Annotated in this window: 213 protein-coding genes, 2 tRNA genes and 3 pseudogenes (2 of these 218 only partly in view); 105 read left to right on the top strand and 113 right to left on the bottom strand. The window is 59.4% G+C overall.

The features are described 5' to 3' along the window. A protein-coding gene (acnA, locus tag JAO82_RS04335; RefSeq protein ID WP_198685116.1) for an aconitate hydratase AcnA crosses the window boundary here: on the top strand, positions 1-415 show its 3' end. 2366 nt of this gene lie to the left of the window's left edge; the window shows 415 of its 2781 coding nt (coding positions 2367-2781); its start codon lies off the left edge, out of view; its stop codon occupies positions 413-415. A gap of 220 nt (positions 416-635) precedes the next feature. Then, a complete protein-coding gene (gene gdhA, locus JAO82_RS04330) occupies positions 636-1982 on the top strand; it encodes an NADP-specific glutamate dehydrogenase (RefSeq protein ID WP_198685115.1) in 1347 nt (448 codons plus the stop codon). Positions 1983-2570: 588 nt separating this feature from the next. Here the strand turns inward: gdhA and JAO82_RS04325 are convergent. Genes JAO82_RS04325 through JAO82_RS04310 form a run of 4 tightly spaced genes read right to left on the bottom strand, consistent with a single transcriptional unit; the run spans position 2571 to position 9187 of the window. Continuing rightward, positions 2571-3956, bottom strand: coding sequence for a TolC family protein (locus JAO82_RS04325; protein WP_198685114.1), 1386 nt, complete (start codon positions 3954-3956; stop codon positions 2571-2573). Between the two features lie 7 nt (positions 3957-3963). Beyond that, positions 3964-5160: an HlyD family type I secretion periplasmic adaptor subunit gene (locus tag JAO82_RS04320; RefSeq protein ID WP_198685113.1), complete on the bottom strand. Its 1197-nt coding sequence runs from the start codon at positions 5158-5160 to the stop codon at positions 3964-3966. Positions 5161-5162: 2 nt separating this feature from the next. After that, positions 5163-7430 (bottom strand): type I secretion system permease/ATPase, encoded by a 2268-nt coding sequence (locus JAO82_RS04315; protein ID WP_232897212.1) that lies wholly within the window; start codon positions 7428-7430, stop codon positions 5163-5165. A gap of 47 nt (positions 7431-7477) precedes the next feature. Further along, positions 7478-9187 (bottom strand): Ig-like domain-containing protein, encoded by a 1710-nt coding sequence (locus tag JAO82_RS04310; RefSeq protein WP_198685112.1) that lies wholly within the window; start codon positions 9185-9187, stop codon positions 7478-7480. Between the two features lie 632 nt (positions 9188-9819). Between JAO82_RS04310 and JAO82_RS04305 the strand changes: the two genes are divergently transcribed. Next, positions 9820-10833 (top strand): helix-turn-helix domain-containing protein, encoded by a 1014-nt coding sequence (locus tag JAO82_RS04305; protein WP_198685111.1) that lies wholly within the window; start codon positions 9820-9822, stop codon positions 10831-10833. A gap of 534 nt (positions 10834-11367) precedes the next feature. On the opposite strand, the gene JAO82_RS04300 is transcribed toward JAO82_RS04305, so the two are convergent. Beyond that, a complete protein-coding gene (locus JAO82_RS04300; protein WP_198685110.1) occupies positions 11368-15042 on the bottom strand; it encodes a vitamin B12-dependent ribonucleotide reductase in 3675 nt (1224 codons plus the stop codon). Positions 15043-15543: 501 nt separating this feature from the next. On the opposite strand from JAO82_RS04300, the gene JAO82_RS04295 reads away from it, so the two are divergent. After that, the gene (locus JAO82_RS04295; protein WP_198685109.1) at positions 15544-15975 is read left to right on the top strand and encodes a hypothetical protein; all 432 of its coding nucleotides are present in this window, start codon (positions 15544-15546) and stop codon (positions 15973-15975) included. A gap of 20 nt (positions 15976-15995) precedes the next feature. Here JAO82_RS04295 and JAO82_RS04290 read toward each other — a convergent pair. The 4 genes from JAO82_RS04290 to pdxH form a co-directional block, all read right to left on the bottom strand. Beyond that, positions 15996-16072 (bottom strand) — tRNA-Pro (locus JAO82_RS04290). 73 nt (positions 16073-16145) lie between these two features. Continuing rightward, positions 16146-16625, bottom strand: a complete 480-nt coding sequence (locus JAO82_RS04285) for a DUF192 domain-containing protein (RefSeq protein WP_198685108.1) — start codon at positions 16623-16625, stop codon at positions 16146-16148. Further along, positions 16622-17158: a cold-shock protein gene (locus tag JAO82_RS04280; protein ID WP_198685231.1), complete on the bottom strand. Its 537-nt coding sequence runs from the start codon at positions 17156-17158 to the stop codon at positions 16622-16624. Before JAO82_RS04280 ends, JAO82_RS04285 begins: the two co-directional genes overlap by 4 nt. 140 nt (positions 17159-17298) lie before the next feature. Beyond that, a complete protein-coding gene (gene pdxH / locus JAO82_RS04275; protein WP_198685107.1) occupies positions 17299-17904 on the bottom strand; it encodes a pyridoxamine 5'-phosphate oxidase in 606 nt (201 codons plus the stop codon). 135 nt (positions 17905-18039) lie between these two features. Here pdxH and fabI point away from each other — a divergent pair, with 135 nt between their 5' ends. The 10 genes from fabI (at position 18040) to lexA (ending at position 28326) form a co-directional block, all read left to right on the top strand. Next, positions 18040-18846: an enoyl-ACP reductase FabI gene (gene fabI / locus JAO82_RS04270; RefSeq protein WP_198685106.1), complete on the top strand. Its 807-nt coding sequence runs from the start codon at positions 18040-18042 to the stop codon at positions 18844-18846. Between the two features lie 241 nt (positions 18847-19087). Further along, complete coding sequence (gene gpt, locus JAO82_RS04265) at positions 19088-19591, top strand: xanthine phosphoribosyltransferase (protein ID WP_198685105.1); 504 nt, start codon at positions 19088-19090, stop codon at positions 19589-19591. A gap of 129 nt (positions 19592-19720) precedes the next feature. Beyond that, positions 19721-21565, top strand: coding sequence for a peptidyl-prolyl cis-trans isomerase (locus JAO82_RS04260; RefSeq protein WP_198685104.1), 1845 nt, complete (start codon positions 19721-19723; stop codon positions 21563-21565). An 8-nt stretch (positions 21566-21573) separates the two neighbouring features. Then, on the top strand, positions 21574-23085 hold the full coding sequence (trpE, locus tag JAO82_RS04255) for an anthranilate synthase component I (protein WP_198685103.1): 1512 nt from the start codon (positions 21574-21576) through the stop codon (positions 23083-23085). A gap of 417 nt (positions 23086-23502) precedes the next feature. Next, positions 23503-24084 (top strand): anthranilate synthase component II, encoded by a 582-nt coding sequence (locus JAO82_RS04250; RefSeq protein WP_198685102.1) that lies wholly within the window; start codon positions 23503-23505, stop codon positions 24082-24084. After that, on the top strand, positions 24081-25100 hold the full coding sequence (gene trpD, locus JAO82_RS04245; RefSeq protein WP_198685101.1) for an anthranilate phosphoribosyltransferase: 1020 nt from the start codon (positions 24081-24083) through the stop codon (positions 25098-25100). The genes JAO82_RS04250 and trpD overlap by 4 nt, the downstream gene beginning before the upstream one ends. Continuing rightward, the gene (gene trpC, locus JAO82_RS04240) at positions 25097-25909 is read left to right on the top strand and encodes an indole-3-glycerol phosphate synthase TrpC (protein WP_198685100.1); all 813 of its coding nucleotides are present in this window, start codon (positions 25097-25099) and stop codon (positions 25907-25909) included. The genes trpD and trpC overlap by 4 nt, the downstream gene beginning before the upstream one ends. Then, a complete protein-coding gene (gene moaC, locus JAO82_RS04235; protein WP_198685099.1) occupies positions 25909-26382 on the top strand; it encodes a cyclic pyranopterin monophosphate synthase MoaC in 474 nt (157 codons plus the stop codon). The genes trpC and moaC overlap by 1 nt, the downstream gene beginning before the upstream one ends. Next, positions 26379-27551 (top strand): molybdopterin molybdotransferase MoeA, encoded by a 1173-nt coding sequence (locus JAO82_RS04230; RefSeq protein ID WP_198685098.1) that lies wholly within the window; start codon positions 26379-26381, stop codon positions 27549-27551. The genes moaC and JAO82_RS04230 overlap by 4 nt, the downstream gene beginning before the upstream one ends. 76 nt (positions 27552-27627) lie before the next feature. Beyond that, entirely contained in the window at positions 27628-28326 is a 699-nt protein-coding gene (gene lexA, locus JAO82_RS04225) for a transcriptional repressor LexA (protein WP_198685097.1), read from the top strand. Here the strand turns inward: lexA and JAO82_RS04220 are convergent. Beyond that, positions 28320-30359 (bottom strand): ComEC/Rec2 family competence protein, encoded by a 2040-nt coding sequence (locus tag JAO82_RS04220; RefSeq protein WP_198685096.1) that lies wholly within the window; start codon positions 30357-30359, stop codon positions 28320-28322. The two genes, lexA and JAO82_RS04220, sit on opposite strands and share 7 nt — an antisense overlap. 79 nt (positions 30360-30438) lie before the next feature. Here JAO82_RS04220 and gltX point away from each other — a divergent pair, with 79 nt between their 5' ends. Continuing rightward, the gene (gene gltX / locus JAO82_RS04215; protein WP_198685095.1) at positions 30439-31845 is read left to right on the top strand and encodes a glutamate--tRNA ligase; all 1407 of its coding nucleotides are present in this window, start codon (positions 30439-30441) and stop codon (positions 31843-31845) included. Between the two features lie 117 nt (positions 31846-31962). Beyond that, positions 31963-33258 carry a citrate synthase gene (gene gltA, locus JAO82_RS04210; RefSeq protein WP_198685094.1) on the top strand — a complete coding sequence of 432 codons (1296 nt, stop codon included), beginning with the start codon at positions 31963-31965 and terminating at the stop codon, positions 33256-33258. A 60-nt stretch (positions 33259-33318) separates the two neighbouring features. Here the strand turns inward: gltA and JAO82_RS04205 are convergent, their stop codons facing one another. Next, complete coding sequence (locus tag JAO82_RS04205; protein WP_198685230.1) at positions 33319-33729, bottom strand: SufE family protein; 411 nt, start codon at positions 33727-33729, stop codon at positions 33319-33321. Between the two features lie 62 nt (positions 33730-33791). On the opposite strand from JAO82_RS04205, the gene JAO82_RS04200 reads away from it, so the two are divergent. After that, positions 33792-34358, top strand: a complete 567-nt coding sequence (locus JAO82_RS04200) for a hypothetical protein (RefSeq protein WP_198685093.1) — start codon at positions 33792-33794, stop codon at positions 34356-34358. A gap of 45 nt (positions 34359-34403) precedes the next feature. Here JAO82_RS04200 and JAO82_RS04195 read toward each other — a convergent pair whose 3' ends face one another. Further along, positions 34404-35501 (bottom strand): PQQ-dependent sugar dehydrogenase, encoded by a 1098-nt coding sequence (locus tag JAO82_RS04195; RefSeq protein ID WP_198685092.1) that lies wholly within the window; start codon positions 35499-35501, stop codon positions 34404-34406. Positions 35502-35667: 166 nt separating this feature from the next. On the opposite strand from JAO82_RS04195, the gene JAO82_RS04190 reads away from it, so the two are divergent. The 5 genes from JAO82_RS04190 (at position 35668) to JAO82_RS04170 (ending at position 40864) form a co-directional block, all read left to right on the top strand. Further along, positions 35668-36855, top strand: a complete 1188-nt coding sequence (locus JAO82_RS04190) for an ABC transporter substrate-binding protein (RefSeq protein ID WP_198685091.1) — start codon at positions 35668-35670, stop codon at positions 36853-36855. Between the two features lie 93 nt (positions 36856-36948). Continuing rightward, complete coding sequence (locus JAO82_RS04185; protein ID WP_198685090.1) at positions 36949-37725, top strand: ABC transporter ATP-binding protein; 777 nt, start codon at positions 36949-36951, stop codon at positions 37723-37725. Next, positions 37722-38549, top strand: a complete 828-nt coding sequence (locus tag JAO82_RS04180) for an ABC transporter ATP-binding protein (protein ID WP_198685089.1) — start codon at positions 37722-37724, stop codon at positions 38547-38549. Before JAO82_RS04185 ends, JAO82_RS04180 begins: the two co-directional genes overlap by 4 nt. A 3-nt stretch (positions 38550-38552) precedes the next feature. Further along, positions 38553-39563, top strand: coding sequence for a branched-chain amino acid ABC transporter permease (locus JAO82_RS04175; protein ID WP_198685088.1), 1011 nt, complete (start codon positions 38553-38555; stop codon positions 39561-39563). After that, positions 39560-40864, top strand: a complete 1305-nt coding sequence (locus JAO82_RS04170; protein WP_198685087.1) for a branched-chain amino acid ABC transporter permease — start codon at positions 39560-39562, stop codon at positions 40862-40864. The genes JAO82_RS04175 and JAO82_RS04170 overlap by 4 nt, the downstream gene beginning before the upstream one ends. A gap of 2 nt (positions 40865-40866) precedes the next feature. On the opposite strand, the gene JAO82_RS04165 is transcribed toward JAO82_RS04170, so the two are convergent. Next, positions 40867-41997: an endonuclease/exonuclease/phosphatase family protein gene (locus tag JAO82_RS04165; RefSeq protein WP_198685086.1), complete on the bottom strand. Its 1131-nt coding sequence runs from the start codon at positions 41995-41997 to the stop codon at positions 40867-40869. Between the two features lie 50 nt (positions 41998-42047). Next, positions 42048-43553 (bottom strand): helicase HerA-like domain-containing protein, encoded by a 1506-nt coding sequence (locus JAO82_RS04160; RefSeq protein WP_198685085.1) that lies wholly within the window; start codon positions 43551-43553, stop codon positions 42048-42050. A gap of 417 nt (positions 43554-43970) precedes the next feature. Between JAO82_RS04160 and JAO82_RS04155 the strand changes: the two genes are divergently transcribed. Continuing rightward, positions 43971-44651, top strand: coding sequence for an invasion associated locus B family protein (locus JAO82_RS04155; protein WP_198685084.1), 681 nt, complete (start codon positions 43971-43973; stop codon positions 44649-44651). 51 nt (positions 44652-44702) lie between these two features. Here the strand turns inward: JAO82_RS04155 and JAO82_RS04150 are convergent, their stop codons facing one another. From JAO82_RS04150 to JAO82_RS04135, 4 genes are read right to left on the bottom strand one after another with little or no spacing between them, the layout of a single operon-like run. Then, positions 44703-45914 (bottom strand): beta-ketoacyl-[acyl-carrier-protein] synthase family protein, encoded by a 1212-nt coding sequence (locus JAO82_RS04150; protein WP_198685083.1) that lies wholly within the window; start codon positions 45912-45914, stop codon positions 44703-44705. A 16-nt stretch (positions 45915-45930) separates the two neighbouring features. Next, positions 45931-46188, bottom strand: coding sequence for an acyl carrier protein (locus JAO82_RS04145; RefSeq protein WP_198685082.1), 258 nt, complete (start codon positions 46186-46188; stop codon positions 45931-45933). A gap of 33 nt (positions 46189-46221) precedes the next feature. Next, positions 46222-47313, bottom strand: coding sequence for a UDP-3-O-(3-hydroxymyristoyl)glucosamine N-acyltransferase (gene lpxD, locus JAO82_RS04140; RefSeq protein ID WP_198685081.1), 1092 nt, complete (start codon positions 47311-47313; stop codon positions 46222-46224). Between the two features lie 33 nt (positions 47314-47346). Then, positions 47347-48963: a L,D-transpeptidase family protein gene (locus JAO82_RS04135; RefSeq protein WP_198685080.1), complete on the bottom strand. Its 1617-nt coding sequence runs from the start codon at positions 48961-48963 to the stop codon at positions 47347-47349. 339 nt (positions 48964-49302) lie between these two features. Here JAO82_RS04135 and JAO82_RS04130 point away from each other — a divergent pair, with 339 nt between their 5' ends. Continuing rightward, entirely contained in the window at positions 49303-49872 is a 570-nt protein-coding gene (locus tag JAO82_RS04130; protein ID WP_198685079.1) for a YcbK family protein, read from the top strand. A 92-nt stretch (positions 49873-49964) separates the two neighbouring features. On the opposite strand, the gene betB is transcribed toward JAO82_RS04130, so the two are convergent. After that, on the bottom strand, positions 49965-51422 hold the full coding sequence (gene betB, locus JAO82_RS04125; RefSeq protein ID WP_198685078.1) for a betaine-aldehyde dehydrogenase: 1458 nt from the start codon (positions 51420-51422) through the stop codon (positions 49965-49967). Between the two features lie 231 nt (positions 51423-51653). Here betB and JAO82_RS04120 point away from each other — a divergent pair, with 231 nt between their 5' ends. From JAO82_RS04120 to choV, 3 genes are read left to right on the top strand one after another with little or no spacing between them, the layout of a single operon-like run. Beyond that, positions 51654-52571 (top strand): choline ABC transporter substrate-binding protein, encoded by a 918-nt coding sequence (locus tag JAO82_RS04120; protein ID WP_198685077.1) that lies wholly within the window; start codon positions 51654-51656, stop codon positions 52569-52571. A gap of 46 nt (positions 52572-52617) precedes the next feature. After that, a complete protein-coding gene (choW, locus tag JAO82_RS04115) occupies positions 52618-53451 on the top strand; it encodes a choline ABC transporter permease subunit (RefSeq protein WP_198685076.1) in 834 nt (277 codons plus the stop codon). Further along, on the top strand, positions 53451-54491 hold the full coding sequence (gene choV, locus JAO82_RS04110) for a choline ABC transporter ATP-binding protein (protein ID WP_198685075.1): 1041 nt from the start codon (positions 53451-53453) through the stop codon (positions 54489-54491). Before choW ends, choV begins: the two co-directional genes overlap by 1 nt. Before the next feature lie 14 nt (positions 54492-54505). On the opposite strand, the gene JAO82_RS04105 is transcribed toward choV, so the two are convergent. The 3 genes from JAO82_RS04105 to JAO82_RS04095 all read right to left on the bottom strand — a co-directional run bounded on the left by JAO82_RS04105 (position 54506) and on the right by JAO82_RS04095 (position 56600). Further along, a complete protein-coding gene (locus tag JAO82_RS04105) occupies positions 54506-55153 on the bottom strand; it encodes a protein-L-isoaspartate(D-aspartate) O-methyltransferase (protein WP_232897211.1) in 648 nt (215 codons plus the stop codon). A gap of 128 nt (positions 55154-55281) precedes the next feature. Further along, complete coding sequence (locus JAO82_RS04100; protein ID WP_198685074.1) at positions 55282-55866, bottom strand: HPF/RaiA family ribosome-associated protein; 585 nt, start codon at positions 55864-55866, stop codon at positions 55282-55284. A gap of 305 nt (positions 55867-56171) precedes the next feature. Further along, on the bottom strand, positions 56172-56600 hold the full coding sequence (locus tag JAO82_RS04095; RefSeq protein WP_198685073.1) for a CHRD domain-containing protein: 429 nt from the start codon (positions 56598-56600) through the stop codon (positions 56172-56174). A 332-nt stretch (positions 56601-56932) separates the two neighbouring features. On the opposite strand from JAO82_RS04095, the gene cobT reads away from it, so the two are divergent. The 7 genes from cobT to recJ all read left to right on the top strand — a co-directional run bounded on the left by cobT (position 56933) and on the right by recJ (position 65825). Then, a complete protein-coding gene (cobT, locus tag JAO82_RS04090; protein WP_198685072.1) occupies positions 56933-58804 on the top strand; it encodes a cobaltochelatase subunit CobT in 1872 nt (623 codons plus the stop codon). Between the two features lie 54 nt (positions 58805-58858). Then, positions 58859-60649, top strand: coding sequence for an aminopeptidase P family protein (locus JAO82_RS04085; RefSeq protein WP_198685071.1), 1791 nt, complete (start codon positions 58859-58861; stop codon positions 60647-60649). A gap of 127 nt (positions 60650-60776) precedes the next feature. Continuing rightward, complete coding sequence (locus JAO82_RS04080; protein ID WP_198685228.1) at positions 60777-61121, top strand: DUF427 domain-containing protein; 345 nt, start codon at positions 60777-60779, stop codon at positions 61119-61121. A gap of 91 nt (positions 61122-61212) precedes the next feature. Then, a complete protein-coding gene (locus JAO82_RS04075) occupies positions 61213-61536 on the top strand; it encodes a hypothetical protein (protein WP_198685070.1) in 324 nt (107 codons plus the stop codon). 65 nt (positions 61537-61601) lie between these two features. Beyond that, positions 61602-62888 (top strand): homoserine dehydrogenase, encoded by a 1287-nt coding sequence (locus tag JAO82_RS04070; protein ID WP_198685069.1) that lies wholly within the window; start codon positions 61602-61604, stop codon positions 62886-62888. 97 nt (positions 62889-62985) lie between these two features. Further along, complete coding sequence (gene glpX, locus JAO82_RS04065; RefSeq protein ID WP_198685068.1) at positions 62986-63951, top strand: class II fructose-bisphosphatase; 966 nt, start codon at positions 62986-62988, stop codon at positions 63949-63951. Positions 63952-64070: 119 nt separating this feature from the next. Further along, positions 64071-65825, top strand: coding sequence for a single-stranded-DNA-specific exonuclease RecJ (gene recJ / locus JAO82_RS04060; RefSeq protein WP_198685067.1), 1755 nt, complete (start codon positions 64071-64073; stop codon positions 65823-65825). A gap of 68 nt (positions 65826-65893) precedes the next feature. Here the strand turns inward: recJ and mfd are convergent, their stop codons facing one another. Together mfd and JAO82_RS04050 are read right to left on the bottom strand one after the other, a co-directional pair. Then, on the bottom strand, positions 65894-69355 hold the full coding sequence (mfd, locus tag JAO82_RS04055; protein WP_198685066.1) for a transcription-repair coupling factor: 3462 nt from the start codon (positions 69353-69355) through the stop codon (positions 65894-65896). Between the two features lie 33 nt (positions 69356-69388). Continuing rightward, positions 69389-69916 (bottom strand): component of SufBCD complex, encoded by a 528-nt coding sequence (locus JAO82_RS04050; protein WP_198685227.1) that lies wholly within the window; start codon positions 69914-69916, stop codon positions 69389-69391. 115 nt (positions 69917-70031) lie between these two features. On the opposite strand from JAO82_RS04050, the gene hemB reads away from it, so the two are divergent. After that, complete coding sequence (hemB, locus tag JAO82_RS04045; protein ID WP_198685065.1) at positions 70032-71030, top strand: porphobilinogen synthase; 999 nt, start codon at positions 70032-70034, stop codon at positions 71028-71030. A gap of 167 nt (positions 71031-71197) precedes the next feature. Beyond that, positions 71198-71776, top strand: coding sequence for a lipid-binding SYLF domain-containing protein (locus JAO82_RS04040; protein WP_198685064.1), 579 nt, complete (start codon positions 71198-71200; stop codon positions 71774-71776). A gap of 157 nt (positions 71777-71933) precedes the next feature. Here JAO82_RS04040 and JAO82_RS04035 read toward each other — a convergent pair whose 3' ends face one another. Further along, positions 71934-72806 carry an NAD(P)-dependent oxidoreductase gene (locus tag JAO82_RS04035; protein ID WP_198685063.1) on the bottom strand — a complete coding sequence of 291 codons (873 nt, stop codon included), beginning with the start codon at positions 72804-72806 and terminating at the stop codon, positions 71934-71936. 105 nt (positions 72807-72911) lie between these two features. Here JAO82_RS04035 and JAO82_RS04030 point away from each other — a divergent pair, with 105 nt between their 5' ends. Next, positions 72912-75377, top strand: coding sequence for a penicillin acylase family protein (locus JAO82_RS04030; RefSeq protein WP_198685062.1), 2466 nt, complete (start codon positions 72912-72914; stop codon positions 75375-75377). A gap of 4 nt (positions 75378-75381) precedes the next feature. Here JAO82_RS04030 and hflX read toward each other — a convergent pair whose 3' ends face one another. From hflX to trkA, 4 genes are all read right to left on the bottom strand, one after another. After that, positions 75382-76653 carry a GTPase HflX gene (hflX, locus tag JAO82_RS04025; RefSeq protein ID WP_198685226.1) on the bottom strand — a complete coding sequence of 424 codons (1272 nt, stop codon included), beginning with the start codon at positions 76651-76653 and terminating at the stop codon, positions 75382-75384. Continuing rightward, the gene (gene hfq / locus JAO82_RS04020) at positions 76653-76892 is read right to left on the bottom strand and encodes an RNA chaperone Hfq (protein ID WP_198685061.1); all 240 of its coding nucleotides are present in this window, start codon (positions 76890-76892) and stop codon (positions 76653-76655) included. Before hfq ends, hflX begins: the two co-directional genes overlap by 1 nt. A 115-nt stretch (positions 76893-77007) precedes the next feature. Then, entirely contained in the window at positions 77008-78537 is a 1530-nt protein-coding gene (locus tag JAO82_RS04015; RefSeq protein ID WP_198685060.1) for a TrkH family potassium uptake protein, read from the bottom strand. Between the two features lies 1 nt (position 78538). After that, positions 78539-79915 (bottom strand): Trk system potassium transporter TrkA, encoded by a 1377-nt coding sequence (trkA, locus tag JAO82_RS04010; protein ID WP_198685059.1) that lies wholly within the window; start codon positions 79913-79915, stop codon positions 78539-78541. A gap of 109 nt (positions 79916-80024) precedes the next feature. Here trkA and JAO82_RS04005 point away from each other — a divergent pair, with 109 nt between their 5' ends. Further along, positions 80025-80507, top strand: a complete 483-nt coding sequence (locus JAO82_RS04005) for a hypothetical protein (protein WP_198685058.1) — start codon at positions 80025-80027, stop codon at positions 80505-80507. 11 nt (positions 80508-80518) lie between these two features. Here JAO82_RS04005 and ntrX read toward each other — a convergent pair whose 3' ends face one another. From ntrX to dusB, 5 genes and pseudogenes are all read right to left on the bottom strand, one after another. Next, complete coding sequence (ntrX, locus tag JAO82_RS04000; protein WP_198685057.1) at positions 80519-81940, bottom strand: nitrogen assimilation response regulator NtrX; 1422 nt, start codon at positions 81938-81940, stop codon at positions 80519-80521. Next, positions 81937-84246, bottom strand: coding sequence for a sensor histidine kinase NtrY-like (locus JAO82_RS03995; RefSeq protein WP_198685056.1), 2310 nt, complete (start codon positions 84244-84246; stop codon positions 81937-81939). Before JAO82_RS03995 ends, ntrX begins: the two co-directional genes overlap by 4 nt. Positions 84247-84329: 83 nt before the next feature. Continuing rightward, a pseudogene (locus JAO82_RS14240) lies at positions 84330-84581 on the bottom strand (helix-turn-helix domain-containing protein); the annotation flags it as partial. A gap of 57 nt (positions 84582-84638) precedes the next feature. Beyond that, a pseudogene (locus JAO82_RS14235) lies at positions 84639-84938 on the bottom strand (PAS domain-containing protein); the annotation flags it as partial. Then, positions 84935-85918, bottom strand: a complete 984-nt coding sequence (dusB, locus tag JAO82_RS03985; protein WP_269812789.1) for a tRNA dihydrouridine synthase DusB — start codon at positions 85916-85918, stop codon at positions 84935-84937. The gene dusB and the pseudogene JAO82_RS14235, both read right to left, overlap by 4 nt. Before the next feature lie 131 nt (positions 85919-86049). Here dusB and JAO82_RS03980 point away from each other — a divergent pair, with 131 nt between their 5' ends. Genes JAO82_RS03980 through JAO82_RS03970 form a run of 3 tightly spaced genes read left to right on the top strand, consistent with a single transcriptional unit; the run spans position 86050 to position 88193 of the window. After that, positions 86050-87189 (top strand): bifunctional 2-C-methyl-D-erythritol 4-phosphate cytidylyltransferase/2-C-methyl-D-erythritol 2,4-cyclodiphosphate synthase, encoded by a 1140-nt coding sequence (locus tag JAO82_RS03980; protein WP_198685054.1) that lies wholly within the window; start codon positions 86050-86052, stop codon positions 87187-87189. Then, positions 87189-87683 carry a phosphatidylglycerophosphatase A family protein gene (locus JAO82_RS03975; protein WP_198685224.1) on the top strand — a complete coding sequence of 165 codons (495 nt, stop codon included), beginning with the start codon at positions 87189-87191 and terminating at the stop codon, positions 87681-87683. Before JAO82_RS03980 ends, JAO82_RS03975 begins: the two co-directional genes overlap by 1 nt. Positions 87684-87695: 12 nt before the next feature. Continuing rightward, entirely contained in the window at positions 87696-88193 is a 498-nt protein-coding gene (locus tag JAO82_RS03970) for a CinA family protein (protein WP_198685053.1), read from the top strand. Here the strand turns inward: JAO82_RS03970 and JAO82_RS03965 are convergent. From JAO82_RS03965 to JAO82_RS03920, 10 genes are all read right to left on the bottom strand, one after another. Then, on the bottom strand, positions 88173-89621 hold the full coding sequence (locus JAO82_RS03965) for a cobyric acid synthase (protein WP_198685052.1): 1449 nt from the start codon (positions 89619-89621) through the stop codon (positions 88173-88175). The genes JAO82_RS03970 and JAO82_RS03965 overlap by 21 nt on opposite strands. Positions 89622-89674: 53 nt before the next feature. Continuing rightward, entirely contained in the window at positions 89675-91681 is a 2007-nt protein-coding gene (locus JAO82_RS03960; RefSeq protein ID WP_198685051.1) for a 3'-5' exonuclease, read from the bottom strand. Continuing rightward, positions 91675-92046, bottom strand: a complete 372-nt coding sequence (locus JAO82_RS03955; RefSeq protein ID WP_198685050.1) for a response regulator transcription factor — start codon at positions 92044-92046, stop codon at positions 91675-91677. Before JAO82_RS03955 ends, JAO82_RS03960 begins: the two co-directional genes overlap by 7 nt. Further along, positions 92046-92567 (bottom strand): hypothetical protein, encoded by a 522-nt coding sequence (locus JAO82_RS03950; protein ID WP_198685049.1) that lies wholly within the window; start codon positions 92565-92567, stop codon positions 92046-92048. Before JAO82_RS03950 ends, JAO82_RS03955 begins: the two co-directional genes overlap by 1 nt. Beyond that, positions 92564-94378, bottom strand: a complete 1815-nt coding sequence (locus JAO82_RS03945; protein WP_198685048.1) for a DUF294 nucleotidyltransferase-like domain-containing protein — start codon at positions 94376-94378, stop codon at positions 92564-92566. The genes JAO82_RS03950 and JAO82_RS03945 overlap by 4 nt, the downstream gene beginning before the upstream one ends. Positions 94379-94440: 62 nt before the next feature. Beyond that, positions 94441-96252: a sodium:solute symporter family protein gene (locus JAO82_RS03940; RefSeq protein WP_198685047.1), complete on the bottom strand. Its 1812-nt coding sequence runs from the start codon at positions 96250-96252 to the stop codon at positions 94441-94443. Between the two features lie 10 nt (positions 96253-96262). Beyond that, a complete protein-coding gene (locus tag JAO82_RS03935) occupies positions 96263-96520 on the bottom strand; it encodes a DUF4212 domain-containing protein (RefSeq protein WP_198685046.1) in 258 nt (85 codons plus the stop codon). 108 nt (positions 96521-96628) lie between these two features. Next, on the bottom strand, positions 96629-98584 hold the full coding sequence (acs, locus tag JAO82_RS03930; RefSeq protein ID WP_198685045.1) for an acetate--CoA ligase: 1956 nt from the start codon (positions 98582-98584) through the stop codon (positions 96629-96631). Between the two features lie 245 nt (positions 98585-98829). Then, the gene (locus JAO82_RS03925) at positions 98830-99576 is read right to left on the bottom strand and encodes a leishmanolysin-related zinc metalloendopeptidase (RefSeq protein WP_198685044.1); all 747 of its coding nucleotides are present in this window, start codon (positions 99574-99576) and stop codon (positions 98830-98832) included. Positions 99577-99630: 54 nt separating this feature from the next. After that, a complete protein-coding gene (locus JAO82_RS03920) occupies positions 99631-100077 on the bottom strand; it encodes a type II toxin-antitoxin system RatA family toxin (protein ID WP_198685043.1) in 447 nt (148 codons plus the stop codon). 70 nt (positions 100078-100147) lie between these two features. Here JAO82_RS03920 and hpt point away from each other — a divergent pair, with 70 nt between their 5' ends. The 4 genes from hpt (at position 100148) to JAO82_RS03900 (ending at position 102372) form a co-directional block, all read left to right on the top strand. Beyond that, on the top strand, positions 100148-100687 hold the full coding sequence (hpt, locus tag JAO82_RS03915; protein ID WP_198685042.1) for a hypoxanthine phosphoribosyltransferase: 540 nt from the start codon (positions 100148-100150) through the stop codon (positions 100685-100687). Further along, positions 100687-100848, top strand: coding sequence for a hypothetical protein (locus tag JAO82_RS03910; protein WP_198685041.1), 162 nt, complete (start codon positions 100687-100689; stop codon positions 100846-100848). The genes hpt and JAO82_RS03910 overlap by 1 nt, the downstream gene beginning before the upstream one ends. A 95-nt stretch (positions 100849-100943) precedes the next feature. Next, complete coding sequence (locus JAO82_RS03905) at positions 100944-101429, top strand: c-type cytochrome (protein WP_198685040.1); 486 nt, start codon at positions 100944-100946, stop codon at positions 101427-101429. Between the two features lie 58 nt (positions 101430-101487). After that, entirely contained in the window at positions 101488-102372 is an 885-nt protein-coding gene (locus JAO82_RS03900; protein ID WP_332872477.1) for a cytochrome c, read from the top strand. Between the two features lie 66 nt (positions 102373-102438). Here the strand turns inward: JAO82_RS03900 and lipA are convergent, their stop codons facing one another. Further along, entirely contained in the window at positions 102439-103389 is a 951-nt protein-coding gene (gene lipA / locus JAO82_RS03895; protein WP_198685039.1) for a lipoyl synthase, read from the bottom strand. Positions 103390-103576: 187 nt separating this feature from the next. Between lipA and JAO82_RS03890 the strand changes: the two genes are divergently transcribed. Continuing rightward, a complete protein-coding gene (locus tag JAO82_RS03890; protein ID WP_198685038.1) occupies positions 103577-104125 on the top strand; it encodes a peroxiredoxin in 549 nt (182 codons plus the stop codon). Between the two features lie 183 nt (positions 104126-104308). Here the strand turns inward: JAO82_RS03890 and JAO82_RS03885 are convergent, their stop codons facing one another. Next, positions 104309-105283, bottom strand: a complete 975-nt coding sequence (locus tag JAO82_RS03885; protein ID WP_408635494.1) for a DUF6456 domain-containing protein — start codon at positions 105281-105283, stop codon at positions 104309-104311. A 359-nt stretch (positions 105284-105642) separates the two neighbouring features. Between JAO82_RS03885 and JAO82_RS03880 the strand changes: the two genes are divergently transcribed. After that, positions 105643-105930, top strand: coding sequence for a DUF6477 family protein (locus JAO82_RS03880; protein ID WP_198685036.1), 288 nt, complete (start codon positions 105643-105645; stop codon positions 105928-105930). A gap of 36 nt (positions 105931-105966) precedes the next feature. On the opposite strand, the gene JAO82_RS03875 is transcribed toward JAO82_RS03880, so the two are convergent. After that, a complete protein-coding gene (locus tag JAO82_RS03875) occupies positions 105967-107505 on the bottom strand; it encodes a trimethylamine methyltransferase family protein (protein ID WP_198685035.1) in 1539 nt (512 codons plus the stop codon). Positions 107506-107680: 175 nt separating this feature from the next. Here JAO82_RS03875 and guaA point away from each other — a divergent pair, with 175 nt between their 5' ends. From guaA to JAO82_RS03855, 4 genes are all read left to right on the top strand, one after another. Further along, positions 107681-109252 (top strand): glutamine-hydrolyzing GMP synthase, encoded by a 1572-nt coding sequence (guaA, locus tag JAO82_RS03870; protein ID WP_198685034.1) that lies wholly within the window; start codon positions 107681-107683, stop codon positions 109250-109252. A 60-nt stretch (positions 109253-109312) separates the two neighbouring features. Further along, entirely contained in the window at positions 109313-110185 is an 873-nt protein-coding gene (locus JAO82_RS03865) for a DMT family transporter (RefSeq protein WP_198685033.1), read from the top strand. A gap of 70 nt (positions 110186-110255) precedes the next feature. Next, positions 110256-111347, top strand: coding sequence for an OmpP1/FadL family transporter (locus JAO82_RS03860; protein WP_232897209.1), 1092 nt, complete (start codon positions 110256-110258; stop codon positions 111345-111347). 92 nt (positions 111348-111439) lie between these two features. Beyond that, positions 111440-112303, top strand: a complete 864-nt coding sequence (locus JAO82_RS03855) for an ATPase (protein WP_198685032.1) — start codon at positions 111440-111442, stop codon at positions 112301-112303. Here JAO82_RS03855 and JAO82_RS03850 read toward each other — a convergent pair. From JAO82_RS03850 to JAO82_RS03830, 5 genes are all read right to left on the bottom strand, one after another. Beyond that, positions 112300-112917 (bottom strand): TetR/AcrR family transcriptional regulator, encoded by a 618-nt coding sequence (locus JAO82_RS03850; protein WP_198685031.1) that lies wholly within the window; start codon positions 112915-112917, stop codon positions 112300-112302. The two genes, JAO82_RS03855 and JAO82_RS03850, sit on opposite strands and share 4 nt — an antisense overlap. Positions 112918-113128: 211 nt before the next feature. Continuing rightward, complete coding sequence (metA, locus tag JAO82_RS03845) at positions 113129-114046, bottom strand: homoserine O-acetyltransferase MetA (RefSeq protein WP_198685030.1); 918 nt, start codon at positions 114044-114046, stop codon at positions 113129-113131. 119 nt (positions 114047-114165) lie between these two features. Beyond that, a complete protein-coding gene (gene rpsI / locus JAO82_RS03840; protein WP_198685029.1) occupies positions 114166-114657 on the bottom strand; it encodes a 30S ribosomal protein S9 in 492 nt (163 codons plus the stop codon). A 2-nt stretch (positions 114658-114659) separates the two neighbouring features. Then, complete coding sequence (rplM, locus tag JAO82_RS03835; protein WP_198685028.1) at positions 114660-115121, bottom strand: 50S ribosomal protein L13; 462 nt, start codon at positions 115119-115121, stop codon at positions 114660-114662. Positions 115122-115322: 201 nt separating this feature from the next. Beyond that, on the bottom strand, positions 115323-115529 hold the full coding sequence (locus JAO82_RS03830; protein WP_198685027.1) for a hypothetical protein: 207 nt from the start codon (positions 115527-115529) through the stop codon (positions 115323-115325). Positions 115530-115607: 78 nt separating this feature from the next. Between JAO82_RS03830 and JAO82_RS03825 the strand changes: the two are divergent. The 3 genes and pseudogenes from JAO82_RS03825 to gluQRS all read left to right on the top strand — a co-directional run. Then, positions 115608-116402: pseudogene (locus JAO82_RS03825) on the top strand (enoyl-CoA hydratase); the annotation flags it as partial. A 46-nt stretch (positions 116403-116448) separates the two neighbouring features. After that, on the top strand, positions 116449-117816 hold the full coding sequence (gene trmFO, locus JAO82_RS03820; protein WP_198685025.1) for a methylenetetrahydrofolate--tRNA-(uracil(54)-C(5))-methyltransferase (FADH(2)-oxidizing) TrmFO: 1368 nt from the start codon (positions 116449-116451) through the stop codon (positions 117814-117816). Between the two features lie 6 nt (positions 117817-117822). Beyond that, positions 117823-118671, top strand: a complete 849-nt coding sequence (gene gluQRS / locus JAO82_RS03815) for a tRNA glutamyl-Q(34) synthetase GluQRS (protein WP_198685024.1) — start codon at positions 117823-117825, stop codon at positions 118669-118671. A gap of 52 nt (positions 118672-118723) precedes the next feature. Here gluQRS and hisI read toward each other — a convergent pair whose 3' ends face one another. After that, positions 118724-119083, bottom strand: a complete 360-nt coding sequence (gene hisI, locus JAO82_RS03810) for a phosphoribosyl-AMP cyclohydrolase (protein WP_232897208.1) — start codon at positions 119081-119083, stop codon at positions 118724-118726. Positions 119084-119148: 65 nt separating this feature from the next. Here hisI and JAO82_RS03805 point away from each other — a divergent pair, with 65 nt between their 5' ends. Then, positions 119149-119601, top strand: coding sequence for an iron-sulfur cluster assembly scaffold protein (locus JAO82_RS03805; RefSeq protein ID WP_198685022.1), 453 nt, complete (start codon positions 119149-119151; stop codon positions 119599-119601). Positions 119602-119779: 178 nt separating this feature from the next. Here JAO82_RS03805 and JAO82_RS14350 read toward each other — a convergent pair whose 3' ends face one another. Then, positions 119780-119902, bottom strand: a complete 123-nt coding sequence (locus tag JAO82_RS14350) for a hypothetical protein (protein ID WP_269812786.1) — start codon at positions 119900-119902, stop codon at positions 119780-119782. 202 nt (positions 119903-120104) lie between these two features. On the opposite strand from JAO82_RS14350, the gene JAO82_RS03800 reads away from it, so the two are divergent. The 4 genes from JAO82_RS03800 (at position 120105) to grxD (ending at position 123505) form a co-directional block, all read left to right on the top strand. Continuing rightward, on the top strand, positions 120105-120488 hold the full coding sequence (locus JAO82_RS03800) for a metallopeptidase family protein (protein WP_198685021.1): 384 nt from the start codon (positions 120105-120107) through the stop codon (positions 120486-120488). Between the two features lie 131 nt (positions 120489-120619). Then, the gene (gene purL, locus JAO82_RS03795; RefSeq protein WP_198685020.1) at positions 120620-122779 is read left to right on the top strand and encodes a phosphoribosylformylglycinamidine synthase subunit PurL; all 2160 of its coding nucleotides are present in this window, start codon (positions 120620-120622) and stop codon (positions 122777-122779) included. A gap of 80 nt (positions 122780-122859) precedes the next feature. Next, complete coding sequence (locus tag JAO82_RS03790) at positions 122860-123102, top strand: BolA/IbaG family iron-sulfur metabolism protein (protein WP_198685019.1); 243 nt, start codon at positions 122860-122862, stop codon at positions 123100-123102. A 40-nt stretch (positions 123103-123142) separates the two neighbouring features. Next, a complete protein-coding gene (grxD, locus tag JAO82_RS03785; protein WP_198685018.1) occupies positions 123143-123505 on the top strand; it encodes a Grx4 family monothiol glutaredoxin in 363 nt (120 codons plus the stop codon). 77 nt (positions 123506-123582) lie between these two features. Here the strand turns inward: grxD and JAO82_RS03780 are convergent, their stop codons facing one another. Genes JAO82_RS03780 through JAO82_RS03770 form a run of 3 tightly spaced genes read right to left on the bottom strand, consistent with a single transcriptional unit; the run spans position 123583 to position 124917 of the window. Then, a complete protein-coding gene (locus tag JAO82_RS03780; protein ID WP_198685017.1) occupies positions 123583-123933 on the bottom strand; it encodes an MliC family protein in 351 nt (116 codons plus the stop codon). A gap of 27 nt (positions 123934-123960) precedes the next feature. After that, the gene (locus JAO82_RS03775) at positions 123961-124356 is read right to left on the bottom strand and encodes a cell division protein ZapA (protein WP_198685016.1); all 396 of its coding nucleotides are present in this window, start codon (positions 124354-124356) and stop codon (positions 123961-123963) included. After that, positions 124357-124917, bottom strand: a complete 561-nt coding sequence (locus tag JAO82_RS03770; RefSeq protein ID WP_198685015.1) for a hypothetical protein — start codon at positions 124915-124917, stop codon at positions 124357-124359. A 245-nt stretch (positions 124918-125162) separates the two neighbouring features. Between JAO82_RS03770 and tkt the strand changes: the two genes are divergently transcribed. Continuing rightward, positions 125163-127181, top strand: a complete 2019-nt coding sequence (gene tkt, locus JAO82_RS03765; protein ID WP_198685014.1) for a transketolase — start codon at positions 125163-125165, stop codon at positions 127179-127181. A gap of 63 nt (positions 127182-127244) precedes the next feature. On the opposite strand, the gene JAO82_RS03760 is transcribed toward tkt, so the two are convergent. Further along, on the bottom strand, positions 127245-128210 hold the full coding sequence (locus JAO82_RS03760; RefSeq protein ID WP_198685013.1) for a DUF808 domain-containing protein: 966 nt from the start codon (positions 128208-128210) through the stop codon (positions 127245-127247). A gap of 206 nt (positions 128211-128416) precedes the next feature. On the opposite strand from JAO82_RS03760, the gene gap reads away from it, so the two are divergent. Both gap and JAO82_RS03750 read left to right on the top strand, forming a co-directional pair. Then, the gene (gene gap, locus JAO82_RS03755; protein ID WP_198685012.1) at positions 128417-129421 is read left to right on the top strand and encodes a type I glyceraldehyde-3-phosphate dehydrogenase; all 1005 of its coding nucleotides are present in this window, start codon (positions 128417-128419) and stop codon (positions 129419-129421) included. Positions 129422-129495: 74 nt separating this feature from the next. Then, complete coding sequence (locus tag JAO82_RS03750; protein WP_198685011.1) at positions 129496-129639, top strand: hypothetical protein; 144 nt, start codon at positions 129496-129498, stop codon at positions 129637-129639. On the opposite strand, the gene coaD is transcribed toward JAO82_RS03750, so the two are convergent. The 3 genes from coaD to JAO82_RS03735 all read right to left on the bottom strand — a co-directional run bounded on the left by coaD (position 129636) and on the right by JAO82_RS03735 (position 131640). Next, positions 129636-130133, bottom strand: a complete 498-nt coding sequence (coaD, locus tag JAO82_RS03745; protein ID WP_198685010.1) for a pantetheine-phosphate adenylyltransferase — start codon at positions 130131-130133, stop codon at positions 129636-129638. The two genes, JAO82_RS03750 and coaD, sit on opposite strands and share 4 nt — an antisense overlap. Positions 130134-130248: 115 nt before the next feature. Beyond that, positions 130249-130683 carry a CBS domain-containing protein gene (locus tag JAO82_RS03740; protein ID WP_198685009.1) on the bottom strand — a complete coding sequence of 145 codons (435 nt, stop codon included), beginning with the start codon at positions 130681-130683 and terminating at the stop codon, positions 130249-130251. A 60-nt stretch (positions 130684-130743) separates the two neighbouring features. Beyond that, positions 130744-131640, bottom strand: a complete 897-nt coding sequence (locus tag JAO82_RS03735; RefSeq protein WP_198685008.1) for a LysR family transcriptional regulator — start codon at positions 131638-131640, stop codon at positions 130744-130746. 106 nt (positions 131641-131746) lie between these two features. Between JAO82_RS03735 and JAO82_RS03730 the strand changes: the two genes are divergently transcribed. The 6 genes from JAO82_RS03730 to JAO82_RS03705 all read left to right on the top strand — a co-directional run bounded on the left by JAO82_RS03730 (position 131747) and on the right by JAO82_RS03705 (position 138490). Further along, complete coding sequence (locus JAO82_RS03730; protein ID WP_198685007.1) at positions 131747-133246, top strand: CoA-acylating methylmalonate-semialdehyde dehydrogenase; 1500 nt, start codon at positions 131747-131749, stop codon at positions 133244-133246. 195 nt (positions 133247-133441) lie between these two features. After that, positions 133442-134056, top strand: a complete 615-nt coding sequence (locus tag JAO82_RS03725; RefSeq protein ID WP_198685006.1) for a L,D-transpeptidase — start codon at positions 133442-133444, stop codon at positions 134054-134056. 168 nt (positions 134057-134224) lie between these two features. Continuing rightward, positions 134225-135367 carry an acyl-CoA dehydrogenase family protein gene (locus tag JAO82_RS03720; RefSeq protein WP_198685005.1) on the top strand — a complete coding sequence of 381 codons (1143 nt, stop codon included), beginning with the start codon at positions 134225-134227 and terminating at the stop codon, positions 135365-135367. A gap of 11 nt (positions 135368-135378) precedes the next feature. Further along, positions 135379-136434 (top strand): 3-hydroxyisobutyryl-CoA hydrolase, encoded by a 1056-nt coding sequence (locus JAO82_RS03715; RefSeq protein ID WP_198685004.1) that lies wholly within the window; start codon positions 135379-135381, stop codon positions 136432-136434. After that, on the top strand, positions 136431-137321 hold the full coding sequence (gene mmsB, locus JAO82_RS03710) for a 3-hydroxyisobutyrate dehydrogenase (RefSeq protein ID WP_198685003.1): 891 nt from the start codon (positions 136431-136433) through the stop codon (positions 137319-137321). The genes JAO82_RS03715 and mmsB overlap by 4 nt, the downstream gene beginning before the upstream one ends. A gap of 104 nt (positions 137322-137425) precedes the next feature. Further along, positions 137426-138490: an AI-2E family transporter gene (locus JAO82_RS03705; RefSeq protein WP_198685002.1), complete on the top strand. Its 1065-nt coding sequence runs from the start codon at positions 137426-137428 to the stop codon at positions 138488-138490. Positions 138491-138496: 6 nt separating this feature from the next. Here the strand turns inward: JAO82_RS03705 and uvrA are convergent, their stop codons facing one another. Further along, entirely contained in the window at positions 138497-141355 is a 2859-nt protein-coding gene (gene uvrA, locus JAO82_RS03700) for an excinuclease ABC subunit UvrA (protein WP_198685001.1), read from the bottom strand. A 139-nt stretch (positions 141356-141494) separates the two neighbouring features. Here uvrA and JAO82_RS03695 point away from each other — a divergent pair, with 139 nt between their 5' ends. Next, positions 141495-141845 (top strand): DUF488 domain-containing protein, encoded by a 351-nt coding sequence (locus tag JAO82_RS03695; protein ID WP_198685000.1) that lies wholly within the window; start codon positions 141495-141497, stop codon positions 141843-141845. Between the two features lie 5 nt (positions 141846-141850). On the opposite strand, the gene lpdA is transcribed toward JAO82_RS03695, so the two are convergent. The 5 genes from lpdA to JAO82_RS14415 form a co-directional block, all read right to left on the bottom strand. Beyond that, positions 141851-143245: a dihydrolipoyl dehydrogenase gene (gene lpdA, locus JAO82_RS03690; protein WP_198684999.1), complete on the bottom strand. Its 1395-nt coding sequence runs from the start codon at positions 143243-143245 to the stop codon at positions 141851-141853. A gap of 90 nt (positions 143246-143335) precedes the next feature. Next, the gene (locus tag JAO82_RS03685; RefSeq protein ID WP_198684998.1) at positions 143336-143914 is read right to left on the bottom strand and encodes a DUF924 family protein; all 579 of its coding nucleotides are present in this window, start codon (positions 143912-143914) and stop codon (positions 143336-143338) included. A gap of 102 nt (positions 143915-144016) precedes the next feature. Then, positions 144017-145288, bottom strand: a complete 1272-nt coding sequence (locus tag JAO82_RS03680) for an MFS transporter (RefSeq protein ID WP_198684997.1) — start codon at positions 145286-145288, stop codon at positions 144017-144019. A 104-nt stretch (positions 145289-145392) separates the two neighbouring features. Further along, complete coding sequence (gene queA / locus JAO82_RS03675; RefSeq protein ID WP_198684996.1) at positions 145393-146457, bottom strand: tRNA preQ1(34) S-adenosylmethionine ribosyltransferase-isomerase QueA; 1065 nt, start codon at positions 146455-146457, stop codon at positions 145393-145395. Between the two features lie 100 nt (positions 146458-146557). After that, positions 146558-149947: a YhdP family protein gene (locus JAO82_RS14415; protein ID WP_198684995.1), complete on the bottom strand. Its 3390-nt coding sequence runs from the start codon at positions 149945-149947 to the stop codon at positions 146558-146560. A 29-nt stretch (positions 149948-149976) separates the two neighbouring features. Here JAO82_RS14415 and JAO82_RS03665 point away from each other — a divergent pair, with 29 nt between their 5' ends. From JAO82_RS03665 to JAO82_RS03630, 8 genes are all read left to right on the top strand, one after another. Then, positions 149977-150444 carry a peroxiredoxin gene (locus JAO82_RS03665; RefSeq protein ID WP_198684994.1) on the top strand — a complete coding sequence of 156 codons (468 nt, stop codon included), beginning with the start codon at positions 149977-149979 and terminating at the stop codon, positions 150442-150444. A 99-nt stretch (positions 150445-150543) separates the two neighbouring features. Continuing rightward, positions 150544-151578, top strand: a complete 1035-nt coding sequence (locus JAO82_RS03660; protein WP_198684993.1) for a glycosyltransferase family 2 protein — start codon at positions 150544-150546, stop codon at positions 151576-151578. A 61-nt stretch (positions 151579-151639) separates the two neighbouring features. Beyond that, positions 151640-152680, top strand: a complete 1041-nt coding sequence (gene pyrC / locus JAO82_RS03655) for a dihydroorotase (protein ID WP_198684992.1) — start codon at positions 151640-151642, stop codon at positions 152678-152680. 26 nt (positions 152681-152706) lie between these two features. Continuing rightward, positions 152707-153387 carry an orotate phosphoribosyltransferase gene (locus JAO82_RS03650; RefSeq protein WP_198684991.1) on the top strand — a complete coding sequence of 227 codons (681 nt, stop codon included), beginning with the start codon at positions 152707-152709 and terminating at the stop codon, positions 153385-153387. A 204-nt stretch (positions 153388-153591) separates the two neighbouring features. Continuing rightward, entirely contained in the window at positions 153592-155085 is a 1494-nt protein-coding gene (locus JAO82_RS03645) for a replicative DNA helicase (protein WP_198684990.1), read from the top strand. A 52-nt stretch (positions 155086-155137) separates the two neighbouring features. After that, positions 155138-156172 carry an alanine racemase gene (gene alr / locus JAO82_RS03640; protein WP_198684989.1) on the top strand — a complete coding sequence of 345 codons (1035 nt, stop codon included), beginning with the start codon at positions 155138-155140 and terminating at the stop codon, positions 156170-156172. Continuing rightward, the gene (locus JAO82_RS03635) at positions 156169-156951 is read left to right on the top strand and encodes an MlaE family ABC transporter permease (protein WP_198684988.1); all 783 of its coding nucleotides are present in this window, start codon (positions 156169-156171) and stop codon (positions 156949-156951) included. The genes alr and JAO82_RS03635 overlap by 4 nt, the downstream gene beginning before the upstream one ends. Continuing rightward, positions 156948-157694 (top strand): ABC transporter ATP-binding protein, encoded by a 747-nt coding sequence (locus JAO82_RS03630; protein ID WP_198684987.1) that lies wholly within the window; start codon positions 156948-156950, stop codon positions 157692-157694. Before JAO82_RS03635 ends, JAO82_RS03630 begins: the two co-directional genes overlap by 4 nt. Before the next feature lie 61 nt (positions 157695-157755). Here JAO82_RS03630 and JAO82_RS03625 read toward each other — a convergent pair whose 3' ends face one another. Next, positions 157756-158586, bottom strand: a complete 831-nt coding sequence (locus JAO82_RS03625; protein WP_198684986.1) for an aspartate dehydrogenase — start codon at positions 158584-158586, stop codon at positions 157756-157758. Positions 158587-158671: 85 nt separating this feature from the next. Beyond that, positions 158672-160018, bottom strand: a complete 1347-nt coding sequence (gene gabT, locus JAO82_RS03620; protein WP_232897234.1) for a 4-aminobutyrate--2-oxoglutarate transaminase — start codon at positions 160016-160018, stop codon at positions 158672-158674. Between the two features lie 454 nt (positions 160019-160472). Here gabT and JAO82_RS03615 point away from each other — a divergent pair, with 454 nt between their 5' ends. Together JAO82_RS03615 and JAO82_RS03610 are read left to right on the top strand one after the other, a co-directional pair. Then, positions 160473-161033, top strand: coding sequence for a DUF4202 domain-containing protein (locus tag JAO82_RS03615; RefSeq protein ID WP_198684984.1), 561 nt, complete (start codon positions 160473-160475; stop codon positions 161031-161033). 171 nt (positions 161034-161204) lie between these two features. After that, entirely contained in the window at positions 161205-161960 is a 756-nt protein-coding gene (locus JAO82_RS03610) for a CbiX/SirB N-terminal domain-containing protein (RefSeq protein WP_198684983.1), read from the top strand. Positions 161961-162008: 48 nt separating this feature from the next. Here the strand turns inward: JAO82_RS03610 and JAO82_RS03605 are convergent, their stop codons facing one another. The 9 genes from JAO82_RS03605 to JAO82_RS03565 form a co-directional block, all read right to left on the bottom strand. Continuing rightward, the gene (locus JAO82_RS03605) at positions 162009-162449 is read right to left on the bottom strand and encodes a c-type cytochrome (protein WP_198684982.1); all 441 of its coding nucleotides are present in this window, start codon (positions 162447-162449) and stop codon (positions 162009-162011) included. A 360-nt stretch (positions 162450-162809) separates the two neighbouring features. Beyond that, positions 162810-163808, bottom strand: a complete 999-nt coding sequence (locus JAO82_RS03600) for a type I glyceraldehyde-3-phosphate dehydrogenase (protein ID WP_198684981.1) — start codon at positions 163806-163808, stop codon at positions 162810-162812. A gap of 311 nt (positions 163809-164119) precedes the next feature. Next, on the bottom strand, positions 164120-166369 hold the full coding sequence (gene ptsP, locus JAO82_RS03595; RefSeq protein ID WP_198684980.1) for a phosphoenolpyruvate--protein phosphotransferase: 2250 nt from the start codon (positions 166367-166369) through the stop codon (positions 164120-164122). Between the two features lie 46 nt (positions 166370-166415). Next, positions 166416-167654 carry an aspartate kinase gene (locus JAO82_RS03590; protein WP_198684979.1) on the bottom strand — a complete coding sequence of 413 codons (1239 nt, stop codon included), beginning with the start codon at positions 167652-167654 and terminating at the stop codon, positions 166416-166418. 93 nt (positions 167655-167747) lie between these two features. After that, complete coding sequence (locus tag JAO82_RS03585; RefSeq protein ID WP_198684978.1) at positions 167748-168170, bottom strand: DUF1178 family protein; 423 nt, start codon at positions 168168-168170, stop codon at positions 167748-167750. A gap of 60 nt (positions 168171-168230) precedes the next feature. Continuing rightward, entirely contained in the window at positions 168231-168704 is a 474-nt protein-coding gene (locus tag JAO82_RS03580) for an NUDIX hydrolase (protein WP_198684977.1), read from the bottom strand. Positions 168705-168790: 86 nt separating this feature from the next. Further along, positions 168791-169549, bottom strand: a complete 759-nt coding sequence (locus JAO82_RS03575; RefSeq protein ID WP_198684976.1) for an EcsC family protein — start codon at positions 169547-169549, stop codon at positions 168791-168793. Between the two features lie 56 nt (positions 169550-169605). After that, on the bottom strand, positions 169606-170097 hold the full coding sequence (locus tag JAO82_RS03570) for a GNAT family N-acetyltransferase (protein ID WP_198684975.1): 492 nt from the start codon (positions 170095-170097) through the stop codon (positions 169606-169608). A gap of 71 nt (positions 170098-170168) precedes the next feature. Beyond that, positions 170169-171773 carry a SulP family inorganic anion transporter gene (locus JAO82_RS03565; protein WP_198684974.1) on the bottom strand — a complete coding sequence of 535 codons (1605 nt, stop codon included), beginning with the start codon at positions 171771-171773 and terminating at the stop codon, positions 170169-170171. A 166-nt stretch (positions 171774-171939) separates the two neighbouring features. Here JAO82_RS03565 and JAO82_RS03560 point away from each other — a divergent pair, with 166 nt between their 5' ends. Beyond that, the gene (locus tag JAO82_RS03560; protein WP_198684973.1) at positions 171940-172830 is read left to right on the top strand and encodes an S-methyl-5'-thioadenosine phosphorylase; all 891 of its coding nucleotides are present in this window, start codon (positions 171940-171942) and stop codon (positions 172828-172830) included. A gap of 72 nt (positions 172831-172902) precedes the next feature. After that, complete coding sequence (locus JAO82_RS03555; protein WP_198684972.1) at positions 172903-173292, top strand: hypothetical protein; 390 nt, start codon at positions 172903-172905, stop codon at positions 173290-173292. Positions 173293-173318: 26 nt separating this feature from the next. On the opposite strand, the gene JAO82_RS03550 is transcribed toward JAO82_RS03555, so the two are convergent. From JAO82_RS03550 to coxB, 10 genes are all read right to left on the bottom strand, one after another. Continuing rightward, a complete protein-coding gene (locus tag JAO82_RS03550; RefSeq protein WP_198684971.1) occupies positions 173319-174734 on the bottom strand; it encodes an FAD-binding oxidoreductase in 1416 nt (471 codons plus the stop codon). Between the two features lie 123 nt (positions 174735-174857). Then, positions 174858-175442 carry a GNAT family N-acetyltransferase gene (locus tag JAO82_RS03545; RefSeq protein WP_198684970.1) on the bottom strand — a complete coding sequence of 195 codons (585 nt, stop codon included), beginning with the start codon at positions 175440-175442 and terminating at the stop codon, positions 174858-174860. Positions 175443-175452: 10 nt separating this feature from the next. Next, a complete protein-coding gene (locus JAO82_RS03540; RefSeq protein WP_198684969.1) occupies positions 175453-176715 on the bottom strand; it encodes a M16 family metallopeptidase in 1263 nt (420 codons plus the stop codon). Beyond that, the gene (gene thrC, locus JAO82_RS03535; RefSeq protein ID WP_198684968.1) at positions 176712-178100 is read right to left on the bottom strand and encodes a threonine synthase; all 1389 of its coding nucleotides are present in this window, start codon (positions 178098-178100) and stop codon (positions 176712-176714) included. The genes JAO82_RS03540 and thrC overlap by 4 nt, the downstream gene beginning before the upstream one ends. 7 nt (positions 178101-178107) lie before the next feature. After that, the gene (locus JAO82_RS03530) at positions 178108-178779 is read right to left on the bottom strand and encodes an SURF1 family protein (RefSeq protein WP_198684967.1); all 672 of its coding nucleotides are present in this window, start codon (positions 178777-178779) and stop codon (positions 178108-178110) included. A gap of 103 nt (positions 178780-178882) precedes the next feature. Further along, positions 178883-179698, bottom strand: a complete 816-nt coding sequence (locus tag JAO82_RS03525; RefSeq protein ID WP_198684966.1) for a cytochrome c oxidase subunit 3 — start codon at positions 179696-179698, stop codon at positions 178883-178885. 33 nt (positions 179699-179731) lie between these two features. After that, positions 179732-180295: a cytochrome c oxidase assembly protein gene (locus JAO82_RS03520; RefSeq protein WP_198684965.1), complete on the bottom strand. Its 564-nt coding sequence runs from the start codon at positions 180293-180295 to the stop codon at positions 179732-179734. Positions 180296-180297: 2 nt separating this feature from the next. After that, positions 180298-180465, bottom strand: a complete 168-nt coding sequence (locus JAO82_RS03515) for a hypothetical protein (RefSeq protein ID WP_198684964.1) — start codon at positions 180463-180465, stop codon at positions 180298-180300. Next, on the bottom strand, positions 180462-181403 hold the full coding sequence (gene cyoE / locus JAO82_RS03510) for a heme o synthase (protein ID WP_198684963.1): 942 nt from the start codon (positions 181401-181403) through the stop codon (positions 180462-180464). Before cyoE ends, JAO82_RS03515 begins: the two co-directional genes overlap by 4 nt. A gap of 49 nt (positions 181404-181452) precedes the next feature. Further along, positions 181453-182322, bottom strand: a complete 870-nt coding sequence (gene coxB, locus JAO82_RS03505; RefSeq protein ID WP_198684962.1) for a cytochrome c oxidase subunit II — start codon at positions 182320-182322, stop codon at positions 181453-181455. 178 nt (positions 182323-182500) lie between these two features. Between coxB and tldD the strand changes: the two genes are divergently transcribed. Next, entirely contained in the window at positions 182501-183925 is a 1425-nt protein-coding gene (gene tldD / locus JAO82_RS03500; protein ID WP_198684961.1) for a metalloprotease TldD, read from the top strand. A 109-nt stretch (positions 183926-184034) separates the two neighbouring features. Beyond that, positions 184035-185192 carry a DNA-processing protein DprA gene (gene dprA / locus JAO82_RS03495; protein ID WP_198684960.1) on the top strand — a complete coding sequence of 386 codons (1158 nt, stop codon included), beginning with the start codon at positions 184035-184037 and terminating at the stop codon, positions 185190-185192. Between the two features lie 45 nt (positions 185193-185237). Here the strand turns inward: dprA and JAO82_RS03490 are convergent, their stop codons facing one another. Continuing rightward, positions 185238-186815: a DUF5928 domain-containing protein gene (locus tag JAO82_RS03490; RefSeq protein WP_198684959.1), complete on the bottom strand. Its 1578-nt coding sequence runs from the start codon at positions 186813-186815 to the stop codon at positions 185238-185240. Between the two features lie 165 nt (positions 186816-186980). On the opposite strand from JAO82_RS03490, the gene JAO82_RS03485 reads away from it, so the two are divergent. After that, on the top strand, positions 186981-187796 hold the full coding sequence (locus tag JAO82_RS03485) for a sulfotransferase family protein (RefSeq protein WP_198684958.1): 816 nt from the start codon (positions 186981-186983) through the stop codon (positions 187794-187796). 45 nt (positions 187797-187841) lie between these two features. On the opposite strand, the gene JAO82_RS03480 is transcribed toward JAO82_RS03485, so the two are convergent. The 5 genes from JAO82_RS03480 to JAO82_RS03460 form a co-directional block, all read right to left on the bottom strand. Next, positions 187842-189332, bottom strand: a complete 1491-nt coding sequence (locus JAO82_RS03480; protein WP_198684957.1) for a SpoVR family protein — start codon at positions 189330-189332, stop codon at positions 187842-187844. After that, a complete protein-coding gene (locus JAO82_RS03475) occupies positions 189325-190647 on the bottom strand; it encodes a YeaH/YhbH family protein (protein WP_198684956.1) in 1323 nt (440 codons plus the stop codon). The genes JAO82_RS03480 and JAO82_RS03475 overlap by 8 nt, the downstream gene beginning before the upstream one ends. A 22-nt stretch (positions 190648-190669) precedes the next feature. Continuing rightward, positions 190670-192604 carry a PrkA family serine protein kinase gene (locus JAO82_RS03470; RefSeq protein WP_198684955.1) on the bottom strand — a complete coding sequence of 645 codons (1935 nt, stop codon included), beginning with the start codon at positions 192602-192604 and terminating at the stop codon, positions 190670-190672. 196 nt (positions 192605-192800) lie between these two features. Beyond that, entirely contained in the window at positions 192801-193271 is a 471-nt protein-coding gene (locus JAO82_RS03465; protein WP_198684954.1) for a disulfide bond formation protein B, read from the bottom strand. Beyond that, entirely contained in the window at positions 193268-193846 is a 579-nt protein-coding gene (locus tag JAO82_RS03460) for a YqaA family protein (RefSeq protein ID WP_198684953.1), read from the bottom strand. The genes JAO82_RS03465 and JAO82_RS03460 overlap by 4 nt, the downstream gene beginning before the upstream one ends. 201 nt (positions 193847-194047) lie before the next feature. Between JAO82_RS03460 and JAO82_RS03455 the strand changes: the two genes are divergently transcribed. Beyond that, positions 194048-194131 (top strand) — tRNA-Leu (locus tag JAO82_RS03455). A gap of 25 nt (positions 194132-194156) precedes the next feature. Here the strand turns inward: JAO82_RS03455 and JAO82_RS03450 are convergent. From JAO82_RS03450 to JAO82_RS03440, 3 genes are read right to left on the bottom strand one after another with little or no spacing between them, the layout of a single operon-like run. Continuing rightward, positions 194157-194822, bottom strand: a complete 666-nt coding sequence (locus JAO82_RS03450; RefSeq protein ID WP_198684952.1) for a GNAT family N-acetyltransferase — start codon at positions 194820-194822, stop codon at positions 194157-194159. A 2-nt stretch (positions 194823-194824) separates the two neighbouring features. Beyond that, on the bottom strand, positions 194825-195619 hold the full coding sequence (locus JAO82_RS03445; RefSeq protein WP_198684951.1) for a slipin family protein: 795 nt from the start codon (positions 195617-195619) through the stop codon (positions 194825-194827). Next, positions 195620-196996, bottom strand: a complete 1377-nt coding sequence (locus JAO82_RS03440) for an NfeD family protein (protein WP_198684950.1) — start codon at positions 196994-196996, stop codon at positions 195620-195622. It abuts the gene before it with no gap. A 455-nt stretch (positions 196997-197451) separates the two neighbouring features. On the opposite strand from JAO82_RS03440, the gene JAO82_RS03435 reads away from it, so the two are divergent. Continuing rightward, entirely contained in the window at positions 197452-198783 is a 1332-nt protein-coding gene (locus JAO82_RS03435) for a M23 family metallopeptidase (RefSeq protein ID WP_198684949.1), read from the top strand. After that, on the top strand, positions 198773-199306 hold the full coding sequence (locus JAO82_RS03430; RefSeq protein WP_198684948.1) for a bactofilin family protein: 534 nt from the start codon (positions 198773-198775) through the stop codon (positions 199304-199306). The genes JAO82_RS03435 and JAO82_RS03430 overlap by 11 nt, the downstream gene beginning before the upstream one ends. A gap of 112 nt (positions 199307-199418) precedes the next feature. On the opposite strand, the gene JAO82_RS03425 is transcribed toward JAO82_RS03430, so the two are convergent. Next, a complete protein-coding gene (locus JAO82_RS03425) occupies positions 199419-199967 on the bottom strand; it encodes a peptidylprolyl isomerase (protein WP_198684947.1) in 549 nt (182 codons plus the stop codon). Then, on the bottom strand, positions 199960-200466 hold the full coding sequence (locus JAO82_RS03420) for a peptidylprolyl isomerase (protein ID WP_198684946.1): 507 nt from the start codon (positions 200464-200466) through the stop codon (positions 199960-199962). The genes JAO82_RS03425 and JAO82_RS03420 overlap by 8 nt, the downstream gene beginning before the upstream one ends. Positions 200467-200593: 127 nt before the next feature. On the opposite strand from JAO82_RS03420, the gene JAO82_RS03415 reads away from it, so the two are divergent. Continuing rightward, positions 200594-201796 carry a phosphoglycerate kinase gene (locus JAO82_RS03415; protein ID WP_198684945.1) on the top strand — a complete coding sequence of 401 codons (1203 nt, stop codon included), beginning with the start codon at positions 200594-200596 and terminating at the stop codon, positions 201794-201796. 90 nt (positions 201797-201886) lie between these two features. Next, positions 201887-202777 carry a fructose bisphosphate aldolase gene (locus tag JAO82_RS03410; protein WP_198684944.1) on the top strand — a complete coding sequence of 297 codons (891 nt, stop codon included), beginning with the start codon at positions 201887-201889 and terminating at the stop codon, positions 202775-202777. Between the two features lie 76 nt (positions 202778-202853). Here the strand turns inward: JAO82_RS03410 and JAO82_RS03405 are convergent, their stop codons facing one another. From JAO82_RS03405 to JAO82_RS03375, 7 genes are all read right to left on the bottom strand, one after another. Next, positions 202854-204164: an NAD(P)/FAD-dependent oxidoreductase gene (locus tag JAO82_RS03405; RefSeq protein ID WP_198684943.1), complete on the bottom strand. Its 1311-nt coding sequence runs from the start codon at positions 204162-204164 to the stop codon at positions 202854-202856. Continuing rightward, positions 204164-205513, bottom strand: coding sequence for a glutamine synthetase family protein (locus tag JAO82_RS03400; RefSeq protein ID WP_198684942.1), 1350 nt, complete (start codon positions 205511-205513; stop codon positions 204164-204166). The genes JAO82_RS03405 and JAO82_RS03400 overlap by 1 nt, the downstream gene beginning before the upstream one ends. Before the next feature lie 194 nt (positions 205514-205707). Further along, positions 205708-207999, bottom strand: a complete 2292-nt coding sequence (locus JAO82_RS03395; protein ID WP_198684941.1) for a hypothetical protein — start codon at positions 207997-207999, stop codon at positions 205708-205710. Then, positions 207999-208868, bottom strand: coding sequence for a flagellar motor stator protein MotA (gene motA / locus JAO82_RS03390; protein ID WP_198684940.1), 870 nt, complete (start codon positions 208866-208868; stop codon positions 207999-208001). Before motA ends, JAO82_RS03395 begins: the two co-directional genes overlap by 1 nt. A 67-nt stretch (positions 208869-208935) precedes the next feature. Beyond that, a complete protein-coding gene (locus JAO82_RS03385) occupies positions 208936-209445 on the bottom strand; it encodes a MotE family protein (protein ID WP_332872476.1) in 510 nt (169 codons plus the stop codon). 86 nt (positions 209446-209531) lie between these two features. Continuing rightward, positions 209532-209915, bottom strand: a complete 384-nt coding sequence (locus JAO82_RS03380; RefSeq protein ID WP_198684938.1) for a hypothetical protein — start codon at positions 209913-209915, stop codon at positions 209532-209534. A 9-nt stretch (positions 209916-209924) separates the two neighbouring features. Further along, the gene (locus tag JAO82_RS03375; protein ID WP_198684937.1) at positions 209925-210401 is read right to left on the bottom strand and encodes a flagellar basal body-associated FliL family protein; all 477 of its coding nucleotides are present in this window, start codon (positions 210399-210401) and stop codon (positions 209925-209927) included. 119 nt (positions 210402-210520) lie between these two features. Between JAO82_RS03375 and fliF the strand changes: the two genes are divergently transcribed. From fliF to fliP, 4 genes are read left to right on the top strand one after another with little or no spacing between them, the layout of a single operon-like run. After that, positions 210521-212131: a flagellar basal-body MS-ring/collar protein FliF gene (gene fliF / locus JAO82_RS03370; protein WP_198684936.1), complete on the top strand. Its 1611-nt coding sequence runs from the start codon at positions 210521-210523 to the stop codon at positions 212129-212131. Next, positions 212131-212730 carry a FliH/SctL family protein gene (locus JAO82_RS03365; protein WP_198684935.1) on the top strand — a complete coding sequence of 200 codons (600 nt, stop codon included), beginning with the start codon at positions 212131-212133 and terminating at the stop codon, positions 212728-212730. The genes fliF and JAO82_RS03365 overlap by 1 nt, the downstream gene beginning before the upstream one ends. Next, a complete protein-coding gene (locus JAO82_RS03360) occupies positions 212723-213022 on the top strand; it encodes a FliM/FliN family flagellar motor switch protein (protein ID WP_198684934.1) in 300 nt (99 codons plus the stop codon). Before JAO82_RS03365 ends, JAO82_RS03360 begins: the two co-directional genes overlap by 8 nt. A gap of 44 nt (positions 213023-213066) precedes the next feature. Further along, positions 213067-213765, top strand: coding sequence for a flagellar type III secretion system pore protein FliP (fliP, locus tag JAO82_RS03355; RefSeq protein ID WP_198685221.1), 699 nt, complete (start codon positions 213067-213069; stop codon positions 213763-213765). 35 nt (positions 213766-213800) lie between these two features. On the opposite strand, the gene mtaB is transcribed toward fliP, so the two are convergent. The 4 genes from mtaB to tgt form a co-directional block, all read right to left on the bottom strand. Further along, the gene (gene mtaB / locus JAO82_RS03350) at positions 213801-215048 is read right to left on the bottom strand and encodes a tRNA (N(6)-L-threonylcarbamoyladenosine(37)-C(2))-methylthiotransferase MtaB (protein WP_198684933.1); all 1248 of its coding nucleotides are present in this window, start codon (positions 215046-215048) and stop codon (positions 213801-213803) included. Next, positions 215045-215869 carry a diaminopimelate epimerase gene (dapF, locus tag JAO82_RS03345; RefSeq protein WP_198684932.1) on the bottom strand — a complete coding sequence of 275 codons (825 nt, stop codon included), beginning with the start codon at positions 215867-215869 and terminating at the stop codon, positions 215045-215047. The genes mtaB and dapF overlap by 4 nt, the downstream gene beginning before the upstream one ends. A gap of 130 nt (positions 215870-215999) precedes the next feature. Then, the gene (gene lon / locus JAO82_RS03340) at positions 216000-218411 is read right to left on the bottom strand and encodes an endopeptidase La (RefSeq protein ID WP_198684931.1); all 2412 of its coding nucleotides are present in this window, start codon (positions 218409-218411) and stop codon (positions 216000-216002) included. A gap of 292 nt (positions 218412-218703) precedes the next feature. Continuing rightward, positions 218704-219834: a tRNA guanosine(34) transglycosylase Tgt gene (gene tgt / locus JAO82_RS03335; protein ID WP_198684930.1), complete on the bottom strand. Its 1131-nt coding sequence runs from the start codon at positions 219832-219834 to the stop codon at positions 218704-218706. 153 nt (positions 219835-219987) lie between these two features. On the opposite strand from tgt, the gene JAO82_RS03330 reads away from it, so the two are divergent. The 5 genes from JAO82_RS03330 (at position 219988) to tpiA (ending at position 223100) form a co-directional block, all read left to right on the top strand. Then, positions 219988-220350: an SUF system Fe-S cluster assembly protein gene (locus JAO82_RS03330; RefSeq protein WP_198684929.1), complete on the top strand. Its 363-nt coding sequence runs from the start codon at positions 219988-219990 to the stop codon at positions 220348-220350. 67 nt (positions 220351-220417) lie between these two features. After that, complete coding sequence (locus JAO82_RS03325) at positions 220418-221044, top strand: MarR family transcriptional regulator (protein ID WP_198684928.1); 627 nt, start codon at positions 220418-220420, stop codon at positions 221042-221044. A gap of 55 nt (positions 221045-221099) precedes the next feature. Next, positions 221100-221837, top strand: coding sequence for a DUF3307 domain-containing protein (locus JAO82_RS03320; protein ID WP_198684927.1), 738 nt, complete (start codon positions 221100-221102; stop codon positions 221835-221837). A gap of 65 nt (positions 221838-221902) precedes the next feature. After that, positions 221903-222268, top strand: a complete 366-nt coding sequence (locus JAO82_RS03315; protein WP_198684926.1) for a HesB/IscA family protein — start codon at positions 221903-221905, stop codon at positions 222266-222268. A gap of 79 nt (positions 222269-222347) precedes the next feature. Then, positions 222348-223100, top strand: a complete 753-nt coding sequence (gene tpiA / locus JAO82_RS03310) for a triose-phosphate isomerase (protein ID WP_198684925.1) — start codon at positions 222348-222350, stop codon at positions 223098-223100. On the opposite strand, the gene JAO82_RS03305 is transcribed toward tpiA, so the two are convergent. Further along, entirely contained in the window at positions 223097-223564 is a 468-nt protein-coding gene (locus tag JAO82_RS03305; RefSeq protein ID WP_198684924.1) for an Lrp/AsnC family transcriptional regulator, read from the bottom strand. The genes tpiA and JAO82_RS03305 overlap by 4 nt on opposite strands. A 143-nt stretch (positions 223565-223707) precedes the next feature. Here JAO82_RS03305 and cobA point away from each other — a divergent pair, with 143 nt between their 5' ends. The 6 genes from cobA to JAO82_RS03275 all read left to right on the top strand — a co-directional run bounded on the left by cobA (position 223708) and on the right by JAO82_RS03275 (position 228510). After that, positions 223708-224469, top strand: coding sequence for a uroporphyrinogen-III C-methyltransferase (gene cobA / locus JAO82_RS03300; protein WP_198684923.1), 762 nt, complete (start codon positions 223708-223710; stop codon positions 224467-224469). Then, positions 224469-224777 (top strand): DUF2849 domain-containing protein, encoded by a 309-nt coding sequence (locus tag JAO82_RS03295; protein WP_198684922.1) that lies wholly within the window; start codon positions 224469-224471, stop codon positions 224775-224777. The genes cobA and JAO82_RS03295 overlap by 1 nt, the downstream gene beginning before the upstream one ends. Then, entirely contained in the window at positions 224770-226437 is a 1668-nt protein-coding gene (locus tag JAO82_RS03290; RefSeq protein ID WP_198684921.1) for a nitrite/sulfite reductase, read from the top strand. The genes JAO82_RS03295 and JAO82_RS03290 overlap by 8 nt, the downstream gene beginning before the upstream one ends. Positions 226438-226444: 7 nt before the next feature. Then, positions 226445-227203: a phosphoadenylyl-sulfate reductase gene (locus JAO82_RS03285; RefSeq protein ID WP_198684920.1), complete on the top strand. Its 759-nt coding sequence runs from the start codon at positions 226445-226447 to the stop codon at positions 227201-227203. Then, on the top strand, positions 227200-227601 hold the full coding sequence (locus JAO82_RS03280) for a DUF934 domain-containing protein (protein WP_198684919.1): 402 nt from the start codon (positions 227200-227202) through the stop codon (positions 227599-227601). Before JAO82_RS03285 ends, JAO82_RS03280 begins: the two co-directional genes overlap by 4 nt. 90 nt (positions 227602-227691) lie before the next feature. Next, positions 227692-228510: a ferredoxin--NADP reductase gene (locus tag JAO82_RS03275; protein WP_198684918.1), complete on the top strand. Its 819-nt coding sequence runs from the start codon at positions 227692-227694 to the stop codon at positions 228508-228510. A 62-nt stretch (positions 228511-228572) separates the two neighbouring features. Here the strand turns inward: JAO82_RS03275 and JAO82_RS03270 are convergent, their stop codons facing one another. Continuing rightward, complete coding sequence (locus tag JAO82_RS03270; protein WP_198684917.1) at positions 228573-229118, bottom strand: hypothetical protein; 546 nt, start codon at positions 229116-229118, stop codon at positions 228573-228575. Between the two features lie 202 nt (positions 229119-229320). On the opposite strand from JAO82_RS03270, the gene infC reads away from it, so the two are divergent. After that, the gene (infC, locus tag JAO82_RS03265) at positions 229321-229872 is read left to right on the top strand and encodes a translation initiation factor IF-3 (RefSeq protein WP_198685220.1); all 552 of its coding nucleotides are present in this window, start codon (positions 229321-229323) and stop codon (positions 229870-229872) included. Positions 229873-229972: 100 nt separating this feature from the next. On the opposite strand, the gene JAO82_RS03260 is transcribed toward infC, so the two are convergent. After that, positions 229973-230686, bottom strand: the final stretch of a protein-coding gene (locus JAO82_RS03260) for an OmpA family protein (RefSeq protein WP_198684916.1). Its footprint extends 1467 nt past the window's final position; the window shows 714 of its 2181 coding nt (coding positions 1468-2181); the start codon falls outside the window, past its right edge; its stop codon occupies positions 229973-229975.

Here is a 230686-nt window from a genome sequence, read left to right as displayed (position 1 = left end):
TTGGCAGGATAAGGGTGTTCCGCTGGTGATTTTCGGCGGCGAGCAATACGGCGCCGGCTCATCCCGCGACTGGGCCGCCAAAGGCACTGCCCTGCTGGGTGTGAAGGCCGTGATCGCCGAAAGCTTCGAGCGAATCCACCGCTCCAACCTGGTCGGCATGGGGGTGATCCCGCTGGAGTTCAGCGAAGGCGACAGCCGTAAATCGCTGGGCCTCAAGGGCGACGAAACCGTTACCATCGAGGGTCTAGACGACATCAAGCCGCTGGCCGAGGTGCCCTGCACCATCACCTATGGCGACGGCACGACCAAGAACATCACCCTGAAGTGCCGGATCGATACCGCCATCGAAAAAGAATATGTCGAACACGGCGGTGTGCTGCATTACGTGCTGCGTGATCTGGCTAAGTCAGCCTGATCTTTCGATGCTTCAGATCGTGAGGGTCGCGTCAGACTGGCGCGGCCCTTCTTATTTTCCAAAGCGCCAAAACGCAAAGGGGGCAAATCACCGGTGGCCAAAGCCGTGATTTTCTGACCCTCCGCTTTATTTTTGTTATTCCAACCGGCGCTTTCAGCCGCTAAGCACGCATCACATAAACAGGAAAAGATCCCCGGACCAGGGTGCGAAGGATGGTAGAATGGCAATCGACGAAAAACTAGAACCGGTAATGGCCGAAATCATGCGCCGCAACGCGGGCGAAGATGAGTTCCATCAGGCCACCCGCGAAGTACTGGAATGTCTGGGAACGGTGATTGCCCGCCATCCCCATTATGCCGAGGATTCGCTGCTCGAACGTATCTGCGAACCCGAGCGGCAAATCATTTTCCGCGTTCCGTGGGTGGATGACAGTGGTCAGGTGCAAATGAACCGGGGCTTCCGGGTCCAGTTCAATTCGGCGCTGGGGCCCTTCAAGGGCGGCTTGCGCTTTCATCCCAGCGTCAACCTCGGCATCGTCAAATTTCTTGGCTTCGAGCAGATTTTCAAAAACGCCCTGACCGGAATGCCCATCGGTGGCGGCAAGGGCGGGTCAGACTTCAACCCGCGCGGCCGCTCCGAAGGCGAAATCATGCGGTTCTGCCAGTCCTTCATGACCGAACTTTATCGCCATATCGGGGAATATACCGACGTTCCGGCCGGTGATATCGGGGTCGGACAGCGCGAAATCGGCTATATGTTCGGCCAATATAAACGCATCACCAACCGCTATGAATCCGGCGTGCTGACGGGCAAGGGCCTGCGCTGGGGCGGCAGTCGGGTCCGCACCGAAGCAACCGGATACGGCACCGTCTACTTCCTCAATCAGATGCTGGCGACCAAGGGCGACACCCTTGAGGGCAAGAAAGTCGTGATCTCCGGCTCGGGCAATGTCGCGATTTACGCCATGGAAAAGATCGCGGAACTGGGCGGAACCGTTGTCGCATGTTCGGATTCCAACGGCTATGTGGTTGACGAGGCCGGTATCGATCTGGATTTGATCAAAGAGATCAAAGAACGCCGCCGCGAGCGCATTTCCAGCTACCCGGAATTGCGCGGCAAGGGGGCACATCATGTCACTGGCGGCAGCATTTGGGACGTCCCATGCGACATCGCTTTGCCCTGTGCTACGCAGAACGAATTGACTGGCAAGGACGCCCGCGAACTGCTCAAGAACGGTGTGATCGCCGTGGCTGAAGGTGCCAATATGCCCTGTACACCCGAGGCGGTGCGCCTGTTCCAGAAAGCGGAAATCCTGTTCGCACCCGGCAAGGCCAGCAATGCGGGCGGTGTTGCCACCAGCGCGCTTGAGATGCAGCAAAACGCCTCGCGCGACAGCTGGACCTTCCAGCAAACCGAAAGCCGTCTGGCCGTGATCATGGCCGCCATCCACGACCGCTGCGCTGCCACCGCCGAGGAATATGGCATGCCCGGCAATTATGTGGTCGGTGCTAACATCGCAGGCTTCATCCGTGTGGCCGAAGCCATGCGTGCGCTTGGTGTGACCTGATCCGCTTGCGCCCGCGCTGATCCAACCGATCGGCGCGGGCGCATATGCGAACGCGCGCCATCGCAGGCAATACTTCAGGCTTGATTACGCGCCTCAATGCGGGTTTTCTGTCCAGCGATGAGATCGAAATTGACCTTTTTTGCGCCTTGCCTGCAGCCCAGACAGGGCACTGCGCAACAGGCCCCAGCGCCCGCTATCTGGCGCAATAAACAGCGCCAACTGCCCGTCCGCGATGGGTTGCTACCCTTCAAGCCCCATCTGTTTCAACTGATATGGGTTTTGCGCTTCGCGGTCTTTGGTCATGTCTCCCACAATTAACCGGTTAGTGGGGCTGTAACTGGCGGCATCTCCAGAACCTTACAGCTCGCACATCTGACCCCTTTGACGATCGATAGTGGGCTCTCCTGCATGGAGAACCTCCGGTAACGTGCGGCATAGCCAAACGCCTTGGCCTTAAACCTTTATGTTTTCTCCGGGAGGGTCAGCCGAACCACGCCGGTATTGGAAACTACAGAGCCAAAGCGCCCACGAAACCGTAACCCGCCTGGGCCGATTGAGCCTGTTAACTATGGTCTTGCTTAGCTGTCGTTAAAATCCATCCGCCGTCAGAGGATAACCATAAGTCTGAAACTTATTAAGGCCGAGTTCCCGGCGCAGGACCTTACTGCGAGCGGCGCATTCCACAAGCCGCTTTTGCAGGTCGAAACCGGCTTCAACCAATTCGGCTTTGCGTAGGTGAAGAGATTCCTCGGCGTCTAGCAGATCGGTGATTTGGCGTGTCCCGAGTTTGATATATTGGGTGTAATACAGATCGCGTGTTTCCGCCAAAAGCGTGATTTGGCGCGCCAGCATTAGCTGTTTTTCTTTCAGAGAAGAAATCTGCCTCCGCAGTCTCAGGTCATCCAAGCGGATATTGCGCTGCTCAGCTTCGACTAGAGCTTCAGCGCTGCGTTGGAGATTGCGCGCGGCATTTTCACGGGCCTTGATAGCCCCGCCATTAAACAGGGGCGAGCCGATTTCGACATTCATCCCCGTCTTGATCCCGTCCGTCCCAATACCCGCACGCCCAACTGGATTAAGGCTGATACTGGGGAGACGGGCGCGTTGAGCCCCCTCCAAGTTCAGCCGAGCCTTGACCAGTTCCAGCCGTGCGATACGCAACTGATCTGTCTCGCCGTCGGGTGGGCCGCAGGTCTGCGTGAAATTGGGGATCATGCCGCCATCACTGCGACCGGTCAAGCGCAGCAGCTTGTCGCGCATCTCGGCCAATTCCATCTTGGCATCTTGCAAATCGAACGCGGCACGCTCCATCCGGTTGCGGATCTCAAGCAGATCGGGCGAGGAGGACGCACCGATGTTGATGCGCTCTGTAATCAGCTTGTGCAGGTCCTCCATCGAGGCCAAATGCGCGGCTTTCACCTTAATCAGATTTTGCAACATCGCCACTTGTCGATAGGTGATCAAAGCCGTCGAAATAGACGCATCCACCGTGGCCTGAAACTTTAGGTATTGGATTTGCAGATTGACGTCGGCAGCCTTGATCGCGCGTTTGCGGCCACCGAAATCAACCAACACTTGATTGCCCGACAACTCAATATCGGGATCGCCCGCGCCCACCTCGCCGACCCCCGCGACCAGCCCGAAGCTAAGGCTGGGCATCAGGGCCGAACGCTCAATCGCGATCTGATCGACGCTGGCTCCGGTCAAGCTGGCCTGTTCCCGCACCGACGGGTCCAGCAACAAAGCTGCGCGCACGGCGCTCTGGGCGTCTTTGCCCTCGCCCGGTGTGAGGGGCTTAAGCGTCTGGCTGCGAGTTTCGATGTGGCGGACAGTTTCGCTTTCAGGGCTATTTCCACAGCCTGCCAAGATCAGAATCAGCGGCAGGATCGCCAGTTTGCCGCTGATGTTGAACCGCCAACGGTCTAATGGGGCGGTGGCAAGTGATTGGATAAGGCAACCATTGATTTGAGGCATCTACAGCTTACCTTTCTCTCATGGCTTCACCGGCGCGATTAAACGGGCGGAGGAGATAATCCAGCACCGTCTTTTGGCCGGTGTGGATATCAACGGTTGCAACCATGCCGGGTACGATCGAATAGCGGCGACCATTGTCATCGAGGAGCGTATCGCTTCTGGTCTTGATCAAAACACGATAATAATATTGTTCTCGGTTGATTTCATCTTGGATGGTGTCCGGAGAGATCGTCACCACTTTGCCTTTCAGACCGCCATAAGCGGCATAATCATAGGCGCTGATTTTTACGGTTGCTTCTAATCCTGGACGGATAAAGGCGATGTCGCGCGGTGTGATTTTGGCCTCGACCATCAATTGGTCGTCCAGCGGAATGATATCCATCAGTTTTCCATTGGGCGTGATAACGCCACCTATAGTGCTGACTTCGATATTTTTAACGATCCCTCTAACGGGCGAACGAAGCGTCAACCGTGTCACCACATCCGAGCGACTGCGCATAATCGGGCGCAGCGCAGCCAGTTCGGCCTCGGTTCGGGTTAGGTCTGCGTGGGCCTGAACCAGGAACTCGGCAGAGGTGTCGGAGCGCTGCATCTCGAGGTCGATCTTTTGCTTCTGTAGTCGAAGCACATCAATATTACTGGTCGCACCTGTTGCTTTCAGCTGCTGGTTGATCGACAGCTCCTCATTCGTTAGTTTGAGCGCCTGATCCAGCATTCCCAGTTTGTCCTCGAGGCCGCGTTTACGTTCGGCGTAAAGCTGGGTTTCGACGGCGATCAGATCCGGAAATTCGGTTAATTCATCGGGAAACACCAGATCCTTGCCGGTGATCTCGGCTCGGAGGCGCGTGGTCGTCGCCAGCGCTGCGCGGTATTTCGATGTGGCCTCTTCCACCTCGGCCTGACTGCGTGTGGGGTCAAGACGAGCCAAGACCTGACCCGGCTCAACCAACTCATCGGGGCGGACCTCTAGGCTGGTAAGAATACCGCCCTCCAAGGATTGAATGACCTGCTCACTCATGGTCGGGACAACACGGGCAGTGCCGGTGGACACCTCGTCAAGTACAGCGAAATACGCCCAGACCAGCCCACTGAGTAGCAGTAGAAACGCCACCACCACCACCTGTTTGGAGCGCGACAACTGAACCTCGTCTTCCTCTCCGAAGATAATACCGGCATCTGAGGCCGTGCCCTGCTTGCGCGCCATTTTCAGACCCCCTGCCGGGGCTTGGTCTCGATCGCATCCTGAACCTCCGATTGGGCATCGGGGACCAGTTGGGGCCGGACAGCCGGCTTGGGACGCGCTGTCGCACGCACTTTGCGCTGGAAATCTTTGCGCGGGCCATCATAGGTTATCTGGCCCCTCTCAACGATAATGACGCGATCCACCAGATCAAGCACCCGCATGCGATGGGTTGCCAGAACCACTGTGCGCCCTTCGCCCCATGTTCTCAGCGCGGCGATTAAATTGCGCTCGGTCTGATCGTCCATCGAAGCTGTGGGTTCGTCTAGAAGCACAATCTGCGGGTTGCGCAGTATCAACCGCGCGAGCAGCAGCGCCTGACGTTGGCCGCCAGACAATCCACGCCCGTCTTCAAGTAGCGGATAATCCAGCCCCTGTGCCATTCGGCTGACAAATTCGTTCGCGCCTGAGATCTTGAGCGCTTCAAGAATTTCGGCATTACTGGCTTGGGGCGCCCCCAGTATCAGATTATCTCGGATTGTGCCATGAAACAGACGGGCATCCTGCGTGAGCAGCCCGACATCGCGGCGCAGATCCGATGGATCAATTTGACCCAGGGCTATGTCATCCAGCAGGACCTCGCCCTTGCCCGGCTCGATCAGTCCGGCCAGCCCATGCAGGAACGTGGACTTGCCCGCCCCGATACGGCCCAGTACTGCGATTTTTTCACCTGCCGCAATTTTGAGGTCCGCAACCGTCAATGCTGAGCGAGTCATCTCAGGATCGTGGAAGAATTGCGCACTGCGTAGCTCGTAATTGCCCCTCAGCATGGCGACACCGATCCGGCTTTCCCGGTCTGGGTGATCCACTGGCATCTGCATGATCGCATCGATGCTTTCATAGCTTAGCTTTGCCTGCTGCAAGCGGCTAAATATCTGGCTGAATTGCGCCATCGGCCCCATCATTCGCGATCCCAAAATCGAACACGCCACCAGTGTTCCGGTCGTGATGTCACCGGCGATGACCATAGGTGCGCCCACAAAAACAATGATCGCAAAGACGCTGGTTTGCACAACATGGCCCCAAGCCTGTAGGCCACCCGTGATGGTCCGCTGCTTAAGCTGCGCTTCAGCGGCCACAGCGTTAAAATGGTTCCAGCGTTGTTGGAAACGGTCCTCCGCCTGAAGCGATTTGACATCTTCCATGCCCTGCACGGCTTCAATCAGCATGGCATTACGCATCGAGGCCTCGCGCATGCCTTCGTTGAGATAGCGGCCCAGGCGTTTTTGCACCAGCAGACCCGGCAAAATCATGGCGATCGCAGCCACGATCGGCACGATGACCAAGCTGCCGCCGATCAACCAGAAAAACAGCAGGAACAGAAAGAAAAAGGGCAAATCAGCCAATGCGGAAATCGTGGTCGAAGTCATGACATCACGCAGCGACTCTAGATCGCGAAGCTGTGCCACGAATGAGCCGGTAGATTTGGGTCGGGCCGAGCTCTTGACCCGCATCGCATGGCCGAACACCTGATCAGACAGCCGAATATCGGCCCGTTTGCCCAGAATATCGACGATCTTCGTGCGCGTTTGCCGCATGATGAAATCAAATGCAGCTGCCATCATCACGCCGATAAACAACACAAAAAGCGTATTAAAGGACTCGGCCGGCACCACACGATCATAGACCTGTTTGGAAAATATAATTCCGGTCAGACCCAAAACATTCGCCGTTAAAGAGGCGATCATGACATGGCCATAAGGCCGCAAATCCGGCAGGATAAATCGGCGGATCCAGCCTTCTTTATAGGGAGCGATATAATTATCGACGCGCGCATCGACCAACGTGCGCAAGGGGCGCGCAATTCCGAAGCGGCGCAGCTCTGGCAAAAGCTGGGCAAGCGGCATAAGCGTCGCATCCTGCTCTCCGGCCAACAGAATCTCAACCTCTCCGGTTTTAGAAAGCGTGGTGACTACCCCCGTACTGCGATCGCTGAATTCGCAAATCACAGGCAATCGCCATGCGGTCAATTTGAGATCGGCCGGTTCATAAAGCCGGATTCGCAGACCAATATGGCGACCCAATAGCGCCAATCCTTCGATCTCGGGCTTATCGGCATTCCAGGCGGCGCTGTTCAAGGCTGATTGGGCCGAATAAGTAATGCCGTAATGCCCGGCAATATGACCCAAACAGGTGACCCACCCCTGAACATCAAGTTCAGGACTTGCAGCCTGATCCAGTACGAGATTGTCAGCAAGATCCATGGCGGCCTCGGCAGCTTGCAAAACAGCCAAGCGCGCCGGGGGAAACCCGACGCGCCCGACTTTTGCAATTAAGGTGATTAAATAACCTGAACGCTGGTCAAATCATCATCGCTCTGCGCGGCCATGAAATCTGCTCCAACAGGTGCGGATTGAGCCTCGATTGGTGCTGGAATATCCGCATCGTCAGAAGGCTCACCAAGCAGTTCGCCCGGGATCTCGCCACCTTCATCGTCCATGAAATAACTGAACAATGCGCTATCATCATTCGCGCTGCGTTCGGCGTTTTCCGGCGCACCAATTGTCTCGCTCACATTCACCGTGACGTTCAGTTTAGCGGTATCTTCATTTCCGTCCTGATCCTTGACTGTGACAGTGAAGCTATCTGTTTCGCCATCAGCAGCATCTAATTTAGGCGTGTAGGTGTAATCGCCTCCTGACTCGATCTCGAGCGTGCCGTGATCACCCGTGATAGATTTCGGGCCTCCACTAAGGTCAAAGTTGGTGCCCCCAAACGTCACAGAACTTATTTCCAGACCCGAAGTAGCTTCATCTACTGCACCTTCAATAAAGTTGCCTTCGGCAGATGTGGGAACAGTAGCGTCCTCCTGCAAGATCAAATCTGTCGCGGTAACTTCAAGCTTACGGGTAACCCCAATCCCGACACTTATGAGAGCGGGGTTCGGAAGCAATGCTGCACGATACTCACCCGCCGGGAAATCCCTTAATTCTACGGTTCCAGAAGTTTCGGTAAGACCAAAAAGTAAATTAAGAGTCAGAATACCATCGTTGACACCCTGCGATCCAGGGTCAAAGCGGCTCCATCCTCCAACTTCGTTCTTCACCTCAATAATTAAAGCATATTCGCTAAGTACACCAATTTCTGCGAGGCTGGAAAGACTTAGTTCGAAGTCAACTTCATTTTTACCTTCAGCGAGATCGAACTCAACGAGCGGATAGCCTGAGCTGATATCAACATCAATCAAGTCACCAAGCACGTTAATATCTACAGTATCAAAATTCGTATCACTATCCGTTTTCGGTGTGGCCTCCCGCGCGTAGTGCTGTGTTAAATCTGCCTCATTTGCGACATCTACTAGATTGAAACTATCGTCGGGTATTTCAATCGGCGGTGCCGTGATTCTCTCGGAATCAGACTCATTGCCGGCATCGTCCCTCAGCCTGACCTCAACCGTTTCCCCATCGTTCAGGGGCGGCTCGAATTCGATCCGGAAATCGCCGTTTTCATCAACAGAGCCTCCTCTGCCAATGGCATTGCCCGATCCATCCGTCACCAATACGGTGGTGTTGGGCACCCCCTTACCGGTCAGCACAGCGTTATCTTCGATGAATGCAAGGTCAGTCGGTGCTGCAAGGGGGGATGTGCCCCCGCCGCCACCACCATCCGAGGAGCCTCCGCCAGCGACCGCTGCACCGGCTGCCAACGCGCCGAGCGCCGCCGCTATGCCGCCCCCGCCTAGCGCTGCGGTGCCTGCTCCAGCTGCACCTGCCCCTACAGCGGCACCTCCTGCGGCAGCAGCTCCTGCGGCCCCATCTGTCGCGAAGGCCAATTCGCTCAAAGCTTCAGCCGAATGTGTGAAGTAGTTGCCGACACGGATCACTTCACCCGACTTCATATGAATGAGCAGGTCACCACCATCGCGTGAGTAGCGCTCGACGCCAGCCTCGCTGAATGGCAATCGAATCGTGCTGACGCCTTCGACCTGAATCGAGGACAAGTTTACGACGCGCTCTACGCCGCTTGATCTATTGGTAATGGTTGCCTTCATAATCTTACTCCCGATTAAAATCTTTGAAACCAGCCCCTAAGGAGCTGTGCATAGACATTGGTGACGCTGTGATCCGTCGGCAGCTTTAATTGGCCTAATCCGGCCTTCGTAATGCTGTGTAGGAAACCATGGGTATTTCCACCCACAACCTGCGCCGGATCCCTGTCGGAATTGATGAGCTGCAAATTAAAAGCTGGATCAGCGATCAGAAAATCTGCGCTCCCGCCGTTCAGAAACAGACATCTCCGCGCGATCCGGGGCGCATTGGGGGAAGGATGCCGGGCAGCGGATGACCAAGCGAAAAACGAACGAAGCATGGCAAAAGCTTTTATTTCTATGGCGCCTACCACCGAAGCCGGGTTGGAGACGTCGGATCAGATGGCCAAAACACATGGATGGGACAGCGCCCGTTCGTCCTGCTCATACGAAACCCGCGAAGGCTCCGATATGCGCAGCGTCCCAAAAAGCGTGGCGTTGCGTACCAAAGGGTTTTTACTGAAGATAACCACAGGTTTGCACCGGCGCACGACCACTGCCCTGCACCAAACGAGAACCGATTGTTATAGATGCTCGACTGCGTTAACCCTATTAACTGCATATATTTGAACGAGTAATTTATTAGGATCAGACCGGTGACATCCAGAATGTTATCCATCTCGACAGATGTTCTCGAAGCGCGCTTTCGAACTGATTTTTGGCGGGCCCTAAGCAGCCCGCTTCATGACGTGTCGCCCACGGTTACCGGCGAAGTGCTTGAGGGCGGGCTTGACGCGCGTATGTTAGGTTCTCTTATGGTCGGAAAACGACACAGCAATGCTCGCAGGAACCTACGCGACCGAGCGCGCATCACGCAGGGGGAAATGGACGGCTACCAGTTGGAACTCTTTCTGGATGGCAGCCTAGTTGGCGATTGCGACGGAACCGACATGCGTCTCGGCCCCGGTGATATCGGCATCTTCGACTATGCCCGCCCCTATCGCACCCAGCAGACCGCCGGAACCAGCCTGCTGCTTTACATGTCGCGCGATCGGCTGGATGCCGCAATGGGTGGCCAGTCCGCCCATGGAGCGGTTTTGCGGGCTGAAGAGCCGATCACTCTCCTAATCTCAAACATTATCCAAAACTTGGTAAAGGTCATGCCTGATATCTCCGACAAAGATGCCATGGCAGTAGACACCGCAACGATCGACCTGATCGCTGCTGGTATCGCGAGACAGCGAACGGGAGGCGAGGACAAAAGCCTAGAGATTCAGCGGGTCCAGCAGCGCGAGATTCTGGCGTTCATCCGTCTCAATCTCGCCGATCCCGAACTCGGCCCCGACATGCTGGCCCATCGCTTCCGTATGTCGCGCACTCACCTCTACCGCATCTTTGCCAGCCAAGGGGGTATCGCAAGCCTCATCCGCCAAGAACGTCTGAGACATGCCTTTCGCGAACTGCAGCGTAATCGCAACCGGACCATAACCATGATTGCATACGATTACGGGTTTTCGAGCAGCCATCAATTCTTGCGCGCCTTTCGCGCCCAATACGGCATGACGCCGAGCGATGCGCGCCAACGGTCGGGATCGACGGACACCTGCCGCGGCGTCGCCGGTCTGGCTGCGCATCTCGCGCGAACAGTGGATACGCCCCCCGGAGCGTAACGATGACTTTTCCCCCCGCACCACGGCGGCGATAAGCGCCAAGAATTTCGCATTTCTTCCGTAGTGCTGATCAGCATCGGCCTCTCTTACGAATGCGGCAGGGGTAGACGGAATGCCGTTTGGCTCGAAGGTCATCGTCTGGAAAGCAACGGTCGGCTGGCAATCGGTTGATCAGCGGGGCGCTCGCTGCGCCGCTTAATCGGGGGCGAACAGGTGCGGACAGACGCGATAGCTTGTTGGCGAGCCTGAAGCGTGGCGCAAAAGATATTGCCGTCTTGTCGGAATGCAGAGACACAGTATGTGGCATCACCATATCAAGTTGCCTCTGTGTTTTCTGCTTTGCCTTTCTGGGAGGTTGCAAAGAAATGAAGGCGCCGCACGGACGCCTCCAAAGCAACTTTTGATTTTTCAACCGACACGAACCGGCTGGGCCGCGGCCCAGCCTTCAAAGCGCACGATCCGCTTTTAACCGTAGCCGCAAATTCCGTCGAATTCTGAAATTCTGATGAATTTACAGATTCTAACAGGTTTGCCTCAACTGCACCCCGTGGTCCCGCCGCAAGTGTTACACTTCATGCAGGTGCCATTGCGCACCAACGTATAGTTGCCACAATCGCTGCAAGCCTCGCCCTCATAGCCTTGCATCCGGGCTTTGGTGCGCGCGTTCAACGCCGTTGCGCCCGCCGATCCCGTAGCGGCTACGGCGCTGAGCTGCGCAGGTCCGGATTCGGCACCCACGGTCTGCAATGTGCTGGCCTCCGAACTTGCCGCACTCATCGTTGCGCCGCCAGCATGTCCCCCGCCACGAAGCACCACCAGTTCTTGCGGTAAACGCTTGCGCAGATAGCCGGTCGAACTGATCTGCTTGAGCACCTCAAGTGAACGGGTCGCGGCGGTCTCGGTAATTTCTGAAACATTCGACACGCTATCTTCACCGCCACGACAGAGCGAGTCAAAACTGGCCCCTTCCGGTTTCACATGGGCCAGATCAGTGCGGTCCAGATAGGACACCGCCAGTTCACGGAACACGTAATCCAGAATCGACGTGGCGTTCTTGATGCTGTCATTGCCCTGTACCATGCCGGCAGGCTCGAACTTGGTAAAGGTGAAGGCATCGACGAATTCCTCCAGCGGCACCCCATATTGCAACCCCACCGACACCGCGATGGCGAAATTATTCATCATCGCGCGAAAGCCCGCACCTTCCTTGTGCATGTCGATGAAGATTTCACCCAATTGGCCATCTTCGTATTCGCCGGTGCGCAGATAGACCTTATGGCCGCCGATCAACGCCTTCTGGGTATAGCCCTTGCGCCGTTGCGGCATCTTTTCGCGGTGGCTGCGCACGATTTCCTTGACGATGATCTTTTCGACCACCTTTTCGGCCAGCACCTTGGCCTTTTCCTGAGCATTGCCGGATTCCAGCGCTTCGGCGGCCTCGTCATCGTCTTCGACAAGGGCCGAGGCCAGCGGCTGCGACAGCTTGGAGCCATCGCGGTAAAGTGCGTTGGCCTTCACCCCCAGCGACCACGACAGTTCATAAGCCTTCTGGCAATCTACAATGGTCGCGTCATTGGGCATGTTGATCGTCTTCGAGATCGCCCCCGAAATAAAGCTTTGCGCCGCCGCCATCATGGTGATGTGGCTGTTGACGCCCAGATAGCGGGTGCCTTTCCGGCCGCACGGGTTGGCGCAATCGAAGATGTGGTAATACGCCGGATCCAGATGCGGCGCGCCCTCAAGCGTCATGGTGCCGCAGACATGGTCGTTTGCCGCCTCGATATCGCTGCGCGAATAGCCCAAATGGGCCAAAAGATTGAAGGTAGGGTCGTTCAACCTTTCGGTCGGGATGCCCAGCACATTGGTGCAAAACTCTTCGCCCAGGGTCCACTGGTTGAAGACAAATCGGATGTCAAAGGCCGCTTCCAAGGCCGCGTCGACCTTGGCCAGCTCATTGGCTCCGAAGCCATGCCCGGCCAGCGAGGTATGATTGATCCCCGGCGCGTTCCCGATCGAGCCATGGCCGACCGCATAGGCGACGATCTCTTCGATTTCAGCGCTGCCATAGCCCAATTTCTCCAGCGCCGCAGGCACCGACTGGTTGATGATCTTGAAATACCCGCCCCCGGCCAGTTTCTTGAACTTGACCAGTGCAAAATCAGGTTCGATTCCGGTGGTGTCGCAATCCATCACCAGTCCGATCGTGCCGGTCGGCGCGATCACCGTGGTCTGCGCGTTACGATAGCCGTGCTGCTCGCCCAGTGTCAGCGCTTCGTCCCACGCCGTGATGGCCAAATCGACCAGCCGGACATCGGGGCAGTTGGCGTGGTCCAGCGGCACCGGCTTTACCGACAATCCCTCATAGCCGTCGCTCGCGCCATGGGCAGCGTTGCGATGGTTGCGGATGACGCGCAGCATGTGAGCGGCGTTACGCTGATATCCGGCAAAGGGCCCCAACTTGCTCGCGATCTCGGCGCTGGTGGCATAGGCCACACCGGTCATGATCGCGGTCAAAGCACCACAAAGCGCCCTGCCCTCGTCACTGTCATAACCCAGCCCCATATTCATCAGCAGCCCGCCGATATTGGCATAGCCAAGACCCAATGTGCGGAAATCATAGGAGCGCCGCGCAATCTCCTTGCTGGGGAACTGTGCCATCATCACACTGATTTCCAGCGTCAGCGTCCAGAGCCGCGCTGCGTGCATGTATTCTTCGGCCTGGAACACCCCGTCTCGATAGAATGTCAGCAGGTTTAACGAGGCAAGGTTGCAGGCGGTGTCGTCAAGAAACATGTACTCAGAGCACGGGTTGGAGCCGCGGATCGCGCCATCTTCGGGGCAGGTGTGCCAGTCATTGACGGTGTCGTGATATTGGATGCCCGGATCGGCGCAGGCCCAAGCGGCGTGGCCGATCTGCTCCCACAGATCGCGGGCCTTGACCACCTTGGCGACCTTGCCATCGGTGCGGTTGATCAGTTCCCAATCGGCGTCTTTTTCTACCGCTGTCAGGAACGCATTGGTGACCCGGATCGAATTATTCGAGTTCTGACCCGAAACCGTGTTATAGGCTTCGGAATCCCAGTCGGTGTCATAGGTGGGAAACTCGATCGAAGTGTGGCCCTGGCGGGCGTAATCCAGCACCTGCTTGATATAGGTTTCGGGAATCATGTTGCGCTTGGCATCCCGGATGGCGGCTTTCAGCGCGCCGTTCACCGTGGGATCATAAGCGTCATCCTCGGTCCCATCCCACTGTGCGATGGCCGCGAATAGGGCGTTAAGCTGGATCTCGTGCATCTTGGAACCGGCGACAATGCTGGCGACCTTCTGTTCCTCGATCACCTTCCAGTTGATGAAGTCCTCGACATCGGGATGGTCGGCATCGACGATCACCATCTTTGCGGCGCGCCGTGTGGTCCCGCCGGATTTGATTGCTCCGGCCGCACGGTCTCCGATCTTGAGGAATCCCATGAGGCCGGAGCTTCTGCCACCGCCCGACAGTTTCTCGCCCTCTCCGCGGAGCGATGAAAAATTGGTGCCCGTCCCCGAGCCATATTTGAACAGGCGCGCCTCGCGCACCCACAGGTCCATGATGCCGCCGTCGTTGACCAGATCATCCTGCACGCCCTGAATGAAACAGGCGTGCGGCTGGGGGTGTTCATAAGAGGATTTGGATCGAGTCAGCTTGCCGGTCGCGTGATCGACATAGTGATGCCCCTGCGCGGGACCATCAATGCCATAGGCCCAGTGCAGGCCAGTGTTAAACCATTGTGGGCTGTTAGGCGCGGCACGCTGGGTCGCCAGCATATAGCGCATCTCGTCATAATAGGCGCGCGCGTCATCTTCGCTGTTGAAATAGCCGCCCTTCCAGCCCCAATAGGCCCAAGCACCGGCCAGCCGATCAAATACCTGTTTGGAGGACGTTTCGCCGCCAAATTCGGTATTGTCATCGGCCGGTGCCGAGCGCCACAAGAATTCTGGCACGTCCTGTTCAGCGACCTTTTTCAAGCGCGCCGGCACACCGGCCTTGCGGAAATATTTCTGCGCGATCACATCCGATGCGACCTGACTCCAACTGGCCGGAACTTCGATATTCTCAAGACGAAAAACGACCGTGCCATCCGGATTGCGAATCTCCGAGGTTGCCGAGACGAAATCAAGTTCGGCATATGCATCCTGTCCGGCGGCGGTGAACTTTCTGTCAATTTTCATTTCTTCGGTCTTTCTTTCTGTCCCTTGCGGCAAGTCTTTTGCTGCAGTCTCTCAGCCGTACCTGTCGACAATTCTTCAACTGCCCCTGCCCGATGGCGGAGGGGAGCCCTGCTCACAGCGCAGGAAGTCACGATTCATAATTTCTGTGTCGGTCGCGCCAGACTATGGTGATCCCTACCATATCTTGTGGCCACTGGACCCACTGCCACAACCTCGCGGAAGACTCATCAAATTGCAAACAAATTATTCGTCATCAACCCCCCCGAAAAGACTTGGCATTAACCTCAAATTAAGGGTTGCGTACGCCGCCATGAGTCGCCCACAACAGGTAATTCCAGCCATAGTGTTGTCAGCGCGCACAAAATCTAAACTGTCCACAAGGTTATACTCACGACTCAATCGGTGTTAGGATTGCGAGTCTGCGAGCCACTGCGCATCAGGCAACGCTTACTAGCGGTCCATGCGTAAAACACGTTGCCGCCAATCACGGAGCGCTCTCATATGCGTCGAATCATTCCCCTGATTCTTGTTGCTCTGACTGCGTGTGTACCCCCTGTCGACGACAGCTCGATCGGCGTGGCGCGTTTCGCTTCTTATCCAGACGACCTTTTTACTGCACTGGAGTTGGCGTGCTCCTCTCCGGCGCAGACATTTCTGCGCCTTTCCGAGAATCGGGTGGAATGCCGCGAGTACCTGCCACCCGAACCTACGGCCGCGCTCATCCTAAGCCATGACGGCACCCAAGAGGACTTGCCGCAACTGGTAATTCGTTTCGACGCACATGCCGACACGCTCGGCTGGCTCGTGGAAAACGATGTGTTTTTGAACGTGCCACGCCGCTCTTCTTCGGCGCTGGAGCTGCGCGAACGCGACCCCCGAATGACCCGGACCCTCAACGCACTTTACCGCCGTGCTGGCGGTGTGCCTGAATAACATAGCTTGCAATGAGAAGATGGTCGGGGCGGCGAGATTCGAACTCACGACCCCCTGTACCCAAAACAGGTGCGCTACCAGACTGCGCCACGCCCCGAACCAAGGCCGTATCTAGCGGGGTTGGTTCGGATTGAAAAGCCCTGAAAACAAGTAAAAGCAGGTATTTTGCGTTATTCTGCGTTTTTTTCGCAGGGCCATGCAGCCAAGCCATCCCTGAATGCTGGATGCTGCATTTCTGTGCCTGACTTGATACCGTAATCCTGTGCCAGACCGCCATTTATCTCAAGCACAGCGAACACCGCTTGACCGCCGGAGACCGGGGTCAGATCGCCGGGTTGGGCGTTATGATGAACATGAGTGATAGTGCCGGTGCGGTCGGCAAAGAGGATGTCGAGAGCAAGCAGCGTGTTCTTCATCCAGAAGCTGGCCGGTTGCGGAGAATCGTAAGCGAACAGCATTCCAGCACCGCGCGGCATTGTTTCGCGAAACATCAGGCCGCGTGCCCGTCCCTCGGCGGTGTCAACAACTTCGACGCTGAACTGGGTCTGCCCCCAATCGCCCCGCAACGCGACAACATCATCGCGACAGTTCGCCAATCCCGGACCCGCCAGCAACGCCAACGATGCCACCAGGATCAGGCGAAGCGTCATTCCATGTCGTCCGCGCCGTCCTCATCGTAGAAAAAGGCAGCGGCCTCCCAGGTCAGTACCTCGGCCGCCATGCGCCCCCTTTTGCCATCGACGACGCGCAGCGCAACCGCTTCACCGGATTGTAAATCGGCAAGTCCGGAATGGCGCAAAACTTCGATATGCAGGAATATATCTTCTTCACTGCCAAACACGTTGGCAAAACCGAACCCTTTGGCCTTGTCGAACCATTTGACCCGCGCAGGCTGCAATTCCGCATTGTCCAGCGCATCCGCATCCATATCGGCAAAGTCAGCCAGAATCGGGGTTTCGTCGCGCGCGGGTGGTGTGATCGAAATGACCTCAACCGCCTGAATTCCGCGATCTGTCCGGTGTGTCAGGATTTCAACCTGTGACCCATCCGCAATCGAGCTCTGGCCGAAGTTTCGCAAGACGTTAACGTGCAGCAGAACGTCGGCACCGCCTTCGTCGGCGATGACAAACCCGAATCCCTTAACCGGATCAAACCACTTCACTACTCCATGCACTTGGTGCATGTCGCCCTGATCATAAGCCAATTTCTGCTCGCCCTAATCTTAGACCGATATATCAAACATACACATGTTCAAAAAGCTGGCGGATATCAAGAGCAAAAAAGACGGCAAAAACAGGTGGTTAAAACCCACCTTACGTGTTCTTACGGACTCAGTCGGCTGACCTTCCAAGCAAGATCTAGTTTCTCGCGCCGCCAGACAAAGCGATCGTGTAAGCGAAACGCGCCATCGGCCCAGAACTCGATCTCCAAGGGCAGCACCCTATAGCCCCCCCAAAACGGTGGCCTTGGCGGAGTTGCACCAAAGCGGGCGGTGACGCGCGCGACCTCGGCCAAGAGGGTATTGCGGCTGGGCAGCGGTTGACTCTGCATAGAAGCCCACGCCCCCAAGCGGCTTTTGAGCGAGCGCGAGGCAAAATACTCATCCGCTTGCGGGCCATCCTCACGGCTGACCAATCCGCGCACCTTGATCTGCCGGCGCAGCGATTTCCAATGCATGACGAAAGCAGCCTTACCCGCACTGTCCAGCTCAACGGCTTTGGGACTGTTGTAGTTGGTGTAAAACACAAACGCGTCGGCTTCGATCTCTTTCAGGAGTACCATACGCGCGTTGGGCAGGCCGTCGGCATCAACCGTTGCCAGCGCGATTGCGTCGGGGTCATTCGGCTCCTCGAATCTGGCTTGGTCCAGCCAGTCTCGCACAATTTCGAACGGGTCGTCCCCGGCAAAAATTCCTTTTCGATCGCTCATGGTCGCCTTACCTCTTGCCGCAATTCCGTCACGCTAGAACTGTGTTCCGCCCGGAGCAAGTGCCACGCCCTTGATGCGGCTGCGGCAATCGCTTAAAGGTCTTTCCCAATACGCAAATACAGGCGGAGAAAACACATGTCCAACCAGCTGATGGCGGGAAAGCGCGGCCTTATCATGGGGCTCGCAAACGATAAATCCATCGCTTGGGGCATTGCGCGGACGCTATCGGATGCTGGCGCCGAACTGGCCTTTTCCTATCAGGGTGATGCGCTGAAAAGACGGGTCGACCCGCTCGCGGCGCAACTGGGCAGTGAAATCGTCCTGCCCTGTGACGTGAGTGACGAAGCCTCGATTGACGCTTTGTTCGATGGGTTGAAACAGCACTGGGACTCGCTGGATTTCATCGTTCACGCCATCGGGTTCTCGGATAAGAAAGAATTGCGCGGCCGCTATGTGGACACGAGCCGAGCCAATTTTGCAATGTCGATGGATATTTCGGTCTATTCTTTCACCGCTGTGGTGCAGCGCGCGGAAAAAATGATGACGAATGGCGGTGCCGCCCTGACCATGACCTATTATGGGGCCGAACGTGTCATGCCCCATTATAACGTGATGGGGGTCGCCAAGGCCGCGCTTGAGGCGTCGGTACGGTATATGGCCGAAGATCTGGGCAAGGACGGGATTCGCGTCAATGCGATTTCCGCAGGTCCTATCAAGACACTGGCGGCCAGCGGGATCGGGGATTTCCGCTATATCATGAAGTGGAACGAGTATAATTCACCGTTGCGCCGAAATGTGACCATCGACGATGTCGGCAACTCGGCGCTTTACCTGCTGTCCGATCTTGGCGCCGGCACCACGGGCGAAGTCTTGCATGTTGATGCCGGTTATCATGTGGTCGGCATGAAGGCGGTGGATGCACCTGACATCACTAAGGCCTAAGCAAGGTCTGGGTGGCGCCGGGTTCGCGCCCTAGCCTTACAAGGTCGCGCGCCAGCGCTCAGCGATGACTGCTTGCGCGGATTGACCACGCCAGCGGGGCGCGCGGGCGCGGCCCACGGCCCCGTGCCACCTGAATAGCAAAGAACGCTGATTCCTGGCGATAGTAGCCCATGGATGTGGATCTGCGACTTCCCTTCAGGTGAGCTCTGCTTTACAAATCGCCACAAAACTGGAGCGCGCGATGACCGACCGCCTACCACATGAAAAGGGATTTCATATCAGCTGGGACCAGATCCACCGCGATTCCCGCGCGCTGGCCTGGCGCTTGGATGGCCACGGGCCGGAGAACGGCGGCTGGCGGGCCGTGGTCGCGATAACGCGCGGCGGCATGGCACCGGCAATGATCGTCGCACGCGAACTGGATATCCGAACCGTCGATACGATCAGCGTGAAATCCTATGACTATCAGGTACAGGCTGAAACCCAGGTCTTGAAAGCCCCCGATGCCAAACTGATGGGCGATGGCACCGGCATTTTGATCGTTGACGATCTGGTTGACAGCGGCAAGACGCTGGAACTGGTACGCAGCATGTATCCAAATGCGCATTTCGCCACCGTCTATGCCAAACCCAAAGGACGCGCGCAGGTCGACACCTTTATCACCGAGGTTAGCCAAGATACTTGGATTTTCTTCCCTTGGGACATGGCCCTGCAATATGTTGAGCCCTATCGCGAGCACCGATGAGAGCAAACGACCTGCACGTTTGCTCCACCCGCTCCAATCCACTGCCATCCGATCTTGCCCCCCTCGCGTGCGCAGCGTAGACAACACCCAGCAAAAAGACCGGCAAATTTTCGCCAGCAAGGGAGCATCATGGCCTTTCGCATCAAATCGCTATCCAAGACCTTTGTCTGGATCATTCTTGGTCTGCTGATCGTTGGCTTGGCTGGCTTTGGCGCGACCAATCTATCGGGATCGGTGCGCACGGTGGCCACCGTCGGCGACCACACCGTCAGCGTCGATCAATATGCCCGCGAGCTGCAGCGCGAAATCCGCGCCATCGAAGCCCAGACTGGTCAAGCCCTGCCGATGAGCCAAGTCGAAGCAATGGGTCTTAACCGGCAGGTTCTGTCGCGTCTGGTCGCCTTGGCCGCGCTGGATAACGAAGCCGAGTTGATGGGGCTGTCGATCGGTGATGCCAATCTGCACCGCGAAATTATCCAGATCGCGGCGTTTCAGGGCGTTGACGGAAAATTTGATCGCGAAGCATATCGTTTCGCGCTGGAACAGGCCGGGCTGAATGAATCTGTTTTCGAGAGCGATCTGCGCGCAGAAAGCGCTCGGACCTTGCTCCAAACCGCGATTGTCGGCGGCGTCGAGATGCCCGACATTCTGGCCGATACACTGACAGAGTTTCTTGCGGCGCGCCGCAGCTTCACCTGGGCGCCCCTGTCCGACCGCGATCTCATCGACCCCCTCCCGATCCCCACTGAGGACGAGCTCAAGGCGTTTTATGAGACCCATCAGGGAGACTTCACACTCCCCGAGAGCAAACGCCTGACATATACCCATCTCAGCCCCCGGATGCTGCTGGACGAAGTGAAACTGGACGAAACCGGACTGCGCGAACTTTATGAGCAGCGCTCCGCAGAATACAGCCAGCCAGAACGCCGCCTTGTCGAGCGGCTCGTGTTTCCCGATGACGCCGCCGCAAGCAATGCCAAAGCGCAACTAGGGGCCGGAGGCACCACTTTCGAAGCGTTGACCCATGATCGCGGGCTGGAACTGCATGACATTGATCTGGGCGACGTAAGGCGCGACGAACTGGGCGAAGCCAGCGCCGCGATCTTTGACGCCGGTATCGGCGACGTGGTCGGCCCGTTGCCCTCCGCGCTGGGGCCGGCGCTGTTCCGGGTGAACGGTATTCTTGAGGCGCGCGAGACTTCCTTCGAAGACGCCGAGCCGGAGCTGCGCAAGGAACTGGCCGCCGCCCGTGCCCGCCGGCTGATCGAAACCCGCGCGCAGGAGATCGATGACATGCTGGCCGCTGGTGCCACGCTCGAGGATCTGGCCCGCGAAACCGATATGGAAATCGGTCAGATCGAATGGTCCGAGGACAGTGCCGATGGCATTGCCGCCTACGAGGATTTCCGCGAGGTTGCTTCTGCTGCCACACCTGATGATTTCCCCGAGATCGGCTTTTTCGAGGATGGCAGCATCTTCGCCCTGCGCGTGGATGAGGTTCTGCCCTCCCGGCCCGAGCCCTTCGAGACCGCGCGTGACCGTGTGGTTGATACTTTGAACGCGCAATTGCGGATCGAGGCCTTGACTGCCCGCGGCGACGAGGTGATCGCTGCTCTGGACGATGGGCAAAGCCTTGGTGCCAGCGTCCTTGAAGTCACCGCAGAGACCGGTCTGACCCGTAACACCTATCTGAACGATGCGCCCAATGGATTTATGCAGCAGGTGTTCGAAATGGAGCCCGGGGAAATGCGCGTAGTCTCGGATGACGCGACGGTTGCTGTGGTGCAACTTGATGCGACCCTGCCGCCGGCAGAAAACGCTGAACTGGCTGAACTGCGCCGCGCCCTGAACCAGGAGCTTGACCAGGCGCTGGCCAGCGCCTTGTTCGAAGCCTATGCAATGGACGTTCAGATACGCGCCAAGCCGCAAGTAGATCAGCGCGCGCTGACTGCCGTGCAATCCAGTTTCCAATAAGGCGAACCATGGTCCTGACCCCCGATTTTGACAGTTTTGCACGGGCTTACGAGGCCGGCGAAAACCAGGTTGTCCATACCCGGCTGGCCGCCGATCTGGACACGCCTGTATCACTGATGTTGAAACTGACCGATGCCCAAAAATATGCCTTCATGCTGGAATCGGTCACCGGTGGCGAGGTGCGCGGGCGCTATTCGATCATCGGCATGAAACCCGATCTGATCTGGCGCAGCGAGGGCGCGACATCCTCGCTGAACCGCTCGGCCCGGTTCGACCCTGCCGCCTTCGTCACGCAAGAAGGGCAACCGCTTGACAATCTGCGCGCATTGATCGCGGAATCCCGCATTGCATTGCCCGACGATCTGCCACAGGCGGCAGCCGGGCTGTTTGGCTATCTGGGCTATGATATGGTGCGCCATGTCGAACACTTGCCCGACGTCAATCCTGATCCATTGTCCCTGCCCGACGCGGTGATGTTGCGCCCCTCGGTCGTTGCCGTGCTCGATGGGGTCAAGGGCGAGGTCACGGTGGTTTCGCCAGTTTGGGCCGATGACGGACAAGGTGCCCGCGCCGCATATGCGCAGGCTGCCGAGCGGGTAATGGATGCGGTGCGCGATCTCGATCGCACTTTGCCTGCAGACACCCGTGATCTGGGCGAAGCCAGCGATATCGCACCGCCGGTGTCCAATTTCACTAAGGCAGGCTATATGCAGGCCGTCGAAAAGGCCAAAGATTACATACGCTCGGGCGATATTTTTCAGGTGGTTCCGGCGCAACGCTGGGCGCAAGAATTCCACCTGCCGCCCTTCTCTCTTTATCGCAGTTTGCGGCGGACCAACCCGTCGCCATTCATGTTCTATTTCAATTTTGGCAATTTTCAGGTGATTGGAGCGAGTCCCGAAATTCTGGTGCGTGTGTTCGGTAACGAGGTAACAATCCGGCCCATCGCCGGCACCCGCCCGCGCGGAGCAACCCCCGACGAGGACCGCGCGCTGGAAGCGGATTTGCTGGCCGATGAAAAAGAACGTGCGGAACATCTGATGTTGCTGGATCTGGGCCGCAACGATTGTGCGCGTGTGAGCAAAGTTGGCACCGTGCACCCGACCGAAGAGTTCATCATCGAACGCTATAGCCACGTGATGCATATTGTTAGCAATGTCGTGGGCGAACTGGCCGAAGACAAGGACGCGCTGGATGCCTTCTTTTCCGGCATGCCCGCGGGCACGGTCTCTGGTGCGCCCAAGGTGCGTGCTATGGAGATCATCGACGAACTGGAACCCGAAAAGCGCGGCGTCTATGGCGGCGGTGTCGGTTATTTCAGTGCGGGTGGCGATATGGACATGTGCATCGCCCTGCGCACCGCCTTGATCAAGGATCACACGCTCTACATTCAGGCCGGCGGCGGTGTGGTCTATGACAGCGATCCCAAGGCAGAATGGGAAGAAACCGTGCATAAGTCCAACGCCATCCGGCGCGCTGCTGCGGATGCGGCGCGGTTTGTAAGCCGGCGCGGCAGCTGAAAGCACCAGCGCGGCTCGGCTTCCGGCGCGCTCAGTCCGTCGATTGCCGCACGGGGTCTATCCCCTGTATCGGCTACGGTTTGCCGGATAGAAGCCGCAGTTGACTGCGCTTGCGCCGAATCACGGTGTGCAGCATCCAGTGGCGGAGCATTGAGGGGGCGTTCTTAACCATCCAAATGCGGCTGCACCGGAAATAGCAGCGCCAGCGTCAACGGGCCCATTGCGACCAAAACCAGACCCGAGATCGACCCTGCTATGGATCCACGCATCACTGCCCCTTGTCTATCGTTCCGGTTTCTTTTTGTTCGGCGTCGATCTATGTTCCTGCCCTTGACGATGCCACGCAAGCCTGAACAAGTAGGAAACAATCGCTATACTGCAGGCACTGCGCCTCCATCCCTAAAGAGCCAATTCAAGATGCTTCTGCTGATCGACAACTACGATTCCTTTACATACAATCTGGTACATTACCTTGGTGAACTGGGTGCAGATGTGGCCATCCGGCGCAATGACGCCTTGGATGTGTCCGAGGCTCTGGCGATGCGTCCGGCGGGCATCGTGTTGTCACCTGGCCCCTGTGATCCCGACCGTGCCGGATTGTGTCTGGAGCTGACGCAGGCCGCCGCCCAGCATCACGTGCCGCTTTTGGGTGTTTGCCTCGGCCATCAGACGATTGGCCAAGCCTTTGGCGGGCGCGTCGTGCGCTGTCACGAGATTGTCCACGGCAAGATGGGGCAGATCCACCACACCGGCAGCGGGGTGTTTGCCGGCCTGCCCTCGCCCTTTGCCGCCACCCGGTATCACTCGCTGGTTGTGGAACGCGACAGCCTGCCCGACTGCCTGTCGATCACCGCCGAGCTTGAAGATGGCACGATCATGGGTCTGCAACACCGCGAACTGCCAATTCACGGGGTGCAGTTTCACCCCGAATCCATCGCCTCTGATCATGGCCATGACCTTTTGCGCAATTTCTTGAACGAGATGAAAGTTCCCGCATGAGCGAAGCGCTGAAACCGCTAATCGGTGCTGCTGCCGAGCGTCCGCTGACCCGTGAGGAAGCCGAAACGGCCTTTACCATCTTGTTCGATGGCGAGGCGACGCCCAGCCAGATCGGTGGATTGCTGATGGCAATGCGCACACGGGGCGAAACCGTCGATGAATACGCCGCCGCCGCTGCGGTGATGCGCGCCAAATGCCACAAAGTCACTGCACCAGCGGGGGCGATCGACATTGTCGGGACCGGCGGCGATGGCAAGGGTACGTTGAATATCTCGACCGCCACGGCCTTTGTCGTGGCCGGTGCCGGGGTGCCGGTAGCCAAACATGGCAACCGCAACCTCAGTTCAAAATCCGGCGCCGCCGACGCGTTGACCGAGATGGGGATCAACGTGATGGTTGGTCCCGAAACCGTTGAAAAATCCCTCCGTGAGATTGGGATCGGGTTCATGATGGCACCGATGCACCATCCGGCGATGGCCAATGTCGGGCCAGTGCGGACCGAGCTCGGAACACGCACAATTTTTAACATTCTTGGTCCATTGACCAATCCGGCTGGCGTCGCGCGCCAGTTGACGGGCACCTTTACAAGGGATCTGGTGCGCCCGATGGCCGAGACGCTGGCCAAACTTGGCAGCGAATGTGCGTGGCTCGTGCATGGCAGCGACGGCACCGATGAATTGACGATCACCGGGGTCAGTTGGCTCGCGGTGCTGGAAAACGGTAAAATCAGCGAAACCGAACTGCACCCTGAGGACGCTGGCCTGCCGGTGCACCCTTTTGACGACATCATTGGCGGCTCGCCCGAAGACAATGCACGCGCCTTGTGCGCATTGCTGGCGGGCACGTCCTCAGCTTATCGCGACGCGGTGCTGCTTAATGCCGCCGCAGCGCTGGTGGTGGCTGGCATGTCCAGCGACCTGCGTGACGGCGTGGCGCGCGCGGCGCACAGTATCGACAGCGGCGCAGCGCGTGACAAGATCACGGCGCTGGCCCGCATCACACAGGAGGTGACATGACCGAAACCGTTCTGGACCGCATCAAGGCCTATAAGCTTGAAGAAATCGCCGCCGACGCGGCTGCGCGTCCGCTGGCTGACATTGAAGACCAAGCACGCGCCGCGGCGCCGGTCCGCTCTTTTGCCGAGGCCCTGCAAGAGAAAAGCCGCCTAGGCTATGGTCTGATCGCCGAGATCAAGAAAGCCAGCCCTTCCAAGGGCCTGATCCGTCCCGATTTCAATCCATCCGCGCTGGCAGCTGCCTATGCCGAGGGTGGCGCGGCCTGCCTGTCGGTGCTGACCGATACGCCGAGCTTTCAGGGCGCAAAAGACTATCTAAGCGAGGCCCGCGCCGCCTGCGACCTACCGGTTCTGCGCAAGGATTTCATGTATGACCCCTATCAGGTGGTCGAGGCCCGCGCCCTTGGTGCCGATTGCATCCTGATCATCATGGCCAGTGTCAGCGACGCACAGGCCAAGGAACTGGAAGATACCGCCAAGGAATGGGGCATGGATGCCCTGATCGAAGTGCATAACGAAGACGAGTTGCGACGCGCCGAGTTGCTTACCAGCCCGCTGATCGGGATCAATAACCGCGATCTGCACAGCTTTGAAACCACCCTCGACGTTACCCGGCGACTGAGCAAGCTGGTTCCGGCCGATCGCAAGATCATTTCCGAAAGCGGATTGTCCACGTCCGAGGATCTGGCCGAACTGGCGCGCTATGGCATCCGCAATTTCCTGATCGGCGAAAGCCTGATGCGGCAGGAAGACGTGGCTCAGGCCACTCGCGAATTGCTGGCCAATCCGCTGACCGCGGGAGGCATGTGATGGCGCTGACGCACTTCGATTCCCAAGGCAACGCGCATATGGTGGATGTGAGCGAAAAGCCGGCGACCTCGCGGGTGGCGATTGCTCGCGGCCACATCAGCATGACACGCGAAAGTTTTGAAACCATTAAAGAAGGCCGCGCCAAGAAGGGCGACGTTCTCGCCGTCGCGCGGCTGGCCGGGATCATGGGGGCAAAGAAGACTGCCGACCTGATCCCGTTATGTCATCCGCTCGCGCTCAGCAAAGTGGCGGTGGACCTGACGCTGGACGCGGATCTGCCGGGCGTTCAGATCGAGGCGACGGTACGCACCACCGGGCCGACCGGGGTCGAGATGGAGGCATTGACCGCCGTATCGACTGCGGCGCTGACAGTTTATGACATGGTCAAGGCCGTGGACCAGAACATGCAGATCGGCGGTATCCGTGTTGTTCTTAAAGAAGGCGGAAAATCAGGACGTTACGAAACGACATGATCACTGTCTCGCAGGCACTTGCACATTTGTTTGATCTGGTTGCGCCGCTCCCGGTGGAAGAGGTTCCACTCATCTCTGCTTCGGGGCGTGTTCTGGCGCGCGATGTTCGGGCGGGCCGCGATCAACCACCCTTTGCCGCCTCGTCGATGGATGGCTATGCGCTCAAGGCCGAAGAGGTCGAGCGCGATGCCATGTTCAAGGTGATTGGCGAGGCTGCTGCAGGTCATCGATTCGAGGGACAGGTCGGTGCCGGCCAGGCGGTGCGGATATTCACTGGCGCGCCGATCCCGGAAGGCGCGAACTTCGTTTTGTTACAAGAGGATGCAAGCCGACGCTCCGACGTCATTACGATCACCGGAGACCCCGGAAGCAAGGCCAATATCCGCCCGGCTGGTGGCGATTTTACCGCCGGGACTGTAATGTCGGCACCGCGGCGGCTGACCCCTGCCGATGTGGCGCTGCTGGCGTCGATGAACATTGCCCAAGTGCCGGTGACGCGCCAGCCGGTCGTGGCAATTCTGTCGACCGGTGACGAACTGGTGATGCCCGGCGAGGAACCTGGCCCGGATCAGATTATCGCCTCGAACAGTTTCGGGCTGCACGCCATGCTGCGCGATTTGGGTGCCTTGCCCCGCCTGCTGCCGATTGCCCGCGATACGATGGCCTCGCTACACACGGCGTTTGAATTGGCGGCTGACGCTGATCTGATTGTCACTATCGGCGGGGCTTCCGTGGGCGATCACGATCTGGTGGCCACGGCCGCCAAGCAGATCGGTTTGCAACAGTCCTTTTACAAAGTCGCAATGCGTCCCGGCAAACCGCTGATGGCCGGGCAGCTGGGCGATGCTGCAATGATCGGCCTGCCGGGCAATCCGGTTTCGGCAATGGTTTGCGGCCATGTGTTCCTTGCGCCGATGGTGCGGACATTGCTGGGGCTTGAACACAAATCAGCGCCATCAAAGAAGGCGATGCTGGCCGAGGATATCAAAGCCAATGGCGGGCGCGAACATTACATGCGCGCAATCGTCCGTGATGGCGCGGTAACGGTGTTCGACAATCAAGACAGTTCGCTTTTGACGGTATTGTCGCAGGCCAACGCGCTTTTGGTGCGTCCGCCCCATGACCCAGCTCGCAAGGCCGGAGACAGTTTGTCTTATCTGCCAATCTGACTAGCCGGAAACACGATTGACACAAAGCGTGAACAGGTGTAGAACAAACTGAAATCATGGCCAAGGGCGTGTTAGCATGTTGACCAAGAAGCAGTTGGAGCTACTGACATTCATTCACGAGCGTGTCCAAAGCGAAGGGGTGTCTCCCAGTTTCGATGAAATGAAACTGGCGCTGAATTTACGCAGCAAATCCGGGATCCATCGCTTGATCACCGCCCTTGAAGAACGTGGCTTCATCCGCCGTCTTGCCCATCGTGCCCGCGCGATTGAAATTTTACGCCTGCCGGAGGCGCTTGGCCGACCGGCAGCAACCGGCTTCGCCCCTCGCGTGATTGAAGGGAATCGCAACGAGAATTCGCAAGCAGCCAATATTGAACCTGTGACAATTAATGCTGTGGAACTGCCCATGATGGGGCGCATCGCCGCCGGTGTTCCAATCGAGGCGATCAGCGAAATCTCGCATAATGTGGCGGTACCAGGGTCGATGCTGTCGGCCAGCGGCAATCATTTCGCGTTAGAGGTAAAGGGCGACTCAATGATTGATGTCGGCATCAACGATGGCGACGTGGTAGTGATCCGCGAAACAGCGACGGCCGATAATGGGGACATTGTCGTCGCCCTTGTTGATGAGGAAGAGGCAACCCTGAAACGCTTTATGCGTCGGGGCAACGCCATTGCGCTCGAGGCCGCCAATCCGGACTATGAAACCCGCGTCTACGCAGAGGATAAGGTACGTATTCAGGGCCGTCTGGTCGGGCTGATTCGCAGCTATTGACGCCGCCCGCCTGAAGGCGCGCTCCATGGACGCCATCCGGTGAGGGCGGTTGCCGAGTAGGTTTGCCCGTGCTGGGTAATTGCGACGCTACCGGTGGCGCGCAGACGCGCCGGATCATATAAATCACAGTTCGCAAAGGGCTTCATCGGCACCGAGGCAACGACCAGCATCGGCTCGCGGCAACCATCGAACACGGCGACACCGCGTTTTCCGATTACATGGACGATCTTCGAAGGTCCAACTTCAAGGCGTTGCACGGCACCCGGCTCTCCCGGCCAGCGCGCTGCTGCAACGGCCTGTCCAGCTCCGTCGCCATCATTTTCCAGCCAGTTCTTTGCGATAAATCCGGCACCGCGCGGTTTGCTGAGCGCGCGGCCTTCATGGGTCATCACGCCGACAAGTCCGCCCGTATCAGCGATCAAAATCGCCGGACGCTCGGCCCCAGCCCAGAAATAAAATGCGGCCGCGGCTGGTATCAATCCGGCCAGCCGCAGCCGTCCCTGCCACAATATCAGCCAGAGCAAGCCCAGTGCCAGCAATGGCAACACCACGCCGGGGGGGCTGGGGACATACCCTTGCGCGCCTTCCAGCCCGGCAACCCAATAGGCCACGCCTAGGATCCAGCTCAGCCCCCACCCCATCAGGGTCAGGCCGATCACCTCGGCGCCGATTGGGGCAAGCACCGCCGCGAGCACCGCAGCCGGGATCACAAGCCCCCCCATGATGGGAACCGAGAGCAGATTGGCCAGCAGGCCAAAATGTGAAACCGTGTTGAAATGGGCGGCTCCAACCGGCGCTGTTGCCAAGCCGGCAACAGCAGATGAAATCATCACCCCGAGCGCCGGCCTGGCCCAATTCGGAGCGCGCGGAAGATCCACATCGCGCAGCCACATAAAAACGGCGACCAGCCCGGTTGTCGCCGCAAATGACATCTGAAAACCGGGGCCAAGCAGCGCCTCGGGGCGAAGTGTCAGTACGATCAATGCCGCAATCGCCACCACCCGCAAAGAAATCGCCCGTCGATCCACCAAAATCGCACACAGTGCCACTGCGACCATGACAAAGGCTCGTTCGGTGGCCACATTGCCGCCCGACAACGCGAAATACCCCGCCGCCGCGATCAAGGCTCCGACGGCAGCGATTTTCTTGACCGGCAGACGCAGCGCCAATGCCGGGATCAGCGCAATTCCCATCCGTAAGACGGTAAAAACGAATCCGGTCAACAACCCCATGTGCAGCCCAGAGATTGCCAGCAGATGGGCCAGATTGCTGGCGCGCAAAGCCTTCAGCGCATCCTGTCCGATGGCGTGACGGTCGCCCGTGGTAACGGCGGCGGCAAACCCGCCGGGATCTCCCGGCAGAACTTCCAGCAGCCTGCCGGACGCCGCCATGCGCATGGCGAATACGCGCAATCCCACAGTGGGGGTTTGCGGTGGTTCGACGGTCAGCACCGGCACGCGGGTGTACCCGACCGCCCCGAGACCCTGAAACCAGGCGTGGCGGCGGAAATCAAAGCCCCCCGGCTCGGCCGGCCCATGGGGCGGTGACAGATGCGCCGTGGTCATGATTCGCTGGCCAGGAGACAGAGTAGCGGGCGGTCCGTGAAGGGAAATACGGACACGGCCCGGCACACGGGAAGGCGACATACGCGCCAGTTGGACCCGGTCCAGGGTAACCCGCAGCGCGTCCGATGCCGAACGGTCAAGCGCCACCACCCGCCCCTCAACCGGACCATAATAGCGCCAGCTCAGAACTGGCGCGGCAACATCCTGTGTTCGCCAGCCGGCCAGGCAGAACCCGGCCGCCGCAAGCGTTACCCCCCATCCCAATGCTGACCAGCCGCCCGGCCAACGCAGTGCCGCAGCGCCACAGAGTCCGCCCGCAAAGCCCAACATGGCATAGACCTCCTGATCGGGCTCGACTGTCAGCGCGAAATACACTCCGATTCCCAGCGCAAGACAGACCGGAACCCACGGAAACAGATGGCCGCGCTGACCGAGCAATATCCGATCAACCGCCACCAGAATGCGCATGCTTGCCCCTCGCACCCTGCCCCGCTAGACAGGCGCTAGCCTAATCCCGATAACATTACCAAAAGGTAAATCCGCACCTATGTCCGATCCGGTCGTCACTCGTTTTGCCCCTTCGCCCACCGGCTTTCTGCATATTGGGGGCGCGCGAACAGCCCTGTTCAACTGGCTCTATGCGCGCGGACGCGGGGGAAAGTTCTTGCTCCGCATCGAGGATACGGACCGCGCGCGCTCGACCCCCGAAGCAACTGAGGCGATCCTGCAAGGAATGCGATGGCTGGGTCTGGACTGGGACGGTGAACCGGTCAGCCAGATCGCCCGCGCCGAGCGGCATGCAGAGGTCGCCCATGAACTTCTGGCGCAGGGCAAAGCCTATAAGTGCTTTTCGACCCAGGATGAAATCGCGGCGTTTCGCGAAGAGGCCCGCACGGAGGGACGCAGCACGCTCTTTCGCAGCCCTTGGCGCGATGCGGATCCCGCAACCCATCCCGACGCCCCCTATGTGATCCGGATCAAAGCCCCCGAAACGGGGCAGACCGTGATCAACGACCGCGTGCAAGGTGATGTGACCATCGGCAATGACCAATTGGACGACATGGTGCTTTTGCGCGGCGACGGAAGCCCGGTCTACATGCTGGCGGTGGTGGTTGACGATCACGACATGGGCGTCACACATGTGATCCGGGGCGACGACCACCTGAACAACGCTGCCCGCCAGATGATGATCTACAACGCGCTGGGGTGGCCGGTGCCGGTCTGGGCACATATCCCGCTTATCCACGGCCCCGACGGCAAGAAACTGAGCAAACGCCACGGTGCGCTCGGAACCAAGGAATACCAGACAATGGGATACCCGGCAGCTGGCATGCGCAATTACCTTGCTCGGCTGGGCTGGAGCCACGGCGATGACGAGTTCTTTTCCGATGAACAGGCTCAGGAGTGGTTCGATTTCGATGGCATTGGCCGCAGTCCGGCACGATTCGACTTCAAGAAATTGGATCACCTGAGTGGCCAGCACATCGCGACAATGTCCGATGCAGATTTGCTACGCGAAATTGTCGATTATCTGGACACCGCAGGACAGCCCGCCCTGACAACAGGGCAGCATAGCCAGCTGAAAAAGGCGATGTATTGCCTCAAGGATCGGGCGCGAAGCTTCCCCGAACTGCTTGAAAAAGGGCATTTTTCCTTGATTCAGCGCCCGATCGAACTGGATGAAAAGGCTCTTGCAGCGCTGGCAAAAGCTCCCGATGGCATGCTGTCAGAATTGACGGCACAATTACAAAGTGCTAGCTGGTCGCGGGACAATCTTGAGGCCGCTCTCGCCAGCATTGCCGAGGCTCGTGGCACCAAGTTCGGAAAACTGGCGTCCCCCCTGCGGGCGGCGCTTGCGGGGCGGACGGTTACACCTTCGGTGTTTGATATGATGCTGGTTCTTGGACGCGACGAAACCCTGAATCGGCTAAACGACGCTGCCAATCGCGCCTGAAGTCCGGACGAACGGTGTCGAATCTACAAAACCGGTCTGCCCCTTTTTATGGTGCAGGCACTATCAGCACGGGTCAGGTGATGCCCCGTTCCGTGGTTTGAAAAGAAAGGGACATCAATGACTGACCCCAAGCAGAGTGCAACGCTTTTGGTGCATGGCGAGAGCTATGAATTGCCGGTGCTCTCGCCGACAGCCGGCCCCGATGTGTTGGATATTCGCAAGCTTTATTCCGACGCCGGTATCTTTACCTACGATCCCGGTTTCACCTCGACCGCGAGTTGTGACAGCACGATCACGTTTATAGATGGCGATAAGGGCCAGTTGCAGCACCGCGGCTATCCGATCGATCAACTGGCCGAGAAATCCCACTTCCTCGAAGTCTGCTATCTTCTACTTTACGGGGAACTGCCCTCGGCCGCCAGATTGGAGGATTTCGAGGCTCTGGTGACCCGTCATACGATGGTACACGAACAAATCATCTATTTCTTCCGCGGGTTCCGTCGCGATGCACATCCGATGGCAATTATGGTCGGTGTGGTCGGTGCGATGTCGGCCTTCTATCATGACAGTACCGATGTCACCGACCCCCGCCAGCGCGAGGTCGCCTGTATACGTTTGTTGGCGAAAATGCCGACGATCGCGGCGATGGCGTTCAAATACACCGTGGGCCAGCCGTTCCAGTATCCGCTTAACGAATTGGACTATGCGTCAAACTTCCTGCGCATGTGCTTTGCGGTTCCCACCGAAGAATACGTCGTAAACCCGATCCTCTCCCGCGCGATGGATCGCATCTTTACCCTGCACGCCGATCACGAACAAAACGCCTCCACCTCCACTGTACGTCTGGCGTCGTCCTCGGGGGCCAACCCCTTTGCCAGCATTGCCGCGGGCATCGTTTGCCTTTGGGGTCCGGCCCATGGCGGCGCCAATCAAGCCGCGCTTGAAATGCTAAAGGAAATCGGCACGCCCGAGCGTATCCCGGAATTCATCGAGCGCGCCAAGGACAAGGACGATCCGTTCCGCTTGGTGGGTTTTGGTCACCGCGTCTACAAGAACTTTGACCCCCGTGCGAAGGTGCTCAAACAATCCGCCGACGAGGTTCTGGAGCTTCTGGGGATCGAACACAATCCAACGCTGCAGGTTGCCAAAGAGCTTGAAAAACAGGCGCTGGCCGATCCTTATTTCATCGAAAAGAAACTGTTTCCGAATGTCGATTTTTATTCCGGGATCATTCTTGAGGCGATGGGGTTCCCCACCTCGATGTTCACGCCGATTTTTGCGGTCAGTCGCACAGTCGGCTGGGTGTCGCAGTGGAAGGAAATGACCGCCGATCCGCAGAACAAGATCGGTCGCCCGCGCCAATTGTATCGCGGTGAAACCCAGCGCGATTACGTCGATATCGAGAACCGCTGATTCCCGACAAACCGCCTTTCGTGCAGAAAGGCGGTTTTCACTTTCCTTTGTTACCTGAAATCAGGCGTGTTCACGGGCGACCAGGCCGATCCTATCAACCATCGCGCGCAGCCCGTTTGACCGCTGTGACGAAAGGTGTTCGTTCAATCCCAGCCGCTCCAATTCGCGCCGCGCGTCCACCTTGGGAACATCAGCTACCGGCAGTCCGCAATAAAGGGCGCGTAACACCGCGATCAGACCGCGCACGATCATCGCGTCGCTGTCACCGTCAAATCGAAAGACGCCGCCCTCAATCACCGGATGTAGCCAAACCTGACTCGCGCAGCCCTCAACCTTCGTGGCCGGCACTTTCAAGGCGTCAGCCATCGGGTCCATCTCGCGACCCAGATCGATCACATGGCGATAGCGGTCTTCCCAATCCTCAAGAAACTCGAAATCCTCAACGATTTCTTCAAAGGCGGGGGTGGCCATATTTTGTCCTTTCTTAGTCATGTCCTTCAGGTATGCGTCGCCTGTCCGCCTGTCCAGACCGCATGGACGCTTTTCAACTGGGCGAAGATGCGCTAACCGTCGGGAAATCAATTCAGACGGCGGCGGACGCGATGAAAAAGTCTTTGACGGTTCTTCTGGTTGGCTCATTGTTTCTGGCCGGCTGCAACTCTCGACTCAATCCCGGCAACTGGTTCGGTGCTGGACAATCAGTTGCAACGACACCAGAGACTGCCGCAAATCCGCTGATTCCACAACGCTCAGGAATGCTCAGCCGGCCGCCAGAAGTGGATCGGTCAGAACGGATCGCCACCATCAGCGATCTGGTGGTCGAGCGGCAACCGGGCGGAGCGATCATTCGCGCGACCGGGATTGGCGCCCGCCAAGGCGCGTTCGAGGCGCGGCTTGCCCCCACAAATCCAGATCTGCTCTCCGAAGACGGGGTGATGACGTTTGACTTCCGGCTGCTCTACCCTCAAAGCCCGACGCCTGTTGGCACCGAGTGGTCGCGCAGTGTTACTGCCGCTTACACCGTGACCAATCAGCAATTGGAAGGTGTGCGCGCCATAAGGGTGCGCGGCGCACAGAACACGCAGGAAGCCCGGCGCTGATCCCCCAGTACCGTGACGGGTTGGCCCAACCATACCCAGCCGTGCTCACTCTGGCGTCATTCGGTATAACGCGCCGCGCCCTTCGGACAGGAACCAAATGGCGCCATCCGGACCCTCGGCGACGTCACGCACGCGAATCGTGTGGTCGCTTGCGATCCGCTCGATCTCCTGCAGGGGCTCCCCGCCTAGACGGCTGATCATGTCGAATTTCAGCGATCCCACCAGAAACTGCCCCGCCCATTCGGGCCAGAGATGTCCAGAATAAATCGTCATACCCGACGGCGCGATTGAAGGATCCCAATAGAAGGCGGGTTGTTCCATCCCCTGTTTCGCGCTGCCCTCGCCGATTTTCGCGCCGGAATAGTGCCGTCCATAGGAAATTACCGGCCAGCCAAAGTTTGCGCCCTTCTCGATGCGGTTGATCTCATCCCCACCGCGCGCGCCATGTTCGACAGCCCAAAGCTGCCCGCTGGCGTCCAGCGCCGCACCTTGCGGGTTGCGGTGCCCATAGGACCAGATTTCGGGGCGCAGGCCATCCTGCCTGACAAAGGGATTGTCGCCAGGCACCGTACCGTCGCGATTGATGCGCACAATGGTGCCATTATGGTTGCCCAGATCCTGCGCCGCCGGACGGTTGCCCCGTTCGCCCAAGCTGACAAACAGCCGCCCGTCAGCAGCCTCGACCACCCGCGATCCGAAATGCCGTCCGCCCTGCCCGATATGCTCAGCCTGAAACAGCCGGCGCAGATCAATTAGCCTTGTGCCATCCTGCGACAGTCGTGCAATCGCCAACGCTGTGCCCGCTCCCTGATCCGTACGGCGCGCATAGGTCAGAAAAATCTCGCGGCTGGTCGCAAAATCCCGCGCAACGGTTATATCAAGTAGCCCGCCCTGCCCAACCAGCGCCACATCCGGCGTGCCAGTAAGGCGCTGGCGCGATCCTTCAACAGCCACATGCCACAAGGCTCCACCGCGCTCGGTCACCAGCACAGCGCCACCGGGCAGAAAATCAAACGCCCAAGGCACATCGAATCCGTCCGCCACCGTGGTGATCGTGATCTTGCCAGTGCTGGTATCAAAGCTTGCCGCCAACCCCATTGCAGGCAGGATCAGCGCAAGCAAAAGCGTCAGTCGGCGCCGCATTTCGCCTCCAATCTTAGTGATCGTAACGATAGCCGCAGATTAAGCAGATTCAAGTTTGCCACAGGCCAACGGTAAGAAACCGGCCGTGTTGAAATTTTCTTTTCTTTTGAAAATTGGCACCTTAGTCTAATTTTGGATAAAAATTATAACTAAGGGGAGATAGATTATGAGAAAGCTGTTTCTTGCGACCACCGCCGCGATGGCATTGGCCGCAGGCTTTGCATCGGCCGAAGAGGTCAAGATGGGCGTTGCTCTTGGCTTTACCGGCCCGCTGGAATCGCTGAGTCCGCCGATGGCCAACGGTGCCGAACTGGCCGCCAAGGAAATCAGCGACAGCGGCAAGTTCATGGATGGCAGCACTGTCACGACGATCCGCGCCGACACCACCTGTATCGACGCCAGCGCTGCGACCGCTGCCGCCGAACGTCTGGTAACGTCGGATCGAGTGGCCGGCATCATGGGCGCAATGTGCTCGGGTGCGACCGGAGCCGTGCTGCAAAACGTGGCGATCCCTAATGGCGTCGTGATGATCTCTCCCTCCGCGACCTCGCCGGCGCTGTCCACCGTCGAGGACAATGGCTATTTTTTCCGGACCGCGCCCTCGGACGCGCGTCAGGGTGTCATCATGGCCGAAAATATTTTGGACCGTGGCATTGAAACCGTGGCCATCACCTATACCAATAACGACTACGGCAAAGGTCTGGCCGACAGCTTTGCCGAGGCCTACGCAGAAAAAGGCGGCACCGTTACGATCAACACCGCCCATGAGGACGGCAAGGCCGATTATTCCGCCGAGATCGGGTCGCTCTCCTCGGCCGGTGGCGACGCTCTGGTTGTGGTCGGCTACGTCGATCAGGGCGGCAAGGGCATCGTGCGAGCGGCGCTGGATTCCGGGGCCTTCGAGACATTTGTCTTCCCCGATGGCATGATTTCGGAAGTTCTGGAATCCGATTTCGGCGACGAAATCGAAGGATCGTTTGGCCAGAAGCCCGGCAACGAAAGCGACGGACTGGGCATGTTTGTCAAACTTGCCGAAGAGGCCGGCTTTGACGGGAACGAGATTTTCGCGCCCGAAAGCTATGATGCGATGGCGCTCATGTTGCTGGCGATGCATTCGGCAGGCTCGACCAAAGCCGACGATTACAAAGGCAAAATCATGGATATCGCCAACGCTCCGGGCGAAAAGATCTTGCCGGGGGAACTGGGCAAAGCGCTGGAGATCCTCTCCGATGGCGGGGAAGTAGATTATCAGGGGGCCTCGGCTGTCGAATTCATCGATCCCGGCGAAAGCGCCGGAAACTACATCGAGATGGAAATGAAAGACGGCAAGCTGGTGACCATCGGCGTGCGCTGAACCGGCCTGTACACCTGCACACGGTGCAGTCCGGGAAACTGGGCTGCACCGATACTGCACCTGCCGCCTGCAGATGACACCGGGGAGAATCCGTTGATAAAGGTCAAAGACCTGCACAAGCATTTTGGCGGCTTTCATGCCGTTGATGGCGCAAACCTTGAAATTGCTGAGGGGTCGATCACTGGGTTGATCGGACCAAATGGCGCCGGAAAGACGACGCTTTTCAATGTGATCGCTGGCGTTCTTGAACCAACCGCTGGGCGCGTCACCATGGCCGGAAAGGACATCACCGGCCTGCCGCCGCACGAATTGTTCCACAAGGGATTGCTGCGCACCTTCCAGATCGCACATGAATTCTCGTCGATGACCTGCCGTGAGAACCTGATGATGGTGCCCGGCAATCAATCGGGTGAAAGGCTGTGGAACACGTGGTTCGGCCGCCGTCGTATCGCTAACGAGGAACGCGCTTTGCGGGCCAAGGCCGACGAGGTTCTGGAATTCTTGACCATCGAACATTTGGCCGACCATCGCGCCGGTCAGGTTTCCGGCGGTCAGAAAAAGCTGCTGGAACTGGGCCGCACCATGATGGTCGACGCGCGTATCGTTTTTCTGGACGAGGTCGGTGCAGGGGTGAACCGTACGCTGCTGAACACCATCGCCGACGCCATCATCCGGCTCAACAAAGAACGCCAATACACCTTTGTCGTGATTGAACACGATATGGATTTCATTGGCCGCCTGTGCGACCCGGTGATCTGCATGGCCGAAGGGCGGGTACTGGCCGAAGGAACGCTGGCCGAAATCAAGGCCAACGAACAAGTGATCGAGGCCTACCTGGGTACCGGCTTGAAGAACAAGGTGAATACATGAGCGGCAATGCCTATCAGGACGACCGTGGCAACAAGGACCGGAGCATCACTAAGGCCGGTGGCCCCGGCAGCGCCGAAGGCGCAATGCGCAAGGGCAAAGCGGTCCCCGCCCCTGGTGGGCCGTTTTTGATCGGCGAGAACATGACCGGCGGTTACGGCAAGGGGCCCAACATTCTGGAGGCCTGCACCATCGCTGTCGACAAGGGCGAGATCGCGGTGATCGTCGGCCCGAACGGTGCCGGAAAATCCACCGCGATGAAAGCCGTGTTCGGCATGCTGGACCTGCGCGAGGGCTCAGTGCGGCTCGACGGCGAAGACATCACGGCGCTGTCTCCGCAGGCCCGCGTGGTCAAGGGAATGGGTTTCGTGCCGCAAACCAGCAATATCTTCACCTCGCTGACGGTCGAAGAAAACCTTGAAATGGGTGCCTTCATCCGCCGCGACGATTTCAGCGAGACAATGGAGCAGATTCTCGACCTGTTTCCGATATTGCGCGAAAAACGTCGGCAGGCAGCCGGTGAGCTTTCGGGTGGACAACGCCAGCAGGTCGCCGTCGGTCGCGCCTTGATGACCAAGCCCAAGGTGCTGATGCTGGACGAACCCACTGCCGGGGTCAGCCCCATCGTGATGGATGAATTATTCGACCGCATCATCGAGGTCGCCCGCACCGGCATCCCGATCTTGATGGTAGAACAGAACGCCCGCCAGGCGCTTGAAATTGCGGATAAGGGCTATGTTCTGGTGCAGGGCATGAATGCCTATTCCGGCACGGGCAAGGATCTTCTCGCCGATCCCGAAGTACGCAAATCCTTTTTGGGAGGCTGAGCCATGGACCTTCTAAATGCCATCGTCGCGCTTTCCAATTTTGTTCTGGTTCCGGCCATCGCTTATGGCAGTCAACTGGCACTGGGCGCGCTAGGGGTGACGCTGATTTACGGCATTCTGCGGTTCTCGAATTTCGCACATGGCGACACGATGGCGTTCGGCACTATGGCGACGATCCTGTTTACATGGTGGTTCCAGTCGCTGGGCATTTCTTTTGGCCCCTTGCCAACCGCCCTGCTGGCGCTGCCACTGGGTATTTTAGGCTGCATGGCGATTGTGCTGCTAACCGACCGTGGAATCTATCGGTTCTACCGCGAACAAAAGGCCAAACCGGTCATTTTGGTCATCGTATCGATGGGTGTCATGTTCATCATGAACGGTCTTGTTCGGGTCATCATCGGGCCGGACGATCAAAATTTCGCGGATGGTGATCGCTTTATCATCACCGCCCGTGAATTCAGAGAAATGACGGGCCTGAGAGAGGGACTGGCGCTGAAATCAACGCAAGGGATTACAGTAATCACCGCCGTTATCGTGGTTGCCCTGCTGTTCTGGTTCCTCAACCGTACGCGCACCGGGAAATCCATGCGCGCCTATTCCGATAACGAGGATCTGGCGCTGCTCTCGGGGATCAATCCGGAACGGGTGGTGATGATCACCTGGCTAATCGTGGCCGCGCTGGCAACAGTGGCGGGGGTGCTATACGGGCTTGATAAGTCCTTCAAACCGTTCGTCTATTTCCAGCTTCTGCTGCCGATCTTCGCCAGCGCCATCGTCGGCGGCTTGGGCAGCCCAGTTGGGGCCATTGCCGGCGGCTTCATCATCGCATTTTCCGAAGTCACCATCACCTATGCTTGGAAAAAGGTGCTGACATATTTGCTGCCCGAAGCATGGCAGCCTGACGGTCTGGTGCAGTTGATGAGCACGGATTACAAATTCGCCGTGTCCTTCGTGATCCTGTTGATCGTGCTGCTGGTCAAACCCACGGGGCTGTTCAAGGGGAAATCGGTATGACTGGGACAATGCGAAATATCGCTCTATTTGCGCTTGTCGGCGTGCTGATCCTGCTGACCGGTGTGCTACAAAGCTGGAACTCGGCGCTGCTGATCCTGAATATGGGACTGGTTTCCGCGATGATGGCGATCGGAGTGAACCTGCAATGGGGGTTTGCCGGACTGTTCAACGTGGGTGTCATGGGTTTCGTCGCCCTCGGTGGGCTGGCAACGGTGCTGGTGTCGATGCCACCAGTCCATGCGGCGTGGCGTGCCGGAGGCTTGGGCATCCTGGCTGCGGTCGCGCTTGGGGCGGGTACCATCGTGTTAACGATTTTCCTGTTTAGGCGAATGCAGCCCGGCTGGTTGCGTGCAGTGGTGTTGATCGCGGTGCTGATCGCCGGGTTCTTTGCCTATCGCGCGGTATTTGATCCAGCGGTGGCCGCGATCGAACGGATCAACCCCGCCGGAACCGGTTATCTGGGCGGTCTGGGCCTGCCAATCCTGCTGGCCTGGCCCGTGGGTGGATTGCTGGCTGCGGGGGCGGCCTGGATAATCGGCAAGACCGCACTGGGATTGCGCAGTGACTATCTGGCAATCGCGACCTTGGGCATCGCAGAGATCATCATCGCCGTGATGAAAAACGAAGACTGGCTGTCGCGCGGCGTCAAGAACGTGATCGGCCTGCCCCGGCCCGTCCCCTACGAGATTATGCTGCAACGTGATCCGGTCTTCGTCGAGCGCGCTGCCGCCCTTGGGCTGGACCCGGTCACGGGCTCGACGCTGTTCGTCAAGGCGAACTATTCGATCCTGCTGCTGGTCGTGCTGCTGGTTTTGCTGTGGCTGGCGCAGATGGCGCTGAAAAGCCCCTGGGGCAGGATGATGCGCGCAATCCGAGACAACGAAACCGCCGCCGAGGCAATGGGCAAAGATGTAACCGGGCGACATTTACAGATCTTCATCCTCGGCTCGGTCGTCTGCGGCATCGCCGGCGCGATTATGACGACTCTGGACGGGCAACTTGTGCCGACCACCTATCAGCCGTTGCGCTATACTTTCCTGATCTGGGTGATGGTGATTGTCGGTGGCTCGGGCAATAATTTCGGTGCGGTACTGGGGGGCATGCTGGTCTGGTTCCTCTGGGTGCAGGTCGAGCCGATGGGCGCGCTGCTGATGAAAGGCATCACCGCCGGGATGACCGATGGCAGCGCTCTTAAATCCCATCTGTTAGAAGCCACGGCGCATATGCGTCTGCTGACCATGGGCATCGTCATGCTGGTGGTGCTGCGTTTCAGTCCGCGCGGCTTGATCCCCGAAAAATAGACTCAGCCCGCGTCGTTATCTCGGGTCAGAGGTGGTGGGCGGAACATCTCATCCACGCCAGTTTCAGCGTGCCGCTCAGCCAGCCATTCATGGTAGTCCGCAAGCGCGGCCGCCAGTGCGGCGCGGGTCGTATGGTCCATCTGCGGCGGTGCCCGATTCAGCCGGGCAGCCAGCCGGGCATCCAGCCGTATGGTTGCAAACATCGGAAAATGGTCCGAGCCGATATGTGGTCCACGATGGAATCCGGTCACGGCAATATCCGGCGTGATATAAAGCTGGTCGATCGGACAGCGCAGCAGCCGCGAACGCGCGTCAAAACTGGCCTTGAGCCCCCGCCCGACCCGCGGGTCGAGAAACTCGCCGACTTGTTTGAAATGACGTGAGGCCCGCGACCAAGCGGCTGCATTGTAATCGCCCATAGCGACAATCGGCAGCGTGGATTTACGTGCAAACCGTGCTGCGTAAAGCATCTGTCGGTCGCGAAAATCAGAATTGGTGCCGGGTAGCGGCGGTCTAGGGTGCAGCCCGACGAAGCGGAACTCGGTGCCCTCCAACGTTTCCAAATGTGCAAATAATGTCGGCGTGTCATCTTCGGTCAGATAAACCACACGGGCCTCGCGCACAGGCAGACGCGTGGCAAAAATCAGGCCATAATAGTTGTCTTTGGGGTGCCGCACGACCGTTTCGTATTGGTCTAGCACCGGCTCGAGCGCTTCGAGCCAGCTTTGATCAGTTTCCATCAGCAGGATCGCATCTGGCGATTCCCTGTCGATCAAATCCCGCGCCTGCTGATAGTCGGAGTTCTCCATCAACACGTTCCAGGCCAGAAATTTGACCTCGTCTTCGCCGGTTTGCGCCAGTTGCACCTCTTTCGCCTTAAGGGGTGTATAGGGATGTACCTTCCATGCCTGCCAGAGCAACGCAGCGCCGGCAGCAATCATTCCAAGCAAGGGCCAGTCCGGGAAAAGGGGGGAAATGGCCAGCAGTCCGAACGCGACTAGTGCAATCTGCACCCGTGGCACGTCCATCGCCCGCACCCACCACCAGGTCACATCAAGTTCCGGCAACAACGTTACCACAAGGACAATCAGCGCGAGACCATCATATATCAGCATCGCGACTTCCGGTGTCATTATCCTCGGTCCCATGTCCGTTTGTGTCGTGAACCCGCACCACCCAGCAATCAGCGGCCCTTGAACAGACTGCCAAGGATGCCGCGCACCATTCGCCGCCCGCTGGTGCCAGTCAATTCTTTCATCACCATTCCGGCCATGGCCGAGCCGAAGCTTTCGCGATCTGTTGTCGCGCGCTTGCCCTCATAGCGGCGCCCAGCCTTGTACTCGCGCGTTTCAGGAACGCCCTCACTTTGTTCGGCTGCCTTTGCCGCAGCAATGGCACGTGCGGCCAGAATCTCATGCGCGGAATCCCGGTCAAGGGAGGTGTCGTATTTTCGGGCCATGGAACTGGCCTGCATCACCGCACGGCGCTGCTCTGGCGTGATCGGACCCAGCTGCGTTGACGGTGGGCGGATCAGCGTGCGCTCAACCATGCCCGGAACCCCCTTGTCCTTTAGCATCGAGGTCACCGCTTCACCAACGCCAACTTCGCGGATCGCCGCCTCGGTGGAAAACCGCGGATTGTCGCGATAGGTCTGCGCCGCTTGCGCCAGTTTTTTGCGATCCTTCGCCGTAAAGGCACGCAAGGCGTGCTGAACCCGGTTGCCGAGCTGGCCCAATATGCTTTCTGGGATGTCGGCCGGATGCTGCGTGATGAAGTAAATGCCCACACCCTTGGAGCGGATCAGCCGTGCCACCTGCTCGACCTTGTCCACCAGCACCTTGGGCGCGCCGTCAAATAGCAAATGTGCCTCATCAAAAAAGAACACCAGTTTCGGTTTGTCCGGGTCGCCGACCTCGGGCAAGGTTTCAAACAGTTCGCTCATCAGCCAGAGCAGGAAAGTTGCATATAGCTTAGGCGCCTGCATCAGCCGGTCTGCGGCCATAATGTTGACCATGCCGCGCCCCTCAGCATCGAGGCGCATCAGGTCAGCCAGATCCAGTGCTGGTTCGCCGAACAACAGCGCTCCGCCCTGATTTTCCATGACCAGCAAACGGCGCTGAATCGCGCCGATAGAGGCGGTCGAGACATTGCCATAGCGCAGCGAAAGCTCCGCGCGGTTCTGCCCGATCCAGAGCAGAAGCGACTGCAGATCCTTAAGATCCAAGAGCGCCAACCCCTCTTCGTCAGCCAGACGGAAGGCAATATTAAGGATGCCTTCCTGCGCTTCACTAAGATCCAACAGGCGCGATAAAAGCAAAGGCCCCATATCGGCAGGCGTCGTGCGCACTGGGTGCCCCTGTTCACCGAACATGTCCCAGAACGTGACCGGACAGGCGTGGTAGCGATAATCATCGAACCTGATTTTGGCGGCGCGCTCTTGGAACGCCTCGTGCAGCTTGAAATCGGGGCTCCCGGATCGCGCCAATCCCGCAAGGTCGCCCTTCACGTCCGATAGGAACACCGGAACGCCAGCATTGCTGAACCCTTCTGCCAGGATCTGCAGGGTCACGGTTTTGCCCGTGCCGGTCGCACCGGCAATCAATCCGTGGCGGTTCGCGTATTCCAGCGCCAATTCCTGCTTGTCGCCATATTCCGCCCCGCCTCCACCGACAAGGATCATTTCCTGCATGTTTTGACCTCACAATCAGCGCGACCATACAAAATTAGCCTTAGCCTGACATAGTTAATTCGTTCGCTGCTCATATCTACTTGGCGAACCTTTCTTCCCGGTCAGACTTGCCGTGCCTAGGCGTACGCCCCCTTTCCCTGCGCTGACCCTTTTTCCCAACAGAAACTTTCACCGCAACAGCAAAAGGCTTCATGTGTTTTCTCTATTGACCCATGTGATTTACGTACGTAACGTCTCATTGATATAAGTCGGCCAAGTCCGACGGGGAGAGGTTAAAGATGAAAAAGGGGTCTATCCGACCCCTTTTTTGTTACGTTTTGCGCTTATTTTCATTCCGATCAATACAGAAATTCCTGACATTGACTGGACTGCGTGCTACCCAACCCACGAACCATTCCTGCAATCACGAGAGACCAGATGCTCAAACATATTTCACCCCTGTCTATTCTGGCCGTAATCGCGCTGACAGCAGGCGCTTATGCCCAGGGCGCCGACACGTCCGCCGCCGACCAGACGACCACTTCCGAGGCCGCACCCGCCGATAACAGCGCGAGCGACGCGCCCAATTCCAGCGAGGCACCGACGGAAACAGATGCGCAGTTGGATCTGGGTCAGCCCGTTCCCTCAAGCAGTGGTGAACCCCAACTGGGTGAGCGATACTCCAAGCAAAAGTTCGGTGACTGGGATCTGGCCTGCATCAAGACAGAGATGGACAAAGACCCCTGTTCGCTGCTGCAGATTCTGCGTGACGATAATGATAACGCAGTCGCAGAAATCTCGCTATTTCGCATTGCCGGCCAGGGCCAAGCCGTTGCAGGCGCATCGGTTGTCGTGCCGCTGGAAACCCTGCTGCCTGCGCAACTGACCATCTCGGTCGATCAAGCAGCCGGAAAGCGTTATAATTACTCCTTCTGCACCGAAATGGGCTGTGTTGCACAGATCGGCCTTACTCAGGAAGACATCAACGCGTTCAAGCGCGGCAAGGCCGCCACGGTGGCGCTGCGCCCCGCTCCGGCCCCGGATCAGGAAGTCGAACTGACGATGTCGCTGAACGGATTTACCGCCGGATTTGACGCGGTGGATGTGGTCGAGCAATAAATTCTGCTTAAGCGTACTTTTAACCGTCGCGACCCGTCGCGGCGGTTTATTCTATTGAAACCGCCGCAGCGCCAACACCGCGTTCAAACCGCCAAAGGCAAACGCGTTCGACAATGCCACCTCAATCGGCGCTTCGCGCGCAGCATTGGGGACCACATCCAGCGCACATTCGGGGTCTGGCTCTTGATAGCCGATGGTTGGCGCGATCACGCCGTCGCGCACTGCCATGATACAAGCCAGCAATTCGACAGCACCGGTGCCGCCGATCAGGTGACCATGCATCGACTTGGTTGATGAGATCATCAACTTGTCCGCATGGGCTCCGAACACATCGGCAACGGCGGCACATTCGGTTTTGTCATTGGCCGTCGTGCCGGTGCCGTGGGCATTGATATACCCCACTTCCGCAGCGTTCACGTGCGCATCTGCGAGGGCCCCGGCCATCGCTCGCGCCGCGCCCTGTTTCGACGGCATGACGATATCCGCAGCGTCCGAAGTCATCGCATAGCCGATCACCTCGGCCAGAATTTCGGCACCGCGCGCACGGGCGTGTTCGTATTCTTCGAACACGAAGATACCAGCCCCCTCGCCCTGCACCATGCCGTTGCGGTTGGCCGAGAACGGACGGCAGGCGTCCTTTGACATGACCCGCAACCCTTCCCACGCCTTCACCCCGCCAAAACACAGCATCGATTCCGAACCGCCCGTGATCATCGACGGCGCCGCCCCCGAACGCACCATCTGAAAGGCCAGCGCCATTGCGTGATTGGACGAGGCGCAAGCCGTCGAAACGGTGAACGACGGGCCTTTCAGGTTGTACTCCATGCTGACATGGCTTGCGGCGGCATTATTCATCAGCTTGGGCACCACGAAAGGATGCACCCGGTTTTTGCCGTCCTCATAGACGCTGCGGTAATTGTCGTCCCAGGTGCTGACCCCGCCTCCGGCGGTGCCCAGAACCACACCCGAACGCGCCGCCAGATCACCGCTGAACTCGAGCCCTGACTGCCCGATCGCCTCTTTCGAGGCGAGCAAGGTAAATTGCGTAAAACGGTCGTAAAGCGACATTTGTTGGCGGTTGAAATGGCCCTCGGCCTCGAACCCGCGCACCTGTCCGCCGATGCGGATCATCAACCGTTCGACATCGCGAAATTCCAGGTCGCCGATACCACAACGGCCCTCGCGCATCGCGTCCAGCGTTGCGGACACATCGTGTCCCAACGCATTGATCGTGCCCGCGCCGGTGATAACGACGCGTTTCATGCGTGCGCGGCCCGGTTCACGCCTGTTCCGCTTTCAGTTTTTCGATACCCCCGATGATCGAAGCGACGCTGGAAATGTCGAAATCGCTCGCCTCGGGTTCATTGGCGTTGAAGGGAACCGATATATCGAACTCTTCCTCGATGGCAAAGATGCTCTCGACCAGCCCCAGACTGTCGATCCCCAAATCCTGTAACGTACTGTCCATACGGATATCCGACGGGTCCAGCACGGCCTGTTCGGCGATGATAGCAATCACCTTGTCACGAATGGTCATCTCGGCATCCTGAGCTACGGTATTGCGATTCACTTAGTCGTTCGAGTCGCGATTGAAAACCGCGTTTTTCAACGCCGCGACATCACGCAGCACCCGCGGCAGACGGCGCTGCGCCTTATAAATCTCGGTATGGGTTTGCATTTTTATAGCCGGATATCCCATGACTGCGCGTCCGGCGGGTACGTTGGATAGGATTTTGGTGCCGCCCCCCGCGACCACTCCGTCGCCGATGAAAATATTATCAACGACACCGACCTGCCCGCCCAATACCACGTTGTTGCCAATATCGACAGAACCCGAGACACCAACTTGGCCACATAACAGACAATCGCGTCCGACCCGGGTATTATGGCCGACATGCACAAGGTTATCGAGTTTTGTGCCATTGCCGATCATCGTGGCGCGAATTGTGCCGCTGTCCACCGTGCTATTGGCGCCGACCTCGACATCATCACCAATTTCGACCCCGCCCAGCGAATGGATGCGCGTCCAGCTTTGCGCTTGCGCATCGCCGATGTCGCCCATGGTCTTGCGCACGTTCTCGGCGCCTGAGACTTCGGGGGTGACAAAGGAAAACCCGTCCGCCCCGATCCGCGCTCCCGGTTGCGCGATGAACCGGTCGCCAATCCGAACCCGCGCGCCGAGGCTGACCATTTCACGCAACTGCGCATCCTCGCCCAGAACAGCATGTGCCCCGACATGGCAATGCGGCCCGATAACCGAGCGCGCGCCAATCTGCACATTGGCTCCGATCACGGAAAACGGCCCGATCGAAACATCGGCCCCGATCTGGGCGGTGGGATCGATCACCGCGTTGGGATGGATACCGGGCGCAAATTCCTGACCCGGATCCATCAAAGCGGTCAGCCCCGCCATTGCCCGGCGCGGGCGCGGCGTAAAGATCGCAGCGGCGAGCCCCATTGCTTGCCAATCGGCCTCGGGCCACAGGATTGCGGCGCGCGCCTTACCCTGTGCCAGCGCGTCACCGTATTGCGGCGACATGGCAAGCGCGAGATCCTCCGGGCCTGCCATCGCCGGTTCGGCCGCACGCGTTATGGTCAGCGCCGTGTCGCCGACCGCCTCGGCCCCCAGCGCCGCCGCGATCTGCTGAATGGTATAAGTCATCGCGCCCCTCACCAATTGCATCGACGGCCATGATTATCCCTGAACGCCGGCCAAGGCCACCCCCGTGCGCTCCAGTGCCTCCCAGATCCGCGCATCCCGACCATAGACATCCCCGCGATACTCGATCCGCCCCTTTTCACCGGTGAAGGCGGTCCGATAAATCAGGTGGACTGGTACCGCTGGTTCGATATTGATGCGGGTTTCGCGTCCAGTGTTCAAAGTGGAATGAAACAGACCCTTGGGATTGTCTGTCTGGCGCGACAGCAGCGCATAGGCAAAATCGAACGGATCAGCCAGCCGGATACAGCCATGAGAAAACGCCCGTGTATCGTGGTTGAACAGCGATTTAGACGGCGTGTCGTGCAAATAGATGCTGTATTTATTGGGGAACATGAATTTGACCAGCCCCAGCGCATTGCGATTGCTGGGCGGCTGGCGCATCGAAAAAGGGAAGTTGCGGGCCGAATATTGCGAAAAATCTACGGCATCGCGGTTCACCCGCCGTCCCCGGCTGTCGGTGATCTCGATATGGCCAACCGCATGAGGGTTGCGCCGCAATTGAGGCAGATATTCCTGTGTCACGATCGAGCGGGGAACATACCAGCTGGGATTGACCACCATATGGGTCATCATGTCGGAAAACTCGGGGCTGCGAAGGGCACTGGTATTCTTGCCGATGACCGACCGGGTTTCGAACGTCACCTCGCCTCGGTCGATAATCCGGGTCGAAAAATCGGTCATATTGACCAGAATGTGCCGCGCGCCCCGATCCATATTGAACCAGCGCTCCCGCTCCAGCGCGACGATGACCGATTTCAGGCGATCCTCCATCGGAACGTTGATCTGTGCAAGGGTATTGGGGCCAGCGATACCGTCAGGCTGCAACCCGTGATCAATTTGAAACGCCTGCACTGCAGCCTGCAGGGTCGCGTCGTATTCATGACTGGCCGAGCGCGCCATATAGCCCATTGAAATCAGCCGGTTGCGCAGGCTGATTAAAGCGTCGCCAGTTTCTCCGGGTCTCAAGATAGACCCCTGCACCACTGGCCCCCAGCCGCCCTCGGCGATCCCTTTTTCCAGATCCAGCTTGGCCTTCATCAATGCGCGATACTCTGGGGTTTCGGGCGGCAATGTGGCAATGAAATCTGCCGGCCGGACCGCGTGCGCGAACTGGTTCAGCGTTTCGGTGCGGTTACGATAGGCCACTTCACGCACGATCCCGGAGTCGATTTCCGATGGCACCAGCATGCCGGTCTGAACATCTTGCGCATAGGCTATGAATGTGCGGCTTAGTGCGACCTCGACCAGCCCCAACTCGCGGCTGCTGCCCACATCTTTCATTCGCGCGATCAACCCGTCGATGTCATATATGCGGCTTGCAAGACCATGCAACGGCACATTCTCCAGCGCATGAAACAGCGCGGCACGGCGGGCACGAAATTCTTCACCCTCACCGGTCCAAAGCGGCGCATACCCGACCTGGCGGTAATAGGCGGCAACGTCATCATCATCAGCGGCTGCTTCTGCCACGGCTTGCTTAAAGGCCGTGACCTGCGCCTGAGCCACCCCGACCCCGCCGGAAAACAGGACGAAAAACGGCACGAGAAACATTCCGTAAAGCAAAGCGAAACGGCGTGGCACGATAGTCATCTAATCTGGTCCTTGAAAACAAATGCATCCGGGACGGACTTAAAAGTCGCATATTAACTTGAAAAACAGCGCCGCAGATGTCCAATGACAATGCACTCAGGGACATATCTCACGCCAAAGCGATGCAAAGCTGCATCGGTTCACAGGAATCAGCGCTGCGCCGCAGATTCGGCGAAAATCCGCTGGCAATCCGGTCTGCGTAAAAGTTGCGGCACTCTATCCTTGGATCGACAAACAAGCTGTGGCATACAATCCGCACATCTGGGGATGGATAGAATAAAAGCGGACGTAACATCGACCGCAGGCAGGAAACTTCGCAAGGGACGGCGCAGTACTATCATGACAGTTCAAAAAGGCGTGGGGTTCACCCGGCGTGCCCTATTGGGCGCATTCGCAGCAACCGCAGTGACAGCAGCCCCAACTTTCGCAAATGCATCCGGTTTTTTGCGTGGCGGGGGCGACGTACGGCGCATCCGAATGTATTCGGGGCGCACCGGTGAGCGACTTGACACGATCTATTGGATCGATGGCGAGTATATCAAAGACGCCATCAATGAAATCAACTACTTCATGCGTGACTGGCGTACAAATGAGGTAAAAGAGGTCGACCTGCGCACCATCGACATCATGACCGCCGCGCACAACCTCATGGATGTTCACGAGCCCTACATGCTCCTGTCGGGCTATCGCAGTCCGAAAACCAACGCCATGTTGCGCCGCCGGTCGGGTGGCGTCGCCAAAAACTCGCTTCATATGACGGGAAAGGCCGCCGACCTGCGTTTGTCGTCGCGCTCGGTCCATCAGATGGCACGCGCTGCGGCGGCGTGCCGCGCAGGCGGCGTCGGGCGGTATTCCCGCTCGAACTTCGTACATATGGACTGCGGCGACGTCCGCACCTGGGGGGCTTGAGCGTTTTATCGCCTTCTTGACGCCATAACGCCTGCACGACCCCTTGGTTCCCTCCCTGGGGTCGCTTTTTTTCGCAATCGTTAAAAATCAGATCAGAATGGCGCTTCGACCCGGCCCATGCGGACATAGACTGATTTCAACTGGCTGTAATGGGCGATCGCGGCCTTGGAGTTTTCGCGCCCCACCCCCGAGGCCTTCATGCCCCCGAACGGCGCTTCGACCGGCGCATCGTTGTAGGAATTGATAAAGCAGGTGCCCGCCTGAACCTGTGCCACAACCCGATGCGCACGCGAGATATCACGGGTAAAGACACCCGCTGACAGCCCGAATTCGGTGGCATTGGCCCGGCTGATCACCTCGTCTTCAGTTTCGAAATCAAGCACGGCCATGACCGGGCCAAAAATCTCGTCGCGGGCAATGGCCATATCGTCACTGACATCGGCAAACACCGCCGGCGAGATCCAAAAGCCGGGCTGGTCCAACACCTCGCCGCCGGTAATCAGGCGCGCACCTTTCGCTTTGGCCCGTGCCACATGATCTTGCACGATCTCAAGCTGCCTTGCACTGACCAGCGGGCCGAAATTCGTCGCCTCGTCCAACGGATCGCCGAGCACTGCCCCTTGCATCCGCTCGGCCAAACGGCTCAGGAATTTCTCTTTGATCGCACGATGCACGAAGACGCGCGTACCATTCGAGCAGACCTGTCCGGAGGAGTAAAAATTTCCCAGAATCGCACCGCCCACGGCGTCTTCGAGATCGGCATCGTCAAAGATGATCAGGGGCGATTTGCCGCCCAATTCCATAGTGACATGTTTTATCCCCGCAGCGGCCGCGGCATAGATCTTGCGCCCCGTGGGCACCGAGCCGGTCAGCGACACCTTGGCGATACGCGGATCCTCGACCAGCGCCGCCCCGACATCGCCCGCCCCTTGCAAGACGTTAAACAGCCCGGCCGGCAGCCCTGCCTCGGTGAGAATCTCCGCGACCTTTAGTGCCGAAAGCGGTGTCGTCTCGGATGGTTTGAAGATCATCGCGTTCCCGCAAGCCAGCGCCGGCGCGGCTTTCCAACAGGCGATCTGGGTGGGATAGTTCCATGCCCCGATGCCCAGACAGACCCCCAGCGGTTCGCGCCGCGTATAGACCCAATCCTCGCCCAATTGGATATGTTCGCCGGTCAGGGTGCCCGCCAGACCGCCAAAATACTCCAACGCATCAGCCCCACTGGTGGCGTCGGCGACCAGTGTCTCCTGAAGCGGCTTGCCCGTGTCTCGGGTTTCCAGAACACTTAGATCGCGATTGCGCTCGCGTATCAGGTCCGCCGCGCGCCGCAAGATCCGGCCCCGCTCGGTGCCCGTCAGCGCCGCCCATGCGCGCTGCGCCTCACCTGCGGCGGTGATGGCGCGCTCGATCAGCGCGGGCGTGGCAGCGTGCACCGTGGCAATGGTGTCGCCGGTCGCCGGGCAGATCACCGGAATCGGCGCGCCGGACGTATCCTCGGCGTATTCGCCGGCAATGTAATGGCTGGCTTGGGGTTGGGTCGGATAAGTCATGAGGCCTCCGGCAAAGGTTTCGGGCGGGACGACGGGTGTTATTTGGGATAATAGCAGCGCATAAATGGATCGCGCGCGGTATCGTTTAACACCCCGGCCCTGAGCATATTTTACAGCGTCGCGACCAAGCGCGGTTGAAACCATCGCGCCGGTCCGATTGTATCGATTAACGTCTCAAGACCCGATTCGTATTGATGCGTCAATCAATAAAACCCCGACAGGAGCCTCCCCATGCGTTTGCTTTCTACGATTTCAGCCCTTGCACTGACCGCCGCCCCCGCCTTTGCCAATTGCGATCTCGTACGCTTTTCTGATGTCGGCTGGACCGATATTACCTCGACCACCGCCGCCACCAGCGTCGTGCTGGAAGCCATCGGCTATGAGGTGGACATCAAGGTTCTGTCGGTGCCGGTCACCTATGTATCGCTGTCCAAGGGCGATATTGACGTATTCTTGGGCAACTGGATGCCAACGATGGAAGGCGACATCGCGAAATATCGCGAGGATGGCAGCGTCGAAACGGTGCGCGCCAATCTGGAAGGCGCGAAATATACGCTTGCCACCAATGCCGCCGGTGCCGATGCCGGGATCGAAAGCTTCTCGACCATCGCCGACCACGCCGATGCGCTGGATCACAAGATCTACGGCATCGAACCGGGCAATGACGGCAACCGCCAGATTCAGGCGATGATCGACGCAGACGCCTTCAAACTGGGAGATTTCAGAGTGGTGGAATCCTCTGAACAGGGCATGTTGGCGCAGGTGCGGCGCAGCAAGGACGCGCCCATCGTATTTCTGGCGTGGGAACCGCATCCGATGAACGCCAATTTCGACCTGACCTATCTGCCCGGCGGCGACGAATATTTTGGTCCCGATCTGGGCGGCGCGACCGTCTATACCAACACCCGCAAGGGCTATGGCGAAGAATGCCCCAATATGGGCAAGTTCCTTGATAACCTGTCGTTTACGCTGCCGATGGAAAATGAGATCATGGGCGCGATCCTGGATGACGGTATCGAACCGCAAAAAGCTGCCAAGGCGTGGCTGCTCGAACACCCCGAGATGGTTGAAACCTGGCTTGATGGGGTCACGACGGCAGACGGCAGTTCCGACGCGCTGCCAGTGGCCAAGGATGCGCTGGGCCTCTGACACCCTGTAAATGCCACTGCTTTGCACGCCATAAAAGGATGCCCCCATGGATTGGCTGACCGATACCAAAATTCCCGTCGGGCGCAGCGCCGGGCGGCTTTTTGACTGGCTGCAAAGCAATGGCGGGTGGTTTTTTGATGGGCTGTCCACAGCCATGCGCGCTTTGATCGACGGGGTGTTGTGGCTTTTTCAGACACCACACCCGTTGGTCGTCGTGGCCGTGATCGTTGCACTGGCCTATGGTTTGCAACGCAGATGGACCGTGTGCCTGTTTGTGGCCGCGGGTTTTCTGTTCATCCTCAATCAGGGCTATTGGGAGGCCACGACCGAAAGCCTGACGCTGGTGCTGGCGGCCTGTCTGGTGTGCATGGGGGTCGGTGTGCCCATCGGCATCGCCGTGGCCCATCGCCCACGGCTGTTCAAGGTGGTGCGCCCGGTTCTGGACCTGATGCAGACGCTGCCCACTTTCGTCTATCTGATCCCGGCCATCGTGTTCTTTGGCATCGGCATGGTGCCGGGCCTGATCGCCACCGTGATTTTTGTGCTGCCGGCACCGATCCGGCTGACCCAACTTGGCATTTCGTCGACGCCGATGCCCCTGCTGGAGGCGGCCCGTGCCTTTGGTGCCACGCCGCGTCAGACCCTGTGGAAGGTTGAGCTGCCCTCGGCCTTGCCGCAGATCATGGCGGGGCTGAACCAGACTATCATGCTGTCGCTGTCGATGGTGGTGATTGCGGCGCTGGTCGGAGCCGATGGGTTGGGCGTGCCGGTGGTGCGGGCGCTTAATCAGGTGAACCCGGCGCTGGGGTTTGAATCGGGGTTCATCATCGTGGTGGTGGCGATCATCCTCGACCGCATGTTGCGGGTGGAGCGTCGCTGATGCGCACCGCCGTCGAATTTGATTCCGTCTCGATCGTGTTCGGTGACGCGCCCGCCAAAGCGTTACCGCTGATGGATGAGGGTCTTTCACGCGAACAGGTGCAAGAGCAAACCGGGCAAATCCTTGGTGTCCATGATTGCAGCCTGACCGTGGCTGAAGGTGAAATTCTCGTGTTGATGGGACTGTCTGGTTCCGGCAAGTCGACTTTGCTGCGTGCAGTCAACGGGCTGAACCGCGTGGCGCGGGGTTCGGTGCTGGTGCATGACGGCAAGGAAATGGTCGACGTCACCCATGCCGATGCCGCCACATTGCGCCGGATGCGCCAGCGCCATATCGCGATGGTATTCCAGCAGTTCGGACTGCTGCCTTGGCGCAGTGTCGCTGAAAATGTGGGGCTGGGGCTGGAACTGTCGGGCATGTCCCGCCGCGACCGCCGCGCCAAGGTGGCCGAGCAACTGGCGCTGGTCGGGCTCTCTGAATGGGGGGAACACAAGGTCGCGGAACTGTCGGGTGGCATGCAGCAACGGGTTGGACTGGCGCGCGCCTTTGCCACCGACGCACCGATCCTGCTGATGGACGAACCGTTCTCGGCCCTCGACCCCTTGATCCGGACCCGGCTTCAGGATGAGCTGGTGGACCTTCAGAAACGTCTGCGGCGGACCATCGTCTTTGTCAGTCACGATCTGGACGAGGCATTCAAGCTGGGCGATCGCATCGCGATCATGGAAGGCGGGCGCATTGTGCAATGCGGCACCCCGCAAGAGATCTTCACCAATCCTGCAACCGGATATGTCGCGGATTTTGTCGCCCATATGAATCCGCTGGGTGTACTCTGCGCACGTGATGTGGCGACCACCCTGCCACATGCCTTCGTGCTCCCCGATGACGCGCCATCGGTGGCCCCGGATGCGACGATCCAGACTGTCATGCGTGAAGCCCAAGGTCATGACCGGCCGGTATACGTTTTTGAGGACGGGCACCCGATTGGTCAGATTAACCGCAACGATATCCTGTCAAAGCTGCTTGACCCCCGCAGCTGATCCGAAGCCCCAGGTCAGGTCCAGCCCTGCGCGCCGATCAGCGGCACGAACCGCACCGAGGCGAGCCGTTCTTCGCACCACTCCTCAGGACCGGTCCGGGTCAGGCGCGTTAATGTCTGGGTACAGCTATCGGTGCCAACCGGAATGATCAGCCTGCCACCTTCCCGCAACTGTTCTTTCAATGCTTGCGGCACCGATGGGGCACCGGCGGCAACTATGATCGCATCATAAGGCGCCGCATCAGGCCAGCCCAGCGTGCCATCGGCGATCTGCACATGGACGGTATTATATCCTGCAGCCTGCAAGCGTGCGCGCGCCGACGCCCCCAAGGCTTGATGGCGCTCAACCGTATAGACGTCATCAGCTATTTCCGCGATGACCGCCGCCGCATAGCCCGAACCTGCGCCGATCTCCAACACGCGTTGATCGGGACCTATCCGCGCAGCCTCGATCATCCGAGCCACGATATAGGGCTGCGAAATCGTTTGCCCCTGTCCGATAGGCAGCGGGTGATCGCCATATGCAGCGGCAGATTGCTCGGGGCTGACGAAGGATTCGCGGGGAACCTTGCGCATCGCCGCCAGCACGTGGCGATCACGGATGCCCCGGCCCGCAATCTGCTGATCGACCATGCGATGCCGGAGGGCTTTCAAATCAGACATTGCTCAAACATTGCCCTTTTTCGGTGCCTCCTATGCAGATCGTGAACATCAAAGGCGCAGGCAGCGAACCGTCGGAGCTCGGCTTTCCAAGCTGCCGACCCCGCAGGACAAATTAAGCCAAAGGGCCTTTAACCGTCGGGTCGCCGATCCGCATCCATTGCCACATTGCTGATCGAGCGCACCATCGACGCCTGCGGACCCATGGCACCTTCGCCCTCGGCAACGGTGATCTCAACCGCTGACCCGACCTCCAATTCCTCGAAATCGCCCGACACGACAGCATTGGGTGCGAAGTAAATTTCTTGCCCATCGCTCAGTCTTACGAACCCGTAATCCGCGAATTTGCGGATGATTGTCCCATGCGGCGGTCCGCTCAGTGTCTTGACCTCACCGCGCATCTTGCGGGAATGCTCTTCCAGCCGACGGTCCATGGCGTCGAATGCATCGCGGATTGTGATCAGCGGGTCGAAATGGTCGCGCCGGTCGCCGGGATTGTTGCTGACAACGATCTCGTGTTCCGGAACCCGAACCTCGATGCGCAGGTGGAACTCCTTGGTGTTGTGCTGGCTTCGATGCGGCATCTCGACCGCTATGCGGCAGCTATTGATCCGATTGAAATAGCGCGACATCTTGTCGACGCGCTCGCGAATGCGTGCCTCAAGAGTTTCGGATTTTTCCAGATTATGCCATGCGATTTCCAGAGGAATATCCATCTAGTTCTCCTTTGTTGATAACTAAGAAGCTGCGTGCACGCTCGTTTACTTGTACCGGATAATCCACCCGAGACCACGGATTTTCTGAAATCCATGCTGACATAACAAGAGCCTTGGCACGAACACTCTGACCGCCCAAAGGTCTGGCGCAAATGGCTGACGGATCGGGCGACGATATATCCTGCACACATGCGCCGTGAAGGGCACTGGTCAGGGGAAATCTGTGTTGAGCAGACACGTGATACTTAACATAAACCCCTTCCCATCTTAAACAAGAGGGGATGGGATTGGGTTATCGGTGAGGATTATTCTGCGGCGTCCAATTGCCCTCGAATTTCACCATCGGGGTGCGCCTCGGTGTGGACATTCACATAGTACTTACCATCTCTTAACTCACCGATCTGGGCCTCGGTAATGTCAGCACTGCCGTTCATCAGTGCACCTGACATATCGATATCCGGCGGGGCGTTCTCGTCAGGGCTGGCCGGTCCGTGAATATGGGCGGCTGTCGGCTCGCCTGTGAGGTTCTCAGTCGTTACGGCCCATGACACCGTGCCGGCATTTTTATCGACAGTGACCTCGGCGGTTCCGGTCGCTGTGCTGTCATTGGGCGGCACCTCTGCACGTGACGTCAGATCGGCGGTATAGGTGGTGGTTTCCGCGCAGGCTGGCAACGCCAGCATGGCGCTGGCCGACACAGCGACGGCAAGCTGCTTGATATTGGGCATGAACATCTGGTTCTCCTTGCTCGGGTTAGGATAGCGACCCAACAACCAAAATCTGCCAACGGTTCCTTTGCCGTGCCCGCCGGCATCAGGCGCGCCACCGAGACCCGGACAATTGCATTGGAAACGAACTTGATCTTGTGCAACAATTGTTACACACAGACCTGTCACCGTGAATGAGATTACAAGCTTAAAACCCGCATTTTCAGAGCATTATGCTTGATTGTACGCCCTCGCATAAAGGGCATTTGGAGAAAGCGGCAAGACGTGATCTCTTTTAGAAGCGGTCGAGAAATTTGCGCAGATAACCTGTGCATCCACCTAGAATTGCGGGATCCGACATGAGCCGACAATCCGATAACCCCGCCGATCCATTCAAGAAGGCGCTGGCCGAGGCCACCAAGGTCATGGCGAACGACCCTGACCTGACCGTGAGCTATTCGGTCGATCCCTCCGGCCTGTCAGGCGAGGCGATGCGGCTGCCCCAGATTTCCCGGCGCATGAGCCGTGACGAAGTGCTGATGGCGCGCGGCACCGCCGATGCACTGGCTCTCCATCACCGATATCACGACGCCGCCACCCACGCACGCTATGCGCCGCCCGGTGACATTGCGCGCGAGCTTTACGAAACCATGGAAACCGCGCGCTGTCAGGCGATCGGCGCGCATGAAATGCCCGGAACCGCCGGCAATATCGATGCGAAGATCGCTCACGAGGCGGCGCAGCGCGGCTATGAGCGCATCACCAACGCGAGCGACGCGCCGCTTCCGGTGGCGGCCGGATATCTGATCCGCCACTTGGCCACCGGGCGCGATTTGCCGGTTGGTGCGCAAAATGTCATGGATCTGTGGCGGGGCTTCATTGAAGAACAGGCCGGCGGCACATTGGAGAGCCTGCAGGACACACTGTCGGATCAGGTCGAATTCGCCCGGATGGCGCGTCAGATCATTTCCGATCTCGGCTATGGCGATCAATTGGGCGACGATCCTGATGCGCTGGACCAAGATCAAGAAGACGAAGCAGAAGACGACGGCGAGGAAGAGGAAGAGCCCGACAGCACCGGCGAAGATGACAGCGAAGACAGCGCCGAGGCCGAGCCCGAGCAGCAACAGGACGACCAGCAAGACGAGGCTCAAGCCCAAGTCAGCATGGATGACCTGTCGGACGAAGAGATGGGCGAAGAAGCCGAGATGCCCGAAGGCGACTCGCCGCAAGAACCGCCACCACCTTCCGTCAGTGATGCCGACCCGAATTACCGCGTCTATCTGTCCACACATGACGAAGAGATCAAAGCCGAGGAACTGGCCGAGCCATTGGAACTGGAACGGTTGCGCGCCTATCTGGATCAGCAGCTTGATCCCCTGAAAGGCGCGGTTTCACGACTGGCCAACAAATTGCAGCGCCGTCTTCAGGCCAAGCAAAGCCGCTCGTGGGAATTTGATCAGGAAGAGGGAATTCTGGATGCCGGAAGGCTGGCCCGTGTGGTTGCCAACCCCACCACGCCGCTGAGTTTCAAGGTCGAGCACGATACCGAATTTCGTGATACAGTTGTAACCCTGCTGCTGGATAATTCCGGCAGCATGCGGGGGCGTCCGATTTCGATTGCCGCGATTTGTGCCGACGTTCTGGCGCGCACGCTGGAACGCTGCGATGTCAAGGTCGAGATCCTCGGCTTCACGACCCGCGCCTGGAAAGGCGGTCAAGCACGCGAGGCTTGGTTGAATGACGGACGCCCCGAGCAACCGGGCCGCCTGAACGATCTGCGCCACATCATTTATAAACCCGCTGACGCGCCCTGGCGTCGAGCCCGCAACAACCTAGGCCTGATGATGAAAGAGGGCCTGCTGAAAGAGAATATCGACGGCGAAGCCTTGGAATGGGCGCATCGCCGGATGGCCAAGCGGACCGAGGCGCGCAAGATCCTGATGGTGATTTCTGACGGTGCGCCAGTCGATGACAGCACGTTGTCAGTGAACCCGGCGAACTACCTCGAAAAGCACCTGCGTGACGTGATCGACATGGTCGAACGGCGCAAGATGGTCGAGCTGTTGGCGATCGGGATCGGCCATGACGTGACCCGCTATTACAACCGCGCGGTCACAATCACCGATGTCGATCAATTGGCCGGCGCGATAACCGAACAACTGGCCGCCCTGTTTGACAGCGATCCGCGCAAACGGGCGCGCGTGTTGGGCCTGCGCAACGTCGCCTGATTGGGCCGGCGCTGCGCTCCGATGTGATGTCTCAGCATGAAAAAGGAACGCGCGATGTTTCAGACATTTGACGTCACTGCCCGGCCCGAGCAGGGACCGCCCCGATTGCGGGCGCTGCGTCTGGAAATGGCCGCCAAGGGGCTGGACGGGTTTCTGGTGCCGCGCGCCGATGCGCATCAGGGCGAATATGTCGCTTCGCGCGACGCCCGGTTGGCCTGGCTGACCGGCTTTACCGGTTCCGCCGGGTTTTGCGCCGTGCTGGCCGAACATGCGGGCATCTTCGTCGATGGGCGCTATCGCACACAGGTCAAGGCGCAGGTGGCCGATATCTTCACGCCGGTCCCCTGGCCGGATGTGCGACTGGCTGACTGGCTGCGCGAAAAGCTGCCGCTGGGCGGTAAAGTCGGGTTTGATCCCTGGCTGCATACCCGGGGCGAGATTGCGCAGGCGCGCAAAGCGCTGGAGGGGTCGGGCATCACGCTGGCAGCAAGCGAGAACCTTGTGGATCGTATTTGGACGGACCAGCCGCCCCCGCCGATGCACCCGGTGCGCCCACACCCCATTGAGTACGCGGGTGAAACCGCTGATTCGAAACGCGCGCGCTTGGCCGAAACCTTGCGCGACTCCGGACATCGGGCGGCAGTGCTGACCCTGCCGGATTCGATCATGTGGCTGCTCAATATTCGCGGCAGCGACATCCCCCGCAATCCGGTCGCCCACGGCTTTGCCATCCTGCACGATGATGGGCAGGTGGATCTGTTCATGGCCAGCCAGAAGCTGTCCGACCTTGGCAGCCCCTTAGGCGATGGCGTGACCGTACATGCGCCCGATGCGCTACTGCCGGTGCTTGGGCAGTTGCCCAAGCCAGTGCGCATCGACAACACCACGGTACCCGAGCGTATCGCGCAGGCACTGGGTGACCGGGCAGTTCAGGGCGACGATCCCTGCGCCTTGCCCAAAGCACGTAAGAACCCGGCCGAGATCGCGGGCAGCGTGGCCGTGCATCTGCGCGATGGTGCCGCAGTGGTCGAAACTCTGGCCTGGCTCGACGCGCAGCCACCCGGCAGCGTCACCGAAATCGACGTGGTGTGCGCGCTTGAGGAGCGCCGGCGCGCCGATCCAGCGTTGCGCGATATCAGCTTTGAGACCATCGCGGGCACCGGCGCCAACGGCGCGATCATGCATTACCGCGTCACCACCGACACTGACACATTGCTGCGCGATGGCGACCTGCTGGTGCTGGACAGCGGCGGGCAATATCTGGATGGCACCACTGATATCACCCGCACCATCGCCATCGGCACCCCCGGTGCCGAGGAGCGCACCGCCTTTACCCGCGTTCTGCAAGGCATGATCGCCATGAGCCGATTGCGCTGGCCCAAAGGGCTGGCCGGGCGCGATATCGAAGCGGTCGGGCGTATGCCTCTGTGGCTGGCGGGGCAGGATTTCAATCATGGACTGGGCCATGGTGTGGGCGCGTATCTCAGCGTTCACGAAGGGCCGCAGCGGCTCAGCCGCACCAGCCATGTGCCGCTGGAACCGGGCATGATCCTGAGCAACGAACCCGGTTATTACCGCGAAGGAGCCTTTGGCATCAGGATCGAAAACCTGCTGGTGGTCGAGCCTGCCCCCGACCTGCCCGGCGGCGATCCCGAACGGGCGATGCTGGCTTGGCGCACGCTGACCTTTGCACCCATCGACCGCCGGCTGATCCGAGGCGAAATGTTGACGGAGCCCGAGCGCGACTGGTTGAATGCCTATCACCGCACCGTGGCCGAGCAGATCGCTCCTCGCCTTGGCGACAATGCGCGCAATTGGCTGACGGCCGCGACCGCGCCGATCTGAACAAATAGCGCGCTAAACCTTGCGCGCGCGCCGCGTCCTGTTCTAAAAACGTCCGGTCGTCCCCGGCGGCTTTGCATCGCGCACTGTTCCGGGAAGTATTATCATGCAAGAACGGGAGAAGAGCGCGATGGCCGATCCGATAAAAATTCGCAAGGCAGATGGAACCTGGTGCATACGTGTGGGTGGCGCGGTGCTGGGCGAAAGCAGCAATGTGCTGGAACTCAGCGAGGGTCACTTGCCGCCGGTGCTTTACTTTCCGCGCGATGACATTGCTATGCAACTCCTCGACCGCAGTGCGACCATCACCCATTCCCCATCCAAGGGCGACGCGTATTATTATTCGATCGTGAACAAATCGGCGACCTTGGAAGATGCTGTCTGGAGCTATGAAGCCCCGCGAGAAAATGTCGCCGCGATCAAGGATCATCTGGCATTTTACGCCAGCGACGACATCACGGTCGAAAGGATCTGAGTTGATCTCGGACCGGCGCTCCAAAAAACCCGCGCTTGCGCCCGCCGATCGCAGACGGCATCACTGGACCTGAAATCAACCCGGTGCCACCATGCCCCTGCCCCATCCTTTCCGCGCTGTTCCGCCCGCTGTGGCCTTGATGATGCTGCTTGCAGGATGCGCGGACCAGCCTGAACTGGCATCCACGATTGACGCCGCCGCGCGCGCGGCACCCTATCCCGATCTTGTGCCGCTGGATCCCCTGCTGACCCCTACCGAAGCACGCGGCAACGAAGCCGATAAATCGGAATCCGAACTGATCGCGCGGCGTGACCGGCTGCAGCAACGGGCGCAGCGGTTGCGCAGCGGCACGGTCATCGATAGGGGCACGCAGACACGCATGCGCACCGGGGTCGCCCCCTTGCCCGCGATGTGACGCGTTGCACCGCAACGACGAACCCGCTAAAGCGCTGCAAAACATTCGGGACAAGGGACTTTGCCATGACGAAACCATTGCGCATCGGAATAGCGGGACTTGGCACGGTCGGGGTCGGCGTCGTGCAGATCGTGCGCAAACAGGCGGCGCTGCTGCGTGCGCGCACCGGGCGTGACATCCAGATCACGGCGGTTTCGGCCCGCGATGCCGGCAAGGACCGGGGCGTAAACATCGCGACCTATGACTGGGAAGACGACCCGGTCACGCTGGCACGGCGCGACGATGTCGATGTGTTCGTGGAGTTGATGGGCGGCCCGGACGGTCCGGCCAAGGCGGCGACCGAAGCGGCATTGGACGCCGGCAAGGATGTCGTGACCGCGAACAAGGCCATGCTGGCAATGCACGGCCAGGCATTGGCCGAACGCGCCGAGGCACAGGGTCGCGTGATCCGTTACGAGGCGGCGGTCGCGGGCGGCATCCCGGTGATCAAAGCGCTGACCGAAGGTTTGGCCGCGAACGAGATCACCCGCGTCATGGGTGTGATGAACGGCACCTGCAACTACATCCTGACCCGCATGGAAAATGCCGGCCTGCCCTATGAGACCGTGTTTCAGGAGGCGCGTGATCTGGGCTTTCTCGAAGCCGATCCAACGCTGGATGTCGGCGGCATCGACGCCGCGCACAAACTGGCGCTGCTATCGTCGATCGCCTTTGGCACCCGCCCCGACTTTGACGGAATCGAGATCGAGGGCATTGAACGGATTGCCATCGAAGACATCCGCGCTGCCGCAGACATGGGTTATCGGATCAAGCTGCTGGGGGTTGCTCGCCGCACCGGCCGCGGTCTGGAACAGCGCACCCAGCCCTGCCTTGTTCCTGCGAGTTCGCCACTGGGTCAGCTTGAGGGCGGCACCAATATGGTGGTGATCGAGGGCGACGCGGTCGAACAGATCGTGCTGCGCGGCCCCGGTGCGGGCATGGGTCCCACTGCTAGTGCGGTGATGGCTGATGTCTGCGATCTGGCGCGCGGCGTGCGGATCACGACCTTCGGTCAGCCTGCGAATACTCTTGCGGATGCGCCGGCCGCGGTTGCTGGTGTGCCTGCGCCTTATTACCTGCGCATGGGGTTGATTGATAAACCGGGTACGCTGGCCAAGATTGCCGCCATCCTCGGCGAACATGGTATTTCCATCGACCGGATGCGGCAATATGGTCATTCGACCGAAGCGGCGCCGGTCTTGATCGTCACCCACAAGACCACAAGCTCGGCTTTAAGCGCGGCGCTGGCGGCAATGGCGCAGACCGACGTCATGCATTCTGCTCCGGTCGCGCTGCGCATCGAAAGTGTATGAGCCATTAACGCAGCGACGCTGTCTTGTGTCAGCCATTCCTGCCCGCTAAACCGGTGATCACTCCGGTATTCACAAGTTAGACGACAAGGATCGCCCAATGAGCGCACCGACCGAATTTCATGACCGCATGCTGTCGCTAGGCCTTGCCCGCGTGGCCGAACAGGCCGCGCTGGCATCGGCGTCGCTGATCGGGCGCGGCGACGAGAAAGCGGCCGATCAGGCCGCAGTCAATGCCATGCGCGAACAGTTGAACCTGCTCGACATCGCCGGTGTGGTGGTGATTGGTGAAGGCGAACGCGACGAGGCGCCGATGCTGTTCATCGGCGAAGAGGTCGGCACCGGCAACGGTCCCGGCGTCGATATCGCGCTGGACCCGCTCGAAGGCACGACGCTGACCGCCAAGGACATGCCCAACGCCCTGACCGTGATCGCGATGGGCCCGCGCGGTTCGATGCTGCACGCGCCCGATGTCTATATGGACAAACTGGCGATTGGCCCCGGCTATGCAGAAGGTCTGGTAACGCTCGACATGGCACCAGCCGAGCGCGTTACGACATTGGCAACCGCGCGCGGCTGCGCCCCGTCGGACATCACCGTCTGCATTCTGGAGCGTCCCCGCCACGAAGCAATGATCGCCGAGGTCCGCGCGACCGGCGCGGCGATCCGGCTGATTTCGGATGGCGACGTGGCGGGTGTAATGCATTGCGCCGAAAGCGCGATGACCGGAATCGATATGTATATGGGTCAAGGCGGTGCCCCCGAAGGGGTGCTGGCCGCGGCGGCGCTGAAATGTATGGGCGGCCAGATTCAGGGCCGGCTCTTGTTTCGCAATGAGGATGAAAAGGCTCGGGCCGCAAAGGCCGGGGTCACGGATCTCGACCGGATTTATACCCGCGACGAGATGGTGACGCAGGATGTGATCTTTGCCGCCACAGGTGTAACCGGCGGCACTCTGCTGCCCGGCATCAAACGCGAGCCGCGCTGGATGACCAGTGAGACCTTGCTGATGCGCTCCAAGACCGGATCGGTCCGGCGCATGCAGTATCGCACACCGGTGGCTTAAGCCCAGATCGTGCTTGACTAGGACCATTGATTTTGCGCTGCCGCGCAAAGCCTCCGGCGGGGATTTTTGAAGCAAGAAGAAGCCTTGAGCGCATGCTGCGGCTTAAGCGGAGGTGATAGTTGGCGTTTCTTGGGGTTTCGGAGTCTTTAAGCGGCCGACGGTGGATTGGTCCTTCGATCGAGGTCGAGCGGGCTGCCGACGCGCTTGTGCAAGGGTCCGGTCTGCCGCGCGCGCTGTGCCAGGTGCTTGCCCGGCGCGGTGTTCTGCCAACAGAAGTGAATGGGTTTTTGGCCCCTACCCTGCGCGATTTATTGCCTGATCCGCGCTTGCTGAAAGACATGGAAAAGGCAGCTGCGCGGTTCCGGGTCGCGGTCGAGCGGCGCGAAAAAATTGCGATCTTCGCAGATTACGACGTCGACGGGGCTGCTTCTGCGGCGCTCTTGATCGTGTGGTTACGCGAGATGGGCCGCGAAGCAACGCTTTATGTGCCCGACCGCATTGACGAGGGCTATGGCCCCAATGTGCCAGCGATGCGCGATCTGGCTGCGCACCACGATCTGATTATCTGTGTTGATTGCGGTACGCTGTCCCATGCGGCAATTGCCGCCGCCGAGAGCGCGGACGTGATTGTGCTGGATCACCATATGGGCGGCGAAACGTTGCCGCCGGCCTTGGCGATTGTGAACCCCAATCGTCAGGACGAAAGTGGCGAACTGGGCTATTTCTGCGCCGCTGGGGTGGTCTTTCTAATGCTGGTCGAGTTGCACCGCCAGATGCGCGAGGCTGGAAATCCCCCGGAACCCGACCTGATGGGTCTGCTGGATCTGGTGGCACTGGCCACGGTGGCGGATGTCGCGCCGCTGATTGGAGCCAATCGCGCGCTGGTGCGCCAGGGGCTGGTCGTCATGGGGCGTCGTGAGCGCAGCGGTCTGGTCGCCCTGTCAGATGTGGCCCGCATGGACTCAGCGCCCAGCACCTATCATCTTGGCTTTCTGCTGGGGCCACGGGTCAATGCCGGTGGCCGGATCGGACAGGCCGATCTGGGTGCACGCCTTCTGACCACGCAATCGCCAAGCGAAGCCGCAGCTTTGGCTGAACGGCTGGATACGCTCAACAGCGATCGGCGCGAAATTGAAAACGCAGTACGGGCCGCAGCGCAGGAACAGGCTGAATCCCGCGGGCTTGACGGGCCACTGGTCTGGGCGGCTGGCGAAGCTTGGCATCCTGGCGTCGTCGGGATCGTGGCTGCGCGACTGAAAGAGGCGGCAAACCGCCCGGCGATTGTGATCGGATTTGACGACGGGATCGGCAAGGGATCGGGGCGCTCGGTCGCGGGTATCGACCTTGGCGCGGCAATCCAGCGGCTGAGCGGCGAAGGGCTGTTGGTGAAAGGCGGCGGTCACAAGATGGCGGCGGGTCTGACAGTCACACGTGAGAACCTGGAACCGGCAATGGCCCGACTGGGCGAGTTGCTGGCGCGGCAGGGTGCCGGCGCAGCGGGGCCAAGAGATCTGCGCTTGGATGGCGCATTGATGCCGGGGGCGGCACAGGTGGGCCTGATCCAACAGATCGAACAGGCCGGACCCTTTGGCGCCGCGGCCTCGGCGCCGCGGTTTGCGCTTCCGGATATGACAATCCGCCATGCCCGACGCGTCGGAGAAAATCACCTTAAACTATCCCTCAGCGATGGCATGGGTGCTTCGATCGATGCAATCGCCTTTGGCGCGTTTGACGGCCCGATCGGCCCGGCCCTCAGCAACCATGGTGGCGCGCGGTTTCATTTCGCAGGCCGGCTGGAAATCAACTCGTGGCAGGGACGACAAAGGGTACAATTGCGTCTTGATGACGCCGCCAGCGCGGGTGGACCCCCATGATATCTGCCAACCAGATCGAAGCCGGGCGCGACCCGGCCTCTTTCTGGTTATAAATACCCAAATCCCACTCAGTTGCTCTTATTGCGCGCCTTGTTTTTTGCCACGACTTTCGCCGCCAGATCGCGGGCAATGGCGAAGGCGCCTTTGATCTTGTCGGCATCGCTGCGCCAGTCACGCCGCACGACGATCTTGTTATCGCGCACCTTTGCCAGCCCGTCCTGGGCCTGAATGAACTCCACCAGCCCCTCTGGCGCGGCAAATTTATCGTTGTGGAACTGGATTGTCGCACCCCTGGGGCCACCATCCAATTTGGCGATGCCAGCGCGTTTGCACATCGCCTTGATCCGCACCACCAGAAGCAGCGTGTTCACCTCGCGCGGTAGCTTGCCAAAACGGTCGATCAGTTCGGCAGCAAACCCTTCGAGTTCCACCTTCTTGGTGAGGTTGGAGAGGCGGCGATAAAGGCCCAGACGCACGTCCAAATCGGGCACGTAATCTTCGGGAATCAGCACCGGCACACCAAGGTTGATCTGCGGCGCCCATTGTTCGTCGGCTTCGGTCAGGCCCTCGATCTCGCCCGCTTTGATCTTGCTGATCGCCTCTTCCAGCATCGACTGGTAGAGTTCATAGCCGACATCGTGCATCTGGCCCGACTGTTCCTCGCCCAGCAGGTTGCCGGCCCCGCGAATGTCGAGATCCTGGCTGGCCAAGGTAAAGCCCGCGCCCAAGGTGTCGAGGCTGCCCAGCACGCGCAGCCGCTTTTCCGCGGCCGGGGTCAGTGGCGCGCGCGGTTTCGTGGTGAGATAGGCGTAGGCACGGGTCTTGGAGCGCCCGACGCGGCCTCGAATCTGGTATAATTGCGACAGGCCGAACATGTCGGCGCGGTGCACGATCATGGTGTTGGCGCTGGGGATGTCGAGCCCGGATTCGACGATAGTAGTCGCCAGAAGCACATCGTATTTGCCGTCATAGAAGGCGTTCATCCGGTCGTCGAGCGCTCCGGCGGCCAATTGACCATGGGCCACCACAACCGAGACCTCGGGCACCTGTTCGCGTAAAAACTCTTCGATCTCCGGCAGGTCGCTGACGCGGGGAACGACATAAAATGATTGTCCGCCGCGGTAATGTTCGCGCAACAGCGCCTCGCGCACGGTCACGGCGTCGAATTCGCTCACATAGGTGCGAATTGACAGGCGGTCCACCGGCGGTGTGCCGATGATCGACAGATCGCGAACGCCCGACAGCGACAGTTGCAAGGTGCGTGGGATCGGTGTCGCGGTGAGGGTCAGCACGTGGACATCGCTGCGCAGCGCTTTCAGCCGCTCTTTGTGTTTCACGCCGAAATGCTGCTCTTCATCGATGACCAGCAGGCCCAGATTCTTGAACCGCGTGCCCTTGGCCAGCAGCGCATGGGTCCCAATGACAATATCGACCTCGCCGCTTGCCAGCCCGTCGCGGGTTTTCTGCGCCTCTTTCGTACTCACAAAACGCGACAATTGCCGCACATGTAGCGGAAAGCCGCGAAACCGCTCGGCGAACCCAGCGTAATGCTGACGCGCCAGCAGCGTCGTGGGGGCAATCACCGCCACCTGCATGCCCGACATGGCGGCAACGAACGCGGCGCGCATCGCCACTTCGGTCTTGCCAAAGCCCACATCGCCACAGATCAGCCGGTCCATCGGCTGACCGCTGGAAAGATCCTCGATCACATCCGAAATTGCGCTCAGCTGGTCGTCGGTTTCCTGATAGGGGAAGCGGGCCGAAAATGCCTCCCATGCGTGGTGTTCGGGTTCCAGCACCGGCGCGCGGCGCAGGGCGCGTTCGGCCGCGACCCTGATCAGCCGGTCGGCCATCTCGCGGATGCGTTCCTTCAGCTTTGCTTTTTTCGCTTGCCAGGCACCGCCGCCAAGTTTGTCCAGCAGCCCCTCTTCATGGCCAAAGCGCGAAAGCAGTTCGATATTCTCCACCGGCAGATAAAGTCGCGCGCCTTCGGCATATTCCAGAATCAGACATTCATGCGCCGCCCCTGCGGCAGTGATGACCTCCAATCCAAGATAACGGCCGATGCCGTGATCCACATGCACCACCAGATCGCCGGCCGAGAGACTTTGCGCCTCAGTCAGGAAATTCTCGGCGCGGCGACGTTTGCGGGGCGCGCGAATCAACCGATCGCCCAGCACGTCCTGTTCCGAGATCACCGTCATGTCGGGGGTTTCGAACCCGGCTTCCAGCGGCCAGACTGCCAGATGCAACCCGCGCTTGCCGATGCGGGTGGCGTCAGCCACCGTGATCGTCTCGCCCAGCCCTTCGTCCTCGATCAGCCCGGTCAGGCGTTCGCGCGCGCCCTCGGAATATGACGCAACCAGCACCGGCCCTTTGTCCAGCTTCGCCCGGATATGATCGGCCAGCGCGGCGAACAGATTCACGTTTTCCTGTTGGCGCTCGGGGGCGAAACTGCGCCCGATACGTCCGCCCGCGTCGATCACGCCCGGCCCGCTGGCCTGCGGCAACGGGTGGAATTGCAGCACGCGACGTTCCGCCACCGCCGCCTGCCATGCGGCATCGTCAAGATACAGCATTTCCGGCGGCGCGGGTTTGTAGACGCTTTCACCCGTGCGGCGATTTTGCATGGCGAGGCGGCGGGTCTCGTATTGATCAGCGATACTGTCCCAGCGCGCGAGCCGCGCGGCGGTGCTTTGATTGTCGAGCGTGACCGTGGCTCCGGGCAGGTAGTCGAACAGGGTTTCCAGCCGGTCGTGGAAAAATGCCAGCCAATGCTCCGTTCCGGCCTGTTTACGCCCGGCGCTGACCGCCTCATAAAGCGGGTCGTCACTGCCGGCGGCGCCGAACTCAATCCGGTAATTCTGGCGGAACCGTGTGATCGCCGCCTCGTCCAAAAGCACTTCGGAGACCGGCGCCAGTTCCACCGTCTCCAGCGTGTCGGTGGTGCGCTGGGTCGCGGGGTCGAACCGGCGGGCACCGTCCAGAACGTCGCCAAAGAAATCCAGCCGCACCGGCCCGCTTTCACCCGGCGGATAGATGTCGATGATACCGCCACGGATCGCGTAATCTCCGGGTTCCATCACGGTGGGACTTTGTGCAAAGCCCATCCGTGCAAGAAAATCGCGCAATGCGGCCTCGTTTACCCGTTCGCCAACGCGCGCGGAAAAGGCCGACTGGCGCAACACGTCGCGCGGGGGTACCCGCTGGGTCGCGGCGTTCAATGTTGTCAATAACACAAAGCGCGACGGCATCTTATGCACCAGCGCCGCCAGGGTCGCCATCCGTGCCGCCGAGATTTCGGCGTTCGGCGACACGCGGTCATAAGGCAAGCAATCCCAGCCGGGAAAGGAAAGAACCGGCATATCGGGGGCAAAAAAGGCCAGCGCTGCGCGCATCGCTGCCAAGCGCTTGTCGTCGCGCGCCACATGAACGACCGGTGCCGCGCTGCGCTCGATCTCATTCAGGATCAGGCGGGCGTCGAACCCTTCAGGTGCGCCCCCAACGGTAATATGATGTTGTGCGGTCATGGTGAATGGCCCGTCGATCTGGGCGTGGCAGGGTCAGTAACCCAGCACGCCAATGGAAAGGTTCTGATACATGCCCCAGAGGGCGGTGACAAAGATCGCGACCGCGCCGATCATCTGGATATACACGCGCTGGCGCAGGAGATAGCGACGCAGTTCCTCGCCTTGCGGGGCTTCGGAAGCGATCCGCCGCGCCGCGGTCAGGCTTAGCAGGGCGACGAAAAACAGCGGAAATCCCAGCAGGAACAGCGCCTGCGCGAACTCGATGCGATAGACAAAGCCCAGCATCGCCAGCGCGCTGAGCAGGAAACACGCCCCCCCGAGCAACCACACCCCGGCCACCCCAACGACGTGACACAGCCGGTTAACGTTGATCCGGGTCATGTCCTCAAAATCGGTTTCGGCCTGTCCACCGCGACGCTGTGCGCGTAGGATCATGTCATAGGGGACGCCCAGCACCCAATGACTGGCCGCGGCCCATAGCACTGCCAGCACGATCCAGAACCACAGGTTCGAAAACGACCGCATGTTGATTAGTTCGAAAATCGAGGAGTAGAAGCCCAAGCCCATTGCCTTTTTCTGTGTCGCTCCGCCCGAAGGAAACGCGCGGCAATCGATCCTCTTGTGGGCGCCGAGTTTCCATGCCACCCCATACACGATTTGACAAGGAGCCTCGTCGATGAAACCCACGGTCGCCCCGTTCCCCTCTTCCCGTCTGCGCCGCACCCGGCAGTCTTCTGCGATCCGCGCGCTGGTGCGCTCGAACAGTTTATCGGTCGATGATCTGATCTGGCCGGTCTTTGTGCGCGACGGCAAGGATACCGAGGAGCCGGTGCCCTCGATGCCCGGCGTAATGCGGCGCAGCGTCGACCTGATTGCCAAGGCCGCACGCGAGGCGGCCGATCTGGGCATCCCGGCGATCTGCCTGTTTCCCTATACCGATACCAGTCTCAAGACCGAAGACTGCGCCGAGGCCTGGAACCCCGACAACCTGTGCAACCGTGCTATCCGCGCTATCAAAGATGCGGCGCCCGAGATCGCGGTAATGACCGATGTGGCGCTGGACCCCTATAATATCAACGGCCATGACGGTTATGTGGTCGATGGCGAGATCGTCAACGACGCCACGGTGGAAGCTCTGGTGAAAATGGCGCTGACGCAGGCCGAGTCAGGTGCCGATATCATCGGCCCCAGCGATATGATGGACGGACGTATCGGAGCCATCCGTAAGGCACTGGAGCAGGACGGCCATCACAATGTCATGATCCTGTCCTATGCCGCGAAATATGCCAGCTCCTTCTACGGCCCGTTCCGCGATGCGGTGGGCGCATCCGGCGCGCTGAGCGGCGACAAGAACACCTATCAGATGGACCCCGGCAACAGCGACGAGGCCATGCGCCTGATCGAACGCGATCTGGCCGAAGGTGCGGATATGGTGATGGTCAAACCCGGCATGCCATATCTGGATATTTGCCGCCGCGCGAAAGAGACGTTCGGCGTACCGACCTTTGCCTATCAGGTGTCAGGGGAATACGCGATGTTGCAAGCGGCGGCGCAGAATGGCTGGCTGGATGGCGAAAAGGTAATGCTGGAAAGCCTGCTGGGGTTCAAACGCGCAGGCTGCGACGGCATTCTGACCTATTTCGCACCCGAAGCGGCCCGGCTGCTTGCCGCGTGATCTGCGTAGGCGTTGGGTCGGCAGGTTTCCGCTGCTGCGGACAAGATAAAGCGACAATATCTCAATCAAGGCCTTCAGGCGTGACAGCGGGCCGCGAGTTCCGTATATCTTGAGGCAAGGTCGCACAAACCGACCAGATCAGGCAATTTTAAAAACAGGCACATAAAATGAGCAGCACGCCCCCCCTTCGTCTGACCCGCCGCGGATTCACGCTGGCGGCACTGGCCAGTGTCGGCGTCACCACCGCCGCATGCAACAACGCCATTGGCAGCCCCGGTGCGGCCACGATTGATGCCCGCGTCGATGCCACCCTGAACGAGATGTACAATCTTTATCCCAACACGGTTTCGCTGGCCGAAAAATCTTCCGGGATGCTGGTGATGCCCTTGGTGACCGAAGCCGGGTTGTGGCTGGGCGGTGCCTATGGTCGCGGCGCGCTGCGGGTGAACGGGATTACGGTAGACTACTATTCAACCACCAAGGCGACTGCGGGGTTGCAGATCGGCGCCTCGCAATATGCCCATGTGCTGTTCTTCATGACACAGGACGCGCTTTACGATTTCCGCCGGTCTCCGGGATGGGCTGTCGGGGCGGATATGGAATATGTCGTTGCCGACACCAGCGAATCCATCGGCACCGACAGCAACCAGTTGCGCAAACCCGTTCTGGCAGCGGTATTTGGCCGCGCTGGTCTGCGGCTTGGGGCCACGCTGGAAGGTATCAAATACACGCGGATCATTCCGTAATCTCTGACAGGTGAACCCCGACCTTCACCTGTCAAAGTCTATAGCGGCAGCTCAGCCCGCGTCTTGCCCCGTGCTTCAAGGTTTGCGACTGTGCTGACCTTGCCTCTGGCATTTCTGGCGCAATGCGGCAAAGCGCACCGCCAGTCCAGCGCAGATGTTATCCCAATGCGCGCAGCCGTCGGATCAGACTGGACGTATCCCAGCGCCCACCGCCCATGGTCTGCACATCCTTATAAAACTGATCGACCAAGGCAGTCACCGGCAGCGCCGCGCCCACTTCGTCAGCGGCGTCGAGACAGATACCCAGATCCTTGCGCATCCAGTCCACTGCAAAACCGTGCTCGAATTCGTCATCCAGCATGGTTTCATACCGGTTCTCCATCTGCCAACTGGCAGCGGCCCCCTGACTGATCACTTCGACCACGGCGCGCCCGTCTAGCCCCGCTTGCTGGGCAAAATTCAGCGCTTCGCTTAGCCCTTGCACCAGCCCGGCAATGGCGATCTGGTTACACATCTTGGTCATCTGCCCGGCGCCGCTGTCACCGATCCGGCGGCAAATACGGGCATAGGCGGCGATGATCGGCTCGGCCAGCGCATAAGCCTGCGCATCGCCGCCGCACATCACTGATAGAACACCGTTTTCCGCGCCTGCCTGCCCGCCGGAAATTGGCGCATCGATAAAGGCGACGCCATTATCTTCGGCCTTTTCATTAAGCTCTCGCGTGACGGCAGCCGATACCGTGGTGTGATCGACAAACACCGCGCCGCTGTCCATTCCGGCAAAGGCACCATCGCTGCCTAGACAAATGCTGCGCAAATCATCGTCATTGCCGACGCAGGCCATAACGAACTGCGCGCCCTGCACCGCCTCGCGCGGCGTCGATGCGCTGCCACCGCCATGTTCGGCGACCCAATTTTCGGCCTTTTGCGGGGTGCGATTATAGACGGTCACCTCATGCCCTGCTTTTTGCAGATGGCCCGCCATCGGATACCCCATCACGCCCAGACCCAGAAACGCCAGCTTTGCCATCGACTTTCCCCCCTTTACGACTTGGTTTAGGTTGTATTTCTACCTATCAGGCAAACCGCGCTTGGCAAATCCGCAAGGCTCGATTCCGACGGAGAATGACCGATAATGAGGCTGATGTTCCGCTGGCTGGTGCGAATTGCCGCGAGTCTGGTCGCGCTGGCCGTGCTGGCGATTCTGCTGATCTATTATCTGGCCAGCCAATCGCTGCCCGATTATGACCGCACGGTGCCGGTCGCCGATCTCGTCGCGCCCGTCGAGATCGTGCGCGACAATGCCAATGTGCCCCATATTCTGGGCGAGTCTGATACAGATGTGTTTTTTGGGCTTGGCTATACCCATGCGCAGGACCGCTTGTGGCAAATGACCATTTTGCGTCGAACCGTACAAGGGCGCCTGTCCGAGGTATTTGGCAACCGCACAGTCGCGATCGACCGCTTGATGCGGCGCCTTGATTTATACCGGCTGGCGCAGCAATCGGTAAGCGCGCAGGACGATCAGACGCGCGCCGCGCTTGCTGCCTATTCCGCCGGGGTGAATGCCCGACTGGGTGAGATCAACGAACGCGCACTGGGTCGCGGCGCACCCGAGATGTTCCTGTTCAACGCCCCAATCGCGCCCTGGCAGCCAGCGGATTCTCTGGCGCTGGTCAAGCTGATGGGGCTGCAACTGTCGGGTCAAATGGCCAATGAGGTTCTGCGCGCGCGCACCGCTCTCATGCTGGACGACCCGGCACGGCTGGCCGACATCATGCCCGACGCGCCTGGCACCGCCATCGCCGCCCTACCCGAATATGCCAGCCTATTTCCCGATCTGCCCCGGTTTGCGCAAGGCATACCGATGCCCGACGATCCGCTCTCGCCGTTTCCCCGCCCCGGCCTCGCGGGTGCGTCCAACGGCTGGGCCGCCGCGCCCTCACGCTCGGCTTCGGGTGGGACGCTGCTGGCCAATGATCCGCATCTGGGCTTTACGGCCCCGTCGATCTGGTATCTGGCGCGATTGGAACTGGCCAAGGGCGGCGTGATTGGCGCAACAATCCCCGGCATCCCGGTGGTGTTAACCGGGCGCAGCGCGCGATTGGGCTGGGGGCTGACTTCGGCCTATCTCGACGATCAAGACCTATTCATCGAAAAACTGAACCCCGACAACGCCGAGGAATACCTGACGCCAGAAGGCTATAAGCGCTTCAAATCGCGTCCCTCGATCGTCGAGATCAAAGGCGAAAAACCGATCACACTGACCCTGCGCTGGACCGAGAATGGCCCGGTCCTGCCCGGCAGTCTCTACAATCTGGCCAGCGTGACACCCAAGGGTCACGTCGCGGCATTGGGCTGGACAGTACTAAACCCACAAGACACTACGCTTTCGGCGGCGATTTCAATAATGGGCGCGGGCAGCGTGCAAGAAGCGATTGCCGCCGCTGAGGGCTATATCGGCCCGGCGCAGAACCTGCAGCTTGTCGATCAGGAAAACATCGCGATGAAGATGATCGGCTGGGTGCCCAGACGCGACCCCGATCACCAGAGTCAGGGTCGTCTGCCCAGTCAGGGCTGGCGCGCGGAAAATCGTTGGCAAGGGCGGATGCCTTATGCTTCGAATCCCGAATTCGTAGCCCCGCGCGGCGGCATCCTTGGCAATACAAATAACAAGGTGGTGGATCGCCCCTTTCCCGATCACATCTCGTTCCTTTGGGGCGACACGCAACGAATCAATCGTTGGAATCGGCTGATGCAGGCGCGGCAGGTTCATACCCGCGACAGTTTCATCGAAGCGCAGTTGGACCCGGTCAGCTTCACCGCGCGTACACTTCTGCCGCTGATCGGTGCTGATCTTTGGTTCACCGGCGAAGCCGCGCCCGAGGGCACCCCCGAGCGCCGCCGCCAGACCGCTTTGCGCCTGTTGGCCGACTGGAACGGCGAGATGAACGAACATTTGCCCGAACCGCTGATCTATGCGGCTTGGTTGCGGGCGCTGCAAGACCGGCTGATCCGCGATGATCTGGGTCCGCTGGCCGATGCATTCACCCATGTCGAGCCACTGTTCATCGAACGGGTGTTTCGCGACATTGATGGTGCGTCAGCGTGGTGCAATGTGCGCCAAAGCGCGCGCACCGAGACCTGCACCGACATGGCGCGACTGGCGCTTGACGATGCACTGGTCTGGATCGGCGAACGGTACGGCACCGCGCTGGAGAGCTTGCGCTGGGGCGATGCCCATCAGGCAATGCAGGATCACCAGATTCTAGGCGACGTGCCGCTGCTGAAATATTTCGTTAACATTCGCCAGTCCACCAGCGGCGGCGATAACACGTTACAGCGCGGACGCACCATCGGCACCGGACCGGAGCCGTTTCGCAACGTGCACGGGCCGGGCTATCGCGGAGTCTATGATTTTGCCGACCCCGATTCCTCGGTCTTTGTGATCTCAACCGGACAATCGGGGCATTTCCTGTCGCGCCATTACGAAGATCTGGCGCAACTATGGCGACGCGGCGAATATATCCCGATGTCACTGGATATGGGTCTGGCGCGCGCCGGCGCGGTCGGGGTCACGCAACTGGTGCCTGCCGAATGAGAGCTCAGAGGTCTTGAAACTGCTGTTCTTGGCGTTTGGTCCAGAGCACTGTCAGCGACCAGCCTGTATCGGACTCAGCTTCGCTTTGCACCAGATCCTGTTCAAATAGCCAGGCCCGGCGTCTGCCATCTGAAAACTGCAGATCCAACTGTGTTTCGTGCCGGGCATCGCGCAAAGCGTCGGCCATACGCTCAAGCAATTTCTTGACCCCTTCGCCGGTCAAAGCCGACAGCGCAAAGACATCGTCCATGCGCTCGGCGCGGGCCTGTGCCGCTGCCTGAGTTTCAAGGTCCAGCCGGTCCAGCTTGTTCCACACTTCCAACTGGGGCGTTTCCGTGGTCACGCCCATTGAATTCAGAATCTCATTAACATCTTCGGCTTGCGCGTCGGTTTCAGGATGCGAGATATCGCGCACATGCACGATCAGATCAGCGGCAAGAACCTCTTCCAACGTGGCGCGAAATGCGGCGACCAGTTCGGTCGGCAGAGCGCTGACAAATCCGACCGTATCGGACAGGATGATTTCCGGCCCGTCCGGCAAAGCCACCCGGCGCATGGTCGGATCCAGCGTGGCGAACAACATGTCCTTGACCACCACCTCAGCCCCGGTCAGATGGTTGAACAGGGTCGATTTACCCGCGTTGGTATATCCGACCAATGCAACAATCGGATAAGGCACCTTGGCCCGCGCCTTGCGGTGCAATTCGCGGGTCTTTACCACCTTGTCCAGTTCGCGGCGCAGGCGCACCAATTGGTCATCAATGGCGCGGCGATCCGATTCCAACTGGGTCTCGCCCGGGCCACCGACAAAGCCATGTCCGCCACGCTGGCGGTCAAGGTTTGTCCACGCCCGCACCAGACGGGTACGCTGGAAGGACAGCACAGCCATTTCCACCTGCAACACCCCTTCGCGGGTGGCGGCGCGGTCGGAGAAGATTTCCAGAATTAACCCGGTGCGATCCAACACCTTGACCTTCCAGGCGTTTTCCAGATTTCTCTGCTGTACCGGTGAAACCGGACCGTCAATCACCACTAGGTCGATTTTTTCGGCGGCGAACAGCGCACGCAGTTCTTCAACCTTGCCGGACCCGAACATTTGCCCCGCATAGGCACGCGGCAGCGGTACGGTTTCCGATCCGATGACCGCAAGATCGGGCAAGGCGGCAGCCAGTGCGACCGCCTCTTCCAAGGCGGTCACCGGGTCGCGACGGTCGACTTCAGATCTTATGTCAGGATGCAGAACCCACGTGCGAGTGGCAATCCGGTCATGTTCCATCAAGAAGCGTCTTCACCATCATAAAGACTGATCGGCTGTGACGGCATGATTGTGGAAATCGCATGTTTGTAAACCAGTTGCGATTGGCCGTCGCGCCGCAACAAAACACAGAAATTGTCGAACCATGTGATGACACCCTGCAATTTGACGCCATTGATCAGAAAGATCGTCACGGGCACCTTGGTCTTGCGCACGTGATTCAGAAATACGTCCTGCAGATTCTGTCGATCCGAAGCCATTGTTATCTCGCCTTTGTTCTTGCGTACACTGTTATCCAGTGTGTTCCTTACTGTTGAGTATGTCTTGCCGCACCGGGGGTTTCCACCCCAAAAAACAGCCGCTTAATCTACGGCGTCAATTGCGCCACAGGGAGGGCGTAAAGAGTGCGATAATCGCCAGGGTTTCAAGGCGCCCCAGCACCATTGCAGCACAGAGGATGCCCTTGGCCAGCGGCCCCAGATCGATCAGATAGATTGGGGTTTCGCTGACAACATCAATCAACGGCCCGGTCGTGGAAAGGGTCGCGATGGCCAGCACAACGGCCTGTTCAAAATCCACTCCCGTTGCGGCCAGAACGACGATGAGAACGGCAAGCGTCAGCGCAAACAGCATGAAGGACATCCACGCGATGAACGCACCGCCCTTGCGAATGCGCTGCCGTCCCTTCAGCTGCGCCCCGATCGACGAAGGGTGGACCAGCAATTGCAACTCGCGCAGGCCGTTCAGATAAAGCGCATAGACCCGCAACAGCTTGACGCCGCCGGCGGTGGTCGCAACGCCGCCGCCCATGACGGCAAGCCCCATGAGGATCATGCCCGGTGTCTCAAGCCCAGACCAAAGCCGCGCCTGCTCCCAATCCGCGCTGACGAAGCCGGTCGTGGTCAAAAAGGACATGACCGTAAACATCGCCCCCCAGAACGCCTGCAAGGCGGCGCCGACCTGGTTCACCGCGTCCACGTCGTAGGCCCCCAGAAAGTGGCGCAGGAACAGCAGCGAGGGCACCCCCAGAATCAGCAGCAGTCCAATGCGGAATTCGGGGTCCTGCGTAAGCCTCGCCGCACCCAGTAGCGCGGTATCACTGGAAAACGTCAGCCGCGACAAAGCAAAGAACATGAACATGAACATCACGAATTCGCCCGCTAGACCGGATGACATATTCGTCAGCCCTCCGACCGGCGAAATCCCCGAAGTGGCCATGACCGACATGGCGTGAGACAGCGCCACCAGCGACGTATCGCCGCTCATCAACAGCAGCACCCAGGCCACAATGGTCAGCCCGGCATAGAGGGGAGCCAGCGTCTTGGTTATGCGCACCAGACGATATCGTGGGTCGGCGGCCTTTTGTTGCAACGGGATGTCCGTGCCACGGCCCAGCTGGCTTCTTGCGGTTATCTCAAATCCGCCTAGGCTGAGCGGTGCAAGGATTGCTGCCGCCGCGACCCACATGAACAACCCGCCCATCCAGCCGACTTGCGCGCGCCACAGATGCAATGTGGCGCCTAATCGGTCGGGATCGTTGAAAATATCCGCGCCAGTCGTGGTAATTGCGCTGACCATGTCAAAATAAGCATTCAGGAACGTGGTGGTCTGCAACGCATCATGCAGCGGTACGGCCAAATACCCCGGCAAAATCGCGAAGGTTCCCAATAGCGACAATAGTTGCGAGCGCGTCCAGTTGCCCGAGCGCGGCACCCCTGAGAGCGCGATCAGGATCACGGCGACCATCCCTAGTCCGCCAGCCATCGCGAAAGACCGGAAAACTGGATAATTCCCGCGCACCAGCGCATGAATGGCGGGCAACGCCATCGACAAAGCCGCGGTGCCCCAAATCAACAGGAACAATGGCAGACGGACCCAGAGCCGGGATTCAACGGCGGCGTGCATCTCAGAAATAATCGATCGAGACCTGCATCAGCCGCTCGACCTCGGGGACATCGTCCGCCATTGCGAAAATTGCCACCACATCGCCCTCTTCGATGCGCAATCCGCCAACCGGGCGCAATACATCACCGTCTTTCATGACCGCCCCGACCAGCGCGCCCTCTGGGAAGTCGATATCGCGCAGCCTTTGCCCGGCAATCGGAGATGTCGACATAACCTGCGCCTCAATGATCTCGGCCTCGGCGTCGCCAATGGAATAGACCGCCCTCACGCGCCCGTGTCGAATGTGGCGCAGGATCGACGAAACCGTGGTGGCGCGTGGGTTGATATAGGCATCGATCCCCAGAGGCCCCATCAATGGCACCAATGTCGGATCGTTGATCAGGGCAATGGATAATGGGCAACCCTCAGCCTTGGCACGCACAGCGGCTAGCATGTTGGTCTTATCGTCATCCGTCACCGCCAGCATGGCGTCGGCGCGGGCGATGCCGGCCTCGTGCAGCAAGGAACTGTCCAGCCCATCCCCATGCAACACGATCGTGCGCTCAAGCTCCTCAGCGGCGCGCTCGGCGTTTGTCCGGCTTCGTTCGATCATCTTAACCCGGACGCGATCCGTACGCGCCTCTAACCGCTTGGCGACCGTGCGACCAACATTCCCGCCGCCGACAATCACCATGCGATCCTGTTTGAATTGTTTCTTGCCAAAAATCTCCATTGTCCGCGCCACATCATCGTGGTGGGTGAAGACATAGCAATCGTCGCCGACGAATAGCTGATCTCCAGCTTCTGGGGCAAACAGGCTTCCGTCGCGGCGCACTGCCACCACGACCGCGCGCAATGTCGAAAACAGATCCGTCAAATGCCGCAGGGGCGTGTTGACCACTGGACAGTCCTGATCCAACGACAGGCCCAGCAGTTGCGCGTGGCCGTCCATGAATAGTTCGGTGTCAAAGGCGGCGGGGGCCGAAAAACGCTGCATCGCGGCTTCGGCCACCTCTTTTTCAGGGCTGATAATAACATCGATAGGCAGATGTTCGCGGCGGTAAAGATCCGCATAGGCCGGTTCCAGATAGGCCCCCGCGCGCAAACGGGCGATCTTGCTTTTGATATCGAACAGGGAATGGGCGACCTGACAGGTCACCATATTCACCTCGTCCGAATGGGTGGCCGCGATGATCATGTCGGCATCTCGCGCCCCGGCGCGTTCCAAAACGTCCGGATGGCTGGCAAAACCCGCAATCCCCTGCACATCCAAAGTATCGGTAGCGCGGCGCACCAGATCGGCATTGCTGTCCACCACGGTCACGTCGTTCTCTTCGCCTGACAGATGCCGTGCAATCTGCCAGCCGACCTGCCCCGCGCCACAAATGATGACCTTCATGTCAATGGCCCCGTTTCATGGCTTGTCCGCCGAGGTCTTTGCATGACAGAAGGCCCCCGCCCGGTCAATTCCATTTGTCTGCAGCACGGAATCGGTGCAGGATAAGCACATGAAAATGCGTCTGATCCTTGCGGTTTTTGCACTTGGTCTCTCGGCTTGCGCACCACTGTCGATTTACCATCGTCCGGGCGTCTCGGTGCCACAGATGCAGATGGACCGCACCGAGTGCGAGGTCAGCGCACTGCGCGATGCGCCGGTCGCGACCCGGATTCGCCAAAACCCGCCGATTTTCGAACCACCCCGCCAGTTTTGCAACGCCAGGGGAGATTGCGTGATCCGTCCGGGCTACTGGCGCCAAGGGGCAGTTTATACCGAGGACGTCAATCTTGGCCTGCGCAGTCGTCTGCAGAATATCTGCATGGGCAAGCGGGGATATCAGCAAGTGACGTTGCCGCGCTGTTCCGCAACCGTGGCTGCTGCAGCGCCGCGCACGCCCACACGCACCCTGCCCGCGCTTGCGCCGGAATCCTGCGCGATTCGCTATGACGATGGCAGTTGGCAGATCGTGACGCCGGTGCCGCCCCAGCAGTAACCGGGCCTGCCTTATTTCACGGCAATGCTGGCATCGGCGTCGTCACCCACATGCGCCACCCGCGCCCCCGCCTTGGTCGAGGTCACAACGCCGAGGGACTTCAGCTTGCGATGCAGGGCACTGCGCTCCATCCCGACGAATGACGCCGTCCGGCTGATATTGCCCCCGAACCGGTTGATCTGAGTAAGCAGATATTCCCGTTCAAAGCTCTCGCGGGCTTCGCGCAGGGGCAAGGTGGCCAGCGCACCCGATAACACGACGCGCCCGTCTGCGCCCGGCTGCTCGGTCTCGCCCGGCAATTCGCGGGCTTCGATCGGGCCGGATCCGTCCCCCAGAATCAACACCCGCTCGATAAGGTTTTTCAACTGGCGCACATTTCCGGGCCAGATCATGGTCTGCATTAATGCTACTGCCTCGGCGCTCAGATCACGGCTCGGCAGACCCTGAGCTTCGTGAAAGCGCGCGATGAAATGTTCAGCCAGCACCGGAATGTCTTCGCGACGGTCCTCCAGAGACGGCACCTTGATCGGCACAACATTCAGCCGGTGGAACAGCTCTTCACGGAAATGTCCGGCACTGATCTCAGCTTCGAGATCGCGACTGGTGCTGGAAATCACCCGCAAATCGACACGGACCTTGTCGCTGCCGCCGACGCGCTGAAACTGCTGATCGACCAGCACGCGCAGGATTTTCGATTGCGTCCCCCGTGGCATATCTGCCACCTCGTCGAAATAGACCACGCCGCCATGGGCTTCTTCCAGCAGCCCCGCTTCGACCCCCCGTTCAGAAGTTTCGCGCCCAAACAGCACCTCTTCCATGCGATCCGCGGAGATGCTGGCGCAATTGACGATGACGAACGGACCATCGGCGCGGTTGGAATTCGCATGGATATAGCGCGCGGCGATCTCCTTGCCTGCCCCGGCTGGCCCGGTCAGCATGACCCGGCCATTCGATTTCGTCACCTTGTCGAGCTGCCCGACCAATGTCCGGAATGCCGCGCTTTGACCAACCATTTCGGCGCTGGTCACCTCGCGCCGCTTGAGCGACGAGTTCTCGCGGCGCAAACGCGATGCCTCCATCGCGCGGCGGATCACAACCAATAACTGGTCGATATTGAAAGGTTTTTCGATAAAATCATAAGCGCCCTGCTTGATCGCCGCCACTGCGATTTCGATATTTCCGTGACCCGAAATGATGACCACCGGCACGTCGGGGTTGTCACGCTTGACGCGTTTCAGGATGTCGATACCGTCCATGTCGCTGTCTTTCAGCCAGATATCGAGGATCAACAATGCCGGCGGCTCAGCATTCAGCGCCGCCATGCACTCGTCCGAGTTACCGGCCAGCCGTGTGGCATAGCCTTCGTCTTCGAGAATATCCGACACCAGCTCACGGATGTCGCGCTCATCGTCCACGATCAGAATGTCACTCATGCTATAATTCCTGTCTCTTCCGTTTGTTGTCCGTTCCTTTCCTCAGGAACTTCATGGGATGTGACGCTTGCTTCCAGCGCAGGGAGCCGGATCACCGCCATCGCTCCGGCATGTGTCGCGCCGTTAAAGGGCAACGCGTTCTCAAGCGTCAGCGTCCCGCCGTGCTCTTCAATGATCTTGCGCACGATCGGCAGACCCAGCCCAGTGCCCGCGCTTCTGGTCGTGACATAGGGTTCGAACAGCCGGGCGCGGTCTTCGGGAAGGCCGATGCCATTGTCGGCGATACAGATCAGATATGTACCGTTCTCCACAGCTAGCGAAACATGCACCTGCGGCTGATAACCATCAGGCGGGCGTTTTTCCTTCATAGTTTCAACAGCCTCCCCTGCGTTTTTGATCAGGTTCGTGAGCGCTTGCGTGATCATTGTCGCATCGATCTCGGCCAATAATGGTTTCTCGGGTAAATCGGCGCTTAGCTTTACATCCGGCAGCCCGGCCTGTTGCAAAACCACCGCATCATGCGTGAGCGCGACCAAATCTTCTTGGCAGCGGTCGGGTTCCGGCATCCGGGCGAATTTCGAGAACTCATCGACGATGCGCCGCAAATCGTTGGTCTGGCGCACGATCACATCGGTCATCGATTCCAACTGTGCGGCCTCGTCGCCCACCAGCGGCTTGAATTTGCGCTTGATCCGTTCGGCGCTGAGCTGGATCGGAGTCAAAGGGTTCTTGATCTCATGCGCGATACGGCGCGCCACATCGCCCCAGGCTGCCATGCGCTGGGCGCTGACCAGATCGGTGACGTCATCGAACACCACCACATAGCCCTCAAGCGCGCCATCTTCGGCGCGCCGCGGCGCCATCTGCACGAGCAGGTTTTCCAACCGTCCCTGCCGGGTTACTTTGATCTCGTCCTGCACCCTGCTGCTGCCGCCGCGTTTCAACGTCTCGAACAAGGCCCCGAATTCCGGCACCGCAACGGACAACATCACAGAGTCCCCATCACCGGACCAGCCCAGCAACCGATGGGCCGACCGATTGACAAAACTGACCCGCCCATCAGGGTCCAATCCAACCACGCCCGAGGTCACCGACGACAAGACCGAATCAAATAATCGACGGCGCCGTTCGATCTGTTCGGTGTTATCCAAAAGCGTGTCGCGCTGGCGCTTGAGCTGGCGCGTCATCTGGTTGAAATACCGCCCCAGCATGGCGATTTCATCATCGCCGTCCTCTTCGATCACCTGCACGCTTAAATCTCCACCACCAACCTTTTGGGCCGCCCCGGTCAACCGTCCGACGGGGCGCGACAAGCGTTCGGCGAACCACAGGCCCAGCCAGATCGCGGCCAGAATCAGAATCAGCGCGAAACCCAGATAGATCAGGCCGAATTCAAACAGGATCCGCCCGCGTTCGCTTTCAAGCTGCTGATAAAGGTGGACGGTTTCCTTGGTTTCATCCAACAGATTGAGCAACTCGCCGTCGACATCGCGGCTGACATAAAGATATCTGTCCGCAAAAGCGTCCAGACGCACCAGCGCGCGAAATTCGTTGTTGTCCCAGTCCTGAATGATTTCCAGCCCCTCGTCGCGGGCCTTCTCGATCCGTTCCTCGCCAGGATGTTCGAAATCGAACAGGTACGAGCGTTCGCCACGGCCACGTATCTCGCCGGTACCGTCAATCACATAGGCTTCGCGCAGCCCGCGCTGAATTTGGGCTTGCCCCTGCACCAACACATGCCGCAATTCAGCGTCGTTCATGAAAACTGTTACGCGACGCGAGGAATCCAGATATCGCGCCAGCGCCACCGCATCTTCGGCCAGATCCTCGCGCTGTTCGGTCTCATAGGCCTGCGCAGCCGCCAAAGACGACCCGACCACCTGACGCACCCGATCCGAAAACCAACCCTCAAGCCCTATATTCACGGTTAGCGCTGCAAATACGGCCACCGTGACCGTGGGGATCAGCGCCAGCAACGCGAACACTCCGGTCAGGCGCAAATGCAGACGTGACCCCGCCGATTTGGCGCGCCGTGCCGCGATCAGCCGGGCAATCTGCCCCAGAACCAGCGTCGCCACTACCAGCACATAGACCAGATCGGCCAGCAGCACGATACGCAGCGACGGGGCCGACACGTGATTATCAAATGGCCCCAACACCAAGTAAGTGGCAAGGGCCAGACACGGCCCCAGCAGAACCAAGCCCAGAGTTCCCAGATTGCGCGCCCTACGGCTGCGGCGCCACCGGCTGAACGAGCCGACTGACAGGTTTTTTGTGCGGGTTACCACGTAGACTGCCCTCGTCATGATGTGCCGCTGCGGCGATCAGCACCTAAATGCCGTGGTCTTGTACAACCGGAAAACCGGTCTGCCACGTTGCTGTGGCCTTTTTACATCATTTTAGGGCGCCGTGTCACCTCAATATCATGGCTGGTGATCTTCTTGCGTAAAGTATTGCGATTGATGCCTAGAAGATCGGCGCATTTCGCCTGATTTCCGCCGGTTGCATCCAGCGCGACCTCGATCAGCGGGATTTCGACCTCGCGCAATATCCGGCCATAAAGACCCTGCGCCGGCAGCATGTCATCATGCAGGTCAAAATACCTTTGCAAATGCCGAGTGATCGCTTCCGAGAGTGATTCATCCTCGGTTGCCGGGGCAGCCTTGCCGTCAATAGGCGAAATCATCAGGATCATATGTTCTGGACCACCTTCAAGCGGTGCAATCTGAATCCGACAATGCAATGGCCCGCGATCCCCTACAATAACGCCTGCAGCTCTGACAGTTAGCGCAGTCAGATCAAGGCGCGCGCGCGCTGTCGCATCTGTTATCGTCGCGTCAAAATCTATCCGGTCCCACAGTTTATGTCCGGTCACCGCAGACGCCGGCGCGTTCAAGAACTCCTCGGCTGCAGGGTTGAGGTCACAAATCCGGTCCTGCGCATCAATCAGCAATACCGGCACCGGAAGCGAGGCCCAAATCGCCGCGCCGCGCGTCATGCCGCGATTCCTTCTGAAGATGACAGCGCATCCGCAAGCAGCGTCATGACAGTATCTGGACTACGGGCGGTCAAAACTTCCCGGCGCAGAGCGTCCGGTGTTGCGGCATCGGTCATGTACCAGCCCAGATGTTTTCGCGCGACCCGCGCGCCCTGCTCGGCTCCATAAAACTCCAGCATCGCCTGATAGTGACCTTGAACCATATCAACAAACGCCCCTCCCTGCGGCACAACCGGCAATGGCGCGCCGAACAGGGAATGCGCGATTTCGGCAAGCAGCCACGGGCGCCCCTGTGCACCGCGCCCCACCATTACCCCGTCGGCTTTGGATTGGGTCAAGGCCGCCCTTGCGCTGGTCGCGTCAATGATATCCCCGTTGGCAATGACCGGAATTCGCGCCACCTCTCGCACCGCGCGAATCGCTGCCCAATCGGCAGTTCCCTTGTAGAACTGGCAGCGCGTGCGCCCGTGGATTGTCACCATCCGAATCCCTGCTTCTTGCGCCTGTGCAACGATTTGCCCAGCGTTCTTCATGTTGTCATCCCATCCCAGACGGGTTTTCAGAGTCACCGGCAGGTCCACGGCAGCCACCACCGCTTCGATCAGGCGCAAAGCATGATCAGGCGTTTTCATCAGCGCCGACCCGGAATAGCCATTGGTCACCTTGCGCGCCGGGCAGCCCATGTTGATGTCGATGATCCGCGCACCCCGGTCCGCCAGTTGACGGGCTGCCTCGGCCATCCAATGCGCCTCGCGACCGGCGATCTGGACCGCGGTATTTTCGACATCTGCGCCCAGTTCGGCCTTTTCGCGGGTACCGGGGCGGGACTGGACCATTTCCTGACTGGCAACCATTTCGCTGACCACCAACCCCGCGCCAAATCTCATGACCAGATCGCGAAACGGACGGTCGGTGATACCGGCCATGGGCGCCAGCATCACCGGCGGGGTCAGCGAAAAAGCCGAAAACGCGCTGGCCAATAATCTAATCCTTATTCCATTGCCAAATGGATTAACCGATCTTTTGCGCTCTGCCAATCGTGACCATAGGTCCGGGCAATTGCCCTGATCGCAATCACAGCCTAGACAGGGCGCGTTAACAGGACGGATCCATGACCACAGCCGCCATCATCCTTGCCGCCGGACGCGGCCAACGCGCCGGTGCCGGTGTGCCGAAACAATGGCGCCTTCTTGCTGGTCGGCGTATGGCCGACTGGACACTGGAGCGATTCCGCACCTGCCGCCGCCTGAAGCACATGGTTCTGGTGCTTGCTCCCGAGGATGAGGCCGCATGGGCCGAGTTTGAAAGCCAGCCCGACGTGATTCTTGCCAGCGGCGGCGCGACACGGGCGCAATCGGTGCAAAACGGTCTGGCCGCGCTGGCCCGCACCGGCGTCACGCGGGTGCTGATACACGACGTCGCGCGCCCTTGTTTCAGCCCTGCACTGATCAACGCGGTGCTTGATGCGCTCGACGAGCACAAGGCCGCAGCGCCGGCGCTGCCCGTTACCGATGCATTGTGGCACGGATCGGCGGGACAGGTTACCGGCACGCAAGACCGTGCGGGTCTGTTCGCCGCGCAGACACCGCAAGGATTTCATCTCGACGCGATCGTCGCCGCCCATGCGACCTATGAGGGCGAAGCGCTGGATGATGTCGAAGTCGCCCGCGCCGCCGGAGTGGCGGTTGCCATCGTGCCCGGCGAGGCCGACAATATGAAAATTACCACCGCCGCCGATTTCGCGCGCGCTGAACGCATATTGGGAAATGACATGGATATACGGCTTGGAAACGGGTTCGACGTGCATCGCTTTGGCCCCGGTGATCATGTGACTCTGTGCGGTGTCAAGATCCCGCATGTGCGCACGCTGACCGGCCATTCCGACGCTGATGTCGGCATTCATGCGCTATGCGATGCGATCTATGGGGCGCTGGCGATGGGTGATATCGGGCGGCATTTCCCCCCATCCGAGGCCCGTTGGAAAGGTGCCGCCAGCGACCAATTCCTGATCCATGCGGTGCAGACCGCGCGCGATCTGGGCTATGATATCGGCAATGTCGATGTGACCTTGATCTGCGAAGAGCCAAAAATCGGTCCCCACGCGCAGGACATGCAAAATGCCCTAGCCACGATCATGGGCGTTGAACCCTGGCGTGTCTCGGTCAAGGCAACCACATCCGAAAGGCTGGGCTTTACCGGCCGGGGCGAAGGTATTGCCGCCATGACCAGTGCCACATTGGTCCGGCCATGATGGCGCTGGCTCGCCAGATCGCGACGCTGGGCGGTATCGGCCATCTGCGCCCGGCTCCGGGCACTTGGGGGTCGCTTGCCACCTTGCCGCTGGCCTGGCTGTTTCATGCGTTTGGCGGCTTTCCCTTGCTGGTGGTTGCCACGGTGGCGGTAATCCTTCAGGGCTGGTGGGCGGTAGGCGTGGCGACCCGCGACAATGCCAACAAAGACCCCTCCGAAATCGTCATCGACGAAGTGGCCGGCCAGATGATCGCGCTGTTCCCGCTCAGCTATGTCGCGTGGTCGCAGGGCATCGAGATCACCGCACTCTGGCCCGGCTGGATCGCTTCATTCCTGCTGTTTCGGCTTTTCGATATCGTCAAACCCGGCCCGGTCGGTTGGGCCGACCGCCAAGGCGGGCCGCTGGGCGTGATGCTGGACGATATCATCGCCGGCATCTTTGCGGGCATCGGCGTGATGATCCTCGCCGGTCTGTGGCACGGGATGATGGGATGATGGGATGATGGGATGACCGATATCAAAACGCTGCTTGAGCGCGCCCGCGCGGCAGGTGTGATGATCGCCACCGCCGAAAGCTGCACCGGCGGCATGGTGGCTGCGGCGCTCACCGACATTCCTGGTTCGTCCGACGTGGTCGAACGTGGATTTGTCACCTATTCCAACGCCGCCAAACGCGAAATGCTGGCTGTGCGTGGCGAAACGCTCGCCCGGTTTGGCGCCGTATCCGAACAGGTCGCCCGCGAAATGGCCGAAGGCGCTCTGGCCCATGCGCCGGTGCAACTGGCGGTGTCGATCACCGGTGTCGCCGGTCCCGGCGGAACGGAACTCAAGCCCGAGGGCCGGGTCTGTTTCGGCATCGCGCGCAAGGGCATCGCGACAAAGGTCGAAACCGTCGAGTTCGGCGCGCTGGGCCGCGATGCAGTGCGCAAGGCGGCGCGCGACCATGCGCTGGCATTGCTGCTGGGGGCGCTCAGCTGGGCCCACTTACTGCGCGATCGCCAATAACGCCGATACGTCCAGATGGGTTTCGATATGATCGGCCAAGGCGTCTAACGTATGCTCGACCGCACTATCGTAGCTATGCCCCGATGCCGGCGCGCCGAGATTGCCAAGGAAGGCCGCGCGAAATGCATCATCGCGGAACATGCCATGCAGATAGCTTCCGGCGATGCGCCCGTCGGCGCTGATCGCGCCTTCGCCCTCGCCCGCGATATGCGCGAACGGACGGGCGCGGTCCGCACCATCGCTGCGGCCGATATGGATTTCATACCCCCTAAGCGGTTGCCCGGTGGGCACATGGACCGCCTCCACCTGACTGAGCCGCTTGTCCGCCGCCATTACCGTATCGATCTGCAACAGGCCAAGGCCCGGCGTCTCGCCCGGCGCGCCCTCAATCCCATCGGGGTCCGCGATGCTGCGCCCCAGCATCTGATAGCCGCCACACAGGCCTAACACATGCCCGCCGCGCCGGTGATGCGCCGCAAGGTCAATGTCCCAACCCTGCGCGCGCAGAAAGTCCAGATCGCCGCGCGTCGATTTCGTGCCCGGCAGGATGACCAAATCGGCATCGCCGGGAATCGCTTGCCCGGCGCGCAACATGGTCAGGCGCACGCCCGGTTCCTGCGTCAATGGATCAAGATCGTCGAAATTGGCAATGCGCGAGAAAGTCAGGGCAACGATATGCAACCCGGACTCCCGCTGTGGCGTGGCGATATCCTGCGCATCTTCTGCCGGCAGGCGCCAAGCATTCTCAAACCAGGGCAGCACGCCGAAACCGCGCCATCCCGTACGCTGCTCGATCTGCTTATATCCATCGTCGAACAGCCGCTTATCGCCGCGGAACTTGTTGATCAGAAAGCCCGCGATCATCGCGGCATCCTCAGCGGCAAGCACTGCCTGCGTGCCGATGAGCTGCGCGATAACACCGCCCCGGTCGATATCTCCTGCCAACACCACCGGAACGTCCGCCGCCCGCGCAAATCCCATATTGGCAATATCGTTGGGTCGCAGGTTGATCTCAGCCGGACTGCCCGCGCCCTCGACAATCACCAGATCATGTGCCGATTGCAGCCGCGCGAAACTATCTAATACCGCGTTCAAAAGCTTTGGCTTTACGGCGGCATAGTCAGCCGCACGGGTGCTGCCACGGCTTTGGCCCTGTACGATCACTTGGGCACCGGTTTCGCTCTGGGGTTTCAACAAGACCGGGTTCATGTCGCTGCGCGGCTCCAGCCCGCAAGCCTGCGCCTGCAGCGCCTGGGCGCGCCCGATTTCGCCCCCATCCGCCGTTACAGCCGCGTTGTTTGACATGTTTTGCGGCTTGAAGGGCGCGACCGATAGACCCCGGCGCCGTGCCGCGCGGCACAGTCCGGCAACCAGCATGGATTTGCCCACATTCGAGCCGGTCCCCTGAATCATCAGCGCGCGCGTCATGGCCTTGGCCTCCGATAGTGCGAAGTGCTGAGTGCCATCGCGCCGCAGAGTCGTCAATGGTCCTGCGTTTCCGGTGCGTGATCATCCGGCCGGCACAGATTGGCGTCCGCAAGAAGGCGGCGATGCTTTGCCGCTGCAGCGCTCATGTCGTCAAATCGCGCAATCCCTTTGGCTGCCAACGCGGGGAGCAGGCGCAGAAATGCCTCTGCGGTTGCTTCGGCATCACCCATCGCAGTGTGGCGCAACTCGGGCGGAATCTCGATACCCAGCCGCGCGGTCAACGCGTCCAGCGAATGCGACACGGCTTGGCCCCAGACCATCGCTGACAACAGAACCGTGTCCATCACCCGGTTGTCGAAGGCCACCCTGCTTTCGGCCCGCGCCGCATGTAAAAAGCCCATATCGAATGGCGCATTATGGGCGACAAGCACAGCCCCGTCCGCAAATTCGTGGAACCTGTGCAGGGCGTCGCCGGTGTCGGGCGCGTCGGCGACCATGGCGTCGGTGATGCCATGCACATCGGTTGAAACGGCGGGAATTGGACGACCCGGATTGACCAGCGTTTCAAACCGCTCGCCTGTCAGACGCCCATTGGTGATCCGCAGCCCGGCGATTTGGACAATGCGGTCGGTGGGGCCCAGGCCAGTGGTTTCCGTGTCGAACACGACGCAGGTCAACCCTGACAGCAATCCATGATCCCCATCTTGTTCGGTCAGCCCAAAATCATAGGTCAGACCCGGCGCATGGTCCCGGTCCGACGCCGCCAGAGGCAGTGGCAGGACCAATGCCGCGCGTCCATGATCATCGGACTCAGGCCAGATGCTGGTGCCCATCTCGGCCAGCAAATCGGCACCAGTTTGATCGGGGCGATCAGGGTCAGAAGGTTGGTCCAGCCATTGATCAAGTTCCGCCACCGGCAGCACTTCGCCCTGCCACGACAGACGGATCTGCGCACCGGCCTCATGACCCTCGTCATCAAGGGTCAGCCGGGGCGCGGGCCGTCCGCTTGCGACAAGACGCGCCGCAAGATCGCTGACAAGCGCCGCCAAGGTGCCGCCATCCACGGCCAGCGTCAGTTCGCCCGCATATTCGGTTTCCGCGACCCCTGTGACCGAGCCGATCAATTCGGCCGCGCCAACCCGGCCCTGATCTTGTGTTTCAGCCATTTCAGGCGGTGTCAGCGCACGTAACGCACCGGCCAATCTCGATGCTTCCGAGCGGATCGCCTTGGCAACAGCGGGGGGCACTGGGCCATCAAGCTCGCTTAACAGCGGAACCAGGCTGGCGGCACTACGGCGCAGGGTTTCGGTGCCATCTGCCGACGCTTGGGCCGCAGGCGATTTAGCCGCGCGCAGGATCAATATATGCCCACGTTCATCGCTCAGCGCACGCATCAGACCGGACAGACGGTCACCGGTTTGCGTGAAACAAACCAGACCGGTAGCGGCTGGCGGCGCATCGGCAGATCCATAGCCCGCTGCCTCGACAACGCGCAGCCGCGCGCGCGCCGCATCGACCGCGCCGGTACGCAGCGCCCGCGCCAAATCGCGGTTCAGCCCAAGCCCCGGCATCATCCGGCTGGCGGCTGCATTATAGAACATCACCCGCCCGCGCTGATCGACCATGACAGCCGCGGCCCCGATATCCGACAGGATCGATTCCAGCATCGACTTCTCACGGGTCAGATCATCCGCATGCAGGCGCACGGCCTCGCTCAAACGCTCGGTTTCGCGCGTCCGGGCCTCTGCAGCAGCGCGGGTGGCGGGACCGAGATCGGCAAGATAGATCCCTTCTTCGGGGTCGGGCACGGAGCCGGTCCGCAATCCCCCCGCAAGAGTCTCGATCGGGCGGGCAACATTCTGATCAAACAGGAACCAGACCCAGACCAAAAGCCCCAGCACGCCAAACCCTGACAGTGTGGCACCACCAATTACCAGCCCGAAATTTTCCAATTGTCGGGCCGTGATAAATGCGCCCGCAGCGATCGACAGCAAGATCCCCGCTGTCAGGCCAACAAATATCAGGAAGATCCGCAGGCGAAGGGAAAGCCCCGTCAGCATTCCGATTTCAACAGGCGCGCCAGTTCGTCGCGCAATTCGACCAGTTCAAAAGGTTTGGCGATAAACCCATCAGCGCCCAGCGCCATCCCCTTGCGCCGCTCCACCACCGCGCCACGGGCGGTCATCACCAGCACACGGATTTCGGCAAGCTCGGGATCGGCGCGCATGTCCTGCAAAATCTGATACCCGGAAACATCCGGCAGCATGATATCCAGCAAGACCACATCTGGGCGGACCTTGCGGATCGTATCAAGCGCGCCTGCCCCGGTCGCCAGCCGCGTGTGATCGTGCCCTTCGCGTGACAGCAAAAAATCCAGCGCAATGGCGATGTTGTCCTCGTCTTCGACGACCATGATATTTGCCATCACACTCCCCCTTCATTGGCACAAGCAGTAATCAGGACCGGATCATTCCCCGCCACAGCCTGCCAGTTCTGGGCGGTTCCGTTGCCCGCCACCATCCGCTGCCTTTCGCTGGCGCAATCGACATCCAGCGTGACAAAGCGGGTCGGCTGCCAGCGCTCGACCAGTAGAATACGCACCCTGATAGGTCCATCCTTGTCCAGTTGGCCAGAAGACGGTTCGAGTGCTGAAAAACGTGTGACCATCGGAACAACGAATGTCCATGGCCGCCAAGCCTTGCCACCTGCCCCCGTGTCAAGAACCTGCACATGGTCAGGAAGCTGGTCGCGCACCCGCGGGAACCAAGTATATTCGTTCCAGATCGTAAACAGCAGCATCGCGGCCCCGATCCCGCTGGGCAACGCCCATCCCGGCGTATGGAACCCCGCCTTGCGCAGCGCGTGCAGTGCCGCGTAAAGCACGGCTGCCGCGCCGAGTCCGACGATCAACATGCCCAGTACGTCCCACCCCATGCTTGCGGTCATCCAAGCGCTCCCTTGCCGTGGCCCAGTGCCGATTGCATCGTCCGCACGACAACAAAGGCATCGCGCAGGTGACTGCGCTCGAAATCAGGCAAGTCGGCGGGGGACAGAAAATTGGTCGCCGCGCCATCTTCGCGAATTTTTCTAGCCTGATTGTCGAGCCGCGTGGTCTGGATCAGATCAAAGGCTGCGATCAAATCACCGGCCCCACTTGGCGACAGCACCCCGGCGGCTTCGGCGGCCTGCAAGCGCGCGCGCGTATTGACCGGGGGCAAACGCCCCTGAAGCGCATAAATACGCGCCAGATCAGTCACCGGCACCACGCCATTCAGCTTCATATCAATATGATTGCGATGCTCGCCCGTGCGGATCGTGGCGAAGCCCCGGATCAGCCCCAACGGCGGGCGATGTTTCAGTGAATTGCCGATCATGTGGGCCACGAAAATCGTGTTCTTCGAGGCCAGTTCCAGCGTCGCGGTCTGCAACCCCTCAAGCAGCGCATGATCGCCACCGATCCCGCGAAGATCGAACATGACGCTGGCCAGCATTTGCGCCTCGGGGCTGGGTTGGTCAATCCAGCCCTGAAAATAGCGCTGCCAGACGCGCCGAGGCTGGCGCCAGCGCGGGTTGATCGCCATCATGTCGCCGGGACAATAGATATAGCCGCAAGCGTTAAGACCATCGCTGACGAACTGCGCCAGATCGGCGAAATAGGTGCTGTCTGCCGGCACCTCGTCCCCCAGGATCAGGCAATTGTCCTGATCCGATATGCCGGTTTGCTCTTGCCGTCCCTGACTGCCGCAAGCGGCCCAAAGGTAACGGCCCGGCGGCGGGCCGAGGCGGTCTTCGGCCATCGCTAGCAAGCGGCGCGTCACTGCATCGGCGATATCGGTGATTAACCTTGTGATGACCTCGTGCCGTTGCCCCGAGGCGACCAAATTGACCAAAAGTTCGGGGATCCGCGCCGTGGCGGAAACCAGTTGCTCGACTGTATCGGCGCCGCCGATGTCACGCATCAGCACCGGGCTGGAAATCGCCTGAATCCGCATTAGGTCGGTCTGTGTGACCATCCCGGCAAAGGCGCCGCGATCCACCACCGGCAAATGGCCAATGCGCCGCTCCAACATGATCGTCAGCACATCTGTGCCCAGAGCATCGGGCGCCAGCGTGATCGGATCCTTGGTCATGATCTCGCTGACCGGGCGCGAGGCATCGACGCCTTCGGCGACCACCCGATTGGACATGTCGCGAATCGTGACCAGCCCGACGAGACTGTCATCACGCGTTATACCAAGACTGCTGACATGCGCCTCGCGCATCATGCGGGCCGCTTCGGCGATCGGGGTATCCGGAGCACAGGTACGGGCTATCCCAGTCAGGAAATCCGTCACCCTCAGCGTCGCGATGTCGGCATATGGGCGTGCACCATCACTGCTGGGGCCACGCGTGAAAAAACGTGCGAAACTGCGTGATTTTCGGATCAGCCGATTCAACTCTTGGCTGGGCAACAGCAACAGACAGCCTGCTTCGGCCATCCGCGCGGTGGTGGCGGCATGTCCATCGCGTAGCAGCCCCCGCTCGCCAAAGCTGTTGGTGCGCCCCAGCACAGAAACCTGCGCCTCGTTTTGGTCGGTAATCACAACCGTGCCGCTTTCGATCAGGTAGATACCGTCCAGTGGCGCCCCATAGCGATAGATCGTTTCGCCTGTCTGCCACTCCCGGCGGGCGAAGGCACCGGCGACTTGCGCCAATTCGCCTTGGCTAAGGGTATTGTAAGGATGAATTGAAGCCAGAAACTGGCTGGTCTGTTCCATATCACTCCATCCCGGTTAAAAAGGCCGCGCCCGGGGTTCGGGCGCGGCCGGTAATCATCGGATCAGTGCTGCACCGCTGCACCGGCACCGCGGGGAACGCGGATCGACTCGACCAGCACTTGCACCTCTTCCGGCGGTTCCTGGGTCACGCGCGACACCATAAATGCCACGGCGAAGTTGATGATCGCACCGATCACACCGAACGACGCCGGCGCGATGCCAAATACCCAGTTGTCCAGGTTATCGGGCAGCTGGTTGGTGCCTTCGATGAAGAACCAGCCCTTATAGGTGAAGATATAGACCAGCGTCGAAATGATCCCGGCAAGCATACCCGCGATGGCACCCTGTTTGTTCATGCGCTTTGAGAAGATGCCCATCATCAGCACAGGGAAGATCGAGCTTGCCGCCAGACCGAAGGCCAGCGCCACCGTCTGCGCCGCAAAGCCCGGGGGATTAAGCCCAAGGAGCGTTGCGACCAAGATCGAAACCGCCATCGATATTCGTGCCGCCAGCAATTCGCCACGTTCGGAAATACCGGGGCTGATTGCGCCCTTGATCAGATCGTGGCTGACGGCACTGGAAATCGCCAGCAGCAAACCCGCAGCAGTGGACAGCGCCGCAGCAAGGCCACCCGCCGCCGTGATGCCGATAACCCAGCCGGGCAGGTTCGCGATCTCGGGGTTGGCCAGAACCATGATGTCCCGATTGACCTCGGTCAATTCATTGCCCTGCCAGCCGTTTTCGGCAGCCGCAACCATGGCCGGAGAATCGGCGGGACCGGTATCGTTGTAATACTGGATCAACCCGTCGCCGTTCTTATCCTCCCAATTTAGCAGGCCAGTGGTGTTCCATGTCCGCATCCATTCCAGATTCGGTGCGGTCTCGATATCTGCCAGACTGACCGCCGGTTCGCTGAACGTCTCGCCAGTATCGGCCCCCGGCCACATGGTGGTGGTCAGGTTCAGACGTGCCATCGACCCGACCGCCGGGGCGACCGTGTAAAGCAGCGCGATGAACACCAGCGCCCACCCTGCGGACGACCGTGCGTCCGATACTTTGGGTACGGTAAAAAACCGGATGATGACATGCGGCAGGCCCGCCGTCCCGATCATCAGCGCCAGCGTGAACAAGACCATGTTCAGGGTCGATCCGTTATGGGCGGTGTATTCCTTGAAGCCCAGATCGGTCACCACCTGATCAAGTTTGGTCAGGAACAGCGTGTTCGATGCTTCATGGGTGCCAAACAGCCCCAGTTGCGGCAGAAAGTTGCCCGTCAGCGCCAAGGAGATAAAGACCGCCGGGATCGTATAGGCGATGATCAACACGACATATTGCGCGACCTGCGTATAAGTCACACCTTTCATGCCGCCCATGACCGAATAGGCAAAGACGATTGCCGCACCGATCCACAACCCGGTGGCGTTGCTGACCTCAAGATAGCGCGAGAAGGTCACGCCAACGCCAGTCATCTGCCCGATCACATAGGTAAGCGAGATGATCAGCAGGCAGATTACACCGATAATCCGCGCGGTCTGGGAATAGAATCGGTCACCGATGAATTGCGGCACGGTAAACTTGCCGAATTTGCGCAGATAAGGAGCCAGCAGCAGTGCCAACAGCACATAGCCCCCGGTCCAACCCATCAAATAGGTCGAGTTGTCGTAACCGGTGAACGCGATCAGACCCGCCATCGAAATGAACGAAGCTGCCGACATCCAGTCGGCTGCGGTTGCCATGCCGTTCATGACCGGGTGCACGCCCCGATTGGCGGCATAGAATTCGGCGGTGGACCCCGCCCGTGCCCAAATGGCGATGCCGATATAGATGGCAAACGAACCGCCGATGAAAATCAGATTCAAGGTAAATTGAGTCATGTCTATGGTCTCACTCTTCGACGCCGTATTCGCGATCCAGCCGGTTCATCCGGAATACATACCCGAAGATCAGCACGATAAAGGTGAGGATCGATCCCTGCTGTGCGAACCAGAAGCCCAGATCGCTGCCGCCGACTTTGATACCTGTCAGCAAGGGCCGCAGAAGAATCCCACCGCCGAAAGAAACCAAAGCCCAGATCACCATACAGATCGTGATGATCCGGATATTGGCCCGCCAGTATGCGTTGGAAGATTTATCGTAACTCATTTACTTGTCCTTCCTTAATAAGGTTTCATCGTTGCGTAAGCGCCATAAGCATCCCTCCTGCCCAGCGGCTGCACGGCTGACGTTCTGGTTACAGCATACACTCCCCGCTCAGCCCCGGTTCATGCGATTCGCGATCAGATCATCCACGACCTCAGGGTCGGCTAATGTCGTGATATCGCCCAGTGATTTACAGTCATTCTCGGCGATTTTGCGCAGAATACGGCGCATAATCTTGCCCGACCGGGTTTTGGGCAGGCCCGGAGCCCACTGGATCACATCGGGCCGGGCAATCGGTCCAATCTGCGTACGCACCCATGTTTCCAGATCCTTGCGCAGACCGTCGCTTGGCTCGACATCATGCATGAGGGTGACATAGGCATAAATGCCCTGCCCCTTGATCTCGTGCGGATAACCAACCACCGCGGCCTCAGCGACTTGGGCATGAGCGACGAGGGCAGATTCAACCTCGGACGTGCCCATACGGTGGCCCGAAACGTTGATCACATCGTCAACCCGCCCGGTAATCCAGTAGTAACCGTCTTCATCCCGCAAAGCGCCATCTCCGGTGAAGTAATAGCCGGGATATTGCTGGAAATAGGTTTCCATGAACCGCTGGTGATCGCCCCAGATCGTGCGCATCTGCCCCGGCCAGCTATCGGCAAAGCACAGCACGCCTTCCGCCGGATTGTCTTCAAGCAGCTTGCCGCTTTCGGGTTCCAGAATGACCGGCTTGATACCGAAGAACGGCACTGTCGCCGAACCGGGTTTGGTTTCGGTCGCTCCGGGCAGCGGCGTTAGCAGATGCCCGCCTGTCTCGGTCTGCCACCAGGTATCGACAATGGGACATTTGCCGTTGCCAACAACATCGTTGTACCAAGCCCAGGCCTCGGGGTTGATCGGTTCTCCGACGGTGCCCAGCACCCGCAGCGATGACAGGTCATGCCGGGTTACGAATTCGTCCTCCTGCGCCATCAAGGCCCGAATGGCAGTGGGTGCTGTATAGAACTGGTTAACCTTGTGTTTCTCGCAAACCTGCCAGAACCGGCCTGCGTCGGGAAAGGTCGGCACGCCCTCGAACATGAGTGTCGTGGCGCCATTGGCCAGCGGACCATAGACGATATAACTATGGCCCGTCACCCAGCCGACATCTGCCGTACACCAGAAAACATCACCATCGTGATAGTCGAACGTGTACTCGTGCGTCATCGCCGCAAAGGCCAGATAACCACCGATGCTGTGCACCACGCCTTTCGGCCGCCCGGTCGACCCAGAGGTGTACAGAATAAAAAGCGGGTCTTCGGCATTCATCGCGCGGGGCGGGCAATCGGGGCTGGCTTGTTCCATCTGTGCCAGCAGATCAACATCCCGGCCCTGAACCCATGTGGTCTGATCGCCGGTATGTTTGACCACCAGACAGCGGGTTTTTTCGGAACAGTTCAGCAGCGCCGCATCCGCATTGGACTTCAAGGCCGTCACGCGCCCGCCTCGCGGCGCGGTATCGGCGGTGATCAGCACCTTGGCCTCGGAATCATTGATCCGGTTGGCCAGCGCATCAGACGAAAAACCAGCGAACACAATGGAATGAATTGCACCGATCCGCGCGCAGGCCAGCATGGCATAGGCGGCCTCGGGGATCATCGGCAGGTAAAGTACCACCCGATCGCCTTCGACCACGCCCTGACTTAGCAGCACGTTGGCCATCCGGTTTACCTTCTCGGAAAGCTCGGCATAGGTGATATGGCGTGCCGGGCTATCGGGATTGTCTGGCTCAAAAATGATTGCGGTCTGGCTGCCTCGGGTCGGCAGATGGCGGTCGACGCAATTCACGCAGGCGTTCAAAACGCCATCCTCGAACCATTTTATGCTGACCTCGCCAAATTCGAAATTGGTGTTCTTGACCTTGCTGTAAGGCTTGATCCAGTCAAGACGTTTGCCCTCGCGACCCCAGAACCCTTCCGGATCGCTGATCGACTCGGCATACATCGCCGCATAGGAGTGCGGCGTGGCGTGCGCATGTTCAAACCCTGCTGGAATTGGTCGTTTCGTGTTGGTGTCGATGGTCATATCAGCCCCCATTACTCAACACAGATCCGCGTCTTCCCATCCCGGGGGGCGAGAAAAGCGGCACCCTTCTCTAATATAGAGTGTAGGCGACACAGGAGAGATCGCCATGTAAATTGTCTTGGCGACGCGATTTTCTGTAAACTTTCTGACAAATCGGCGGGCAATTCGGCAAAGCAATATTACAACCAGACCGACCCGCAGCATCAATGGCCCGAACAAGAGACGGCATTGTCAGCTTGATTGCGTCAGCCCTGCGCGCCAAGAACCACCGGCTCGGGACGCGCCATTCGGCACAGATCGCACGCGCGTACGGCTTCCATAAGACCCATCTGGGCAAGATCACGAAAGCTAGGCAAATCAAAGGGATCGGCGGCGGCCAGATCGACACGGTATCCCATATCGGCAAAGGATGCGACCGACATACGGCTGATCGGACGGCTTGAGCCCGACAGGAACCCGGTCAGCAACTCATCGCCAAAGATCAACTCGCGCCAATGCCCTTCGCGGGTACCGGCGCCGCCGGTATTGGCGATCGGCACGCCATCGTGTGGGTCGCTTGTCAGAATCCCATATTCACTCGTCGCCGCATTTCCGGTAAAGCGCGGGTTGACCGTGCCACTACCGCTGACAAGACCGAATCGCGTCCATAAAGTGCCAAAGCCGAGCACATGCCCCATTTCATGAAGCACGACATCCTCAAAGCTGTTTTGCTGTTCAAGCCGCAGCACATCGGCCAGATCGAACTGCATGACTCCCGCGAGGGGCCGCCCGCTTTGCGGTGCGAGAACCGTCGGCCCCGCCTGACCCAAAACCCCAGCTTCACCGTCGATCGGATCGATTGATGCCCTGATCACCACACCATCGATTTCAACTCCGTCAAGGGTCACCGGATCAAAAGAGGTGTCCAAAATCGTGTCCCACCGGGAAGCGGCCCGCTGGAAAACAGCTTTGCGCAGATCCGACATCTCGCCGCTGTAAATCACGGTAATCATACGGTTATGGTAACATCTGCCGACCGTATAGCAAGCCTTGTAAAGGCGGTGCCGCTAACCGTAAAGCGCCTTGGCCCGCTGCTCAAACGCCAGCACGATCCGATGCATGGCTTCGTTGAAAACCACACCGATGATACGTTGCAGCAAGGCGTTGCGAAACTCGAAATCCACGTGGAATGAGACAGCGCAGCCCCCGTCGGGACGGTCCGCGAACGCCCAGTTGGATTTGAGATATTTGAACGGCCCGTCCAAATATTCGGTATCGATTTTCATATCGTCCTGCCAAAGCGTGACCCGGCTGCCGAACCTTTCACGGAATACCTTGAAGCTGATGACAAGGTCGGCATCCATCACCCGCGCCGCGCCTTGGTCTTGTACCTGCCGGATACGCGCAGCCGCACACCACGGCAGAAACTCGGGATAGCGCGCGACATCCGCCACCAGATCGTACATCTGTTGGGCAGTGTAAGGGAGTTCTCGGGTTTCAGAATGTTTGGGCATCCCCTGCCTTTGCTTGCTGATTTTGGCACGCCATGTCATATCCTTGCGCCGAAAGATCAAGGGGAAAGCCGTGACACAGCGTCCTTATGTCATAGACGAAATGATCTCGGCCAAGGCCATCGCGGCCCGGATCGAGGCACTGAGCCGTGAAATTCACGATGAATTCGACGGTACCGACAAGCTGATCGTGGTCGGCTTGCTGCGCGGCAGTTTCGTGTTCATCGCCGATCTCGTGCGGGAACTGGATCTGCCCATCGAGGTCGATTTCCTTGAAGCGTCCTCGTATGGCGATGCCCAGCAAAGCAGCCGCGAGGTACGGATCCTCAAGGATCTGCGCAACGCCATTGGTGGGCGCGACGTGCTTTTGGTCGAGGATATCGTCGATACCGGCCACACATTGACACATGTGCTGGCCCTGCTGCGGTCGCGCAAACCCGCGCGCCTGAAATCCATTGCCCTGCTGGACAAACCCAGCCGCCGCGAGGTCGATCTGCGCGCCGACTGGATCGGCTTTGAAATTCCTGATGAATTCGTCGTCGGCTATGGCATCGACTTTGCCCAACGCAACCGCAACCTGCCGTTCATTGGCAAGGTGAGGTTCACCGCTTAATGCGCTGGCTTGTGCGCATGTCGCAATGGGCGCGACATCCCCCCTCCGAGAATCGGGTGATTCTGGTCCTGGCGATCATCGCCCTCTTTCTGGCAATTTTCGGCGTTGAGTGGCTGGGCCTGTGGCCCGACTGGGCGACGACGCAGAAAATGCGGCGCTAAATGGCACATTACGCCGGCCTGACAATGCTGGTTTTGTTTTTACAATGCGCTGTTATAGACAAGGCGGGTCAGAGCGTTTTCAAGGAGAAGGTTACATGAAATTTACGTTTCCCGTCATTGGCGGCCTGCTTGTCGCCGGCATCGTCGCCACCACTGCCATCAGCCAAGACGATATTGACCCAGCCATTGCTGCGGCGGTCAAGGCCCGTCAGGCGCATATGAAACTGAATGCCTTCAATCTCGGTCTGCTGGGTGCCATGGCCAAAGGCGAGATCGATTATGACGCCGAGGCCGCTGTTGCAGCCGCAGAAAACCTTGCCGCTCTCGCCCGTATGGACGAAACGCGCTATTGGCCCGAGGGCTCCGATATGGAGGTTCTGGGCAAGGACCACACCGAAGCGCTGGCGGCCCTGTGGGCCGATGACAGCGAATTCGGCGACCGTGCGCAGACCATGGCCGAAACCACCGCAGCCATGGCCGGAGTTGCCGGCAACGGTTTGGAGCCCCTGCAAGGGGCGATGGGACCGCTGGCCAAGGCCTGCGGTGGTTGCCACGAGGATTACCGCGTCAAAGATGAGTGAGACCGTTTGAGTGAAATTGGCCGGACGGGTCAAACCGTCCGGCCGACCGGAGATTATCGTGACATTCCTGCGCTATCTTATCATCCTGACCCTATTTGGCGGGGTCCTGTTCTGGTTTCTGACCCGCCCACAACATGCCGATGCTGATTTGTTTGCCGGTGTGAGCGGCGATGCCGGACGTGGCGAAACAATATTTTGGGCCGGAGGCTGCGCCTCCTGCCATGCGGCACCCAAAGCCAAGGACGAGGCCCGCCTGGTGCTGGCAGGCGGTTATCGCATGATCAGCCCCTTTGGCACCTTCATCGCGCCCAATATTTCGCCCTCGGAACAGGGGCTGGCAGGCTGGACTGTGCAGGATCTCGGCAACGCGCTGCTCTATGGTACCTCGCCCGATGGGACGCATTATTACCCCGCTTTTCCCTATGGCAGCTACCAACATATGACGCCGCAGGACATTGCCGATCTGAAGGCATTTTTGGATACGCTTCCGCCTTCGGACATGGCGGATAAGCCGCATGAGCTCGGTTTCCCGTTCACCATCCGGCGCGGCATCGGGCTGTGGAAACACCTGAACATGTCATCGGGTTGGGTTCTGAAAGAGGCCGGCATTCCGGCACTGGAGCGCGGCCGCTATCTGGTTGAAGCAGTGGGGCATTGCGGCGAATGTCACACGCCCCGTGATTGGACGGGCGGCCTAGATCGCAGCCAGTGGATGCAGGGCGCCCCGAACCCGTCGGGCAAAGGCCGTATCCCCGGCATATCCCCCGCAAAGATGGACTGGAGCGCCACGGATATCGTCTATTACCTGGAGACCGGACTGACGCCGGATTATGACAGCGCCGGCGGGCAGATGGTGTCGGTAATTGCCAATATGGGCCACCTGAGCAAAGACGACCGCAGCGCAATTGCCGCTTATCTCAAGGCGTTGCCGGAAAATAGATAGGGCGGATGGGGGCGCTGCCCCCGTCCTGCGGACGCCCCCGGGATATTTTTTCGCAAGAAGAAGGCGTCAGGCGATGCCCAAAAGCTCCTGTCGCGCGGCGCGCAGGCGCGCAAAGTCGGCACCGGCGTGATAGGACGACCGAGTGAGCGGGGTTGCGGAGACCATTAGAAAACCCTTGCCTCGGGCCGCTTTTTCAAAGGCCGCGAATTCCTCGGGCGTAACGAAGCGATCGATCCTGTGGTGTTTCGGCGTCGGCTGCAAATATTGTCCGATCGTCAGAAAGTCGATGTCGGCGGCGCGCATGTCGTCCATGACCTGTCGCACCCCCTGCCCGTCTTCGCCGAGGCCCACCATGATGCCGGATTTGGTAAACATGGAGGGATCAAGTTCTTTGACCCGTTGCAATAGGCGCAAGCTGTGGAAATAGCGGGCACCGGGGCGCACCGACGGATAGAGACCGGGCACGGTTTCCAAATTGTGGTTGAACACATCCGGTTTCGCGGCAACCACGGTTTCCAGCGCCGAATCGGGGCAATTCAAAAAGTCTGGGGTCAGGATCTCGATCGTTGTGGCGGGGCTGCGATGTCGGATCGCACGGATCGTCTGGGCGAAATGTTCGGCCCCGCCATCGGCCAGATCGTCACGATCTACCGAGGTAATGACAACGTGATTTAGCCCCAGCTTTTGCACCGCATCGGCCACCCGGCCCGGTTCGAAGGGGTCGAGTGCGTCGGGGCGACCGGTGGCGATGTTGCAGAAGGTACAGCCCCGTGTGCAGATTTCGCCCATGATCATCATGGTGGCGTGGCCCGCACTCCAGCATTCGCCGACATTGGGGCAGCCGGCCTCTTCGCAAACCGTGACCAGATTGTTGTCGCGCATGATGCGCCTTGTGTTGGCATAGCCCTGTCCGCCCGGTGCGCGGACGCGAATCCAGTTTGGTTTTTTGGGTTGCGTGTTATCGGGGCGGTGGGCCTTTTCCGGGTGGCGCTGCTCGGGAATTTTCAGGTCTCGCACGTGGTCTGGCCTTTGCGGTTGATGGTCTGCCTTTATGATATATAGCGGGATTTTCAACATTGCGCCAGCAACCCGTCTCGGCGTCCGGCGCTTACCATGCATCTGCGGCATTTCATCGGTTGAATTCGATTTGGAACCATTCTAAGTAATGCCCGAGTTATTCAGTCAGCAGACCAAGGAGATCAAGATGAAAGCTGGAGTTAAGCTGCCGGAAGTCACTTTTCGCACCCGTGTGCGGGACGAATCGGTCGGCGGATCGAACCCGTTTCGTTGGGAAGACAAGACCACAGCCGATTACTTTGCGGGCAAGCGCGTGATTCTTTTCTCCTTGCCGGGCGCGTTCACCCCGACCTGCTCGACCTATCAGCTGCCGGGATTTGAAGAAGGCTTCGAAGACTTCAAAGCACAGGGCATCGACGAGATCTATTGCATGTCGGTCAATGACAGCTTTGTCATGAACAAATGGGCCGAGGCCCAGGACCTGAAAAACGTCAAAGTCATTCCCGATGGATCCGGTGAATTCACCCGCAAGATGGGCATGCTGGTCGCGAAGGACAATCTCGGCTTTGGTATGCGCAGCTGGCGCTATGCGGCAATCATCAAAGACGGTGTCATCGAAGCCTGGTTCGAAGAGCCCGGTATGAGCGACAATCACGGCGAAGACCCCTATGGTGAATCTTCGCCCGAGAATGTGAAAGAATATCTGACCAAAGAGGCGCAGGACAAAGCCGCCTGACCCACTTCTGGAGAGAACCTGCTGTTACCTGTGCCATGGCATGATACAGGTGAGAGTGGAAATGCTATAATAAATTTACGGAACGGGCCGGCCATTAGCGGGCCCGTTTTGCGTTGCGATGGTCGCAAAGCCGCTTCTCGGTACCCATTCGTTGTTCATTGCCGGACATGATTTATAGCACCGTCAACTAATCATCCGGCTGCGTTCACATTGGCCGCCATAGTGGTCTGCAAGGCGTTGCAGCGCGATACGCAAAACGATCTTGCCGGACCGCGCCGACCAGCCCATGCGCTTTTCTGCGTTTTCAAGCCCATCGAGATAGCAACAACAGCGCAACGCAACATCGCTCAGGCCCGGTCCCAGAAATGTCAATGCCATGGCCACACGCGCCCGCGCCGCTGACGGGCCTACACCGATGCCGCTATCGGGTGCGAAACTGCCGCGACCGCCACCGGTCAAAAAACGCTCCCAATTTTGGGTCACACGCGGCCCCATTTGCGCCAGTTCGAAATCCTCGCGCAGACGTTCGCCCGCACGCACCATAGCATCGTTTAGAAAAGGCTGCCCATCGCGATCCTTGCGCCGGGCCAGTGCGGTAAGCGGGCTTTCCGCCATGTTATAGCGCAGCCGACGACGTTTCCCGGTTTCAGGATCATCGACATCGCGTTCACCCCAATGATCCGAGGACGCAAGCTGGGCCTTTTGCGCTCCGGCAGTTCCGTGTTCCCGCTGCAGCCGCATGCGGTTTTCATGGTGGGCCAGCAGACGGCTGAGCATAACGCGTCCTCCGGCGGTGATATGGTAGCGACTGACACGCCCCGAATTTGTACAGCAAATCCAATCGTTCAAAGCCATAACTTGTGCCACGGCGACATCCACAACGGCGGTTCGAGTGCTGTCCCCGCCCTTTGTCTCACGGACGACCACGGCCTTTTCCATATCCTTTGCTACGGCCAGAACGGCGCCCGTCTCGCAAAGGCGACGCAAGACGCGTCGGGCTTCGCGGTGTATCCGTTCAGCGTCGGTTAAGCTCTGTATAGTATCGTCAGGATATTGAACGATGCGGTCCTTCTTGAAATGGGTCCGCGCCAAAGTAGAAAAGGCACCATCCACCAGCGGATCATCGCGCCGAAGTTCCTGACGTCTTATCTGGCGCATTACGGTCGATGCATGGCACCCTGCCGCGCGGGCAAGATCGCGGATTGTAACCCCAGCTTCGGTATGGGCTAGATAACGGCGTGCGCCATCCGGGACCCATCGGGGCAGAGTTGTTTCCGGTGATCCAATCATGTTCAGAGTTCCCTTGGGTAAAGGCCTGACCTGTCAACCCGGCTCCAGCACAGCCATTAGGCGACCTGGCTGCGCCTCCAAAAGAATTTGCCGGGCGCCCAGCATTGTTCCCAATACATAAGCACTTGTAAAACCATCGCGCGCTGCATCGGCACCTCCGGCAACACCCGCTAGGGTTGTGCGACACTCTTGAGATGAAATCCGGAAGCCTAGCGAAAGGATCCCCGATGCAAGACGTCTTGAGCCTGCTGAACACGCTCCGCCGCCCCCGCCTTTTAATCCGCACCGCACGAATTGGGGCGCGCGACTACTCACGCGGGCGCCACCTGCAACGGTTGTTGGGCTATAGTGCGCTACCGCAACCGGGCGCGGCATTACTGCACCTGATCGAAATGGAAACCACGTTTGAGGAAATGCGGTGCACCAGGGACACGGGCTATTCCCTCACCCGGCATCTGGACATCCTGATCGCGATTATGGGCGAGGCGCAATTATTGCGCGCCCGCCCCAATTGATCAGCCCACCGGCGAAAAAATCACCGAGTTTTCCGCTCAAACGAAGGCGTCGGGCATTGACGCCTTCCGCTCCGCCACAAACGCATCCAGCGCAGCAGCAACATCCGGATCAAGCGCCGGTTGGCGATAACTGTCCAGCAACGCGGCCACGCGATTTGTGGCAAGCGTCTGGGTATCACGCGCGCCTTCTTCGTCCCAGGTTTCAAACGGCTTGTAATCGAACAGATCCGAGCGCCAGAAGGCCTCTTTGAAATTGGCCTGCGTGTGCGCGCAGCCCAGATAATGCCCGCCGGGGCCGACCTCGGAGATAGCATCCATCGCCTGAGCATTCGCGTCTACCGCGACACCTGCAGCCAGTTTGTGCAGCACGCCCAGTTGATCCGCATCCATCACGAATTTCTCAAAGCTGGCGACCAGCCCGCCTTCCAGCCAGCCGCAGGCGTGCAACATGAAGTTCACCCCCCCAAGCAGCGCCGCATTCAGCGTGTTCCCGCTTTCGTAAGCGGCTTGAGCATCGGGCAATTTCGATCCGCACAGCGCCCCGCCCGAGCGGAACGGCAGGTTCATCCGGCGAGCCAGTTGCCCTGCCCCATACAGAATCTGCGACGCTTCCGCCGTGCCGAAGGTGGGCGCGCCCGAATTCATGTCAATCGAGGTGACAAAAGCACCAAAGACCACCGGCGCGCCGGGGCGCACCAGTTGGCTATAGGCGATACCGGCCTGAACCTCGGCCAATACCTGCGTCAGCGTCCCCATTACCGATACCGGAGCCATCGCCCCGCCAACGACAAAGGGCGAGATCACGCAGGCCTGATTGTTTCTGGCGTAAACCTCCAACGCGCCCATCATCACATCGTCGAAGGTCATCGGCGAGTTGATATTGATCAGTGATGTCATCACCGTGTTTTCTTGCACGAAGTCGCGCCCGAACAGGATTTCGCACATATCTACCGCATCCTGAGCGCGGCTGGGCTCGGTCACCGAGCCCATGAACGGCTTGTCGCTGAGCGTCATATGCGCATGCAACATGTCGAGATGGCGCTTGTTCACCGGAATGTCGGTGGGTTCGCAAATCGTGCCGCCGGAATGGTGCAACCATTTCGACATATAGCCCAGTCTGACGAAGTTGCGGAAATCCTCGATTGTGGCATAGCGCCGCCCACTTTCGGCGTCGCGTACGAAGGGCGGCCCATAAACCGGCGCCAAAACCAGAGATTTTCCCCCGATCACCACATTGCGTTCGGGATTGCGGGCATGCTGGGTAAAACTGGCCGGCGCGGTTTCGCACAGCTTGCGCGCCAGCCCGCGCGGGATGCGCACCCGCTCGCCCTCGATCTCGGCACCGGCCGCGCGCCAGAGGTCCAGCGCGGGCGGATTGTTGGCAAAGTTCACCCCGATCTCGGCCAAGACAGTTTCGGCATTGGTCTCGATGATTTCCAGCGCCTCATCCGTCAGGATATCGTAATTCGGAATATTGCGTTCGATATAGCGCGCGGTCTCGAAACTGACCGCCGAACGTGCCGCCCGTCGTGCCGCGCCACCTCCGCCTCGCGTTCTGCGTTTTGCCTCGACCATATCTTGCCCTCACAGAGTTCACTGCATCCTAACCCGATGTACCGCACCCGCCCAGCGAACCCCGGCAGGATTGCGGCGCATGTGACGTGAAAACGACATGAGTCGGGGGTTATCCCCCTGCCAAGTTCGATATTGTATCTTGAAGTGATCCAAGCGGCGGGGTAACCGCTTGCTCATGCAGCATGACACAGACCACCAGCGCCTTCTTATCATGGATTTCGGCAGCCAAGTGACGCAGCTTATCGCGCGTCGCCTGCGCGAACTGAACGTTTATTGCGAAATCCATCCCTATCAGAAGGTCACACCGCAATTCCTGTCCGAGTTCGCGCCAATGGCCGTGATCCTATCGGGCGGGCCCGCCTCCGTCACCGACGCAAACAGTCCGCGCCCGCCGAAGGAAGTTTTCGAACTGGGCATGCCGGTGCTGGGCATCTGTTACGGGCAACAGGTCATGATGCAGATGCTGGGCGGCCAGGTCGAGCGGCACGGCGGCAGCGCCGAGTTCGGGCGCGCCCATGTCACCCCTACGGATCAGCGCATTGACCTGCTGACCGGCTGGTTCCTTGACGGTTCGGGGCGCGAGCAGGTCTGGATGAGCCACGGCGATCACGTCAGTGCCCTAGCCCCCGGATTTGCGGCCTATGCCACCTCGCCCGGTGCGCCTTTTGCCGTCACCGCCGATCTCGAGCGGCGCTTTTATGCGGTGCAGTTCCATCCCGAGGTGCATCACACCCCGAATGGGCGCACCTTGCTGGAAAACTTCATCCGCGATGCGGGGTTTACCGGCGACTGGACCATGGCCGCCTATCGCGACGAGGCGATCCGCCTGATCCGCGAACAGGTGGGCGACGCAAAAGTGATCTGCGGCCTGTCTGGCGGCGTAGATTCCTCGGTCGCCGCGGTACTGATTCATGAGGCGATCGGCGATCAGCTGACCTGTGTCTTTGTCGATCACGGTCTGCTGCGCGAAGGCGAGGCCGACGAGGTCGTGACCATGTTCCGCGACCATTACAACATGCCGCTGATCCACGCCGACGAACAGGAACTGTTCCTGGGCGAGTTGGAAGGCGTCAGCGACCCGGAAACCAAGCGCAAGACCATCGGTCGGCTGTTCATCGACGTGTTCCAGAAACACGCCGCCGCAGTCGGTGGCGCGAAATTTCTTGCCCAAGGCACGCTGTACCCCGACGTGATCGAATCGGTTTCGTTCAGCGGCGGCCCCTCGGTCACGATCAAGAGCCACCACAATGTCGGGGGCCTGCCCGAGAAGATGGGCCTGAAACTGGTCGAGCCGCTGCGCGAACTGTTCAAAGACGAGGTGCGTGCACTGGGCCATGAACTGGGCCTGCCCGCCAGCTTTATCGGCCGCCACCCCTTCCCCGGCCCCGGTCTGGCGATCCGCTGTCCCGGCGAGATCACCCGCGAGAAACTCGACATCCTGCGCAAGGCCGATGCGGTCTATATCGACCAAATCCGCAAGCACGGGCTTTATGACGAGATCTGGCAGGCGTTCGTTGCCATTTTGCCGGTGCGCACGGTGGGCGTGATGGGCGATGGGCGTACCTACGATTTTGCTTGCGCCCTGCGCGCAGTGACCTCGGTCGATGGCATGACAGCGGATTACTATCCGTTCAGCCACGAATTCCTAGGCGAAACCGCAACCCGCATCATCAATGAGGTCAAAGGCATCAACCGCGTGACCTATGACATCACCTCGAAACCGCCGGGCACGATCGAATGGGAATGACCGCATAGCGGTCCCTTTTCGCGCCTGAACCGGGCGGTTCGTCCCAAAAAGCGCTTTGATATGAATCCGACCCTGAAAGCCGCCCTCTGGATGGGGGGCGCGGTTGCCTCGTTCTCGTCCATGGCGGTTGCCGGGCGCGAGGTCAGCGATGCTCTCGATACCTTCGAGATTATGACCTATCGCAGCCTCGTCGGGTTTCTCATCGTCCTCGCGGTGCTGAGCGTGACCGGCAAGTGGCGTCATGTCGCGACCCATCGTTTACGCGGACATATTCTGCGCAACCTTGCCCATTTCACCGGGCAGAACCTGTGGTTTTTTGCCATCGCCACTATCCCGCTGGCGAATGTCTTTGCGTTGGAGTTCACCTCGCCACTCTGGGTGATCGCGCTGTCGCCCCTGATTCTGGCCGAACGGCTGACCCCGATGCGGGCACTGGCGGCGTTGATCGGCTTCATCGGTATCCTGATCGTCACGCGACCGGGGGCCGAGCCACTGAACCTTGGAATGGCTGCAGCGGCAACCGCAGCAATCTTTTTTGCACTAACGAACCTGGCGACCAAACGCCTGACACATACTGATTCCGTCCTGTGCATCATGTTCTGGCTGACCCTGACCCAATTGATCATGGGCCTGCTGACCGCCGGGGTTGACGGCAATATTGCCCTACCCGATGCGCGGACCGCGCCGTGGTTGATCATGATCGGGTGCGCCGGGCTGCTGGCGCATTTCTGCGTAACCAATGCGCTTGCCATCGCGCCAGCCACCATTGTCATGCCCTTCGACTTTGCGCGCCTGCCTACGATCGCTATCGTCGGCATGTTGATTTACGATGAACCGCTGGAAATCTGGATCCTGATCGGCGCAGTGGTGATTTTTGGCGGCAACTATTTGAACATCTGGGCCGAGACTCGCAGGTTACGTAACATTCGATAAACATTGACCGAATGTGAATTACTGTTAAGCCCAAGGTTGATGGTCGTGCAAAAGCCACAAGGAATACCGGATGAAATATCAGGTTGCCGCGCTCTGCGTCATGGTTGCTGGAACGGGCGCCGCATACGCCGATAAAGTCGAACGGTCCGGCCAGTCCATCTTGCCACTGTTCGAGCCGGGTGGCTATGCGGAGGTCAGTTTCGGCCATGTCAAGCCGTCCGTGACGGGCAAGGCCGGGGGCGCCGATTCCGGGAATGTGGTTGGCAGCTATTGGCCCGTCGGCATCGCCTATAAACAGCAGATGACCGATGCGTTCAGTCTTGGCTTTATCTACGATCGCCCCTTTGGCGCGAATGTAAACTATCCGCGTGGCACCGGCTATCCGATTGACGGCACCACAGCCGAATTGCGCACCGATGCATTTACCATCCTCGGGAATTATCGTTTCGACAACGGCTTTGGCGTACATGGCGGGGTGCGCATTCAGCGGTTGAGCGCCACTGCCGATATCATATTTCCATCGCCGCCCTTCCCGGATCGTCTCGTCTATCGCGTTAACGGCGCGTCGGATGAAGGGCTCGGCTATGTGCTGGGCGTATCATATGAAATTCCCGAAATCGCGCTGCGAATGGCGCTGACCTATAATTCTGAAATTAAAACCAAGCTTCCCACCAGCGAAAGCTTCAATGGTGTCGATGTCCCGCCCAGCACGACAGCCGTAACCACACCGCAATCGGTCAATCTCGATCTGCAAACCGGCATTGCGCAAGATACGCTGCTGTTCGGCGGCATCCGCTGGGTCGACTATTCAGCGTTTGTCATCGATCCGCAGAACTATCCCGATGTAGAACCTCTTCTATATTATCGCGACGACACTTGGTCCTATAGCTTGGGCGTTGGGCGACGGTTCACTGAAAACTGGTCCGGGTCGCTGGCGCTGTCCTATGAGAAGGGTGGCAACAGCAACGAGGTTTCCAATCTCGGCCCGACCAACGGCCAGTATGGTGTGACCTTGGGCGCGCGCTATGAGGACGGCCCCTATAGTCTCGCCGCCGGGGTGAATTATATGCGGCTCGGCGATGCGACCACGCAGGTCGTCGATGGCCAATTTGATGATAACGACGCGGTCGGCATTGGTATAAAGCTTGGCTATCGATTTTGACCGGACCCGAGCCAGTGTCGCAAACCGCTTTTTCCGGTTTGACCGCCCCCCCGCCGCTGGCTAGGAAAGCGGCGCAACACGGGAGGCGGCGGATGCTTTATGAAACGGCGCAGGACTGGCGCGAGGCGGCACATAAACGGGTGCTGTTCTTTGGCATGTCCGGGCTTGGCAAAACTTACATCAGCCAGATGCTGCGCGATGCCGGCAACTGGTTTCATTACTCGATCGATTATCGAATTGGCACCCGGTATATGGGCGAATATATCGCCGATAATGCCAAGGCCGAGGCGATGAAGGTGCCGTTTCTGCGGGAATTGCTGCTCACGGATTCGATCTATATCGGCTCGAATATCAGCTTTCACAATCTGACGCCGGTTGCTGCTTATCTGGGAAAGCCCGGTGACCCAGACAAGGGTGGATTGCCGATGGCCGAATACCGCCGCCGTCAGGATCAGTTCCGCACTGCCGAGATCCACGCGCTGCTGGATACCGAATATTTCATCGACCGCGCGCAGCGGCTGTATGATTATCCGCATTTCATCTGCGACACCGGCGGCTCAATCTGCGAATGGGTCAATGCGGACAACCCCGACGATCCGATCCTCAAGGAATTGTCCCGCCACACCCTGCCCGTCTGGATCAAAGGCGACACGGCGCATACGCAAAATCTGATCCGGCGTTTTGACAAAGCGCCCAAGCCGATGTCCTATCAACCGGCGTTTCTGTCGCAAGTATGGGAACAATATCTGGCAGACAACCAGTGCCGTGAGGACCAGGTTGACCCTGACGCCTTTATCCGCTGGACCTATGCGCAGGCGCTCGCCCATCGTCAGCCACGCTATCAGGCGATGGCCAATTGGGGCGTGACCGTGACCGCCGATGCGGTCGCAGCGGTACACGACACAGCGAGCTTCGAAGATCTGATCGCCGACGCGATCGACGCGCGCAACGCTTAACCATCCGGCGGGATCAGCCCCAAACCACGCAGATAGATGCCGATCCCGCTTTCCAACAAGTCCTCGGGCTGGAACGGCGACCCCGCACCGGGTGCGCCACGCGCAAACAGTTCGACGACACCGTGACTGAGCGCCCAGATATGGGCACTGAACATGGTCGCGGGAGGGCGTTTTTCGGGCGGAATATGACGCGAAAGATCAGCCGCCGCGCGTTCAAGGACCTCGCGCGCGCCTGCTGCAGCGGCGGCGAGTTCCGGCGTACGGTTTAACGAAACACCGCTTTCGAACATCGCGATATAATGGCCCGGATGCTTACGCGCAAAGGCCAGATAGGCCCGCCCCGACGCCTCGAAGGCAGCCAGCGCCGAGGGCTGTCCGTTATCATAGGCGTATTGCATCAAATCGGAAAAGATCAAAAACCCCTGCCTTGCGCACTCGGCAATCAGATCTTCGCGCCCGTCGAAATGGCGATATACTGCAGCCGGGGTAACGCCCGCCTGTTTGGCAGCCTCGGACAAGGTAAACCCGGTCGGCCCCTTATCGCGGATCAACTGCAGTGCAGCATCGACCAAGGCTTGACGCAAGTTGCCATGGTGATAGCCTCGCTTCATCATCCGGGCGAACCGCTGCTTGCACGATCAAAGGCGAGGTCCATTGCACGTCCTTCTTGCGCTGCTCTGATCAACAATATGGGTTGCAGTTGCGCATAACGCAAATCGGAGGCACTCGCCGCGCGCCCGATGGCAATACCGATGGCAATCAACTCTGCCGCCCACTAGGCTTTGTAGAACCTTATGCGGTTTTGCCTGGCGGTATGACAGGATCTTAACGGCCAATCTGATTGATGTCGAACGGCGTGGTTTGATATATCTGATTAATCCAATTGCCATAAAGCAGATGCGCGTGGCTGCGCCAGCGGTTCAGTGGCTTTTGCGTCGGATCGTCATTGGGATAATAATTGATCGGAATGTTGATCGGCGTGTTGGCCGCCACGTCACGGTCATATTCCTGTTTCAGCGTATCGCTATCATATTCAAAATGGTTGAAGATATAGAGCGCGCGATGGGCCTCATCCTCGACCAGACAGGGGCCGACTTCATCACTACCCAAGAGGGTGGTCAGGCCAGGTGCGGCGTCTATTTCATCTTGCCGCACTTCGGTCCAGCGCGACACCGGCACCACGCAAATATCGGAAAAGCCCCGCAGATAGGGCGATGCCGGCGACAGGTTCCGATGCGGAAAACAGCCAAACGCCTTGCGTTCCAGCATATGTTTCTCGACCCCGTGAAAATGGTTGATCATCGCCATTCCACCCCAGCAAACCCCGAATGTGGAATGCACGTTGGTCTGGGTCCACTCGAACACCTCGCGCAATTCGTCCCAATAGGTCACCTGATCGAACGCCAGGTGCTCGATCGGCGCGCCGGTGATGATCACCCCGTCAAACCTGTGATCGCGCAGATCACGGAAGGATTGATAGAAGCTTTCCATATGATCCTGGGAGGCATTCTTGGGTTCGTGATCGCTCATTCGGATCAGGGTCAGATCGATCTGCAAGGGCGTCGCCCCGATCAGACGCGCGAACTGATTTTCGGTCTGGATCTTCTTAGGCATCAGGTTCAGCAGCCCGATATGCAATGGCCGAATATCCTGACGCGCGGCGTCGTCCTCGGACATGACCATGATCCCTTCACGGGTCAACACGTCATAGGCAGGCAGATTAGCTGGAATCTTGATAGGCATAGTGATTTTCCGATCAGAACAAGGCCGTGATAATCTGTTGCGGCGCCGGTGCCAAGGGCGTGCACAAAGCAAAAGGGCCACGCAATTGCGCGGCCCTCTTTCGTACCTCTCGGTCGATCTTAACGCTTGGAAAACTGGAAGCTCTTCCGCGCCTTGGCCCGGCCATATTTCTTACGCTCGACCACGCGGCTGTCGCGGGTCAGGAAACCGGCCGCCTTGAGCGCACCGCGCAAAGAAGGATCGTAAAGTTGCAGCGCTTTTGACACACCGTGCTTGACCGCACCGGCCTGCCCCGACAGACCACCACCCTTGACTGTGGCGTTCACATCGAACTGGTCTTCGACCCCGGCCACCTGGAACGGCTGCCGCAGGATCATCTGCAACACGGGGCGCGCGAAATAGGCGTTCATTTCCTTGCCGTTCACGGTGACCTTGCCCGAACCGGGCTTGATCCACACGCGGGCGACCGCATCCTTGCGCTTACCTGTCGCATAGGAGCGGCCCAGATCGTCGCGCTGGGGTTCGCGCTGCGGCGCGGCGTCCTGAAGGGCACCGGCATTTTCCGTAACGGCCGCTTCCAGACCGTCGAGTGTCTTGATTTCTTCAGCCATTCTTATGCGCTCCGCGTATTTTTCTTGTTCATGGACTTAACATCCAGAACCTCGGGGCTTTGGGCCTCGTGGGGGTGATCGGTGCCTGCATAGACGCGCAGGTTGGTCAGCACCTGACGACCAAGCCGGTTGCCAGGCAGCATCCGTTTGACCGCCTGCATCACGACACGCTCGGGATGTGCGCCCTCAAGAATTTGTTGCTTGGTGCGCGATTTGATCCCGCCGGGATGGCCGGTATGCCAATAGAAATGCTCTTCGCGTTTCTTGCCGGTCATCTGCACTTTGTCGGCATTGATGACAATGACATTGTCACCCGTGTCCATATGCGGCGTGAACGACGGTTTATGTTTGCCGCGCAGACGCGTGGCGATGATCGAGGCAAGACGGCCCAGAACGACGCCTTCGGCATCGATCAGGATCCATTGCTTGTCGATATCTGCTGGTGTGGCAGAAAAGGTTTTCATAGCAGGACATTCCTGTTTGACGTGAAAGGCGGACACACAACGCGCCCCACCCGAATTGATACGCGGGGTTTACGGCGTGACTGACACACAGTCAAGCGGCGCGAGATGAATTTAACCACATAAATTCAAACGGTTACAATATAGGTATCAAAATACCCCACGATTTATTCGGCGGAATGGAATTCGTCTCTGTCGCTCGTGCTATAGGACATCGACGCGGTTAGATTGGATGAACACATCGTCCACCGCCAGCGATCGACCTGAATACCGGCCACTGTGGCGCCGGTGGTGATCACCTGTGCTCAACCGCATCGTCACCGCGCCAGCGGTCAGTTCCCGGATGGTGAATTCACACCTGTTCTGGGGAAACTCTTTGTCCAGAAGGACTGCCAGTGTTTTGCTGCTCATGATCAAGGCCATGCCGGCCTTCGTCCCACTGTATCATTTTTCACCCCTCTACCATATGCTTGGCACGACAAATCACACGAGGAAAAGATGGCAATTCTGGAACGTAACGACAGCGGCGGGGTGGCACATCTGCGCATGAACGCGCCCGAGCGACTGAACGCTCTGTCCGACGAGATGCTGGCCGCGCTACAAGAACAATTCACCATGCTTAAGGATGACAATACCATCCGCGCGGTGATCTTGTCAGGGGCCGGCAAGGCATTTTGCGCCGGCCACGACTTGAAACAGATGACCACCGCGCGGCAGTCCGAAGATGGCGGCAAGGCTTATTTCACCGATCTGTTCCAGCGCTGTTCGGCGCTGATGTTGTCAATCCAATCCCTGCCCCAACCCGTCATCGCACAGGTACATGGCATCGCGACCGCCGCCGGGTGCCAATTGGTCGCCACCTGCGACATGGCCGTGGCCGCCGAAGGCACGCGATTCGGGGTCAATGGGGTGAATATCGGACTGTTCTGTTCGACTCCGATGGTGGCACTGTCCCGCAACATCCCCCGCAAGCAGGCCTTCGAAATGCTGACCACCGGGCAGTTCATCAACGCCCCCCGCGCGCAGCAACTGGGGCTGGTTAACCACGTGGTGCCGCCCGAAGACTTGGCATCGGACACCGCCGCCCTTGCTGCAGTCGTGGCCGAAAAACTTGGCTCGGTCGTCAGGATCGGCAAAGAAGCGTTCTATCAGCAGCTGCAATTCCCTGTTGAACAGGCTTACACCTTTGCGGGCGAGGTGATGGTTGAAAACATGCTGTATCGCGACACCGAGGAAGGCATCGCCGCCTTCATTGAAAAACGCGAACCGGATTGGCAACAATGACCCGTGCGCCGTTGCGCCTTGCCGCCGCCTACCCTACATGCAGGCCATGACAGAGACACTACATATTGTCGGCGGCGGCATGGCCGGCTCCGAAGCGGCTTGGCAGGCGGCGCAAATGGGCGTGCGCGTGATAATCCACGAAATGCGCCCCAAGGTCGGCACCTTCGCTCACAAGACCGGCGATCTGGCCGAGATGGTCTGCTCTAACTCGTTCCGCTCTGACGATGACGAACAGAACGCCGTCGGCCTGCTTCACTGGGAGATGCGCGCGGCCGACGGGCTGATCATCGACAGCGCGCACCGCCACCGCTTGCCCGCGGGCGGCGCCTTGGCAGTGGATCGCGACCCCTTCGCCGCGACCGTGACCGAACGGTTGCGCGCCCATCCCAATATTTCGATTTCTTACGAGGAAATTGATACCCTTCCCGACTCTGGAAACTGGGTTTTTGCCACCGGTCCGCTGACCTCGACCGCCTTGGGTCAGGCAATCCGCGCTGAGACCGGCGCCGAGGCGCTGGCCTTTTTTGATGCCATCGCCCCGATCGTCCACTTCGAGAGCATCGACATGTCGCAAGCATGGATGCAGTCGCGCTATGACAAGGGCGACACCGAGGAGGAGCGCACCGCCTATCTCAATTGCCCGATGGACCGGGAGACCTATGAGGCGTTCATCGACGCCTTGCTCGCGGCCGACAAAACCGAATTTCACGAGGGCGAAACCGCCGGCTATTTCGACGGCTGCCTGCCGATCGAGGTGATGGCCGAACGCGGTCGCGAGACCCTGCGCCACGGCCCGATGAAACCGGTCGGTCTGACCAACCCGCACCAGCCAGACATTAAGGCCCACGCCGTCGTGCAACTGCGCCGCGACAACGCGTTGGGGACGCTCTACAACATGGTCGGGTTCCAGACCAAGATGCGCTATGGTGCGCAAACCGAAGTGTTTCGGATGATTCCCGGCTTGGAAAACGCCCGCTTTGCGCGTTTGGGCGGGATCCATCGCAACACCTTCATCAACTCGCCAACGCTTCTTGACGACCGGATGCGGCTGAAAGCACGTCCCAACATCCGCTTCGCCGGACAGATCACTGGGGTTGAGGGGTACGTCGAAAGCGCCGCCATGGGGCTTCTTGTCGGACGCATGGCCGCTGCCGACCTCATCGGGCATCAAATCGCGCCACCACCGCCCACCACCGCAACGGGCGCGCTGGTTACCCACATCACCGGCGGTGCCGAAGCGAAAACGTTCCAGCCGATGAACGTCAATTTCGGCCTGTTCCCGCCGGTCGAAGGGCTGAAAGGCGGGCGGCGGGGGCGCCGCGACCGCTACAAAGCCTATACCGACCGCGCGAAAGCTGACTGGCAGCGCTGGCTGCACCAGACTGATGACGAACAAGCCGCTGCACCGACTTGATTTCACGTGACATTTACCACGCGCTTTGCCCCCTCGCCGACCGGCCCGTTACATCTGGGTCACGCTTATTCGGCGCTGCTGGCGCATGACATGGCGGATGCCGCCGGTGGGCGTTTCCTGCTCAGGATCGAGGACACCGACAGCGGGCGCGCCCGGCCGCACTGGGAAACCCAAATATACGATGACCTGCGCTGGCTGGGCCTGACCTGGGAAACCCCGGTTCTGCGCCAGTCTGAGCATCTCGCGTACTATGCCGCAGTGCTCGATCACCTCGCCCAAAAGGGTCTGGTCTATCCCTGCTCCTGCCGACGCAGCGACATCCGCGCCGCGCTGTCGGCTCCGCAGGAAGGTGTGCCCGGCCCGACAGTCTATCCCGGTACTTGCCGTGGCCGCGCCATGTCCAGCCGCCAGCCCGGCGATGCCTTGCGCCTTAACATGAGCGCAGCCCTGAAATGCCTCACGATGCCCCTGACATTTCGCGATAGCGGCCAAGTGCACCCCGGCACCCACGAGATCACCGCCACTCATCTACTAAGCCGAACCGGTGATCTGGTTCTCGGGCGCAAGGAGATCGAGACCCCCGCCTATGTTCTCGCTGCTGTCATCGATGATGCCCGCCAGGGAATCACCCATGTGATCCGGGGTGCCGACCTGTTCGACACCACCGCCGTGCAAACTCTGCTACAAGCGCTGCTCGGCCTGCCCATTCCACATTACTATCATCACGGCCTGATCCGTGACGAAAACGGCAAGCGGCTTGCCAAACGCAACGATGCCCGCGCAATTGCCAAATACCGCGCGGACGGAACCTCCCCCGCCGAAATTCGCGCAATGCTGGGATTGAAAGCGAAGTAACTCTCTACTTTCTCGTAATTTCCGCACTGCAGACATGGCCCGCAAAGGCCATTCACTCCATCGGCGCCATCAACTCCAGCTCGGCCCCGTCTCGCAGCGCCGTGTAGAAACAACTGCGCCGGTTGGTGTGACACGCAGGGCCGGTCTGGCGCACCAGCGCCAACAGGCAATCCCGGTCGCAATCCAATCTCAGCTCGACCAAGTCCTGCACATGGCCCGAACTTTCGCCTTTGATCCAAAATGCCGCGCGCGACCGCGACCAATAAGTCACCCGCCCGGTTTCAAGGGTGCGGCGAATCGCCCCTTCATTCATCCAGGCCAGCATCAGCACCTCGCCGGTCTCCGCCTCCTGTGCAATACAGGGGATCAGCCCATCGGCATTGTATTTTAATGTTTCGGGATCAAATGACATGTTTCCGACCTTTTTCATTGCCGTCTTCTAGCCTATTTATGGGCAACAGCACGAAAGGAACAGCCATGTCCGGTGATACCGATCTGATCAAACTCTATTCCGGCCGGATATTGGCATTGGCAGCGGATATTCCGCACCTTGGCCAACTTGATGCCCCCGAGGCACGCGTCAAACGCCGCTCACCGCTTTGCGGCTCGACAGTGACGGTGGAACTGTGCCTGAGGGATGGCCGCGTTGCTGAGTTTGCGCAGGACGTGAAGGCTTGTGCCTTGGGACAGGCCGCCGCCGCCGTTGTCGGGGCCGGCATCATCGGAGCGACCCGCGCACAAGTGGAAACCGCGCGCGATCAGTTGCAGGCCATGCTGAAAGAGGACGGCCCCCTGCCCGACGCCCCGTTTGAAGATTTCGAGGTTCTCATCCCAGCGCGCGAGTACACGAATCGCCACTCATCGATTCTGTTGGCCATCGAAGCAACCGCCGAGGCTATCAAAAACGCCGAAACGGCGAACTGCGCCTGAGATTAAAAAAACGCCGCACATCCCGACTGGATGGCGGCGACAGTTATTGCGTCACTTAGCGTAGTTTCGGACCACCCCGGCGAAAGGGAGTTGGGACAGGCTATCCTTTGTTCGGTTGCAGCGACAAAAAGCTGACGATCCGGCACAAGCAACGCAAGCAGAGAGCGGCCGACGCGTATCAGATGACGCCGGGCAGATACAACGCAACCACCATCATGACGATAAGCGATGCCAGCCCGATGGCATCCTGCAACAGCGTTTCGCGCGACTGTCGTGCGGCTGCTTTGATCTGTTCAATCATGTCTAGTTCTCCCTACCACCCATGTGTTGCTCCTTTGTTCTCATCCTTTCACCGTCCTGTAAAGAACATTTTAAGAACATCTGCGTTTTTGCGCGAGAGAATCGCCCCTTTTGCCACAGGCGCATGTCGGTTCAGATTGCCTTTGTCCGCACGCCAAGCCTACGCTGTCAGTGCCCGCTACAGGGAATAAGGACAGGCGCGGATGACCGATCTCGACAGGTTTTACACAATGGCGCGCGAGGCACTGAATAACCTGCCCGAGCCTTTCCGCGCCGCCGCGCAACAAGTGGTGTTGAACATCGCCGACTGGCCTGACGCGGCGATGTTGCAGGCACTTGATATCGACGATCCGTTAACCCTGACCGGGGTTTACGAGGGCATCCCGCTGACCGATAAATCCGTTTTTGATCAACCCACTGCGCCCGACGCCATCTGGCTTTTCCGCCGCCCGATTCTTGCCGAATGGCAGGACCGGGGCAATGTGACGCTGGAAGAACTTGTCACTCATGTCCTGATCCATGAACTGGCCCATCACTTCGGCTGGCGCGACGCCGACATCGCGCAGATCGACCACTGGTGGGAGTAACCGAGGGCATTTCCGATCACTCGGCTATCGCCAGACCGCTCTGAACCTCGCAGAACCCGGTTTCGGGGGCTTTCCCATTGCGCGGCCATGCACTAACAGGGGCGCAACCAATCTGCTGGGGACCTGACCGGATGCAAGAACCTGAAATTACGCCCGATGTAATCGCCAATCATGGGCTGACCGACGATGAATACGCCAATATCTTGCGCATACTGAACCGGGAGCCAACCTTCACCGAACTTGGCATTTTTTCAGCCATGTGGAACGAGCATTGCTCCTATAAATCTTCGAAAAAGTGGTTGCGCACCCTACCAACCACCGGGCCACAGGTGATCTGCGGCCCCGGCGAGAATGCCGGCGTGGTCGATATCGGTGACGGTCAGGCGATCATCTTCAAGATGGAAAGCCATAACCACCCCTCCTATATCGAACCCTATCAGGGGGCGGCGACCGGCGTGGGTGGTATTCTACGCGATGTATTCACCATGGGCGCACGGCCCATTGCAGCAATGAACGCGCTGTCCTTCGGCGCGCCCGATCATCCGAAAACCCGCAGCCTAGTGCATGGCGTGGTTGCTGGGATCGGCGGTTATGGCAACGCATTTGGCGTGCCCACCGTGGGCGGCGAAGTGCGCTTTCACTCCGCCTATAACGGCAATTGTCTGGTCAACGCCTTTGCCGCCGGGCTGGCGGATGCTGACAAGATTTTCTATTCTGCCGCCTCGGGCGTGGGCATGCCGGTGGTCTATCTCGGGGCCAAGACTGGACGCGACGGTGTTGGCGGCGCGACCATGGCCAGCGCGGAATTCGATGACTCCATCGAGGAAAAGCGCCCCACCGTGCAAGTCGGCGACCCGTTTACCGAAAAGCGCCTGATGGAGGCCACACTGGAACTGATGGCCACCGGCGCGGTGATCTCGATTCAGGATATGGGTGCCGCTGGGCTGACCTGTTCGGCCGTGGAGATGGGCGACAAAGGGGGCCTCGGGATCAAGCTGACCCTTGAATGCGTTCCCCAGCGCGAAGAGAACATGACCGCCTATGAAATGATGCTGTCAGAATCTCAGGAGCGCATGCTGATGGTGTTGCGCCCGGAGAAAGAGGCCGAGGCGCGGGCGGTGTTCGAAAAATGGGATCTGGATTTCGCCATCATCGGTGAAACCATCCCCGAAGACCGGTTCTTGATCCTGCACAATGACAAGGTGATGGCCGACCTGCCGCTGGCCACACTGTCGGGTTCGGCCCCCGAATACGACCGCGACTGGGTGCCGACCCCTGCCGCCGAGCCATTGGGCGAGGTGGCGCAAGTCGACGCAATTGATGGCTTGCGAGCGCTGATCAGTTCGCCCAATTATGCCGCAAAGCAATGGGTTTATGACCAATATGATTCAATGGTCATGGCCGACACAATTCGCATTCCCGGTCAGGGTGCCGGGCTGGTGCGGGTGCATGGCACCGACAAGGTGCTGGCCTTTACCAGTGACGTGACACCGCGCTATGTGCGCGCCAACCCTGAAGAGGGTGGCAAGCAAGCGGTGGCCGAGGCCTATCGCAACCTGACCGCCGTCGGCGCAAAGCCGCTGGCGACAACCGACAACATGAATTTCGGCAACCCCGAACGCCCCGAAATCATGGGCCAGTTTGTCGGCGCGATCAAAGGCATCGGCGCGGCCTGTCTGGCACTGGATATGCCGATCGTTTCGGGCAACGTGTCTCTTTACAATGAAACTGACGGCGAAGCGATTTTGCCGACCCCGACCATCGGCGCTATAGGCTTGCTGGCCCATTCTGATGAGATCATCGGCTATGATGTACGTGAGGGCCATCAGGCGCTCCTGATTGGCGAGACTGCAGGTCATCTGGGCCAGTCGGCGCTGCTGGCCGAGGTCTTCAACCGCGAAGAGGGCGACGCGCCTGCGGTCGATCTGGTGGCCGAGCGGCGCAATGGCGACTTCGTCCGCGACAACCGCGAGCTGATTCGCGCTTGCACCGATCTGTCTGATGGCGGTCTTGCCTTGGCAGCGTTTGAGCTGGCCGAAGCGTCGGGCATTGGCGTAACGCTGGACGCCGCGCCTTGTGAAATCCTGTTCGGAGAGGATCAGGCGCGCTATCTCGTCGCGTGCAATTTCGACCAAGCCGAAGCGCTGATGATCGCGGCAGGTCAGGCCGGCGTGCCAGTGACCTGTGTCGGCCGCTTTGGTGGAGATTGTTTCCGCGTAAACGGCTCCGAGGCACCGATGGACGAATTATCAACCCTTTATCGGTCGTCTTTCGAGACGGCCATCGGTTAACACCGGCAGCAAGCCCCCTGCCCTTGTAGCCCGCGCTGGCGCGGCCTACATCTGGGGCAGACTATGAGGAGAGTGCACCCATGGCCATGGAAGCCCAAGAAATCGAGAACCTGATCCGCGCCAGTTTTCCCGACGCAAAGGTGACGATCACCGACCTTGCCGGCGACGGAAACCATTTCGCCGCCGAAGTTATCGACGAAAGCTTTCGCGGCCAGAATCGCGTGCAACAACAACGTGCGGTCTATGCCGCGCTTCAGGGCAAGATGGACGGCCCCCAAGGCGAACTGCATGCGCTGGCACTGACGACCAAGGCTCCAGACTGACACTCCTCGAATCCGCACTAAAATCGTAAGGATACGCAAGATGACTGACGCAAAGACCCAGATTGACGAAACCGTCAAATCCAATGATGTGGTGCTGTACATGAAAGGCACCAAGGAAATGCCACAATGCGGGTTTTCATCCCGTGTGGCCGGTGTGCTGAATTACATGGGCGTGCAGTTTTCGGATATCAACGTGCTTTCCGACGAGAATATCCGGCAGGGCATCAAGGATTATTCCGACTGGCCAACCATCCCCCAGCTTTACGTCAAGGGCGAGTTTATCGGTGGCTGCGACATTGTTACCGAGATGACAATTTCCGGCGAGCTGGACACGCTGTTTGACGATAAAGGCGTGGCCTATAACAAGGAAGCTGCCGATAAAATCCGCGAAGCGAACAGCTAAACCTTTGTTTTCGCATAGTAAAAGCTGGGGCGATTAGCCTGCCCCGGCTATTTTTGAGAAATCTGATGTGATCGCCGCTACTCTTGCGGCGTGCAGGCCCTGTAAATTGGCGATGATTCGTCGGTTTCACCGTCGATCCAATTCAGCATGGCCGTGCCCTGATGTTCCCACCATTCGTAGGATGATCCATCCGCAGGCCAGCCATAGCGCGCCCCCGAAGCCGAGACCTCCTGCTTCAGCCGGACCAACTGCCCTTCTGCCATCAGGATTGCGAGCGCAGGATCATCCCCGTGTGACGGGTTAACGTAGATGACCGGCACTTCGACGCCACGTTCGCAAATATAGGTCATTGAAATAGTTTCCGCATTTGCAACGGATGCAGTCAGCGCCAGAATGCATCCAACAAAGGTTCTTTGCAGATATTTCATGGGCTTGCCTCTGGTCAGTCGAAGGGTTCAGGTTTTCGCTTTTTCCTCGACCGAGGCGGCCAGCGCCTCGGCCCGTGCGGCCAGCTCTGCCAATGTATCGGTCACTTCAGAGGGTACCACCGGCACTTCGACGCGGGTGGGTTCGGGGGCTGGAGCCGAGCGAAGACGATGCAGTTCGGCCTCGCGTTGAGCCAGTTGCGCCTCCACTTCCTTGATGCGCGCTTCAGCGTTGGACGTCCGGTCGGCCAACAACAGTCCAGCCATCAGCAACATGCGCGTTTCGGGGATCCGGCCAATTTGTTCGGACAAAGCCTGCGCCTTGCTGTCCAAAATTTTCGCAGCGGCCTCCAGATAAGGTTCTTCGCCGTCCTGACAGGAAACTTCAAATTCGCGTCCGCCGATCTGAATGGTGACTTCAGGCATCTAAAGCTCCTCTCCTTCCGGCAGGTTTGGAGCGCCTGCCAACAATGGTTCCAGCTTGGCCAGCACGGCGTTTGCCTCGGCCAGATCGGTGGCGCGAGCAGCGCGCAACCCTTCAATTTCAGCCTCAAGTGCCTTGTTAATCAACTCAGGCGCCCCGACGCTGGTCTCATTGGCCCGGCGCAGTGCTTCGTTGCTGTCACGTAACTGATCGTTGGCCTGGCGCAGCCGCTGAAGTTCCTTGTCAAGCCCAGCCATCGCATCTTGCTGAGCATCGAGTTCGGCGCGCAGCTTGTCCCAATCGGCACCGTCATCCTCGGTCGCATGTAACGCGGCAATTTCTTCGGCGTGGCGAGCCCTGAGCGTGCGCAAACGCTCTTCAAGCTGGGCATTTGCCAGCTTCTCTTCTTCGAGCGCTTCTTCCAGTGCCGATTGTCCCGCGGATGGCCCCTGATCGACAGGTTTAGGCGGTACCTCTGACCGCGCCGCCAGCGTCTCAATCCCCGAGCCGATCCGTTGCAGTGCAGCCATGATCCGCCGCTGCATGTCGTCGATTTCGCTCATCCCGTTACCTTCCTTCTGCGGTTCGTCCCGGATGTGTCGATGCCCTCGCATGGTTCGCGATTCGCCGCGTCCCGTGATCGCCCCAGTGTAACCATTCATTGTTTAAAATGTCTCCCCTTTGCTTTCAACCACTTGGGTCAAAGCCCTCATCCCGGCGACCTTTCGCCCGCGCCTTGCGCTTGAACTTTAAAAGCTGGCTGGTATTCAGCGGGCGTAAGCCGGATAAACCCGAAAGGAAGCGATCCGTGGATCTCACCACCCTGCGCAATGCAAACCCCGATCACTGGTTCAAGGCCACCGCCATCCGTGCCTTGACACTGGATGCGGTTCACGCCGCGAAGTCCGGTCACTCCGGCATGCCGATGGGCATGGCCGATGTCGCCACAGTGCTGTTCGAGAAACATCTGAAATTCGACGCTTCGGCGCCCGACTGGCCCGACCGCGACCGGTTCATCCTGTCGGCTGGTCACGGGTCGATGCTGCTTTATTCGCTGCTCTACCTGACCGGCAATCCCGACATCACGCTGGATGAAATCCGTAACTTTCGCCAGCTCGGTGCCAAGACCGCCGGCCACCCCGAAAACTTTCTCGCCCGCGGTATCGAGACCACGACCGGCCCGCTGGGCCAAGGCCTCGCCAATGCGGTGGGTTTTGCCATTGCCGAAGAAATCCAGCGCGCCCGCCATGGTCGCAAGATCGTTGACCACTTCACCTATGTGATGGCTGGCGACGGTTGCCTGATGGAAGGCATCAGTCAAGAGGCGATCACTCTTGCCGGTCGCCAAAAGCTGAGCCGCCTGATCTTGATGTGGGATAACAACAACATCACTATCGACGGCCCTGTAGATCTGGCCGATGTGACCGACCAGCCGACGCGCTTCCGCGCTGCCGGATGGGACGTGATCGAGATCGACGGCCACGATCCCACCCAGATTGACGATGCGCTGACCCGCGCGCGCAGAGGTGACAAGCCGGTGATGATCGCCTGCAAGACACATATCGCGCTTGGGCATGCAGCGCAGGACACCCCAAAGGGGCACGGCGCGCTGACCGACGATCAGCAATTGCTCGATGCCAAGGAAGCCTATGGCTGGAAATACGGCCCCTTCGAAATTCCCTCTGACGTCAAGACGGCGTGGGAAGAGATCGGCAACCGCGGTGCAGCAGCACGCGAGGAATGGGAAAACAGGGTCGCCGACCTGTCGGATCGCAAACGCGACGCGTTCAACCGCGCGCAGTCCGGCGAGGCGCCCAAGCGCCTGACAGCAACGATCCGCGCGCTGAAAAAGCAGATGAGCGAATCCGCGCCGAAACTGGCGACACGGGCAAGTTCAGAAAAAGTGCTGGAAGTGGTCAATCCGATCATGCCCGAAACCGTCGGCGGCAGTGCCGACCTGACCGGATCGAACAATACCCAGACCGCGGATCTGGGCGTGTTCGATGTGGACAACCGCAAGGGGCGCTACATCCATTACGGCATCCGCGAACACGGTATGGCTGCAGCAATGAATGGCATGGCCTTGCATGGGGGCGTGCGCCCCTATGGCGGCACCTTCATGTGCTTTACCGATTACGCCCGCCCCGCGATGCGCCTGGCCGCCCTGATGGAAGTCCCGACAGTATTCGTGATGACCCATGACAGCATCGGTCTGGGCGAAGATGGTCCGACGCACCAGCCGGTGGAGCATCTGGCGATGTCGCGCGCGACGCCCAATACCTATGTGTTCCGCCCCGCCGACACGATCGAAACCGCCGAGGCATGGGAACTGGCGCTGACATCGAAAAGCACACCTTCGGTATTGTCGCTGACCCGGCAAGGGGTGGCGACGGTGCGCACGGAGCACAAAAGCAAGAACCTGACCGCGCAAGGCGCCTATGTGCTGGCCGAGGCTGAAGGCAAACGACAGGCGATCCTGATCGCCACCGGCTCCGAGGTAGAAGTCGCTCTGGCTGCGCGCGAAGCGTTGCAGGAAGAAGGTATCGGCACCCGTGTCGTCTCCATGCCCTGTATGGAACTGTTTGCACAGCAGGACGAAAGCTATCGCAGGCGGGTTCTGCCCGCTGGTCCGGTGCGCGTCGGAATCGAGGCGGCGGTGCGCCAAGGCTGGGATCGCTGGCTTCTGGGCGAACGGGGACGCGAGGCCAAAGCTGCCTTTATCGGCATGGACAGCTTCGGCGCGTCGGCTCCGGCGGGCGAGTTGTTCGAACATTTCGGCATTACCGCCGATGCGGTCATCGAACAGGTGAAGTCGCTTCTGGGCTGAACGGCAACGCCACGCGCCCCCTATGATACAAGCCGATGAAAGGCGGGCTGATCCCGCCTTTCATCATGGAAAGACCGCAACCATCTTCTGCCAGATCGGCGTGATCACGCCCTTGGCAAGCGGGATCAGCGCAAATCCCAGTACCACGCCTAGCAGCCCATCCATTGCCGCTGTGCTGAGCCACTGCACCAAGCCGTGCAACTGCGCCGAGATGCCCTTAGCCAAAGCCGCCGCCAGATCGTGGATCTGATGGCCCAGCCAGCCGAACCCCATCTGTTCCAGCCCGTGCACGATGATCGATCCGCCAACCCAGAGCATCGCCGCGGTGCCCACGATCGTCAGCAGCTTCAACAGGCCCGGCATTGCCTTGACCACGCCGCGTCCGACCTGCCGTGTCAGCGAAAACCGTCCCTGCTCGGCCATCAACAACCCCATGTCATCGGCCTTCACGATCAGGGCGACACTGCCATAGACCACCACCGTGATGCCGATACCGACCACCGCCAGCGTCGCCGCGTCCATCCAGACCGTACTGTGGGGAATCTCGGACAGCGCGATGGTCATGATCTCGGCGGACAGAATAAAATCGGTCTTGATCGCGCCTGAGGCCTTTTCTTCCTCAAGATGCGCTGGATCTTGCGGCTCCCTCTGGGCTTCCTGCTTGTCGTGGGACTGGGGGAACATCGAATGCGCGATTTTCTCCGCCCCCTCGAAACACAGATAGGCGCCGCCCAGCATCAATAGCGGCGCAATCGCCCATGGTGCGAAGGATGACAGAAGCAGCGCAACCGGCAGCAAATAAATCAGCTTGTTCTTGAACGAGCCTTTGGCAATGCGCCAGACGATTGGCAATTCGCGCGCCGGCGCGAAACCATGCAGGTATTTCGGCGTCACGGCCGCGTCATCGATCACTGCCCCTGCCGCCTTGGACCCGGCCTTGGCAGCCTGCCCTGCCACATCATCAACCGAGGCCGCCGCCACCTTGGCGATGCCCGCAACGTCATCCAGCAAGGCTAGCAATCCGCTCATCGGGCGTCCTTTCTTGCACGGCTCTCACAAAATCTAGAGCGCATCTGCAAAAGTGGAAACGGTTTTTGCACCTTGTCGTGCCTGAGCTTCAGCGCAACCGCGTCGGGTTTGCGCTAACAGGCTCATAATACGACGTTTCCTCCCTTTTTATATAGGGCGGGTGCGGTTATATGCAGCGTAAACCCGGTTCAGCGGAGAAAGTGACCATGACCATCAATGTCGGAATCAACGGATTTGGCCGTATCGGCCGATGCACCCTGTCCCATATCGCGCAAAGCGGGCGCGACGATATTCGCGTGGTCAAAGCTAACGCCACCGGACCGCTGGAAACGGCGGCGCATTTGCTGCGTTACGACAGCGTCCATGGCCGCTTTCCCGGCGAGATCAAGGTCGGTGAAGGTACGCTCGATCTGGGCCGGGGCGAAATCGAAATGTTTTCGACCTATGATCCGGCTGAGCTTGACTGGTCGGGCTGTGACGTCGTGCTGGAATGCACCGGTCAGTTCAACGACGGAGACAAGGCCAATGTGCATCTCGAGCGCGGCGCCGGATCGATACTGATCTCAGCCCCGGCCAAGAATGTGCAGAAAACCATTGTGTTCGGCGTCAATGACGACACGCTGGAAAAGGGCGACACGTTGGTATCGAACGGGTCGTGCACGACCAACTGTTTGGCCCCACTGGCCAAAGTACTGGACGATGCCGTCGGGATCGAGCACGGTATCATGACCACGATCCACGCCTATACCGGAGACCAGCCCACGCTCGACCGCCGCCATAGCGATCTTTATCGCGCCCGTGCGGCAGCGATGTCGATGATCCCCACCAGCACCGGTGCCGCCAAGGCCTTGGGCGAGGTGCTACCCAATCTCAAAGGGCGGCTGGACGGCTCTGCTATCCGGGTGCCAACGCCCAACGTCTCGGCGGTTGATCTGACCTTCCGCGCGGGGCGCGATGTCACGGTCGAGGAGATCAATGCCGCCGTGGCCGACGCGGTCAAGGGGCCGATGGGGCGGGTGATGGCCTATGATCCCGTTCCCAAAGTTTCGGTCGATTTCAATCATACCGATGAAAGCAGCATTTTCGCCCCCGACCAGACCCGCGTCGTCGATGGCCGCTTGGTGCGGGTGCTGGCATGGTATGACAACGAATGGGGCTTTTCGGTGCGCATGGCCGATCTTGCGGTAGCCATGGGCCGGCTCAACGGCTGATTATCAGCCGATTTGCTCCCCTGCCCGGTCCCGTTTGCGCGATCGGGCAGATCTGGTTTCCCGATGAGGGCCGTATGACCAATCCCATCGCTCTGGTTCTGGGTTTCTTGATTACTGCCCTTGCAGCGACAGACCTGATCCTTTTCGGGTCGCAACACATGGTTTTTCTGGGCAAACGCATATTCGATTTGATCGAATGGTTGGCATTCTGGCGCTAACGTTTCCCCAGCCGTTCAAGTAGCGCGTCGTTCACGGCAGGTGTCACGAATTTGCTCACGTCGCCGTCCAGCCGTGCGATTTCCTTGACCAGTTTGCTGGCAATCGCTTGATGCTTGGCATCGGCCATCAGGAACACGGTTTCGATATTGTTATCCAGCATCCGGTTCATGCCAACCATCTGGTATTCATATTCGAAATCTGCCACTGCGCGGAGGCCGCGCAGAATGACCTGCGCCCCGACATCATTGGCGCAGTCGATCAACAGGTTCTCGAACGGATGCGCGACGATCTCGCTGCCGGTCTGTTCGGTCAATTTGGCGCATTCGGCCTCAATCATGGCAACACGCTCTTCGAGCGAAAACAGCGGTCCCTTATCGCGGTTGATGGCCACGCCGATCACCAGCCGATCCACCAAAATGGCAGCACGTCGGATAATATCGATGTGCCCCAGTGTTATGGGGTCGAATGTTCCGGGATAAAGGCCGATGCGCATTACGTTTTCCTTGGGTATCGGATAATGCGTCACAAGCAAACACAAGCGCCCCCAGCGATCAAGTCATGATCCCGGAATTTATCGGCCCAGCGGCGTTTGCGTCACGCTGGCGTCATCAATGTCCCATTATCATGCTGGTCAATGCCTCTTTTTCCATCGATAGCTCAGACAGTTGAGCCTTGACTACGTCGCCGATACTGACAATGCCAATCATCTTGTCGCCATCGACCACTGGCATGTGACGAAACCGCCCCTGCGTCATGCGCGCCATCAGTTCCTGCGCCTTGCTCTGAATGGTGCAGGTCTGGACCTGGGTCGTCATATAGTCGCGCACCGGGTAAGTCAGGCACCCCCCGCCGGATTTGGCCAATTCGCGCACAATGTCACGCTCGGACAAGATGCCAAGCACAGAACTCCCATCCTCAGACACCACGATCGATCCGATACGATGTTCGGTCAGTCGCCCCGCCGCTTCTGAAACGGTGGCGTCGGGCTTAATGGTCACCACCCCTTTGAGGGCCTTCGTTTTGAGTATCTGTTGGATCAGCATGGTTGGCGCCTCCGCAATATTCTTTCGCCAGAAAGATGGTCACCGCAACAAGGTGGAAAGTCAAGTCAGCCGCTCCAGTTGCATCACTTCGTTCCGCAGCCCGCCGCTGATCGCATCGGCAAATCGGTTCAGCCGCGCGCTGCGCTGATCGCCTTGGTGGCGCACCAGATAAAATGCGCGTGTTAGTGTGATCTGATCCGCCAGCAGCTTGCGCAATTGCGGGTGGCTGGGCAGCGCGAACGCATGCGCCACGCACAACCCGGCACCCTGCGCCGCCAAGTTCAATTGCACCGGCACAGAGTTCGACGCCAGCGGCACGCGTTCGACCCCGAGATCGGCCAGATAGTCCAGCTCAGCGTCGAAAATCATGTCCGGGATATAGCCGATCATTCGATGCCCGCGCAGATCGTCCAGCGTCTTGATCGGCGGGCGGGCGCGCAAATAGCTCTGCGCGGCGACCAGATTCAAATGATAATCGGTGATCTTGTGCACCAGCAGCCGCCCTGCAGTTGGTGGGCTGACCGTGATCGCCATATCGGCCTCGCGCCGTGACAGGTTGACCACGCGGGGCTGCGCGACGATCTGGATATCAAGATCCGGATTTTCTGCCGCAATGGCAGCGCAGACCTGCGGCAGCGCGTAATTGGCGCAGCCATCCGGCGCACCGATCCGAATCGCGCCTGATAAACTCTCGCTTGGTCCGGCCAGCGCATCGGTTGCCGCACGCACCGACTGTTCGGCTGATTCGATATGGGACAACAACCGCTCACCGGCCGCACTCAGTGCATAGCCTTGGGGTGATTTCACGAAAACCGATACCGCCAGCGCATTTTCCAGCCGCGCAATCCGCCGCCCCACGGTCGCTGGGTCAAGCTTTAACACTCGCCCCGCGCCCGACAGGCTTTCCGCGCGCGCCACGGCGAGAAAGACCTTCAGATCGTCCCAATGCGGATCCATCGCTGCCCCCCTTGCGAAAATGCAAAACCCTTTTGAAATCTTGCGCCTGTTTGCCCAATTTTTGCAAGTTTATGCTTGGGCCTATCCAGTTTGACAGGAGGGTTTCATGCAGGAACTGACCCACTATATCGACGGCAAACATATCAAGGGCACATCGGAGCGCTTTGCCGATGTTTACAACCCCGCCACCGGCGAGGTGCAGGCCAAAGTGCCGCTGGCGACCTCCGAGGAACTGAACCGCGCCATCGCCTCCGCAGCCGAGGCGCAGCAAGTCTGGGCCGCGATCAACCCGCAGCGCCGTGCCCGTGTGCTGATGGAGTTCGTTCGATTGGTCAACCGCGACATGGACAAGCTGGCCGAGGCGCTGAGCCGCGAACATGGCAAGACCCTTCCTGACGCCAAGGGCGACGTACAGCGCGGGCTTGAAGTCGTGGAATTCTGCATCGGCGCACCACATTTGCTGAAAGGCGAATATTCCAACAGCGCCAGCCGCGGCATCGACATCTATTCCATGCGCCAGCCGCTGGGCGTGGTCGCGGGCATCACGCCGTTCAATTTTCCGGCGATGATCCCGATGTGGAAGATCGGCCCGGCGCTGGCCTGCGGCAATGCGGTTATCCTTAAACCGTCCGAGCGCGACCCATCAGTGCCGCTGATGCTGGCCGAACTGATGACCGAGGCCGGCCTGCCCGATGGCGTCCTTCAGGTGGTCAATGGCGACAAGGATGCGGTGGATGCGATTCTCGACAATGAGACGATTCAAGCCATCGGCTTTGTCGGCTCGACCCCGATCGCGCAATATATCTATGCACGCGGCTGCGAGAACGGCAAACGCGTGCAATGCTTTGGCGGTGCCAAGAACCACATGATCATCATGCCCGATGCCGATCTCGATCAGGCCGCCGATGCGCTGGTCGGCGCGGGTTACGGGGCTGCGGGCGAGCGCTGCATGGCGATATCGGTCGCGGTGCCAGTGGGTGACGAGACCGCCGACCGCCTGATGGAAAAGCTGGTGCCGCGTGTCGAAAGTCTGAAAGTCGGCCCCTATACTGGGGGTGAGGACGTGGATTACGGCCCCGTTGTGACTGCCGCCGCCAAGGAAAACATCGCGCGGCTGGTGCAGACCGGCATCGATCAAGGCGCAAAACTGCTGGTGGATGGGCGCGACTTCAAGCTTCAGGGCTATGAGAACGGCTTTTTCGTCGGCCCGCACCTGTTCGACCATGCCACCACCGATATGGACATCTACAAGACCGAGATCTTCGGCCCGGTCCTGACCACAGTGCGCGCACAGAACTACGAAGAAGCACTGGCGATGGCCACTGATCACGAATATGGCAACGGGGTAGCGATTTTCACCCGCGACGGTGACGCAGCGCGCGATTTTGCCGACCGTGTGAATGTCGGCATGGTTGGCATCAACTTTCCGATTCCGGTCCCCCTCGCCTATCACAGCTTCGGCGGCTGGAAAAAATCGGGTTTTGGCGATTTGAACCAGCATGGGCCAGACGCGTTCAAGTTTTATAGCAAGACCAAAACCGTGACTGCCCGCTGGCCCAGCGGCATCAAGGAAGGCGGCGATTTCAGCATTCCCGTCATGGAGTGATTGTAACGCCGTAAGCATATCAATCACGCGACCCCGGCCAATGGACCAAGGCCGGGGTGTCCTCAGCAATATTCTGCTGCCCCTCCGACGGCCCCACTTCAAATCCGCGCGAGACGGCAGCGTGCCTCTTTAAAACCCGCGCGGCGCACCATATTATTCAACATAATAACATGAGTATGAGAGGACAGCCGCTCCATGTCTGATACCAAATTTTCCCGCCGCAACGCTCTTATGCTGACCGGCGCCGCATTATTCACCCCCGCAATTCTCCGTGCCGAAGATATCCCCATGCCCGTGGACGAAGCCTTTCCCGCGCAAGAGCCGGTGATCCGCGATCAGGTGCCAGTACGCCGCAATCAGTCGTCTTTTGTTCAACAGGACTGGCGCGATCACTTTGACAGCCTGGGCAAAGGTGCAATCCTTTGTGATACGACCAGCCGCGCCGTGCATTACTGGGGGGCAGACGACACAACTTACCGCCTGTTTCCTTCTTCCGTACCGATGAGCGAAGAAATGACCAAACGCGGCTATACCGAGATCGTGCGCAAAAAGGTCGGTCCAAGCTGGACTCCCACCGCCAACATGCGCGAGCGCGATCCCAGCCTGCCCAAATTCATGCCGCCGGGACCGGGCAACCCACTTGGTACCCATGCCATGTATTTCACATGGCCCGCCTATCTGATCCACGGCACCCATGACACCCGCAAGATCGGACGGCAAAGCAGTTCGGGCTGCATCGGCCTGTATAACCCACACATAAAACAACTGTTCGAGTTGACTGCGGTGGGCACGCAGGTGCGCGTCATCTGATCGGTCCGAGTCCCTAATCCTGCGTCTTTTCCTGTGCCAAATGGGCGATAATCTGCTTCTGGCAGGCCCGCCCATTTGGCTGCACCTCTGTTGCGCCAATCCTGCAAACGTGTTGCAGTGGTTGGCAATCATGCAGCGGTGTAGATTGGCAGCCGAAAGGACACGCAAATGGATTTTTCTCTCGGCGCGGAACAGACAGCAATATTCGACATGGCCCGCGCATTCGGCCGCGACGAAATCGCCCCTCACGCCCGAAAATGGGAAGAAGAGGGCACAATCCCGAAAGCGCTTTGGCCCAAGGTCGGTGAATTGGGCTTCGGCGGTCTGTACGTTTCCGAAGCATCAGGCGGCACCGGGCTAAGTCGGCTTGATGCAACCCTGGTTTTCGAGGCGCTGGCAATGGCCTGTCCCTCGGTCGCGGCCTTCTTGTCGATCCACAACATGTGCGCGCGGATGCTGGACAGTTTCGCCAGCGCCGAGTTGAAATCCCGCGTCCTGCCCGATGTTCTGAGCATGAACACGGTGCTGTCCTATTGCCTGACCGAACCCGGCTCGGGCAGCGATGCGGCCGCCCTGGCAACCCGTGCCGAGCGCAGCAATGACAGCTATGTGCTGAACGGCACCAAGGCATTCATCTCGGGCGGGGGATATTCCGACGCCTATCTTTGCATGGTGCGCACCGGTGGGGCCGGACCTGCGGGAATTTCCACCCTCTATGTCGAGGATGGCACACCGGGGCTGTCTTTCGGCACGCCTGAACACAAGATGGGTTGGCGCAGCCAGCCAACCACACAAGTGCAGTTCGACAATTGCCACGTAGCGGCAGAGAATTTGATCGGGCAAGAAGGCCTTGGGTTCAAATACGCCATGGCGGGGCTGGATGGCGGGCGGCTGAACATCTCGGCCTGTTCGATCGGCGGCGCGCAAGCGGCTCTGGATCAGACGCTGCAATATATGCGCGAGCGCAAGGCATTCGGCCAAAGCATCGACCAGTTTCAGGCGCTACAATTTCGCTTGGCGGATATGGAAACCGAGTTGCAGGCCGCGCGTATTTTCCTGCGGCAGGCGGCGTGGAAGCTGGATATGCAAGCCCCCGACGCCACCAAATTCTGCGCCATGGCCAAGCGATTTGTGACCGATACCGGATCGAAAGTCGTCGATCAGTGCCTGCAACTGCATGGGGGTTACGGCTATCTGGCCGATTACGGCATCGAAAAACTTGTCCGCGACCTGCGCGTGCACCAGATTCTGGAAGGCACGAACGAAATCATGCGCGTGATCGTGGCACGCGCATTGCTCGCCGAAAACTGAGAGGGAGCAAGATGGCCGATATCGACATCCGTAAGTCCGGGCGCGCGGGGCGTATCACCCTGACCCGCCCCGAGGCTTTGAACGCGCTGACCTATGAGATGTGTCTTGCGATTCACGCCGCGCTGGAAACTTGGCGCGCGGATAGTGGCGTCGATCTGGTGGTACTGGATGGCGCAGGCGACCGCGCCTTTTGTGCCGGAGGCGACATCGCGCAGATGTATCGGACCGGCAGCACCGGCGATTTCGACTATGGCCAGCGCTTCTGGCGCGACGAATACCGCATGAACGCCGCGATTGCGGAATACCCCAAGCCCATCGTCAGTTTCATGCACGGTTTCGTCATGGGCGGCGGCGTCGGTCTTGGTTGTCACGGCACATACCGGATCGTCGATACCGAGACCCGCATGGCCATGCCCGAAGCGGGCATCGGATTGATCCCTGACGTGGGTGGAACGCTGTTGCTGGCGCGCGCACCGGGATGCATTGGCGAATATCTGGGTCTGACTGGCGCGCGGATGGGGCCAGATGATGCTATTCTGGCGGGTTTCGCCGATCTGCTGATCCCTCGTGGCGTCTGGCCCGCACTGATCGCCGAACTGGAACGCAGCGGTGACCCTGCATGCCTTGCCCCCAGTGCGCAGCCGCCGCCGCCTGGCACATTGCGCGAGCAGCGCGCGTCAATCGACCGGTTATTCCGTGGTGAATCCCTTCCCGAAATCTCCGCCGCCCTGCGAACCGAGCCGAGCGATCTGGCGCACAAGGCTTATACTGCGATGGTGCGAAACTCGCCGCTATCTATGGCCTGTACGCTGGCATTGATCCGGCAATTGCGCGCCCAAGGCCCGACGATACGCGCGGCGCTGGCACAGGAATACCGCTTTACGTGGCGGGCGATGGAACAGGGTGACTTCCTTGAGGGCATCCGCGCCGCGATCATCGACAAGGACCGCCAGCCCTTATGGCAACATCAAGATATGAACCTGCCCGGTGCAGCGGTCGCGGCGATGCTAGAGCCTTTGGGGCAGAACGAATTAACATTCACCACAGCGGAAGGGGCACCATCATGAAAATCGGGTTCATTGGACTGGGCAATATGGGCGCCCCCATGGCCGCCAATCTGGTCAATGCCGGCCATGATGTGAGCGGATTTGACACGCTTGAAGTCACCGTCGAAGGCGTCGACATCGCTGAATGCGCCGCCGCAGCAGCGAGAGGTGCCGAGGTCGTGATCACCATGCTGCCCAACGGAACAATCATGCGCGATGTCGCTGCCGAGATCATCCCGGTGATGGACAAGAGCGCGGTCTTTCTGGATTGCTCGACCGTCGATTTGGACAGCGCCCGTGAGGTGGCACAGCAGGCGGAACAAGCCGGGTTGCTGGCTGTGGACGCGCCGGTTTCCGGCGGGACCGTTGGCGCCTCGGCAGGCACGCTGACTTTCATGGCGGGCGGTTCGGAGGCGGGATTTGCCAAGGTGGAACCCCTTTTCGATATCATGGGCCAAAAGGCCGTGCATTGCGGTGGCTCTGGGGCCGGACAAGCCGCGAAGATTTGCAACAATATGATCCTTGGCGCCACGATGATCGTCACATGTGAAGCCTTCGCACTGGCCGACAAGCTGGGGCTGGACCGGCAAAAAATGTTCGACGTGGTCAGCACCTCATCGGGGTATTCTTGGTCGATGAACGCCTATTGCCCGGCACCGGGGATCGGCCCGCAAAGCCCTGCCGATAACGGCTATCAGCCCGGTTTCGCCGCTGAGCTGATGCTGAAAGATTTACGCCTCGCACAGCACGCCGCCGAAAGCGTCGACGCCGATACGCCAATCGGCAAACTGGCGCAACGGCTATATGCTCAATTCGTCGAGAACGAAGATGGAAAGGGCCGAGATTTCAGCGCCATGCTGCCCCGGTTTGAAAAGCGTGGGCGCGGATCGGAACCCCGCTCGGATTAACTACCGGAACCGGAGCCTACGCGACGGCGTTGTTCCAATGCCGTCGGCCGGTTTTCGGGGGACATCTTAAAGTGAACGCATCCGAGCGTCTGTACGCACCCATTATGGGTATTTTTATCATTTTGCTGGTGCAAATCCTGCTTTGGGGGGCGAATTTTCTGATCCCCCTCACCGCCGCGATTCTGGCCTATCTGGTGTTCAATCGCCCCCGCCGCTGGCTACGCCGTCTGGGCCTGCCGGATCTTGTCATCGCCGGGTTATTCACCTCGTTCCTGTTCGTGCTTTTTGTCGTCGCCGTGATCTGGTTTGCCGAGCCGGTCACCAATTTCGTCCAGAACCTGCCCCGCCTGATGCGCGAGGTCCAGTTCAAGTTATCCGGGCCGGGTGGTCCGCTTTCGGCGGTCAGCGAGGCAGCCAAAGCCGTTGATGACGCTGTTGAAGGCAGCGGCGACAAGACCGCGATGGAGGTCGAGGTGGTCGAAGGGTCGTCGGCGACGCTGACTATCATGTCACTGGCCCCGCAACTGGTCAGCCAGATCGTATTTGCAATTTTCATGACGTTTTTCCTGATCGCATCAGGAGATTTCTTCATCCAGCGGCTCGTCGAAAGCATGGAAACGCTCAGCGACAAACGCCGCGCCGTGCAGGTGGTTCACCATATCGAGGATCGCCTTGGCCGCTATCTGGGCAGCATCGCGGTGATCAACGCCGGACTCGGCGTTTTTATTGGCGCGGCAATGGTGGCATGGGGCATGCCGAACGCGATTGCCATCGGGCTGATGGGATTCGTGCTGAACTTCATTCCGTTTCTCGGCGCAGTGCTGGGCGCAACCATTGCCGGTTTTGTCGCCTTCGTGACCTTCGGCGAGTTTTGGAGCGCTGTCGGCGTCTTCGCAACCTATATGGCCCTGACCTCGATTGAGGGGCAACTGCTGACCCCGATGCTGGTGTCACGGCGAATGCGGCTGAACACGCCGATCCTGTTTCTCGTCGTCGCCTTTTTCGCCTATATCTGGTCGGTCGTTGGCATGGTGGTGGCGGTGCCGATCCTGATCATGGCCAAGACCATTTGCGATGAAATTAAGGGCTTGAACCGGATCGGGCATTTTCTGGGCGACGCCGACGACAGCATTGCTCGGAAAAAGCGGGTGCGGTCCGACTCCGACTGAGCCGCTTTATTCCGCAGCGACTGTCCGCGCCGCCAGCATCGCTTTCAGATAGCGACCGGTATAGCTTTCCGATATCTCGGCCACCTGCTCCGGCGTGCCCGTGGCGACGATCTGCCCGCCACCATCACCGCCTTCGGGACCAATATCAATGATATGGTCGGCGGTCTTGACGACATCAAGATTATGCTCAATCACCACCACCGAATTGCCCTGCTCCACCAGTTCATGCAGTACTTCCAGAAGCTTCTTCACATCCTCGAAATGCAGCCCCGTGGTCGGTTCATCAAGGATATAAAGTGTGCGACCGGTGGACCGTTTGCTCAACTCTTTCGACAGCTTCACCCGCTGCGCCTCGCCCCCCGAAAGGGTCGTCGCCTGCTGGCCGACCTTGATATAGCCAAGTCCGACACGGGCCAGCGCATCCATCTTGTCGCGGATCGACGGCACCGCCTTGAAAAACTCTTGCGCTTCCTCGACCGTCATGTCGAGAACATCCGCGATGCTTTTTCCTTTGAACCGGATTTCCAGCGTTTCACGATTGTAACGGGCGCCTTTACAGGTCTCGCATTCCACATAGACGTCGGGAAGGAAGTGCATTTCGATCTTGATGAGGCCGTCGCCTTTGCACGCCTCACAGCGCCCGCCCTTGACGTTAAAGCTGAACCGCCCCGGCTTGTACCCACGTGCCTTGGCCTCGGGCAGCCCGGCGAACCAGTCGCGGATCGGGGTGAACGCACCGGTATAGGTCGCCGGATTGGAGCGCGGCGTGCGGCCGATGGGACGTTGGTCGATGTCGATCACCTTGTCGAGATGTTCCAACCCCTTGATCGTCTCGCAGGGTGCCGGTGTCTGACGCGCCCCGTTCAGGCGCATCGAGGCCGTCTTGAACAGGGTTTCAATGGTCAGGGTCGATTTACCGCCGCCGGAAACCCCGGTCACGCAGACAAATTTGCCCAGCGGAAATTCGGCGGTCATATTCTTGAGGTTGTTGCCGCTGGCCTTGACCACCTTCAGAGACTTTTTCTTGCCCTTTCGGCGGGTTGCCGGAATCGGGATCTCGCGTGTTCCGGCAAGGTATTGGCCAGTGATACTGTTCGGGTCGGCAGCGATTTCTTGCGGCGTGCCATGTGCCACCACCTGCCCGCCATGCACACCGGCTCCGGGGCCGATATCAAACACGTGATCGGCAGCGCGGATTGCCTCCTCGTCATGTTCGACGACAATCACCGTATTGCCTTGATCGCGCAGGTTCTTGAGCGTCTGCAACAGCCGATCATTGTCGCGCTGATGCAGCCCGATGCTGGGCTCGTCCAAGACATAAAGCACGCCAGTCAAACCCGATCCGATCTGGCTGGCCAAACGAATGCGCTGGCTTTCGCCACCACTTAATGTACCACTTGAACGAGATAGCGTAAGGTACTCTAAACCCACATTATTCAGAAATCCGATACGTTCGCGAATCTCTTTCAGGATGGCCCGTGCGATCTCGTTCTTCTGAACGCTCAACTGCTCGGGCACGGTGTGGCACCAATCATAGGCCTCCTTGATCGACATCTGCACGATCTGCCCGATATGGAGCCCGCCGATCTTGACCGCCAGCGCTTCGGGGCGCAGACGATAGCCCTCGCAAGTCTGGCAAGGGCGGCTGTTTTGATAGCGCTCGAACTCCTCGCGCACCCAGGCGCTGTCGGTCTCGCGATAGCGGCGTTCCATGTTGGGAATGACGCCCTCAAACTCCCGCGTCACCTGATAAACCCGCCCGCCTTCATCATAGCGGAACTGGATTTCCTCGTCGCCCGAGCCGTAGAGGAATACTTGCTGCACATAGGCTGGCAGATCTTTCCAGGGGGTCTTGCGGTCGAATTCGTAATGCCGCGCGATCGACTCGATGGTCTGCAGGAAGTACGGCGACTTGCCCTTGCGCCACGGCGCGATGGCCCCGTCATAGATCTTCAGCGCGGCATCGGGCACGACAAGGCGCTCGTCGAAAAACAGCTCGACCCCCAGCCCGTCGCAATCCGGGCAGGCCCCAAGCGGTGCGTTGAAGGAAAACAGCCGCGGCTCGATCTCGGGGATAGTGAAACCGCTGACCGGACAGGCGAAATTCTCGGAAAACGTGATCCGCTCACCCTCGCCCTCGCGCGGGGCCGTTTCAAGGATGGCAATGCCGTCCGCCAGATCCAACGCGGTGCGGAAACTATCAGCCAGCCGGGTTTCCAGCCCCTCGCGGACCACGATGCGGTCCACCACCACGTCGATCTCGTGGCGGTAATTCTTGTCAAGCGTGGGCGGTTCGTCCAATTCGTAGAACTCACCGTCCACCTTCACCCGCTGAAAGCCCTGCTTGCGCAGGTCCAGTATCTCCTTGCGGTATTCGCCTTTGCGGTCGCGCACGATCGGGGCCAGCAGATAGCCGCGCGTGCCCTCTTCCATCGCCATCACCGCATCGACCATGTCCTGCACTTGCTGCGCCTCGATCGGCAGGCCGGTGGCTGGCGAATAAGGCGTACCGGCGCGGGCAAAAAGTAACCGCATATAGTCGTAGATTTCCGTCACCGTGCCGACGGTCGAGCGGGGGTTCTTGCTGGTCGTCTTCTGTTCGATAGAAATTGCCGGGGACAGGCCACTGATATGGTCCACATCCGGCTTTTCCATCATGTCGAGGAATTGGCGCGCATAGGCCGAGAGGGATTCAACATAACGCCGCTGCCCTTCGGCATAGATCGTGTCAAAGGCGAGCGATGATTTGCCCGAGCCCGACAGGCCAGTGATGACCACCAGTTCATCGCGCGGAATGTCCACGTCGATGTTCTTCAGATTATGCTCGCGCGCGCCGCGCACTTCGATATTTTTCAGCTCGGCCATGATGCCCCCGAGAATGCAGGGTTTACAGATAATGCCTATCGCCCGAGTCTCCAACCCGAAACATGGAACGCAACCGGAACATGCGGATTGCCGCTTTGCGGCCCGGACCTAGATCATCAGCGGACAGGAGGATGCAGCGATGGATATAAGAACGCAACGCGCCTATGACCAGCCCAACCCAGACGACGGCTATCGGATACTGATCGATCGGCTGTGGCCGCGCGGTGTCGCCAAAGCAGATCTGCAACTGGACGAGTGGAACAAGGACCTCGCGCCCAGCAATGATCTGCGCAAATGGTTCGACCACGACCCCGACAAATGGGACGCGTTTCAGGATCGTTACCGCAAAGAACTGGACCAGCAGACCGATGCGGTGAACGCTCTGCTGCATCATGTGAGGAAGGGCCGCGTCACATTGGTTTTCGGGGCCAAAGACGAAAAACACAGCAACGCCGAGGTGTTGCGCGACTATCTGCGCGAAAGGGCCTGAAACGCTTACATGTGAATGACACGCCCATAAGCATCAAGCACCGATTCATGCATCATCTCGGACAGGGTCGGATGCGGGAAGACGGTGTTCATCAGGTCTTCCTCAGTGGTTTCCAGCGTGCGCCCGACGATATAGCCTTGGATCAGTTCCGTTACTTCGGCCCCGACCATATGCGCGCCCAGCAATTCGCCGGTTTTGGCGTCGAACACGGTCTTGACCATGCCTTCGGTCTCGCCCAGCGCGATGGCCTTGCCGTTGCCGATGAACGGGAAGCGGCCAACCTTGACGTCATAGCCCAGTTCCTTGGCCTGTGCCTCGGTATGGCCCACCGATGCCACTTGCGGCTGGCAATAGGTGCAGCCGGCGATACTTTCGGGCTTCACCGGATGCGGATTCTGCCCTGCAATCAGCTCGGCGACCATAACGCCCTCGTGGCTGGCCTTATGCGCCAGCCACGGTGCCCCGGCGACATCGCCGATGGCATAAATACCATCGACCCCGGTGCGGCAATATTCGTCGGTCAGCACATGAGTGCGATCGATCTTGACGCCCAGTTCTTCCAGCCCCAGCCCCTCGACGTTGCCGACGATGCCGACGGCGGAAATCACCGTATCAAAATCCTGTTGCTGGGTCTTGCCACCGCTTTCGATATGGGCCTTGACCCGGCCCTTGGCGCGGTCGAGCTTCTTGACGCTGGCCTTTTCCATGATCGTCATGCCTTGCTTGACGAACTGTTTCTTGGCGAAGGCGGAAATCTCGGCATCTTCAACCGGCAGGATGCGGTCCATCACTTCGACCACGGTGGTGTCAGCCCCCAATGTGTTGTAGAAACTGGCGAATTCGATCCCGATCGCGCCTGAGCCGATCACCAAAAGTTTTTTCGGCATCCGCTTGGGTTGCAGCGCGTGGCGGTAGGTCCAGACCAGATCGCCGTCGGCCTCGAGGCCGGGCAATTCACGCGCGCGCGCTCCGGTGGCCAAGACGATACTCTTCGCCTCCAGATCCTCGTTGCCCTTCTCGGTCTTGACCCTGACCTTCCCCTTGGCGGGAATGGTCGCTTCGCCCATGAAAACCGTGATCTTGTTCTTTTTCATCAGATGGCCGATGCCGCCCGACAATTGCCCCGCGACCTTGCGCGAGCGTTTGACGACGCTGTCCAGATCATAACCTGGCTTGTCGGCTTTCAGGCCGAATTCGCCTGCCCGTTCGATCAGGTGGAATACTTCGGCACTGCGCAACATTGCCTTGGTCGGGATGCAGCCCCAATTCAGACAAATCCCGCCCAGATTCTCCCGCTCGATTATGGCGACGCTCATCCCCAATTGCGCGGCACGGATTGCCGCGACATAGCCGCCTGGACCGGCCCCGATCACGATCAGGTCGTAGGATTTGCTTGCCATGTTGTTATGTCCCTAGAGTAATGTTCAACGAAACTCGTTCACCATTAAACCAGTTTAGCGCCTGCAGCAACGCCGTGAGACCAAGCCGGGTCAGGCGATCTGTTTTAACTTTTTCACTGTCGTCCCATAGCCTCCGGCGCGGAGGTATTCCGCCTCTTCTCGTGTGGTGGCGCGGCCCAGCGCTTCGTTGCGATAAGGGAAGCGGCCAAACTCGCGGATGACCTCGCGATGGGCGCGGGCGTGCAACATATTGCTGGATCCGGTCTTGGGCATCCGGTCGAAGATAAGCCGCACGCAGCGGTCCTGATCGCTGAGGTTCTCGGAGTGCATCAGCGGCATATAAAAGAACTGGCGTTCGGGTTCTCCGATCTGCCGATCCCACCCCTTGGCGATGGCAAGTTTGGCCGCAGCCAAGGCCAGACGGTCGGTGGCAAAGGCTTGGCCCGATCCGCGAAACATATTGCGCGGAAACTGGTCGGTCACGATGATGAAAGCCAGCTTCCCGCGAGCATCAATCATCCAGTCGCCTCTCAGCTCGTTATGCGCTTCCCACCAAAGGGTTTCGAACCGGTCGCGAACCTCACGATCGAATGCTGCGTTCTGCTCGTACCAGCGACTTTCGCCGGCCTCCTCCAGCCAGAACCTCAAAACGTCTTCGGGACCAACCATGGGTCATGCTCCGCTGCTCACCGCCCGCCGTCTTTTAACTGTGGGACGGAATGCTCAGCAGATACAATCACAAATTACAACATCGGTGAAATAACGAACTCCTCAGGCGGGTGCCTCCAGCTCCTCGTCCTCTAGCTCGGCTTCGATGGCGACCTCCTGCGCAAGCTCCAGTGCGATCTGTGTCGCTGCCGGATAAACCTGCGCCATGTGGCCGGTTTCCGAGATGGGCACCGACGGACGTTGCGTGGCGCGCCAGGCCGCATAAAGAGCGAGGGCAAACAGCAACACCGCGATATAGAGAAAGAACCCCGACGGCCCGATGACACCATCGCCCATCAGCCAGCCGGTGATCAGCGGCCCGGCGATCGCACCCAACCCATTGACGAAAATTAGTCCACCGGAAGCGGCGGCCATGTCTTCATGTTCCAGATAGTCATTCGTATAGGCGATCAACAGCGAATAGAGTGGATTGCTTAGTCCGCCGATCAGAAAGGCTGAAAGCAGCAGCATCCCGTAATGCCCGCCCAACATCATCCCGATCAGCGACCCCACACCGCCGATCCCGGCCACTACCATGATCAGCGCGCGACGATCCATCCGGTCGGATAGCCAGCCCAGCGGATACTGAATCACCGTAGCGCCGATATAGAAGGTGGCGACAAAAATCGAAATCTGCACCAGAGTGAGACCGACCTTGGCACCATAGACCGCGCTCATGCCAAACAAAGCCGCGAACACACCCCCCAGCAAGAACATGCCGACGATTCCCAAGGGCGACGTTCGGTAAAGCCTTTTCAGGGTCATCGGTTTGGTCGTCTCAAAGGCGGGCGTCGGGCTGATCGATAATAGGATCGGCCCGAAGGACACCGAAATCAAAACCGACGCAATGACAAAGGTTTCGTAACCAGAGGGATCACCAATCAACAGCACTCCCTGCGCGCTGACGATGCCGACCATCTGCACCATCATGTAGAGAGACAGCGCCTGGCCGCGGTTCTGGTTATCGGCGGCGTTATTCAACCAGCTTTCCGCGGTCACATAAACGCCCGAAAAACAGAACCCGATGATCACCCGGCCCAGCGACCAAGCGATAGGATCGGTAAAAGCCGGGTACAGGATCATCACCGCCGAAATGAATGAGGCCAGCGCTGCGAATACACGCACATGGCCGACGCGGCGGATCATCTCGGGTGCCAGCCGCGACCCACCGAGAAAACCCACAAAATAAGCCGACATCACGAACGACATTTCCAGCGTCGTAAAGCCTTCGATTTCGCCGCGCACCCCCAACAAGGTGCCTTGCAGGCCGTTGCCGACCATCAAAAGCCCCATTCCCAGAAGCAGCGCCCAAGCGCTCGACAGAACTTGCAGCATTGGTTTGCCCCCCTTTGATGTCAGCGTGATCATAAATCCGACTTAGGCGTCCGCCCGTGGCCGGGTCGCCCACGCCCGCGACAGAACCCGGTCTTTTCACGACCTTAACGTGTTTTACCCGCTGGCGGGATCAAAAGCGAGGCGTCACCGTAGGAAAAAAACCGATAGTCCCCTTTGATCGCATGATCGTAAATTGCAGCGATCCGCTCGCGCCCCATCAGTGCCGACACCAGCATCATCAGGGTTGATCGGGGCAAGTGGAAATTGGTCATCAGCGCATCGGTCACGGCAAATTCAAAACCGGGATAAATGAAGATGTCGGTTTCACCCTCCCACGCGGCGATCTCGCCGCCGCGCGCGGCCGTTTCAATCAGACGCAGCGCCGTCGTGCCGACCGGTATCACCCGGCCCCCGGCCTTGCGCGTGGCGGCGATTTCGGCCGCCGTCTGCGCGCTGACCCGGCCCCATTCGCCATGCATGCGATGGCGCGTCACATCCTCGACCTTGACCGGCAGGAAGGTGCCCGCGCCCACATGCAGCGTTACGTGGGAAAACTCGACCCCGCGCGCGCGCACCGCCTCCAACAGCGGTGCGTCAAAATGCAACGAGGCCGTGGGCGCCGCGACCGCGCCGGGATGGCGGGCGAACACGGTCTGGTAATCGGTCTTGTCACGCGCATCGGCCGGGCGACGGGCAGCGATATAGGGCGGCAACGGCATCGCGCCCGCCTGCGCCAATGCCGCGTCAAAATCAGCCCCCGCAAGGTTGAACGCCAGCACGCCCTGCCCTTCGTTAACATCCATTAGCGTCGCAGACAGCCCGGCGCTGAATGCGATGACCTCACCGACCCGCAGCTTTCTCAGCGGCTTGACCAGTGCGGCCCATTGGCCATCCGCACGCGGCTCCAGCAGCGTAACTTCGATGCGCGCTGCGGTGTGCCCCTGCGGGCTGTCGCGCCAGCGCTGCCCGCTCAGACGCGCGGGAATTACTTGGGTGTCATTCAGGACCAGCCGGTCGCCGGGGCGCAGCCAGGCTGGCAAATCATGCACCCTTGCATTGGTGATCGTGTCACCTTCGGCCACCAGCAGTCGTGCGGATGAGCGTGGAACCACCGGACGTGTGGCAATCAGTTTATCAGGTAGGTCGAAATCGAAATCGCTCAGCTTCATGGCAGCTGCTATAGGCCCGTGACGCAGACATTCGCAACTTGATTTGCCGGATTCCGTTCACTTTACACGATCCGACGTTGTAAGAAAAACCGATCACACCCTAACGCCCGCCACCCCGACCCTTGCTGGGATCACGCCGCTCGCGGCGCTGCGATGGCAGCGGCGCGGCCTTATCAACGGGGGGCGGTGAACTGCGAAATATGTTGCGCAACATGCCCGGCATCAGCGCCGACAGCGGGTTGACCTGCACCCGCGGCGCGGCTGCACCTCCGCTGAGGGTATAATTGAACCCGAAGACACCCTCGCCCTTGCGGGTCAGAAAGCTGCCAATGCTGTTGAGCATATAGACCGGCGAAATCACCCCGCGCATATCAAACAGTTTGCGCGCGATGTCATAGGTGCCATCCATTGACAGGCCCATGGACGGTCCGACCGCGCTCGAGGAAAACAGCGTCAACCGCGATGGCGTCAAACGGAATTTCGCGTCCACCTCCGAAAAATAAATCCCCCGGCCCGACAACTCGTCCAGCAAACCAACCACGCTGATGGCGTCCAGCAAGGCCGCAATCGCCGGCGCATCGGTGACGCGTATATCCGTCATCCCTACCACCCCGTCAAACTGGCCGAAATCGCCGGTCGGCGTCAGGGTCATGTCGAACCGACCGCCCTGCACCTGTGTGAGCAGCCCGGCAGAACGGATCACCCCGCCAGCATCCTGAGATTGCAGCCGGACCGCGCTGCGCCCCGATTGCGGCGCGATCTGCCCCGCAACCCCGGTGCCGTCATTGATGCGGGCGGTGAAACTGCCCCTCATCCCCGCGGCGCTTTGAAATCGGCCCTGAAACCCGGTCAATGCAATGGTGTCATTGATCTGCACCCGATCAAGCGCCGCCTCGATTTGCCCGCCCTCCGCGCCGCTGCCACGTCCGAACCGAGCGCGCCGCAGGTCAAGCGTGCCGTTCAGGATCCGGATATCGGGCGCCATCCCGGCCCCGCGCCCGACAAGTTCGACGCTTGCCTCAAGCCAGTCAGAAACCCGCACCGAGCTAAGCAACGCACTCTGCAGCCCGGCACCCGGTCGGGTCACCACTGTACCGGTCGCGGCCAATCCGGCAGCTTGCAACTGCAGGCGCTCGACCCGCACCGTCGGCCCCAGCGTCGCTGCCACCTGAAACGTCCCCTTGGTCCCCGCCGGTTTGGACCAGCCCAATTGCGGTATCGACACCGCCAGCCCTGCCAAATCAGATTCCAGATCCAGTGTTGGCGGTTCGTCCTTGCGCAAGCTCAGCTTGAAATCGCCCTTGCCCTGCCCCGAGATACTGCCGGGGGGCAAGCCAATATTGAATGCCGCCAGCGTCTGCGGCGAAATTTCGACCTGCCCAGTGATGCGGCTTTGCCCGCCCAAGTCTTTTCCCAACTTCTGGTGCCAGGTTGCACTCACCGGCACCGGCCCGATTGTCCCGGCGCCGCCAAGGGTCAGCCCCGCCTGATCGCCTTTTATCTGCATCATTGGAAAGGCCAATGTCTGGCCGGGGACAAGAACCGAGCTTTGCGCGTCGGTGATTGTGCCATCAAATGCGAATGTGAACTCCTCAATCGGAATTTTCTTTTTCAATGGCATGTGCGCTGATCCAGTCAACTGCACCTGTCCTTCGGCAAGATCGACCGGCAGATCGGTTGATTTCAACACCTGCAAGGGCGGGCGGTTCAGCAATGACAGCGCCGCAGTCACTGACCCGGTAGCCCTGAGATCCACACTCGCCGGCGCTGCTTTGCGGATCGTGGTGTCGGGGATGATGAATGAAGTACCCGCGATATCCAGCGGCCCGCCCTGCTCCGGCGTCACCTGACCTTCGTTGGCCGTTACAACCAGCCGATGATCCATCAGCATGGCCTGTCCGGCGGCACCAACGATCGGCGGCATGGTCTTGGCGAACCGCACAGTTCCGCCGGAAAAGTCGAAATCAACGTAGATATTTGGCTTTTCACCGGGCTGGAGACGCAAAGCGATGTTGATGTCGTCCAGCCGCCCATCCGATAGATTTTCCGCCAGCCATTTACGTGGCTTATGCACCACTGTTGCAGGCCAAAGCTCGACCAGCCGTTCGGGTGTCAGTTGGTCCACCTGGCCATCCACCGCCAGTTGCCAGCCCCCCTGTTGCGCTGAAAACGCCCCCGACAGATGCACCTTTGTATGGGCATCCGCCACGTGCATCTGGCCCAGTGTCAGGTGAAACGGGGCGAGATCCAGCCGAAAATCGGCAGCGGCCCCCTTGAGTTGGATCGGTTCAGAATAAAGCCCGGCTGGATTGAGATCGAGCGCACCAAAGGTGAACTGCCCGGTTAACCCGCTCAGCCGCCCGCCCTCGATTCCATCGAGATAGGCCCGCCCCTTGGCACTGCCTTTGCCCCATTCACTGGCCACCGACAGTACGTCGAAAATCAACACTTGCTGGTCAGGCACATAGGTGAAATCGCTGCGGGCACTGGAAAACGGGATCGGGCTGGTCTGATCGGTTGGTTGCAATACACCTGCCCCAATCGCCAGCGTCGCGGACAGCGGCCCGAGCAATCCCTGCTCATCCACCGAGCCGCGCAACCCGCCCGAGATCGGCGCGCGTAGCACATCCAGCCACCCAAGCGCCACGCTCTGCGCGGCAATGTCACTGGCATGAATGTCGCGCACAGAGACGCCGAATTTGGCCGCCAGATCGCCGATGCCTGTGGAGTAATCAGCCTCGACCACACTGGCATAATCGCCGCCGCTCAATAACGCAAAGCTGCTGCTGGCGCGCAGGTCGTTGCCATCGCGCGCCAGTTCTATTTGCCCGCCATCCAACGTCCAGACCCGCCCCTGAAGCGCATCCTCATATCGCAGAGTCAGGGCCCTGATATCGAACGAGGCCAGCACCTGAAATTGCGGTTGTGCCAACGTTTCTGTCCAATGGGCCAAAAGCTGCGGCAGGCTGGCGGCGGATTTGAACGGAGCGTCCTCGCTGCCCAGCAACAATGCGAAACCGCCATCGGCGTCTCGGCGCAAAGTGGCGAAAAGCCCCGAGAGCAGCACATTGCGCGGCTCGACTCGCCCCCGCAACAATGGGCGCATTGCCAAGCTCGCTTCGGCATCGGCCAACCGCGCGATATGCCGTCCGTCCGGCGCGGCCAATGTAACGTCGCGCAGATGCAGGCGCGGCCGCCAGCCTTTGTTGACCACAAATGACAGGTCGCCGAAACCGACCTGCAAACCGCCCAATTCCTGTTCGATCCTCTTCTCGATCCGCCCGCGCAGCCAGTCGGGCGCATGCAAGGTCTGGCCGATCAGCAACAGCACAGCGATACCGGCGATAACGCTGGTCAGCCCCGTTGCAACCAGTGTCCACAGCCCCACCCGTCGCGCCCGCCGGATCGCGCGGCGCAGCCCGACAGCAGCCGGTTCTGGCGTATCTTCACCCTCTTGCTGTTGCCTGTTCGCGTCGATTGTGAAATCCACCTTGCCATCTGTCGTCAACGGAGGTCCCGATGCCCGCCATTTCTGATTCTGCTCCTGATTTTGCCCTGCCCGGTATCGGAGGCGAAACCGTGCGCCTGTCCGACTTGCGCGGCGGCGTTGTTGTCCTGTTTTTCTATCCCCGCGATGATACGCCGGGCTGCACGACAGAATCCATCGCGTTTTCCGAGGCGGGGCCAGCCTTTGCCGAAGCCGGGGCGCAGGTGCTGGGAATCTCCAAGGACAGCCTCGCCAGCCATGAGAAATTTGCTGCCAAACACGGGCTGGATGTCGTGCTTTTATCAGATGAACATGGCCAGACTTGCGAGGATTACGGCGTCTGGGTCGAAAAGAAGATGTACGGCAAGACCTTCATGGGAATTGAACGCTCGACCTATCTGATTGATGCCGACGGGCGCATCGCGCGGGTCTGGCGCAAGGTCAAGGTGGCCGGCCATGTGGACGAGGTGCTGGCAGCCGTGCATGAATTGACGGACTGACAGCGTTCGGCCAGCCGGGCCGCGCTTCGGCGCGTGCCGCCAACAGCCAGTCCAATAAAAGGCGATCAAGATGGCGCGCGAACAGCAGCGAGCAAAGCAATGAAATTTCTCGCGGTTCTCACCCTTCGCAACGAAGGCGCGTTCCTGCTTGAATGGCTGGCCCATCACCGCGCCGTTGGCTTTACCGATTTTCTGGTATTTTCCAACAACTGTCAGGATGGGACCGACACGATGCTGGATCGGCTCGCCGAGCTGGGCTGGCTGACCCATGTTCGCAATGATGGCCCCTATGACAAGGCCGGTATCCAGTTCACCGCGCTTAAACATGCCGACAGAATGGATATGGTGCATAACGCCGACTGGCTGCTGTCGTTTGATATTGATGAGTTCGTCAATATTCACACCGGCAATGGTACCTTGCCCGCGCTGCTCGCGGTCTTGCCCGACGCGACGGCGATCACGCTGACATGGCGGCTGTTTGGCAATGACAACATGGTCCGCTACGAGGACCGTCCGGTTCTGGAAACTTTTACCGGCTGCGCGCCTGCGGTGATCCATTGGCCGTGGCGGGCAACGATGTTCAAGACCCTTTACCGCAACGACGGCACCTATGGCAAACTGGGCGTACATCGCCCGCGCAGCCCCGACAAGACGCGACTGGATGGCGCGCGCTGGTATGATGGTGAAGGGCGCGCACTCGACGATCGGTTCAAGACCCGCCGCCTGTTTTCCGATTACGGGTGCTCGAACCATGCGCTGGTGCAGTTAAACCACTATCCGCTTGGGGCGATGGAATCCTATCTGCTTAAAGTCGATCGCGGACGGGTCAATCGGACCGAGGCTCTGGGTGTCGATTACTGGGTCGAGCGCAATTTCAGCACCGACCGCGACACCAGCATCCAACGCATTGATCCGCTTTCGGCACCGTTGCGCGCGGAACTGCATAATGATCCGATTTTGGGCGACCTGCATCACAAAGCGGTTTCGTGGCGCAAGCAACGTTTCGCCACGCTGATGACACAGGAGCCGTTTTACGACCTGTTCACCCGCCTCTTGATGACCCCACCTTCGCGCGCCATTGATCAGTCGACCGCGCGTATGCTGATCCGCTTCGTCTTAAGCGATGCGGGCTGAAGCAAATGATAGGGTGATTGTGCCTCTGGCGATACCCGCCAAGCTATGCTAGCGCTTCCGCATGACCGATACCCTGACCATTGCCCGCCCTGATGACTGGCACCTGCATTTGCGCGATGGCGCAATGCTGCGTGCGGTACTGCCGGAAACCGCGCGCCATTTCGCCCGCGCGATCATCATGCCGAATCTGGTTCCGCCAGTGGTGACCGGCGCGCAGGCCGCGGCCTATCGTGATCGCATCCTGTCGGCCCTGCCCGCGGATGCGAATTTCACGCCGCTGATGACGCTTTACCTCACCGAAGAAACCGACGCCGATGACGTGGCCGCTGCGCATGAAAGCGGCCTGATCAGCGCAGTAAAGCTCTATCCGGCTGGGGCGACGACCAATTCGGCCAGCGGGGTTCAGGTTTTCGACCGGGTGCGCGGCGTGTTCGAACGAATGGCCGAAATCGGCCTGCCGCTCTGCGTGCACGGCGAAGTGACCGAGCCCGAGATCGATATCTTCGACCGCGAAGCAGTGTTCATCGACCGCGTTCTGGACCCAATCCGCCGCACCACGCCCGGCCTGCGTGTGGTGATGGAACATATCACCACCAGCGACGCAGTCGAATATGTGCAGGGCGTCGAATCGGGGCTGGGCGCGACGATTACGACGCACCATTTGGTCATCAACCGCAATCATATTCTGGTTGGTGGTATCCGGCCGCATTACTATTGTCTGCCGGTCGCCAAGCGCGAAATCCACCGCCAGGCGCTGGTCGCTGCGGCGACCTCGGGTGACGCGCGGTTCTTTCTGGGTACCGACAGCGCGCCACATACGGATGACAACAAGGAATCCGCCTGCGGCTGCGCCGGATGCTTCACGGCCCCCAACACGATGTCGATCCTCGCCGAGGTTTTTGAACGCGAGAACGCGCTCGAGCGGCTGGAGGGCTTTGCATCGCGCCATGGCCCCACGTTTTACGGCCTGCCGGCCAATACCGAAACGCTGACCCTGACGCGCGGCGCGCCGGTCAGCTATCCGAGCCATATCGACAGCGCTGAGGGCTCGGTCACGGTATTCGACCCCGGTTTTCCATTGCATTGGCGCGTAACCACCTGACCGCGCTGTATACGAAAGTCTGCCTGATGATCCCCACATCCTTTCCCCCCGCCGAAGAGATGGCCCGCCTGACCGCGCGGATGCTGTTGGAAATCAAGGCTGTGCATCTGAACGCGGAACAGCCCTTTACGCTGGCCAGCGGGCTGCCCAGCCCGACATATATCGACTGCCGCAAGCTGATTTCGTACCCGCGAATCCGCGCCACGCTGATGGACTTCCTGACCGTAACCGTGTTGCGCGATGCCGGCTTTGAGGCCTTCGACAATGTCGCAGGCGGCGAAACCGCTGGTATCCCCTTCGCCGCGCTTGTCGCCGAACGGATGGGCCTGCCGATGAGCTATGTGCGTAAAAAACCAAAGGGATATGGTCGAAACGCCCGTATCGAGGGCGAGATGTCCGAAGGTCAACGGGTGCTGCTGATCGAGGATCTGACCACGGATGGCGGCTCGAAGCTATCTTTCGTCGACGCGATCCGTGAAACTGGTGCGACTTGCGCGCATACGGCGGTGATCTTCTATTACGGCATCTTTCCCGACACGATCTCGCGGCTTGGTGATCATGGCGTTGCCTTGCATCATCTGTGCACCTGGTGGGACGTACTGGCCGAGGCCAAACGCTCGGGGGCGTTCGATGACAGGACACTGCAAGAGGTCGAAAGTTTTCTCAACGCGCCTCGCGCCTGGCAAGAGGCGCGCCAGAAAAGCTGACCGATCACGCCAGTTTCCGCCACACCAGCTGATTGATGCGCACAAGATATTGACGTCTGGCCGACTAGCAGGCCAATATGACGCGAGGCTCTGGCGGGCAATGATTATACACAAATTATACAATTTGCCCGACTCGCGTGCCTTAAGCTATGTGCCGGTCAGGCAGACAGATCCCGGTCACCGGGGCAGCGCATGAGGGGCAGCATGAACACGATCACCAGTATCGGCAAACCAGCTGAAGACAGCCAGACACCCGAAGCAATGCCACATTCGGTCGAGGCCGAACAGCAGTTGCTTGGCGCATTGCTGACCAATAATGACGTCTACGACCGCATCGCGAGCATCATCGGGCCGCAGCATTTCTATGATCCGGTACACGCCCGCATCTATGAAATCGCCGCCGCGCGCATTGCCAAAAACGCGCTCGCTTCGCCGGTAACGCTCAAGGCTTTTATGGAGGATGACGAAGGCCTGAAGGAACTGGGCGGGCCGTCTTATCTGGTGCGGCTGGCGGGGTCGGCAATCAGCACCTTCGCGGTGCGCGACTATGCGCAAATGATCTATGACTTGGCGATACGGCGCGAATTGATGGCGCTGGGGCGCGATATCAGCGACAAGGCCGCGCGGGTCGATGTGTCAAGCGAGCCAAGTGAACAGATCGTCGAAGCCGAGCAACAGCTTTACAAACTGAGCGAACAAGGCCAAATTGAAAGCGGATTCCAAAGCTTTCTTAAGGCAGTAACCGACGCTGTTAATGTAGCGAACGCAGCTTACCAGCGCGATGGCGGGCTGGCCGGTGTGTCCACCGGGCTGATTGACATGGATAAAAAACTGGGCGGGCTGCACCGCTCCGACCTTTTGATCCTGGCGGGCCGCCCTTCGATGGGTAAGACCTCGTTGGCCACCAATATCGCCTTTAACGTCGCCAAGGCCTATAAGCGTGGCATCCTTCCTGATGGCACCGAAGGCACCGTCGACGGTGGTGTGGTCGGGTTTTACTCGCTTGAAATGAGCGCCGAGCAACTGGCCGCGCGTATTCTTTCCGAAGCATCCGAAGTGCCCAGCGAACAGATTCGCCGGGGCGACATGACGGAGGCCGAATTCCGCCGTTTTGTCGATGCGGCCAAGGCTTTGGAGGCCTGCCCGCTTTACATCGACGATACCCCGGCCCTGCCGATCAGCCAGTTGGCGGCGCGCGCGCGGCGGCTGAAACGTACGCACGGATTGGATGTGCTGATCGTGGACTATCTGCAGCTGGTGCGCGGTACCGGGCGCAGCGAAAACCGCGTAAACGAGATTTCCGAGATCACCATGGGCCTCAAGGCCATTGCCAAGGAACTGGACATTCCCGTGGTTGCCCTGTCGCAGTTGTCGCGTCAGGTCGAAAACCGCGACGACAAGCGCCCGCAACTGTCGGACCTGCGCGAATCCGGGTCGATCGAACAGGACGCCGACGTGGTGATGTTCGTCTTCCGCGAGGAATATTATGTCGAACGTGAAAAGCCCTCAGACGACAGGCTGGACGAAATGGCCGCTTGGCAAGAACGTATGGAACGCCTGCACGGCAAGGCAGAAATCGTGATTGGCAAGCAGCGCCACGGCCCAATCGGCACCGTCGAGCTGAGCTTCGAAGGACGGTTCACCCGCTTTGGCAATCTCGTCAAGCCCTGGCAACAGAATGGCGAGCAGGAGTTCTGACGCAAGCGCCTTTCCTCTTGACCCTTGGCATCGCCATGTCATGAACGGCCCCATGAGCAAGGCAACGCTGACCATAGACCTGGATGCGCTGGTGGCCAACTGGCGGGCGCTGGACGCGCTCAGCTCCTGCGAGACCGGTGCCGTGGTCAAGGCCGATGCCTATGGGTTGGGCCTTGCTTCGGTGGCGCCTGCGTTGGCCCGCGCCGGGGTGCGGAAATTCTTTGTGGCGCTGGCGCATGAGGGCGCTTTACTGCGAGAGGTGCTTGGCCCGGGGCCGACAATCGTAGTGTTCGGCGGGCATATGGCGGGCGACACGACGCTGATCCGCGATCACGACCTGACGCCGCTGCTGAATTCGGCCGATCAGATGTTGCGCCATACAGAAGCCCTGCCGGGCCATGCTTTCGGCATCCAGCTTGACAGCGGGATGAATCGGCTGGGCATGGAACCCGGCGAATGGGCCGCAGTGCGCGACATCGCATTGGCGCAAAAACCGGTGCTGATCATGTCGCATCTGGCCTGCGCGAACACGCCCGACCATGAAATGAATGCCCGGCAATTGCGCGTCTTTCGGGAGATGACGGACGGGGTCGGCGTGAAACGCTCACTTGCGGCGACGGGCGGCACTCTGCTGGGCAATGCGTTTCATTTCGGCCTCACTCGCCCCGGCATCGGCCTTTATGGCGGGCAGCCCTTCAGCAATGCCAAGCCAGTCGTCACGCTTGATTTGCCGGTGATCCAGACCCGCGAAGTCGCACAAGGTGAGACCGTCGGATATGGCAACGCTTGGACCGCCCCTCGCGCCAGTCGCATTGCCACGGTCGCGGCAGGTTATGGCGATGGGCTGTGCGGCGCGTTGGCACCGGGGCTGTTGCTTTATGCCGGTGAAACCCCCTGCCCTGTCGTCGGCAAAGTATCGATGGATCTGATTACCGCCGATGTGACCGACCTGACCGAAGTGCCCGAGTTTTTGCGGGTGCTCAGTGTTCAACAGGGCATTGATAAGCTGGGTGCACTTGCAGGCACGACCGGTTACGAAATTCTGACCACCCTCGGCCATCGATACGAGCGGATTTATAAAACATGATTATTCTGTCACCTCTGGGCTGGCTGGGCCGGTCGACACTGTATTTCCTTGCGGCCACAGGGCGGATCACGCTGTTCGCCCTACAGGCTTTCAGTCATATTTTTCGCCCGCCCTGGTATCCGCGCGAGTTGTTTAACGCCTTGATGCAGATCGGATGGCTGTCGCTGCCGGTGGTGGGAATGACAGCGCTGTTCACCGGCGGGGCACTGGCCTTGCAGATCTACTCCGGCGGGTCGCGTTTCAACGCCGAGGCGGTGGTGCCTCAGATTGTCGCTATCGGTATGGTGCGCGAACTTGGCCCGGTGATGGCCGGGCTGATGATCGCGGCGCGCGTGACCTCGTCCATCGCCGCCGAAATCGCCACGATGAAGGTGACCGAACAGATCGACGCGCTGGTGACGCTTTCGACCGATCCGATGAAATATCTGGTCGCACCGCGGGTTCTGGCGGCGCTTCTTACGGTGCCGGTGCTGGTCGGCGTCGGCGATATTATCGGCATCGCGGGCGGCTATACGGTGGCAGTGCAAAGTCTGGGCTTCAATCCGGCGGCCTATCTGCAGAACACAGTCGATTTTCTGGAACCGCTCGACATCATATCCAGCCTTGCCAAAGGCGCGGCATTCGGCGTGATCGCCGCCATGATGGGCTGCTATTTTGGCATGGCATCGGGCCGTGGCGCGATGGGTGTGGGCCGGGCCACCAAAGATAGCGTCGAGACCGCTGCCGTGTTGATCTTGGCTGCCAATTTCGCGCTCACGGGAGTGTTCTTTTCGCTATGATCCGGATGGAGAATGTCACCAAATCGTTCGGCCAGAAACATGTCCTACGCGGGCTAGACCTTGAAATCCCGCGCGGCACGTCGATGGTCATCATCGGCGGGTCCGGCACGGGCAAATCGGTTGCGCTGAAATGTGTGCTGGGTCTGATCCAACCAGATTCGGGCAAGATTCTGGTCGATGGCAAGGACGCCCGCGGCGGCGATCGCGATGCATTTCTGGCCCGGTTCGGCATGTTGTTCCAAGGTGGCGCGCTATTTGACTCGCTACCGGTCTGGCAGAATGTCGCCTTTCGCCTGCTGCGTGGAAGGTTGAAACGGCCTCAGGCGGAGGCCCGCGAAATCGCGGTTGATAAGCTGCGCCGCGTCGGGCTGACACCCGATGTTGCGGATCTGCTGCCAGCGGAGCTGTCAGGGGGCATGCAAAAACGCGTCGGTCTGGCCCGCGCCATCGCCGCCGATCCCGAGATCATCTTTTTCGACGAGCCTACCACCGGTTTGGACCCGATCATGTCGGGCGTCATCAACGACCTGATCCGCGAAATTGTAGTTGAAATGGGCGCGACCGCCATGACCATCACGCACGACATGACCAGTGTCCGGGCGATTGCCGACAACGTGGCCATGTTGCATGACGGCGTTATCCAGTGGACCGGTCCGGTGGCGGATATGGATGCCTCCGGCGATCCATATCTGGAGCAGTTCATCCATGGCCGCGCAGAAGGGCCAATCGAAGCAGTACGGTAACGGCTTGGTCTGGCGCAGCCGCAAGGAACTTCTATCGCCAAGGTTCAAGAGCTTTAGGCGGTCACGACACAATTGGGCCGCGTCGGCGCATCACCTCACGCACAAGACTGTATACTGTCGGCAGTGACGTCTTCGGGTTGCGCGCCGTTGGCTTGCCGACGATGCGCACCTGCACCTCGGCACCGTCCGAAGCGATCTCGATCTGATGGATATTGGCCTGCACGTCCGGGTCCGCGATCATCCGCACCGTCGTCGCATCCAGCCCCGCCCCCGCCAATGCGATGGTGGCCGCAACATTGGCATTTTGGGGATAGTCCACCGCAGCACGGCGGGCGCTGCCTTCAAAAAACACGGTTTCGCCAGTCAGGCTGTCCAGATCCACAGCCGCTTCGGCGGGCGAGCCACGCCATGCATGGGGTGGTTTGCGCGAGGTGTAGGCGACGGTGTCCAAAGTGCCGTTTTGCAGTGCCGCCAGAATATCCATGCCGCCCACGGCCCCCGCTGGCAGCACCAACCGCGTTTGACCGGCTTGCGCCGCCCGGCGCAGACGATCATGCCACGCGTCGTCGGCCAAGACGCCGGTCGACGCGATGACCGTTTCGATCCCGTTCTCCAAAAGTTGCTCACCATAGGCGTGGACCGCACCATGTCCGGCACACTCGATCGCCAGATCCGGACGCGCGGCGATCACGTCTGCCAGGTTGTCGCTGGCCTGCACAGTTATGGCACAGCGCGATGCCGCCTGTGCCATATCCTCGGGCAAGGTGGTCTTGCCTGCGCGCTGCAGGACAATCAGTCGTTCCAGCGGCGCCTCAAGCACATGTGCCAATGTGTCGAGCAATTCCGCCGCGATACTGCCGGCACCGATTATACACAGATGATTCAAAGTCATACCGCCTCCTTTAACCGCAGACTGCATAGAGGATCGTCTGCGACTTATCACTGCGCAGGTCAATACGGGCGCGGGATCAGAGGCTTCAACCCGACAATTCAGCGATTGCGTCAGTCAATGCAGCTTCGAAACTGGCCAACCCCTCGTCGATGATCGCATCCGAAGCGGTCAGCGGCACCATCACGCGGATTACATTGCCATACATGCCACAGGTCAGCAGGATCAACCCGCGCTGCAACGCATGGGCGCAGATCGCACGGGTCAGCGACGCATCCGGTTCAGCACTATCCATATCGGTCACGAACTCGACCGCGACCATCGCGCCGAGGCCGCGGATGTCCCAGATATGGTCGGGGGCGACCCGCGCGGCAATATCGGAAAAACGCTCGTGAAGATATGCGCCCAGCGCCGTTGAGCGCGCCAGCAGCCCTTCCGATTCGATTGCGTCGATGGCGGCAAGGGCGGCGGCGCAGGCCACCGGATTGCCGCCATAGGTGCCCCCCAGTCCCCCCGGTTCCAGCCGATCCATAATATCGGCGCGCCCGATCACACCGGCAAGCGGATAGCCCCCCGCCATGCTTTTGGCGACAGTGACAAGATCCGGTACGACGCCGGAATGTTCAATTGCAAACCATTTGCCGGTTCGCCCGAACCCGGTCTGAATTTCATCCGCGATCAACAGGATGCCATGCGCATCGCAGAGTTGGCGCAATTCTTGCAGCATCTCGAAGGGCACCGGCAGATAGCCACCCTCGCCCAGCACCGGCTCGATGATAATCGCCGCCACATGTTCGGGCTGGGCATCGGTCAGCAGCAGGTTTTGCAGTCCAGTCAGCGCATCGGCAACGCTGATCCCGTCGCGCTTTGAGGGGAACGGCGCGCGATAGATGGCAGCGGGAAACGGGCCGACATCTTTTTTATAGGGCGAGACCTTGCCGGTCAGGCCCAGCGTCATCAGCGTGCGCCCGTGATAGGCTCCGCCAAAGGCGATGATACCCGGCCGTCCGGTCGCCGCACGCGCAATCTTGACCGCGTTTTCCACCGCTTCTGCGCCTGTGGTCACCAGCAGCGTCTTTTTTGGCTGGTCTCCTGGTGCCAGCGCATTCAAGCGTTCGGCCAACGCGACATAGGGTTCGTATTGCACGACTTGAAAGCTGGTATGGGTATAATGATCCTCTTGCGCCTTGGCGGCGGCAACGACATTCGGATGACGATGACCGGTGTTCAGCACCGCAATCCCACCCACAAAATCGATGTAACGGTTGCCCTCCACATCCCACAATTCCGCATTCTCGGCACGATCGGCGAAAACCGGAGTGGCCGAGGCAAGACCGCGTGGCACCGCCGCCGCGCGACGGGCCAGAAGGGCGGCGTTGCTGTGTCCCCCGCCATCCCTGTCGGTTTCTGTTGTGCTGGATGCGACATGTGCCATCTGGATGATTCCCTGCATGAACGCGCTGGTCCTGTCTGCCATTTCAATCCAGCCGACATGGGTTCGTCAACGTCGCTTATCCGAATGCCGCACTCCCGCTCAGGTATGACCGGCAAGAATTTCTGTCTGATCCGGCGAGAAACGCATGGGACAGCTACGATTTCGCCGTGATCGCATCAGGCATTGCCGGAGCCTCGGTCGCTGCCGTACGAATTGGCCGGGCAGTCGATCCAATGGACCTAGCGAAAATGCAAGCCCGACACCGGCAAGTTGCTGATTTCGCCCACGCGCCCGGCGCTCAGCTCATGAGCGCGCGATAGTGCCGCCTGCCATGACGACAACAACTCATGTATATACCTCTCAGGCAGCGCTATTGTCGCAGCGGGCTGCCCAAAAAACTTAAGCTGCGCGATAATTCCAAGGAGGGTCCGGCTTCGGCCAGGATCAATGTACCATGAACCGCCTTCAGATTGCCTTTGCTGCTATCGATGCCGCCAACGCCGACGATCCCGATCGATCCGAAGGCGAACCCGCCGCGCTGCTTTATGGTAAACGGATGAGCGCCGAACAGGCGCGGCTGTTTCCCGATGCAGGAGAACCATTAAAGATCGCCGCCCGTGGGCAGCATATCGAACGCTGGGTGCGGAAACGCGCCGATTACCCTGAAGGGCGCGTTGGGTATCTGACCTGGCGGCGCGATCTGGCGCAGCATCACGCCATCCGCGTGGGCGAGATCATGCGCTCCGCCGGTTACGACGATGCCGACGCCGAGGCTGCCGGTCGGATGATCCGCAAAGAAGGCATCAAGCGCAACGCCGACGTGCAGGCGCTTGAGGATGTGATCTGTTTCGTGTTCCTGAAATGGTATTTCGCGCCGTTTTCGGCCACGCAGGACCCGGACAAGCTGCAACGTATTGTAGAACGCACCGCCAGGAAGATGTCGCCAGAGGGCCGCGCGCAAGTCTTGGCTGAATTCGAGCTGCCAGAGCCACTGGCTGCGGCGTTCAAAATATGACCGAGACAAGATAAAGCTCTGGCCACCATAGGTGTAAATGTGGGATTCAGCGGTAATGGGCGCTATAATCAGAAATCGGTCTGGAATGACGAAGGCCTCGTCATCGCCGATGACGCATAACTCCGGACGTAGTCCGCTGCCGGCCGATGCGCAAACCCTCGGAAAGAAACAATGTCGGGAACAGATTATTTTTCTCTGAAGGCACCGGCTACGGATGTTATCGTGGTCAGCCATGGACAACCCTCGGACCCGGCCCCCGCCGAAGCCGAACTGGCCGAACTCACCGCAAGGGTTGCCGCCCAATTGCAAGGCTGGCGGCTACACAGTGCGACACTGGCCAGCCCCGGCGCACTGGTCAACGCCCTTGACGCTTGTAACGAGGCCCCGCTGATCTACCCACTATTCATGACCGACGGTTGGTTTACCCAGTCGGTCCTGCCCAAACGCACCGCCGGGCGCGCCGCAAGGATATTGCCGCCGCTGGGGACAGACTCCGCGCTGCCTCAGCTGGCATCTGATCTGCTTAAAGAAACTCTGGCCGCAAAAAATTGGCACGCCGGTGATACCTGCCTGATCATTGCCGCGCACGGCTCGGGCCGCAGCCCGAACTCGGCCCGCGCCACCAAGCATTTCGCCCAAGCTATCGGAAAAACCCTGAGCTTTGGCGAAATCCGCTTGGGCTTTATTGAAGAGCCGCCCTATCTGGGTGAGGTGGTGTTCGATACGGGGCCGCAAACGATCTGCTTGCCGTTCTTTGCTACCATCGGCGGCCATGTGATTGACGACATCCCAAGGGCGCTGGACCATGCCGATTACCCCGGCCCGCGCCTTGATCCTATCGGTACGGATCCGGGCGTTCCGGAGCTGATCGCCACAGCCTTGCAAGATGCGGCCTGTTCCGCAAGCCACCACCGACCATTGAAATAAAATGCCCCGCCACAACGGGCGGGGCTGGCAATCCCTCTAAGCAGGGAATTATTCGTCCGCGTTGGAAGAATCCTCTTGGTCTGCATGATCTGCGGCTACCGCATCGGGGTCCGAATACTGCTCAAGAAATGCGATCACGTCATCCCGCTCGTCTTCCTTGCGCAGGCCTGCGAAAGACATCCGGTTGCCGGGAATATAGCCTCTGGGATCTTCCAGATATTCGTGCAGGTGTTCGTCGCTCCACACGATTCCATCCTCGCCCGCCTGTTTCAGGGCATCGGAATAGTTAAAGCCCTCAACGGTGCCAGCGGTGCGACCGATTATGTCGTTCAGGACCGGGCCAACCCGGTTCTTGGCATTGTCGCCAACCTGATGACACGCCTGACATTTTCTGAAAACTCTTTCGCCTTTCTCGGCATCGCCCGCGGCAAAAGCCGATGTCGAAAGGGCCCCGATTACGGCTGCGCTTGCGAATAGCTGTCTGATCATCGTTTTCTCCTTCAGATCAAGATTGGTCAATCAGGGTGCATGTCCGGGCGGCGACGCGATATGTCTACCCCTGTCTCGGAGCCGGGCATCATATTCTGATGGACCGTGGATGCAAGAAATGTTTGTTTAATCCGTATTTCGTCATAACCAGAGATATCTGGCACTGCAATGACTACTGTCCAGCCCTATGGCCTCGTATCGTCGGGAGTGGTCACTTCAGCGGTGCTGAATGCTGCACCGCCGCACCACTCATAGCGGGCTGTCATGAGCTTACTCCATCCATGCGGCCTTGTCGCGATGTCCCCTTCTCCAAATCAACCGAACCCGCGATAAATGCGCGATCTTAAAGGCCTTTCGCGATCATTCGCGTGCATCCATCAAACGGGCCATGTCCAACATCCGGTTGGAAAAGCCCCATTCGTTGTCATACCAGCCAAAGACCCTGAGCAGCCCACCGCGCGAAACCGATGTCTCTCGCCCGCTGATGATCAACGATTCAGGCCGCCCGCGCAAATCCGACGACACCAGCGGCTGTTCTGTCCAGCCCAATACCGACATATCCTGCGCGGCACGTTTCAGCCGAGCGTTCACCACGTCTACCGTGACTTTAGTGCGGGTCTGAACAATCAGGTCAATCGCTGACACGCTGGCCGTTGGCACCCTGACCGCCCGCGCCTCGATGCGGCCATCCAGTGCCGGCAGAACCTGACCTAGAAGCTTTTGCGCGCTGGTAGTTGTTGGCACCATCGACAGCGCGGCGGCCCGGCTGCGCGCCAGATTACCACGCGGCTTGTCCACCGTGGGCTGACTGCCGGTATAGCAATGAACCGTCGTCATATGCCCGCTTTCGATGCCAAAGGCCGCGTCCAGCACATTGAGTAATGGTGCCAGCGCATTGGTTGTGCAGGACGCGTTCGAGACAATCCTGTGCTGCCCCAAATCAGCTTCGTTGGCCCCCAGAACGATGGTTTTATCGGCGGTGTTTGACGGCCCTGAAACCAGCACGTTACTGGCCCCTGCGGCCAGCCCGCGCTCGGCCACCGGACGTGCGCCGGCCATGCCGGTGCATTCCAGAACCACATCAACATCGCTCAGATCCAGCACCGTCAAATCATCGGCATGATGAAACCCGATCTCCTGGCCGTCCACCACCAGAACACCGTCACCCGCCTCGACCGTGCCCGGCCAAGGGCCATAGATGCTGTCATATTGGAAAAGGTAGGCGCAAGTTTCCAGCGGTTCAATCTCATTGATCAGAACGATCTCGAAATCGCTCCGTGCCATTAACAAACGCAGGATTGACCGTCCGATCCGGCCAAATCCATTCAATGCCACTCTGGTCTTGCCAGTTTCGGTCATGCCTGTTCTCCTTGCAGTCGCCTGCTTTTTCTGCGCGCGCCAGCCTGTTGGGTTCAATAGCGTTTCGGGTGAAAGCCGCTGGTTTTAGCGTTCGTTCCCTGCTTGATTTTGCAAAATGAACCTTCGTAATGTGTGCTGCGATGCAGACGAAGTGCTGATAGCACACGCCATCGGGCAGAGTAAGCCGGGTAAATGTAACGCCCGCGCGGAGAATTCACGCCTCTGGCCCACACCACCGAGGATCAGCAATGGCTTTCATGGCTATCGCTTGCCAGTTCATCCCAGCGTAGGCAGTTAGGACGCGAAACCCGTCATACCTGAGCGCGCAGGTAATCCATCACAGCCGAGCGGACAGATGGTTCGCCCCGTTCGCGGACGCCATCCATCACGGCACGCAGTTCGACCAGATTCGAGCGTAACAGCAGGCTTTTGACCGGACCGATCGACGCCGGACGCATCGAGAGCGAACGGATACCGATTGCAGCAAGGCATAGGGCCTCAATCGGGCGCCCCGCATCCTCACCGCAGAACGACAGCGGCGTATTGCTGCGGGCACAGCGTTCGACGATCTGCTCCAAGAAGTTGAGAAACGACACGTTCAATGTGTCATAGCGGCGGCGCACACGCTCATTTTCGCGGTCAGCGGCAAAGAAAAACTGTTTGAGGTCGTTGCCCCCGATCGAGATGAACTCAACCTCCTGAAAAAACTTCTCTGGCGCGTAAGCCAGCGAGGGCGTTTCCAGCATCGCACCGATCTCAAGCGTCGCGGGCAACACGTGACCCAGACGCTTTTCCCGCGCGATGGTCTTGTCCACCTCGGCGCGGGCCGCCAGATACTCGTCGTATTGTGCAACGAAGGGAAACATGATCGTCAGCGGACGGCCCTTGGCCGCTCGCATCAGCGCCTGCAACTGCATCCGCATGACGCCGGGCTTGTCCAGCCCAACCCGGATTGCGCGCCAGCCCAGCGCCGGATTGGGTTCGTCGTTGGGCTTCATATAGGGCAAGACCTTATCCGACCCGATATCGAGGGTGCGGAACACCACCCGTTTGCCATGCGCCGCATCCAGCACGCGGGAATAAAGCGCGGCCAGTTCCGTGCGCTGAGGCATTTTGTTGCGGACAAGAAACTGCAATTCGGTGCGAAACAGGCCGACACCCTCCGCCCCCGAACTTTCAAGCGACGGCAGGTCGGCCATCAGTCCGGCATTCATCGATAGATCAATCCGTGCACCGCATCGCGTCACCGCCGGCTTGTCCCGGATCGAGTGATACCGCTCCTGCGCTTTGGCCTTCATCGCGATCTTCTCGCGGAAAGCCTTGACCACTGTATCTTCGGGACGCAGGTGCACGATGCCCTGTTCCCCATCGACCATGATCTGATCGCCGTTCATCGCCTCGTCGACGATCCGCGGGGCGCGCAACACCAGAGGAATCGAAAGTGCACGGGCGACAATGGCGGCGTGACTGCCAACCGACCCTTCCTCGAGTACGATGCCGCGCAGTGAGCGCCCGTATTCCAGCAATTCACCGGGACCGATGTTGCGCGCGACGAGCACCGGATCAGGCGGCATTTCGGCACCGTTCTGATTGTTCTGTCCAGTCAGAAGACGCAACAGGCGGTTGGACAGATCGTCAAGATCGCTCAAACGCTCACGCAGATAGGGGTCCTGAACCTGTGCCATGCGGGCGCGCGCTTGGCTTTGCTCCTTTTCCACGGCTCCTTCGGCGCTAAGGCCAGCGGCGATATCCTCCCTCATGCGGCGCAGCCAGCCCTTGGAGTTGGCGAACATCCGATAGGCTTCGAGCACCTGAAGCTGTTCTTTATCTCCGCTGGCGTTCATCGCCAGCATCTCGTCGACGCTGACCCGCAGTTTGTTGACCGCCTCATTCAGACGCTCAAGTTCGCGGGTTGGATCATCGGCGATCAGATTTTTAACAACAACACGGGGCTCATGCAGCCAAACATGGCCCTCCGCAGTGCCATCTTGTGCGGATAGCCCGCGAATCAGGACCGCCTGCTTATGGCGCGCGGCCAGCCCTGCCCCGGCGCCGGCGCCGACGAACGCGCCAAGTTCGGTCATTTCGGCAAGGACCATCGCCACGACCTCAAGCGCGTAAATCTCGTCCGCGCTGTAAATCCGTTCGTCGCGGGTCTGGACGATCAGCACCCCCAGCTTTTCGCCCAGCCGCTGGATCGGGATGCCCAGAAAAGAACGAAACTGCTCTTCGCCGGTTTCGGGCTTATAGCGAAAGCCCGGCTCGGATGGAGCATAGGACGAATTGATTGGCTTGCCCCAGCGCGCCACCCGCCCCACCAGCCCCTCGCCCAAACGCAAGCGGGTTTGGTGGACCGCCTCGGGATTTAGCCCGATGGTGGCGCACAATTCCAACGTATCCTCGTCGCGAAACAGATAGACCGCGCAGACTTCGGTCTCCATACTGTCCGCAATCAATCGGGTGATCTTGTTCAGTCGCTCCTGACCAGCAATATCGCTGGCCATGGCGTCGCGGAGGCGGCCAAGTAGCTTGCGGCTTTCACTTTCGGTGCTGTAAGCCATAGTCCCCGATCATGATCTGCAGACATTACCCGGACCGCGATGCGCTTCAGGAAGCTTTGTCCAATTCGAAAGCATCATGCAGTGCCTGAACCGCAAGTTCCATGTATTTCCGTTCGATCAACACGGAAATCTTGATCTCGGACGTTGTAATGACCTTGATGTTGATGCCCTCGTTGGAAAGGATCTTGAACATCTTGGCCGCGACGCCGGTATGACTGCGCATGCCGATACCGACCACAGACACCTTGGCCACGTCGCGATCAACGACCAGTTCCGTGAAATTCAGACCACCGGCCTCCTTGGCGGCGGCCAAAGCCTTGTCCGCGCGGGCGACCTGATTGGTCGGGCAGGAAAAGGTCATGTCGGTGCGCCCATCTTCGCTGATGTTCTGCACGATCATGTCCACGTTCACGCCTGTGTCAGACAGAGCGGTAAAGATCGCCGCGGCAATGCCCGGTCGGTCGGCCACCGACAGCAGCGTCATCTTGGCCTCATCACGGGAATAGGCGACGCCGGCAACTATGTTTGATTCCATGATATCCTCCTCGTCGCAGACCAGCGTGCCGGCTGTATCGGACGGTTCCTCGAAACTGCTAAGCACGCGCAGCTTGACCTTATAGCGCATCGCCAATTCAACCGAGCGTGTCTGAAGCACTTTCGCGCCCAGACTGGCCAGCTCCAGCATCTCCTCAAAGGCAATCTTGTCGAGCTTGCGGGCCTTGTCGGTAATGCGCGGATCGGTCGTATAGACGCCATCCACATCGGTGAAGATGTCGCAGCGTTCGGCCCCGAACGCGGCTGCGAAAGCGACCGCAGTGGTGTCACTGCCGCCCCGCCCAAGCGTTGTGATGCGCCCCTCGGGGCTGATGCCTTGAAACCCGGCGATCACCGCGACCTGCATGCCTTCGGCGAACTTCGCCCGGATGTTATCGGTCGGGATTTCCTCAATCCTTGCTGCAGAATGGGCACTGGTGGTGCGCACCGGCACCTGCCAGCCCTGCCAACTGCGCGCGGGCACATTCATCTGCTGCAAGGTCAGCGCCATCAGTCCGGCGGTCACGTTTTCGCCCGATGACACCACCGCATCATATTCGCGGGCGTCGAACATGGGCGCGGTTTCCTCAACCCACCCGACCAGCTCATTGGTCTTGCCCGACATCGCCGAGACGATGACGATCACGTCATAGCCTTTGGCCACCTCGATCCCGACCCGTTTCGCAGCGCGACGGATCCGGTCGGGATTGGCTACAGACGTGCCGCCGAATTTCATCACCAAAACGGGCATGAGTGATCTTGCTCCATGACGCACAGACAAATTCGCCCTGCGTCATAAGCGAGCGTTCCGCCGAGGGCAAGAGAAGCGCGCGATCAAGGTGCCTTAATTCATTTTTCGGCTGGAACGGAATGGCAGCGGCGCGACCTGCACCCCGTCCTCGATCAGCTTGCGCGCCTCATCCAAGCGCGCCTCGCCATAAATCGCGCGTTCTGGTGCGGTGCCATCGTGGATGGCACGCGCTTCGGCGGCAAAGGACAGACCGACATAATCCGCGTTTTCTTCCACCTTGCGACGGATTTCAGCCAAAGCAGCCTCGGCCTTGCTGGCCGGTTGTGACAGTGGGCGCGCTGCCTCATCGACACCGGTACTGACCCGCGGTGCCATGACGGCTTTTGACACCTGATCGCTTCCGCATACCGCACAGGCAATCATTCCCGATGCGGCCAGTTTTTCATAGGCGTCGGCAGACTGGAACCAACTGTCGAAGGCGTGACCTTCAGAACATTTCAGAGCATATCGGATCATGTTGAACCCATCTCACATTCTTTTTTAAAGATATATTAGACGCGGCTGTTTGCAAGATGGCTAGACATCTTGCGGCAATATAGCAGGGTTAAAATCACGTAAAATTCGCGCCAGTTCCGGCTCGTTCACCTTTTCGGCAGCTTTGCATGGGCTGACCCACTTACGCTGTCGCTGGCCGGCCTCGGGATACTCTGCCGCCAGAGAGATCACCTGCAGGGGATAGACCATGACCACACAGGGCGCGGTCCGGCCCCGCGCCATGGTCTTGGAGTAGAAATAGGAGCCCAGACAGTGTTCCAGTGGCGCGCCGATCACCCCCGCCTCTTCCCAAGCCTCCTGCGCAGCCGAGTCGGCGGGCGTCATAGAGTCCATCGGCCAACCCCGCGGTATGATCCATCGGCCCGACCTGCGCGTCGTGATCAGCAGAAGCTCAGGACTGCCTTTTGCAGTCAAGCGCCAGCACAGCGCGGCAAACTGGCTGCGCACATCACTTTTTCGCGCGCTCTCAATGGAGATTGGCAATTGCTTTATCATCGGAGTGTATCCGACCCTTGGGACTGTTCACTGCGCCTAGTGCCCGCGTTTCATATTCAGATCACCGTGCATGCGCAATGGCGGGCCTATTTCAAACGTCCGCGCATACGGCTCTCCAGCCGGGCGACCAGTTCGGCGTGCGGTACATCCGCACTGATCGCCAGTTGCCGCAAACCAAAATGCACATGCGCGACCTGTTGATAGTAATTGGTATAGACATAATTCGCCGTCGCCCCGGCCAAGGCCCCCAGCACTGGCACCGATTGCGCCGCAAGTTTCTGCCCCAGAACCGCCCCCAAACGCGGCGCGACAGCACTTATCAAGCGCTGGATATTGCCGCCCGATAGCGTCAGACGCAGCGACAGAAACCCGGTATCCGCGCCATCGTCCATTGCCAAAGGTCCGGCGGCGGCAAATACGCGGATACAATCGAATTGTACGTTGCGCGCCGCCGGATCGAACCCGTATTCCTGCGCCACACCCTGAATAGCGCGCAATAATACGGTCGTGGTGACCGGAAGTTCGATCAGGGAGGCGGGCAATCCGCCAAAGCCCCCCGCCGCGCCCATCGCGGTGGTGACAGCGGTATTCACCCAAGGCTTCTGATCAGGCACTGCTCCACGCGACCGATCCGCCGTGCGCATGGCAATCTCCAACGCCTGCTCGGTTGCTCCGGCCAGTTGCCCCCGCACCTTGACCGGCAACCGCTCAAGCAGCCCCTCGGCCTTGGCCCCCAACAGGTTCAGCAACTGCACACCAATCCCGGATGCCGCGCGATAGCGCGCCGCCAGACGGTCAAGTTCGGCCTCAACATCGACGGGTTCAGTAATGGCAATTTCGTTCATCCCGGCTCTCCTCATGGATCACCACAAGATCGGCACGAATGGCTTGGCTTTCAACGCTACACGGCATGCCAATGCGTGACCTTGCCACACACACCCTTCCACCCGTCCGGGCACAGGTCCAGCCCCAGAACACGGTCGGGGTTGGTCGGCGGCGGCATTTCAATGCCATCGAGGCGGGAAAATCCGAATCTTCCGTAATAAGGCGCATCGCCCACAAGCAGAACGCGCTGCCACTTGTCGGCCCGCGCCGCTGCTAGCGCATCGCGGATCAGAACGCCGCCCAATCCTTCGCCCTGACGTGTCGGGTGCACCGCCACCGGCCCCAGCAGAAGCACCGGTTGCCCGCTCACGCGCACTGGCCAGAACCGTATCGCACCCGCCAGAATCCGCTCTGGATCCCGCGCCACCAGCGACAACCCTTCAAGCGGAGCGTTCCCTTCGCGCAACCGATAGGAAGACAGGGCCTCACGCCCCGGCGCGAAGCATAGGTCGTAAAGCGCCTCGACTTCCCACCGATCGGCGGGTGTTTCCGGTTGCAGTTCAATCACCTGACGCCGCCATTCCAGATTTGCGTGCGGTGCGCCCTAGCACGGGGCGGTGCATGGATCAAATGCCGCGCTTAATGCGAGCCGAGAATACCCGTGCGCACCGAGTAATTCACCGCCAGCGCATAATCTGGGTCATCGTCGCTATCGACCACCAGATGCCCGGCCTTGGTCAGCAACCTGTGACAATCGCGGCTGAGATGCTGCAGCTCGATATGCTTGCCCTCTGCCTCGTATTTGCCGGCGATTGCTTCGATGGCCTGAAGCGCCGACTGATCCACCACCCGACTATTGGAAAAGTCGATGATTACCCGCTCCGGATCACCCTCAACGTCGAAGAGTTCAGCAAACCCCTCAGAAGAACCAAAGAACAGCGGTCCCTGAATGCGATATACCTTGGCGCCGTCTTCGCGAATATCGGTATTGGCGTGGATCCGGCGCGCATTGTTCCAGGCATAGGCCAGCGCCGAAACGATCACCCCGACAACGACAGCCACCGCCAGATCTTCAAGCACTGTCACCACGGTCACCAGCAGGATCACGAAAGCATCCATGCGCGGCACCCGGCGCAGAATGGTCAGGCTGTTCCAGGCGAATGTGCCGATAACCACCATGAACATCACCCCGACCAGCGCCGCCAGCGGGATCAGTTCGATCATCGGCGCGGCAAACAGGATGAAAGACAGCAGGAACAGCGCGGCAGCGATCGCCGCCAGACGGGTGCGTCCGCCAGATTTCACGTTGATCATCGACTGTCCGATCATCGCGCAGCCGCCCATGCCGCCAAAGAAGCCGGTGACAGTATTGGCCATGCCTTGCGCGATACATTCCTGACTGGCGCCACCGCGCTTGCCGGTGATGTCGCCCACCAGATTCAGCGTCAGCAGGCTTTCGATCAGCCCGATCGCCGCCAGAATCACCGAATAGGGCAGGATGATCTGCAGCGTTTCCCAATTCAGCGGGACCATCGGAATGTGAAATGTCGGCAATCCACCCTGAATCGACGCCATATCACCCACACGCGGCACATCCAGTCCCAGCCCGATGACCACCGCAGCGACGATACCAATCCCCGCCAGCGGTGCCGGAATAAAACGCGTCACGCGCGGGATGAACCAGATGATGGCCATGGTAACCGCGACAAGGCCCAGCATCATGTAAAGCGGCCCGCCGCTCAGCCATTCGGCCCCGTCGCTTCCCGGCACCTTGAACTGGCTCATCTGCGCCAGAAAGATCACGATAGCCAAACCATTGACAAAGCCCAGCATCACCGGGTGCGGCACGAGCCGGATGAACTTGCCCCACTGCATGATGCCGGCGAAAATCTGGATCAGCCCCATCAGAACTACGGTGGCAAACAGGTACTCCACCCCATGCTGAGCCACCAGCGCCACCATCACTACGGCCAGCGCCCCGGTCGCCCCCGAGATCATGCCCGGACGGCCACCGAACAGCGCCGTGATCAGCCCCACGATAAAGGCCGCATAAAGCCCCACCAGCGGGTGCACCCCGGCAACAAAGGCAAAGGCCACGGCCTCAGGCACCAGCGCCAAAGCGACCGTCAAACCCGACAACACTTCGATGCGCAGACGCGACAAGGTAAATCCCTCGTCCGGCATCCAACGCAGATCTGGAATGGCTAGTCGTTTGGCAAAAGATGCCTTAATGGCTCGTTTCATCGTAAATCCTGTCATGAAGCACGCGCGCCGCAATGCGGCGTCATAAGCGCAACTGTGGCAAATTGCCATGCCCGGCAGCGTAAAAAATCATACCGCTCCGCCTCAACGGTTGCTTGTCCTGCGTCCGCCCCCGAAGATGCGCACCGGTACAGAATAGGAAACAGCTATGACGCAGACAAGTATCGGGGTGATCGGCGGATCCGGCCTGTACCAGATTGACGGGCTGGAAAACCCGCAATGGCGCAGCGTCGACACGCCTTGGGGCGCACCTTCTGACCAAATCCTGACCGGGAGTCTGGCTGGCATCGACATGGCTTTTCTGCCGCGCCACGGGCGCGGCCATGTCCACTGTCCCGCCAGCATCCCCTATCGCGCGAATATCGATGCTCTCAAACGGCTCGGCGTCACCGATGTGATCAGTGTGAGCGCTTGCGGATCCTTCCGCCACGACATGGCGCCCGGTGAATTCGTGATCGTAGATCAGTTCATCGACCGCACTGTCGGACGCGAAGCCAGCTTTTTCGGCGCGGGCTGCGTCGGTCACGTGAGCCTGGCCTCGCCCACCTGCGCACGGCTTGGCGATGCCTGTGCAACCGCCGCCCGCGCGGCCAGCATCAAGGTGCATCGCGGCGGCACCTATCTGGCGATGGAGGGGCCGCAGTTTTCGACCCTCGCAGAAAGCCGAATCTACCGCGATGTCTGGGGGGCAGATGTGATCGGCATGACCAACATGCCCGAAGCGCGCCTCGCCCGCGAGGCCGAACTTTGCTATGCCTCTGTCGCCATGATTACGGATTACGACAGTTGGCATCCCGATCATGGCGAAGTTGACGTGACCCAGATCATCGCCATCCTGACCGGCAATGCAGACAAGGCGCGGGATATGCTGGGCCGCTTGCCCACATTATTGAAAGCCAACCGCCCAATATGCGCGCAGGGCTGCGACCGGGCACTGGAACATGCGATCCTGACCGCACCGCCGGCCCGTGACCCCGCGCTTGTGACCCGTCTTGACGCCGTAGCTGGAAGGGTGCTGCGCCCACATATGACGCGGTAACGCCGAAACAAACCTGCGCGAGAACCAAGGGGACGGGCTGGCACGCCCGCGCCCCATATGGTCTCATAGCGCATGCGGACGCTTTTACTGGCCTTCACCGAAGACGACACGCGCACCCGGCTTGGGCACCGGTTCGAGGCTCTGACGACCCACGCCTTTCGCGTTTTCCGCTGGACCGTCCTGACCGGTTTCGCGCGCTTTCTGTCGCTGGTCGACGACTCGCTGTGGTTCGACGTGATCTATTGGCTCACGGCGGCGTTGTTACTGGGTTATCTGGCCTCGATTTTCCTGCTGCGCCCGGAAATCCCGATCTTCGCGCGCCGCGATGCGCCGTGGAAGCGCGTGGTGCAAACCGTGGTCAACTATATGATCTGCATGATAGTTTTCATGATTGTCCTTTGGGGGATCGACGCACTGATTGCGGGCATCGGCGAACACCGCTTCGGATTAACGGACGGCTGAGGCGGACCACCGCGAGAACCCTGCCCCTACGCCCGCAGCACCGCACCGGGGTTCATGATCCCATTGGGGTCAAGCGCCGCCTTGATTGCGCGCATCATATCCAGTCGCGCCGGATCGCCATAGCGCTCAAGATCCCCGACCTTCAATCGACCGATCCCGTGTTCTGCGCTGATCGATCCACCCATCTCATTCACCAGATCATATATCGCCTGCTTGATCGCATCGCGGTGGATGTCGAACTCAGCACGCTCATGCCCCTTGGGCGGGAATACGTTATAGTGCAGGTTGCCATCGCCCAGATGTCCAAAGCAATTGATCCGAAACCTACCGATGCGGGCAATCACGTCCGGGGCGTGCGCGATGAAATCGGGGATCACGCCCAGCGGCAGCGATATGTCGTGGCTTGAGATCGAACCGATATTGCGGTTGGCGGCGGGGATCGCCTCGCGCAGCGTCCAGAAAGCGGCGCGCTGGGCCTCGCTCTGGGCGATGACCCCATCGCTCACCAGTCCCTGTTTAAGCGCGGTGGCGAACAGATCCTGCAAAGCGGTTTGCGGCTCATGTCCGGCCGCCAGTCCAAGATCAATCAGCACACACCATTCCGGCGGCGCATCAAACGGCTGACGCTGAGCAAGACCGGCTTCGGTCATGAAGTCCAGCCCTTGGCGATGGATCAGCTCAAAGGCGCTGACGCCCTCGCCCACTTGGTCGCGTGTCACTGCAAGTAAATCCAACGCTGCTTGCGGCGACGGCACAACCAAAATCGCTGTCCCCTGCTCAGCGGGTATCGGCGCCAATTTCAGGGCGGCAGCGGTTATGACCCCCAGCGTGCCTTCGGCCCCGATCAGCAGGTTTCGCAAATCATAACCCGTATTGTCCTTGCGCAGGCGGGTCAGCCCGTTCCAGACGCGCCCGTCAGGCAGCACGACTTCAAGCCCAAGGCACTGGTCGCGCGCATTGCCATAACGCAGCACATTCAGCCCTCCGGCATTGGTCGACAACAGCCCGCCAATGCGCGCCGAACCTTCCGAGGCCAAGGACAGCGGAAACAAACGGTCATGCTCTCTGGCGGCCTGCTGCACCTCGTTCAGAATTGCTCCGGCCTGGGCCACAATCACATTTTCCAAAGGATAAACTGCGCAGATCTCACGCATCCGCTCCAGCGACAGGATCAGCGGTGGCACCCCACTCGGCATCACCTGCCCACCCACCAGCCCGGTCCCGCCGCCATAGGGCACCACAGGCACCCTGGCCGCGTTGGCCGCGCTCACGATTGCAGCCACCTGTTGCGTGTTTTCAGGGCGCACAAGCCAGCCGCCAAGCCCGTGATACCGCCCCCGCGGCTCTTCCAGATACCGAGCTTGCACCGGGCCGATATCCAGCCCCGGCACGGAAATCCGCAGCCTTGCGGCGAAATCGTCATCTGCCGGCGTCAAATCCATGCTCACCTCATGCCCAAGGACACCTTCCCTTGCAAGCGTCATAGTTGGGCTTCTTTCTGGTCACAAAATACCCGCCGGGGAAATCGCCAGCGGCGATAGGGGGCGGCAGCCCCCTGACAAAGCTCAGCCGCTCAGCGTCTTGCCCCGCCGGTCACTGCGCAGCGATGCATACAGGACATGGGTGCGCCAACGTCCACTGATCTGAAGATAGGATTGCGCCACTCCCTCATATTTGAATCCGGCACTTTCGAGCAACCCGCGCGAGGCGGTATTCTCCGGCAGACAGGCAGCTTCCAGCCGGCTGAGATCCAGCCGGGTAAACGAATAATGTACCACAGCTTCGATCGCTTCTCGCATATAGCCGAGCCGGGCAAAGGGCTGGCCCGTCCAGTACCCCAGGGTGCCCGCCTGCGCCGGGCCACGCCGGATATTGTCCAGCGTGATCGCACCCACCAGAATATCGTCGTCGCGCCGGAACAGGAACAATGGCACTGCCGATCCGTTTCCGACCGAACGCTGGGCCCAATAGACGCGATTGGTGAATGCCTTGCGCGACAGATGATCCTCCGCCCAGCTCGGCTCCCATGGAATCAGGAAATCGCGGCTTTGATGGCGCAACGCACTCCACGCCCGGTAATCGCCGTGGACCGGCGGGCGTAGGGTCAACCGTTCGGTTTCGATCTTCAGTTTGCGCCGCGCCAGTATCATTACGCCGACATCAGGCCGCGCGCCTGTCCTGCAACTGGGCCAATGTCGGCGCACCGTCAATCGGCCCGTAAAGCGCCAGCGCCGCCGGGGCGGTGACCGCCATGGTTTCGGCAAATTCGCGCACATCACCGGTGGTCACCGCATCAATCCGCGCAACCGTATCCCTTAGTGGCGGGACCTGGTCCCAGATCTGCACCATGCGCGCCAGCCGTTCCGCACGGTTGCTCGGGCTTTCCAGCCCCATCAGCAGTCCGGCCTTCATTTGTGCACGGGCCCGGGCAACCTCTTCCGGAGAAATACTCTCGGCGGCACGTTTCATTTCGTCGATGGTAACGTTCGCCAGTTCCCCGATCTGGGCGGCGCTGGTGCCGGCATAGATTGTGGTGGTTCCGGTATCGTCATAGGCACCGGCCTGGGCAAAGATCGTATAACACAGCCCGCGTTTTTCACGGATTTCCTGAAACAATCGGCTCGACATTCCGCCGCCCAGCGCACTGCCATAGATTTGCGCGGTATAGATCGCGTCATCGCGGTAGCCGGGCCCCTCTAGCGCCAGCGCGAAATGGGCCTGTTCAAGTGTCTTGTCCCGGCGAATTTCGCCCCCGGTAAAGCGCGCGGGCAGCACCTGCAAAGGCGGCGTCGGCTGCATGTGGCCAAACAGCGCCTCGGCAGCTTTGACCAGCGCGTCATGATCCACCGCCCCTGCAGCAGCCAGAATCATCTGCCCGGGCCCATAATGTTCAGCCACGAAACCGGCCAGATCCTCGCGCCCAAAGCAGGACACCCGTTCAGTCGGACCAAGAATCGTGCGGCCCAGCGGCTGGTCGTGATAGCTTTTCTCTTGCAACCAGTCGAATATCACATCGTCGGGAGTATCGGCCGCTTGGCCGATTTCCTGCAGGATCACACCCCGTTCGACTTCGATCTCGGCGGGGTCGAAAACCGGGTTCAGCACGATATCCCCGATTACATCCAGTGCCAGCGGTACATCATTTTGCAGCACCCGCGCATAATAGGCCGTCGTCTCGCGGCTGGTATAAGCGTTGATATAACCGCCCACATCCTCGATCGCCTCGGCGATCTGCAAGGCACTGCGCCGCTGGGTCCCCTTGAACGCCATATGCTCAAGGAAATGCGCGATACCGTTCTGTTCAAATCGTTCGTGCCGGCCGCCGGCGTTGACCCAGATTCCAATCGAGGCGGATTTGAGGCTCGGCATGTTCTCGGAAACGATGCGAAAGCCATTCGGGAGTTGAGTTTGCTGAACAGTCACGCGCGGATATGTCCCTTGATGTGTCCCTTGAGCGCACCCAAATCATTGGCAATCCGGGTAACACGTTCGGCCCTGTCATACATATCTGCCATAGCAGGGGGAAGGGGCGGACGCACCCCGCTGGCCTGCTCCACCGCATCGGGGAATTTTGCCGGATGCGCCGTTGCCAGCGTGATCATCGGGACCTCTGGATCGCGTAATGCATTGGCCACCTTGACCCCTACCGCAGAATGCGGGCAAAGAAGCTCGCCACTGGAAGTCAAGGTTTGGGCAATGGTGGCCAGAGTTTCCTCTTCACTGGCGCGGCCCGAATCGAACTGCTCGCGCAGGTATTGCATCGCGCCCTGACTGATCTCGAACCCGCCCTGTTGCAGCTCGTCCATCAACTGGGTGACCGCGTCGCCATCGCGCCCATAAGCGTCAAACAACGCGCGCTCAAAGTTGGAACTGACCTGAATGTCCATTGACGGGCTGATCGAGGGCTGCACCTGTCCTTTACGATAGCCCTGCCCGGTCAGCGATCGATGCAAGATATCGTTCTGATTCGTGGCAACGATCAGGCGGTCGATGGGCAACCCAATGCGCTTAGCGATGTAGCCCGCAAAGATGTCGCCAAAATTTCCGGTGGGGACCGTAAACGACACCTTGCGATGCGGCGCGCCCAGCGACACTGTCGACGAGAAATAATAGACCACCTGCGCCAGCACGCGCGCCCAGTTGATGCTGTTGACCCCAGCCAGCCCAACCTCCTCACGGAACTCGAAATCGTTGAACATGTCTTTTAGCGCTGCCTGACAATCGTCGAAATCGCCATCGACAGCCAGCGCGTGCACGTTGGATTCGCTCGGCGTGGTCATCTGTCGGCGCTGCACCTCGGACACGCGCCCGTGGGGAAACAGGATGAACACATCAACATTGTCCAGCCCCCGGAACGCCTCGATCGCTGCCGAACCGGTGTCGCCGCTGGTGGCCCCGACAATGGTGATCCGCTCGCCCCTGCGCGCCAAGGCAGACTGGAACAACTGCCCGATCAGTTGCATGGCGAAATCCTTGAACGCCAGCGTCGGACCGTGAAACAGTTCCAGCAGGAAATGGTTGGAGTCCAATTGCACCAGCGGTGCGCGCGCAGCGTGGTTGAACTGGTCATAGGCGCGCGCGATGATTTCGCCAAACTCGTCATCACTGAATGCGTCACCGATGAACGGGCGCATGACTCGCTGCGCCACCTCTTCATAGGTTAATCCTGCCAATGCGGCAATTTCATCTGCCGACATTTGCGGAATCTGCGCCGGCACATACAAGCCCCCGTCGCGGGCAAGGCCGGTCAACATAGCCTCTTCAAAATTCAGTTCCGGCGCAGCGCCACGGGTCGAAATATATTTCATCGTCTTTTCAGCCTGTCTTGCGGGCGCGGGTGCGCCACAGGAATGAGGCGGTCATCGCAACCCAGATCAGGGCCAGCGAAAACCAGGTTATGGCATATTGCAAGTGATCGTTCGGTATACCGCGCGTGTCCACTGGAAGCGCTGTCACCGCCGGCCCAGTCGAATTACGCGCGACCAGCATTACAGGCTCGGTCTCGAGCGCGGCCGCCATTGCCGGGACATCGCGGGCATACCAGATATTGGTGTCGAACTCTGTCTCGGGTGTATAACTGTCGCTCTCTTGCGGCCAGTGGAGATTGCCGGTGACCGTCATCGCACCATGGTTGCGCGGCGCGTCCTTTTCATCGGATGGAACAAAGCCGCGATCCAGCAGAATGCGCCGCCCCTCATCGGTCACAAACGGCGCGATCAATCGGTATCCCGGGCCAACATGCTTGATCGACACCAGCACGTGCAGTTCTTCACTGCCGACGCGACCCGTGACCTGAACCGGCATATATTTATCAGCCTCGGGATCAGGATTGACCGGCAGCGTGACCGGGTCTGCGGCGATGCGGCGATCGATCTCGGTGAGGACGCTGTGCTTCCATGCCAACCGGTTCATCTGCCAGACACCCAACCCGATCAGGGTGGCGGTTCCGGCGATGCCGAAAACAAGCAAGAAGAGGATGCGGCGCATGTATAAACCGGTCTGGTGAAAGCACAGGCGCGCGGAGCTCCGCGCGCCTGTGTGTTACGGTATGGTAGCAGTTTTTCAACCGCAATCGCACCTGGGGTGCAGGTTACAACATCACCGCGTTGCCCCAGACATAGACGGCGAAGAACAGGAACAGCCAGACCACATCAACGAAATGCCAATACCAGGCGGCTGCCTCGAAGCCCACGTGATGCTCTTGAGTGAAATCACCCTGTAACGCCCGCACAAGGCAGACGGCCAAGAAGATGGTGCCGATAATCACGTGAAATCCGTGAAATCCGGTCAGCATGAAGAAGTTCGAATAGTACTGGTCGCCGCCAAAGGTCCAATCGTGATGCAGCAGCAATTCGCGATATTCATAGGCCTGAAACCCGGTAAAGGCGACACCCAGAGCAATTGAAAGCGCCAATCCGGTGATCAGGTCGCGGCGGTTGTTGCCATGCACCAAAGCGTGGTGTGCCCAAGTTACGGCACAGCCCGAGAGCAACAGCAATATGGTGTTTATCAATGGCAGGTGAAAGGCATCGACCGCAAAGATTTCCGGCTGGACATACTCGGTCCCTACATAATCCTGCATCGGGTAAATTGCATGTTTGAAGAACGACCAGAACCAAGCGAAAAAGAACATCACTTCAGAGGTGATGAACAAAATCACGCCATAGCGCAGGCCGATCCGCACAACCGGGGTGTGATCACCGATCCGGCTTTCCTGCACCACCTCTACCCACCAGGCAAACATAGTGTACAGCACGCCGACAAAGCCGGCCCAGAACACCCAAGGCGTGATTGAATGCATCCACAGAACGCCGCCCGCCAACAGGGCGAACCCCGAAATCGCGCCGATCAGCGGCCAGATCGACGGTGTCAGAATGTGGTAGTCGTGAGTCTTCGCATGTGCCATATTAGTTGTCCCTCACCTTGCGGCGCTCTTGCTTCACAGTTTTTCTTGGTTTTCATCAAGGGCCGCATAGCCCTCGGGTAGGTCAATCTCGTAGAATGTGTAAGATAGCGTGATTGAATGCACGTATTTGGCGTTCCGGTCGGTGGTGATTTCCGGATCGACATAGAAAGTCACTGGCATCTGCACCCGCTCTCCCGGTTGTAACACCTGCTGTTCAAAGCAGAAACAATCGATCTTGGTGAAAAACCCGCCCGCCTCATAGGGGAAAACGTTATAACTCGCCGAACCGGCGACGGGTCGGTCGGTCGGATTGTAAGCCTCGTAAAAGGCCAATCCGGTTTCCCCGATGCGCAATTCCATTTCCCGCTCTACCGGCTTGAAGGTCCACGGCATGTCACGGTCCAGTGTGCCGTCAAAGCGAACATTGATGGTCTTATCCAGAACTGTGGCTGAACTCGCCTCGGCAATGTTCGTAGTCCCTGAAAAACCGGTAACGCGGCAAAACCAATCGTAGAACGGCACCGCAGCCCACGCCATGCCGCCCATAAACAGCACCACCCCGACAAGCCCGATTAGGGTTTTCTGCGAGCCCTGCATCGTTACCCCCCCTCTTGCTGCACGCTTGGCGATTCAAACGCACCGCTGGTGACTTTCACCACCGTCAATCCAAATACGATCCCGATGAACGCGATCAGAACCAATGCCAAGCCTACATTGCGGCCCAAGCGGCGGTGATGCAACTCATGCGTGGCCTTTTTAAAACTCATGCCCAGCCACCCAGCCCCAAGGGCTTCAACAATGCCTCGGCTAAAATGGCGAGGAAATGCAGGAAAAGGTACAGCAAGGACAGCTTGAAAAAACCACGTTCGGCGGCGTAGTTATCCGCCTCGGCCATCACCTCGTCGCGGCGCCATATCCGCCAAGCTCCGAGCAAGAATGCGAGGTTCATGACCACCGCAACCACGAGATAGATTGGACCGCCTATTTCGGTAAATGCTGCCCCAACTGCGAGCAAAGCCAGCACAATCGTGTAGCCCAGAATGTGGCGCCGCGTTGTTGGCCGACCATGGGTCACCGTCAGCATCGGCACCCCTGCATCATCATAATCATTGCGCATGAATAGCGCCAATGCCCAGAAATGCGGCGGCGTCCACATGAAAACCAATGCGAACATCAGCCAAGGCTCCACCGCCATCGACCCGGTCGCGGCCAGCCAGCCGATCACCGGCGGAAAGGCTCCGGCGGCACCGCCGATAACAATGTTCTGTGGTGTCGCGCGTTTCAGCCACATCGAGTAAACGACGACATAAAAGAAAATTGTAAAGGCCAGCATCGCCCCGGCCATGAGGTTGGTGGCCAAGCACAGCATCATCACCGACATGCCTGCCAGCGCACACCCCAGCGCCATTGTGTCTTCTTTGCTGATCTTGCCGGCGGGGATCGGACGTTTGCGCGTGCGGCGCATGATCCGGTCGATATCGGCGTCCCACCACATATTCAGCGCACCCGACGCGCCCCCGCCCAAAGCGATGAATAGAATCGCGCAAAAACCGATCAGCGGATGCACCGGCACCGGAGCGGCAATCAGCCCCACAAAAGCCGTAAACACCACCAGCGACATCACACGCGGCTTGAGCAGTTCGATGAAATCGCCGAACTGGGCCTCGTTTTCGCTGGTGCCTGAATTATAGCTGACGTCGGACATTTCTATTCCCTAAAGAAGCGCGGCGTGGACCGGCCGCGCCACTCGGTGATCAATTTGCAGCCATGTCGAAATTGCGTGGCACGCCGGCATATTCTTCGATCGCGTCGTCCAGCCATGTGTCATATTCCTCTTGGCTAACGACCTTGACGGTGATCGGCATATAGGCGTGATCCTTGCCGCAGAGTTCGGAGCACTGGCCGAAATAGATGCCTTCCTTCTCAGCCGCGAACCATAGCTCTGCCAGACGCCCGGGCACCGCGTCCTGCTTGACGCCGAAGGATGGTACGAACCAGCTGTGGATCACATCTGAGCCAGTGACCTGCACGACGATTGTCTTGTCAACCGGAACGACCACTGCGGTGTCGGTTGCCAGCAGAAACTCGTCCCGACTGTATCCGGCCTCTTCCAACTCGGCCGCCACGTCGTCGGTCAACACTTTGGAGCCCAGCCCAATCATGAAACTATCGAAGCCGAAATCGTGATCGACATATTCATAGCTCCAATACCATTGGTTGCCGATCGCCTTGATTGTGATATCGGCCTTGGGGATTTCCTGCTGCTTGAACAGCACCGGAAGCGAGAACGCACCGATGAAAATCAGGATGATAATGGGAATCACCGTCCAGGCGATCTCTATAGGCGTATGATGGGTGAAACGCGCCGGCGTTGGATTGGCACGGCGATTATAACGAACGATCACATAAAGCAGCAAGACGGTCACAAGAAGGCAGATTGCTGCGATGATCACCAGAATCATCCAATCCAACCACTGCTGATCATGGGCAACCTCAGACACCGCAGGCTGGAAATTAAGCCCTCCCTGCACCGGCTTACCAATGGTTTCCAGAGTGCCCTGAGCCATAGCAGGCAGGGCGGAGAGGGCAGCGAAAAGCCCAGAAATCGTCAAAGCGTGCTTCATTTTGTGTCCTGATCGGTTAATCGCATTGGTCTCGTGCCGAATTGGGCGTAATCACAAAACGTGACCCCCCCGTTGTCATTCGTGCTGATGATAATCATGTTCTGCGTGTCAGATAAAGACTTCTGATGGCGTCTCGCAGGCGTTTTTTTGATTTAAATCAAATTCTGAGGATTTTTCCATGTCCGACTCACTCTTTCGCCCCTTTGACGCTGACCTTCCTCTGGACGACGCTCTGACCGTGTTGCGCGGCGCAACCGATGGGGCCGACGACGGTGAAATCTTTGCGGAACGGCAGCGTTCCGAGGCGCTTGTTTTTGACGACGGGCGCTTGCGGACCGCCAGTTATGATGCCGCTGAAGGGTTTGGGTTACGCGCGGTGCGCGGCGAGGTCTCCGGCTACGCCCATTCCACTGACGTCAGCATGGCCTCATTGCGACGTGCCGCCGAAACTGCGCGGCTGGCCGTTGGCGAAGGCGGCGGCACTTGGGCCGATGCGCCACGTGCCACCAACCGTCATCTTTATGGTGACGCCGACCCGATCGACGGTATCGCCTTTCCGGTCAAGATCGAGACCCTCCGGGAAATTGATGCCTTTGCGCGCGATCTGGACCCACGTGTGGTGCAGGTTTCCGCAACTTTAGCGGCTTCGCTTCAGGAGGTTGAGATTCTGCGCCCCGACGGCGTGCATCTGCGCGATGTGCGCCCCATGAGCCGCGTCAACGTGTCGGTGATCGTCGAGCAGGACGGGCGCCGCGAAAGCGGCTCGGCGGGCGGTGGCGGGCGGGTCGGACTGGATGGGCTGATCGACCCCGCCAGCTGGCAGGACAAGGCCCGCGAAGCATTGCGCATTGCCTTGGTGAACGTGGACGCGGAACCCGCCCCTGCCGGTGTCATGGAGGTCGCGCTTGGCCCCGGATGGCCCGGTATCTTGCTGCACGAAGCGGTCGGCCATGGTCTTGAGGGCGATTTCAACCGCAAAGGATCAAGTGCATTCGCCGGATTGATGGGCCAGCAGGTCGCGGCGCGCGGCGTCACGATACTGGATGACGGCACGATTCCCGACAGACGCGGTTCACTGACTTTCGATGACGAGGGCACCCCATCGGCGCGCAATGTGCTGATCGAAGACGGTGTGTTGGTCGGCTTTATGCAGGACCGTCAGAATGCCCGGTTGATGGGGGTGCAGCCCACCGGCAACGGCCGACGCCAAAGCTATGCTCACCCGCCAATGCCGCGCATGACCAACACCTATATGCTGGGCGGCGACGCCGATCCGGCGGCTTTGGTGGCTGATATAAAAGACGGCATCTGGGCTGTCGGATTCGGTGGCGGGCAGGTCGATATCACCAATGGCAAATTCGTCTTCTCCTGTACCGAGGCCTATCGCGTAAAAAACGGCAAGATTGGGGCTCCGGTTAAGGGTGCAACGCTGATCGGCGACGGCGCCACCGCGCTGCACCGGATCCGCGCCCTTGGCAACGATATGGCGCTGGATCCCGGCATGGGCAATTGTGGCAAGGCGGGGCAATGGGTGCCGGTCGGTGTGGGCCAGCCAACCGTGCTGATCGACGGTCTGACAGTTGGCGGATCTTCCACTTCCTGAGCACGCCTGCCCCTGCCCTCGGGGCGACCGCGCCGAAGACCTCTGGCGGATTTACCTTCCGTTAACCTTCTTGGGATTAAACCGATGCGGCAATCAGGCGGAGCGTCGGATGACCGAGGAGCAATCTTCTTCCACTCACCCCCAACTCTCACCCACCACGGAAGAGGATCGGTTTTCTTGGCTCCGCCTGTTGCGTTCGCGCCGTGTGGGGGTGGCAACCTTCCAGCGTCTGCTGGCCGAGCATGGAACCGCGCAAGCCGCTTTGGTCGCATTGCCCGAGGTTGCGCGCGCCGCCGGGGTCGAGGGCTATGAAGCCTGCCCACCGGGCATCATCCACGCCGAACTCAGCGCCGCCAAGTCGGCCGGTGCGCAGCTGTTGTGCCTTGGTGACCAACATTATCCGCCAATGCTGGCCGAAATAGCCGATGCGCCGCCGCTAATGTGGGCGATTGGCGATTCGGCGCTGCTTTCGCGCCCGATGCTGGCGCTGGTCGGTGCGCGCAATGCCTCGTCCTTAGGCACCCGGATGGCGCGCAGCCTTGCCCAAGAACTGGGTGAACAAGGTTTTTTGGTGGTGTCCGGCCTGGCGCGCGGGATCGACACGGCGGCGCATCTGGCGGCGTTGCAAACCGGCACCGTGGCGGTTCTGGCAGGGGGTGTCGACACGTTCTATCCGGCTGAAAATACCAAGCTGACCCACGATATTGCACGCAATGGGCTGCTCCTATCGGAACAACCGATGGGCATGGCACCGCAAGCGCGCCACTTTCCGCGCCGCAATCGAATCATATCAGGCGTTTCGCAGGCCGTCATCGTGGTTGAGGCAGCCGCTAAATCCGGCAGCCTGATCACCGCGCGGGATGCGCTAGATCAGGGGCGCGACGTTTTGGCAGTTCCGGGCCATCCCTTCGACGCGCGTGCTGCCGGCTGCAACATGTTGATTCGCGACGGCGCACAATTGGTGCGCAATGCGGCCGATGTGATCGCCGCCCTGCCCGCTTCGGCCCCGGCGCAGCGTGATCTGCGAGACTGCGCGGCCACCGTCACCGCTCCACCGCCACCGCCATCTCGAAAACGCAGCCTGCGCGAAACTGCAGCACTGCACCAGCAAATCCTATCACGTCTCGGCCCCTCGCCTGTCGCCGAAGATCAACTGATCCGCGATCTGGCGATGCCTGCTGGACGTGTCGGCCCGACGTTGGTCGATCTGGAAATCGATGGGAAAATCCAGCGCCAGCCGGGCGGGCTGTTGTCGCTCAGCAAGTGATGCGCACAAACCCCGCAAGGTTCTTCTTGGATACGGGCTAACATCTCAGTCAGCGAAGAGATGTTCAATGCGTGCGATCGCCAGTGCGTCAAAGTGGGACAGTGTCAGAAACTTGGAGAGCTGCCTTGCGTTTTCTTCGGGGGTCGCTGTTTCTCGCATGCGTTGGTAGTTGGGAAAACCGGCATCGCGGATACGGTCGCTTTCATCCATGATCTCATTACGGATCGCCGGGAGCAGGCGCACAAGCGCTTCGCTGCCGCTCTGCTCGCCATACAGCCCGACCCGGCGCGCATGGCCAATCAGATCAGTGTCGGTGAACTGGCATTCAATTTCCAGCAGGCGCGTCACCGAGCGGTCTGAAAAGAAATCATGCATCAGGCCAAGTTCGCTTGGATCCGCGCAAATAATCAAACGATCGGTATCGTAATAATCAAACAGCATGCGAATCAGTGCCCGCTTGTGACGGGCGCGTTTTATTAGCGTGCTCTGGATCCCGCCCAGATCCGGCAGCGGGGTTTCCTCTTCATTGAATAAGTACTCGACAGCCGGCAAGTTTGTTTTCTGGCGGATACCGGCGACAAGGCGTTTCGCGACGTGCCATTTCTTGCACGCCACAATCATCAGCTCACGCTCGCGCCCCAGTGAGCTTTCGGTTTCCCAGAACCGCCTGGCAAAGCGTCGACCGCTCCGGCCACGCTCGGTCAGAAACTGAAACAGGTTGGCCCCCTCGTTCGAAATCTGAAACTGGACGCCCTTTGCTGCGTAAAGGCTGCCCAACCGCGCCTTAAGATCATGCGCTTCGGGGCTGATCTTGCGGGCAAATAAATAATCCTGGGCCAGCAGCAGATCATAGTGATCGTTGTAAAAGGTGACCGGTATGCCATAGTCTGAAAACATCAAGAAGGTCAGCGTACGGTTGCGGATTTCCGTCTCGGGGACGAGATGGCGCACCAAGGTCTGGAAGAAGGTTTCGTCCGGAATCCAGCTTGTACGACAAAACCGCATTAAATCGGCACGTTGCCGGGTCATTTCTAGAATTTTCTCGATCGTAGTGCGGCGCAGACACCACCACTGGCTACCGATCTGCACCTGAATGTCAGGGGGTAAATGACGCTGGAGCCCAAGTTTCTTCTGGAATGCGACGGAGGCGTAAAATAGGCGCTTGTGTCGTCGCTCGTTCAGGAAGTGGCGATATATCAGCCGCTCTTCCTTGAGACCGGTCTTGATCCACTCGCTCTCAAAAAAATCATGGCTTTCAATGAAGTCAGCGTCGGTGCCATCGAGAAATGCATGGACATATTCTGCCGTCTTGATCGCCATGCAATCGCCGGACATCAGATAGAAATGCGTGGCGCACGGATACGCATCGACTGCGGCTTCTATCGCCAGCAATGTGGCCTGTACCAGCGACCATTCCCCCCAACCGCACTTGATCCGTCGGCGCACAAAGGCGACATTGGGATTGTCGGCCAAAGAATCACGGATCTGGCGATAATCGCACATATCGGCGCGGGCGTCGAAGTGGATTGCGATGCAATCCCCAGCTGCCGTCAGTTGCTGGGCCTGCTGAACGATCGCTTTGGGGTCCTTGTGACAAAGGAGGATATACGCAATTTTGGCCATCGTAATACGGTCACATTGATTAAAAAAACACACTATCGAACTGATAAACAATTCTTTCTCGACTTACAAAAGACGTGATCAAAATGGACCAAACCGGTTTGTCCGCCTTTTCAAGAAATCGAACCTTGCAGGTTGGTGGTTACACCGCTTTTAGGAGACGACCACATGGCATTTCCCGGCATCTGGATGACCGAAAGCGAAAGCGTCCTTTATCGTGTCGTGCCCAAATGCGCCTGTTCGACGATCGGACAGATCATGTACTATTCCGACCACGGGCAGTTTTATGACGGCGACATTCACGATGCCGAAACTGGCCTGCACAAATGGGCATTTGAACACAGCCAGGACGTGATCTCGCGCAATGTATATGACCGCGGAAGCTATGCGTTTACCTGCGTGCGCAACCCTTACACCCGCATCCTGTCATCATTTTTCGACAAAATTTGCGGGATTCAACGGAATGGCAAGCGCTATCGCGGCAATCTGGTGCCGATGCTGACCTACGAATACGGCATCGACGTCGGAGGCCACGACGGGCGCGAACCGTTCGACCAGATCCGATCGTTTCGCCGGTTTTTGCTGTTTGCACGCGACACCATCCGCTGGCGCCGCCCCATGGACCCCGATATTCACTGGTCGGCCATGTCTGGCCATGTCGGCACGTTCGTTGTCAATGGCGGCACATATGACAGGATCATCTGGACAGAAAAGTTCAATGACGGCATGTCAGATGTGTTGAAAGAGATCGCAACACCCCATGCGGTGGACTTGAGCCAGATACCGCGGTTCAACGAAAGCGAAGGCCACGGACCAAAACGGGCGCATCCGGTCGAGGATTATTTTGACGATCTGTCGATGCATCTGGTCTATGAGATCTTCAAACAGGATTTTGAATTGTTCAGATACGATTTCCATAATCCCGCCAACCGGCTACCGATAGGCGAAATCGACCTCGACGAGGTACACGCCAAATTGGGCTGAAGAACGCCGCAAGCAGGCCCAATACAACGGCGGTATTCTCCTGCGCTACCCGGTTTCTGTCAGCACGACATCGTAGCCCCAGCAACGTCGCACATTCGCCAGCGTGGCGTCGCGCGTCTCGGGATCAAGCGGAACACCGTTACGTCGGTTATGACGCAGCCGCAGACGGCGATCTCCCAACAGGTCGACGTCGATGACCTGAATGTCGGGATCTGAAACCGAGACATCCAGACTGTGCGCGAATACATCGCGGATCTCGTGATAGCCGCGTTCATCATGGATTGCACTGACGGTATGAAACGGGTCCACCGAATCATCGCTCAAGGCAAACAGGCGGAACCGGCGCATCACCTCGGGGCCGAGGAATTGCTGCACGAAACTTTCGTCGCGGTAATTTGCCCAGGCATCTTTTAAGACGCCGCGCCAGTCGCGGGCGCCGGCGATATCAGGAAACCACTCGTGATCCTCCTCGGTCGGGGCCTCGCAGACGCGTCTGATATCCTGCATCATCGCGAAACCCAACGCATAGGGATTGAGTCCCGCTGACCGCGGATCGTCAAAATCGGGCTGGGTCAGCACGTTGCTATGATTGTGCAATATCTCGAGCATCGCGCCATCGCTTAGCTGCCCCGTGGCGTGCAATTGGTTCATGATATAGTAATGGACAAAACAGGCGCAGCCTTCGTTCATCACTTTGGTTTGACGCTGGGGATAGAAATACTGGGCAATGTTGCGCACGATCCGCAGGATTTCGCGCTGCCATGGTTGTAAGACTGGGCTGTGGCGTTCAAGGAAATACAGCAGGTTTTCTTCGGGCAGATCCATTTCGCGTTTACGCTCTTGCGCTGCCGCATCTGTCTGGCTGGCCGGCCCGCTGCGGTCGAACCTATCCCAAAGATAATGGACCGCACGCTCGGCATCCAAGAGGCGTTCGCGCTCCCGGTCGCGCTCTTCGCGCAGCGACGGTGATGGCGGGCGACGATGCCGAAAGACGCTGGACTGCATGAGCGAGTGCGCCGCATCAAGAAGCTGCTCGACCTCGCGTTCTCCGTATCGTTCTTCGCATCGCGCAATGAACCCGCGGGCGTAATCGAGATAATCAAGGATACCGGGAGCATCGGTCCATTGCTGGAACAGATGATTGTTCTTGAAAAAATGGTTGTGACCAAAGGCGGCATGGGCGATCACCAGCGCCTGCAACGCCATGGTGTTGTCTTCCATGCAATAGCTAATGCAAGGGTCCGAGTTGATGACGATCTCGTAGGCCAGCCCGCGGGCGCCCTTGCGATACAATTGCTCGTCTCGCATGAAATGCTTGCCGAAGGACCAATGGCGATACATCAGCGGCATCCCGTTCGAGGAATACGCATCAAGCATTTGTTGAGACGAAATGATCTCGATCTGGTTGGTGTACACATCCAGCCCGAGATCACCCAGCGCCACTTGCTCAATAGCACCATAAACACGCTGGATGGTGTCGAAATTCCACTCTGCCCCTTCAAAAAGCGGCGCGACGGTTCCCGAGCGCTTAGACATCGGCCACCAGCCCTCCTTTCCGTACGAATAATTCGCGAAATACCGGGTATATATGGGCCGGACTGGCGATTCGTTTCATCGCGAAATTCGGCCAATCATCCGCTACGCCGCGATATGCGCGCCAAAGCTCCATGCCATTGTCGTCACTTTGCATCAGGCCGATCTCGTTTTCTTCCAGGATCTCAATATAGGCGAAATACTGACAAAGCGGCATCAATGATTCCTTGAGACGAGCGGCGCAGGTCGCTGAGTCACCGCGATAGTTTTCGCCGTCCGATGCCTGGGCCGCATAGATGTTCCACTCGGATGGCGGATATCGGGCATCGATAATGGCTTTCATTTCGTTCAAGGCACTGCTGACCACCGTGCCGCCGCTTTCTCGGGAATGAAAAAACGTTTCTTCGTCCACCTCGCTTGCCACTTGGGTGTGGCGGATGAAGACCACTTCGATTTTGTCGTAACGCTGCTTGAGGAACAGGTGCAGAAGCACAAAGAACCGTTTGGCCAGATCCTTTTCGCGCTCGCCCATGGAGGCAGACACGTCCATCAGGCAGAACATCACCGCATTGGCTGCAGGTTCCGGTTGCATCTCAAAATAACGATACCGCACATCCAATGGATCAACGAAAGGTATCCGACGCTGCCGCCGCTGCGCCTTGTCCAATTCTTCGCGCAGCTTGATCAGTTCCGGCGGCTCCGCTTCGTCAGCGGGGACGCGGGCTTCCAGTTCCCGGATTTGCTGTTCCAGCGCTTGCGTTTCACGGGTTTTCGGGCGCCGCAGCGCGATCCGCCGTCCGATGGCATTGCGCATCGTGCGCTCGACACTGAGATTGGCGGGGGTACCGGCCACGGTATAGCCCATCCGCTGTGGCCGTGCGGCCGCGATTTCCTTGAGGCTGAGCTTGACCAGATCCGGCAGTTCGAGATCTTCAAAGAAAATATCGAGAAACTCGTCTCGCGACAGCATGAACAGGAATTCGTCCTCCCCCTCGCCATCGGCAGAGCCTTCGCGGCCCCGGCCCTTCCCCGCGCCACCGGGGGGCTTCTGGATTTTATCGCCGGCGCGGAAGGTCCGGTTGCCGCTAAGAACCGCCTGCCGCTTTCCGCCTTGGGCTGCATGGCGGAAACTTGGCTCAGAAATACCTTTGGCGGGCACGGAAACCTGTTCGCTCTGATCTACATCGGCGATCCCGCGCCGACGCACACTTTCATCAACCGATTTCTTGACGCTTGCCCGGACCCGGCCGATGAACCGCCGCCTGTTCCCAAGACTTTTGCCTTTTGGGTTTAACCTGCGGTCAATAAAATGGCCCATGTGCTTTTACTACTCCCTGCTGTCATCCTGCCTTGTTGACACGCATGTACCATTCGACCAGGCGACGAACCTGTCGGGGCGTGTAGCCGCGGGCCGTCATTCGATCGATGAACTCGTCGTGTTTCGCCTCGGTTTCCTTGTCGCGTTTGGCCCCGAAACTGATCACCGGCAATAGATCCTGAACCTGTCCAAACATCCGCTTTTCGATCACCCGGCGCAGCTTTTCATATTTGCGCCAGTCGGGATTGCGGCCACGGTTTTCCGCCCGTGCGCGCAGCACGAACTTGACGACTTCATTGCGGAAATCCTTGGGGTTTGAGATTTCTGCGGGTTTCTCGATCTTCTCCATCTCCTGCTCAAGGATCTTGCGGTCGAACAACTGGCCGGTGTCTACATCCTTGTAATCCTGATCCTCGATCCAAGCATCGGCATAGGCGATGTAGCGATCGAACAGGTTTTGACCATAATCGGAATAGGATTCCAGATAGGCTTTCTGGATCTCATGGCCGATGAACTCAGTATAGCGCGGGGCAAGCTCATCCTTCATGAAAGATAGATAGCTGCTCTCGACGTCATCCGGGAACTGTTCGCGCCTTACCGACTGTTCGAGCACATAGAGCAAATGCACCGGATCGGCCGAGATTTCTTCGGTGTCATGATTGAAGGTCTCGGACAGCACCTTGAACGCGAACCGGGTGGAAATGCCGGTCATACCTTCATCCACACCGGCAACATCGCGATATTCCTGCACCGAGCGCGCCTTGGGGTCGGTGTCTTTCAGCGTTTCACCGTCATAGACGCGCAGCTTGGAGTAAAGCGGTGAATTCTCATGCTCTTTCAACCGCGTGAGCACACTGAAGCGACCCAGCATTTCAAGCGTCTCGGGGGCGCAGGGCGCTTCGGTCAGGCTGCTTTCCCGCAGCAGCTTCTCATAAATCTGTGTCTCTTCGCTGGCCCGCAAACAATAGGGCACCTTGACCACGCTGATCCGGTCGAGGAACGCTTCGTTGTTGCGATTGCTCTTGAATTGTTGCCACTCGGCTTCGTTCGAGTGGGCGACGATAACCCCCTGATAGGGGAAGGCCCCGATATTTTCGGTGCCGGTATAAGAGCCCTCCTGGGTCGCGGTCAGCAGCGGATGCAGCACCTTGATTGGCGCTTTGAACATCTCGACGAATTCCATCATCCCCTGCGTCGTGCGGTTCAACGCCCCGGAATAGCTGTAAGCATCAGGATCATTCTGGCTGAAATCCTCAAGCTTGCGAATGTCCAGCTTGCCCACAAGGGTTGAAATGTCCTGATTGTTCTCATCCCCCGGCTCGGTTTTGGCGATGCCGATCTGGCGCAGCCGTGACGGGTAAAGCCGCACCACCGAGAATTTTGAGATATCACCGTCAAGTTCAGCCAGCCGCTTGACGGCCCAAGGCGAGATCAGGCCGTTTAGCAACCGCTGGGGAATGTTGTATTTGCTTTCCAGCAGGTCCCCCATTTGGGCGCGGTCAAACAAGCCAAGGGGCGATTCGAAGATCGGGCTGATTTCGTCGCCCGCCTTCAGCACATAGATCGGCTCTTGTTCCATGAGACGTTTGAGCGTTTCGGCAAGGGTCGATTTCCCGCCCCCGACCGGGCCAAGCAGGTAAAGAATCTGTTTACGCTCTTCCAGACCTTGGCTGGCATGGCGAAAGAACCCGACGACACGTTCGATCGTTTCCTCGATCCCGAACAGGTCTTCGAAAGGTTTGTACCGCTTGATTGTACGATTGAGAAAGATCCGACTGAGCCGTTGATCCTGGCTTGTATCGATCAACTCCGGCTCACCAATCGCGTTGACCATCCTTTCCGCGGCGGTCGCTCGCATCGCCGCGTCCTCCTGGCATCCCAGAAGGTAATCCTGCAAGGTCATCTCAACGAGCTTGGTGCGTCCATATTCCTCGGCAAACTGCTCGAAAATCTTCATACCGGCTCCTCTACGCTATAACGGCCCCTCTCCTGCCGCGTATGGCTCTTTGCCACTCCTCTATAATAACATGGGGTGCAATTTATTGCTTTCCAATCACATCGGGTTTCGTGATTGTCATTATTTTACGCGATTTCTCTGTTTGGAGCAAAAGCGCATTGCGCCAGGGCCGACATTAGTCAGTCTGACGGTATGGTCAGTGCGCCGGTTTTGTCTTCACCAGCGCCACGCACCAGACCAGCGTAAGCCCGAGAGAAATTAAAGTGTTCCAGCTCGCCATAGAGAGGCCGAGCAATTCCCACGGGACTTCATCACAGCGCGCAAGCGGTGCTTGCATAATCTGCGCCATGAGTTCGTCGGCGCTTAGGCCGCTGATCGGTCCAGAGCTGCAAGCCGAGGGCCCAGACCACCAGCCACGCTCAATTCCGGTGTGATAAGCCCCGATGGCCGCAGTGCAGAGTGTTGCCAACGCTCCAGCCGCAGGAAGCAGACGCCCCGGTATGACCATTACCAGAGCCGCAATTGCAATTGCCGCCGCATGCGGCCAACGCTGCCAGACGCACATGGTGCAGGGGGCCAGTCCACCGATAAATTGAAACGCGAACGCGCCCAACAACATGCCCGCAGAGCCACCGGCAGCGATCAGAATCAGCGCATTACGGGTCACAAGTAACGCACGACAACGAAGCCGCCGATTAGTAACGCGACAAAAGCTGAAAACACCAAGCCGAGCCGTCGTTCGATGAACCCGCGCACCGGCGCACCAAACACGCGCAACAGAGCCGCGACGGCAAAGAATCGCAAGGCTCGGGCCAGAACCGATGTTGTTATGAAGGTCGCCAGCGGCATGCTGGTCCAGCCGGACATGATGGTGATCACTTTATAGGGAAACGGCGTGACGCCAGCCATCAGAACCGCCCAGAAGCCGAAATCATTAAACCGCGTATTGAATTCCGCCATCGCGTCGGCCTTGCCCATTGTTGCCAAAATGGGCTGGCCGATTCCCTCGAAGGCAAGCGCGCCGATACCGTAACCCAACAAGCCGCCCAAAACCGACGCGCCCAGCGCGACGGCCGCGATCAGCCAAGCACGCGATGGACGTGCCAATATCATTGGAATCATCAGTACATCTGGCGGAATCGGAAATACCGAGCTTTCAACAAAGGCCACAAGCGCCAGCCACCAGAGAGCCTGAGGATGATCGGCAAGACGCATGGTCCTGTCATAAAGGCGGTGCAGCATGAATTCGTCCCTGAAGCCCTGTGAAAGGCAAGAACCACGCGCAGCACGGCAGGTCAACCGCGAGAGGCAATTGCATTTATGTTGGGAATCGGTGTGGACCTTGGGCGACGGTGACGTTAAGAAATAAAAATTGCATACCAAAGGGGCACCTTGCGTGAACCGATTGGATTGCGATCAAGGCTTTGGCAACGCCGAAGATGTGCGGGTGTGGCGGAATGGTAGACGCGAGGGTCTCAAACACCCTTTCCGCAAGGAGTGTCGGTTCGAGTCCGACCACCCGCACCAAGAGCCGGCCTTTGCGACCGTCCGTTTAGCAAGCCCTCTCGCGTGGCGAACGGTGCATGAACCAAGCTGGCACGTTAAGCACATGGTCCTGCCCGACCTCGGCAAAGCCAAACGTCCGGTAGAATGTCACGTTGATTTCAAGATCGGTTTCCAGCCAGGCGTTGGCACCGAGAGTGTCCAACTGCGCACAACAATGCATCACTAATTGCCGCCCGATACCGCGCCGTTGCCGGGCGGGTAGCACCGCCAGCGGGCCAAGATGCCAATGCGGCGTGTCGGGATCGTGACGCGCCCAGAGTGCCAACCAGCGCCGCAAACGCCAGAGGACGAAGGGCGACATACCGACCGCGAAGGCGCCGGCAAAACGCAGCCGGTCACGCAGTCCTGGGCGGCAACGCCCCGGCGCGATCATCCCCAACACACCGACCAGATCCCCCTGTTCATAGGCCCCCAAAACCTGCCCGTTAGCCTGAACATACGCAATCAAGGGCACAAGAAACCGCGACAGGCGCCGCCGCCGAGCCTTAGGATTGCTGCCGAACACACGGATATGCAACGGGTTGTCAGCCATCCCCACGGTCAGGACCGCCGCCGCCGCAGGCAGGTCGCTTGGCGCAAGCGCCCGGACCTCGACCGGATGAGCGCTTTCGGCATGAGGCCGCGCCTGCACGCGGTTCCTAATATTCGCCATTTTTACGTCTGCTCCGGCGTGGAGTCCGTCTTGGCAGGTGGCGCGGCTTGTCTGGCCAGTTCTTGAAACAGGTTCACCGGCATTGGAAAGACAATGGTCGAGGACTTGTCCGACGAGATATCATATAGTGTCGACAAGTAACGCAGTTGCATCGCCTCGGGTACGCGGGCCAGTTTCTCGGCGGCCTCGACCAGCTTTTCAGCGGCCTGCTCCTCCCCTTCCGAGTTGATGATACGGGCGCGGCGGTTGCGCTCGGCCTCAGCCTGACGAGCGATGGCACGGACCATGCTTTCGTCGATATCCACATGTTTGATCTCGACATTGGCGACCTTGATCCCCCAAGCGTCGGTCTGCGAGTCGAGAATGCTTTGAAGATCATCATTGAGCTTGTCGCGTTCGGCCAGCATCTCGTCCAGTTCATGTTTGCCCAGCACCGAACGCAGCGTCGTCTGCGCCAACTGGCTGGTTGCGTCGCGGAACTCCTCGACTTGGATCACTGCACGCTCCGGATCGATGACGCGAAAGTAAAGCACCGCATTGACCTTGACCGATACGTTGTCGCGGCTGATCACGTCTTGGCTGGGCACGTCCAAAACGATGGTGCGCAAATCGACCCGCACCATCTGTTGCACGAAGGGAATCAGAATGATGAACCCCGGCCCCTTGACGCCGGTGAAGCGGCCAAGGGTGAAAACGACCCCGCGCTCGTATTCGCGCAGGATCCGGACCATCGACGCCAAGAAAGCGATGACCAAGATGGCAATCAGGCCGTAGGCGATTAAATTGACGGGTAACATTCAAGTCTCCTTCGCGGTTGGGGAAGGCGCAGGTTCGACGCGGAGCGTAAGACCGTCGCGCGCGGTGACACGCACGCGGGCACCCTTTGCGGCGGGGACGGTACCGCGCGCTTGCCAGCGTTCACCATGCACGAGAACCGTGCCGTTTTGGCCAGACCAGGATAAAACCGTGCCCGTAGTACCGATCATCGCCAAATCGCCGCTGACCACACGGCGGCGATGCGCGCGCAGCGCAGCGGCAAGCACCACGACCAAAAGCACCCCGCTCGCCACTGTGGCCGTGATGATGACGCCGGGCGAGAGGTGGAATCCCGGCACTTCCTCAAACATGAAGACTGACCCCAGCCCAAAAGCAAGTATGCCACCGATCCCCAGCACCCCAAATGAGGGCGCGAAGGCCTCGGCGGTCATCAAGACGATCCCCAGCAGCACCAGCCCCGCACCGGCAGCATTGATTGGCAGCATGTTCAGCGCAAACAATGCCAGGATCAAGGAAATGCCACCGATAACACCGGGAAGCAGCGCCCCCGGATTGATCACTTCAAAGAGAACTCCATAAATTCCGATCAACATCAGCAGGTAGGCAAAGGTCGGGTTCGCCAGAATCCCGATCAGTTTAACACGCCAGTCTGGCGGCACCTTGACGACCTCCAGACCAGCGGTTCGCAATGTTACCTGCTTTCCGCCAAGGTTGACACGGCGACCGTCTGCCTTGGTCAGAAGAGTGTCGAGATCAGGCGCAATAATCTCGATCACGTCGCGTTCCAGCGCCGCATTGGCGGAAAGGCTCGCCGCCTTGCGCACCGCAGCCTCTGCCCAGTCGGCATTGCGCCCCTGCAAGTCGGCAAGGGCGCGAATATAGGCAACCGCGTCGTTGACGCTCTTGGCAGTCATGGCATCGGTCGGCGCGGGCTGTTCTTCGTCTGCATCTTCCTCCTCGTCCAGCGGCTGCGGCGCGCCCCCCATCCGCACCGGCGTCGCGGCCCCGATATTGGTTCCGGGGGCCATCGCAGCCAGATGACTGCCATAAACCATATAGGTGCCAGCACTTGCCGCCCGCGCGCCGCCGGGGGCCACGTAAGTGATGACCGGCACCGGTGAGGCGAGAAACATCAGGACGATCTCACGCATGGATTGCACCAGGCCGCCCGGTGTGTCGATTTGCACAACAATGGCCTCCGCGTCATCGGCAGCGGCAAAACCCTGCCGCAGATACTCGCTGGTGGCTGGCCCGATCGGACCGATCACATCAAGCACGATGACGGTTCCGCTCCCCTGTCCTGACATCGCAGCCTGTTCGCGCTCGACATCTGCCGATCCGCTGGCAGGGCCAAAGGCGAACAGGCAGGCCAGCAAGAATATCGTGATCCTGATCATGTCATACCGGGGCTTCACCCGCGTTTTCGGGATGGAACCCTTCCCGACCCTGCGCACTGCCCCCACAACTGAACGCGGGATGGGCGTGCTTTGAATAATATATAAGCGCGCGGACGGATATTTCGAGCTCAGTACGCCTGTTGCCCTACCCAACGACACCCCGGGCTTCTATCACAAGACTCATGCGACAGCCTCTCTCCTCGGGCTTCCCGACCTTTGCCAAGCCCGCTTAGAGCCTGTTCTTGGCGAGGCATTCAGAGGCTTTTTAGCCACAGCTTCCGCAAATTCGCCACCAGAGGGCGCTATCGGCAATTTTATGCCGATTTGTGCAGCGCCAGAGCGACATAGGACAAGTTTCTTGCCCAGATCGAGAACGCTGTTTAAGCACCTCCAAAACAAGGGACGCCCCGCTGGCGCGCGATCCCGATAATAAATCCAAACGAGGGATCTAAGTCTTGCGGTCACGTCTGGCAATCAAAATTCACAACCTGATTGAGCGGAGGTTTCCAGAACGCCGCCTATTTTTGAAGTCCGAAACCGACACGCGATTCATCCGGCTGAAGCCAGAAACGCAGCTTTTCACATTTCTAGCGGGTTCGGCCGTTATGGCGTGGGCGATCCTGGCCACGGCAATCCTGTTGATGGACTACATCAGCGCGGGCAACTTTCGAGAACAGGCCCAGCGCGACCAATTTTCCTATCAGCAGCGTCTGAATGACTTGTCGCGCGAACGCGACGCCCGTGCCGAAGAAGCTCTGGCCGCGCAGGAGCGATTCAATAGCGCACTCGCTCGGGTGTCGTCGATGCAATCGGAATTGCTGGCCTCGGAAACCCGCCGACGCGAGTTGGAAACCGGGATCGAGGTGATCCAGACCACCCTGCGCACCGTGATGAAGGATCGTGAAAGTGCACGTCTCGCGCTGGCCGAACTGCAGGAAAAGGCCAACGGTTCAGAGACCACTTTGGCCGCAGCTGATAACGGCCCGGTGCCGATGGGCTTCATGGCCGAAGCCCTGGCCCGCACCGCACAAGAGCGCGATCGGATCGAGGCCGATGCGCAAACTGCTCTGGTCAGCGCGCAAGAACTGGAACGCGAAATCAAGCTGATGCACGAACGCAACGACCACATCTTTCAGCAGTTGGAAGAAGCCGTGGCGATCTCGGTCGAGCCGCTGGACAAGATGTTCCGCAAGGCCGGCCTGTCAACCGATTCCATCCTGAAACAGGTCCGAAGCGGATATAGCGGTCAGGGCGGTCCGCTGACCCCTTTAGCGATATCGACCCGCGCTGACGGCCAACCGGCCGCTGATGAGCTGCGGGCCAATTCGATCCTGAACCGGATGGACGAGTTGAACATGTATCGCATCGCTGCTGAAAAAGCCCCCTTCGCCCAGCCGGTGCTGTCCCCGTTCCGCCTGACCAGCCCGTTCGGCATCCGCCGCGATCCTTTTACCGGCGGGCGGCGCACTCATAACGGAACCGATTTCGCCGCCGCCCATGGCACCCCTATTCACGCCACTGCCGACGGGGTCGTCACCAAGGCCGGACGGGCCAGCGGCTATGGCAAGATGGTCAAGATCAAGCACGCTTTCGGCACTGAAACGCTTTATGCTCATGCATCGCGCATCCATGTGAAGACCGGTCAAAGGGTCTCGCGCGGGGATCATATTGCTGATATGGGTAGCACTGGACGGTCTACCGGCACTCATCTCCACTATGAGGTGCACGTGAATGGCAAACCCGTTAACCCCATGACCTATATCAAGGCTGCACGAGATGTTTTCTAAGAGTAAAATTCAGGATCCCGGCCCGAAATCGCCCGAAACGGGCAAGCCGACCGCGCCCCTCTCGACCCCATCTTCGGATCAGGCACAGGCTGACCACAAGCTTGCCGCGCCCAAAAGCAAACCGCCCGCCTCGACGTTGTCCTCTGATCTTAACATCACCGGCAACATCAAGACATCGGGCGACATACAGGTTGAAGGTACGGTCGAGGGCGATATCCGTGCGCATCTGCTCACTGTTGGCGAAAGCGCAACCATTAAGGGCGAAGTCACCGCCGATGACGTGGTGATCAATGGCCGCATCGTAGGGCGCGTACGCGGCCTCAAAGTACGTCTGACCTCCACTGCGCGGGTCGAGGGTGACATTATTCACAAGACCATCGCAATCGAAAGCGGCGCGCATTTCGAAGGGTCAGTGCAACGGCAGGATGACCCTTTGAGCGCCGGTCGCACTCCAGCGCGCCCGCAATACCAGCAGGTGAGCGGCTCCGAGACCGCAAACCCGCCGCGTAAAGACGTTTCCTGAACAGGGATTGGGTAGATTTAAGCCGCCACTCCGGGAACCGGGGCGGCGGCTTTCATTTTCACGGCAGTGCCCGCCGCTTTCGCCAAAGGCTGCCGCTGTTAAATGATGCCGTTCACTCGATGACCGTAACGCGTTCCATCCGGTCCGGTTCGCCGATGACCGCGCCGTTGGGGCCATCACCGCGCTTGATAGCGTCCACCACATCCATGCCATCGGTAACGCGCCCGACCACGGTATATTGACCGTTCAGAAACGCACCTTCGTCGAACATGATGAAAAACTGGCTGTTGGCACTATCCGGGTCCTGACTGCGGGCCATTCCGACCACACCGCGCTCGAACGGGATCTCGGAGAATTCAGCCTTCAGATCCGGACGGTCTGATTTTCCGGTGCCAGCGCGGCGCATATCACCGCCCTTTTTGCCGAATTGCACATCACCTGTCTGGGCCATGAAACCCTCGATTACACGGTGAAAGACGACTCCATCATAGACACCCGTCTCGGCCAGCTCGGTAATTTGGGCGACATGGTCGGGGGCGACATCTTCAAACAGGTCGATGGTGACGGTGCCATTGGCCCCCTCACCCGCGACCTCGATCGAAATGCCCGTCGCCAAGCCCGGACTGGCCAGAACCGCGAAAAGCAGCGCCAGTTTACGCATCCGCGGCCACCTTGACGCTGATCATCCGGTCTGGATTTGCCGGCGGTTCGCCCTTGGCGATTGCGTCAACATGTTCCATGCCTTCAAGCACGCGGCCATAAACCGTGTATTGTCCGTTCAGGAAATGGTTGTCCTTGAAATTGATGAAAAATTGCGAATTGGCTGAATCCGGATTGGCCGAGCGCGCCGCGCCCAGCGTTCCGCGGTCATGGGGCAGTTTCGAGAATTCTGCCGGAACATCAGGATGTTCGGAACCGCCGGTGCCTGCACGCCCGGGATTGTAATCCTTTTCCATATTGGCGTGCTGGACGTCGCCGGTCTGCGCCATGAAACCGTCGATAACGCGGTGGAACGCGACGTTGTCATAGGCACCGGCACGGGCCAACTGCTTCATCCGTTCGACATGTTTGGGTGCGACATCGGGCAGCAGTTCGATCACAACGGTGCCGTCTTTCAGCTCCATAAGAATGGTGTTTTCCGGGTCTTTGATTTCAGCCATCGGACTCTCCTGTCATATCGGCGTTGACAGTTTACTAAAGATGCAGGACCGGATTGCCAAGTCGGGCATTGACGATTGTGTCGAATAAGGGAAGAACCGCGCCGTTCGGACCGTGCAGGAGATTACGATGGACTGGAAAACGCTGGATGAGATGCCCCTTGCTGACAAGACGGTTCTGGTGCGCGTCGATCTAAACGTGCCGCTGGAAAATGGCACGGTCAGCGACGATACCCGCATCCAGCGCATCGTACCGACGATCCGCGACATATTGGACGCCGGTGGCAAGCCGGTGCTGCTGTCGCATTTCGGACGCCCCAAGGGCACCCATGACCCCGATATGTCACTGCGCCCGCTGGCCGAGCCGCTGGCGGCTGCCGTGGGTAGGCCGGTGATGTTCTGCGCCGACTGCCGCGGACCGGCGGCGCAGGCCGCTGTGGCGGCCCAGCAGAAAGATCAGGTGGTGCTGTTGGAAAACACCCGCTTTCAGCCCGGTGAAGTAACCAACGATGCTAAGCTGGCAGCGGAGTTTGCCGAACTGGGCGAAGTCTATTGCAACGATGCGTTTTCCTGTTCGCACCGCGCCCATGCCTCGACCGAAGGCGTGGCGCAATTGCTGCCTTCTTGCGGGGGGCGTCTGATGGAGGCCGAGCTTGGCGCGCTGGACGCTGCCCTCGGTCAGCCTGAACGCCCGCTTGCGGCCCTGGTTGGCGGCGCGAAAGTATCGACGAAGCTGGATCTTCTGTCCAACCTCGTGGAACATGTCGATCATTTGATCATCGGCGGGGCCATGGCCAATACGTTTCTTGCGGCGCAAGGATTCAACGTGGGAACATCACTCCTCGAGCAAGACATGACTGACACCGCCGCCGCGATTTTGGACAAAGCCGGCGAAACTGGGTGCAAGGTGTTGCTGCCTGACGATGTCGTGGTGGCGCGTGAGTTCAAGGCCGGGGCGGCCAGCCAGACGGTAGCAGTCGACCAATGCCCGTCCGACGCGATGATTCTGGATGCTGGACCGAACACCGTGGCGCGGATCGGCGACGTTCTCGACCAGGCGAAAACCATGATCTGGAACGGCCCGCTGGGGGCCTTCGAAATCACTCCTTTTGACGCGGCCACCACCACCGCCGCGCGGAAGGTCGCTGAACGCACCCGCGCCGGGGCGTTGGTTTCGGTGGCCGGTGGGGGCGATACTGTCGCGGCACTCAACCAAGCCGGAGTGACCGGAGATTTCAGCTATGTCTCGGCGGCTGGCGGCGCCTTTCTGGAATGGATGGAAGGCAAGGCCCTGCCCGGTATCGCCGCGCTGGGTAAGAGCTGCGCGAGCTAACTCGTTGCATGGCGGGCGCGGCTTGCTTATGCAGATGGGCGGACAGGGCATCCGCCCTTTGTAATGCGAATGATCAAGGGGAACAGGACAATGAACCAAAAACAGGCTGAACAGATGCGCAGTGGCGACGGGTTTGTCGCGGCGTTGGATCAAAGCGGTGGATCAACCCCCAAGGCGCTGGGTCTCTATGGCATTCCCGAGACCGCCTATGACAGCGACTCGGCAATGTTCGATCTGGTTCACGAGATGCGCACACGGATCATGAAATCGCCCGCCTTCAAGGGCGACAAGGTGCTTGGTGCGATCCTGTTTGAAAACACCATGGACCGGCAGGTCGATGGGCAGCCCACCGCCACCTATCTGTGGGAAGATCGCGGCGTTGTACCCTTCCTCAAAGTGGACAAGGGGCTGATGGACGATCTCGACGGTGTCCGCTTGATGAAAGACATGGGCGATCTGGACGCATTGCTGGAACGGGCGGCCAAGGCCGGAATTTTCGGCACCAAGATGCGTTCGGTGATCGATGCGGCCAACCCGACCGGAATCGCCGCGGTTGTGGCGCAGCAATTCGAGGTGGGGCAGCAAATTCTCGCCCACGGTCTGGTGCCGATCATCGAACCCGAGGTGACCATCAGCATTTCCGACAAAGCCGCTGCCGAGGATATTGTTCTTGAAGAAACCCTGAAACATCTCAACGCTCTGTCGGATGACGTTGAAGTGATGCTGAAATTGACTCTGCCGGAAACCACCAATCTTTACAAACCGCTGGTGGACCATCCGCGCGTCATGCGCGTTGTGGCACTGTCAGGCGGGTACAGCCGGACCGAAGCCAATAACCGGCTGGCGCAAAATAGCGGCGTCATCGCCAGTTTTTCGCGTGCATTGACCGAGGGGCTTTCGGTGCAACAAGACGATGCCGAATTCGATCGCATTCTGGCAGAAACCATCGACAGCACCTTCGAGGCCTCTGTTGCAGGCTGAGTGGACCTAGATATTCGAGGCGGTGACCAGACATGGGCCGCCTCATTACGTCCCGCTGCGACCACCTCTTCTTGGTTTATACGCCGAGTTTATCGCGTAACCCGTACCACCACGAGCCGATCACGGAATAGGGAACGCGGAACATGCGCCCGCCGGGAAAGGGATACCACGGCAGTTTGGCAAAAACGTCGAACCGTGTCAGGTCCCCATCGATCGCCTCGGACAGGATACGCCCGAATGTGTGCGATCCGGTGACACCGTGCCCGCTATAGCCATGCGCGAAATAGGTGTTATCGCCAAGGCGGCCCAACTGCGGCACACGGCTGAACGAGAGCGCGAAATTACCGCTCCAGGCGTAATCGATCTTGATCCCTTTGAGTTGCGGAAACACCTTGTTCATGTTGGGCAGCAATTTGGCCTTGATATTGCTGGGATCGGCCCCGCCATAAACCGTACCACCCCCGAACAGAAGCCGCTTGCCGCCAGACAGGCGATAGTAATCGAGGATATAGCGGATGTCTTCGATACACATATCTGTTGGCAACAAGTCTTGCGCGCGGGCCTCGCCCAGAGGTTCGGTCGCCATCACCTGTGTCGAGACGGGCATCACCCGCGCCGACAGTGTCGGCACCACATGGCCCAAATAGGCGTTGCCGCATAAAACCAGCGTCTTGCAGCTCATCGACCCTTTCGCGGTCCGAACCAGAGGCCGCGCCGCAGCATGGTTCACGTCAATGACCGGAGACATCTCATAGATCCTGCCGCCATTCTGCTCAAATGCTGCAGCCTCGCCCCGCGCCAGATTCAAAGGGTGCATATGGCCACCCGAATAGTCGATCAGCCCGCCCGCGTAGAGATCAGAGTTCACATGGTTACGTAGCTGATCCTTGTCCAGCATTTCCTGATTTTTGATACCGTAGCTGGCCCAAAGGGTCATACGCTCTTTCAATTCGCGCATATGGGTGCTGGTCAGGCCGGCAAAGATATTGCCGTCCTTCAGGTCGCAATTGATATCATAGGTGCGGACCCGCTCGCGGATAATCTGCCCGCCCTCTTGCACGATACCGGCAACGAAAGTGGCCGTATCCTGTCCATAACGCTTCTTGATGGTTTGCAAACTGGCATTGAGCCCGTTGACGATCTGGCCACCATTGCGCCCCGACGCGCCCCAGCCGATTTGCGCGCCTTCGATAATGGCGACATGATATCCTTTTTCTGCCAGATGCAGCGCGGTTGACAGCCCGCTATAGCCAGCTCCGACCACACAGATGTCGATCTCGTGATCGCCGATCAGCACTGGCCGCTTGGGTGCAGGATTGGCAGAGGCGGCGTAGTAACTTGTGGTGTGGCTCCCGTCCCCTGCATAAGAACCTGACGCCGCGCCCATCACACGATCTCCAGATAGCTGTCATATTCCAGACCGGTCACGTGACGGGCAAATTTGCGCAGTTCCTGCGTCTTACATTCAACCATCATCGTCTGAAGCCGTCTGGAAAAGATGTTGGGCACATGGCCGCCTTTACGAAAAGCGTCGATCGCCGTGGCCCAATCCAGTGGCAGATTTTCTAGTTTCATTGCATAGGCATCGCCGCTAATCGGCGCAGCGGGCTGCATGTCGTTTTCGATACCGATCAGCGCGCCACCCAGGATACTGGACAATGCCAAATAGGGATTTGCGTCAGCTCCGGCAACACGGTGTTCGATGCGGCGGGCCTTTGGGTCGCCGCCGGGAATGCGGATCGCTGCGGTACGGTTCTCATAGCCCCACGCCACGTTGATCGGCGCATGGGCACCGGGCAGAAGGCGGCGATAGGAGTTTTCGTGTGGCGCAAATGTCAGCGTGTTCTCCTGCATCGTCGCCAACATCCCGGCCACTGCATTCCGCATCAGGCGCGCACCTTGGTCGCTGCCATCGTCGAAGACATTCACCCCGTTTTTGTCGATCAGCGAAAAATGCGCGTGAAAGCCGCTGCCGGACAGATGGCCATATGGTTTGGCCATGAAGGTAGCAGCAAATCCGTGTTTGCGCGCAATACCGCGCACCAGCCGCTTGAACAGCACCGCATCATCGGCGGCGCGCAGGGGATCGGCAATATGGCGCATGTTCACCTCGAACTGCCCCGCACCGTTTTCCGAAATCGCGGTATCTGCCGGAATGCCCTGTAGCTCACAAGTATCGTAAACATCATTCAGGAATTCATCGAAATGCTGCAATTCATCCAGTGATAGCGCCCCGTCGGAATTCAGTCGCTTGCCCGTGACGGGCGACTTGGGCGCTTGCGGCATGTCCCCGGATGGGTCGACCAGGTAGAACTCCAGCTCGGTTGCAATGACCGGGGTCAGCCCGCGCGCCCTGTATTGCTCGGCCACACGGGCCAGCGCGCGCCGGGGATCGCCGGGAAACGGCGTGCCGTCTTCCTGCCGCATCCACAGCATCGCCAACGCCGTCGGGCGGCTGGTCCAGGTGATCGGTACCAAGGCACGTCCGGTGAAATCGCACAGCCCGTCCGAGTCACCGGTTTCGAACACCAGTTTGCTATTCTCGATATCCTCACCCCAGATATCCATGCCAACGATCGATAACGGCATCCGCAGCCCGCCCTCGACGACCTTGGAAATCTGATCTAACGGAACCCGTTTGCCCCGCATTCCACCGTTCAGATCGCAAACACAAGCAAAGATCGAATCGATCTCGGGATGTTGGGCTAGCCACGCTTCGGCCTTGCTGTCAGACACGCCACTCCCTTTCGATGCCACCGACCAGTCACTGATACCTTACAGGATTCGTTCAGTCGCCAATAGCTTGTGTCGATAATTCAGGCGATTATAGTTCGGCTCAACAACCTCAGGGTGAAGTTTTGGGCGCCCCGCTGCGGGGTCCTGCATGGGAACATGCCAAGGCTTATCAACCATACTGTTTACACTTCCTGTCAGTTGGCGGCGGTCTCGTCAAAATTCTCGCCCACAAACATGGCGTCCAACAGATCAGATATCTGGCCCCGTGAGTGTTCTGAGCCTTCCAACAATGCGCGCGCCTGCGCCAAAGGGGTGGGCGGGAGCTCAGCGTTATTTCCAGCATCAAGGGCCGGTATGCTTTGCGCCGTTGCGCCATAAAGCGGTGCTTCATCGGGTATATTCTCGAGCTCTCCAGCCAACCAATAGCTACGCGCGGCGCTGGCCGCGTCATTTGCCTGCGTGAAAAACGCTGCAGCCTCCGCATGGTTTTTACTTTTCGACAACGCTTGGGCGCGGAGCCGATCAGCTTTGGAGCCAACGCTCTTCCCCAAGACAGCCATCGCACGATGCGGCAGGTCGGCAGCCAAAGCTGCCTCGGCCCGAATCAAAAGACCATCATCGTCGATTCGCCCCCCATAGTCGTTGCCCAGCAACTTCTGGACTTGTCCATGAAAGCCAAGCTCCATCAGCCGGCCCGCGACTTTCTCGGTCACATGGTCAAATTCACCCTTCGCAAACAAGGGCGTATTTCCAAGAACGAGTTCCAGAAAGACGAGATCGTCAGCCCGGTCAGTCATCGCCGTGAATAGGGCGCCCCAGATTTCAGGGCTTGCCGGGCGCCGAACGTGCTGCTCATAAGCTGCAAGTGCTTCGAACCCGGCGCGGAACTGATTTCGCATGGCGAGTGCAAGAACACGGGCTTCTTGCAACTGATCACCCAAGGACGAACCCCGGTTCTCCATCGCAAATGCTTCAGCAAGTTCCGCAGTTTCCGGCGGTAATTCCCCCCCTGTTTCCCACCTCATTTTCACCAATTTCACCAGCGCTTCCGCCGCCTGTTCGGCCCCGGATGTAACCACTCTGGCGGCCTGCTCCGAGGCTGTCTGCCGATCGCCTTTCAGCGCATTGATCTCTGCCGCCGCCAGATCCACAGCCGGATCACGGGAGGCGCTGGCCCGCTCTGCAATGCGCAGCGCGGTGTTGGCAATCTCGGCCCGACCGGCGCTCATATAAATTCGGCTGATACGAAGCCCGATCAAATGTCGCAAATGCGCTGGCAATTCCATCAGGGCCTGCAGAACCGCGTCATCATTTGTTTCCGGTGGCAAACTTGACGCTGCAAGAACAGCCCAAAGGGAGCTAGCGCCGCTGCATCCTTGGTGCAATAAAAACGACTCAGTTGAGACGGCGTCAAGACCATCCAGAATCCGTGACATTTCCAGCAAGATTTCTGTGTTTTCTTGGCGATGACTTTTGAGCTTCAAAACCTGAGCGGCTTCAGCGCCGAAACCAAAATATATATAGTTCTTTGCCAACCCGATCTGGGCGTCTCGGTTCAGGATGTCAAACTCGTGATAAAGCTCAGATCGCCACGTGCCGATCTGATCCGCAAAGGGGTCTTCACTCCCCCACTCCGCAAGCTTTAGCATTTCCGCAGGATAACAATTGGAGCCATATCCAGCGATCTCCATTGTATTGCGGACATCTGCCAGATCTCGATCAACGGAGGTTTGCGCCGAAAGCCCCGGCTTTGACGGAGTTTCGCGAGGCGGTTTCAGGTCAGGCACTAAGGCTTCCGGTTCCGGCGCATCTCTCGAAGATCCCGTAAAATCAAGCAAACCTTGATCAACCGCTCTGTCAATCTGAGCCAGAAGCCTTTTTTCTGAGCGTCGTGACGCGGCACGCGGTAGGTCAGTCTTCGGGGGCAAGGGGGGGGTGTCGGCATTGCTCCCGGACTGCAACCTGCTATCTGGCTGAGAACTCTTGGGGCGCGGGATCCTATTACGATTGCGGGAATTTAACATAAAGGGCGCTGCGCTCACCGCCCGGCCCCCCGCAGCTGTCATCGGAAAACGAAATGTCGGTTCAAGAATCGGCTGATGAATGTCAGGGGCTTGAGCTGACGGCGTTCGCGGATCCATGATGTCGATAACAAGGCGCCGGTCCGAGAGCGTGAAACTCTTTAACTTACAATCGCAAGCCAGAAACATCTCAAGCGGTGCGCCGGCAGAAGATTGTGTTACTCTCGCAAGACGGCTTCGTGGAATACGTTTGAAAACATCGGCGATTCCAAAATGGACCTGCGGAAGATCAAGGGTCAGAGCCGCAGTTCGGCCCTGCTGCGTCAGGGACCACTCGACGCCGATCGGCAAAGTAAGAACCAAGCGCGAGAAATTCTCATGTTCACCCGAACGTATTGCCAAGGTTTGCGCTGAAACCGGGAAGGCAAGCAGTAATACGAATAATGCCAGATAGATTATCGGCATCAGGCTACGTCCTGCTTTGAGGATCGCAGCGCCTTTTCAAGATCATTGAAGCCGGGCCGAATATGCGCGGGAGTGTTCTGACGTCCAACCTCAATACAGATCGCTGCGGCATGGCTGTGAAGGTTGGCGACCAAGACCTCCCGGATGAGCTGATAGAAGTGGCTGTCGTCTTCCACAATAGTCTTGAGGCGGGCAGCGAAAGGGCCGACAAATCCATATGCCAGAAATACACCCAAAAACGTCCCGACCAACGCGCCACCAATCAATCTTCCCAATATTTCTGGCGGTTGGTCTATCGACCCCATTGTTTTGATCACACCAAGAACGGCAGCGACGATTCCTAAAGCCGGTAACCCGTCAGCAACGGTTTGCAAGGCGTGACATGAATGCATGGCGTTATGAAGATTTGCCTCGGTTCTCTTCTCAAGCACCTCCTCGACTTGGTTGGGATCGTCATAATTCATCGCGGCAGAGCGCAATGTATCACAGATTAGATCGATGGCTTCATCATCCTGAAGAATTCGTGGATAGGACAAGAAAACGGTTGAGTTTTTCGGATATTCTATATGTTGCTCAATTGCAATTGGGTTTTGTCGCGCAACTCTGATCAGCGTGAATAGAAGGCACAAAAGATCGCGATAATCGTCCGGCTTCCATCGCGGTCCTTTGAAAACCCGCGCAATGTCTCGCACTGTTCGCTTTATAGCAGCCAAATCATTGCTGATTAAAAAGGCACCGATAGCAGCGCCACCAATTATGCTAAGCTCATATGGCAATGACTTCAGGACGATCGCCAGCTTTCCACCAGCAGCCAGATAGCCGCCAAACACCATAACGAAAACCATGACGATGCCAATTATCCCGATCATCTTTTTCTCCACGTTCTGGCCTGGTCAGTTTGGACCGAATTCTTTAACAATCGCTAACGAAATGCTTTCAATCACTTGGCGCATTTGCATTTCGACCTGCGAGAATTACGCTGACGGCATAAGCGCTATCGGGACTAAGACCAGACAAAATTCCGGCGGCGGATTCGGGGCGCATGCGCACAAGAAAACCGGCTGCGAATTCCGGCACCATTTCTTCAAACAGAGCGGCAGCGTCTCGGGGTTTCATTTTTTCGTAGACGGTCGTCAGCTTGGTGAGGTCATTCTCTGACGCTCCATCCACCAGCGCTACTGTGGCGCGAAGATTTTCCTCAGCGTTGACGAGCGCCGCGAGCTTGCTTTTGATCGCTGAGTCCGCGATTTGAAGGGCCTTTTCCCGGTCCTCGATCTGACGTTCCCGGATATCCAGATTCCGTTCTCTCTCCTGCAATAATGTGAGAAGCGAGCGCGCGCCGTTATGATCAAGAGCGCCCTGCTCTGCCGTGACCTCGGCGCTTGACGGATCGGCGAGATTTTCGTCGGGCTCTGCGGATACAGCTGGTCCCGCGCTCATTCCCATCCGGATCAGTGCCGATCCTAGCAGGAACATGGGAATCAGGAACAGAACGCCAACCCGAGAGCCGCGCCTAGATAACTGTACCCTTCTCATGAAGGAGAGCCGTTGGGGCCATGGCGCATGAAAACCGAGCCACCCGGTTCCGACCCCGCCTCGTCGACTGGCCCCGCATTGAGCGCCGTTTCGTCATCTACAATATCGTGCATTGATGCCATCAGGAGTTCCAAACGCCCGGCGACCGCTTCGGCCCGCGTGGTCAGGCCACTCAGGGTCGCATTCGCCCCATCCGAGGCCACACGGGCCGCTGCCAAGGTCTTGGTGAGGCCATCAACCTGCGAAGAGAGTACCGCGACAGCCCCCCCGACCCCTTTTTCCAGATCATTGAACCGTTTCAGTCGTCGGGACAGGACAAAGCAATAGAAACCGGCCCCCAGCGCTCCGGCAACTAAAAAAATATCTGCAATTAGCTCCATCGTTGCCTCCTAGTTTAACACGAATTCCATGATCAAAAGATCGCGAACGTTTTCGCGTCCCACGACGACCTGCACACGCCGAAGCATCTGGCCACGCAATCTGGTTAACGCCAGCGGGTCCGTCAGATCCGCCAACTGAAGCGCCCGAAGATAGCCGTTCAATACGTCGATTACCCGCGGCAATAATGATTGGACTTTCCTTATGACGGCTGGATCGACTTCCAGTTGCGCCCGAAAACGCAATTGCCGGATGCTCTGTCCGCCACTAAACGAGATCATAATCGGATCAATCTCCACAAAGGCGATATCCGTTGCTTTGGCAGCAAATGGCCTCTGGTTGCTCAAGGCGGTAATTGGAATCACGCCGGATGAGACTCCGTAATAGCCAGCCGCCGCACCGATTGCCGATAACAATAAAGTTAGGGCCAACCCTCGCTTTCGGTTCTTAGACCGCTTGGCAGGAGCCTCGGTGGCGGCGTCTGTCATTGTGGTTCCTCTTGAATCGTTACAGCCCGTTCATAACCGGTCAGGAACTAACCGATTATTAAGGCAGATCGACGAAACACGGCTCACCCCACACAGAAAACGGTGGAACGGAGGTGAGCATGCAGCGAATCGTCATGACCTGGACCGGGCTGGAAAAACGCCGGCAGGTGATCGTGGTGATCGCAAGCCTGATCATGGCACTAACGATCGCCATCATGTTGATAAAGGCTGCAACCCCTTCGATGAAACTACTGTATGCTGGGCTGGAACCCAGTGCAGCGGGGGAAGTTGTACGGGTTTTGGATCAACGCGGCGCCTCATATGATGTGCGCGGCGGCTCGATCTATGTCCCGTTCAATCAACGCGACGAACTGCGAATGATCTTGGCCGGAGAGGGCGTGCCCACCAACGGGGGGCGCGGTTATGAATTGCTTGATTCGCTGAGCGGGTTCGGCACGACGTCGCAGATGTTTGATGCTGCTTACTGGCGCGCGAAGGAAGGAGAACTCGCGCGCACCATCGTGGCGAGCCCCCATATCGTTCAGGCCCGTGTTCACCTTGCCAATGCCGGGTCCAGCCCGTTCTATCGCAGTGCCGAACCGACGGCTTCGATCGCGGTCACCACCGCGGCGGGTGCCCCGATTACGGCCGATCAAGCAAACGCCATCCGCTTTCTGGTTGCCTCGGCCGTCTCGGGCCTGCCCGTCGAAAACGTTGCGGTAATCGATGCCAATGGCATTCTGATCGGCATCTCTGACAATTCCGCTCCGGCAAACTCAGCAGATGACCGCGCGCAGAAGGTGCGTAATCGGGTTCTTCGCCTGCTTGAAGCCCGCGTTGGGGCCGGAAATGCCGTGGTCGAGGTCAGCGTCGACACCGTCACCGATACCGAATCGATCCGCAGACGTCAAATCGATCCTGAAGCGCGGGTGGCGATCAGTACCGATAGTGAGGAACGCACTGACTCGTCGCGCAACCAAGCACAGGGAGCGGTGACTGTAGCCTCCAATCTCCCCGATGGTGACGCCGCTTACGGCGGGGACGGATCCCATGCGCAAACCAGTGAGACGCGCGAACGGGTTAACTATGAAATATCGCAAACCGATCACGAAATCCTGCGGGCTCCCGGAGCCGTTAAGCGCCTAACGGTCGCAGTCTTGATAAACGGAGTATTTGAAGAGGACGCAAACGGTGTCCCGAGATTTCAACCCCGATCCGACGCCGAACTAACTGCGCTCCATGACCTTGTGGCGTCGGCCGTCGGTTATGACGCGGAACGCGGCGATATGATCACGCTGCGGTCTATGGAGCTGCCTGCCGAGATCGCGGCGGGCACAACAGCAAGCGCATCCTTGCTAAGTGGTCTGGGTCTCGATCTGATGTCGTTGGTTCAGATCTTCGCCCTTTCCATCGTGACGCTTGTTCTTGGGCTCTTTGTTGTACGTCCAATCCTGACGAAACCCAAAGCACTGCCGCCCCCCATTTTGACCGCCGAGGCCGAAAAATCGGCCACTGCCCCCGCACCGACCTTGCCCGGCGTCATCGACGGTAAGTCCGCAAAACAGGCCCTGCCCGCCAATCAGGGCGCGAGCGAAGTTAGCCGGGCGCTTGCCGAGCCCGACACCGGACATCCGGTGGATCGGCTTCGCTCGATGATCGGTGAACGGCAGGAGGAAACCGTCGAAATCCTGCGCAGTTGGCTTGAAGAAGAGCGCGAAGGGAAAGCCTGATGCCCATTTCTCATCACCTCGAAGATTTTAGCTCCGAAGATTCGCCGACCTCTTCGACCGGATTGATCTCCATAAAAGCGCTGGAAGATCAAAATCTGGATAATTTCGAGCAAGGCTATTCAGCGGGTTGGGAAGACGCGATCTCCGCTCAAGCTGAAAACCGGGCCCAGATCTCAGCGGCGCTGGGGCGATCTTTGGAAAATATGTCGCTCACTTATCATGAGGTGCGAACCCAACTACTCGCCTCATTGCAGCCTCTATTCGAAGATCTGGTTTCGGCGGTACTCCCTGAAACCATGATGCGGGTGTTCGGTTACCGGATCGTGGATCAGCTTTACACGCTGACCAAAGAGCAGACCGCACAACCGGTGGTGATTGCCGTCGCCCCCGGAGAATCGACCGGATTGAAAGAACTCATCGCTCAGGGGTTTGCACTGCTGATTGAGGTACACGAAGATGACGATCTTGATCCGGGAATGGCGATCATCCGTCTGAATTCGCACGAATATGAATTGGACAGTAGCGAACTTCTAGCGTCGATAAACCAGTCCGTGACGTCATTCTTCTATCACATCAATCAGGAGAATACCAATGGATGATGGTATCAAAAAATTCGTCACACCGGCTGCCGAGCCGGGCAATCCCTTCGTCTCTCTCCCGATCGAGATCACCGTTTCGGTGGGAAAGGCACGTCCGACGATACGGGAGCTTATGGGACTGGACCAAAACTCTGTCCTCACTCTCGATAAACGGATCGACGATCCGGTCGAGCTTTATGTCGGTGATCGGCTGGTCGCACGCGGACAACTTGAAGAGTTAAGCGGGGATCAAGCTGGCCAACTGGCTGTCCGCCTGAGCGAGATCGCGGATTTACAGAATGGGCTTGAATGAAAACCCTTTTAAAACTCTGCCTGATTACACTCGCCCTAGGGGCCATGATCACGTTTCCCCAAATTGTCCAGGCTCAGGAACTCAGCCTCTCCCTTGGCGAGGGCGGTTCGATAACCGCGCGCTCGATCCAATTGATTCTGCTGATCACCGTACTCAGCCTGGCACCTGGTCTGGCGATCATGATCACGTGTTTCCCCTTCCTCGTGACAGTGCTCGGCATTTTGAGGCAGGCAATCGGGTTGCAACAAAGCCCACCAAACATGCTGATCGTGAGCCTTGCGCTTTTCCTGACCTATTTCGTCATGGAACCGGTTTTTACCGAAGCTTGGGAGGCCGGCATAAGCCCGCTGATCGAGGAAACTATCGACACTGAGACAGCGATCGAGCGCACGCTCGATCCGTTTCGCCGATTCATGGCAGCGCGGGTTGATCCCGGCACCTTCCACGCCTTGGCCGACCTTAGGCCGCAGACAGAAACACTTGCGCCCACGCCGGATGCGCCGACTTCTGTTCTGATCCCCAGTTTTCTGTTGTCCGAAATCGCGCGGGCCTTCCAAATCGGATTTCTAGTTTTCCTGCCATTTCTGATCATCGACCTGGTCGTCGCCGCAGTGTTGATGTCGATGGGCATGATGATGGTTCCGCCGGCCATCGTCTCGCTGCCCTTCAAGCTCGCATTTTTCGTGATCGCCGATGGATGGAGCCTGATCGCCAGCGCACTGGTCCGCAGTTACTATCCATGAGGGTACTCACATCAACTGAGCCGCTCGTGAACAGCTTAAGCTGTCAGGCGGCCACCGTCGACGCCCCGAATTTTGGTCGTGACAACCTGTCCCTCTAGCTGCGCCGCGACAAATCGAACTTCGGTGAATTGCTCTGTGCGTCCCATATGCGCGTTTTCCATCAACACCCGGTGAGTTTTCCCCTGTTGAGCCGCGAGATGTCGCGCAACTTGCTGATCCCCTGCCTTGCGCAGCCTTGCCGCGCGCGCCTTGATATCGCTGCCATTAACCTGCGGCATACGCGCGGCAGGGGTTCCGGGACGGGGCGAATAGGGGAAGACATGCAGCCATGTCAGGTCACATTCCGCAACCATCGCAAGCGCGTTTTCAAACATCGCCTCGGTCTCAGTCGGAAACCCCGCGATAATATCGGCACCGAATGTCATGTCGGGGCGCAGCGCACGCGCCGTCTGGCAAAAGCGAATGGCGTCCTCGCGCAAATGTCGGCGCTTCATCCGCTTCAGGATCATGTCGTCGCCATGCTGAAGGCTGAGATGTAGATGCGGCATCAGGCGCGGCTGCGTGGCAATCGCGTCCATCAGCGCGTCGTCAACCTCGATGCTGTCGATACTGCTGATCCGCAACCGGGCCAAATCCGGCACAAGCCGCAGGATCCGCTGCACCAGATTTCCAAGCTGCGGCGTAGCAGGCAAATCAGCCCCCCAGCTGGTCAGATCCACCCCGGTTAACACGACCTCATTATAGCCCTTGTCGACAAGGCGCTTGATCTGTTCGACCACGACCCCGGCGGGAACGCTGCGTGAGTTGCCGCGCCCAAACGGAATGATGCAGAATGTACAGCGGTGGTCGCACCCGTTCTGAACCTGCACATAGGCCCGCGACCGCGTGCCGAAACCGTCAATCAAATGACCGGCGGTTTCGGTTACGGACATGATGTCATCGACCTGAACCGGTTCGGTTTCGAATTCACCCGCCAACCCGGCCCACGTGGAGGCACGCATCTTTTCAGCGTTGCCGATGACCGCGTCGACCTCGTCCATCGCTGCAAAAGTCTCCGGCTCGGTCTGTGCAGCACATCCGGTAACAATCAATCTCGCACCAGGATTTTCGCGGCGCAGCCGGCGGATTTCCTGCCGCGCCTTGCGCACCGCCTCGCTGGTAACAGCACAGGTATTGACGATCACCGCATCCGACAAACCCGCCTGCCCCGACAGCTCTTTCATGGCTTCGGTTTCATAGGCATTCAGACGACAGCCAAGCGTCGTAAACTTTGGTGCGCTCATGCGATACCATCCAGAAATTCGCGCGTGAATGCGCCGTTGAATACATGGGCTGTCGGTCCGGTCAACCAGACACCATCCTCGCGCCAATCAACATTCAGCGTGCCGCCGTCCAGATCGACGCGCACGCTGCGCCCGGTCAGCCCGCGCCGCGCCGCCGCCACCGCGACAGCGCAGGAGGACGAGCCCGATGCCAATGTCACGCCAACGCCACGTTCCCAGACCCGCATCCGCAGGCGATCCTGTCCCGCCACATGTACGATCTGCACATTGGTCCGTTGCGGGAATAGCAGGTGGTGCTCATAGCGAGGTGCAAACTCCGCAAGCGAGATCTGATCGACGTCTTTGACAAAAAACGTGCAGTGAGGGTTTCCCATGCCTGTCGCCGTCGGATTGCCTTCAATCGGCAGCTTTAGGGTATCGATATCTTCCGCCAGAGGTATCTCATTCCATAGCAACTGCGGTGCACCCATGTTGACCGAGACCAATCCCTGCCCTGCCTTGCAAGCTTCAAGACGGCCGCGCTCGGTTGTCAGCGCCAGCCGGTCTTTTCCGGTCTCGGTCATCAAATATTGCGCGATACAGCGGGTGGCATTGCCACATGTGCCCGACACTGATCCATCTGCGTTGTAAAAAATCAGCCGCGCATCGCTGGTCGCTGACGGCATTATAATTGCGAGTTGATCATACCCGACACCGCGATGCCGATCAGCAATCGCGCTGATCATGGCAGGTGTAACCTGCATGTTGTGCACACGCATATCCAACACGACAAAGTCGTTTCCAAGCCCGTGCATTTTTATGAAGCGTAATTCGTCTTCCATCGCACTGTTCTTCGATTACTCATAACGCCCACGCAGCAACGTATCCAGCCAAATCGAGCTATTACATCTGGACAGCGCAAAAGGGGTGGACCGTTCCCAATCCACCCCATGAGACCTTTGCGCCATCGGATCAGTGCGTTGTGGTGTTGCCGGTCCCTTCCGATTTGGCCAAGGCTGCCTTCGCGGCTGCCGCCTCTTCGGCTGCCTCATCCCACTCCACCGGCTCGGGCTTGCGCACCAGCGCGTGTTCCAGAACTTCGGACACATGGCTCACCGGGATGATGGTCAGCCCCTCTTTTACATTGTCGGGGATGTCGACCAGATCCTTTTCGTTCTCCTTCGGGATCAGCACCGTCTTGATGCCGCCTCTCAGCGCCGCCAAAAGCTTTTCCTTCAATCCGCCGATTGGCAGCGCATTGCCGCGTAGCGTCACCTCACCGGTCATGGCAATATCCTTGCGCACCGGGATTTGCGACAGCACCGATACGATCGATGTAACCATTGCCAAACCGGCGCTCGGGCCGTCTTTGGGCGTCGCCCCTTCGGGAACATGCACGTGAATGTCCCACTTTTCAAAACGCGGCGGTTTCACGCCGATCTGCGGGCTGATCGAGCGGACATAGCTGCTTGCCGCGTCGATGCTTTCTTTCATCACATCGCCCAACGTGCCGGTGGTCTTCATCCGGCCCTTGCCCGGCAAGCGCAGCGCCTCGATGTTCAGCAACTCGCCCCCAACCGATGTATAGGCCAGCCCGGTGACAACGCCGATCTGGTCCTCCTCCTCGGCCAGGCCGAAGCGGAATTTCGCCACACCTAGGAAATCAGACAGGTTGTCCGGCGTCACCGTGACGCTGTCGTCCTCCTTGCGGACAATTCGCGTCAGCGCCTTGCGGGCAACCTTGGCAATCTCGCGCTCAAGGTTCCGTACCCCGGCCTCGCGCGTATAGGTGCGGATGATCGCGGTCAGCGCGTCTTCGGTCAGCTCGAACTCGCCTTTTTTCAGGCCGTGGTTCTTGATCTGCTTTGGCAGCAGGTGCTGCTTGGCGATTTCACGTTTCTCGTCCTCGGTGTAACCGGCCAGCGGGATGATCTCCATCCGGTCCAGAAGCGGCCCCGGCATATTGTAGCTGTTCGAGGTCGTCAGGAACATCACGTTGGACAGATCGTATTCCACTTCAAGATAGTGGTCCACGAAGGTGTTGTTCTGCTCCGGGTCCAGCACCTCAAGCATCGCGCTGGCTGGATCACCCCGGAAATCCTGACCCATCTTGTCAATCTCGTCGAGCAAGATCAGCGGGTTGGTGGTTTTCGCCTTTTTCAGCGCCTGGATGATCTTGCCCGGCATCGAACCGATATAGGTCCGCCGGTGACCGCGAATTTCGGATTCGTCGCGGACGCCGCCAAGGCTGATGCGGATGAATTCGCGCCCCGTCGCCCGTGCAACCGATTTGCCAAGACTGGTCTTGCCAACGCCCGGAGGGCCGACAAGACACATGATCGGTCCCTTCATCTTCCGCGAACGCTGTTGCACCGCCAGATATTCGACGATCCGTTCCTTGACCTTTTCAAGGCCATAGTGATCATCATCCAGCACCTGCTGGGCTTTGCTCAAATCCCTTTTCACACGGCTCTTCACGCCCCACGGGATGCTTAACATCCAGTCCAGGTAATTGCGCACGACTGTCGCCTCGGCGCTCATCGGCGACATGTTCTTGAGCTTCTTGAGCTCGGCGTCGGCCTTTTCACGGGCTTCCTTGCTCAGCTTGACCTCTTCGATTCGCGCCTCCAGTTCGGCGATTTCATTCTGGCCGTCATCGCCATCGCCCAACTCGTGCTGAATGGCCTTCATCTGCTCATTCAGGTAATATTCGCGCTGGGTCTTCTCCATCTGGCTCTTGACCCGAGTCTTGATCTTTTTCTCGACTTGCAGAACGCTCATTTCGCCCTGCATCAGACCATAAACCTTTTCCAGTCGCTCGGAGACCGACAGGGTTTCCAGCAAATCCTGTTTCTGCTCGACATCGATGCCCAGATGCCCGGCGACCAGATCGGCCAACTTGGCCGGTTCAGCGCTCTCGCCGACGGCGGCCAGCGCTTCTTCGGGAATGTTCTTACGCACCTTGGCATAGCGCTCGAACTCATCCGCAACGGTCCGCAACAGGGCCTTGGTCGTGTCTTCGTCGCCTGGAACCTCGGTCAGATATTCTGCGCGCGCCTCAAAAAAGGCGTCGTTGTCGATGAATTCGGTAATACGGACCCGCTCATGGCCTTCGACCAAAACCTTGACTGTGCCATCGGGGAGTTTCAGCAGTTGCAGCACATTGGCCAACACACCGGCTCGGTAAATACCGTCAGCTTCGGGGTCGTCAACGCCAGGGTCGATTTGGCTGGACAGCAAAATCTGCTTGTCATCCGCCATAACCTCCTCAAGCGCGTTCACGGATTTCTCGCGCCCCACGAAAAGCGGAACGATCATGTGCGGGAATACCACGATGTCGCGCAGCGGCAGCACCGGGTAGGATGAATTGAGTGGCTCTTGCATGCTCGTTTCCTTGTTGTTGGCAAGGGACGCTGGCCCCGGTTATCGGCAGCACACGGTCCCTTCCTGTCGCTGAATTATCTGGGGCGCGCGGCCCCTGGTTTCAACCATGTCCGGTTCTCGGCGGCGAACATGCCCTTGGATGCCATTGTGGGCAAGGCCGTTTTGCCCAATTATTGCAATCTCGCCCTATGCACTCCCGAACAGATCAACCGCCACGCTCCGTTTTCTTCTTGCCCGAAATATCCCCGCCGGAGGCTTCGCGCCGCCGGCGCGAAATACCCGGCATAGCCCCTTACAAAGGCTCGATATCGCCCTGTTCGCGCTGGCGATGGAAGGCACTCTGCCAATCAGCAAATTGCCCGGCCGTGATCGCGTCGCGCATTTCGGCCATGATCTGCTGGTAATAGTGCAGATTATGCCAAGTCAGCAGCATCGAGCTAATGATCTCCTGACTGCGAAAGACATGATGCAGATAGGCACGTGAATAGTTGCGGCAGGCCGGGCAGCCACATGCCTCATCCAGCGGGCGCGGGTCGTCCTGATGGCGGGCGTTCTTTATGTTCAGCACGCCATGGCGCGTGAACACCTGCCCCGTCCGCCCCGAGCGGGACGGCAACACACAATCCATCATGTCGATGCCCCGTGCCACCGCGCCGACGATATCATCGGGCTTGCCGACGCCCATCAAATAGCGGGGTTTGTTCCGGGGCAGCATGTCAGGCGCGTATTCCAGCACGCCAAACATCGCCTCCTGCCCCTCACCCACAGCCAGACCGCCGATCGCATAGCCGTCAAAGCCGATCTCCCTCAACGCTTCGGCGCTTTCGCCGCGCAACTCTTCGGTCACCCCGCCCTGCTGGATGCCAAACAGGGCGTGACCTGGTCGGTCCCCAAACGCCTCGCGTGACCGCTTGGCCCATCGCATTGACAGCCGCATACTTTCCGCCACCGCCGCATCAGTTGCCGGCAGAGCTGGGCATTCATCGAAACACATTACGATGTCGGCCCCCAAAAGCTGTTGGATCTCAATGCTGCGCTCAGGTGTCAGATCATGTTTCGAGCCGTCGATATGCGACCGAAACGTGACCCCGCGCTCAGTCAGTTTGCGCAAACCCGCCAGGCTCATCACCTGAAAGCCACCCGAATCGGTCAGGATCGGCTTTTCCCAGTTCATGAACCGGTGCAGCCCGCCCAGCGCCGCGATGCGTTCGGCACCGGGGCGCAGCATCAAATGGTAGGTATTGCCCAGCAAGACATCGGCACCCGTGGCGGCGACGCTTTCAGGCAGCATCGCCTTGACCGTCGCGGCGGTGCCCACCGGCATGAAGGCGGGCGTCCGGATCCTGCCGCGCGTCGTCTGAATGGCGCCTGCCCGCGCCTTGCCGTCGCGCGCATGCAGATCGAATGTTACGTGACTCGCCATAATCGGCCCCCGCTGCCTCTTTGCTGCCTTTTGCGCCAAATCGCACCGCATGCCAAGCCTTGCTGGTGCGCGACACTTAGGCGCCGGCACGGCACTTTACGGCGGCGCGTTTAAATCCTATATAATCAATCAGGAAACAAACGCGAGGCAGGTATGACCCACGCAACCGAACCGCTAGAGGGCGCGCCTTTGATCGCGCCATCAACCACCGACCATCCGCTTTACGAACAGATCGTAGAGGCGTGTCGATCGGTTTATGATCCGGAAATACCGGTTAATATCTATGATTTAGGCCTGATTTACACGATTGATATTTCACCGGAAAACGAAGTGCATGTCACCATGTCACTGACCGCGCCGGGGTGTCCTGTCGCGGGCGAGATGCCCGGCTGGGTGGCCGACGCCGTCGAGCCGATTGCCGGGGTCAAACAGGTTGATGTGGACCTGACCTGGGAGCCGCCTTGGGGCATGGACATGATGAGCGACGAAGCCCGGCTGGAACTGGGATTCATGTAAGCAAGTAAAATAACTTGCTTTTCTAAAAAGAAGGCGGATATACTTTCCTCAAGTTTCCAGGAAAGCCATGCCAGAGCCATTCGCAGTCCTTACCGGCGACCTGATCGACTCAACGAGTCTCGACCTCACGCAACTGAATGACGCGCTGCAAGCCTTGGAGAATGCGTCGCGCGACATCGCAGGTTGGGGCGGCGGCATTGTAACCGGCTTCGCCCGACGCGGTGGCGACGGGTGGCAGTGCGCCATCGCCGTACCGGCACTGTCGTTGCGCGCGGCGCTGTTTTTACGGGCCGCCCTGCGTGAACTGGGTAAATCCCGCTCCACAAGGATTGCCATTGCCGAGGGCTTGGGCACCCTGCCCGCTGATCGCAACCCGAATTCCGGACACGGCCCCGCCTTCATCGCTTCCGGTCGTTTGCTTGCCACGCTGCCCGCGCATGTCGCTATGGCCCATGCGGCCAAGGGCGATTTGGCCGCTGCAGTGCGCTTGGCCGACCATATCAGCAGCGGCTGGACCCCCGCACAGGCCCGCGCCGTGCGCCTGATGCTGTGGCCCCGCGACCGCATCCGTGCCGATGCCGCCAAGCATTTGGGCATTACCCGTCAGGCCGTTAACCAAGCACTCTGGGGCGCGGGCTTTCCCGCCATCGACGATGCTCTGAGAATGATCGAAGCAAAGGGGTGCGCAACGTGATTTACCTTCCATCCCTAAAAGCAAGCATTTTCACCTGCGGGGGTGGACGGGGCCGATGATCGAAACCTTCACCGCCTTGCTGTTTGCCCATGTGCTGGCCGATTTCCTGTTCCAGACGAACTGGATACACGCCAATAAGGCCCGCCCATCGGTCATGCTGCTGCACGGTGTGATTGTGTTGATCACCGCGCAAGCGGCGCTGGGGCGGGTCGATGCGCCGGAGCTGTTGGTGCTGGCGCTGACCCATATCGCGATAGATATTGCCAAGACCTCGGGCAGATTTGGCGGGCTTTCCGGGTTCCTCATGGACCAAACAGCGCATCTGGTCACACTGATGGCCATCGCCGCATGGGCACCCGGCCTGTGGCAATCAGGATGGTGGGCCGCATGGCCCGAAATTCTGCCTTTGATGGCGCTTGCCACCGGTCTGACCGTCACACTGATTGCCGGACAATATGCCGTCGGGCTGCTGATGTACCCGCATGGGGTGCGCATTCGCAATAACGGACTACGGCAGGGTGGTCGGCAGATCGGCGTTCTCGAACGCGGTTTGATATTTGCGCTGCTCCTGACTGATCTTGCCTTGGGGGTCGGTTTTTTGATCGCCGCCAAATCCATTTTGCGCTTTGGCACCGCCTCGCACGACCAGCGTACCGCCGAATATGTTATCATCGGGACGCTGGCGTCCTTTGGCTGGGCAATTCTGGCGGCGCTGGCCACCCGTGCGCTTCTAACGTGGCTACCCCCTCTGGAATTATTGGCCCCCAACTCCCTGAGCGGAAGCGGTATCTAAGGGCTGGGCCTTGAGGAACCTGACGCTGCAACTTAGGTTAAAGGTCAAGAGAAGGAGCAATATTCATGTTCGCCATTCCCGGAAAACCGCCGATCACCATTACTCCCACTGCAATCCGCCAGATCACTCGCTTGATGGAGAAGGACGGTCGTGCCGGCCTGCGCATCGGCGTCAAAAAAGGCGGCTGTGCCGGGATGGAGTACACGATGGAATATGTTGATCAGGCCGACCCCAACGACGAGGTCGTCGAGCAGGAAGGTGCCCGCGTCATGATCGCGCCAATGGCGCAGATGTTCCTGTTCGGCACTGAAATCGATTACGAAACCGGCCTTCTGGAATCCGGCTTCAAGTTCAACAACCCCAATGTCTCCGAGGCCTGTGGCTGCGGTGAATCAATCAAATTCGACAGCGCGGGAACCACGGAGGGCTGAGCTTCTCCCGCCGGAGATTGCCTGCCCCTACGGGCGGTGCTAGACGCGGCATCGGTTTGAGCAGGACAAGGGGCAGAACATGCGGCGGAAATTGGCGGCTGGCAACTGGAAGATGAACGGCACCGGGCAGGCATTGTCCGAACTGGCAGATTTGGCACGTGCCCATCCGGACCCCGCCTGTGATATCCTGATCTGCCCGCCGGCCACCCTGCTGCACCGTGCAGTTCAGATAAGTGCGGACAACGCCATCAATGTCGGGGCACAGGATTGCCACGCTGAAGCGTCCGGCGCACACACCGGCGACATAAGCGCCGAAATGATCCTGGATGCGGGGGCGCGCCACGTGATCCTTGGCCATTCCGAGCGCCGCCAGGACCACGGCGAAAGTGACGCCGCCGTGTGTGCCAAGGCCCAAGCTGCCTTAAACGTAGGGCTGACCGCGATCATTTGCCTTGGCGAAACTCTCGCCCAGCGCGACGCCTCAGCAACGCTAGACATCATCGCCGGACAGCTTTCCGGGTCGGTTCCCGATGCCGTGACCGGCGAGAATCTCGTGATCGCCTACGAGCCGATCTGGGCCATCGGCAGCGGCCGCATTCCCGAACCCGCCCAGATCGGTGAGGTACACGGCTTCCTCCGCGCCCGACTAAAAGAGCGTTTCGGTGCAGATATCAGCGACGCTGTGCGCCTGCTATACGGTGGGTCGGTCAAACCCGAAAATGCCGCCGAAATTTTTGCCGTGCCAGATGTCGATGGCGCGCTGGTCGGCGGGGCCAGCCTGAAAGCGGCCGAGTTCTCCCCCATCATCGCAGCGCTTGAGGCGAGCGATTAATCCTCCAGCGGCAGCATCGTGGTCGATTTTATCTCTTCCATCGACAACAACGCCGTGACGTTGTGCACCCGCACCTCGGATATCAGCGCCTGATAAAATACGTCATAAGCACGCGCATTTTTCACCCGCACCTTCAGGATATAGTCGATATCGCCGGCGAGGCGGTGCGCTTCCTGAACCTCGGGGCGGTTCTGCAATGCCTCAAGGAATGACGCTTGCCAGACCGCATCATGTTCCGAGGTGCGGATCAGCACGAAAAAGCACGCTTCGAAACCCAGCGACTCGGCATCCAGTATCACGGTTTGCCGACCGATCACGCCACCTTGACGCAATTTGCGGATGCGATTCCAAACCGGGGTCTTTGAACTGCCCACTTTTCGGGCAATTTCGTCCAGCGATTGGCTGGCATCGCGCTGCAGCTCTGACAGGATTTTCCTGTCTACATCATCGATCCGCACCGTCATTCCTGTTTCCTCTATCCTAAAGGTCCAAACGGCCTCCTCAGCGGGCTGTTCGGAACAAACATCCTTATTTCCTCTGCCGTATGGCATAGATTTGGGAATATTTCCTATAGTCTGCGGCAAGTCAAACGCGGAGAATCTGTGCCATGCCCAATACCACCCCTTTTGAGACGGTCGAATTTGTCGGAGCAGGCCCCGGTGATCCAGATCTGCTGACCGTCGGCGCATTACGTGCCCTGCAAGGTGCCGGGATCATCCTGCACGACCGCCTGATACCGCAGGCAATCCTCGCTCTGGCCGGACCTGATGCGCAACTGATTGACGTGGGAAAGGCCGGATTCGGCCCCTCTACCCCGCAGGAACGCATCAATGACCTGATTGTCCATCATGCGACGCAAGGCGCACGGGTGGTGCGGCTCAAAGCCGGCGACACCACATTATTCGCGCGCCTGGATGAAGAAGTTGCCGCCTGCGACGCGGCCAATATTCCATGGCGCATTCTGCCCGGTATCACCTCGGCCGCCGCCGCCGCCGCCGCTCTGGGCCAGAGCCAGACCAGCCGGGGCCGAAATTCCTCGGTCCGCTATCTGACCGGTCACGACGTAAAAGGCTTTGCCGATCACGACTGGGCCGCGCTGGCCCGTCCCGGCAGCGTTGCCGCAATCTATATGGGCAAATCGGCCGCGCGCTTCGTGCAGGGCCGTTTGCTGATGCATGGCGCCGATCCGGCGACCCCGGTCAGCGTGATCGAAAACGCCTCGCGCCCGGACCAGCGCGTTCTGGCCGTTACGCTGGCCACCCTGCCCGCCATTCTCGCCGCCGCTGATCTGGACGGTCCTGCATTGATCTGGCTCGGCCTGCCGCCACGCGCAGCGGCCCTGTCCCACACCCGAAAGGAATTCGCCTGATGTCCCGACCCTTTACCCCGAAAGTGGTTACCGCCAATGACCTGCTCATCGGAGACGTGATCTATCAGACCGTTGACGATGGTTGGACCCGCGATTTGGCAAAGGCCGAGATCCTGACCGATGAGGCCGACGCGCAACTGCGCCTGCTCCATGCCGAACGACAGCACACCCGTCTGGTCGGCGCCTATCTCGCCGATGTCAACGAAGGCCCCGATGGCCCCCTCCCGGCTCATTTCCGCGAAGCGTTTCGCGCCAGCGGCCCCTCAAACCACAACCACGGTAAACAGGAGCGCACCAGCCATGTATGAATATACCGAGTTCGACCACGCCTTTCTGACCCAGCGCAACACCCAGTTTCGCGCTCAGGTCGCGCGCCGCCTGGATGGCTCGCTCAGCGAAGAAGAATTCCGACCACTGCGCCTGATGAACGGGCTCTACCTGCAACTGCACGCCTATATGCTGCGCGTCGCGGTCCCCTATGGCACGCTCAGTTCCAAGCAAATCCGCAAGCTGGCCGAGATCTCCGAGCGGTGGGACAAGGGCTATGGCCACTTCACCACGCGCCAGAACATGCAGTTCAACTGGCCGGCACTGCGTGACGTGCCAGACATCATGGATGCTTTGGCCTCGGCCGGAATGCATGCAGTGCAGACCAGCGGCAATACCATTCGCAACGTCACCGCCGATCCGTTTGCCGGGGCCGCGGCGGATGAAGTCGCTGACCCCCGCCACCTGGCCGAACTGATCCGCCAATGGTCCACCGACCATCCCGAATTCCAATTCCTCGGGCGCAAATTCAAGATCGCCGTCACCGGCAGCCCGCATGATCGCGCCGTGATCCGCACGAACGATATCGGGCTGCGCGTGGTCGAACGCGACGGGGCCCGGGGCGTGCAGGTTTTTGTCGGCGGCGGGCTCGGGCGCACACCGCTGGTTGCGCAGGAGATCCGCGATTTCCTGCCGCTCGACGACCTGTTGCCCTATCTGGAATCGATCCTGACGGTCTATAATCGTCTCGGGCGGCGCGACAACAAGTGGAAGGCGCGCATCAAGATCCTGGTGCAGGAACACGGCATCGCGCGCATTCGCGAACTGGTCGAAGAAGAGTTCCCGCAGCGGCGCGCCACCTATGCGCCCGATATCGTCGCCCGGCAGCTTGAACTGGTCGCGGCGCGCTTCGCCCAGCCGGTGCTCAAATCGGCCCCCACTGACCCCTTCACGCAGGCTTATGACTCGGATCCGGTTTTTCGCTCGTGGAGCGATACCAACCTCGCGGCGCATCGCGACCCGGATCACGCCATTGTCACGATCAGCCTCAAGGCGCATGGTGCAACGCCCGGCGATGTCAGTGCGGACCAAATGCGCCTGCTGGCCGATCTGGCCGAGCGCTATGCCCACAGCGAGCTGCGGGTCAGCCCCGAGCAAAACGTGATCCTGCCCCATGTGCACAAATCCGACCTGCCCGCGCTGCACGCGGCACTGAAGCTCGCAGGGCTGGGCACCGCCAATATCGGGCTGGCTTCGGATATCGTCGCCTGCCCCGGCATGGATTACTGCTCTTTGGCCACAGCGCGGTCGATCCCGGTCGCCCAGCAGATCGCCGAACGGGTGGACGCGCTGAAGCTGGAACATGATATCGGCGCGCTCAAGATCCGCATCTCGGGCTGCATCAACGCCTGCGGCCATCATCATGTGGGCCATATCGGCATCCTCGGACTGGACCGCGCAGGCGTCGAGAACTACCAGATCACGCTCGGCGGTGACGGCAGCGAAAACACCACGATCGGGGCGCGGACCGGGCGCGGCTTCGCCCATGACGAAATCGTGCCCGCGATTGAACGGCTGGTCCATGCCTATCTCGACCTGCGCAGCGACGCTGAGGAAACCTTTTTGCAGACCCTGCACCGCCTTGGTGCCGACCCATTCAAGGCGGCGCTCTATCCACAGACCGCCATTGCAGCGGAGTAGATCGCCCATGCTTCTTCTGGCTGAAAATATCCCCCCCGGAGGGCCGGATTCAACCGCGCTCTCCGCCCGGATAGGCGCGCTGAATGATCGGTTCCGCCATCACAGCGCCCATGACGTGTTGACCCATGCGTTGCGCGGCATGGAGCGCATTGCGCTGGTCTCCAGCTTCGGGGCGGAATCGGTGGTGCTGCTGCATATGGCTGCGGTGATCGACCGGGCCACCCCGGTGTTGTTCATCGATACCGAGATGCTGTTTACCGAAACCCTGGTGTATCAGAATGAACTGGCCGAGCGGTTGGGTCTGACCAACCTGAGGATCCTGCACGCCGCCGACATTGCGCGGCAGGATCCCGACGGTACGCTGCACCGCACCAATCCCGATGCCTGCTGTGCGCTGCGCAAGACCGCACCGCTTGACGCAGCACTTGCGAAGTTCGATGGCTGGATCACCGGGCGCAAACGCTATCAGTCCGCGGGACGCGCGGCGCTGGAGTTCTTTGAACCCGAGGACGGCACCGGGCGCATCAAGATCAACCCGTTGGCTCACTGGGCCACCGAGGATTTGCGCGACTATATTGACGAAAACCGCCTGCCCCGACATCCGCTGGTCGCGCGCGGCTATGCCTCGATCGGTTGCGCGCCTTGCACCTCACCTGTTGCCGCTGGCGAAGACCCCCGCGCAGGACGCTGGCGCGGGCGCGAAAAAGACGAATGCGGCATCCATTTTATCGATGGCCGCGCCACACGGAAAGGACAGACAGCATGACCATTCTCGTCACCGATATCGGCTTTGGCAGGGACGACTGGACCGATGGTTTCGCCACCGTCGACGAACCGAAGGCGACGGCACTTGATCTCGCCCCTGACACCGATTTGCAACCGCTGCTGCCGCGCCTCGGCGATCTGCGCATGATCCGGGTTCAGTTCCCGGCCTTTGCCGATGGCCGCGGATTTTCCATCGCGCGCCAATTGCGGCTGGCCGGATATACCGGACGGCTGCGCGCCTGTGGACATGTTTTGGCCGATCAATACGCAATGGCCCGGCGGTGCGGGTTCGACGAGGTCGAAATTGACGACGCCCTTGCCGCCCGCCAGCCCGAAGAGCAATGGCTGGCACGCGCAGATTGGGCCGCTAATGATTATCAAACGCGTCTGCGGGGCTGAATTGTCGCGCCCGGTGGTAAATCCCGCGTTTTCCTGACATATATCAATGCAACACCGAAAGGGCCGGCCTCACGGTCGGCTGGAGAAACCATGACAAAGTTGACTCAATTGACCCAAGCCACCGCTGCCAAAGTTGCTACACTGCCCGACGCTCAGACCGTGACCGCGGTCAAGCACTGGACAGACAGCCTGTTCTCGTTCCGCGTGACCCGACCACAATCGCTGCGTTTTCGTTCCGGCGAGTTTGTCATGCTCGGGCTGCTGGGCGACAACGGGAAACCCTTGTTGCGCGCCTATTCCATTGCCTCACCGGCATGGGACGACGAACTGGAATTCTATTCGATCAAGGTTCAGGATGGCCCACTGACCAGCCGGCTTCAGCATATCCAGCCCGGTGACGAGATCATCCTGCGCACCAAACCGGTAGGCACGCTGGTGCATGATGCGCTGCTGCCGGGCAAACGCGTCTGGTTTTTTGCCACCGGCACCGGTTTCGCACCGTTCGCTTCGCTCTTGCGCGAACCCGAAACCTACGAAAACTACGACGAGGTCATCATTACCCATACCTGCCGCGGACTCGCGGATCTGGAATATGGTCGCCAATTGATCGAGGATCTGCAAAATGACCCGCTGATCGGCGAGATGGTCGACGGCAAAATCCGTTATTATCCCACCACAACCCGGGAAGAGAGTCCGCGGATGGGCCGGATTACCGATCTGTTAAAGGATGGCACGGTGTTCCGCGATCTGGGCATCGAAACGATCTCTCCCGACGCTGACCGTGCCATGGTCTGCGGCAGTCTGGACTTCAACAAGGATCTCAAGGAGATTCTCGAAGAGTTCGGCCTGCGCGAAGGTGCGAACTCGGAGCCCGGCGAATATGTCGTTGAAAAAGCGTTCGTCGACTGAACGCAAAGCCCTGAATTGAAAAGGACCGCGGAGATATTTCGCGGTCCTTTTTGTTTGAGCTATTACATGCCCAGTGCGGTGCGAACGCTGGTCAGAACTTCGCTCAGCTCTTCTGGGTTGTCGCGTGCGCGCTCGACAGCTGCCTTAAGCGTCGATTTCTGGACCTCTCCCAGATCCGAGTCATCAATCGCCGTGATGACGCTGTCGTAGTCGAATCCATCAACTGTCAGGTCTTCAGCATCGGCACCCGCAACCGGCTCATCGGCTGTTTCAGCTGCATCCGTGGTGTCTGTTGCCGCCTCATCCTGTGCAGCTACGTCGGCGGCGTCGGTTGTCGCTTCTGCGGCATCATCGGCAACTTCATCCTGTGCTGCCTCGTCCTGCATATCTGCGGCGGCGTCATCTTCTGTCGCCTCTGCCGTATCGTCGATGGCCTCGCTTGGTGCAGGCTCGTCTATCGCATCGGGTTCGGTTACTGGCGCAGTTTCGGTCGTCGTCTCCGTTTCGGTTTCCATAACCGCCGGCTCACTCACCTGCTGCGATGTGTACCAGTAATATCCGCCTCCAGCCACGATCACGGCCAGGACAACTACTAAAATGCCTCTCACGATATCACTCCTCTTTACTCGGTCCCGCCCAATGCGGGCTTGCAGTGCATCACATTTGTCTAATAACCTATGTTACAGATAGTCCAAGTGTGAAAAACCTCTGGTACAAGGCTTTACCGGAACAATAATGCCGCTTGATCCCGACAACTGGCAAAGTTAGGTTTACGCTTCAGGTAACTAAAACGATCAAAGGAGCGAATCCATAGCCCGCAGACCTCATAACGCGCCGCCGACCCGTGATACCGGCCCGCGCGTCAACGACAAGATCCGTGCCCCCGAAATCCGGCTGATTGGAGCGGATGGTGACAATGTCGGCGTCGTGACCCCAGAACGCGCCATGGAAATGGCCGAACAAGCCGGTCTGGATCTCGTTGAAATCTCGCCCAACGCAACGCCGCCCGTGTGTAAGATCATGGATTACGGCAAGTTCAAATATGAACAGCAAAAGCGCGAAAGCGAGGCGAGAAAAAAGCAAAAGGTTATTGACGTCAAAGAGGTCAAGTTCCGTCCGAACACGGACAAGGGCGACTATGACGTCAAGATGCGCAACGTGTTCAGATTTCTGGAAGACGGTGATAAGGTCAAGATCACCCTGCGGTTTCGCGGGCGTGAGATGGCGCACCAGAATTTGGGGCGCGAACTTCTTGAACGGGTCGCTGAAGACACGAAGGAACTGGGCCGGGTCGAGAACTTTCCCAAGATGGAAGGCCGTCAGATGGTCATGCTGATTGGCCCGTTACCGCAGAAAAGCTGAGTGTAGCTTTCACAGCTAACACCATCGCCCCGGCCTGCCAGTCAGCGCCGGGGCGTTTTCTTTTTATCATGGCCGGATTGCGACCCGGTTCAGACCGGATTTACTGCAGGAGCCGCGTGATGTTGCGCACCACCGCACGGCGGTTCGTCGGCTCGGCCTTTTGTGTCTGCACCTTGAGATAACGCTCGCCGAAGCCTTGGGTGACCATATTTTCCGGTGGCACATCGAAATACTGGGTCAGCGCCAAGGCAACCGTTTCGGCACGTCGATCCGACAGTGCCAGATTGTAGGAATCGTCCCCCACCGCATCGGTGTGCCCTTCGACCAAGATCACCGTATTGGGCTGACGGTGCACGAGATCACTGATTGCCCGACCCAGATTTGCCAGTTCACGGGCCTTGTCGGGCGAGATCGCGGCGGAGCCAGTGGCAAAGGTAATTGCGTCGACCTCGATCTGGGGGGCCAGTTCGCGAACCTGCCGGATCGAACGCACCTGCTCGAGCGAGAACTTACGCCCAACCTTGCCGCGCAGCTCAGCCTCCAGCGCGCGGCTCAAAGCCGCCTCATCGCCGGGGGTTGCAACAAAAGCGGTGCGGCGGGTGTCGATCTCAGGCAGTTCCGCAACCGAGACGGGCGCGACCGACTTGGTATCATCGAACAATAAATACTCCTCGCCGCTGGCCAGAATGCGCGAACGGCGTAAAACCGAACCGTCGGCATCGCGGATCGTCACGATGCGGCTGCCATCAGGGTTGCTAACCGTCGTGCGGCTCGAACCATCGGAAAAGGTTTGCGTACCGATTTCGCTTCCCGG

It is taken from the genome of Pontibaca salina, assembly GCF_016307205.1.
Classification (GTDB): domain Bacteria; phylum Pseudomonadota; class Alphaproteobacteria; order Rhodobacterales; family Rhodobacteraceae; genus Pontibaca; species Pontibaca salina.
Note: the sequence above shows the minus strand (reverse complement) of the source record. Positions and strands in the feature narration are given on the sequence as shown.

Coding starts and splice junctions, on each gene's coding strand:
- gdhA (WP_198685115.1), top strand. CDS start 636: ATGGCAATCGACGAAAAACTAGAACCGGTAATGGCCGAAATCATGCGC.
- JAO82_RS04325 (WP_198685114.1), bottom strand. CDS start 3,956: ATGCCTCAAATCAATGGTTGCCTTATCCAATCACTTGCCACCGCCCCA.
- JAO82_RS04320 (WP_198685113.1), bottom strand. CDS start 5,160: ATGGCGCGCAAGCAGGGCACGGCCTCAGATGCCGGTATTATCTTCGGA.
- JAO82_RS04310 (WP_198685112.1), bottom strand. CDS start 9,187: ATGAAGGCAACCATTACCAATAGATCAAGCGGCGTAGAGCGCGTCGTA.
- JAO82_RS04300 (WP_198685110.1), bottom strand. CDS start 15,042: ATGAAAATTGACAGAAAGTTCACCGCCGCCGGACAGGATGCATATGCC.
- JAO82_RS04295 (WP_198685109.1), top strand. CDS start 15,544: ATGCGTCGAATCATTCCCCTGATTCTTGTTGCTCTGACTGCGTGTGTA.
- JAO82_RS04285 (WP_198685108.1), bottom strand. CDS start 16,625: ATGACGCTTCGCCTGATCCTGGTGGCATCGTTGGCGTTGCTGGCGGGT.
- JAO82_RS04280 (WP_198685231.1), bottom strand. CDS start 17,158: ATGCACCAAGTGCATGGAGTAGTGAAGTGGTTTGATCCGGTTAAGGGA.
- pdxH (WP_198685107.1), bottom strand. CDS start 17,904: ATGAGCGATCGAAAAGGAATTTTTGCCGGGGACGACCCGTTCGAAATT.
- fabI (WP_198685106.1), top strand. CDS start 18,040: ATGTCCAACCAGCTGATGGCGGGAAAGCGCGGCCTTATCATGGGGCTC.
- gpt (WP_198685105.1), top strand. CDS start 19,088: ATGACCGACCGCCTACCACATGAAAAGGGATTTCATATCAGCTGGGAC.
- JAO82_RS04260 (WP_198685104.1), top strand. CDS start 19,721: ATGGCCTTTCGCATCAAATCGCTATCCAAGACCTTTGTCTGGATCATT.
- trpE (WP_198685103.1), top strand. CDS start 21,574: ATGGTCCTGACCCCCGATTTTGACAGTTTTGCACGGGCTTACGAGGCC.
- JAO82_RS04250 (WP_198685102.1), top strand. CDS start 23,503: ATGCTTCTGCTGATCGACAACTACGATTCCTTTACATACAATCTGGTA.
- trpD (WP_198685101.1), top strand. CDS start 24,081: ATGAGCGAAGCGCTGAAACCGCTAATCGGTGCTGCTGCCGAGCGTCCG.
- trpC (WP_198685100.1), top strand. CDS start 25,097: ATGACCGAAACCGTTCTGGACCGCATCAAGGCCTATAAGCTTGAAGAA.
- moaC (WP_198685099.1), top strand. CDS start 25,909: ATGGCGCTGACGCACTTCGATTCCCAAGGCAACGCGCATATGGTGGAT.
- JAO82_RS04230 (WP_198685098.1), top strand. CDS start 26,379: ATGATCACTGTCTCGCAGGCACTTGCACATTTGTTTGATCTGGTTGCG.
- lexA (WP_198685097.1), top strand. CDS start 27,628: ATGTTGACCAAGAAGCAGTTGGAGCTACTGACATTCATTCACGAGCGT.
- JAO82_RS04220 (WP_198685096.1), bottom strand. CDS start 30,359: ATGCGCATTCTGGTGGCGGTTGATCGGATATTGCTCGGTCAGCGCGGC.
- gltX (WP_198685095.1), top strand. CDS start 30,439: ATGTCCGATCCGGTCGTCACTCGTTTTGCCCCTTCGCCCACCGGCTTT.
- gltA (WP_198685094.1), top strand. CDS start 31,963: ATGACTGACCCCAAGCAGAGTGCAACGCTTTTGGTGCATGGCGAGAGC.
- JAO82_RS04205 (WP_198685230.1), bottom strand. CDS start 33,729: ATGGCCACCCCCGCCTTTGAAGAAATCGTTGAGGATTTCGAGTTTCTT.
- JAO82_RS04200 (WP_198685093.1), top strand. CDS start 33,792: ATGGACGCTTTTCAACTGGGCGAAGATGCGCTAACCGTCGGGAAATCA.
- JAO82_RS04195 (WP_198685092.1), bottom strand. CDS start 35,501: ATGCGGCGCCGACTGACGCTTTTGCTTGCGCTGATCCTGCCTGCAATG.
- JAO82_RS04190 (WP_198685091.1), top strand. CDS start 35,668: ATGAGAAAGCTGTTTCTTGCGACCACCGCCGCGATGGCATTGGCCGCA.
- JAO82_RS04180 (WP_198685089.1), top strand. CDS start 37,722: ATGAGCGGCAATGCCTATCAGGACGACCGTGGCAACAAGGACCGGAGC.
- JAO82_RS04175 (WP_198685088.1), top strand. CDS start 38,553: ATGGACCTTCTAAATGCCATCGTCGCGCTTTCCAATTTTGTTCTGGTT.
- JAO82_RS04170 (WP_198685087.1), top strand. CDS start 39,560: ATGACTGGGACAATGCGAAATATCGCTCTATTTGCGCTTGTCGGCGTG.
- JAO82_RS04165 (WP_198685086.1), bottom strand. CDS start 41,997: ATGACACCGGAAGTCGCGATGCTGATATATGATGGTCTCGCGCTGATT.
- JAO82_RS04160 (WP_198685085.1), bottom strand. CDS start 43,553: ATGCAGGAAATGATCCTTGTCGGTGGAGGCGGGGCGGAATATGGCGAC.
- JAO82_RS04155 (WP_198685084.1), top strand. CDS start 43,971: ATGCTCAAACATATTTCACCCCTGTCTATTCTGGCCGTAATCGCGCTG.
- JAO82_RS04150 (WP_198685083.1), bottom strand. CDS start 45,914: ATGAAACGCGTCGTTATCACCGGCGCGGGCACGATCAATGCGTTGGGA.
- JAO82_RS04145 (WP_198685082.1), bottom strand. CDS start 46,188: ATGACCATTCGTGACAAGGTGATTGCTATCATCGCCGAACAGGCCGTG.
- lpxD (WP_198685081.1), bottom strand. CDS start 47,313: ATGACTTATACCATTCAGCAGATCGCGGCGGCGCTGGGGGCCGAGGCG.
- JAO82_RS04135 (WP_198685080.1), bottom strand. CDS start 48,963: ATGACTATCGTGCCACGCCGTTTCGCTTTGCTTTACGGAATGTTTCTC.
- JAO82_RS04130 (WP_198685079.1), top strand. CDS start 49,303: ATGACAGTTCAAAAAGGCGTGGGGTTCACCCGGCGTGCCCTATTGGGC.
- betB (WP_198685078.1), bottom strand. CDS start 51,422: ATGACTTATCCGACCCAACCCCAAGCCAGCCATTACATTGCCGGCGAA.
- JAO82_RS04120 (WP_198685077.1), top strand. CDS start 51,654: ATGCGTTTGCTTTCTACGATTTCAGCCCTTGCACTGACCGCCGCCCCC.
- choW (WP_198685076.1), top strand. CDS start 52,618: ATGGATTGGCTGACCGATACCAAAATTCCCGTCGGGCGCAGCGCCGGG.
- choV (WP_198685075.1), top strand. CDS start 53,451: ATGCGCACCGCCGTCGAATTTGATTCCGTCTCGATCGTGTTCGGTGAC.
- JAO82_RS04105 (WP_232897211.1), bottom strand. CDS start 55,153: ATGTCTGATTTGAAAGCCCTCCGGCATCGCATGGTCGATCAGCAGATT.
- JAO82_RS04100 (WP_198685074.1), bottom strand. CDS start 55,866: ATGGATATTCCTCTGGAAATCGCATGGCATAATCTGGAAAAATCCGAA.
- JAO82_RS04095 (WP_198685073.1), bottom strand. CDS start 56,600: ATGTTCATGCCCAATATCAAGCAGCTTGCCGTCGCTGTGTCGGCCAGC.
- cobT (WP_198685072.1), top strand. CDS start 56,933: ATGAGCCGACAATCCGATAACCCCGCCGATCCATTCAAGAAGGCGCTG.
- JAO82_RS04085 (WP_198685071.1), top strand. CDS start 58,859: ATGTTTCAGACATTTGACGTCACTGCCCGGCCCGAGCAGGGACCGCCC.
- JAO82_RS04080 (WP_198685228.1), top strand. CDS start 60,777: ATGGCCGATCCGATAAAAATTCGCAAGGCAGATGGAACCTGGTGCATA.
- JAO82_RS04075 (WP_198685070.1), top strand. CDS start 61,213: ATGCCCCTGCCCCATCCTTTCCGCGCTGTTCCGCCCGCTGTGGCCTTG.
- JAO82_RS04070 (WP_198685069.1), top strand. CDS start 61,602: ATGACGAAACCATTGCGCATCGGAATAGCGGGACTTGGCACGGTCGGG.
- glpX (WP_198685068.1), top strand. CDS start 62,986: ATGAGCGCACCGACCGAATTTCATGACCGCATGCTGTCGCTAGGCCTT.
- mfd (WP_198685066.1), bottom strand. CDS start 69,355: ATGACCGCACAACATCATATTACCGTTGGGGGCGCACCTGAAGGGTTC.
- hemB (WP_198685065.1), top strand. CDS start 70,032: ATGAAACCCACGGTCGCCCCGTTCCCCTCTTCCCGTCTGCGCCGCACC.
- JAO82_RS04040 (WP_198685064.1), top strand. CDS start 71,198: ATGAGCAGCACGCCCCCCCTTCGTCTGACCCGCCGCGGATTCACGCTG.
- JAO82_RS04035 (WP_198685063.1), bottom strand. CDS start 72,806: ATGGCAAAGCTGGCGTTTCTGGGTCTGGGCGTGATGGGGTATCCGATG.
- JAO82_RS04030 (WP_198685062.1), top strand. CDS start 72,912: ATGAGGCTGATGTTCCGCTGGCTGGTGCGAATTGCCGCGAGTCTGGTC.
- hflX (WP_198685226.1), bottom strand. CDS start 76,653: ATGGAACATGACCGGATTGCCACTCGCACGTGGGTTCTGCATCCTGAC.
- hfq (WP_198685061.1), bottom strand. CDS start 76,892: ATGGCTTCGGATCGACAGAATCTGCAGGACGTATTTCTGAATCACGTG.
- JAO82_RS04015 (WP_198685060.1), bottom strand. CDS start 78,537: ATGCACGCCGCCGTTGAATCCCGGCTCTGGGTCCGTCTGCCATTGTTC.
- trkA (WP_198685059.1), bottom strand. CDS start 79,915: ATGAAGGTCATCATTTGTGGCGCGGGGCAGGTCGGCTGGCAGATTGCA.
- JAO82_RS04005 (WP_198685058.1), top strand. CDS start 80,025: ATGAAAATGCGTCTGATCCTTGCGGTTTTTGCACTTGGTCTCTCGGCT.
- ntrX (WP_198685057.1), bottom strand. CDS start 81,940: ATGAGTGACATTCTGATCGTGGACGATGAGCGCGACATCCGTGAGCTG.
- JAO82_RS03995 (WP_198685056.1), bottom strand. CDS start 84,246: ATGACGAGGGCAGTCTACGTGGTAACCCGCACAAAAAACCTGTCAGTC.
- JAO82_RS03980 (WP_198685054.1), top strand. CDS start 86,050: ATGACCACAGCCGCCATCATCCTTGCCGCCGGACGCGGCCAACGCGCC.
- JAO82_RS03975 (WP_198685224.1), top strand. CDS start 87,189: ATGGCGCTGGCTCGCCAGATCGCGACGCTGGGCGGTATCGGCCATCTG.
- JAO82_RS03970 (WP_198685053.1), top strand. CDS start 87,696: ATGACCGATATCAAAACGCTGCTTGAGCGCGCCCGCGCGGCAGGTGTG.
- JAO82_RS03965 (WP_198685052.1), bottom strand. CDS start 89,621: ATGACGCGCGCGCTGATGATTCAGGGGACCGGCTCGAATGTGGGCAAA.
- JAO82_RS03960 (WP_198685051.1), bottom strand. CDS start 91,681: ATGCTGACGGGGCTTTCCCTTCGCCTGCGGATCTTCCTGATATTTGTT.
- JAO82_RS03955 (WP_198685050.1), bottom strand. CDS start 92,046: ATGGCAAATATCATGGTCGTCGAAGACGAGGACAACATCGCCATTGCG.
- JAO82_RS03950 (WP_198685049.1), bottom strand. CDS start 92,567: ATGACCGCAAGCATGGGGTGGGACGTACTGGGCATGTTGATCGTCGGA.
- JAO82_RS03945 (WP_198685048.1), bottom strand. CDS start 94,378: ATGGAACAGACCAGCCAGTTTCTGGCTTCAATTCATCCTTACAATACC.
- JAO82_RS03940 (WP_198685047.1), bottom strand. CDS start 96,252: ATGACTCAATTTACCTTGAATCTGATTTTCATCGGCGGTTCGTTTGCC.
- JAO82_RS03935 (WP_198685046.1), bottom strand. CDS start 96,520: ATGAGTTACGATAAATCTTCCAACGCATACTGGCGGGCCAATATCCGG.
- acs (WP_198685045.1), bottom strand. CDS start 98,584: ATGACCATCGACACCAACACGAAACGACCAATTCCAGCAGGGTTTGAA.
- JAO82_RS03925 (WP_198685044.1), bottom strand. CDS start 99,576: ATGATTACCGTGATTTACAGCGGCGAGATGTCGGATCTGCGCAAAGCT.
- JAO82_RS03920 (WP_198685043.1), bottom strand. CDS start 100,077: ATGCCCAAACATTCTGAAACCCGAGAACTCCCTTACACTGCCCAACAG.
- JAO82_RS03910 (WP_198685041.1), top strand. CDS start 100,687: ATGCGCTGGCTTGTGCGCATGTCGCAATGGGCGCGACATCCCCCCTCC.
- JAO82_RS03905 (WP_198685040.1), top strand. CDS start 100,944: ATGAAATTTACGTTTCCCGTCATTGGCGGCCTGCTTGTCGCCGGCATC.
- JAO82_RS03890 (WP_198685038.1), top strand. CDS start 103,577: ATGAAAGCTGGAGTTAAGCTGCCGGAAGTCACTTTTCGCACCCGTGTG.
- JAO82_RS03885 (WP_408635494.1), bottom strand. CDS start 105,283: ATGCGCCAGATAAGACGTCAGGAACTTCGGCGCGATGATCCGCTGGTG.
- JAO82_RS03880 (WP_198685036.1), top strand. CDS start 105,643: ATGCAAGACGTCTTGAGCCTGCTGAACACGCTCCGCCGCCCCCGCCTT.
- JAO82_RS03875 (WP_198685035.1), bottom strand. CDS start 107,505: ATGGTCGAGGCAAAACGCAGAACGCGAGGCGGAGGTGGCGCGGCACGA.
- guaA (WP_198685034.1), top strand. CDS start 107,681: ATGCAGCATGACACAGACCACCAGCGCCTTCTTATCATGGATTTCGGC.
- JAO82_RS03865 (WP_198685033.1), top strand. CDS start 109,313: ATGAATCCGACCCTGAAAGCCGCCCTCTGGATGGGGGGCGCGGTTGCC.
- JAO82_RS03860 (WP_232897209.1), top strand. CDS start 110,256: ATGAAATATCAGGTTGCCGCGCTCTGCGTCATGGTTGCTGGAACGGGC.
- JAO82_RS03855 (WP_198685032.1), top strand. CDS start 111,440: ATGCTTTATGAAACGGCGCAGGACTGGCGCGAGGCGGCACATAAACGG.
- JAO82_RS03850 (WP_198685031.1), bottom strand. CDS start 112,917: ATGATGAAGCGAGGCTATCACCATGGCAACTTGCGTCAAGCCTTGGTC.
- metA (WP_198685030.1), bottom strand. CDS start 114,046: ATGCCTATCAAGATTCCAGCTAATCTGCCTGCCTATGACGTGTTGACC.
- rpsI (WP_198685029.1), bottom strand. CDS start 114,657: ATGGCTGAAGAAATCAAGACACTCGACGGTCTGGAAGCGGCCGTTACG.
- rplM (WP_198685028.1), bottom strand. CDS start 115,121: ATGAAAACCTTTTCTGCCACACCAGCAGATATCGACAAGCAATGGATC.
- JAO82_RS03830 (WP_198685027.1), bottom strand. CDS start 115,529: ATGAGCAGCAAAACACTGGCAGTCCTTCTGGACAAAGAGTTTCCCCAG.
- trmFO (WP_198685025.1), top strand. CDS start 116,449: ATGACAGAGACACTACATATTGTCGGCGGCGGCATGGCCGGCTCCGAA.
- hisI (WP_232897208.1), bottom strand. CDS start 119,083: ATGTCATTTGATCCCGAAACATTAAAATACAATGCCGATGGGCTGATC.
- JAO82_RS03805 (WP_198685022.1), top strand. CDS start 119,149: ATGTCCGGTGATACCGATCTGATCAAACTCTATTCCGGCCGGATATTG.
- JAO82_RS14350 (WP_269812786.1), bottom strand. CDS start 119,902: ATGATTGAACAGATCAAAGCAGCCGCACGACAGTCGCGCGAAACGCTG.
- JAO82_RS03800 (WP_198685021.1), top strand. CDS start 120,105: ATGACCGATCTCGACAGGTTTTACACAATGGCGCGCGAGGCACTGAAT.
- purL (WP_198685020.1), top strand. CDS start 120,620: ATGCAAGAACCTGAAATTACGCCCGATGTAATCGCCAATCATGGGCTG.
- JAO82_RS03790 (WP_198685019.1), top strand. CDS start 122,860: ATGGCCATGGAAGCCCAAGAAATCGAGAACCTGATCCGCGCCAGTTTT.
- grxD (WP_198685018.1), top strand. CDS start 123,143: ATGACTGACGCAAAGACCCAGATTGACGAAACCGTCAAATCCAATGAT.
- JAO82_RS03780 (WP_198685017.1), bottom strand. CDS start 123,933: ATGAAATATCTGCAAAGAACCTTTGTTGGATGCATTCTGGCGCTGACT.
- JAO82_RS03775 (WP_198685016.1), bottom strand. CDS start 124,356: ATGCCTGAAGTCACCATTCAGATCGGCGGACGCGAATTTGAAGTTTCC.
- JAO82_RS03770 (WP_198685015.1), bottom strand. CDS start 124,917: ATGAGCGAAATCGACGACATGCAGCGGCGGATCATGGCTGCACTGCAA.
- JAO82_RS03760 (WP_198685013.1), bottom strand. CDS start 128,210: ATGAGCGGATTGCTAGCCTTGCTGGATGACGTTGCGGGCATCGCCAAG.
- gap (WP_198685012.1), top strand. CDS start 128,417: ATGACCATCAATGTCGGAATCAACGGATTTGGCCGTATCGGCCGATGC.
- JAO82_RS03750 (WP_198685011.1), top strand. CDS start 129,496: ATGACCAATCCCATCGCTCTGGTTCTGGGTTTCTTGATTACTGCCCTT.
- coaD (WP_198685010.1), bottom strand. CDS start 130,133: ATGCGCATCGGCCTTTATCCCGGAACATTCGACCCCATAACACTGGGG.
- JAO82_RS03740 (WP_198685009.1), bottom strand. CDS start 130,683: ATGCTGATCCAACAGATACTCAAAACGAAGGCCCTCAAAGGGGTGGTG.
- JAO82_RS03735 (WP_198685008.1), bottom strand. CDS start 131,640: ATGGATCCGCATTGGGACGATCTGAAGGTCTTTCTCGCCGTGGCGCGC.
- JAO82_RS03730 (WP_198685007.1), top strand. CDS start 131,747: ATGCAGGAACTGACCCACTATATCGACGGCAAACATATCAAGGGCACA.
- JAO82_RS03725 (WP_198685006.1), top strand. CDS start 133,442: ATGTCTGATACCAAATTTTCCCGCCGCAACGCTCTTATGCTGACCGGC.
- JAO82_RS03720 (WP_198685005.1), top strand. CDS start 134,225: ATGGATTTTTCTCTCGGCGCGGAACAGACAGCAATATTCGACATGGCC.
- JAO82_RS03715 (WP_198685004.1), top strand. CDS start 135,379: ATGGCCGATATCGACATCCGTAAGTCCGGGCGCGCGGGGCGTATCACC.
- mmsB (WP_198685003.1), top strand. CDS start 136,431: ATGAAAATCGGGTTCATTGGACTGGGCAATATGGGCGCCCCCATGGCC.
- JAO82_RS03705 (WP_198685002.1), top strand. CDS start 137,426: ATGGGTATTTTTATCATTTTGCTGGTGCAAATCCTGCTTTGGGGGGCG.
- uvrA (WP_198685001.1), bottom strand. CDS start 141,355: ATGGCCGAGCTGAAAAATATCGAAGTGCGCGGCGCGCGCGAGCATAAT.
- JAO82_RS03695 (WP_198685000.1), top strand. CDS start 141,495: ATGGATATAAGAACGCAACGCGCCTATGACCAGCCCAACCCAGACGAC.
- lpdA (WP_198684999.1), bottom strand. CDS start 143,245: ATGGCAAGCAAATCCTACGACCTGATCGTGATCGGGGCCGGTCCAGGC.
- JAO82_RS03685 (WP_198684998.1), bottom strand. CDS start 143,914: ATGGTTGGTCCCGAAGACGTTTTGAGGTTCTGGCTGGAGGAGGCCGGC.
- JAO82_RS03680 (WP_198684997.1), bottom strand. CDS start 145,288: ATGCTGCAAGTTCTGTCGAGCGCTTGGGCGCTGCTTCTGGGAATGGGG.
- queA (WP_198684996.1), bottom strand. CDS start 146,457: ATGAAGCTGAGCGATTTCGATTTCGACCTACCTGATAAACTGATTGCC.
- JAO82_RS03665 (WP_198684994.1), top strand. CDS start 149,977: ATGCCCGCCATTTCTGATTCTGCTCCTGATTTTGCCCTGCCCGGTATC.
- JAO82_RS03660 (WP_198684993.1), top strand. CDS start 150,544: ATGAAATTTCTCGCGGTTCTCACCCTTCGCAACGAAGGCGCGTTCCTG.
- pyrC (WP_198684992.1), top strand. CDS start 151,640: ATGACCGATACCCTGACCATTGCCCGCCCTGATGACTGGCACCTGCAT.
- JAO82_RS03650 (WP_198684991.1), top strand. CDS start 152,707: ATGATCCCCACATCCTTTCCCCCCGCCGAAGAGATGGCCCGCCTGACC.
- JAO82_RS03645 (WP_198684990.1), top strand. CDS start 153,592: ATGAACACGATCACCAGTATCGGCAAACCAGCTGAAGACAGCCAGACA.
- alr (WP_198684989.1), top strand. CDS start 155,138: ATGAGCAAGGCAACGCTGACCATAGACCTGGATGCGCTGGTGGCCAAC.
- JAO82_RS03635 (WP_198684988.1), top strand. CDS start 156,169: ATGATTATTCTGTCACCTCTGGGCTGGCTGGGCCGGTCGACACTGTAT.
- JAO82_RS03630 (WP_198684987.1), top strand. CDS start 156,948: ATGATCCGGATGGAGAATGTCACCAAATCGTTCGGCCAGAAACATGTC.
- JAO82_RS03625 (WP_198684986.1), bottom strand. CDS start 158,586: ATGACTTTGAATCATCTGTGTATAATCGGTGCCGGCAGTATCGCGGCG.
- gabT (WP_232897234.1), bottom strand. CDS start 160,018: ATGGCACATGTCGCATCCAGCACAACAGAAACCGACAGGGATGGCGGG.
- JAO82_RS03615 (WP_198684984.1), top strand. CDS start 160,473: ATGAACCGCCTTCAGATTGCCTTTGCTGCTATCGATGCCGCCAACGCC.
- JAO82_RS03610 (WP_198684983.1), top strand. CDS start 161,205: ATGTCGGGAACAGATTATTTTTCTCTGAAGGCACCGGCTACGGATGTT.
- JAO82_RS03605 (WP_198684982.1), bottom strand. CDS start 162,449: ATGATCAGACAGCTATTCGCAAGCGCAGCCGTAATCGGGGCCCTTTCG.
- JAO82_RS03600 (WP_198684981.1), bottom strand. CDS start 163,808: ATGACCGAAACTGGCAAGACCAGAGTGGCATTGAATGGATTTGGCCGG.
- ptsP (WP_198684980.1), bottom strand. CDS start 166,369: ATGGCTTACAGCACCGAAAGTGAAAGCCGCAAGCTACTTGGCCGCCTC.
- JAO82_RS03590 (WP_198684979.1), bottom strand. CDS start 167,654: ATGCCCGTTTTGGTGATGAAATTCGGCGGCACGTCTGTAGCCAATCCC.
- JAO82_RS03585 (WP_198684978.1), bottom strand. CDS start 168,170: ATGATCCGATATGCTCTGAAATGTTCTGAAGGTCACGCCTTCGACAGT.
- JAO82_RS03580 (WP_198684977.1), bottom strand. CDS start 168,704: ATGATAAAGCAATTGCCAATCTCCATTGAGAGCGCGCGAAAAAGTGAT.
- JAO82_RS03575 (WP_198684976.1), bottom strand. CDS start 169,549: ATGAACGAAATTGCCATTACTGAACCCGTCGATGTTGAGGCCGAACTT.
- JAO82_RS03565 (WP_198684974.1), bottom strand. CDS start 171,773: ATGAAACGAGCCATTAAGGCATCTTTTGCCAAACGACTAGCCATTCCA.
- JAO82_RS03560 (WP_198684973.1), top strand. CDS start 171,940: ATGACGCAGACAAGTATCGGGGTGATCGGCGGATCCGGCCTGTACCAG.
- JAO82_RS03555 (WP_198684972.1), top strand. CDS start 172,903: ATGCGGACGCTTTTACTGGCCTTCACCGAAGACGACACGCGCACCCGG.
- JAO82_RS03550 (WP_198684971.1), bottom strand. CDS start 174,734: ATGGATTTGACGCCGGCAGATGACGATTTCGCCGCAAGGCTGCGGATT.
- JAO82_RS03545 (WP_198684970.1), bottom strand. CDS start 175,442: ATGATACTGGCGCGGCGCAAACTGAAGATCGAAACCGAACGGTTGACC.
- thrC (WP_198684968.1), bottom strand. CDS start 178,100: ATGAAATATATTTCGACCCGTGGCGCTGCGCCGGAACTGAATTTTGAA.
- JAO82_RS03530 (WP_198684967.1), bottom strand. CDS start 178,779: ATGCGCCGCATCCTCTTCTTGCTTGTTTTCGGCATCGCCGGAACCGCC.
- JAO82_RS03525 (WP_198684966.1), bottom strand. CDS start 179,698: ATGGCACATGCGAAGACTCACGACTACCACATTCTGACACCGTCGATC.
- JAO82_RS03520 (WP_198684965.1), bottom strand. CDS start 180,295: ATGCAGGGCTCGCAGAAAACCCTAATCGGGCTTGTCGGGGTGGTGCTG.
- JAO82_RS03515 (WP_198684964.1), bottom strand. CDS start 180,465: ATGAGTTTTAAAAAGGCCACGCATGAGTTGCATCACCGCCGCTTGGGC.
- cyoE (WP_198684963.1), bottom strand. CDS start 181,403: ATGTCCGACGTCAGCTATAATTCAGGCACCAGCGAAAACGAGGCCCAG.
- coxB (WP_198684962.1), bottom strand. CDS start 182,322: ATGAAGCACGCTTTGACGATTTCTGGGCTTTTCGCTGCCCTCTCCGCC.
- tldD (WP_198684961.1), top strand. CDS start 182,501: ATGTCCGACTCACTCTTTCGCCCCTTTGACGCTGACCTTCCTCTGGAC.
- dprA (WP_198684960.1), top strand. CDS start 184,035: ATGACCGAGGAGCAATCTTCTTCCACTCACCCCCAACTCTCACCCACC.
- JAO82_RS03490 (WP_198684959.1), bottom strand. CDS start 186,815: ATGGCCAAAATTGCGTATATCCTCCTTTGTCACAAGGACCCCAAAGCG.
- JAO82_RS03485 (WP_198684958.1), top strand. CDS start 186,981: ATGGCATTTCCCGGCATCTGGATGACCGAAAGCGAAAGCGTCCTTTAT.
- JAO82_RS03480 (WP_198684957.1), bottom strand. CDS start 189,332: ATGTCTAAGCGCTCGGGAACCGTCGCGCCGCTTTTTGAAGGGGCAGAG.
- JAO82_RS03475 (WP_198684956.1), bottom strand. CDS start 190,647: ATGGGCCATTTTATTGACCGCAGGTTAAACCCAAAAGGCAAAAGTCTT.
- JAO82_RS03470 (WP_198684955.1), bottom strand. CDS start 192,604: ATGAAGATTTTCGAGCAGTTTGCCGAGGAATATGGACGCACCAAGCTC.
- JAO82_RS03460 (WP_198684953.1), bottom strand. CDS start 193,846: ATGCTGCACCGCCTTTATGACAGGACCATGCGTCTTGCCGATCATCCT.
- JAO82_RS03450 (WP_198684952.1), bottom strand. CDS start 194,822: ATGGCGAATATTAGGAACCGCGTGCAGGCGCGGCCTCATGCCGAAAGC.
- JAO82_RS03445 (WP_198684951.1), bottom strand. CDS start 195,619: ATGTTACCCGTCAATTTAATCGCCTACGGCCTGATTGCCATCTTGGTC.
- JAO82_RS03440 (WP_198684950.1), bottom strand. CDS start 196,996: ATGATCAGGATCACGATATTCTTGCTGGCCTGCCTGTTCGCCTTTGGC.
- JAO82_RS03430 (WP_198684948.1), top strand. CDS start 198,773: ATGTTTTCTAAGAGTAAAATTCAGGATCCCGGCCCGAAATCGCCCGAA.
- JAO82_RS03425 (WP_198684947.1), bottom strand. CDS start 199,967: ATGCGTAAACTGGCGCTGCTTTTCGCGGTTCTGGCCAGTCCGGGCTTG.
- JAO82_RS03420 (WP_198684946.1), bottom strand. CDS start 200,466: ATGGCTGAAATCAAAGACCCGGAAAACACCATTCTTATGGAGCTGAAA.
- JAO82_RS03415 (WP_198684945.1), top strand. CDS start 200,594: ATGGACTGGAAAACGCTGGATGAGATGCCCCTTGCTGACAAGACGGTT.
- JAO82_RS03410 (WP_198684944.1), top strand. CDS start 201,887: ATGAACCAAAAACAGGCTGAACAGATGCGCAGTGGCGACGGGTTTGTC.
- JAO82_RS03405 (WP_198684943.1), bottom strand. CDS start 204,164: ATGGGCGCGGCGTCAGGTTCTTATGCAGGGGACGGGAGCCACACCACA.
- JAO82_RS03395 (WP_198684941.1), bottom strand. CDS start 207,999: ATGCCGATAATCTATCTGGCATTATTCGTATTACTGCTTGCCTTCCCG.
- motA (WP_198684940.1), bottom strand. CDS start 208,868: ATGATCGGGATAATTGGCATCGTCATGGTTTTCGTTATGGTGTTTGGC.
- JAO82_RS03385 (WP_332872476.1), bottom strand. CDS start 209,445: ATGGGAATGAGCGCGGGACCAGCTGTATCCGCAGAGCCCGACGAAAAT.
- JAO82_RS03380 (WP_198684938.1), bottom strand. CDS start 209,915: ATGGAGCTAATTGCAGATATTTTTTTAGTTGCCGGAGCGCTGGGGGCC.
- JAO82_RS03375 (WP_198684937.1), bottom strand. CDS start 210,401: ATGACAGACGCCGCCACCGAGGCTCCTGCCAAGCGGTCTAAGAACCGA.
- fliF (WP_198684936.1), top strand. CDS start 210,521: ATGCAGCGAATCGTCATGACCTGGACCGGGCTGGAAAAACGCCGGCAG.
- JAO82_RS03365 (WP_198684935.1), top strand. CDS start 212,131: ATGCCCATTTCTCATCACCTCGAAGATTTTAGCTCCGAAGATTCGCCG.
- JAO82_RS03360 (WP_198684934.1), top strand. CDS start 212,723: ATGGATGATGGTATCAAAAAATTCGTCACACCGGCTGCCGAGCCGGGC.
- fliP (WP_198685221.1), top strand. CDS start 213,067: ATGATCACGTTTCCCCAAATTGTCCAGGCTCAGGAACTCAGCCTCTCC.
- mtaB (WP_198684933.1), bottom strand. CDS start 215,048: ATGAGCGCACCAAAGTTTACGACGCTTGGCTGTCGTCTGAATGCCTAT.
- dapF (WP_198684932.1), bottom strand. CDS start 215,869: ATGGAAGACGAATTACGCTTCATAAAAATGCACGGGCTTGGAAACGAC.
- lon (WP_198684931.1), bottom strand. CDS start 218,411: ATGCAAGAGCCACTCAATTCATCCTACCCGGTGCTGCCGCTGCGCGAC.
- tgt (WP_198684930.1), bottom strand. CDS start 219,834: ATGGCGAGTCACGTAACATTCGATCTGCATGCGCGCGACGGCAAGGCG.
- JAO82_RS03330 (WP_198684929.1), top strand. CDS start 219,988: ATGACCCACGCAACCGAACCGCTAGAGGGCGCGCCTTTGATCGCGCCA.
- JAO82_RS03325 (WP_198684928.1), top strand. CDS start 220,418: ATGCCAGAGCCATTCGCAGTCCTTACCGGCGACCTGATCGACTCAACG.
- JAO82_RS03320 (WP_198684927.1), top strand. CDS start 221,100: ATGATCGAAACCTTCACCGCCTTGCTGTTTGCCCATGTGCTGGCCGAT.
- JAO82_RS03315 (WP_198684926.1), top strand. CDS start 221,903: ATGTTCGCCATTCCCGGAAAACCGCCGATCACCATTACTCCCACTGCA.
- tpiA (WP_198684925.1), top strand. CDS start 222,348: ATGCGGCGGAAATTGGCGGCTGGCAACTGGAAGATGAACGGCACCGGG.
- JAO82_RS03305 (WP_198684924.1), bottom strand. CDS start 223,564: ATGACGGTGCGGATCGATGATGTAGACAGGAAAATCCTGTCAGAGCTG.
- cobA (WP_198684923.1), top strand. CDS start 223,708: ATGCCCAATACCACCCCTTTTGAGACGGTCGAATTTGTCGGAGCAGGC.
- JAO82_RS03295 (WP_198684922.1), top strand. CDS start 224,469: ATGTCCCGACCCTTTACCCCGAAAGTGGTTACCGCCAATGACCTGCTC.
- JAO82_RS03290 (WP_198684921.1), top strand. CDS start 224,770: ATGTATGAATATACCGAGTTCGACCACGCCTTTCTGACCCAGCGCAAC.
- JAO82_RS03285 (WP_198684920.1), top strand. CDS start 226,445: ATGCTTCTTCTGGCTGAAAATATCCCCCCCGGAGGGCCGGATTCAACC.
- JAO82_RS03280 (WP_198684919.1), top strand. CDS start 227,200: ATGACCATTCTCGTCACCGATATCGGCTTTGGCAGGGACGACTGGACC.
- JAO82_RS03275 (WP_198684918.1), top strand. CDS start 227,692: ATGACAAAGTTGACTCAATTGACCCAAGCCACCGCTGCCAAAGTTGCT.